Origin of the sequence: Micromonospora sp. B006, from assembly GCF_003408515.1 — a bacterium.
Taxonomy (GTDB): domain Bacteria; phylum Actinomycetota; class Actinomycetes; order Mycobacteriales; family Micromonosporaceae; genus Micromonospora; species Micromonospora echinospora_A.
Map to the genome: position 1 here is coordinate 4,200,812 of NZ_CP030865.1, position 166,689 is coordinate 4,367,500.

The 166,689-nt window shown below is 72.8% G+C and carries 151 protein-coding genes, 2 tRNA genes, 2 rRNA genes, 3 pseudogenes and 1 riboswitch (2 of these 159 only partly in view); of the genes and pseudogenes, 49 read left to right on the top strand and 109 right to left on the bottom strand.

What is annotated here, in order from left to right; translation table 11 throughout:
• Positions 1-2,027 carry the 5' portion of a BTAD domain-containing putative transcriptional regulator gene (locus MicB006_RS18735; protein WP_116507823.1) on the bottom strand. It extends 1,123 nt beyond the left edge of the window, so the window shows 2,027 of its 3,150 coding nt (coding positions 1-2,027); the start codon lies at positions 2,025-2,027; the stop codon falls past the left edge of the window.
• Between the two features lie 47 nt (positions 2,028-2,074).
• On the opposite strand from MicB006_RS18735, the gene MicB006_RS18740 reads away from it, so the two are divergent.
• The gene (locus MicB006_RS18740) at positions 2,075-2,767 is read left to right on the top strand and encodes a hypothetical protein (RefSeq protein ID WP_370013352.1); all 693 of its coding nucleotides are present in this window, start codon (positions 2,075-2,077) and stop codon (positions 2,765-2,767) included.
• A 23-nt stretch (positions 2,768-2,790) separates the two neighbouring features.
• Here MicB006_RS18740 and MicB006_RS18745 read toward each other — a convergent pair whose 3' ends face one another.
• Positions 2,791-3,561: a GNAT family N-acetyltransferase gene (locus MicB006_RS18745; RefSeq protein WP_116507826.1), complete on the bottom strand. Its 771-nt coding sequence runs from the start codon at positions 3,559-3,561 to the stop codon at positions 2,791-2,793.
• A 157-nt stretch (positions 3,562-3,718) separates the two neighbouring features.
• On the opposite strand from MicB006_RS18745, the gene MicB006_RS18750 reads away from it, so the two are divergent.
• A complete protein-coding gene (locus MicB006_RS18750; RefSeq protein WP_116507828.1) occupies positions 3,719-4,186 on the top strand; it encodes an SRPBCC family protein in 468 nt (155 codons plus the stop codon).
• A 124-nt stretch (positions 4,187-4,310) separates the two neighbouring features.
• On the opposite strand, the gene MicB006_RS18755 is transcribed toward MicB006_RS18750, so the two are convergent.
• Positions 4,311-4,895, bottom strand: coding sequence for a GNAT family N-acetyltransferase (locus tag MicB006_RS18755; RefSeq protein WP_116507830.1), 585 nt, complete (start codon positions 4,893-4,895; stop codon positions 4,311-4,313).
• 108 nt (positions 4,896-5,003) lie between these two features.
• Between MicB006_RS18755 and MicB006_RS18760 the strand changes: the two genes are divergently transcribed.
• Complete coding sequence (locus MicB006_RS18760; protein ID WP_116507832.1) at positions 5,004-5,438, top strand: hypothetical protein; 435 nt, start codon at positions 5,004-5,006, stop codon at positions 5,436-5,438.
• A gap of 143 nt (positions 5,439-5,581) precedes the next feature.
• Here MicB006_RS18760 and MicB006_RS18765 read toward each other — a convergent pair whose 3' ends face one another.
• Both MicB006_RS18765 and MicB006_RS18770 read right to left on the bottom strand, forming a co-directional pair.
• The gene (locus MicB006_RS18765; protein ID WP_116507834.1) at positions 5,582-6,076 is read right to left on the bottom strand and encodes a hypothetical protein; all 495 of its coding nucleotides are present in this window, start codon (positions 6,074-6,076) and stop codon (positions 5,582-5,584) included.
• Positions 6,073-6,579 carry a SigE family RNA polymerase sigma factor gene (locus MicB006_RS18770; RefSeq protein WP_116507836.1) on the bottom strand — a complete coding sequence of 169 codons (507 nt, stop codon included), beginning with the start codon at positions 6,577-6,579 and terminating at the stop codon, positions 6,073-6,075. Before MicB006_RS18770 ends, MicB006_RS18765 begins: the two co-directional genes overlap by 4 nt.
• 108 nt (positions 6,580-6,687) lie before the next feature.
• Between MicB006_RS18770 and MicB006_RS18775 the strand changes: the two genes are divergently transcribed.
• Complete coding sequence (locus MicB006_RS18775) at positions 6,688-7,479, top strand: aminoglycoside N(3)-acetyltransferase (protein WP_116507838.1); 792 nt, start codon at positions 6,688-6,690, stop codon at positions 7,477-7,479.
• A gap of 51 nt (positions 7,480-7,530) precedes the next feature.
• Here MicB006_RS18775 and MicB006_RS18780 read toward each other — a convergent pair whose 3' ends face one another.
• The 3 genes from MicB006_RS18780 to MicB006_RS18790 are packed head-to-tail and all read right to left on the bottom strand — an operon-like array spanning position 7,531 to position 9,967.
• The gene (locus tag MicB006_RS18780; RefSeq protein ID WP_152037853.1) at positions 7,531-8,598 is read right to left on the bottom strand and encodes a hypothetical protein; all 1,068 of its coding nucleotides are present in this window, start codon (positions 8,596-8,598) and stop codon (positions 7,531-7,533) included.
• On the bottom strand, positions 8,565-9,629 hold the full coding sequence (locus tag MicB006_RS18785) for a serine protease (protein ID WP_116507842.1): 1,065 nt from the start codon (positions 9,627-9,629) through the stop codon (positions 8,565-8,567). Before MicB006_RS18785 ends, MicB006_RS18780 begins: the two co-directional genes overlap by 34 nt.
• Positions 9,626-9,967: a CU044_2847 family protein gene (locus tag MicB006_RS18790; RefSeq protein ID WP_152037854.1), complete on the bottom strand. Its 342-nt coding sequence runs from the start codon at positions 9,965-9,967 to the stop codon at positions 9,626-9,628. Before MicB006_RS18790 ends, MicB006_RS18785 begins: the two co-directional genes overlap by 4 nt.
• A 1,369-nt stretch (positions 9,968-11,336) precedes the next feature.
• Between MicB006_RS18790 and MicB006_RS18800 the strand changes: the two genes are divergently transcribed.
• From MicB006_RS18800 to MicB006_RS18810, 3 genes are all read left to right on the top strand, one after another.
• A complete protein-coding gene (locus MicB006_RS18800) occupies positions 11,337-11,615 on the top strand; it encodes a hypothetical protein (RefSeq protein WP_116507848.1) in 279 nt (92 codons plus the stop codon).
• Positions 11,616-11,903: 288 nt separating this feature from the next.
• Entirely contained in the window at positions 11,904-12,797 is an 894-nt protein-coding gene (locus MicB006_RS18805) for an NAD(P)H-binding protein (protein WP_116507850.1), read from the top strand.
• Complete coding sequence (locus MicB006_RS18810; RefSeq protein WP_116507852.1) at positions 12,794-13,630, top strand: NAD(P)H-binding protein; 837 nt, start codon at positions 12,794-12,796, stop codon at positions 13,628-13,630. The genes MicB006_RS18805 and MicB006_RS18810 overlap by 4 nt, the downstream gene beginning before the upstream one ends.
• Before the next feature lie 49 nt (positions 13,631-13,679).
• Here the strand turns inward: MicB006_RS18810 and MicB006_RS18815 are convergent.
• From MicB006_RS18815 to MicB006_RS18830, 4 genes are all read right to left on the bottom strand, one after another.
• Positions 13,680-13,756 (bottom strand) — tRNA-Ile (locus MicB006_RS18815).
• A 124-nt stretch (positions 13,757-13,880) separates the two neighbouring features.
• A complete protein-coding gene (locus MicB006_RS18820; protein ID WP_116507854.1) occupies positions 13,881-15,116 on the bottom strand; it encodes an FAD-dependent oxidoreductase in 1,236 nt (411 codons plus the stop codon).
• Positions 15,109-17,244 carry an MMPL family transporter gene (locus tag MicB006_RS18825; protein WP_116507855.1) on the bottom strand — a complete coding sequence of 712 codons (2,136 nt, stop codon included), beginning with the start codon at positions 17,242-17,244 and terminating at the stop codon, positions 15,109-15,111. The genes MicB006_RS18820 and MicB006_RS18825 overlap by 8 nt, the downstream gene beginning before the upstream one ends.
• A 174-nt stretch (positions 17,245-17,418) precedes the next feature.
• Positions 17,419-17,491 (bottom strand) — tRNA-Asn (locus MicB006_RS18830).
• A 267-nt stretch (positions 17,492-17,758) separates the two neighbouring features.
• Here MicB006_RS18830 and MicB006_RS18835 point away from each other — a divergent pair.
• Both MicB006_RS18835 and MicB006_RS18840 read left to right on the top strand, forming a co-directional pair.
• Positions 17,759-18,151, top strand: a complete 393-nt coding sequence (locus tag MicB006_RS18835; protein WP_116507857.1) for a hypothetical protein — start codon at positions 17,759-17,761, stop codon at positions 18,149-18,151.
• Positions 18,152-18,247: 96 nt separating this feature from the next.
• Positions 18,248-19,432 carry an ROK family transcriptional regulator gene (locus tag MicB006_RS18840; protein WP_116507859.1) on the top strand — a complete coding sequence of 395 codons (1,185 nt, stop codon included), beginning with the start codon at positions 18,248-18,250 and terminating at the stop codon, positions 19,430-19,432.
• A 151-nt stretch (positions 19,433-19,583) separates the two neighbouring features.
• On the opposite strand, the gene MicB006_RS18845 is transcribed toward MicB006_RS18840, so the two are convergent.
• The 17 genes from MicB006_RS18845 to MicB006_RS18925 form a co-directional block, all read right to left on the bottom strand.
• Complete coding sequence (locus tag MicB006_RS18845; RefSeq protein ID WP_116507860.1) at positions 19,584-20,591, bottom strand: sugar phosphate isomerase/epimerase; 1,008 nt, start codon at positions 20,589-20,591, stop codon at positions 19,584-19,586.
• A 174-nt stretch (positions 20,592-20,765) separates the two neighbouring features.
• Entirely contained in the window at positions 20,766-22,874 is a 2,109-nt protein-coding gene (locus MicB006_RS18850) for a ThuA domain-containing protein (protein WP_116511603.1), read from the bottom strand.
• Positions 22,875-22,891: 17 nt separating this feature from the next.
• Complete coding sequence (locus MicB006_RS18855) at positions 22,892-25,726, bottom strand: RICIN domain-containing protein (RefSeq protein WP_116507862.1); 2,835 nt, start codon at positions 25,724-25,726, stop codon at positions 22,892-22,894.
• A gap of 226 nt (positions 25,727-25,952) precedes the next feature.
• The gene (locus tag MicB006_RS18860) at positions 25,953-27,020 is read right to left on the bottom strand and encodes a polyprenyl synthetase family protein (RefSeq protein ID WP_116507864.1); all 1,068 of its coding nucleotides are present in this window, start codon (positions 27,018-27,020) and stop codon (positions 25,953-25,955) included.
• A complete protein-coding gene (locus MicB006_RS18865) occupies positions 27,017-28,411 on the bottom strand; it encodes an alkaline phosphatase family protein (protein WP_116507866.1) in 1,395 nt (464 codons plus the stop codon). The genes MicB006_RS18860 and MicB006_RS18865 overlap by 4 nt, the downstream gene beginning before the upstream one ends.
• Positions 28,408-29,655 (bottom strand): metabolite traffic protein EboE, encoded by a 1,248-nt coding sequence (gene eboE / locus MicB006_RS18870; RefSeq protein WP_225980416.1) that lies wholly within the window; start codon positions 29,653-29,655, stop codon positions 28,408-28,410. The genes MicB006_RS18865 and eboE overlap by 4 nt, the downstream gene beginning before the upstream one ends.
• Positions 29,655-30,506 (bottom strand): TatD family hydrolase, encoded by an 852-nt coding sequence (locus MicB006_RS18875; protein ID WP_116507868.1) that lies wholly within the window; start codon positions 30,504-30,506, stop codon positions 29,655-29,657. Before MicB006_RS18875 ends, eboE begins: the two co-directional genes overlap by 1 nt.
• A gap of 1 nt (position 30,507) precedes the next feature.
• Complete coding sequence (locus MicB006_RS18880) at positions 30,508-31,113, bottom strand: EboA domain-containing protein (RefSeq protein WP_116507870.1); 606 nt, start codon at positions 31,111-31,113, stop codon at positions 30,508-30,510.
• Between the two features lie 34 nt (positions 31,114-31,147).
• Complete coding sequence (locus tag MicB006_RS18885) at positions 31,148-32,026, bottom strand: sugar phosphate isomerase/epimerase (RefSeq protein WP_116507872.1); 879 nt, start codon at positions 32,024-32,026, stop codon at positions 31,148-31,150.
• Complete coding sequence (locus MicB006_RS18890; protein WP_116507874.1) at positions 32,023-32,910, bottom strand: SCO3242 family prenyltransferase; 888 nt, start codon at positions 32,908-32,910, stop codon at positions 32,023-32,025. The genes MicB006_RS18885 and MicB006_RS18890 overlap by 4 nt, the downstream gene beginning before the upstream one ends.
• On the bottom strand, positions 32,907-34,055 hold the full coding sequence (locus tag MicB006_RS18895) for an inositol-3-phosphate synthase (RefSeq protein ID WP_116507876.1): 1,149 nt from the start codon (positions 34,053-34,055) through the stop codon (positions 32,907-32,909). The genes MicB006_RS18890 and MicB006_RS18895 overlap by 4 nt, the downstream gene beginning before the upstream one ends.
• A 209-nt stretch (positions 34,056-34,264) precedes the next feature.
• Entirely contained in the window at positions 34,265-35,437 is a 1,173-nt protein-coding gene (locus MicB006_RS18900) for a Gfo/Idh/MocA family protein (RefSeq protein WP_370013497.1), read from the bottom strand.
• Between the two features lie 53 nt (positions 35,438-35,490).
• Positions 35,491-36,543, bottom strand: coding sequence for a substrate-binding domain-containing protein (locus MicB006_RS18905; protein WP_073831219.1), 1,053 nt, complete (start codon positions 36,541-36,543; stop codon positions 35,491-35,493).
• Between the two features lie 93 nt (positions 36,544-36,636).
• Positions 36,637-37,728 (bottom strand): ABC transporter permease, encoded by a 1,092-nt coding sequence (locus MicB006_RS18910; protein WP_116507879.1) that lies wholly within the window; start codon positions 37,726-37,728, stop codon positions 36,637-36,639.
• On the bottom strand, positions 37,725-39,293 hold the full coding sequence (locus tag MicB006_RS18915) for a sugar ABC transporter ATP-binding protein (protein WP_116507881.1): 1,569 nt from the start codon (positions 39,291-39,293) through the stop codon (positions 37,725-37,727). Before MicB006_RS18915 ends, MicB006_RS18910 begins: the two co-directional genes overlap by 4 nt.
• Positions 39,290-40,468: an ROK family protein gene (locus tag MicB006_RS18920; protein ID WP_073831216.1), complete on the bottom strand. Its 1,179-nt coding sequence runs from the start codon at positions 40,466-40,468 to the stop codon at positions 39,290-39,292. Before MicB006_RS18920 ends, MicB006_RS18915 begins: the two co-directional genes overlap by 4 nt.
• A gap of 214 nt (positions 40,469-40,682) precedes the next feature.
• Complete coding sequence (locus MicB006_RS18925) at positions 40,683-41,699, bottom strand: YihY/virulence factor BrkB family protein (RefSeq protein ID WP_116507883.1); 1,017 nt, start codon at positions 41,697-41,699, stop codon at positions 40,683-40,685.
• Positions 41,700-42,603: 904 nt separating this feature from the next.
• On the opposite strand from MicB006_RS18925, the gene MicB006_RS18930 reads away from it, so the two are divergent.
• The 5 genes from MicB006_RS18930 (at position 42,604) to MicB006_RS18950 (ending at position 49,655) form a co-directional block, all read left to right on the top strand.
• Entirely contained in the window at positions 42,604-44,874 is a 2,271-nt protein-coding gene (locus tag MicB006_RS18930) for a TRAP transporter fused permease subunit (protein WP_225980417.1), read from the top strand.
• The gene (locus MicB006_RS18935) at positions 44,850-45,869 is read left to right on the top strand and encodes a TAXI family TRAP transporter solute-binding subunit (RefSeq protein ID WP_116507887.1); all 1,020 of its coding nucleotides are present in this window, start codon (positions 44,850-44,852) and stop codon (positions 45,867-45,869) included. Before MicB006_RS18930 ends, MicB006_RS18935 begins: the two co-directional genes overlap by 25 nt.
• A 65-nt stretch (positions 45,870-45,934) precedes the next feature.
• On the top strand, positions 45,935-48,298 hold the full coding sequence (locus tag MicB006_RS18940; RefSeq protein WP_116507889.1) for a nitrate- and nitrite sensing domain-containing protein: 2,364 nt from the start codon (positions 45,935-45,937) through the stop codon (positions 48,296-48,298).
• Complete coding sequence (locus MicB006_RS18945) at positions 48,295-48,687, top strand: roadblock/LC7 domain-containing protein (protein WP_073831211.1); 393 nt, start codon at positions 48,295-48,297, stop codon at positions 48,685-48,687. The genes MicB006_RS18940 and MicB006_RS18945 overlap by 4 nt, the downstream gene beginning before the upstream one ends.
• The gene (locus tag MicB006_RS18950; RefSeq protein WP_116507891.1) at positions 48,684-49,655 is read left to right on the top strand and encodes a TAXI family TRAP transporter solute-binding subunit; all 972 of its coding nucleotides are present in this window, start codon (positions 48,684-48,686) and stop codon (positions 49,653-49,655) included. Before MicB006_RS18945 ends, MicB006_RS18950 begins: the two co-directional genes overlap by 4 nt.
• Before the next feature lie 15 nt (positions 49,656-49,670).
• Here the strand turns inward: MicB006_RS18950 and MicB006_RS18955 are convergent, their stop codons facing one another.
• The gene (locus tag MicB006_RS18955) at positions 49,671-50,210 is read right to left on the bottom strand and encodes a GNAT family N-acetyltransferase (RefSeq protein ID WP_116507893.1); all 540 of its coding nucleotides are present in this window, start codon (positions 50,208-50,210) and stop codon (positions 49,671-49,673) included.
• Between the two features lie 77 nt (positions 50,211-50,287).
• Here MicB006_RS18955 and MicB006_RS18960 point away from each other — a divergent pair, with 77 nt between their 5' ends.
• The 5 genes from MicB006_RS18960 to MicB006_RS18980 are packed head-to-tail and all read left to right on the top strand — an operon-like array spanning position 50,288 to position 53,251.
• Positions 50,288-51,211, top strand: a complete 924-nt coding sequence (locus MicB006_RS18960; RefSeq protein ID WP_116507895.1) for an ABC transporter ATP-binding protein — start codon at positions 50,288-50,290, stop codon at positions 51,209-51,211.
• Between the two features lie 35 nt (positions 51,212-51,246).
• Positions 51,247-52,038, top strand: a complete 792-nt coding sequence (locus tag MicB006_RS18965; protein WP_116507897.1) for an ABC transporter permease — start codon at positions 51,247-51,249, stop codon at positions 52,036-52,038.
• Positions 52,035-52,592 (top strand): TetR/AcrR family transcriptional regulator, encoded by a 558-nt coding sequence (locus tag MicB006_RS18970; RefSeq protein ID WP_116507899.1) that lies wholly within the window; start codon positions 52,035-52,037, stop codon positions 52,590-52,592. The genes MicB006_RS18965 and MicB006_RS18970 overlap by 4 nt, the downstream gene beginning before the upstream one ends.
• A 33-nt stretch (positions 52,593-52,625) precedes the next feature.
• Positions 52,626-52,880, top strand: a complete 255-nt coding sequence (locus MicB006_RS18975; protein ID WP_013287924.1) for a type II toxin-antitoxin system Phd/YefM family antitoxin — start codon at positions 52,626-52,628, stop codon at positions 52,878-52,880.
• A complete protein-coding gene (locus MicB006_RS18980) occupies positions 52,877-53,251 on the top strand; it encodes a type II toxin-antitoxin system VapC family toxin (RefSeq protein ID WP_013287925.1) in 375 nt (124 codons plus the stop codon). The genes MicB006_RS18975 and MicB006_RS18980 overlap by 4 nt, the downstream gene beginning before the upstream one ends.
• 3 nt (positions 53,252-53,254) lie before the next feature.
• On the opposite strand, the gene MicB006_RS18985 is transcribed toward MicB006_RS18980, so the two are convergent.
• The 10 genes from MicB006_RS18985 to ppdK all read right to left on the bottom strand — a co-directional run bounded on the left by MicB006_RS18985 (position 53,255) and on the right by ppdK (position 63,881).
• Positions 53,255-53,797: a hypothetical protein gene (locus MicB006_RS18985; protein WP_116507901.1), complete on the bottom strand. Its 543-nt coding sequence runs from the start codon at positions 53,795-53,797 to the stop codon at positions 53,255-53,257.
• Positions 53,797-55,692: a DNA primase gene (gene dnaG, locus MicB006_RS18990; protein WP_116507903.1), complete on the bottom strand. Its 1,896-nt coding sequence runs from the start codon at positions 55,690-55,692 to the stop codon at positions 53,797-53,799. Before dnaG ends, MicB006_RS18985 begins: the two co-directional genes overlap by 1 nt.
• Before the next feature lie 73 nt (positions 55,693-55,765).
• Positions 55,766-56,011: a helix-turn-helix transcriptional regulator gene (locus MicB006_RS18995; protein WP_013287928.1), complete on the bottom strand. Its 246-nt coding sequence runs from the start codon at positions 56,009-56,011 to the stop codon at positions 55,766-55,768.
• A gap of 10 nt (positions 56,012-56,021) precedes the next feature.
• Positions 56,022-56,873 (bottom strand): ABC transporter permease, encoded by an 852-nt coding sequence (locus MicB006_RS19000; protein WP_073831205.1) that lies wholly within the window; start codon positions 56,871-56,873, stop codon positions 56,022-56,024.
• A complete protein-coding gene (locus MicB006_RS19005) occupies positions 56,870-57,844 on the bottom strand; it encodes an ABC transporter ATP-binding protein (protein WP_073831204.1) in 975 nt (324 codons plus the stop codon). Before MicB006_RS19005 ends, MicB006_RS19000 begins: the two co-directional genes overlap by 4 nt.
• 44 nt (positions 57,845-57,888) lie before the next feature.
• A complete protein-coding gene (locus tag MicB006_RS19010) occupies positions 57,889-58,239 on the bottom strand; it encodes a BCCT family transporter (protein ID WP_192900098.1) in 351 nt (116 codons plus the stop codon).
• 315 nt (positions 58,240-58,554) lie between these two features.
• The gene (locus MicB006_RS19015) at positions 58,555-59,391 is read right to left on the bottom strand and encodes a siderophore-interacting protein (RefSeq protein WP_116507907.1); all 837 of its coding nucleotides are present in this window, start codon (positions 59,389-59,391) and stop codon (positions 58,555-58,557) included.
• 49 nt (positions 59,392-59,440) lie between these two features.
• Positions 59,441-60,676, bottom strand: coding sequence for a deoxyguanosinetriphosphate triphosphohydrolase (locus tag MicB006_RS19020; protein WP_116507909.1), 1,236 nt, complete (start codon positions 60,674-60,676; stop codon positions 59,441-59,443).
• On the bottom strand, positions 60,663-61,028 hold the full coding sequence (locus MicB006_RS19025) for a VOC family protein (protein WP_116507911.1): 366 nt from the start codon (positions 61,026-61,028) through the stop codon (positions 60,663-60,665). The genes MicB006_RS19020 and MicB006_RS19025 overlap by 14 nt, the downstream gene beginning before the upstream one ends.
• A 117-nt stretch (positions 61,029-61,145) precedes the next feature.
• On the bottom strand, positions 61,146-63,881 hold the full coding sequence (gene ppdK / locus MicB006_RS19030; protein WP_116507913.1) for a pyruvate, phosphate dikinase: 2,736 nt from the start codon (positions 63,879-63,881) through the stop codon (positions 61,146-61,148).
• Between the two features lie 310 nt (positions 63,882-64,191).
• On the opposite strand from ppdK, the gene MicB006_RS19035 reads away from it, so the two are divergent.
• The gene (locus MicB006_RS19035) at positions 64,192-66,078 is read left to right on the top strand and encodes a beta-N-acetylhexosaminidase (protein WP_370013353.1); all 1,887 of its coding nucleotides are present in this window, start codon (positions 64,192-64,194) and stop codon (positions 66,076-66,078) included.
• 843 nt (positions 66,079-66,921) lie between these two features.
• On the top strand, positions 66,922-67,575 hold the full coding sequence (locus MicB006_RS19040; RefSeq protein WP_116507915.1) for a C39 family peptidase: 654 nt from the start codon (positions 66,922-66,924) through the stop codon (positions 67,573-67,575).
• A gap of 58 nt (positions 67,576-67,633) precedes the next feature.
• On the opposite strand, the gene dusB is transcribed toward MicB006_RS19040, so the two are convergent.
• The gene (dusB, locus tag MicB006_RS19045; protein ID WP_073831198.1) at positions 67,634-68,797 is read right to left on the bottom strand and encodes a tRNA dihydrouridine synthase DusB; all 1,164 of its coding nucleotides are present in this window, start codon (positions 68,795-68,797) and stop codon (positions 67,634-67,636) included.
• 177 nt (positions 68,798-68,974) lie between these two features.
• On the opposite strand from dusB, the gene MicB006_RS19050 reads away from it, so the two are divergent.
• A complete protein-coding gene (locus MicB006_RS19050) occupies positions 68,975-69,937 on the top strand; it encodes a type IV toxin-antitoxin system AbiEi family antitoxin domain-containing protein (RefSeq protein WP_116507917.1) in 963 nt (320 codons plus the stop codon).
• A gap of 130 nt (positions 69,938-70,067) precedes the next feature.
• Positions 70,068-70,867 (top strand): IS5 family transposase gene (locus MicB006_RS19055; RefSeq protein ID WP_210893946.1). Its coding sequence is split into 2 segments (ribosomal slippage): positions 70,068-70,404 and positions 70,404-70,867, totalling 801 coding nucleotides; the frame shifts between segments, so codons are not numbered across the junction.
• Positions 70,868-70,901: 34 nt separating this feature from the next.
• On the opposite strand, the gene MicB006_RS19060 is transcribed toward MicB006_RS19055, so the two are convergent.
• From MicB006_RS19060 to MicB006_RS19070, 3 genes are all read right to left on the bottom strand, one after another.
• Complete coding sequence (locus tag MicB006_RS19060) at positions 70,902-72,281, bottom strand: glycine--tRNA ligase (RefSeq protein WP_013475540.1); 1,380 nt, start codon at positions 72,279-72,281, stop codon at positions 70,902-70,904.
• Between the two features lie 113 nt (positions 72,282-72,394).
• A complete protein-coding gene (locus MicB006_RS19065) occupies positions 72,395-72,937 on the bottom strand; it encodes a hypothetical protein (protein WP_225980419.1) in 543 nt (180 codons plus the stop codon).
• A 25-nt stretch (positions 72,938-72,962) separates the two neighbouring features.
• Positions 72,963-73,304, bottom strand: a complete 342-nt coding sequence (locus MicB006_RS19070) for an antibiotic biosynthesis monooxygenase (RefSeq protein WP_116507921.1) — start codon at positions 73,302-73,304, stop codon at positions 72,963-72,965.
• Positions 73,305-73,331: 27 nt separating this feature from the next.
• Between MicB006_RS19070 and MicB006_RS19075 the strand changes: the two genes are divergently transcribed.
• The 6 genes from MicB006_RS19075 (at position 73,332) to MicB006_RS19100 (ending at position 77,269) form a co-directional block, all read left to right on the top strand.
• Positions 73,332-73,595, top strand: a complete 264-nt coding sequence (locus MicB006_RS19075; RefSeq protein WP_073831194.1) for a DUF6703 family protein — start codon at positions 73,332-73,334, stop codon at positions 73,593-73,595.
• An 87-nt stretch (positions 73,596-73,682) separates the two neighbouring features.
• Positions 73,683-74,630 (top strand): metal ABC transporter substrate-binding protein, encoded by a 948-nt coding sequence (locus MicB006_RS19080; RefSeq protein WP_116507923.1) that lies wholly within the window; start codon positions 73,683-73,685, stop codon positions 74,628-74,630.
• On the top strand, positions 74,627-75,391 hold the full coding sequence (locus MicB006_RS19085; protein WP_116507925.1) for a metal ABC transporter ATP-binding protein: 765 nt from the start codon (positions 74,627-74,629) through the stop codon (positions 75,389-75,391). The genes MicB006_RS19080 and MicB006_RS19085 overlap by 4 nt, the downstream gene beginning before the upstream one ends.
• A gap of 1 nt (position 75,392) precedes the next feature.
• Positions 75,393-76,268, top strand: coding sequence for a metal ABC transporter permease (locus MicB006_RS19090; protein WP_116507927.1), 876 nt, complete (start codon positions 75,393-75,395; stop codon positions 76,266-76,268).
• Positions 76,269-76,311: 43 nt separating this feature from the next.
• Positions 76,312-76,614, top strand: a complete 303-nt coding sequence (locus tag MicB006_RS19095) for a metalloregulator ArsR/SmtB family transcription factor (RefSeq protein WP_030503145.1) — start codon at positions 76,312-76,314, stop codon at positions 76,612-76,614.
• Between the two features lie 52 nt (positions 76,615-76,666).
• Positions 76,667-77,269 carry a hypothetical protein gene (locus tag MicB006_RS19100; RefSeq protein WP_116507929.1) on the top strand — a complete coding sequence of 201 codons (603 nt, stop codon included), beginning with the start codon at positions 76,667-76,669 and terminating at the stop codon, positions 77,267-77,269.
• Between the two features lie 70 nt (positions 77,270-77,339).
• On the opposite strand, the gene MicB006_RS19105 is transcribed toward MicB006_RS19100, so the two are convergent.
• The 4 genes from MicB006_RS19105 to MicB006_RS19120 all read right to left on the bottom strand — a co-directional run bounded on the left by MicB006_RS19105 (position 77,340) and on the right by MicB006_RS19120 (position 81,594).
• Positions 77,340-79,313: an acyl-CoA dehydrogenase family protein gene (locus MicB006_RS19105; protein ID WP_116507930.1), complete on the bottom strand. Its 1,974-nt coding sequence runs from the start codon at positions 79,311-79,313 to the stop codon at positions 77,340-77,342.
• A gap of 108 nt (positions 79,314-79,421) precedes the next feature.
• Complete coding sequence (locus tag MicB006_RS19110) at positions 79,422-79,922, bottom strand: DUF6328 family protein (protein WP_116507932.1); 501 nt, start codon at positions 79,920-79,922, stop codon at positions 79,422-79,424.
• Positions 79,923-80,011: 89 nt separating this feature from the next.
• A complete protein-coding gene (locus tag MicB006_RS19115) occupies positions 80,012-80,761 on the bottom strand; it encodes a sugar isomerase domain-containing protein (protein ID WP_116507934.1) in 750 nt (249 codons plus the stop codon).
• Positions 80,758-81,594, bottom strand: a complete 837-nt coding sequence (locus MicB006_RS19120) for an alpha/beta fold hydrolase (protein WP_192900099.1) — start codon at positions 81,592-81,594, stop codon at positions 80,758-80,760. The genes MicB006_RS19115 and MicB006_RS19120 overlap by 4 nt, the downstream gene beginning before the upstream one ends.
• A gap of 76 nt (positions 81,595-81,670) precedes the next feature.
• Positions 81,671-81,777, top strand: a riboswitch (TPP riboswitch).
• 75 nt (positions 81,778-81,852) lie between these two features.
• Here MicB006_RS19120 and MicB006_RS19125 point away from each other — a divergent pair.
• The 3 genes from MicB006_RS19125 to MicB006_RS19135 all read left to right on the top strand — a co-directional run bounded on the left by MicB006_RS19125 (position 81,853) and on the right by MicB006_RS19135 (position 84,785).
• The gene (locus MicB006_RS19125) at positions 81,853-82,443 is read left to right on the top strand and encodes an ECF transporter S component (RefSeq protein ID WP_116507938.1); all 591 of its coding nucleotides are present in this window, start codon (positions 81,853-81,855) and stop codon (positions 82,441-82,443) included.
• Positions 82,444-82,554: 111 nt separating this feature from the next.
• Complete coding sequence (locus MicB006_RS19130; RefSeq protein WP_116507940.1) at positions 82,555-83,988, top strand: ABC transporter ATP-binding protein; 1,434 nt, start codon at positions 82,555-82,557, stop codon at positions 83,986-83,988.
• Entirely contained in the window at positions 83,985-84,785 is an 801-nt protein-coding gene (locus MicB006_RS19135) for an energy-coupling factor transporter transmembrane protein EcfT (protein ID WP_116507942.1), read from the top strand. The genes MicB006_RS19130 and MicB006_RS19135 overlap by 4 nt, the downstream gene beginning before the upstream one ends.
• A 265-nt stretch (positions 84,786-85,050) precedes the next feature.
• Here MicB006_RS19135 and MicB006_RS19140 read toward each other — a convergent pair whose 3' ends face one another.
• On the bottom strand, positions 85,051-85,413 hold the full coding sequence (locus MicB006_RS19140; protein WP_116507944.1) for a hypothetical protein: 363 nt from the start codon (positions 85,411-85,413) through the stop codon (positions 85,051-85,053).
• Positions 85,414-85,767: 354 nt separating this feature from the next.
• Here MicB006_RS19140 and gndA point away from each other — a divergent pair, with 354 nt between their 5' ends.
• Positions 85,768-87,210, top strand: coding sequence for an NADP-dependent phosphogluconate dehydrogenase (gene gndA, locus MicB006_RS19145; RefSeq protein WP_116511609.1), 1,443 nt, complete (start codon positions 85,768-85,770; stop codon positions 87,208-87,210).
• A gap of 9 nt (positions 87,211-87,219) precedes the next feature.
• Here gndA and MicB006_RS19150 read toward each other — a convergent pair whose 3' ends face one another.
• From MicB006_RS19150 to recO, 4 genes are all read right to left on the bottom strand, one after another.
• Positions 87,220-87,444, bottom strand: coding sequence for a thioredoxin reductase (locus tag MicB006_RS19150; protein WP_073831831.1), 225 nt, complete (start codon positions 87,442-87,444; stop codon positions 87,220-87,222).
• A gap of 121 nt (positions 87,445-87,565) precedes the next feature.
• Entirely contained in the window at positions 87,566-87,751 is a 186-nt protein-coding gene (locus MicB006_RS19155) for a hypothetical protein (RefSeq protein ID WP_073831832.1), read from the bottom strand.
• Positions 87,752-87,819: 68 nt separating this feature from the next.
• Complete coding sequence (locus tag MicB006_RS19160) at positions 87,820-88,596, bottom strand: isoprenyl transferase (RefSeq protein WP_192900307.1); 777 nt, start codon at positions 88,594-88,596, stop codon at positions 87,820-87,822.
• Positions 88,597-88,628: 32 nt separating this feature from the next.
• Positions 88,629-89,501 carry a DNA repair protein RecO gene (gene recO / locus MicB006_RS19165; protein WP_116507948.1) on the bottom strand — a complete coding sequence of 291 codons (873 nt, stop codon included), beginning with the start codon at positions 89,499-89,501 and terminating at the stop codon, positions 88,629-88,631.
• Positions 89,502-89,603: 102 nt separating this feature from the next.
• On the opposite strand from recO, the gene MicB006_RS19170 reads away from it, so the two are divergent.
• Complete coding sequence (locus tag MicB006_RS19170; RefSeq protein ID WP_116511611.1) at positions 89,604-90,383, top strand: DUF4097 family beta strand repeat-containing protein; 780 nt, start codon at positions 89,604-89,606, stop codon at positions 90,381-90,383.
• Between the two features lie 20 nt (positions 90,384-90,403).
• Here MicB006_RS19170 and MicB006_RS19175 read toward each other — a convergent pair whose 3' ends face one another.
• The 10 genes and pseudogenes from MicB006_RS19175 to MicB006_RS19210 form a co-directional block, all read right to left on the bottom strand.
• The gene (locus MicB006_RS19175) at positions 90,404-91,573 is read right to left on the bottom strand and encodes an acyltransferase (protein WP_116507950.1); all 1,170 of its coding nucleotides are present in this window, start codon (positions 91,571-91,573) and stop codon (positions 90,404-90,406) included.
• A gap of 147 nt (positions 91,574-91,720) precedes the next feature.
• Positions 91,721-92,617, bottom strand: coding sequence for a GTPase Era (gene era / locus MicB006_RS19180; protein ID WP_073831836.1), 897 nt, complete (start codon positions 92,615-92,617; stop codon positions 91,721-91,723).
• Positions 92,614-93,000, bottom strand: a complete 387-nt coding sequence (locus MicB006_RS19185; protein ID WP_073831837.1) for a cytidine deaminase — start codon at positions 92,998-93,000, stop codon at positions 92,614-92,616. Before MicB006_RS19185 ends, era begins: the two co-directional genes overlap by 4 nt.
• On the bottom strand, positions 92,993-94,402 hold the full coding sequence (locus MicB006_RS19190; protein ID WP_192900308.1) for a hemolysin family protein: 1,410 nt from the start codon (positions 94,400-94,402) through the stop codon (positions 92,993-92,995). Before MicB006_RS19190 ends, MicB006_RS19185 begins: the two co-directional genes overlap by 8 nt.
• Positions 94,378-94,851 carry an rRNA maturation RNase YbeY gene (ybeY, locus tag MicB006_RS19195; RefSeq protein WP_073831839.1) on the bottom strand — a complete coding sequence of 158 codons (474 nt, stop codon included), beginning with the start codon at positions 94,849-94,851 and terminating at the stop codon, positions 94,378-94,380. Before ybeY ends, MicB006_RS19190 begins: the two co-directional genes overlap by 25 nt.
• Positions 94,852-94,889: 38 nt before the next feature.
• Positions 94,890-95,252, bottom strand: a pseudogene (locus MicB006_RS32385) (PhoH family protein); the annotation flags it as partial.
• A gap of 264 nt (positions 95,253-95,516) precedes the next feature.
• A pseudogene (locus MicB006_RS32805) lies at positions 95,517-96,335 on the bottom strand (LAGLIDADG family homing endonuclease); the annotation flags it as partial.
• Positions 96,324-97,019: pseudogene (locus MicB006_RS32395) on the bottom strand (PhoH family protein); the annotation flags it as partial. The pseudogenes MicB006_RS32395 and MicB006_RS32805, both read right to left, overlap by 12 nt.
• 134 nt (positions 97,020-97,153) lie before the next feature.
• Positions 97,154-98,530, bottom strand: coding sequence for a serine hydrolase (locus MicB006_RS19205; protein ID WP_116507956.1), 1,377 nt, complete (start codon positions 98,528-98,530; stop codon positions 97,154-97,156).
• Positions 98,527-98,871, bottom strand: coding sequence for a histidine triad nucleotide-binding protein (locus tag MicB006_RS19210; RefSeq protein WP_073831842.1), 345 nt, complete (start codon positions 98,869-98,871; stop codon positions 98,527-98,529). Before MicB006_RS19210 ends, MicB006_RS19205 begins: the two co-directional genes overlap by 4 nt.
• A 93-nt stretch (positions 98,872-98,964) precedes the next feature.
• Here MicB006_RS19210 and MicB006_RS19215 point away from each other — a divergent pair, with 93 nt between their 5' ends.
• Positions 98,965-99,726 (top strand): SDR family NAD(P)-dependent oxidoreductase, encoded by a 762-nt coding sequence (locus tag MicB006_RS19215; RefSeq protein ID WP_116507958.1) that lies wholly within the window; start codon positions 98,965-98,967, stop codon positions 99,724-99,726.
• 98 nt (positions 99,727-99,824) lie between these two features.
• Here MicB006_RS19215 and MicB006_RS19220 read toward each other — a convergent pair whose 3' ends face one another.
• The 4 genes from MicB006_RS19220 to hrcA form a co-directional block, all read right to left on the bottom strand.
• Positions 99,825-100,895, bottom strand: coding sequence for an IS110 family transposase (locus tag MicB006_RS19220; protein ID WP_116507663.1), 1,071 nt, complete (start codon positions 100,893-100,895; stop codon positions 99,825-99,827).
• Between the two features lie 316 nt (positions 100,896-101,211).
• Positions 101,212-101,946, bottom strand: a complete 735-nt coding sequence (locus tag MicB006_RS19225) for a 16S rRNA (uracil(1498)-N(3))-methyltransferase (protein ID WP_116507960.1) — start codon at positions 101,944-101,946, stop codon at positions 101,212-101,214.
• 1 nt (position 101,947) lies between these two features.
• A complete protein-coding gene (dnaJ, locus tag MicB006_RS19230) occupies positions 101,948-103,093 on the bottom strand; it encodes a molecular chaperone DnaJ (RefSeq protein WP_192900100.1) in 1,146 nt (381 codons plus the stop codon).
• Between the two features lie 73 nt (positions 103,094-103,166).
• Positions 103,167-104,189: a heat-inducible transcriptional repressor HrcA gene (hrcA, locus tag MicB006_RS19235; protein WP_030503120.1), complete on the bottom strand. Its 1,023-nt coding sequence runs from the start codon at positions 104,187-104,189 to the stop codon at positions 103,167-103,169.
• Positions 104,190-104,420: 231 nt separating this feature from the next.
• Here hrcA and MicB006_RS19240 point away from each other — a divergent pair, with 231 nt between their 5' ends.
• Entirely contained in the window at positions 104,421-105,077 is a 657-nt protein-coding gene (locus MicB006_RS19240; protein ID WP_116507962.1) for a DUF4870 domain-containing protein, read from the top strand.
• Positions 105,078-105,116: 39 nt separating this feature from the next.
• Here MicB006_RS19240 and hemW read toward each other — a convergent pair whose 3' ends face one another.
• A complete protein-coding gene (gene hemW / locus MicB006_RS19245; RefSeq protein ID WP_192900101.1) occupies positions 105,117-106,340 on the bottom strand; it encodes a radical SAM family heme chaperone HemW in 1,224 nt (407 codons plus the stop codon).
• Between the two features lie 19 nt (positions 106,341-106,359).
• Here hemW and MicB006_RS19250 point away from each other — a divergent pair, with 19 nt between their 5' ends.
• Complete coding sequence (locus MicB006_RS19250) at positions 106,360-107,145, top strand: enoyl-CoA hydratase-related protein (protein WP_073831875.1); 786 nt, start codon at positions 106,360-106,362, stop codon at positions 107,143-107,145.
• A 152-nt stretch (positions 107,146-107,297) separates the two neighbouring features.
• Complete coding sequence (locus tag MicB006_RS19255) at positions 107,298-108,155, top strand: hypothetical protein (RefSeq protein WP_192900102.1); 858 nt, start codon at positions 107,298-107,300, stop codon at positions 108,153-108,155.
• Positions 108,156-108,169: 14 nt separating this feature from the next.
• Here the strand turns inward: MicB006_RS19255 and MicB006_RS19260 are convergent, their stop codons facing one another.
• From MicB006_RS19260 to MicB006_RS19290, 7 genes are all read right to left on the bottom strand, one after another.
• Entirely contained in the window at positions 108,170-109,003 is an 834-nt protein-coding gene (locus MicB006_RS19260) for a carbohydrate ABC transporter permease (protein ID WP_116507966.1), read from the bottom strand.
• Positions 109,000-109,986, bottom strand: a complete 987-nt coding sequence (locus MicB006_RS19265; RefSeq protein WP_116507968.1) for a carbohydrate ABC transporter permease — start codon at positions 109,984-109,986, stop codon at positions 109,000-109,002. The genes MicB006_RS19260 and MicB006_RS19265 overlap by 4 nt, the downstream gene beginning before the upstream one ends.
• On the bottom strand, positions 109,983-111,275 hold the full coding sequence (locus tag MicB006_RS19270; protein WP_116507970.1) for a sugar ABC transporter substrate-binding protein: 1,293 nt from the start codon (positions 111,273-111,275) through the stop codon (positions 109,983-109,985). Before MicB006_RS19270 ends, MicB006_RS19265 begins: the two co-directional genes overlap by 4 nt.
• A gap of 223 nt (positions 111,276-111,498) precedes the next feature.
• Positions 111,499-111,783 (bottom strand): GlsB/YeaQ/YmgE family stress response membrane protein, encoded by a 285-nt coding sequence (locus MicB006_RS19275; protein ID WP_013287983.1) that lies wholly within the window; start codon positions 111,781-111,783, stop codon positions 111,499-111,501.
• A 252-nt stretch (positions 111,784-112,035) separates the two neighbouring features.
• A complete protein-coding gene (locus tag MicB006_RS19280) occupies positions 112,036-112,323 on the bottom strand; it encodes a GlsB/YeaQ/YmgE family stress response membrane protein (protein WP_116507974.1) in 288 nt (95 codons plus the stop codon).
• A 221-nt stretch (positions 112,324-112,544) separates the two neighbouring features.
• Positions 112,545-114,422 carry a translation elongation factor 4 gene (gene lepA / locus MicB006_RS19285; RefSeq protein WP_073831850.1) on the bottom strand — a complete coding sequence of 626 codons (1,878 nt, stop codon included), beginning with the start codon at positions 114,420-114,422 and terminating at the stop codon, positions 112,545-112,547.
• A gap of 105 nt (positions 114,423-114,527) precedes the next feature.
• Entirely contained in the window at positions 114,528-115,064 is a 537-nt protein-coding gene (locus MicB006_RS19290; RefSeq protein WP_116507976.1) for a DUF4240 domain-containing protein, read from the bottom strand.
• A 190-nt stretch (positions 115,065-115,254) separates the two neighbouring features.
• On the opposite strand from MicB006_RS19290, the gene MicB006_RS19295 reads away from it, so the two are divergent.
• Entirely contained in the window at positions 115,255-116,259 is a 1,005-nt protein-coding gene (locus MicB006_RS19295) for a phosphotransferase family protein (RefSeq protein ID WP_116511615.1), read from the top strand.
• Positions 116,260-116,868: 609 nt separating this feature from the next.
• Complete coding sequence (gene rpsT / locus MicB006_RS19300; RefSeq protein ID WP_030503107.1) at positions 116,869-117,135, top strand: 30S ribosomal protein S20; 267 nt, start codon at positions 116,869-116,871, stop codon at positions 117,133-117,135.
• Positions 117,136-117,305: 170 nt separating this feature from the next.
• On the opposite strand, the gene MicB006_RS19305 is transcribed toward rpsT, so the two are convergent.
• From MicB006_RS19305 to pepN, 10 genes are all read right to left on the bottom strand, one after another.
• Positions 117,306-117,770, bottom strand: coding sequence for a hypothetical protein (locus tag MicB006_RS19305; RefSeq protein ID WP_116507978.1), 465 nt, complete (start codon positions 117,768-117,770; stop codon positions 117,306-117,308).
• Positions 117,767-118,747, bottom strand: coding sequence for a DNA polymerase III subunit delta (gene holA, locus MicB006_RS19310; RefSeq protein ID WP_116507980.1), 981 nt, complete (start codon positions 118,745-118,747; stop codon positions 117,767-117,769). Before holA ends, MicB006_RS19305 begins: the two co-directional genes overlap by 4 nt.
• A 122-nt stretch (positions 118,748-118,869) precedes the next feature.
• Positions 118,870-121,284, bottom strand: coding sequence for a ComEC/Rec2 family competence protein (locus MicB006_RS19315; protein WP_370013355.1), 2,415 nt, complete (start codon positions 121,282-121,284; stop codon positions 118,870-118,872).
• Complete coding sequence (locus MicB006_RS19320; RefSeq protein WP_116507982.1) at positions 121,281-122,159, bottom strand: ComEA family DNA-binding protein; 879 nt, start codon at positions 122,157-122,159, stop codon at positions 121,281-121,283. The genes MicB006_RS19315 and MicB006_RS19320 overlap by 4 nt, the downstream gene beginning before the upstream one ends.
• Positions 122,160-122,285: 126 nt before the next feature.
• Positions 122,286-123,062: an SDR family NAD(P)-dependent oxidoreductase gene (locus MicB006_RS19325; RefSeq protein WP_116507984.1), complete on the bottom strand. Its 777-nt coding sequence runs from the start codon at positions 123,060-123,062 to the stop codon at positions 122,286-122,288.
• 9 nt (positions 123,063-123,071) lie between these two features.
• Positions 123,072-123,926: a DegV family protein gene (locus MicB006_RS19330; RefSeq protein ID WP_116507986.1), complete on the bottom strand. Its 855-nt coding sequence runs from the start codon at positions 123,924-123,926 to the stop codon at positions 123,072-123,074.
• 48 nt (positions 123,927-123,974) lie between these two features.
• The gene (locus MicB006_RS19335; RefSeq protein ID WP_073831858.1) at positions 123,975-124,604 is read right to left on the bottom strand and encodes a histidine phosphatase family protein; all 630 of its coding nucleotides are present in this window, start codon (positions 124,602-124,604) and stop codon (positions 123,975-123,977) included.
• Entirely contained in the window at positions 124,601-125,005 is a 405-nt protein-coding gene (gene rsfS, locus MicB006_RS19340) for a ribosome silencing factor (RefSeq protein ID WP_013287996.1), read from the bottom strand. The genes MicB006_RS19335 and rsfS overlap by 4 nt, the downstream gene beginning before the upstream one ends.
• Positions 125,006-125,115: 110 nt before the next feature.
• A complete protein-coding gene (gene nadD, locus MicB006_RS19345) occupies positions 125,116-125,712 on the bottom strand; it encodes a nicotinate-nucleotide adenylyltransferase (RefSeq protein WP_030503098.1) in 597 nt (198 codons plus the stop codon).
• A gap of 89 nt (positions 125,713-125,801) precedes the next feature.
• Complete coding sequence (gene pepN / locus MicB006_RS19350; RefSeq protein WP_116507988.1) at positions 125,802-128,318, bottom strand: aminopeptidase N; 2,517 nt, start codon at positions 128,316-128,318, stop codon at positions 125,802-125,804.
• 66 nt (positions 128,319-128,384) lie between these two features.
• Between pepN and MicB006_RS19355 the strand changes: the two genes are divergently transcribed.
• Positions 128,385-128,603, top strand: a complete 219-nt coding sequence (locus MicB006_RS19355) for a DUF397 domain-containing protein (protein ID WP_030503096.1) — start codon at positions 128,385-128,387, stop codon at positions 128,601-128,603.
• A 7-nt stretch (positions 128,604-128,610) separates the two neighbouring features.
• Here MicB006_RS19355 and MicB006_RS19360 read toward each other — a convergent pair whose 3' ends face one another.
• Positions 128,611-128,997 (bottom strand): hypothetical protein, encoded by a 387-nt coding sequence (locus MicB006_RS19360; RefSeq protein WP_116507990.1) that lies wholly within the window; start codon positions 128,995-128,997, stop codon positions 128,611-128,613.
• Positions 128,998-129,235: 238 nt separating this feature from the next.
• On the opposite strand from MicB006_RS19360, the gene MicB006_RS19365 reads away from it, so the two are divergent.
• A complete protein-coding gene (locus tag MicB006_RS19365; protein WP_116507992.1) occupies positions 129,236-130,519 on the top strand; it encodes a cytochrome P450 in 1,284 nt (427 codons plus the stop codon).
• Positions 130,520-130,539: 20 nt separating this feature from the next.
• On the opposite strand, the gene MicB006_RS19370 is transcribed toward MicB006_RS19365, so the two are convergent.
• Positions 130,540-131,718 (bottom strand): zinc-dependent alcohol dehydrogenase, encoded by a 1,179-nt coding sequence (locus tag MicB006_RS19370; protein ID WP_073831863.1) that lies wholly within the window; start codon positions 131,716-131,718, stop codon positions 130,540-130,542.
• Positions 131,715-132,353, bottom strand: a complete 639-nt coding sequence (locus tag MicB006_RS19375; RefSeq protein ID WP_073831864.1) for a cyclase — start codon at positions 132,351-132,353, stop codon at positions 131,715-131,717. Before MicB006_RS19375 ends, MicB006_RS19370 begins: the two co-directional genes overlap by 4 nt.
• A gap of 129 nt (positions 132,354-132,482) precedes the next feature.
• Between MicB006_RS19375 and MicB006_RS19380 the strand changes: the two genes are divergently transcribed.
• The gene (locus MicB006_RS19380) at positions 132,483-133,604 is read left to right on the top strand and encodes a glycosyltransferase family 2 protein (RefSeq protein WP_225980420.1); all 1,122 of its coding nucleotides are present in this window, start codon (positions 132,483-132,485) and stop codon (positions 133,602-133,604) included.
• 16 nt (positions 133,605-133,620) lie between these two features.
• On the opposite strand, the gene MicB006_RS19385 is transcribed toward MicB006_RS19380, so the two are convergent.
• The 3 genes from MicB006_RS19385 to MicB006_RS19395 are packed head-to-tail and all read right to left on the bottom strand — an operon-like array spanning position 133,621 to position 135,528.
• The gene (locus MicB006_RS19385; protein WP_116507993.1) at positions 133,621-134,259 is read right to left on the bottom strand and encodes a DUF3618 domain-containing protein; all 639 of its coding nucleotides are present in this window, start codon (positions 134,257-134,259) and stop codon (positions 133,621-133,623) included.
• A complete protein-coding gene (locus MicB006_RS19390) occupies positions 134,256-134,708 on the bottom strand; it encodes a phage holin family protein (protein ID WP_116507995.1) in 453 nt (150 codons plus the stop codon). The genes MicB006_RS19385 and MicB006_RS19390 overlap by 4 nt, the downstream gene beginning before the upstream one ends.
• Positions 134,709-134,739: 31 nt before the next feature.
• A complete protein-coding gene (locus tag MicB006_RS19395) occupies positions 134,740-135,528 on the bottom strand; it encodes a hypothetical protein (RefSeq protein WP_116507997.1) in 789 nt (262 codons plus the stop codon).
• A 209-nt stretch (positions 135,529-135,737) separates the two neighbouring features.
• Between MicB006_RS19395 and MicB006_RS19400 the strand changes: the two genes are divergently transcribed.
• Together MicB006_RS19400 and MicB006_RS19405 are read left to right on the top strand one after the other, a co-directional pair.
• Positions 135,738-136,202 carry a DUF4383 domain-containing protein gene (locus MicB006_RS19400; protein ID WP_192900309.1) on the top strand — a complete coding sequence of 155 codons (465 nt, stop codon included), beginning with the start codon at positions 135,738-135,740 and terminating at the stop codon, positions 136,200-136,202.
• An 85-nt stretch (positions 136,203-136,287) separates the two neighbouring features.
• On the top strand, positions 136,288-136,947 hold the full coding sequence (locus tag MicB006_RS19405; protein WP_116508001.1) for a DUF6766 family protein: 660 nt from the start codon (positions 136,288-136,290) through the stop codon (positions 136,945-136,947).
• Between the two features lie 3 nt (positions 136,948-136,950).
• Here the strand turns inward: MicB006_RS19405 and MicB006_RS19410 are convergent, their stop codons facing one another.
• The 10 genes from MicB006_RS19410 to MicB006_RS19455 all read right to left on the bottom strand — a co-directional run bounded on the left by MicB006_RS19410 (position 136,951) and on the right by MicB006_RS19455 (position 150,022).
• The gene (locus tag MicB006_RS19410; RefSeq protein ID WP_064448720.1) at positions 136,951-137,400 is read right to left on the bottom strand and encodes a GNAT family N-acetyltransferase; all 450 of its coding nucleotides are present in this window, start codon (positions 137,398-137,400) and stop codon (positions 136,951-136,953) included.
• A 59-nt stretch (positions 137,401-137,459) separates the two neighbouring features.
• Positions 137,460-138,914 carry a GTPase ObgE gene (obgE, locus tag MicB006_RS19415; protein ID WP_073831869.1) on the bottom strand — a complete coding sequence of 485 codons (1,455 nt, stop codon included), beginning with the start codon at positions 138,912-138,914 and terminating at the stop codon, positions 137,460-137,462.
• Between the two features lie 89 nt (positions 138,915-139,003).
• Positions 139,004-139,258 (bottom strand): 50S ribosomal protein L27, encoded by a 255-nt coding sequence (rpmA, locus tag MicB006_RS19420; protein ID WP_013288010.1) that lies wholly within the window; start codon positions 139,256-139,258, stop codon positions 139,004-139,006.
• Positions 139,259-139,269: 11 nt separating this feature from the next.
• A complete protein-coding gene (rplU, locus tag MicB006_RS19425; protein ID WP_018787289.1) occupies positions 139,270-139,584 on the bottom strand; it encodes a 50S ribosomal protein L21 in 315 nt (104 codons plus the stop codon).
• 296 nt (positions 139,585-139,880) lie between these two features.
• Entirely contained in the window at positions 139,881-143,189 is a 3,309-nt protein-coding gene (locus tag MicB006_RS19430; RefSeq protein ID WP_116508003.1) for a ribonuclease E/G, read from the bottom strand.
• Between the two features lie 130 nt (positions 143,190-143,319).
• Entirely contained in the window at positions 143,320-144,039 is a 720-nt protein-coding gene (locus MicB006_RS19435; protein WP_116511619.1) for a TIGR03936 family radical SAM-associated protein, read from the bottom strand.
• Positions 144,040-144,433: 394 nt separating this feature from the next.
• Positions 144,434-145,921 carry a type VII secretion-associated serine protease mycosin gene (gene mycP, locus MicB006_RS19440; protein WP_116508005.1) on the bottom strand — a complete coding sequence of 496 codons (1,488 nt, stop codon included), beginning with the start codon at positions 145,919-145,921 and terminating at the stop codon, positions 144,434-144,436.
• A gap of 10 nt (positions 145,922-145,931) precedes the next feature.
• Positions 145,932-147,416, bottom strand: coding sequence for a hypothetical protein (locus MicB006_RS32675; RefSeq protein ID WP_116508007.1), 1,485 nt, complete (start codon positions 147,414-147,416; stop codon positions 145,932-145,934).
• Positions 147,417-147,429: 13 nt separating this feature from the next.
• Positions 147,430-147,867 carry a hypothetical protein gene (locus tag MicB006_RS19450; RefSeq protein ID WP_030503083.1) on the bottom strand — a complete coding sequence of 146 codons (438 nt, stop codon included), beginning with the start codon at positions 147,865-147,867 and terminating at the stop codon, positions 147,430-147,432.
• 169 nt (positions 147,868-148,036) lie between these two features.
• Positions 148,037-150,022 (bottom strand): TIGR03960 family B12-binding radical SAM protein, encoded by a 1,986-nt coding sequence (locus MicB006_RS19455; protein WP_116508009.1) that lies wholly within the window; start codon positions 150,020-150,022, stop codon positions 148,037-148,039.
• A 206-nt stretch (positions 150,023-150,228) separates the two neighbouring features.
• Here MicB006_RS19455 and MicB006_RS32400 point away from each other — a divergent pair, with 206 nt between their 5' ends.
• Complete coding sequence (locus MicB006_RS32400; protein WP_116508011.1) at positions 150,229-152,307, top strand: hypothetical protein; 2,079 nt, start codon at positions 150,229-150,231, stop codon at positions 152,305-152,307.
• A gap of 4 nt (positions 152,308-152,311) precedes the next feature.
• On the opposite strand, the gene MicB006_RS19465 is transcribed toward MicB006_RS32400, so the two are convergent.
• Together MicB006_RS19465 and ileS are read right to left on the bottom strand one after the other, a co-directional pair.
• Positions 152,312-153,004 carry a 1-acyl-sn-glycerol-3-phosphate acyltransferase gene (locus tag MicB006_RS19465; protein WP_116508013.1) on the bottom strand — a complete coding sequence of 231 codons (693 nt, stop codon included), beginning with the start codon at positions 153,002-153,004 and terminating at the stop codon, positions 152,312-152,314.
• Positions 153,005-153,148: 144 nt separating this feature from the next.
• The gene (ileS, locus tag MicB006_RS19470) at positions 153,149-156,295 is read right to left on the bottom strand and encodes an isoleucine--tRNA ligase (RefSeq protein ID WP_116508015.1); all 3,147 of its coding nucleotides are present in this window, start codon (positions 156,293-156,295) and stop codon (positions 153,149-153,151) included.
• Between the two features lie 394 nt (positions 156,296-156,689).
• On the opposite strand from ileS, the gene MicB006_RS19475 reads away from it, so the two are divergent.
• Positions 156,690-157,130, top strand: coding sequence for a carboxymuconolactone decarboxylase family protein (locus MicB006_RS19475; protein ID WP_116508017.1), 441 nt, complete (start codon positions 156,690-156,692; stop codon positions 157,128-157,130).
• Between the two features lie 60 nt (positions 157,131-157,190).
• Here MicB006_RS19475 and ndk read toward each other — a convergent pair whose 3' ends face one another.
• Complete coding sequence (gene ndk, locus MicB006_RS19480; RefSeq protein WP_073831941.1) at positions 157,191-157,616, bottom strand: nucleoside-diphosphate kinase; 426 nt, start codon at positions 157,614-157,616, stop codon at positions 157,191-157,193.
• Between the two features lie 144 nt (positions 157,617-157,760).
• On the opposite strand from ndk, the gene MicB006_RS19485 reads away from it, so the two are divergent.
• The gene (locus MicB006_RS19485) at positions 157,761-159,080 is read left to right on the top strand and encodes a VOC family protein (protein WP_116508019.1); all 1,320 of its coding nucleotides are present in this window, start codon (positions 157,761-157,763) and stop codon (positions 159,078-159,080) included.
• Between the two features lie 85 nt (positions 159,081-159,165).
• Here MicB006_RS19485 and MicB006_RS19490 read toward each other — a convergent pair whose 3' ends face one another.
• From MicB006_RS19490 to MicB006_RS19500, 3 genes are read right to left on the bottom strand one after another with little or no spacing between them, the layout of a single operon-like run.
• Positions 159,166-159,663 carry a DUF4233 domain-containing protein gene (locus MicB006_RS19490; protein ID WP_225980421.1) on the bottom strand — a complete coding sequence of 166 codons (498 nt, stop codon included), beginning with the start codon at positions 159,661-159,663 and terminating at the stop codon, positions 159,166-159,168.
• Positions 159,660-161,012 (bottom strand): folylpolyglutamate synthase/dihydrofolate synthase family protein, encoded by a 1,353-nt coding sequence (locus tag MicB006_RS19495; RefSeq protein ID WP_116508021.1) that lies wholly within the window; start codon positions 161,010-161,012, stop codon positions 159,660-159,662. The genes MicB006_RS19490 and MicB006_RS19495 overlap by 4 nt, the downstream gene beginning before the upstream one ends.
• A 58-nt stretch (positions 161,013-161,070) precedes the next feature.
• The gene (locus MicB006_RS19500) at positions 161,071-163,689 is read right to left on the bottom strand and encodes a valine--tRNA ligase (protein WP_116508023.1); all 2,619 of its coding nucleotides are present in this window, start codon (positions 163,687-163,689) and stop codon (positions 161,071-161,073) included.
• A 69-nt stretch (positions 163,690-163,758) separates the two neighbouring features.
• Here MicB006_RS19500 and MicB006_RS19505 point away from each other — a divergent pair, with 69 nt between their 5' ends.
• On the top strand, positions 163,759-164,436 hold the full coding sequence (locus MicB006_RS19505; protein ID WP_116511623.1) for a hypothetical protein: 678 nt from the start codon (positions 163,759-163,761) through the stop codon (positions 164,434-164,436).
• Between the two features lie 793 nt (positions 164,437-165,229).
• Here MicB006_RS19505 and rrf read toward each other — a convergent pair.
• Positions 165,230-165,346: ribosomal RNA gene (rrf, locus tag MicB006_RS19510) — 5S ribosomal RNA — on the bottom strand.
• 76 nt (positions 165,347-165,422) lie between these two features.
• A 23S ribosomal RNA gene (locus MicB006_RS19515) occupies positions 165,423-166,689 on the bottom strand; it runs 1,842 nt beyond the window's last position.

Consider the following 166,689-nt stretch of genomic DNA (forward strand, 5'->3'; position numbering starts at 1 on the left):
CCGCCGATGCCGCCGTCGTCGCCCCAGATCACCAGCGGCAACGCCAGCCCCGCGCCGATCCGCAGCGCGGTGTCGGCGTCACCGGCGTCGCAGGCGTAGTGCAGCGCGCCGACGATGTTCTCCCGTTCCGCCTCCAGCAGCCGCAGCCACGGCAGCTGACCGGCCGTGCGCAGGTGCGGCTCCGCGGTCCGGACCAGCTCCCGGAAGTACGCGGCGTGCGCGGCCCGCGCCCCGGCCACCGCCCCGGCGGCGGCGAGCCGTTCCAGCCCGTACTCCCGGATGGTCTCCAGCATCCGGAACCGCCCGTCGCCGACCACCTGGAGCAGCGACTTGTCCACGAGCGCGTCGAGCAGCGCGGCGGCGGCCGGGCCGGCGACGCCGGCGGCCGAGTCGGCGGTGACCGACGCCGGGAAGACCGCCAGCCGCTCGGCGAGCTGCCGCTCGTCGTCGGTGAGCAGCCCCCAGCTCCAGTCCACCACCGCCCGCAGCGTGCGGTGCCGGGGCAGCGCGGTGCGGCTGCCGCCGGTCAGCAGCCGGAACCGGTCGTCCAGACCGGCCGCGACCTGCCGCGGCGACAGCGTGCGCAGCCGCGCCGCGGCGAGTTCGATGGCCAGTGGCAGGCCGTCGAGTCGCCGGCAGATCTCCACCACGGCCGCCACGTTCTCGCCGGTCACCGCGAACCCGGGCCGCACTGCGGCGGCCCGGTCTCGCAGCAACTGCACCGACGGGTACGCGAGCGCGTCGTCCGGCGTCGCGTCCGCCGGTGGCAGGCGCAACGGCGGTACGGGGTCCAGCGCCTCACCGACGATGCCCAGCGGCTCCCGGGAGGTGGCCAGCACGCGCAGTCCCGGGCAGCGGCCGAGCAGTTCCTCGGCGAGCCGGGCGGCGGCCTCGACGACGTGTTCGCAGTTGTCCAGCACGATCAGCGTCTCGTCGGCGGCGATCGTCTCCACCAGGCGGCCGAGCGTGTCGCGGGCCGGCTGGCGTACCGGTTCCAGCGTCCGGTCCCGCCGGCCGAGCGTGTCGAGCACAGCCCGTGGCACGTCCGCCGGGTCGGTGATCGGCGCCAGCTCGACCAGCCACGCCCCGCCGGGCACGCCGTCGGCGAGCCGGCCCGCCGCCACGCTCGCCAGCCGCGTCTTGCCTGCCCCGCCCGGCCCGAGCAGGGTGACCAGCCGGTTGCCGGCGAGCAGCCCGGTGAGCCGGCGCAGGTCCTCGTCACGCCCGACGAACGTGGTGAGCGCGGCCCGCAGGTTGCCCCGCCGCGCCGCAGCCGTCGGCTGCTGCGGCGGGGCCGCCTCGCCGCGCAGCAGTTCCAGATGCGCGGCCCGCAACTGCGGCGACGGGTCGACGCCCAGCTCGTCGGCGAGCCGCTGCCGGATCCGCTCGTACGCCGCCAGCGCCTCGGCGGGCCGCCCGACGGCGGCGAGCGTGCGCAGGTGCAACTCGGCCAGCCGTTCCCGCAGCGGATGCGCGGCGGTCAGCTCCTCCAGCTCGGCGATGATCAGCTCCGGTCGCCCGGTGCGCAGCTCCGCATCGATCCGGTCCTCCTGCGCGGTGAGCCGCAGCTCCGCCAGCCGCGCCACCGCTGCCGCCGCGTACGGCGCGTCGGTGACCTCGGTCAGCGCCGGCCCGCGCCACAGCGCGAGCGCGTCGCGCAACGTCGTCCGCGCCGTCGCCGCGTCGCCGTCGCGCAGCGCCGTCCGCCCCTGCCGGGTCAGCCGCTCGAACCGCCCGGCGTCCACGTCGTCCGGGTCGAGGTCGAGCCGGTAACCGGCCGGGCTGCTGCGTACGCCGAGGCCGGGCACCGCCCGCCGCAGCCGCGACACGAGCGTCTGCACCGCGTTCGCGGTGTCGGTCGGTGGCTCGTCGCCCCAGAGCGCCTCGGCCAGCGCGGGCACGCTCACCGGCCGGCCCGGATCCAGGGCGAGGCGGATCAGCAGCGCCCGCAGCCGCGCCCCGGCGACGTCGACCGGCCGATCGCCGTCGCGGACCTCAAGCGGCCCGAGGATCCCCACCCGCACCATGCCACTCTCTCATCCGCCGTCGAACCGATGGTGGCAAGATCGCGGGCGTGACGAGTGTGTCCCGCCCGCTGCCGCGGCTCGTGCCGGCCGAGGCGTTCGCGGACGTCCCCGCCGACCGGCTCTTGGCGGTGCTGGAGGCGGTCACGATGGTCCTCACGCTCCCCCACCGGGCCGCCGAGCGGGTGGACGCGCTGGTGGTGGCCACCGGCCAGGGCGAGGACTGGCGTCTCACCGACGCGATCCGCGCCTGGGAGACCGGCCCGGCGCTGCGGCACCTGCTGGTGGCGAACACCGACTCGGCCGAGCGGACCTACCGCCCGCTCACACTGGACCGGCTGCGCGGGCTCGGCCTGCGCCGGGTCGACGGGGTCGTGCTCCAGGCCGAGCCGGTCACCGGCACCGGCCGGCAGGCCACCTGGGTCGTGGAGCAGGTGCGGGCGCTGGGCATCGGCAGCGTCGCGCTCGTCGTCTCGCCGTACCACCTGGTCCGGGTCTATCTCACAGTGCTGCGGGCCTGCGACGACGCCGGCCTGCGGATCCCGATGGTTCCGCTGCCCGTGGCCGTCGCACCGGACGCCCCGGTGCCGGAGACCGGCGCGGCCGGGTACGACCTGGTGGCCGGCGAGGTCAGCCGGCTGCTCCGCTATCCCGGCCAGGGGTGGATCGCCACCCCGGAACGGCTACGCGACTACCTGCGCTGGCTCTGGTCCGAGCACCACCCTCTGCTCACCGGCGCCTGAACGTTTACCGCCCGGTCGGCGGGCTACGCGTCGGGGATCCGGACCGTGAGCACCCGGGTGAGAGTGCGGAAGCCGGCCGCGTCGTACATGCGGCGGGCCGGGTTGCCGTCGACCACCGACAGGCCGACGGACGGCAGTCCCGCCTCCCGCGCGCCACGCAACGCGTGGACGAGCAGCGCCCGGCCGAACCCGCGGCGCTGCGCGCGGGGCGCGACGCCGAGGTTGAGGATCCAGACGCAGTCGTCGTCGGTCCACGGCACCGGTCCGGCACACAGCACGTGCCCGGCGCTGCGGCCGTCCGGGTCGATCAGCCGGGCCGAGGCGGGCACCAGTGGCGGCACCGGCTCACCGGTGTCGAACATCGCCCGCACCTGTTCGGTGTCGCTGGGCTGCCAGCGGCCGTCCGGGTGGTCCGGGCCGTACGCCGCGTCCAGCCCTGTGGCGAGGTCGTCGTCCCAGCCGGGGGCGCCGAGCGACCAGCCGTCCGGCAGCGCCACCGGCCCGGGCACGTCGGTCAGGTCGTGCCGCATGTCAGTGGCGGCCCGGCTCAGCTCCAGCCCGTCGGCCACCAGCGCCGCCGCCAGCGCCTCGTCCGGCGTCTCCAGCCGATGCCCGGCGAGGTCATGCCGTACCTGCGCGACGAGCCGGGTGAGCGGCGCCTTGGGCAGCGGCCGGACGTCGGCCGCGACCCGCGTGCCGTCGTCATCCCGAAGCCGCATCCGGGCCAGCGGCGCGTCGTCGGCACCGAACAGCAGCGAGTCGTCAGGGGCGTCGGGGTGCGGTCGTACCGGCATTCGCGGCAGCGTACCGGGCGCACCCCGGTCCCGCTCCCCGTCGACCTTGGAGTTGTGGCGCCTGAATCGCCCTACTCGGCGACATTCGTCAACCACCACAACTCCAAGATCGACGAGTGCGCCCGCGAGCGGGTGGGCGCGGGCCTAGGGTTGGGGGGTGAGCAGGATCGATCGGGGCAGCAGGACGATCGCCGCCACTCCGGCAGCGGTGTACGGCGCGCTCGTCGACCGGGCCGCCCTGGAGGCGTGGCTGCCGCCGGACGGGATGCGCGGGCGGATCGAGCGGTGGGATCCCCGGCCCGGTGGCGGGTTCCGGATGGTGCTCACCTACCTCGACCCGGCGGGCAGCCCGGGCAAGACGTCGGACGCCACCGACGTGGTGGACGTCGGGTTCGCCGAACTCGTACCGGCGCGCCGGGTGACGCAGACGGCGGTGTTCCAGGCCGACGACCCGGCGTACGCGGGCACCATGACCATGACCTGGCACCTCGCGGCGGCCGGCGACGGCACCGAGGTGACAGTCACCGCCACCGGCGTACCGCCGGGCATCGACCAGACGGCACACGAGGAGGGCATCGCGTCCTCGCTGGCGCACCTGGCCGCGTACCTCGAACCGGGCGGCTGACCTCGGCGGACGCCGGGGTTGGCGGCGGTTTTTGCGGGCAGCCGCCGGCGGTGACCGGGCAGCGGGAGGGGCGCGACGGTGCTGCTCGGCGCGCTCTCCTCGTCCCGGCACACGCTGGGGGCCGTCAGGCGTCCCCGCGGACGCGGGCGTGCAGGTGCATGTCGTGCCGCCCGTCGTCGTGCACCGCCGCGCTGCGCTTCGTGCCCTCCAGCCGGAACCCGGCCTTGACCGCCACCCGGCACGACGCGACGTTGCCGGTCGAGTGGTCCAGCCAGAGCCGGTGCAGCCGGCCGTCGCCGAGCGCCCACGCGCTCACCGCCCGCAACGCGCCGGAGGCCACGCCCGCGCCACGGGCGGCCGGAACCACCCAGTACGCGCACCCGGCCTCGCCGTCGTCGAGGTTGAAGCCGCCCAGCACCATGCGGCCCACCACCGCGCCGTCGCGCGTCACCGCCCAGCTCGCGCCCGTCTCCTCCTGCCAGGAACGACGGAGGTGGGCGAACCACTGGAGGACCTGCTCCGGCGACGCGGGCCGGCGGGTGTGCCAGCGGCGGATCTCCGGATCCTGGTACGCGGCCAGGACGGCGGGCGCGTCCCCGTCCGCCCAGGGGCGCAGGACCAGGCCGCCCTCGGCGGGCAACGTCGGCTGCGGGCCGGTGGTGAGCGTGCCGGCGGGAACGGCGGGCGGTGTGGACACCGGAAAGCGCATGCCCGACTCTCCCCCTCGGACCACCCCGCGTGTCAATCCGGTTCAGATCGTCAGCAACCCTCCGTTGCGGGTGTCGCGAGGGGCCAGCCGCCCGGCTAGGGTGCGCCGGTGGCAGTGACGGCAGCGGGCGCCTTCCGGCGTACGCCAGGGGAACGGGCCGACCAGCGACTCGCCTGGAATCGCGCGGACCAGCCGTTCTTCGCAGCCGGGGCCTGCCACATCCTGGCCTGGGTGTGCCGGGACACCTATCCGGACCGGCCGATCGGCCTCGCGGGGTTGCGGTTCGCGGGCGAGCGCCAGGTCTTCCACGTGTACGCGACCTGGGCGGACTGGGCGTTCGACCACGCCGGGTGGAACCCGGAGGCGGACCTGCTCGCCGCCAACCGGGAGTTCGAGCGGCGCCCACTGGACCGGATCGCGATCGCAGGCGACCTCGCCACGTTCTGCCGGGCCCAGCATCACCGCACGCCGCACCAGTACTTCGGTGACCCACTCGCCCGCGCCCGCGACTATGTCAACCGGCATCCCCCGCCGTGGGCGTGACATCGTCCGGGATCCGGTCGGCCCCGGGCCGGCGCGGCACCGCATACCGGATGTGGGCCCGCTGCCGGGGCGGGCGCGGACGGGCTGGACCCGCCGTCGTCGGGGCGGGCCCAGCCTCGCGCCGGTCCGGAGGGGCGCGTCGATCAGCGCCGCTTCGGGCTCGGTGACAGGACGCCGGCGTCGTCGGGCCGTACGCCCGGATTGCTCGGGTCCTGCGGACCGATCGGGACCGGCGACGACGCGGCCGGCGGAGCCGGAAGCGCGCTGTCCGGCCTGGTCGGGTTTTCAGGGCCGACCGGGACCGGCGACGGCGCGGCCGGATTGCTCGGGTCCTCCGGGCCGACCGGGACCGGCGACGGCACGCCCGGCGGCGGATCGACGGGCTCGCTCCGGCCCGGCTGCGGGACGCTCGATCCCGGCTGCGGTGAGATCACGGCGTCGTCGCTCCGGCCGGCGTATGCGAACGGCGCGCTGATCACGAGCACCGCGAGGACGCCCGCCGCGCCTGCCGCCACCGTGTTGCGTCGACGGCTACGCGCGCGTCGTTCCGCCCTGGTCAATGAGTCCCGCACAGTCGGTGCCTCCTCGGCGATGTCGGTGAGGGTGGAGCGGAGCAGACCTTCGAACGGATCACTCATCGCTGCATCTCCAGAAGCTCGCTGTCCGGCAGGATCTGACGCAGTCGGGTGACCGCGCGGTGGGTCCGGCTGCGCACCGTCCCGACCGAGCAGCCCAGCAGTTCGGCGACCTGGGCCTCCGGCAGATCCTCGTAGTAGCGCAGGACCACGACGGTGCGCTGCGCCGGTGGCAGTTGCCACAGCGCCGCCCGCAGCGCCAGCCGGAGGTCCGTACCTCCGGCGGGGTCGGCCACCACCGGCTCGTGCCTGCCGACCGGCGACTCCCGGCGGCGGCGCAACCGTCGCCACCAGCTCACCTGCTCCCGGTACATGACGGCGCGGAGGTAGCCCTCCGGGTCGGCGTGCCGGATGGTCCGCCACTTCGGAATGATCTTCGACAGCGCCGACTGGAACAGGTCCTCGGCACTGCTGCGGTCACCGGTGAGCAGGTAGGCGACCCGTATCAGCGCCGGCGCCCGGCTCGCCACGAATTCGGCCAGCACCGCCCGCTCGTCCTCTTCCACCGCACCACCCTCTTCTCCTCTTTCACCAGTGACAGACGCGCGGGGAAGCCGCCGCTATCCCGAAATCGGCGAGCATGCTGCTCAAGGGTTCCGCCTACACTGCGCCGCGTGGACCAGGCCGCACCGCACACAGTCACCTCGATCGCGTACGACCTGCGCGCGCTCGGCGTCACCTCCGGTGACGTCCTGCTGCTGCACTCGTCGTACCGAAGCCTTGGCTTCGTCGCCGGGGGCACCCACGCGGTGGTGCTGGCGCTGCTGGAGGCGCTCGGTCCGGAGGGCACCCTCGTCGTCCCGACGCAAACGCGCGAGAACACGGATCCGGCCGGGTGGCGGCATCCGCCCGTACCGGAGGCGTGGTGGCCCGTCATCCGCGAGCAGACGCCCGGCTTCGACCCGGCGCGCACGCCGAGCCGGTGGATGGGCGCCGTCGCCGAGACGGTACGCACCTGGCCGGGCGCCCGCCGCAGCGATCATCCGCAGGTGTCCTTCGCCGCGCTCGGCGCGCACGCCGCCGACGTCGTGGACGGACACCGCCTCGACGACGCGCTGGGCGAGCACTCACCGCTGGGCGCGGTCTACCGGCTCGACGGCAAGGTGCTGCTGCTCGGCTGCGAACACAGCTCCAACACCTCGCTGCACCTGGCGGAATGGCGGCAGGCGTCGCCGCCGCGGGCGGTGACGGGCTCGGCGGTACGGCTGCCGGACGGGACGAGCCGGTGGACCGCGTGGACCGATGTCGTCACCGACGAGGACGACTTCGACCGGCTGGGCGCCGACTTCGAGGCCACCGGCGGTGCGGCGGTCGGCCGCATCGGAAGCGCGACCGCCCGCCTGATGTCCCAACGCGCGCTGGTCGATTTCGCGACCGCCTGGATGGCCGCGAACCGCACGGGCTGACCGCCGGCTCCGTCCGCCGCCCGGCATCACACGACGGACGGAGCGCTCGACTCACGAGTGGCGTTGTTCGTTCTCCTCCCCCGGGGGACGCTGCCGGATCGGCTCGGTCGTGTGACCTTCGGACGGCGGTGGCATCAGGAGAGCGGTCGGGTCCGCACCCGACGGGACAGCGGGTCCGCTCAACGCCGCGTTCCCGTCGGGATAGGCGGCGCCGCTGTGCTCTCGCAAGTGCTCGCGAAGCTGGGAGATCATGGCGTCCACCGACGACGGCTCGGTCACACCCTGGATGACCATCGCCTCGTTGGGCGCGATCCCCAGCCAGAGGTCGACAGCCACCCGGCCGGAGACGAGCAGTTTGATGATCTGGCGCTGTGTGTAGTGCCCGAACTGTGCACCCATGTTCGGCCCGTTGCCGATGGCTCCTGTGAAGACCCCACCGCTGTTGCCGTCGGAGCCGGGTTTCCACTGCTCGTTGAACACGCTCACCCGGTCCGCGGACGTCTCCATCCCGTCCACGTTGCCGAGCGCGTACTCCTTCGTGGAGTCGCGGATCGTGGCCCCGGTGGCGATGTCGAGCACGCACTCGTACACCGGCAGGCGCCAGTTCGACATGTAGACGATCATGATTTTGTACGCGGAGTAGCGGAGTTTGCCGTCCCGCCCCCTGTTCCAGTGGAACGGAAGAACCGAGAACAGCTCGGGAATTCCGTAGAAGACGAGATAGGGCCGCCTGCCCTGAGCAAGCTCAGTGGGGTGGATGTTCAGCCGCCGGTAGCCCATCTGCGCGATAGCTTCCTCGGCCCCGTACAGCCAGGCGTCCATCTCCTGATCGGTCGCCCGGGGATAGGCGCGCCTGCGCGCCTCCGCGTAGTTCAGGAGCCCGACGAGCCCCAGGACGACGAGCACGGCGCCGCCGACCCCGCAGAGGAACCCCAGGCAGATCGCCGCGTCACCGACGGCGAACATCACCAGGGCCATCAGCAGGAGTCCGCCACCGAATGCCAGCTTGACGTACTGGGCTACCGGTGTGGACGGCTCGGGCGCGAAGTACTTGCCGGCTCGCTCTGCGCGTTGTTCAGGATGCATCAGATTCCCTGGTTTCGGCTGAGCCCCTGCCACGTCGGGCACTCGACAGCAGGAACGTGGTTGATGATTTCGCGGGCGCGATCACTGCCGACGCCCCACAGCGCCGCCTGGAGGTCGCGAAGCCTGAAGCGGTCGGTCGGAATGCCACGGATTTCGTAGTAGTCTTCGATGATCAGCGCCCAGAGGGCTCGCAAATGGTTGCTCGTGTCGCCGGGCTCGATCTGAATGCCGATCTGCAGCAGATTCTCCATCGCCCGGATCACCTCGTACCGGTATCCGCCGGGGCGCCGGCCGCCGAGAGCGGCAAGCACCCGGTAGTAGTAGACATCGACCTCGCGTGGATACATGTTCACGAGGGTGTTGAAGCGCTCCAGGGCACGTGCGTACGCCCCGTTGTTGAGAGCAGCGATCGCCTCGACGAATTCCGGGTCGACGCGGATCTGCTCCGGGAGCAGATCCGCCAACGGCGGCCAGGCCTCGGCCAGCGTGGCAAGCGGGATGATCCACGAGATCCGCAGCCTCTTGTCCATGTCGGCGGTCGAAATCATGCCGACGACGCGGCCGGACGTGACGTCGACAATGGGGCCGCCGCTGTATCCGCGCTGGATCTGGCCGTCGAATCCGGGCAGACCGTTCACCTGAATGAGCTTCCCGGTCTCATCAGACCCGATCACCTGGACCCGGGTCCGCTGACCGCGGTCGTCCGCCGACGAATACTGTTCCGGAAAGCCGAGCGCGTCGAGCGGCGTCTCCGGCCGCGGCGGCTCACTGGGCCCGAGCGGCGCCGCGGGCCAGCTCTCCGGAACGTCGACGACTGCCACGTCGGTCCCGTCGTACCGGCCCGGGCTCCAGCCCGGAACCGCGTAGCGCGCGGAACAGACCTGGCCCGAGCCCCAACCCCCCGGCGCCTCCGCCCAACACCGGACTCGACCCTCGACCACGTGAGCGCATGTGAGGGCCACGCCCGGCGCCACGACGAATGCGGTTCCCAGCACCTCCGACGGAGCACCACCATTCGTCGTGGCCCGGATCCGCAGCCGCCAGGGTTCAGAGAAGGTGATCATTTCGGGGCGGAGTCTTCCCGTCGCCAGACCAGTTCGACACCGAAGTTTCCTTCGTACGCGGTCTTCGCGATGACGGCGTTCATCTCAGCCGTCATCTTCACGGCAAAGGTGAGCTTGACCTCGCTCGGCCCCAGGTCCTCGCGAAACACACGCATGGCCTCCATGGCCGCCGAGCGGACGCTCCGAAGTGACTCGTCGAAGGATCTCGGCTCGGTGCGGGCACTGCGGCCCACCGGCCCGATGCCGGCGTTTTCGCCATGGATCTCCAGCTCCTGGCCCTCGACCTCAACGAGAACCGGATCCGCTCCATGCACCGCAAATTGCCTGGTAACTGGCACAGCACTCCTTCAGCTGGAAGGAAAAGAGGGCATCGCGACAATGCAGACGACGCGCCAATGCGTCGGGGATCGACCGGCAGCACACCCGCAACTTGCGAGGATCTTTCAACCGGCTTGGAAATGATCCTGGCGTTCGTGCGCTGATGCCAGGATCAGACATTCGGCCGGTTCGATTGTCAGCAACACGACTACTGGTCTCTACTTAGGACTTCGGGTTGAGGATCGGATATGCACCGGCACAGGACTGGTGACCGGATGGGCGATCCGGACGCCTATTCATCCACCTTTTCCCGACGAGAGGGCACCGATCGGCTGACACCGGCTGAGCGGCGCTGATCCACCCGCGGCCGAGGGGCTCAGGGGATCACGTTCGGCGGCATCGAAGGCACCCCGCCTTCGGGTACGGTGACGCTTCACGAGTCGCGCCCTTACCGTCGAAAGCCTCGCCGTTCAGGAGGTGACGCGCGTGCGTAGGACCAGCCGCATGTTGTGCTGGCCGCTCAGCGTCTGCCTGATGGCGGCGCCGGCAGCCTGTACGTCCTCAAGCGGTTCCAGCCAGGATGAGGCCAGACCAGCCGCACCAACTGCGTCTCTGGGCACTGACCCCAGTGCGTCCCCGTCGACTGACGTGAGCGCCGGACAGGAGTCGTGCACTGTATCCATCGATGCGATCAAGGAGCCGCCGGCGGGTTATCGGCTCGTGGGAGAGGACGTTGCAGTACCTGCACGGCCGGTGCTTCAAGCAGAGGAATCGGGGGAACCGGACCCGGCAGCCCGGCTGTTCGCCAAGTGGGGGCTGGTCGTACGCGGCGGCGCAGTGGTTGATCTTCGGGTGGCAGCCGGCTGGGAGGACAAGGCGCGTCTCGGATGGGGCTCGTCAGTGGTGCCAGCCGTGAGCGCCCATGTGCGTGCCTGCGCACCTGTCGATGACCGACCTGAGTGGCTGGCCTTCGTCGGCGGCACGTGGGTTGCGCGACCAACCTGCCTACCGCTCACCATTCAGTCGCGGGGGCAGACGGCACAAGTACGGCTGGGTATCGGTGTCCCTTGCGACGGAACCGACCCGCCGAGTTCCTGGTAAGGCTCGCCAGGAACCTCCGCCGTGAGGCGGATTCTCGACAAGGCCGAGGAAACGACTGGTGGGGCGGGCGAGAGCTAGAACCCGCGAACGACCCGGTCGGGTGCGGTTCTAGCAGCGAAGCGCGCCTCGTCTCCCTCGATGACCAGAATGAACCACGGCACCTCGCGCCCGTCCCATGCCGCACCACCGACCAGCCCGTCCGCAACCTCAAAGCCAGCCGGCCCCGCAAGGTGGACCACGGCATGAGGCGGTCAACGCAGAAGACGACCCCCGTGAGAGCCTGTCGCGATGTCGCGTGCCCGCCTGGCGCTGACCGCCGGGGTTCTCCTGCTCATCGCCTCGTGCCTGCTGCCGTGCCTGCCGTTCCTGGATCTGTCCGGGATCTCGATGCCCTACCAGGACCCCACCCCCGAGATGCTGGAGAAGCAAGCCGCCGACATCACCGCAGCCGAACACAGACTCGCCGTCCACACAGCCATCGCCGGTGCACTCGCCGTAATCGGCCTGGCAGCCTTCATCTACGCCTGGAAGCACAGACGGACCCGCAAGGCCGACCACGGAATCTGACCAAACGTCAAGCATGTGCTGGGACGGATTCGTCAAGCATGTGGTGGGACTAGACAGACGCGGTCGAGCCTGTGTCCTCCGCCGGGTTTCGCGGAGCACACCGCGTGGGGCTCGCACCTCCGGAACATCGGCGCGACCGGACTGCGGCAGCCCGGGCTTCGTACACATGTACGATGTGCGGCTTTCGGAATTTCGACCTAGCCTGCGTGGTGACCGCCGCCGCGCCATTGGCCGTGGAATCGCGGCGGCGGTCTATTGCCCCACTCCAGGTATTCGAGAAGGAGCAACGTGACAATCCTAGTAACCGGAGCGACCGGCAACGTGGGTCGCCAGGTGGTGGCCGGGCTCGTCCGGGCCGGACGAACGGTGCGGGCGATGACCCGCCAGCCGCAAACGCACCGGCTGCCGGACAGGGCTGAGGTGGTCCAGGGAGACTTCGAACGTCCCGGGACCTGGCGAGCGGTGCTGGACGGAGTGCAGTCGGTATACCTGTTCCCGTTCGCGTACGCCGCGACCGACCATGGGTTCGTTGATGAGGCGTTGAAGGCCGGCGTCACCCGGTTCGTCGTGCACTCCGCGGCGGCGGCCGGGTTCACACCCGGAACCGGTGGCGACGGCGCGCTCGGGCGGCACCTGACCGATGAGCGGGTGGCGCACCGCGGGCTGGAAGTGCTGGTGGAGGCCTCGGGTGCCGAGTGGACCCATGTGCGGCCGGGGTTGTTGGCCGCCAATGCGCTGCGGTGGGCCGACCGGATCCGAACCGAGCGGGTGGTGCGGGAACCGTACGCGTCGGCCGGCTATCCGGTGGTCCATGAGGCCGACGTGGCCGACGTGGCGGTCGCGGCGTTGCTGACCGACGACCATGTCGGTGCCGCGTACACCGTCACCGGCCCGGTGAAGGTCTCGCAGGCGGAGCAGGTCACCGCGATCGGTGCCGCCATCGGCGTGCAGGTGCGGTTCGAGGAGCTCGATCCGGCCGAGGCGCGCACGCAGTGGCTGCGCGACGGCTTCGATGAGGAGACCGCCGACTGGATGATCGCGCTGCTCGCCGACGCGGTTGACGGAACAGGTGCGTTGCCGCCGACGGACACCTATCTGCGGGTGACGGGGCGGCCACCGCGCACGTTCGCCCAGTGGGCCAACGATCACGCCACCGACTTCCGGCCCGAGGCGACGCGATGACGATTCTGGTCACGGGTGCCACCGGCATGGTGGGCCGACACGTCGTCGCCGAACTGGTGAAGACCGGGCATCGGGTCCGCGCACTCACGCGGACGCCGTCGGCGGCGAGCCTTCCGGACGGGGTAGAGGTCGTCGGCGGCGACCTGACGGATCCGCCGTCGCTGGAGCCGTCGCTGAACGGCGTCGAGAAAATGTATCTGTTCCCTGTCGGACGGACAGCGCGTGAGTTAGTTACCGTCGCGAAGCGGGCCGGCGTGCGGCGCATCGTCGTGCTGTCCGGGGCGCTGGCCGACACCGACGACAGCGAGGACGGATACCTGGCGGTCGAACGTGCCGTCGAGGACTCTGGTCTGGAGTGGACGCACGTCCGGCCCGGGGAGTTTGCCGCGAACTGGCTGGACTGGGCCCCGTCCATCAAGGAAGGTCGGGTGGTTCGCCGCCCGTACGGGGCTGCGGTCACCCAACCCACCCACGAGGCGGACGTCGCCGCGGTCGCCGCGACAGTTCTCATCGAGGACGGGCACGCCGGCCGGACCTACACCCTCGCCGGCCCCGAGGCGCTCACCACCGTGGCGCAGGTGCACGCGATCGGCACGGCGATCGGTGCCACGGTGCGGTTCGAGGAGCTCGATCCGGCCGCGGCCCGGGCCGAGTGGATCGGCAACGGCTATCCAGAGAAGTTTGTCGACTGGATCTTCACCATGTGGGCGGAGTCCGCGCGTGACCCTGCCCCGACGAACCAGGAGTGGGCAGGCATCGTCCCGCGCCTGACCGGCCGACCCGCACGGACATTCGCGCAATGGGCCACCGACCACGCGGCCGAATTCCTTTAACCGCGGTTCGCCTGGGTCGCCAGCAGCATGGCTGAGCTGGGAAAACGGCTGGTGGGGCGGGCGGGGTTCGAACCCGCGACCGAGGGATTATGAGTCCCCTGCTCTAACCGGCTGAGCTACCGCCCCGTCACCGCGCCGGATCGTAACCCGCCGATCGTTTCGCGGACCACCACCTGCCGGGCGGAAAGACTACCGCGACAGCACGATGGGCTACGCGAGGATAACAACGCGCAACCCACCGGCCAACGGCTCACGCGCGCCGGAGATCGGCGAGGACGGCGCCGGCTGTACGCCAGCCGCTGGCGAGCGCGCCCTGGATGGACGGGCTGTCCCGGTGGTCCCCGGCCACGTACAGGCCGTCGCCCAGCGCGACCGGCTTGCGCAGGCGGCCCTGCGGCGGCGGGGCGGCGGGCAGCGCGTCCGGCACGGTGACGGTGGTGAGGTGGGTCCAGTCGGCGGTGGAGCGGCCGTAGAGGCGGTCCAGCTCGCGGCGGATCACCGGTTCGGGCGGGGTCTGCGGGCCGACCACCGAGGTGGCGACCAGGTGCTGGCCGTCGGGGGCGTACGTGGGTGCGGCCCGGCTCACCACCACCGTGTTGGCGATCGTTGCCCGCCGGTCGCCGTCGAGCAGCAGGATCGGCTCGTCCAGTGGCGCCGTGCCGGTGCGGTGGTAGTAGGTGGTGTAGGCGTGCATGCGTACCCGTGGCAGCCCGGGCAGCAGCGTGGCCGCCGCCGGTGGGTCGGCCGCGACCACGACGGCGCGGCAGGTGATCTCGCCGGACGGGGTGCGGACGCGGCCGGGCGCGACCTCGGTGACCGGGGTGTTCAGGTCGATCAGCTCGGCGGGCAGCGGCGCGGCGAGCGCCCGGGGCAGCGCCGCCATGCCGTCCGCGGGCAGGCCGATCCGGCCCCGGGCGAAGGAGCGCATGATGACCGCGAGGACGTGGCTGGAGGTGGCCAGCTCGCGGTCGAGCAGCACGCCGGACAGGAACGGCCGGAGGAGTTCCTCGATGATCGCGTCGGAGAGCCCGGCGCGGCGCAGCGCCTTCTCGGCTGTGGTCTCGGGTGTGTGGAGCAGCCGCCCGACCGGCAGCGTCGCGTAGCCGGCCGCGAGCGCGCCGAAGCGCAGCCGGTCGGTCAGTGATCCGATGCCGGCGGTGAGCGTGGCGGGCGCGCCGGCGGGTTCGCGCAGCGGGTTGACGAGTCGTTCCAGCCGGTCGCCGCGGCGCACCAGCACGCCGGGCGTGAACCAGCCCATCCCGAGAGCGCCGACGTCGACCAGGCCGGCGAGCCGCGGGTACGCGGTGTTCAGCACCTGGAAGCCGCGGTCCAGCAGGAACCCGTCGACCCGGTCGGTGGCGACCCGCCCGCCGAGCCGGTCGGCGGCCTCCAGCAGCCGCCACGGCACGCCGGCCCGGTGCAGCCGCCGCGCGGCGGCGAGCCCGGCCAGGCCGCCGCCGACGATCACGACGTCCGTGTCAGGCACGGTCCACCCCCGCGCCGGCCCGGTCGCCCTCGCGGTGCGACCGCGACAACCGGCCCGGCCACCAGACCTTCGGGCCGATGTCGTACGCGAGCGCGGGCACCAGCAGCGAGCGGACCACTATGGTGTCGAGCAGGACGCCGACGGCGACGGCCACGCCCAGCTCGACGAGCACCACGAGCGGCAGCACGGCGAGCGCGGAGAACGTGGCGGCGAGCACGATGCCGGCGGAGGTGATCACGCCGCCGGTGACGGCCAGGCCGACGAGCACACCGGCGCGGGTGCCGCGGCGTACCGACTCCTCCCGGACCCGGCTCATCAGGAAGATGTTGTAGTCGATGCCGAGCGCCACCAGGAAGACGAACGCGAACAGCGGGAACGACTGGTCGACGCCGGGGAAGTCGAACACGTACCGGAACAGCAGCGCGCACAGGCCGAGCGTGGCCAGGAACGACAGCACCACTGTGGCGATCAGCAGCACCGGGGCGACCAGGGCGCGCAGCAGCACGGCCAGGATGATCGCGATGACCAGCAGCACCACCGGGATGATCACGTTGCGGTCGCGGACCGAGGCGTCGGCGGTGTCCACGTTGATCGCGGTGAAGCCGCCGACCACGGCGTCCGCGCCGGGCACCCGGTGCACCGCCTCGCGCAGGTCGCGGATGGCCTGTTCGGCGCCGTTGCTGTCCGGCGCGTCGGCGAGCGTGACGTTGAGCTGCACCCGCCCGTCGACCACCTTCGGCGGAGCGGCCGGGTCGGGCGGCGCGTTCTCGCCGCGCTGGCCGAGCGGCGCGACCGCGGCCACCCCGGGGACGCCCTGCGCCACCTGGGCGACCTGCCGCGCGGTGCCCTGGCTGGTGAAGATGGTGGCGGGGCTGCCGGTGCCGGCCGGAAAGTGCCTGTCGATGACCTCCTGCCCGGCCACCGAGTCGGTGCGCTGGGTGAACAGCTGGGACTGGCCGAGCGTGGTGGCGCCGAGCTGGGTCACCCCGATCGCGAGCACGGCAAGCGCGACAGCGGTGACGATCCAGACGGTACGCGAGCGGCGCGCCACGAAGCCGGCGATCCGCGCCCAGATGCCGTGCTCGGCGCGCGGGTCGGCCTCGTCGTGCCGGGGCCGCCGGGGCCAGAACGCCCACCTGCCGCCGAGGACCAGCAGCGCGGGCAGGAACGTGAGCATCACCAGCAGCGTGGCGGCGATGCCGACGGCGCTCACCGGGCCGAGCGCCCGGTTGGAGTTGAGGCTGGACAGCAGCAGGCAGAGCAGGCTGACGATGACTGTGGCGCCGGAGGCGACGATGGCCGGCGCGGCGCCCTTCCAGGCGGTCCTCATCGCGTCCCAGGGCCGCTCGTGCCGGTGCAGCTCCTCCCGGTAGCGGGCGATGAGCAGCAGCGCGTAGTCGGTGCCGGCGCCGAACACGAGCACTGTGAGGATGCCCTGCGCCTGCCCGTTGAGCTTGACGATGTCGTGGTCGGCGAGCAGGTAGACGAAGACGGCCGCCAGCGAGTACGACATCCCGGCGGCCAGCAGCGGGAAGATCCACAGCACCGGGCTGCGGTAGACGACGAGGAGGATGACCAGGACCACGGTGAGGGTGACGAGCAGCAGCGGCCCGTCGATCGCGCCGAACACCTCGATCAGGTCGCCGAGCAGCCCTGCGGGTCCGGCCACGTCGACGGTGAGCCCGTCGCGGTCCGGGCCGGCGATGTCGCGCAGGCGTTCCACCACCGCGCGGATCTGTTCGCCCTCACCGCTTTCGATCGGGACGATCACCTGGGCGGCCTGCCGGTCCTGGCTGACGATCGGTGGCGGCAGCGGGCCGACCACGCCGGGCACGTCGGCGAAGCGGGCGGCGTCGGCCTGGATCCGTTGCTGGTCGGCCGGGGTGAGGCCGCCGGCGCGTTCGTAGACCACGAGCGCCGGGGTGGTCTCCCGGTCGACGAATCCGGCGGCCAGGTCCTGCGCGCGGGTGGCCTCGGCGTCGGCCGGCAGGAAGGAGGCGTTGTCGTTTGTGGAGACCTCGCCGAGCTTGCCCGAGTACGGCCCGGCGACGCCGCCGATGATCAGCCAGCCGAGCACCACCGCCACCGCGACGAGCGTCGCGGTCCAGCGGCTGCGTCCTGCGGCCATCTCCACCGTCCTCGGATCGACGCATCAATCGACGCAGCGGGAGTCTAGGTCGACGCCGACCATCCTGCCGGGCGAACGGTGACTCGGGGGCGGAAACCGGGCAGCCGGGACACGCGAGGGGCGGGAACGACGAACGCCCGTCGGCGGGGCCGACGGGCGTGACATGGAGCGAAGCTCCCCCGATTGGACTCGAACCAATAACCTGCCGGTTAACAGCCGGCTGCTCTGCCAATTGAGCTACAGGGGACCGTGCACCGCCCGGATCGGATCTTTCCGCTCCGTGCGACGGGGACAAGAGTACAGGACATCCGGGGGTGGTGCGCCAGGGGGTTACCGGACCGGACCCGACCGGCGGACGCGCCAGAATTACGGACAAATCGTCATCTCGGCACAGGGAGGCATGAGCAGAGAGCAGGATGGGTAGTTAGCCGTCGACAGAGAAGCAGGCGCGAGATGGTCGTTCCGCCGAGCCGGCGGAAATCGGCAAAGAGCGTCAGGTACGGAAGGAGCCGCCATGCGCGGAAAGATCATGTTTCTTGGCGGGCTGGCTGCGGGATTCGTCCTGGGCGCCCGTGCCGGCCGGGAGAAGTACGAAGAGCTGGTGGTCCGCGGGCGCAAGGTCCTCGACCACCCGACCGTCCAGGAGGCGGCCGGGGTCGCGCAGGCGCAGGCGACCCGGCTCTACTCCGAGGGCAAGGACAAGCTGGGGCAGACCAAGCTGGGTGAGAAGCTCGCCACCGGCAACGGCGGCAAGCCGGGCATGACCGAGGCCGACAAGCCGTTCGCGGGCACGCCGGCAGCCGTCGGCAGCCGCGCCAACGGCACGGGCTCGACCAGCTCGACCAGCACGTCCGGCTCGACCACGACCGGCACGAGCACCAAGCCGTCCACCGGCAACACGCTCTGACGCAAGCGGACAGCGGGCCGGTCACCTTCGGGTGACCGGCCCGCTCCCGTGTGCCCGGGCGCCGATGTGGCACATTCTCGGTGGGGAGGTGACCACATGCCGATGGTCGGACCGGAGACGGCGGATCAGGCACGGCTGCTGCGCCTGCTGCGTGACGACGGCCCACGGTCCCGGGTCGAGCTGACCGACCTCCTCGGCCTGCCCCGGGCCCGGTTCGCCGCCGAGGCGGACCGGTTGACAGCGCTGGGCCTGGTGGAGAGCGCCGGCCCGGCCGCCTCACGGGGCGGGCGACGGTCGTCGCTGCTGCGCATCGGCGCGCAGGTCCGGTTCGGCGCGGTGCTCGTCGGCGGCGGCACGCTGCGGGTCGCGCTCACCGACGGCGAGCTGAACCCGCTGGCCCGCCACGACGAGCCGGTGGACGTCCGGCTCGGCCCGGACGTGGTGGTCGGGCGCATGGTCGAGCTGCTCGGCAAGCTGCGCGTCGAGGCGGGACTGACGTCGCTGACCGGCGTCGGTGTCGCGCTGCCCGCGCCGGTCGAGGTCCGCGACGGCACGCCGGTCTCCCCGCCGGCCCTGCCCGGCTGGCACCGCTTCCCGGTACGCGACACGCTCGCCGCCGAGCTGGGCTGCCCGGTGCAGGTCGACAACGACGCCAACGCGATGGCCCTCGGCGAACGGCACGCCGGCACCGGCCGCCCGTTCGACGACTTCCTCGCCGTCAAGCTGGGCGACGCGGTCGGCTGCGGGCTGGTGCTCGCCGGTTCGCTCTACCGGGGTGCGGCCAGTGGGGCCGGCGACATCGGTCACCTCCAGCTCAGCGAGGACGGGCCGCTCTGCGGCTGCGGCCACAACGGGTGCGTCGAGGCGTACTGCGGGGATGCCGCGCTGGTGCGGGAGGCGGTGACGGCCGCGCGGGCCGGGCGCTCGACGGTGCTCGCGGACCGGCTGGCCGAGGCCGGGACGCTGTCGGTGGCGGACGTGGCGGCGGCGGCCACCGAGGGCGACCCGGCGGCGCAGGTCATCGTCCGCGACGCCGCCCGCCGCCTCGGGCAGGTGCTGGTCGGGCTGGTCAGCTTCGTCAACCCGGCCATCGTCATCATCGGGGGCGCGCCGGCCGGGATCGGGCCGGTCCTGCTCGCCGAGATCCGGGGCGTGGTCTACCGGCGTTCCACGCCGCTGGCCACCGGCAGCCTGCCGATCGTCCTGTCCGACCTAGGCGACACCGCCGCCCTGATCGGCGCAGCCCACCTGGTGAGCGACCAGGCCTACGCCGCCCGCTAACCCCACCCCCGCCCCACCCTCACCCCCGCCTCCCGCCCCGCCGATCTTGCAGTTGCGGCCCGCAGGATGTCGGTTACACCCGTTTTGGGAGGGCCGCAACTGCAAGATCGCGGGCGCAAGGAGGGAAGGGCGGGGCGGCGGGGAGGGCGGGTCAGTCGCGGCTGCTGAAGGCGGCGTCGAAGGCCGCTGACGGGGCGTCGAACGCCAGGCGGCGGACGAACTGGAGCGCCTCCGGCGCGCCGACCAGGCGGTCCATGCCGGCGTCCTCCCACTCGATCGAGATCGGGCCGTCGTAGCCGATCGCGTTCAGCGCCCGGAAGCAGTCCTCCCACGGCACGTCACCGTGCCCGGTGGAGACGAAGTCCCAGCCGCGTCGCAGGTCGGCCCAGGGCAGGTGGGAGGAGAGCCGGCCGCGCCGCCCGTCCCCGGTACGGACCTTCGCGTCCTTGCAGTCGACGTGATAGATCCGGTCGGCGAAGTCGAAGATGAAGTTCACCGGGTCCAGCTCCTGCCAGACGAAGTGCGACGGGTCCCAGTTGAGCCCGAACGCGGGCCGGTGCCCGATCGCCTCCAGCGTCCGCTTCGTGGTCCAGTAGTCGTACGCGATCTCGCTGGGGTGCACCTCGTGCGCGAACCGCACGCCCACCTCGTCGAAGACGTCCAGGATCGGGTTCCACCGGTCGGCGAAGTCCTGATAGCCGCGCTCGATCATGGCGGGCGGCACCGGCGGGAACATGGCCACCGTGTGCCAGATGGACGAGCCGGTGAAGCCGACGACAGTGCGTACACCGAGCTTCGCCGCCGCCCGCGCGGTGTCCTTGATCTCCTCGGAAGCCCGGCGGCGCACGCCCTCCGGCTCGCCGTCGCCCCAGATCCGGGCCGGGAGGATGTCCTGGTGCCGCTCGTCGATCGGGTGGTCGCAGACGGCCTGCCCGACCAGGTGGTTGGAGATGGCGAACACCTGGAGGTTGTGCTTGGCCAGGGTGGCCCGCTTGCGCTCGACGTACGAGTCGTCGGCGAGCGCCTTGTCCACCTCGAAGTGGTCGCCCCAGCAGGCGATCTCCAGTCCGTCGTAGCCCCACTCGGCGGCGAGCCGGCAGACCTCGTCGAACGGAAGGTCGGCCCACTGGCCGGTGAAGAGCGTGATGGGTCGCGCCATTGTCCTTCTCCCCTGTGGTGATGGGGGATTCCGTCGCGGACCGGGGCGAGGACGACCGGAGGCGGCGGCCTGAGGGCACCGGTGGACGCCGGAGCGTCTGCCTCCCGGGCGGGTTGCGCCTCCCGCCGGGTCACCGGCCACCTCGCGGTCGCCGCCTCCACTCTACGGCCTTCCTCAGGGCAGGGTCCAGCGCTGGTTCGCCGCGCCCGTGCACGTCCACAGGTGCACCGCCGTGCCGTCGGCCGAGTTGTTGCCCGACACGTCCAGGCACTTGCCCGACGACGGATTACGCAGCGTCCCGTCCGCCTGCGCCGACCAGTTCTGCGCACCCGTGCCGTTGCACGACCACAACTGGATCTTCGTGCCGTTCGCGTTGCCGCCGCCGGAGACGTCCAGGCACTTGCCCAGCGCCTTCACCGGCCCGTTCGACGTCACCGTCCACGTCTGCGCCGACGAGCCGTTGCAGGTGTAGAGCTGGATCTGGGTGCCGTCCGCCGACGAGGCGTTCCGCACGTCCAGGCACTTGCCGGCCAGCCCCTTGATCGGGCCGGTGCCGCCGCTGCCGGTCGAGCGGACCAGCGTGAAGTCGTCCACGTCGAACAGCCCGGAGCCGCTGCCGGTGAACGTCAGGTGCACGGTCTGCGTACCGGACGGCACGCCTGTGAGCGCGGTCGACACGTCGGCGAACGTGGTCCAGCTACCGGTGTTCGGCACCGCCACCTGGCCGAGCACCGGCCCGGTCGGCGAGCCGGTACGCACCTGGAGCGTGCCGCCCGGGCCGCCGGAGACCACCCGGGCGCGCAGCGACGTCACACCGGTGAGGTCGAGCCCCGGGTACGCGGCCCAGTCGCCTGGGTCCACGTACCCCAGGGTCTGGCCGCCGTTGGCGCCCGCCTTGGGGTACGCGCTGACGCCGCTGGCCGAACCGAACGACTCGGCCTGGACCGTGGTGTTGCCGGTCGGCGGCGGCGTCCCGCCCAGCTCCTTGATCCGGATGTTGCGGAACGACACGTCGTCGCCGGTGCCGTGGTTCTGGATGCCGACGTGCCCGGCGAGCGACCGCACCGGGTCGGTGTTGGTGAAGTCGTTTATGCGTACGCCGTTGAGGAAGACCTGCAGCCGCTCGGACTCGACCAGGATCTCGTAGGTGTTCCACTCCCCCGCCGGGTTCAGCGCCGCGTCCCGGGCCGCCAGGTCCGCCGACTTGAAGCCGTAGATCGCGCCGGTGGTCCGGTCGGCCGCGTCGGTGGGGTCGATCTGCACCTCGTAGCCGTTGTCCACAGCCGAGTTCGGGTCGCTCGACGGCGGGAAGCCGACGAACACGCCCGAGTTGTCGTCGCCGGCCAGCCGCCAGTCCAGCTTCAGCGAGTAGTTGGTGAACTGCTTCGCGCTGTACCAGTACAGGCCCATGCCGCCCACCGAGGTGAGCGTGGCGTCGGCGTTGGTGAAGCTGCCTGGCCCGGCCTGGGACCAGCCGGTGGTGCCGCCGTTGTAGAGCGCGGTGTAGCCGGTCTCCGGCCGGCAGTCGGCCTTCGTGCGCCCGGCCGCGTAGCGGATGCCGCCGAGCAGGTGGTTGCGGAACGCCGCGTCGGCGTAGGACGCCTGGGTGTGGCCGCCGCCGGTGTAGAAGGACCGGCCACCGCTGTACGTCTTGCACCAGGCGTGCGGGTGGTCGCCGCCCATCGAGCCTCCGGAGTACGAGGACTCGTCGAGGCTGGCCAGCACGTGCGCGGTGGAGCGGGCGTTGGAGCGGTAGTCGTACCACTCGTCGGTGCGGTTCCACTGCTGCGGCAGGTGCGCGGTGGCCGCGTGTGCCCGGTCCTCCACCTTGACGGTGGCCGGCTGGATGGCCGGGTGGGAGGCGAACCAGGCGCCGACGAGGTTGCCGTAGAACGGCCAGTCGTACTCGGTGTCGGCGGCGGAGTGCACGCCGACGTACCCGCCGCCGGCGCCGATGTACGCCTCGAACGCCGACTGCTGGGTGGCGTTGAGGACGTCCCCGGTGGTGTTGAGGAAGATCACCGCCTCGAAGCGGGCCAGGTTGGCGGTGGTGAACTGGGCGGCGTCCTCGGTCGCGGTGACCGTGAAGTTGTTCGCCGTGCCCAGCTCGCGCACGGCCTGCGTGCCCGCCGCGATGGAGTCGTGGCGGAATCCGGCGGTCTTGGAGAAGACGAGTACGTCGTAGGGGGCGTCGGCGGCGGCGGCCGGGCCCGCGGGGACGGTGCAGGCGATGGCGGTGAGGACGGCGGTCACCGCCCCCAGTGCGGTACGCAGGAGTTTCATCTGGTTCTCCTTCATCCTCAGGGCAGGGTCCAGCGCTGGTTCGCCGCGCCGGTGCACGTCCACAGGTGCACCGCCGTGCCGTCGGCCGAGTTGTTGCCGGACACGTCCAGGCACTTGGCCGACGACGGGTTGCGCAGCGTTCCGTCCGCCTGCGCCGACCAGTTCTGGGCGCCGGTGCCGTTGCACGTGTACAGCTGGATCTTGGTGCCGTCCGCGCTGGCGCCACCGGAGACGTCCAGGCACTTGCCGAGCGCCTTCACCGTGGCGTTCGGCGTCACCGTCCACGACTGCGCCGTCGTGCCGTTGCAGGTGTAGAGCTGGATCTGCGTGCCGTCGGCGGTGGCGGCGTTGCGCACGTCCAGGCACTTGCCGGCCAGGCCCTTCACCGGGCCGGTGCGCACGGCCGGCGTGGTGAGCGTGAACGCGTCCAGGTCGTAGAGCGCCCCGCTGCCCCCGGCGAACGTGAGGTAGAGCGTGGTGGTGCCGGCCGGCGGGCTGGTGATCGTGCCGGTCACTGTGGTGAACGTGTCCCAGGCGCCGGTGACCGGGACGGTGGCGGAGCCGAGGACGGCGCCGGTGGCCGAGCCGGCCCGCACCTGGAGCGTGCCGCCGGCTCCGGCGGACGAGACCCGGGCGGTGAATCCGGTGGCGTCGGCGAGCAGGTACGGCCGGAACGCGATCCAGTCCCCGTTGTGGATGTCGCCGACGGTCCTGCCGCCCTCGGCGGTGCCCTTGTCGAACGTGTTGACCCCGGCGGAGGTGGCGAAGTGCTCGGCCTGCCGGTGCCGGGGCTGGAGCGTGTGCTGGGTGTGCGTGGTGAGGCCGCCGGAGTCGGTGTACTCGGCGTCGAAGACCGCGAAGATGTTCGCCGCGTCGTCGTGCTCACCGTCGACCGGCACGGCGATCGAGCCGGTGCAGCCGGTCGCCGAGGTGATCTGGTGGCCGTGCTGGTCGTGGCCGAGCACGTAGGTCATCTTGACCTTCGTGCAGTCGATGGTGGCGTCCTCCGGGTCGGTGACGGTGATCCGGAACGGCACCGTGTCGCCGAAGGAGAACAGCTTGCCGTTGCCGGGCGTCTCGATGACCACAGTCGGGGCGGTGTTGCCGACTGTGACTGTCACGCTCGCGGTGCCGGTGGCGCCCTGCGGGTCGCGCACGGTGAGCGTGGCGGTGTACCTGCCGTTCGCGGTGTAGGTGTGCGAGGGGTTCGCCGCGGTGGAGGTGCCGCCGTCGCCGAACGTCCAGGCGTACGTGAGCGCGCCGCCCTCCGGGTCGGACGAGCCGGCCGAGGAGAACGCGACTGCGAGCGGCGCGGCGCCGGATGTCCGGTCGGCGGCGGCACGGGCCACCGGGGCACGGTTGGCGCCGCCCAGGTAGTCGAAGCGGTACAGCGCCGAGTTGGCGTCGCCGTTGAAGTAGCCGGTGCCGTAGTCGAGCACGTAGTACGCGCCGTCCGGGCCGAACGCGGAGTCCATCACCTGTTTGCCGGCCCACGGGAACGTGTCGATGGTGCCGGGTGAGCCGTCGGCGTTGACGTGGATCGGCTTGATCCAGCCCCGGCCGAACTCGGTGGCGAAGAACTGCCCGTCGAAGGACTGCGGGAACTTCGTGGTGGACGGGTTCGCCGCGTCGTACCGGTAGACCGGGCCGCCCATCGGCGACTCGGAGCCGCCGCCGAACTCGGGCGGGCTGCCCGCGTCACCGGCGTAGCGGATCCAGGACGGCTTCGCCGCCGGCAACGTGGCCAGGCCGGTGTTGCGGAACGAGTTGTTCGTCGGGCCGCCGGTGCAGTTGTACTTCGGCCCGGCGGTGCCGGTGGCGAAGTCCCATTCGGCGTACGTCTCGGCGGCCGTGTTGGTGCCGGTGCAGTACGGCCAGCCGTAGTTACCGGGGCCGGTGACCCGGTTGAACTCGACCTGCCCGGACGGGCCGCGGGCCGTGGTGGTGCCGGCGTCCGGCCCGTAGTCGCCCACGTAGACCACGCCGGTGGCCTTGTCGACGCTGATCCGGAACGGGTTGCGGAAGCCCATCGCGTAGATCTCCGGGCGGGTCCGCGCGGTGCCGGGCGCGAAGAGGTTCCCGGCCGGGATCGAGTACGTGCCGTTGGCGTTCACCTTGATCCGCAGGATCTTGCCGCGCAGGTCGTTGGTGTTGCCGGCGCTGCGCTGCGCGTCGTACCCGGGGTTGCGGTTGGTGCGCTCGTCGATCGGCGCGTAGCCGGCCGAGTCGAACGGGTTGGTGTCGTCGCCGGTGGACAGGTAGAGGTTGCCGGCGGCGTCGAAGTCGATGTCGCCGCCGACGTGGCAGCACAGCCCCCGGTCGGCCGGTACGTCGAGCACGTCGACCTTGCTGGCCTGGTTGAGCGTGAAGTCGGCGTTGAGCGTGAACCGGGAGAGCCGGTTGACGCCCTGCCAGGCGGAGAAGTCGGTGCCGGTGGCGGGCGCGTCCCCGGCCGGGGTGGACAGCGGCGGCGCGTAGTAGAGGTAGATGTGCCGGTTGGAGGCGAAGCCGGGGTCGACGCCGACGCCCTGCAGCCCCTCCTCGTCGTGGGTGTAGACCGGCAGCGTGCCGATGACCGTGGTGGCGCCGGCCGCGTCGGTGCGGCGCAGCGTGCCGTTGCGGGCGGTGTGCAGGACCGACCGGTCGGGCAGCACCGCCAGGGACATAGGTTCGCCGGTCTCGGCGACGCCGCGGGCGAGTTCGACCTGCTGGAAGTCGCTCGCCGTGATGGGGTGGGCGGACGCCGGGACGGGCGCCGCGGCCGCTGTGACGGTGCCGGCGGTGGCCGCGAGCAGCAGCGCTGCTGCGGCGGCGAGCGGTCGTCGGGCACGGGGGTGGTGGTGGCTGGACATGCTGTGCTGTCCCTTCCTGACGCGCGCAGCCAGGACCGGGCGCGCGTCGCGCCGGATGCCGAGCGGGGGATGCTGCGCCTCGCCGAGGCGGGCGGTGCGGGGCGGGGCGGGTCGCCTCGACGAGACAGCTAGGTGCTGTGCACGACATTAAAACCTTTCGATCAGTCTGTCCATAGCTTCTGATCGATCGGCTTACACTTTCGCCGCTACGCGACAAAAGTAGGTGTCACTCGCGGCGGTCGACGGCCCGTTCCACGAGCGCGGCGAGCACCCGGCGGGCCGGCTCCGCGAGCCCCGCCGCGTCCAGCGCGACCACTGCCGCCTCGGCCCGGGTCCGGATCATCCGCTCCACCGCCTCCCGGGCGCCGGACTCCTCGACGATGCCCCGCACCTCGGCCGCGCCCGCCTGATCCAGCGCCGGATCGCCGACCAGCTCCCGCAGCCGGGCCACGCCGGCCGGGGAGGCGGACGCCCGGGCCAGCGCCAGCAGCACCGTCGGCTTGCCCTCGCGCAGGTCGTCCAGGTTGGACTTGCCGGTCACCGCCGGATCGCCGAAGACGCCGAGGACGTCGTCGCGGAGCTGGAACGCGTCCCCGAGCGGGTCGCCGAACCCGGCGAGCGCCGCCACCTCCTCCGGCGTCGCGCCGGCCAGCGCGGCGCCGATCTGCACCGGACGGGTCACCGTGTAACGGGCCGTCTTCAGCCGCACCACGGCGAGCGCGCTGGCCACCGAGCCGTCCCCGGCCGCCGCGACCACGTCCAGGTACTCCCCCGCGATCACCTCGGAGCGCATCCGCGCCAGCAGGACGTGCCCCCGGCGCAGCCGCTCCGGCGGCAACCCGCAGCCGTGGAACATCTGCGCCGACCAGGTGGCGCAGAGGTCCCCGCAGAGCACCGCCGCCTGCCGGCCGTACGCCGCCGGATCACCGCGCCAGCCGGACCGCTCGTGCAGGCCGGCGAAGAAGCGGTGCAGCGTCGGCGCGCCCCGGCGACGGTCACTGCGGTCCACGATGTCGTCGTGGATCAGCGCGAACGCGTGGAACAACTCCAGCGACGCCGCGGCCACCACGATCGGCCGCTCGTCCGGGCCGCCGAAACCCCGCCAGCCCCAGTAGCAGAACAGCGGTCGCATCCGCTTGCCACCGGCCAGCACGAACCGGCGCAGAGCGGTGTGGACGGCCCCCGTACCGTCGTCCGGCCGACCCGGCCGTCTCGCGTCCAGGAACGCGGCGAGCTCGGCGTCGAAGCGGCCCCGAAGCAGGGCCGGGTCGGTCGGTGCGACGGTTACGGTCATGGTGCCTCCCAGGCCAATCCGGCGAGTTCGAGCAACAACGCCTTCACATCGGTCGCCTCCACCCGGGGCCGGATCGCGGCCCGGTCGGAGCAGAGCAGCACCGGGCCGTCCGCCGGATCGGCCGGCAGGCGCCCGTGCGAACCACGCACCGCCCGCGCCCCGGCGTCCAGCCCGACCACGTTCATCAGATAGCGCAGGCCGAGCTTCTTGCGGGCCAGCGCCACCGCCGCGCGGCGTTTCGCCGCGCCCGGAGCGGCCGGGTCGAAGAACAGCTCGGCCGGGTCGTAACCCGGCTTGCGATGGATCTCCACCAGCCGGGCGAAGTCGGGCGCCCGCGCGTCGTCGAGCCAGTAGTAGTAGGTGAACCAGGCGTCCGGCTCGGCCACCAGCACCAGCTCGCCCGAGCGGGGATGGTCGAGGCCGTACCCGGCCTGCCCGGCGGCATCAAGCACCTCGGCCACGCCGGGCAGCGCCGCGCAGAGCTTCGCCACCGCCGGCACGTCCGCCGGATCCCGGACGTAGACGTGCGCCACCTGGTGGTCGGCCACCGCGAACGCCCGTGACGTCCACGGGTCGAGGTGTTCCATGCCGGCCTGGGTGTAGACCCGCAGCAACCCTTCGGCGCGCAGCAACCGGTTCACGTCCACCGGGCGGGACACGTCAGTGATGCCGTACTCGGACAACGCCACAACAGTAGCGTCCCGATCACGGGCGGCATCCAGCAGCGGGCCGAGCACCGTGTCCAACTCGGCCGCCGCGGCGGCGGCCTCCGGCCCGGACGGACCGAAGCGTTGCAGGTCGTAGTCCAGATGCGGCAGGTACACCAGCGGCAGGTCGGGGGCGTGGTCGGCGAGGATGCGCTGCGCCGCCCGGCTGATCCACGCCGAGGACGGCAGCCCGGCACCAGGCCCCCAGTAGCTGAACAGCGGGAACGTGCCGAGCGCCTCGGTCAGCGTGTCCCGCAGCCGCGGCGGGTCGGTCCAGCAGTCCGGCTCCTTGCGCCCGTCGGCGTGGTAGACCGGGCGCGGCGTGACGGTCCAGTCCACGTCCGCGCCCATCGCGTACCACCAGCAGACGTTGGCGACCCGGTAGCCCGGCTCGGCCCGGCGGGCCGCCTGCCACACCTTCTCGCCGCCGACCAGCGCGTTGTGCTGCCGCCAGAGCAGCACCTCGCCCAGGTCGCGGAAGTACCAGCCGTTGCCCACCACGCCGTGCCCGGCGGGCAGCTCGCCGGTGAGGAACGTGGACTGCGCCGAGCACGTCACCGCCGGCAGCACGGTGCCCAGCTCGGCGGCGAACCCGGCCTCGGCCACCGCGCGCAGCCGGGGCATGTGCGCCAGCAGCCGCGGGGTCAGCCCGACCACGTCGAGCACCACCAGCCGCCGGCTCATGCGGTGCCGGCCTTCGTTCGCGAATGCGGGGCTCGCAGGACCGGCTCACTCCTCGCGCTCACGGCGACCCCCGCCGTCGGCGCCAGCCCGAGCGCGGTCAGCTCGTCGCGGGCGAAGGCCACCTCGGCGGCGATGCCGGCGGCCAGCTCCGCGTCGCCGCGCGGCCGCCGCGCCTCCGGCAGCACCCCCCAGGTGTACGTCTCGACGTCGAGGTGGTCGCAGCCGGCGGCCGGACCGGCGAACAACGCGGCCAGCGCCTCCCGCAGCACCGGCACCGTGGAGCGCAACGGCGGCTCGGGCGGGGCGTGCAGCGGCACGTGGTAGTGCACCCGCCACGCCCCGGGCAGCCGCGCGTCGAGCGCGGCGTCGAGGTCGTCGGCCGCGTACGCCGGATCGGCCGGGTCGGCGGCGCCCGCGCAACCGGCCGCGCGGGTCTGGTGCAGGAACCTCGGCTCGACGAAGCGGCGCAGCGCCGCGCCCGCCGTCACCGGGTCGGGCGCCTCGACCGCGGCGGACACCTGGACCTTCACCACCGGCAGCCCGGCGGCACGCAGCCCGGCCAGGGCATCCGCCGGCTGCTCCCAGGCGCACGCCAGGTGTGCGAGGTCCAGGCAGATCCCGAGCCGGTCGGTATCCATGGTTGAGAATACCTCGCGTGCTTGTCCCGTCGACTCCACCAGGCAGCCGGGTTCCGGCTCGAAGCCGACCCGGATCACCCGGCCGGTCTCCCGCTGCACCGCGGCCAGCCCGTCGGCCAGCGCGTCGAGCCGCCGCCGGGCGGTCGCGGTACGCGCGGCGTCCCACGGCGTACGCCAGGCCAGCGGCAGTGTCGAGACCGACCCGTGGACGGCGTCGTCGGGCAGCAGGTCGGCCAGCACCCGGGCCAGGTCAAGCGTGTACGCCGAGCGCTGCGGCGTGGTCCAGTCCGGGTGGTACACCGCGCCCTTGACCACCGGGGCCTGGAACGCGGCGTACGGGAAACCGTTGAGCGTGACCACCTCCAGACCTCGTACGGTCAGCTCGTGGCGCAGCCGGCGGCGGGCCGCCGGGTCGGCGGCGAGCGCGGCGGCCACCGGCGCGGCCAGCCAGAGCCCGAGCCCGAGCAGGTCGGCGTCGAGCGCCCGGCGCACCGCGACCGCGTACGTGTCGAGCTGGGCGACGATGCCGGGCAGGTCCTCGGCCGGGTGGACGTTCGTGCAGTAGCCGAGATGAACTGTCGTGCCGTCGGCGTGGCGCAGCCGCATCATTCGCCTCCGCGCGCTATCGAGTTGCCGGCGAATGTGGGGTCGTTCGCCTCCAGGGCGGTCAGGTCGAGCCGGCCGGACTGGCCGTAGAACTCAACCGGGTTGCGCCACAGCACCCGGTCCACGTCGTCGGCGCTGAACCCGGCCAGCTGCATCGCCTCCCCGGTGGCCCGGGTCAGCAGCGGGTCCGATCGCCCCCAGTCGGCGGCCGAGTTGACCAGCATCCGCTCGGTCCCGTACCGCTTCAGCAGCTCGACCATGCGCGGCGGCGACATCTTCGTCTCCGGGTAGATGGAGAAGCCCAGCCAGCAGCCGGTGTCCCGGACCAGCTCCACCGTCACCTCGTTGAGGTGGTCGACGAGCACCCGTTCCGGCGCGATGTCCGACTCGGCGACCACGTCGAGCGTGCGCCGTACGCCGCGTGCCTTGTCCCGGTGCGGCGTGTGCACCAGGGCGGGCAGGTCGTACGCGACGGCCAGCGCGAGCTGCCCGGCCAGCGCGGCGTCCTCGGCCGGCGTCATCGCGTCGTAGCCGATCTCGCCGACCGCCACCACGCCGTCCTTGTCCAGGTAGCGGGGCAGCAGGTCGAGCACCGGACGGCAGCGCGGGTCGTTCGCCTCCTTCGGGTTCAGCGCCACTGTGGCGTGGTGCCGGACGCCGAACTGCCCGGCCCGGAACGGCTCCCAGCCGATCAGCGAGTCGAAGTAGTCCACGAAGCTGTCCACGCTCGTACGCGGCTGGCCCAGCCAGAACGCCGGCTCGACCACCGCGCGGAGCCCGGCGGCGGCCATCCGCTCGTAGTCGTCGGTGGTGCGGGACGTCATGTGGATGTGCGGGTCGAAGATGCGCATGTCACGCCTCCGTGGTGGGGATGGTCAGCCGGCGCAGCAGGTCGGCCGCGTCGTCGGGCATGGTCCGGCCGGCGGCGTGCCGCTCGGCGGCGAACGCGGCGAGCATCCGCGCCAGCTCGCCGTCGGCGCGGTCGGCCAGGCTGTCGACCACCGCCAGCGGCACGCCGGTGAACACGCACTTGAGCACCGCCTGCCGCCAGGCCGGCTGCTCCAGGTGCCGGGCGTACGGGCCGAGCGCGGCGGCGACCAGCCGGGTGTCGTTGGTGCGGATCGCGTCGTGCAGCAGCGGCACGCACTCCGCCCCGATGGGCAGCAGCGGCAGCGCGCGCAGCACGGCGCGTTTCTCGGCGCCGTCGCCCTGCCGGTAGAGCGTCTCCGCCGCGGCGGCGTGACCGCCCGGCAGCGTTGTCAGCAGCAGCGCCCGCGCCGCCTCGTCGGCCGTCCAGCCGGGCGGGTCGGGCAGCGGCCCGCGACCGCACCGCCGGGGGGCGGTGGCGAAGAACCGTTCGATCGCCGTGGGTTCGGTAGCGACGCGGCGCAACGCCGCGTCCAGCCACTGCGGATCGGGTACGCCCCGAAGCGCGGCGCGCAGTCGGTCGGGTGTCATGCCGTCTCCCCTCTGCCGGGTGGAAGGTGGTGGGTCACCGCCCCTCGCCGCGCGAGGCGGCGGCGCGCAGGAAGTCCAGTGAGCGGGCGGCGACGGCCGGGGCCGCGTGCGAGTGCCGGGGCAGTTCCACCGCCACCAGCCCGCGGTAGCCGGCGTCGGCCAGGGCGCGCAGCACCGGCGGGAAGTCGATCTCACCGGCGCCGAACTCCAGGTGCTCGTGCACGCCTCGGCGCATGTCGTCGATCTGCACGTTGACCAGGTGCTCGGCGACCTCGGACACGCACTGCGGCACCGGCAGCGGCTCCAGGCAGCGGCAGTGGCCGATGTCGAGCGTGATGCCGAAGCCGGGCGGCGCGCCGAGCGCCTCGCGCAGCCGCCACCACCCGGCGATGTCCTCGACGAACATGTCCGGCTCCGGCTCGAAGCCCAGCGTCACGCCCTCGTCGGCGGCCTCGGCGCAGACGGTCGCGCAGCCGGCCACCAGGCGGTCGGCGGCGACGTCGGGCGGTACGCCGGGCGGGCGTACGCCGGCCCAGAAGGAGACCGCCTCCGCGCCCAGCTCGGCGCCGATCCGCACGGCCCGGCGCAGGAACTCCACCCGCCGGGCGGGGTCGTCGTGCAGCAGCGTCGGCGCGTGCTTGTGCCGGGGGTCGAGCAGGTAGCGGGCGCCGGTCTCGACCACCACCGCCAGCCCGAGCGCGTCCAGCCGGCGGCGTACGGCGGCCACCCGGCGGATCAGCCCGGGGGCGAACGGGTCCAGATGGTCGTGGTCGAGGGTGAGCGCGACGCCCTGGTAGCCGAGGTCGGCGAGGACCGCCAGCGCGTCGCCGAGGCGGTGGTTGGCGAAGCCGTTGGTGCCGTACCCGAAACGCAGCGCGCCCGGGCCGGACAGCGGGTCGGGCACAGCTGTCATGTCGGCGAGATCAGTCGGGCCAGGCGGCGGCCGAGCGGGGCGGCCCCGGCCACGGCGAGGCCGAGCAGCCGGGCCCCGGCGCGGGCGGTGAGCGCGCCCTGCAAGGCGGGCAGCCCGGTGATCCCGGCCCCGACGGCTGCGCGTACCCGGGCCGGTGACGGGTCGGCGAGCACCCGGACCTGCGCCCGGCCGTACCGGGCGGCGTACCCCGCCGCGAGCACCGCGGGCACGAGGTGACCGAGCCGGCCGGAACCGCTGCGGGCCGTGGCGGCTGGTGGCGTGGGCCGGGCCGGGGTGGCGAGCGCGATCAGCGCGGTGCCGGCCAGCGTGAGGCCGGGTAGCCGCCGGTCCGCGCCGGTCACCTCGCGGCGGGACAGCGCGGTCACGGTCCAGGTGTGCGCGGCCACTGTGAGCGCGGCCGGCAGCGCCCGGACCACCCGGCCGCCGGACGCGCCGAGCAGCACGTCCAACCCTCGGCAGGCGGCCATCACCGCCGGGCCGGCGGCGGTGTTCTTGGCGCGCAGGTCGTACCCCCAGATCGTGGCGGCGAGCGGGAGCGCGACCGCTGCCGCCCGGCGGCCCCCGGCGGCGGTGGCTACCGCGAGCCCGGCGGCGGTCAGGCCGGACGCGACGCCGAGTGCCACCGACGGGCGCACCCGGCCGGACGGGATCGGCCGCTCCGGCCGTTCGACAGCGTCCAGCCGCCGGTCCGCCCAGTCGTTGGCGGCCATCCCGGCCCAGTAGAGCAGCACCGACGCGCCGGCCAGCGCGGGCGCCCGGCGGTCGAGCGCACCGGCCGCGGCGGCGCCGGACAGCACGTCCCCGGGCACCGACAGCGCGGCGGGCGCCCGGACCAGCTCGGCCAGGTCGGCCAGGCGGGTCACTGCGACATCCGGGCGTGCAGGCCGGCGGTGAAGTCCCGCAGCACCGTCCACTGCTCGCCGAGCGCGTGGCCGGTCGCGCCGAGCGGGTCCTTGAAGAAGAACGCCAGCTCGGTCAGCGGGCCGTGGCGGCCGGCGGCGTGCGCGGCGGCGGTGAGCCGGGCCAGGTCCAGCACGAGCGGCGCGGCGAGCGCCGAGTCGCAGCCGTGCCAGGTGAACTCCATGCGCATGCCGGTGCCCAGGAAACCGGCGAACGTGACCAGATCCCAGGCGGTCTTGAAGTCGCCCAGCTCCTCGACGTACTCGATCCGGGTACCGCCCTGCGGCAGGTAGCCGAGCGTCTCGGCGAGCACCCGCTGCTTGCTGCCCACCTTCGCGGCGTTGGCGGCCGGGTCGGCGAGCGTGGCGCCGTCGCCGCCGCCGAGCAGGTTGGTGCCGGACCAGGAGCGCACGGCGAGGTGCCGCATCGCGAACATCGGCGCGAGCACCGACTTGAGCAGCGTCTCGCCGGTCTTGCCGTCGTGCCCGGCGTACGGCAGTCCGCGTTCGGCGGCGAGCGCGGCCAGGGCCGGCAGCCGGGCTCCCGTGGACGGGGTGAAGTCCACGTACGGGCAGCCGGCGGTGAACGCCGCGTACGCGTACGCGGAACTGGGCGGCAGCACGTCGGCCGCACTGGTCAGCGCCTCGCGCAGCGTGGCCAGGTCGCTGTGGGCCGGGTGCGGTGCGGGCGCCGGCTCGGTGGCGGCGACGTTGACCACCACCACCCGGTCCAGCCCGTGCCGGGTGCGAAACTCGGTCAGGTCGCGGACCACAGTGGCGATCCGCTCCCCCTGGTCGCCCTCGACCGGCGCGGGCCGTAGCGCCGCCTCGACGGCGGCCAGGTCGGGCGCCACGGCGTCGGCCAGCCGGCCGGGCAGCACCCCGGCGGCGGCGAGCGCCTCGGCGCGTTTGGTGAGCGGGGTGGCGACCACGTCGTGGCCGCCGAAGACGAGATCGGCGAAGCCCGGCAGGGCGGGCCCGCGCAGGGCGGGCAGCTCGGTCACGCATCCGGTCGGCGCGGTGAGCCCGGCCCGCAGGGCCAGCCCGCCGACCATGGCGGTGGTGGCGACCGAGCCGCGCGCGCCCACCAGCCACACACCCGTACGCATTCGCGCTACCTCCCCAGGTAAGGCCGGTCCGCCGGTGCGGCCGGGGAATCCCGGTCCGGCCGCACCGGAGGGCCGTGCTGGTCGTGCCGGCGGACACCGGCGGCACGCTCCCCGGAGCCGGCCTCGTCCCCGCCGCGGGGCGCAACCGCGGCGGGCCCTCGCCGGCCGGCGCCGGTGAGTGTCGGCGGACCCCGTGGGGCCGCCTCAGGTCAGGCGGAAGCTTCGGCCAGCGCGGGTTCCACCTCCGTCCAGGCGGCCCGCTCGGCCGAGCGGGTCACCGCGTCGAGCACGAGCTGGACCTGCAGCGCGTCGGCGAACGACGGAGCCGGGTCGGCGCCGGTGGCGACCGCCTCGACGAAGTCACGCGCCTGGTGGGTGAAGGAGTGCTCGTAGCCGATGATGTGGCCGGGCGGCCACCACGCGCCCAGGTACGGATGGTCCGGCTCGGTCACCAGGATCCGGCTGAAGCCCTGCTCGGCGGCGGGCCGGGTGGCGTCCAGGAACTCCAGCTCGTTGAGGCGTTCCAGGTCGAACACGACGCTGCCGCGCGAACCGTTGATCTCGACCCGCAGCGCGTTCTTACGGCCGGTGGCGAACCGGGTCGCCTCGTACGTGGCCAGCGCTCCCCCGTCGAGCCGGGCCACGAACACCGCCGCGTCGTCCACTGTCACCTGGCCTGTCGCGCTGCCGTTGCCGTCGGCCTGCGCGGCCAGGCCGCTCGACCCGGCGACGAGCGGTCGCTGGCGCACGAACGTCTCGGTCAGCGCGCTGACCCCGGTGATGAGCTGACCGGTGACGAACTGGGTCAGGTCGATGATGTGCGCGCCGATGTCGCCGAGCGCGCCGGAGCCCGCCCTGTCCTTCTGCAACCGCCACACCAGCGGGAACTGCGGGTCGACGATCCAGTCCTGGAGGTAGACCGCCCGGACGTGCCGGATCTCGCCGATCCGCCCGTCGGCCACCAGCTGCCGCATCAGGGCGACCGCCGGCACCCGCCGGTAGTTGAAGCCGCACATCGCGCGTACCCCGGACGCCCGGGCCCGGGCCGCGGCCTCGGTCATCTCCCGGGCCTCGGCGACGCTGTTCGCGAGCGGCTTCTCGCACAGCACGTGCTTGCCCGCGGCGAGCGCGGCGAGCGCTATCTCGCGGTGGCTGTCCCCCGGCGTGCAGATGTCGACCACGTCGATCTCGTCGGACTCGACGAGCCGCCGCCAGTCGGTGGTGTAGCCGTCCCAGCCGAGCCGGTCGGCGGCCTCGGCCACCTTCGGTTCGTCCCGGCCGCAGACGAGCGCCATCCGCACCCGGGCCGGCAGGTCGAACACCCGGTTCACGGTGCGCCACGCCTGGGAGTGCGCGGCGCCCATGAACGCGTAGCCGACCATGCCGACCCGCAGGATGCTGTCGTGACTGGACAAGGTGGGTCTCCCCCCGTGTGTCAGAACCCGAGCTTCAGGTAGTCGCTCGCGTTCTCCTTGGTGATCGTCTCGGAGGCGAGCACGATCTCCTTCGGTACCTGGAGTTCGACCAGGTCGGACATGCCCTTGCCCTGGCCGATCAGGCGAGCCAGGGAGATCGCCGAGGAGGCCATCGACGGGCTGTAGGTGACTGTGGCCTTGAGGACCGTGTTGTCGGCGGCGATGTCCTCCATGGCCTTCTTGGAGCCGGCGCCGCCGACCATGATGAATTCCTTGCGGTTGGCCTGGTTGACCGCGGCGAGCACGCCGATGCCCTGGTCGTCGTCGTGGTTCCAGACCGCGTCGATCTTCGGCAGCGCCTGGAACAGGCCGGTGGCGGCCTGCTGGCCGGAGTCGACTGTGAACTCCGCCGGACGCCGGTTGGCGACCTTGAACCCGTACGAGGCGAGCGTGTCGGCGAACCCCTTCGACCGTTCCTGGGTCAGCTCCAGCGACTCGATGCCGGGGATCTCACCGATCACCGGGTTGCTCACGCCCTTGGCCTTGAGCTGCTCGGCGATGTAGGTGGCGGCGGCCACCCCCATGCCGTAGTTGTCGCCCTTGATCTGGCACCGGTAGGCGCGCGCGTCCGGGAAGGCCCGGTCCAGGTTCACCACCGGGATGCCGGCCTTCATCGCCTCCAGGCCGAACGCGTTGAGTTCCTTGCCGTCGTGCGGCAGCAGCACGATCACGTCGGGCTTCTGCGAGATCAGCGTGGACAGCGCCGCCCGCTGGGCCGCCGCGTCCGCGCCGGCCTCGACCGACTTCAGCTCCACGTCCTGGTACGCCCCGGCCTGCGCCTTGGCGTTGTTGGTGATGGCGGCGATCCAGCCGTGGTCGGCGGCCGGGGCGGAGAAGCCGATGGTCACCTTCTTGCCCGGCTCGGTGTTGGCGCCGGAACCGGCCGCCTTGGTCTGTGCCTCGGTCGGGCTCTGCTCGTTGCTTGTGCAGCCGGCGAGCAGCACCCCGGCGGAGACCGCGGCCCCGCCGAAGAGCAGCCGGCGGCGGGACAGGTCATGGCGCGGTGTTCTCATGACGCCTCCTGGGATGAGGTGGTGGGGTGGTTTCGGGTGTGGCGGGCCGGACCACCGTCGGTACGACGGCAGCCGGGGTGTGCGCGGGTGGGGTCAGGTGGTGGTGGTGGCCCGGTTGCGGGCGAGGAGCTGGGTGAGACTGCCGAACTGCACCTGCTGGACCAGGACGGCGGCGACGATGATGCCGCCCTTGACCATGTTCTGGGCCTCGGCGGAGAGGTTGTTGATGGCGAACAGGTTGGTGATCGTGGAGAAGATGATCACCCCGAGCAGGGAGCCGATGATCGTGCCCCGCCCGCCGCTGAGCAGCGTGCCGCCGATGATCGCGGCGGCGATCGCGTCCAGCTCGTAGAGGTTGGCCATCGCCGCCTCGGCGGAGGTGGCCTGCGCGGTCAGCATGACCGCGGCGATGCCGCAGCACAGGCCGGAGAGCGCGTAGAGGAGCACTGTGTGCCGGCGGACGTTGATGCCGGCCAGCCGGGCCGCCTCCGGGTTACCGCCGACCGCCACCGTACGGCGGCCGAACGTGGTCCGGTTCAACAGCACCCAGCCGGCCGCCACCACCGCGACCAGGATGTAGACCAGCAGCGGGATGCCGAGCACGTTCGTGCTGGCGATGCCGTTGATGAACGTGTTGCCCGACACCTGGGTCTGCTTGTCGGAGATCTCCGCCGCCAGCCCTCGGGCGGCGACGAGCATGGCCAGCGTGGCGATGAACGGCACCAGCCGCCCGTACGAGACGAGCAGCCCGTTGACCACGCCGACGGCGAGCCCGACGGTCAGCGCGGTGAAGATCATGCCGCCCGCGCCGTAGCTCTGCGTGGCCACCGTGGTGCACCAGACCCCGGCCAGCGCGACGATCGCGCCCACCGACAGGTCGATGCCCCCGCCGATGATCACGAAGGTCATGCCGACGGTGACCACGCCGACCACCGAGGCGAGCTTTCCGATGGTGAGCGTGTTGCCCCACACCCAGTTCGGGTCACCGTAGAGGTCGGGGCGGGTCAGGATGCCGATGACCACGAGCACCACGAGCACGGCGAGCAGGCCGAGGTTGCGCTTCGCGCCCTCCCCGCCGTCGCCGCGCCACCAGGAGAGCTTCGCCGGCGCGTCGACCTTGGCGGTCTCCGTCCGCTCCACCGGCGGCGACTGCGCGGGCAGCGAGGTGTCGGTAACGTCGCTCATGCCGGTGCGCCTTCCATGAGGGACCCCGCCATGACGAGGTCGAGCACGGTGTTCTCGTCCAGTTCGCCGGCCGGCGCCTCGCGGACCACCCGGCCCTCCCGCATCACCAGCACCCGGTCGGCCAGGCCCAGCACCTCGGGCACCTCGCTGGAGACCAGCAGCACCCCGACGCCACGGGCGGCCAGATCGCGGATCACCTGGTACAGCTCGGCGCGGGCGCCCACGTCCACGCCCCGGGTCGGCTCGTCGAGCAGCAGCAGCCGGGTGCCCCCGAGCAGCCACCGCCCGACCACCACCTTCTGCTGGTTGCCGCCGGACAGCGTGCGCACCGGCCGCCGAACGTCGCGGGGCCGCAGCTCCAGCGACGCGGCGATCCGGTCCGCCTCGGCGCGTTCCCGTCCGACGTCGGTGAAGCCGAGGCGGGCGTACCTGCTGAACGTGGCGAGCGTGACGTTGCGGTAGATCGGTTCGCCGAGCAGCAGCGCCTGGCTCTTGCGCTCCTCCGGCGCCATGCCCATCCCGGCGCGCACCGCCGCGCCCACACTGCCGGGACGCAGCGTCCGGCCGTCCACCCGGACCGTCCCGGCGTGCGCCCGGCGCGCGCCGAAGATGGTCTCCAGCAGCTCCGACCGGCCCGAGCCGACCAGCCCGGCGATGCCGACGATTTCTCCCGCCCGGACCCTGAGCGAGACGTCGGCGAACTCGCCGGGCCGGGTCAGCCCGTCCACCCGCAGCAGCTCCGTGCCGCCCCCGTTGTCGGCCGGGCGCTGCGGGAAGACGTACTCGATGGTCCGGCCCGTCATCCGGGCCACCAAGTCGCGGGTCGGCGTCTCGCGGGCCGGCAGGCTCGCCGCCGTGGTCCGGCCGTCCTTGAGTACGGTGACCCGGTCACCGATCTCGCGGATCTCCTCCAGCCGGTGCGAGATGTAGATGACCGCGATGCCCTGCGCGGTGAGTTCCCGGATGATCCGGAACAGGTTCGCCACCTCGTCGTGGGCCAGCACCGCGCTCGGCTCGTCCATGATGATCAGCCGGGCCTCGTGGGACAGCGCCCGGGCCATGCTGACGATCTGCTTGCCGGCGGCGGGCAGGTGCCGCACCAGCCGTCCCGGCGGGATCTCCGGGTGGCCGAGCCGGGCCAGGATCTGCCGGGTACGCCGGGCCATGTGCCCCCGCCGGACGAAGCCGAACCGGCGCGGCTCGTGGCCGAGGAACGCGTTCTCCGCCACCGACAGGTCGTCGACCAGGTCGAGTTCCTGGTAGATCGTCGCGATGCCGGCGCGCATGGCGGCCTGCGGGTTGGCGAACGCCGCCGGTTCGCCCCGCCACACCACCTCGCCGGAGTCCGGCCGGTGCACCCCGGCCAGCACCTTGATCAGGGTGGACTTGCCGGCGCCGTTCTGCCCCAGCAGGCAGTGCACCTCGCCGGCCCGCACCTCCAGTTGCACGCCGTCGAGCGCGCGTACCCCCGGGAACGTCTTGACGACGTCGGCGAGGCGCAGCACGACCTCGCCCGCGACGGCGTCGGCGGGCGCCTCGACCAGCGGTTTGCCGGTGTCGCTCATGCTGCTTCTCCGAACGCGAGGTCGCTGGCCAGCACAGCGGCGCCGGCGACGCCGGCGCGCGGGCCCAGCTCGGACAGGACGACCGGCAGGTTGCCGGTGGCCAGCGGCAGCGAGCGGCGGTAGACCACGCTGCGGATCTCGGCGAGCAGGATGTGGCCGAGCTGGGCCAGCCCGCCGCCGATCACGATCATCGACGGGTTGGTGAAGCTGACCAGCCCGGCCAGTACGCTGCCGACCCGCCGGCCGCCGTCGCGGATGAGCTGGATGCAGGAGACGTCCCCCTCGATCGCCCCCTGCGCCACGTCGAGCGCTGTGACCACACCCCGGGCGGCGAACCGCTCGGCCAGCGCCGGGGAGACCTCGGTGCGGGCCGCGACAGTCGCCTCGCGGGCCAGCGCGGCGCCGCTGAACACCGCCTCCAGGCAGCCGACGTTGCCGCAGGAGCACATCGGACCGTTCGGGTCGACCTGGATGTGGCCGATGTCCCCGGCGCAGCCGTCGGTGCCCCGGTAGACCTCGCCGTGCAGGTAGATGCCGCAGCCGATCCCGGTGCCGATCTTGATGAACAGGAAGTCGTCGACCGAGTGGGCGACGCCGCCGTGCCGCTCCCCGATCGCCATGATGTTGACGTCGTTGTCCACCACCGCCGGGCAGCCGTGCTCCCGGGTCAGCAACTCGCGGACCGGGAACCGGTCCCACCCGGGCATGATCGGCGGGGAGACCGGTACGCCGTCGCGGAAGCTCACCGGGCCTGGCACGCCGATGCCGACCGCGTCGAGCCGCTCGTACGCGCCATCGACCTTGGCCTTGTGCAGCAGCTCGTTGACGCGCTGGAGCGTCACCTTCGGGCCGGAGCGGATGTCGGCGGACTCGGTGTAGGCGGCCACCGGCTCCAGCCGGCCGTTGACCACCTCCACGTCGATCGAGCTGGCGCCCAGGTCGACAGCGGCGAACCGCAGGTGCGGGCTCAGCTCGACAAGGGTGGAGCGCCGCCCGCCCCGGGAGGCGGCCAGCCCGGCCTCGGCCACGTACCCGAGGGAGACGAGCCGTTCCAGCTCGGCGAGCAGGCGCGGGCGGGGCATCTGGAGGCGGTCGCCGAGTTCGGCGCGGGACACCGCGCCCTCGTCCCGGAGCAGCCGCAGAAGCCGTACGTGCAGGGGGTCGACCGTCCGCACCGGCAGTCACCTCCGCATCGGAAGTCCGTCACATCGACAGCGGCGATGTGTGTTGTGTCCGACACAGTAGGAGCCTTCCGGGCCGCATGTCCATAGCTTCGGCACGCCTGATGCAAACTTTTGTCCATACGAACAAAAGAAGCTCCGGATCATGAAAACGCGCCACCCCGCCCGAGGACGTCCGGGCGGGGCGGCGCGGTGTGCGGCCAGCAGATCAGTGGTGGGAGGACGTGTTGCCCTTCTTGCGCAGCTTGCGGTCGTCGCGCAGCTCGACGTAGGGCTCCTCGTCGGCCGGGTGCCCGGCCGCGATGGCGCGGCTGCGCTCCAACTCGGCGTCGAACTCCGCGCCGAGCAGGATCGCCACGTTGCTCAGCCAGAGCCAGACCAGGAAGATGATCACGCCGGCGACCGCGCCGTACGTCTTGTTGTACGAGCCGAAGTTGCTGACGTAGAGCGCGAAGAGGCCGGACACCACGAGCCAGAGCACCACCGCGAGCACGCCGCCGGGACTGACCCAGCGGAAGCCGCCGTGCCGGGCGTTCGGCGAGGCCCAGTAGAGGATCGCGAACATCAGGCTCACCAGCACCAGCAGGACCGGCCACTTGGCGATGTTCCACACGGTGACGGCTGTCGAGCCGAGCCCGATCGCGTTTCCGGCCTGCTCGGCCAGGCCGCCGGTGAACACCACGATCACGGCGCTGATCAGCAGCATCACGCCGATCACCGCGGTCACGCCGAGGCGTACCGGCAGCGTCTTCCAGATCGGCCGGCCCTCCGGCACGTCGTAGATGCTGTTCGAGGCGCGCATGAACGCGGCGATGTAGCCGGAGGCGGACCAGAAGGCCGCGATCAGACCGATGACCGCCGCGATGCTGGCCAGCCCGCCGGACTGGCCGGCCTGGTCGATGGCGCTCTCGATGATCTTGCGGATGTTCTCCTCCGGCACCGCCTGCCCGACGGTGTCCCGGACCCCCTCCGTGGCCCGGTCGCCGAGCAGGCCGAGCAGCGAGATCAGCACCAGGACGCCCGGGAAGATGGAGAGCACGCCGTAGTAGGTGAGCGCGGCGGCCCAGTCGGTCAGGCTGTCGTCCTGGAACTCCCGGACGGTCCGCTTGAGCGTCGTCATCCAGCCCGTCGCCGTCAGATCGGTCGGGCTGTCCGGACCGTCGTCCGGGCCCACCGGCCCCGTGTGGTCGCGCCCGTCGCGGGCGGGAGCCTCGTCGGCGGCCATGGCACCTCCTCGTCGCTCGTCGTCAGGCACGACATGCCCTGACCGGGGCGGCGATAACCCCCCGTCGGCAAAACCGGTCCGTCCGCCGCCGCCCCGCTCCCGCCCCCGCCCTCCGCTCTGCATCCATCGGCGCACATGGTCACGCAGCGTGTCCGTTGCTCCGGTGGTTGCAGAGCAAGACCGGCGGGCGCCGCACCCCGCATCCGCCCGGACGGCACGCACGACCGAAGATCCCGGCGAGTCGCCTTCCCCCCGAGCCACCACTCGCCACCATCTCCACGACGGTCACGAGGAGTGGAACCGCATGGGTGTCAAAAGGCGGTGGAGGCACCCATGGCGTTCCACTCCGCCGTGCCCGCCGGCCACCGGCGCGAGGCGGGTCCGGCTCGCGGGCGGCGCCTGCGCCATTTCGGCGAAGCGGCGGGGTCGGCGCGCGCCCGATGCCGCCACCTCGGCGAAGTGGCGGCGGTCGCGCGGTTCCGGCCCACGAATCGCGTCCCCCGGAGCGCTCCGCGGACGCGCGGCGGCATCCGGAACCGCCCGCCTCGGGGAGCAGCGCCCGGGCCCGGCAGCGGCGAGAGGCAATACACCCTGAGTGACGACGGCCGATCAGCGAACCTGTTCTTCATCGTTGGAAAATCGCCTGGGAGTTCGCTGGGAAGAGATTGCGGAAGCGCCCTTCGCCCGTCGGCGAAGCGGTCGCGAAACAGATTCAGAAATCTGTTTGACGGGTGAACCATTCCCCATTCCGTCACTCATTGCAATCACGTTAAGCAATGTTCCCAACGCGCGCGCTATTCGCGTATCGTGCCCCCTCGTGCCGCCCGTTCGCCCCTCCGACGAGACTCCCCCGAAACCCCGGCCGCCCTCCGGCGGACGACCGGGGTCCGATGTGGACGCCGAGGTGGTGTCGCTCCCGCCGGACGAGGGCAGCGTCGCCGGTCCGGAGTGGTCCGACGACGGGCCGGGCGAGACGCACCACCACAGCCGTGCCCTGCCGCACCACACCCCGGCGGAGACGCGGGACCACACTCCGGCCGGGACGCACGACGCCCCGGACGACGCGCACGACACCCCGGATCAGGCCCACCAGGACGCTCGCGAACTGGCCGCCCGGTTCGAGGAGGAGAAGCCGGGCCGGGTGCTCGCCGGAGGAGTCGGCTTCCTCTTCACCGGCGTCACCGTCGCGGTCGGGCTGCTGACGCTCTGGCAGGTGTTCTTCCCGCTGGCCCAGGGCAGCAAGTACTACCTCATCTTCTTCCTCGCCGGCATCCTGCCGATGGTGTTCCTCGCGTACCCCTCGGGGGTCCGGCTCCGACGCACCAAGGCCGACACGGACGACACGGGCGACGCGGACGACCGGCGCGGACCCACGCCCGTGGACTGGCTGCTGGCCCTCGCCGCGCTCGTGGTCTGCCTCTACCCCGTGCTGCCGGTCGCCATCGGCGCGGGCGGCGGCGGGTACGACGCCTTCCTGGACCGGCAGGGCCTGCTGGATCCGCTGGACGTGGCGTTCGGCACCGGCCTGCTGCTCCTGCTGCTGGAGGCGTGCCGGCGCACCACGGGATGGATCCTGCCGGCGGTCTGCGTGCTGTTCCTCGGATACGGCTACTACGGCGGGCTGCTGCCGCAGGCCTGGCCGGTGGCGCACGCGGGGCTCGACTTCGGGCAGCTCGTCGACGCGTTCTACAACTCCGACAGCGGCTTCTACGGCACGCCGCTCGACGTGGCCGCCTCGTACATCGTGCTGTTCACCATCTACGGCGCGGTGCTCGACCTGTCCGGCGCGGGCCGGTTCTTCGTGGAGCTGTCCGCCGCCGCGTTCCGCCGCTCCCGTACGGCCGCCGGGCGCACCGCCGTCGCGTCGGGCTTCCTGCTCGGCACGGTCTCCGGCTCCGGCGCCGCCACCACCGTCAGCATCGGCGCGGTGACCTGGCCCATCCTGCGCCGCGCCGGCTACCCGGCCGAGCGCGCGGGCGGCATGCTCGCCGCCGCCGGTGTCGGTGCGATCCTGTCCCCGCCCACGCTCGGCGCCGCCGCGTTCATCATCGCCGAGTACCTGGGCGTGTCCTACCTCCAGGTGCTCGGCTGGGCCACGGTGCCGACGATCCTCTACTACCTGGGCATCCTGCTCTCCGTCGAGATCGACGCCCGGCGCTCCGGGGTCCGCCCGGTGGTCATCGACACCGGCTCGGCCTGGCGGCTGCTGGCCCGCTTCGGTTACCACTTCCTCTCGCTCCTCGTGATCATCGTGGTGCTGGCGCTCGGCGCGTCGGCGATGCGCGCGGTGGTCATCGCCACCGTCATCGCCGCCGCGCTGTCCTTCCTGGACCGCCGGCACCGGCTCACGCCGGCCCGGCTGGTGGCGGCGCTGCGCGACGGCGTACGCGGGGTGCTCGCGGTGAGCGCCGTGTGCGCCGCGGCCGGCATCATCACCGCCACCACCACGAAGACCGGGCTCGGGCCGCAGGCCGCCTCGCTGCTGATCGGCGGCGCGCAGGCGGTCAGCTCGGAGCCCGCAGTGGTGCTGGCGCTGACCGCGGTGCTCGCCGCTGTCGCGCTCAGCCTGCTGGGCCTCGCGGTGCCGGTCACCGCGTCGTTCGTCATCGGCTGGGTGATCATCGGCCCGGCGCTGCTGAACCTGGGCGTCGCCGCGCCCGCCGCGGCCATGTTCGTCTTCTACTTCGCGGTGCTGTCCGAGGTCTCGCCGCCGACCGCGCTCGCAGCGGTCGCCGCCGCCGCCGTCACCGGCGGCCGCCTGGTGCCGACCATGTGGCAGACCCTGCGGTACGCGCTGCCGGCGTACCTGATCCCGCTGGCCTTCGTCATCACGCCGACCGGCCTCGGGCTGCTCGGCATCGGCGGGGTCGGCCGGATCGTGACAGCCGGTCTGGTCTCCGCGCTCGGCGTGGCGGTGCTGGCGGTAGCGGCCGGCGGCTGGCTGCCCGGCGTGGGCCCGGCCGGCGTGCCGGAGCGGATCGTCGGCGCGGTCGCCGGGCTGGTGCTGCTCTGGCTGGAACCACTGCCCATGGCGATCGGCGCGGCGCTCGCCGCGCTCGCGGTCGCGGGCGTGTACGTCCGACGTGGCGCCGCCGGGCACGCCGGCCGCCCGGCGGTCGAAGAATCCGTGGACCTTGGGGAGGAGAGAGAGTGGGACGTATCGACGCGAGGATAATGGCGGGCGTCGGGGCACTTGTCCTGGTCGCCGCCGGTGCCGCCGGCTGCGGGGGCCGTCAGGACGGCGCGACGAAGGACGACGCCGCCCGCGAGGTCAGTTGCAAGGTCACCAAGGACACCCGGGTCGGCATCGCCACCGGCAACGCCACCGGCGTCTACTACGTGGTCGGCAACGCGCTCGCCGGTGAGCTGAGCAAGACGACCGACGGGAAGCTCACCGGTACGGCGGCGGAGACCGGCGCCTCGGTGCAGAACGTCGAACAGCTCGTCGCCGGCCAGTACGACGTGGCGTTCTCGCTGTTCGACACCGCTGTCAACGCGGTGCAGGGCAAGGGGAGCTTCACCGCGCCGCAGCCGGTCAAGGCGCTGGCCCGGATCTACGACAACTACACCCAGGTGGTCGTACGGGCCGACGCGGGCATCACGTCGGTGGCCGACATGAAGGGCAAGAAGATCTCCACCGGCTCGCCGAAGTCCGGCACCGAGGTCATCGCCAACCGGCTGCTCACCGCCGCCGGGCTGGACCCGGCCAAGGACGTCCAGGCGCAGCGGCTGGACCTCACCAAGACGGTCGACGGCATGAAGGACGGCAGCATCGACGGCTTCTTCTGGTCCGGCGGCGTGCCGACCGGCGGGGTCACCGACCTGTTCACCACGTCCGGCGACAAGGTGAAGTTCGTCGACATCAGCCCGCTGCTGCCGAAGATGGCCGAGCTGAACCCGGCGTACCAGGCGGGCACCATCGGCAAGGACATCTACCGGACCTCGGCCGACGTGCCCACCATCGTGGTGCCGAACGTGCTGCTGGTGCGGGAGAACCTCGACGCCGACGTGGCCTGCGCGATCACCCGGACGGTCTTCGACTCCAAGGACGCGCTGGCCCAGGCGAACCCGGCGGCGAAGGGCATCGAGCTGGGCAACGCCCGCAAGACCGACCCGGTGCCGCTGCACCGCGGCGCGGAGCGGGCACTGAGCGACCTCGGCGCGAGCTGACCTGAACGGGCCGGGCCCGGACGCGCGTCCGGGCCCGGCCCGCCCGACCCGACCCGGAGACCCCCGTGCCGCTGCCCCATCCGGCTCGCGTACGCCGGCACCACCGCTCCGCGGACCGCACCGGACGCCTGCGCTCGGTCCGCGTCCAACTGCTGGCCCCGATCCTGGTCGCCACGGCCGGCCTGGTCGTGCTCGGCGGGGCGCAGACCGACGCCGCGTTGGACGCGTCCGCCGACGCCGACCGGGCCCGCGTGCTCGCCGGCACCGCCACCGCGACCGTACGCCTGGTGCACGAGCTGGAACGCGAGCTCGGCGAGACGGCCGCGCTGCGCCAGCGTGGCGGCACGTCCGGCCGCCCGCTCGTGGACGCGCAGCGGCGCCGGGTGGACACCGCTGCCGAGCGCTACCGCGCGGCGCAGGATGACGCCCGCCGGGCCGCACCCAACCTGACAGCCGTGCTCAACGACGCCAGCCGGCGCCTGGACAAGCTCGCGCCCACCCGGGAGCAGGCGGTGGCCGGCGCGGACGCCGATCCGGCATATGTGTCGCTCGTGGAGTCCCTGCTCGCGGTCGCGGACGCGCTGCCGAGCCAGCTGCGCGACGCCGACCTGGCCAACCAGGCCCGCGAGGTGGCTTCGGTGGCCGCCCAGGAACACCTCTCCGCGCTGGAACGCGACCTGCTGCGGGCGGTGTTCGTCAGGGGCGGACTGGAACGCGGCGAGCTGGCCCGGCTGGGCCGGCTGCGGGGTGCCCGGGAACAGCGGCAGGCCGAGTTCCTGCGGATCGCCGCCGGGCCGGCGAGGACCGCCTGGTACCGCGTGGTCGACGGCGCGGACGTGACAGCGGCCCGGCGGATGCGTGACACGGTGCTCGACACCGACGGCGCGCCGGAGGCGCTGAAGACCGACGGTGACGCCTGGTACGTGGCGCAGAGCGGCACGATCCGCCGGTACAACCTGCTCGGCCGGGACCTGTCCGACGGGCTGGACCGGGACGCGGCCGACCTGGCCGCCGCGGCCCGGCTGCGCGCGGTGCTGACCGCCGGGGCGACGAGCACCGTCGCGCTCGGCTCGCTCGTCACCGCCGTGCTGCTGGCGGTACGCACCAGCCGCCGGTTGCGCCGGCTGCGGGTGGCCGCGCTGACCATGGCGAACCGGGAACTGCCGGAGCGGATCACCGCGATCGCCGCTGGCGAGCGGGCGCCGGCCGACGGTCCGGCGACCCGGATGACCGACGGGATCCGGCGGGGTCAGGACGAGGTGGCGCAGGTCGCCGAGGCGTTCGACACGGTGAACCGGGCCGCGCTGCGGCTCGCCGGGCAGCAGGCCGAGTTGCGGCTGGACGTGACCCGGATGGCGGAGGCGCTGGCCCGCCGCATCCGTACGCTCATCACCCGGCAGTTGCGGCTGCTCGACGACTTCGAACGCGAGGAGACCGACCCGGACGCGCTGGCCCGGCTCTTCGCGCTGGACCACCTCGCCGCCCGGCTTCGGCGCAACGGGGAGAACCTGCTGGTCCTCGCCGGTGGCGAGCCGGGCCGGGGGCACGAGGGCGCGTTGCTGCTGGACGACGTGGCACGGGCGGCTGCCTCCGAGATCGAGGACTACCCGCGGGTGGAGATCGACGTGCCGACCGCGGCGGTGCACGGCGCGGCGGCCGGCAACCTGGTGCACCTGCTGGCCGAGTTGCTGGAGAACGCCACCGTCTCCTCGCCGCCGGAGGCGCGGGTGCTGGTGGACGGCCGGCGCACCGTCGACGGGCTGGTGCTGCGCGTGCACGACCAGGGCATCGGCATCAGCGAGAGCCGGCTGGCCGAGATCAACGAACGGCTCGCCGCGCCGGCGATGCTCTCCAGCGCCGCCGCCGGCAGCATGGGCCTGCACGTGGTGGCCCACCTGGCGGCCCGGCACGGGATCCGGGTGCAGTTGCACAACCCCGGCGCCGGCACTGTGGCACAGGTGGACGTACCGGAGTCGGTGCTGACCCGGGTCGAGTCGGTGGCGTCCCGGCCGCCGGCCGAGCGGCGCCCGCACGGGCGCGGCGCGCCGTGGTTCAAGAACGCGCCTGTCCTGCGGCCGCAGGTCGGCTCCCGCGACCTGGTCACCAGCGCCCCGGCGGCCGGAGGGCCGGTGCGCGGCGTCGCCACGGTACGGGCGCCGGGTGGCGCGCTGCTGGCGCCGAGCGCGGCGCGGATGCGGCCGGTGAGCGTACCCCCGGCACCGGTGTCGACCACCGCCGCCGGGCTGCCCCGGCGGCCGCTGGGCGGGCACCTGCCGGGGTCGATGCCGCCCGCCGCTGCGCCGCCGCCCGCGACCGACCTGCTCGACCCCGAAGTGGTACGCGCCCGGCTGTCCGCCCTCGCCGAGGGGGTGGCCAGCGCGACGCGCCGTGCCCCGAACACCACACCACCCAACGGGAGAAGACCATGAACCCACCCGCTTCCACCGGGCTCGACTGGCTGCTGGCGAACTTCGCCGAGCAGGTGCCGGACGTCTCGCACGCGCTCGCGGTCTCCGAGGACGGGCTGCGGTTGGCGTCGTCGCCGGATCTCTCCACGGACCAGGTCGACCAGCTCTCGGCGGTGATCAGCGGCCTGGCGAGCCTGACGGTGGGCGCGGCGCGGCTGATGTCCGCCGGCCGGGTGCGCCAGCAGATCGTCGACATGGACGGCGGTGTGATGCTGGTGATGGCGGTCGGCGAACGGGCGCTGCTCGGCGTGCTGGCCGCGCCCGGCTGCGATCTGGGCCAGATCGGTTACGAGACGGCGACGCTGGTGCAGCGGGTGGCGGAGGCGCTGGAACCGGCGGTCCGCCGGTGAACCGCCGCCCGGTGCGGCTGGTGGCGGCGCTGCTGGCGACGGTGCTGGTGGCCGGCTGCGGCGCAGAGGACACCACTCCGCAGGCGTGGCACGGGGGGCGGATCTTCCTGGCCACCGGCAACACGACAGGCGTCTACTACCAGCTCGGCGGCGGGTACGCCGACCTGATCACCCGGCACGTGCCCGGGTACGAGGCGCGCGCGGAGCCGACCGGCGCGTCGGTGGAGAACATCACCCGGGTGGCCAGCGGCGACATGGAGATCGCGTTCAGTCTGGCCGACACGGCGGCGGACGCGGTCGACGGCCGCGGGGCGTTCGACAAGCAGCCGCAGCCGGTACGTGCGCTGGCCCGCGTCTACAGCAACTACACGCACGTGATCGTCCGTACCGACGGCAAGATCGAGAGCTTCACCGATCTGCGCGGCAAGCGCGTCTCGACCGGTTCGCCGAAGTCCGGGACCGACATCATCGCCGGGCGTCTGCTCACCGCCGGCGGCATCGACCCGAACACCGGCATCCAGCGGCTCAACCTGTCGTTGCCGGAGACGGTCAAGCGGATGCGGGCGAACACCCTGGACGCCATGTTCTTCTCCGGCGGCCTGCCCACGCCCGGCGTGAAGGACCTGCTCTCCTCCGCGCCCGGGAAGTTCCGGCTGCTGCCGCTGAACGAGCTGATCGAGCCGTTGAGCGCCCGGTTCGGCGGCGTCTACACCACCGCCACGCTGCCGAAGGAGGTCTACGGCACGGCGGCGCCGACGCCCACCATCACGGTGGCGAACGTGATCCTGGTGGCGGCGGACATGCCGGAGCAGCTCGCGTACGACCTGACCCGGGTGCTCTTCACCTGGCAGGGCGACCTGATCCAGGTGCACCCGGAGGCGGCGAACTTCAACCGGGCCAGCGCGGCCGCGACCGGCCCGATCCCGCTGCACCCGGGCGCGGCCCGGTTCTACCGCGACGGCGGCTGAGCGCGGGGCGGTCGCCTACGGCGTCCAGTCGCGCCGCAGCAGGCCGTAGAGCGCCATGTCGGCGAAGCCGTCGCCGTCGTACCCGCGTTCCCGCAGGGTGCCCTCGTGGACGAAGCCGCACCGCTCGGCGGTACGCCGCATCGCCGTGTTGCCGGCCAGCGTCTCGATCTCCAGGCGCCGCAGGTTGCGGTTGCGGAAGCCGTACCGGCAGAGCAGCCGGATCACCTCGGTGCCGTGACCCTGGCCGCGCGCCTCGGGCAGCAGCGTGATGCCGAGGTGGGCGAGCCCGTTGAACGCGTTGATCCCCCACAGCGTGCCGGCGCCGAGGAACGTGCCGTCGGCGACGGTCTCGGCCAGCAGCGACACCGAGGACCGGGCGTCCGGCTGCTCGCCGGCGCGCTTCTCCAGCCGGGCCCGGACCTGGCCCACGTGCTGCGGCAGGAACGGCTCGTCGTCGGTGACCAGGTGCAGCTCCGGATCGCTGTCCAGGCGGAAGATGGCCGGCGCGTCGTCGGGGGTGGGTGGGCGCAGCCGGACGCGCTCGGTGGCGAACATCCCGCGACGCTAACCGTGCAGGAGCGGGTCGACAACCGGATTTGGCCACCCTACCGACCGGTCGGTAGGGTGGCGGTATGACGCCGCTCGTGCTCGCCACCGCCCTGACCAAGACCTACGGGAAACGTGACGCCCTGCGCGCGCTCGACCTCGCCGTCGCGCCGGGCAGCCGGTTCGTCGTGCTCGGCCACAACGGCGCCGGCAAGTCGACGCTGCTGGAGATCATCGCCACCCTGCGCACCCCGACGTCGGGCTCGGTGCGCGTCGGCGGCTTCGACACCGTGACGCAGGCGCGGGACGCGCGGCGCCTGATCGGCCTGGCGCCGCAGTCGAACGCGCTGGACCCCCTCGCCACCCCGGCGGAGGTGCTCGACTTCCACGGCGTGGCGCTCGGGCTCGGACGCCGGCAGCGAGCACACCGGACCCGGGAACTGGTCGACCTGTTCGGGCTGGGCGAGCACCGGTCGTCCCGGGTGGCCAAGCTCTCCGGCGGCACCCGCCGCAAGCTGGACCTGGCGGTGGCGCTCGTCGCCGAGCCGGCAGTGGTGATCCTGGACGAACCGACCACCGGCCTGGACCCGCTCGCGCGCATCGACTTCTGGACCGAGCTGACCCGCCTCAACCAGGCCGGCACCTCCCTGCTCATCTCGACCCAGGATCTGCACGAGGCGGACGTGCTGGCCACGGAGATCGCCGTGCTACGGGACGGCCGGGTGGCCGCCCAGGGCCCACCGGCGTCGCTCAAGGGGCGCGTGGGCGTCCGTACGCTGACGCTCGACCTGTCCGACGCCGCCGCCGCGACCGCACTCGCCGCCGCGACCGAGGCCGGCTTCCGCGCCGACCCCGACCGTCCGGAACGGGTGGGCCTCAGCGTGCCGGACGACCCGCGCGCGCTGACCGCTGCCCTGCACGAAGCCGGCGCGATCGCCGCCGACATCACCCGCCTCCACCTCGCCGAGCCCTCCCTCGACGACGTCTTCGTCGCCCTCGCCGCCCGCTGAGGCGTGACCCACCGCACCCCGAAAGGCCCGACACCGTGCTCCCGCTCGCGCTCACCCCGCCCCGCCGCTCCCCGGCCCCGGTCGTCCTCGCGGCGATCAGGCGCTCGACCCGGGCCGTGCTCCGTACCCCGGCGCTGCTCGTCGCCCCGGTCGCCCAGTCCCTGTTCTTCCTGCTCGTCTACGCCGGACAGCTCGACGCCGTGGGCAGCACCTACCTGGGCGGGACGAGCTTCATCGCGTTCCTGCTGCCGCTGATCCTGCTCACCGGCGTCGCCACCGGCGCGGGCGCGGCCGGCACGCTCGTGCTGGGCGACATCACCAGCGGATACCTGGACCGCCTCCGGCTCGCCCACGGGACCACGACGCCGTTCCTGGTCGGCCCGGTCGTCGCCGCGCTGATCGCTGTCGTGCTCCAGATGGCGGTGACCGTGGCCGGGGCCACCGCTATCGGCTACCGGCCGGCGAGCTGGTCGGGCGTCGCCGGGATGCTGCTGCTGATGCTCGCGCTCGGGCTCGGCGTCGCGCTGCTGAGCACGGCGCTCGCCATCCGGTCGGGCTCGGCGTCCACCACCAACCTGGTCACGCTCGTCGTGTTCGGCCTGTCGTTCTTCACCGGCGTGTTCGCGCCGGTCGACGAACTCGCCGGCTGGATGCGGGTGATCGCCACTGTCAACCCGCTCACCTATATCGTCGACACCGCCCGGCAGTTCGGCGGCGGCGCGCCGCTCACCGCGGCCCCGATCGGCGTCGCGGCGCTCGCCGCCCTCGCCGTCGCCGGAACCGCCGCCTGCGCCCTCGCCCTCCACCACGCCAGGAAGAACCGATGAGCCCCACCGACACCCGCACCCAGATCATGGACGCCTTCGCCGAACAGCTCGCCGCGACCGGCTACCAGGGCATCTCCCTGGTCGGCGTGGGCCGCAGCGTCGGCATCCAGAAGCCGTCCATCTACCACCACTTCCCGGGCGGCAAGGAGGATCTCTACATCGCGGTCGCGGAGCGGTACATCCGCGACGTCGGCGCCCGGATCTCCGCGGCGCTGGCCGACCCCGGCGACGTGCCGCACCGGCTGCACGCGCTCGCCACCGTCGCCGCCGGGCAGCACGGCGACGCGATCACCTTCGAGCAGCGCATCTACGACACGCTGCCGCTCGTGTCCGCCGAGACCAGCGAGCACGTCTCGAGCCTCTACGTCGCGCTGATGCTGGCGCCGGTCACCCGGTTCTTCGCCGACGCCCGCGCCGAGGGCGCCGTCACCGGCGAACCGGAGTTCCTGATGAACGCGTTCCTGCACCTGGCCCGCGCGGCCGACCTCACCGACGAGACCGGACCCGCCCGGGTTGTCGCGCTCTTCCTCGACGGCGCCCGCCCACGTGCCTAAACTAAGGGCTTAGCTAACCGAGGAGGTCGCGCTGTGTCGGCTGAGGCTGTGCACTACAACATGCATGACGCCAAGACCCACCTGTCGCGCATCATCGAGCGGGTGGAACGCGGCGAAGAGATCATCATCGACCGGGCGGGCACCCCGGTGGCGAAGGTCGTGCCACTGGTGCGCCGGGCCAACCGCACGGCGGTCGGCTCCCTCGCCGGGCAGGTGGACCTCTCCGGTGACTGGGACTCGCCACAGACCAACGCCGAGATCGCCGCCGACTTCGGAATCGGCGCATGACTCTGCTGCTGGACACCCACGTCGCGCTCTGGGCCATCACCGGCGACGCCACCCTCGGCGTCGAGTTCCTCGACCGGCTACGCCACGACCCCGATGTCTTCCTCTCCCCGGTCAGCCTCTGGGAGATCACCATCAAGCAGCAGGCGGGGAAGCTCTCCGGCCCGCCCGACCTGGCCGAACGGGTACGGGACATGGGCTTCCGCGAACTCCCGGTGACCCACGACCACGCCATCACCGCGGGCCGCCTGCCGCCGCATCACCGTGATCCCTTCGACCGCATGCTGGTGGCGCAGGCGATCACGGAGAATCTGACCCTGGCCACGCGCGACGCCTCCATCCCGCTCTACGAGGTCGACGTCCTCAAGGTGTAGATCTCAGACGTCGGCGGGGGTGGTGGCGGCCCGCGCCGCCGCGACCAGCCGGGCGGTCTCGGCGGCCACGTCCTCGTCGTCCGTGGGCGTCCCCGGGTCGTAGCGGACCGTCCAGGTCAGGCCGTCGACCCCGGGCACCCGCCGGGCCGCGATCCGCCCGGAGCCGCCGGGCATCTCGTGGTGCGAGGTGTACGCCACCGAGCCGGTGACCCGGTCCCGGACCTGGTGCGGCAGGTCACCCGGGTCGACGAGCAGGTACGTCTCGGGGTGGCTGTCCGCCACCACCAGGTATCCGTCGCGCTCGGCGACCGGCTCGGCCGGGGTGACCGTCAGTTCCCGGCCGGACCAGACCGCCTTGAGGATGTCGTGCCAGCCGAGGCGGTCCACCCGGCCGGGCAGCCAGAGCCCGCGGTTGCTGGCGACCAGCACGCCGTCGTTGCCGCCCTCGCCGGTGCCGGCGGCGGCCCAGGCGAGCACCCGCTCGTCGGCGGCCAGCGGCGGCCGGTCGGCCGACGGGAGTTTCGGCCGGCGGTTGAACAGTCCCATCACAATCCTCCGGCGGCCTGCTCGCGCAGCGCCCGTGCGTGCTGTTCCAGCGAGAGCAGTTCCCCGAACAGGGCGAAGTACTCGTCCTTGTTGCTCACCGGGTTGACCCGCTGGATCTTCGACTTCAGGTCACGGATGCGGCCGGTGACCGAACTCCACTGGAGCCGCGCCATGGTGATCGAGACGTACCTCGGGTCCGGCTCGCCGTCGATGCGCAGCGGCTCCACCGCCAGCTCACCGATGAGCGCCTGCCCGGCCAGGTCGTCGCAGGCGTCGCGGACCCGCTCGATCCAGACCGCGCCACCGGTGGCGGCGGACGCGCCGCCCGCCGCGGCCACTGCGGTGCGTACCGAGACGTGCACCGGGTGCTGGTAGTCGGTCACCTCGACCGCGTCGAACATCGGACCGGCCAGCACCGGCTCCTGCAACGCCAGCTTCAACGCCTCCCGCTCCACCATGGACCGAGGGCTGTCCACACTGGGCGCATTCCGGCCGGGGCGCGCGGACGCGGCAGGCGTCCCGGGTGCCGGTTGCCCGTTCGCCGCGCCGAGCACCGCGCGCTGCACGGGCTCGATCTCCATGCCGAGGTCACCGGCGAGCTTGCGCACGTACTCCGGGCGCTTCTCCCGGTCCTTGATCTTCGCCACCAGCGGCGCGGCGCGGCGCATGGCCTCGACCCGGCCGTCGACGGTGTCCAGGTCGAACCGGCTGATCACGTGCCGGAGGGCGAAGTCGACGAGCGGTTCACGGCGGGCCACCAGGTCGCGCACGGCCAGGTCGCCCTTGGCCAGGCGCAGCTCGCACGGGTCCATGTTGTCGGGGCTGACCGCGATGAACGTACGCCCGACGAAGCGCTGGTCGTCCTCGAACGCGCGCAGCGCGGCCTTCTGACCGGCGGCGTCACCGTCGAAGGTGAAGATGATCTCGCCGGCCCGTTCGTCGCTGTCGAACAGCACCCGGCGCAGCACCGAGATGTGGTCGCCGCCGAACGCCGTGCCGCAGGTCGCCACCGCTGTCGGCACGTCGGCGAGGTGGCAGGCCATCACGTCGGTGTAGCCCTCGACCACCACCACCTTGCCCTGCTTGGCGATCTCCCGCTTGGCCTGGTCGATGCCGTAGAGGACGTGCGACTTCTTGTAGATCGGCGTCTCGGGGGTGTTCAGGTATTTCGGGCCGTCGTCGTCGTCGAAGAGCTTGCGGGCGCCGAAGCCGATCACGTCGCCGGTGATGTCCCGGATCGGCCACATCAGGCGGCGGCGGAACCGGTCGATCAGCGAACCGGAGCGGGCCGGCCGGGACAGGCCGCCGGTGACCAGCTCGTCGTGGGTGAAGCCCTGCTGGCGCAGGTGCTTGGTGAGCAGGTCCCACCCGTCGGGGGCGAAGCCGCAGCCGTACCGCTCGGCGGCGGCCCGGTCGAAGCCGCGCCCGGCGAGGAACTCGCGGGCCGGACGGGCGCCGGCGGTGGTGAGCTGGGCCCGGTAGAAGTCGACGGCGGCGGCGTGCGCGGCCACCAGGCGCTGCCGCTGCCCCTGCTGCGGGCGGGCACGCGGCGTGGACCTGTCTTCCTCGACGTAGCGCAACTGGATGCCGGCGCGGTCAGCCAGCCGCTCGACCGACTCGACGAAGCTGAGGTGCTCGGCGTCCATCAGGAACTTGATCGCGTCGCCGCCGACCCCGCAGCCGAAGCAGTAGAACACGTTGCGGGCGGGCGAGACGTTGAACGACGGGCTCTTCTCGTCGTGGAACGGGCACAGCCCCTTGAGGTTGCCGCCGCCGGCCGACTTGAGCGTCACCACCTCGGAGATGACGTCCGCGATGGCGGTGCGCTCGCGGACCAGCGCGATGTCCTCGTCCCGGATCCGCCCCGCCATGACCGCCACCCCCTCGGCGTACATCCTGCCCTGCCGGACCGACGATCCGGCGGCCGGGGGGACGGGCGTGTGGCCGACCTCGCCCGCCCCCGCCGGCTCAGGCCGAGCGGGCGGCGGCGGGGTCGCCGATACGCGGGAACGGCTCGATGGAGAAGACCACCTCGACCGGCACCTCGAAGTACGCGGCGATGCGCAGCGCCAAATGCAGGCTGGGCCGGAACTCGCCGCGCTCCAGGTAACCGACGGTCTGGTAGTGCACACCGAGCGCGTCGGCGAGCTGCCGCCGGGAGATGCCCCGTTCGGCGCGCAGCACCGCGATCCGGTTGTGCACGGTCTCGCTCATCGACGCCCTCTCATCCGACCCGCTGCATGGCCCGCTCCCGCCGGGCCGCGACCCGCGAGCCGGACTCCCGGCGGGCCATCCGGCGCAGCACCACCGGGGCAAGCACGAGCCCGAGCACCGCCCAGGCGCCGAGCACGCCGACCGTCTCCAGGTGCCGCCAGGAGCCGCCGAGTTCGACAGCCGCCAGGTCACCCGGGAGCAGCGCCGAGCGCATGCCCAAGCCTAGCCAGTAGAGCGGGAACACCTGGGCGACGCCCTGGAGCCAGCCGGGCAGGCCGTTGATCGGATAGAAGATGCCGGACAGGGCGATGAGACCGAAGATCGGCATCACCACCAGGCCCATGTTGCGCGGGTTCTCGATCAGTGAGCCGATCACCGCGCCCAGCGGCAGCGTCGCCACCAGTCCGAGCGGCACCACCCAGGCGAGCGTGAGCCAGGCGCCGGGGTCGCCGAGCCGCAGCCCGTCGAGGAAGAACAGGCCGGGGGTGAGCTGGATGACCACGCCGATCAGCGCGACCGCCGAGACCAGCACGATCTTGCCGACCAGATAGCCGAGCATGCCGTCCGGGATCGCCTTGGCGCGCAGCAGCGTGCCGTCCTCCCGGTCGATGACGAGCTGGTTGGCCAGCCCGAGCAGACCGCCGAAGAGCAGGCCCATGCCGAGCGCGCTGGGCAGCGTACGGGCGCCGAGGGAGAAGTCCGTGCCGGGCACCGTCGAGCCGCGCATCCAGAACACGGCGACCAGCAGCACCACTGTGGGGAAGAAGTAGGTCCAGAGGTCCTGGCCGTTGGTGAACGTGGCGCGCAGCTCGATCACGCCGCGCCGCAGCCCGGCCCGCAGCGCGTTGGTGGTCGGGTTCATCGGTTCGCCTCCTGCTGCCACACCCGCTCGGTCCGGCCGGTACGGATGCCGGTCTCCTCCTCGTGCACGAGCGTCAGGTACGCGTCCTCCAGGCTGGCCCGGCGCACCTCCAGCTCGCGTATCCGGTCTCCGTGTTCGCGGAGCAGGTCGCGCAGGAACGCGGTGGCATCGGCGGTGGCGTGCACGTACCGCTCGCCGTCGCGGGTCCAGCGGACCTCGGCGTCCCCGGCGACGCGCCGGGCGAGCTGGTCCGGTGAGCCCTCGGCGATGATCCGGCCGCCGGCCAGGATGAGGATGCGGTCGGCCAGCTTCTCCGCCTCGGCCAGGTCGTGCGTGGTCAGCATGATCGTGGTCTCGTCCAGGTCGGCCAGGCGGTGCACCAGCTCGTGGAACTCGCGCCGCGCGGCCGGGTCGAAGCCGACAGTCGGCTCGTCCAGGAAGAGCAGTTCCGGCCGGCCGACGATGCCGACCGCCACGTCGAGGCGGCGGCGCTGGCCACCGGAGAGCCGGGCCACCCGGCTGCCGGCGTGCGCGCTCAGCCCGACGGTCTCCAGCAGGTCGTCCACGGGCCACGGGCGCGGGATCCGGTCGGTGGCGTACGGCGCGTAGAAGTCGCCGAGGTGGGCGAGCAGGTCCCGCACCCGCCACTTGCCGTGGTCGCGCCAGGACTGGAGCACCACGCCCAGCCGCGCGCGCCACCGCTCGTCACCGCGGGCCGGGTCGACGCCGAGCACCCGCACCGTGCCGGCCGAGGGCAGCCGGAAGCCTTCGAGGATCTCGATGGTGGTGGTCTTGCCCGCGCCGTTGGGCCCGAGCAGCGCCAGCACCTCGCCCCGCCGGGCGGTGAGGTCGACGCCGTGCAGCACGTCGACGGCGCCGTAGCGCATGCGCAGATCCCGCACGTCGAGGACGAGATCCTCGTCGGGAGGTCGGGGGGACGCGACAGCCCCCGGGAGTTCGACCGCAGTCATGCCCCGGAATGTAGCATCCCTACTACAAGTCGAGGTACCCCCACTCAACGGCGACGGCTGTGGAACCAGCGCGTGACGGGGGCCGGATCCTCCTCCTCGTACGACCGGGCCGCGCGAACCGCGGCCGCCAGGCCGGAGCGGCGCGGCCGGGGCCCGGCGCGCAGCATCGGATCGGCCGCCATCTCCCGGAGCACCGCGACGGCCAGGCCGAGCATCACCACGACGAACGGCAACGCGACCAGGCCCCCGGCCAGCAGCAACGCCGCCGCCAGCAGCGTCCAGTGGAAGAGCGTGTACTGCATGGCGGTCGCGGCGGCGGCGCCGGTCTGCGGCGCGACCCCGGAGGCCGGAGGCGGCGTCGCGTAGTGCTGGATCGGTTCGGCGACGGCGAGCACCAGGAACGTGCCGATCGCCCAACTCAGCCCGGCCGCGCCGAACCACGCGCGAACACGCCCCAGGCCACCACGGCCAGCAGCAACGCCGCCGCCACCGCGCGGTGCGGCCGGCTGCGCCCCGACCCGCTCCCCCCGTCTTCCCCCGTGGCCCCACCCTGGGCAGAGCGGACGCCGGGGTGGGACGAACGCCCCGCCCCGTACCGTCGATCTTGGAGTTGTGGCGCCCAGAATGCCGACTTCGCGCCGGTATCAGAGGTGCCACAACTCCAAGATCGGCGTCGGGGAGCGGGACGGGCGCGGCGAGGGTGGGGCGGGTCAGGCCGGGACGGCGGCGGCCTCCTCGGCCTCGACGGCGGCGTTCCAGGCCGGCTTGGTGGAGCGCCAGCCCTCGTCGTCCAGGCCCTGCCGCCAGTAGCCGGAGATGGACAGGTCGCCCCGGGGCACGCCGCGCTCGACGCGCAGCAGCCGCCGCAGTTCCTTGACCGCGCCGGCCTCGCCGTGCACGAACGCGTGCACCCGGCCGGGCGGGAACTCCAGCGCCCGGACCGCCTCGACCAGCGGCTCCCCGTACGGGCGCCCGTCGCGGTGCAGCCAGCGCACCTCGACAGCGCCCGCGCCGGCCAGGGGCAGCTCGTCGGCCGGGCCGCTCACCTCGACGTACACCTTGGCCCGCGCGCCCGCCGGCAGCCGCTCCAGGGCGGCGGCGATGGCCGGCAGCGCGCTCTCGTCGCCGGCCAGCAGGTGCCAGTCGGCCGCCGGGTCCGGCGCGTACGCGCCGCCCGGCCCGGTGAACAACACCCGGTCACCGGGACGCAGCGCCGCCGCCCACGGCCCGGCCAGCCCCTCGTCGCCGTGGTGCACCACGTCCACGGTCATCTCACCGGCCGCGGCGTCCCAGGCCCGCACCGTGTACGCGCGCAGCCGCGGCCACTGCTCCGCCGGGAACTCCCGCTTGATCGTGGCCAGGTCGACCGGGTACGGGTAGGTCACCCCGGCCGGCGGGAAGACGAACTTCACGTAGTGGTCGGTGTACGCGCCCACCGGCAGCCCGGCCAGCTCGGCGCCGCCCAGGACCAGGCGGATCAGGTGTGGGGTGGGCCGCGTGGTCCGGACGACCGTGGCGGCGGTGAGCTTCTTCGGGCGGTCCGTCATGCTGCTTAGGCTAGCCTAAGTTCACGGATCCGGTCCCGGAGCGGTGCGGTCAGCCCGGCGACACCAGGCGGGCGTGCCAGGCCAGCGCGGCCGGATCGGTGAGCGAGGCGACCTGGTCGATCACCACGCGCAGCCGCGCGGCGTCGTCCGCCGCGTCCCGCCACAGCGGCGCGAACACCGGGTCGAGCACGTCGGGCGCCCGGTCCAGCAGCGCCGTCACCAGCCCGGCGAGGACGTCGCGCTGCCGCGCGTACCGGCCCTCGGCACCGGGGCGGCGCATCACGTACCGCAGGGCGATGCCCTTGAGCAGCGCGCACTGCGCCCGGATCCGGCGCGGCACCACCAGGTCGGCGGCGTACCGGCGGTGCGGGCCGGGACCGTGGCGCTGCTGCGTGGCGGCCACCACGCTGGAGACGAACCGACCGGTGAGCACGCTCGTGGTGGCCTTCAGCGCGGCGAGGGCCCGGTGGCTGCCGTCGTACGCGGCCAGCGGCGCGAGCACCGGATCGGCGAGCAGCTCGGCCAGCACCTCGCCCAGGTCCTCCGGCGCCTCGCCGGAGTAGGTGGCGGCCACGTCGGCGCAGAGCGCCCGCCGCTCGTCCGCGTCGGCCAGCAGCGGGCGCAGGTCCACGTACCCGCCGTGGATGCCGTCCTCGACGTCGTGCACCGAGTACGCCACGTCGTCGGCCCAGTCCATCACCTGGGCCTCCAGGCAGCGCCGCGAGCCGGGTGGGGCGCCCTCGCGCAGCCAGTCGAAGACCGGGCGGTCGTCGGCGTACACGCCGAACTTGCGCTCGCCGGGGCGGCGCGGCCATGGGTACTTGCTCACCGCGTCCAGCGCGGCCCGGGTCAGGTTCAGCCCCACCGAACGCCCGTCCGGGGCGAGCACCTTGGCCTCCAGCCGGGTGAGCACCCGCAGCGTCTGCGCGTTGCCCTCGAACCCGCCGCAGGCGGCGGCCAGCTCGTCCAGCGCGTACTCGCCGTTGTGCCCGAACGGCGGGTGACCCAGGTCGTGGGCCAGCCCCGCGGTGTCCACCACGTCGGGGTCGCAGCCGAGCCGGGCGCCCATCTCGCGGGCGATCTGCGCGACCTCCAGCGAGTGGGTCAGCCGGGTACGCAGGAAGTCGTTGGTGCCGGCGGTGTGCACCTGCGTCTTCGCGGCGAGCCGCCGGAACGCCGCCGAGTGCAGCACCCGGGCGCGGTCCCGCTCGAACGGCGACCGGCCGTACCCGGTGTCCTTCGGCGCCTCGTCGACCAGCCGCGCCGCGTCGTCAGCCCCGGTCACCGTTGCCGCGTTGGCGCAAAACGCAGAACTCGTTGCCCTCCGGGTCGGCGAGCACCGTCCACTCCACGTCTCCCTGGCCGATGTCGACGTGCCGCGCGCCCATGTCGACCAGGCGCTCGACCTCGGCCTCCATGTCGGCCGGGCGCAGGTCGATGTGCAGCCGGTTCTTCCCCTCCTTCGCCCCGGCGACCGGGACGAAGACGAGACCGGGCAGCGTGTCGGGGGTGCGGCGGATCTCCACCTCGTCCGGCTTGTCGGTGATCACCTGATAACCGAGCGCCTCCGCCCACCAACTGGCGAGCCGGGACGGGTCCCGGGCGTCGACTACCAGGTTCTCCCAGACGGCGGTCATGTGGACACCCCTCCTGATCGACACGCGGCGGAAGCTCAGGTTACGCCGAGGTGGCCGGAAAGGCGCGCCGGGCGGTACGCGGGGCCGTCGATGGACACCGGCGGCCCCGCGTCCTCGTCAGCGGGAGTCGGAGCCGGCGGTGGTGATCGCGGCCCGTCCGGCCTCCAGGCGCGCCACCGGCACCCGGAACGGCGAGCAGGAGACGTAGTCCAGCCCGACGGAGTGGAAGAAGTGCACCGAGTCCGGGTCACCGCCGTGCTCGCCGCAGACGCCGAGCTTCAGGCCGGGGCGGGCCGCCCGGCCCTCCTCGGCGGCGATGCGGATCAGTCGGCCGACGCCGTCGGTGTCGATCGACTCGAACGGCGAGATGCCGAAGATGCCCAGCTCCAGGTAGCGCCAGAAGAACGCGCCCTCCACGTCGTCGCGGGAGAAGCCCCAGCCCATCTGGGTCAGGTCGTTGGTGCCGAAGGAGAAGAACTCCGCCGCCTCGGCGATCTGCCCGGCGGTCAGCGCCGCCCGGGGCACCTCGATCATCGTGCCGATCAGCACCTCGACGCCGCTGTCCCCGACCACCTCGGCGATGATCCGCTCGGCCTCGGCGCGTACCGTCTCCAGCTCCTGCACGGCCCCGACGAGCGGCACCATGATCTCCGGGCAGGCCGTGCCGCCGTCGCGGACGACGGCCACGGCGGCCTCGGCGATCGCGCGGACCTGCATGGCGAACAGGCCCGGGATGACCAGGCCGAGCCGGACGCCGCGCAGGCCCAGCATCGGGTTCTCCTCGTGCATCCGCCGGACGGCGGCGAGCAGCGCCTCCTCCTTCGCGACGTCCTCGCCGCGTTCCTGGGCCACCGCGACGTTGACCGCGAGCTGCTCCAGCGGGGGCAGGAACTCGTGCAGCGGCGGGTCGATCAGCCGCACGGTGACCGGCAGGCCGTCCATCTCCCGGAAGATCTCGATGAAGTCGGCCCGCTGCAGCGGCAGCAGCGCGGCGAGCGCGTCCTCCCGCTCCCGCTCGCCGGAGGCGAGGATGAGCCGCTCGACCAGCTCGCGGCGGTCGCCGAGGAACATGTGCTCGGTGCGGCACAGCCCGATGCCCTCGGCGCCGAAGCGCCGGGCCCGGGCCGCGTCCGCGCCGGTGTCGGCGTTCGTGCGTACCCGCAGCCGCCGCGCGGCGTCGGCGTGCGTCATGATCCGGTGTACGGCGCGGACCAGCGCATCGTCGATGGTCTCCGGGTCGAGTTCGCCCTCGAAGTACTGCACCACCTCCGACGGCATGACCGGCACCTCGCCGAGGTACACCTTGCCGGTGGTGCCGTCGATCGAGACCACGTCGCCCTCGTTCACCACGTGCCCGCCCACAGTGAACTTCTTCGCCGGTACGTTGACCTCCAGCTCGTCCGCGCCGGAGACGCAGGTCTTGCCCATGCCGCGGGCCACCACCGCGGCGTGGCTGGTCTTGCCGCCCCGGGAGGTGAGAATGCCCTTGGCGGCGATCATGCCGTTGAGGTCGTCCGGGTTGGTCTCCCGGCGGACCAGGATCACCGCCTCGCCCTCGGCGGCCAGCTCGACCGCGCGGGCCGAGGTGAAGACGACCTTGCCGGACGCGGCGCCCGGGGAGGCGCCGATGCCCTTGGCCACCGGCTCGAACTCGTGGTCGAGCTGGAAGCGCGGGAACATGAGCTGGGCGAGCTGCGCGCCGTTGACCCGGTGCAGCGCCTCGTCCAGGTCGATCAGGCCCTCGTCGACGAGCTGCCCGGCGATGACGAACGCGGCTGCGGCGGTGCGCTTGCCGACCCGGGTCTGGAGCATCCAGAGCTTGCCGCGCTCGATGGTGAACTCGATGTCGCAGAGGTCCTTGTAGTGCTCCTCCAGCCGGGCCATGATGCCGAGCAACTGGTCGTAGGAGGTCTTGTCGAGCTGCTCCAGCTCCTGCAACGGCACCGTGTTGCGGATGCCGGCCACCACGTCCTCGCCCTGCGCGTTCGCCAGGTAGTCGCCGTAGATGCCCTGCGCGCCGCTGCCCGGGTCGCGGGTGAACGCGACGCCGGTACCCGAGTCGGGCCCGAGGTTGCCGAAGACCATGGCCACCACGTTGACGGCGGTGCCCAGGTCGGCCGGGATGCGCTCCTGCCGGCGGTAGAGCACCGCCCGCTCCGCGTTCCACGAGTCGAAGACCGCGCGGATGGCGAGGTCGAGCTGCTCGCGCGGCTCCTGCGGGAACTCGCGGCCGGTGTGCTTGGCGAAGATCTTCTTGTACGCGTCGACCAGCCCGCGCAGGTCGTCGGCGTCCAGGTCGAGGTCGTTGTGCGTACCCTTGGCGCTCTTGATCTCGTCCAGCGCGTGCTCGAACTCCTCGCCCGGCACCTCGCAGACGGTCTTGCCGAACATCTGGATCAGCCGGCGGTAGGAGTCCCAGGCGAACCTGTCTGCGCCGCCGGAGGCGGCCCGGTCAGCACTGCCGCCGGCCTGTCGTGCGAGTCCTTCGACGCTGCGGTCGTTGAGGCCCACGTTGAGGACGGTCTCCATCATGCCGGGCATGGAGAACTTGGCGCCGGAGCGTACCGAGACCAGCAGCGGGTCGTCCGGATCGCCGAGGCGGCGGCCCATCTCGCGCTCCAGGGACTCCAGGTGCGCCTCGATCTGCGCGGCCAGGCCGTCGGGCTCACGCCCGGTCGTCAGGTACGCCTTGCACGCCTCGGTGGTGATCGTGAAGCCGGGCGGAACCGGCAGGCCGAGGTTGGTCATCTCGGCCAGGTTGGCCCCCTTGCCGCCGAGCAGATCCTTCAGATCCTTGTTGCCCTCGGCGAAGTCGTACACGTACTTGTGCTCGCCCGATTCCTGCGCTTCCACCAGAGCCTCCAACGCGCGCCATTGACACTTAACGAAGGTTTAGTTCGGACATACCCCGGGAGTGACCACCGGTAATCCCGGCTCGTCAGCGTCGGTGGGCCGAAGGCTAGGCCAGTTTCGTGAAACCTGGGAGCGTTCGGTGACTTTCGGCACAACGGTCGCCACTATGCGCGTTCGTACGGGTTGTTGGGAACGCTTCCACGAGCACGATCACGCAATTACCGTTCCTCTCGTACTCTTGACTCACTGCGTCTCGCGGATCCTCACCTTTGCCATATCCCGCGCGAATACACCCCTCGGAGCCGTCGCCGTGCCGACCACACCCACCGCCCCGGAGACCGGGCCGGAGCCGACCGACACCCGCCCCACCAGCACGTCCACCCACGACCAGGCCCCGCCGTCCGCCGACGCGGCGCCCTCGGCCGGTGCGGCGGCGGCCGACGTGGCAGCGCCCGCCGGTGCGGTGCGGTCCGCCGACGCGGCGGCGGGCGAAGGCGTGCCCGGTGCCGCGGGTGAGGTGCTGCCCGGCGTGCCGACGGCCGCCGCCGAGCTGGCGCGTGTCGCCGCGGGCCGGGCCGCCGAGGCGCTGGCCGGGCCGGCGCCGGTCCGGCTCGACGACGTGGTGCCCGCGCCCGAGCAGGTGTTCCCGGACCCCGCGGGCGACTTCACGCTGAGCGCGGACGCGGCGCTTCGGGTCAGCCCCGCCGGGCGGGACGTGGCCGAACAGCTCGCCGACTGGCTGCGCCCGGCCACCGGCTTCCCGCTGCCGGTCGCCGACGCGCCCGCCGGCCAGGACGGCCCGCTGACGCTCACGCTGTCGCCGTCCGCTCCGGACGCTGCTCCCGGGACCCGGGCGACCGACGACGGCTCCGGCGGGTCGGTCGGCGACGGGCTCGGGGACGAGGGCTACCGCCTCGACGTGGCCGCCACCGGCGTCCGGATCACCGCCGCCACCTCGGCCGGCTTGTTCCACGGCGCGCAGACGCTGCGACAGCTCCTGCCGGCGGCGATCGAGAACCGTACGCCGGTCGCCGCGCGCTGGGCCGTGCCCGGCGGCACTATCGTCGACCGTCCGCGCTTCCCCTACCGGGGCGCCATGCTCGACGTGGCCCGGCACTTCTTCGCCGTCGAGGACGTGCTGCGGATGGTCGACCACCTGGCCCGCTACAAGCTCAACCACCTGCACCTGCACCTCACCGACGACCAGGGCTGGCGCATCGCCGTCGACTCCTGGCCCCGGCTCACCGAGGTCGGCGGCGCGACGGCTGTCGGCGGCGGCCCCGGCGGCTGGTACTCCGGGGACGACTACCGGCGCATCGTCACGTACGCCGCCCGCCGCCACGTCACTGTGGTGCCCGAGATCGACCTGCCCGGCCACACCAACGCGGCGCTCGTCGCGTACCCCGAACTGGCGCCCGGCAAGGTCGCGCCCCCGCCGTACACCGGCACCGAGGTCGGGTTCAGCTACGTCGACCCCGAAGACGAACGGACGTACGCCTTCGTCGCCGACGTGGTCGGCGAGGTGGCCGCGCTGACGCCGGGGCCGTGGCTGCACCTCGGCGGCGACGAGGCGTTCAAGGTGCCGGCCGAGAGCTACCGCGCCTTCGTGGAGCGGGCGCAGCGGCTGGTGCAGGCCACCGGCAAGACGGTCGTCGGCTGGCACCAGCTCGCCCCGGCCGGGCACGTCGACGGGCGAGTCCTGCAGTGGTGGGGCACGAACGGCGACGACCCGGAGACGGCCGACGCGGTACGCCGGGGCGCCCGGCTGATCCTCTCCCCCGCCAACCACGCGTACCTGGACATGAAGTACGCGCCGGACACTCCGATCGGGCACGACTGGGCGGGCCTCATCGACGTGCGCCGGGCGTACGAGTGGGATCCGGGCACCCACGTGCGGGGCGTACCGGCCGAGGCCGTGCTGGGCGTGGAGGCGCCGCTGTGGACCGAGTCGGTGAGTACGCGGGCCGAGGTCGAGTACATGCTCTTCCCCCGCCTGCCCGCTGTCGCGGAGCTGGGCTGGTCACCGCGCGCCACGCACGACTGGTCCCGGTTCCGCGTGCGGCTCGCCGGCCACGGCCCGCGCTGGACCACCGCCGGCATCACCTTCCACACCGCCCCCGACATCCCCTGGCCCTCCACCCCCTCGTCCATCCCCACCCCCCGCCCACACCCGGAGGACAGCCCGAGCCGATCATGAAGTTGACGGCGACAAACCGGACACAAAACGCCGCCAACCTCATGATCACCGAAGCCGGTCCGAGATCTCGGTTCGAATTCGCCGGAGGGGCCCGAACCTTCAAGATCCTCAACAGCACCTGGCCCTGATACGGACAACTCGAACAAAAGGGCACCCACTGCGGCTTGATCGACTCCACTTCTCCGAAGTGGCGGCATCAGCACCCTTGATCAACACAATCTCGCCGAGGTGGTGGCATCAGAGCCTCCTCGACACCACCACTTCGGCGAGCTGGAGTCGATCCTGCCGGGCGGGACGGCCAAGCACGTGTTGACCAAGGATTTGTGGCCGTTCGGGGCGTTCGACTGACACAAACTCCTTGATCACCGCAGCCCACCCCGGCGATCAAGGAGCTTGTGTTCGTTATGGGCCCGCCTCAGGACACAAACTCCTTGATCAACCGCCGAGCGAGCGGGCGTTGGGTGGATTGTCCGGATTCGGGGTGGTGGGCGCCACGGCTGGGCCGGAATCGGGGCCGAGTGCGGGGCGTTGTACATGGCAGACCGCGCCGCACCCCGCCGACCACCCCGGCCCGCCCCCAGCGGGCAGGGAATCAGGTCGGTACGCCGGTCGTTACATCCCCGGGTCGCCGAGCAGGCCGAAGCGCCTGTCGAGCAGGCCGCCAGACCGGGCGACGCCCGCCGGGAATGACCCCGGGCCGCCGGTCGTTACATCCCCGAGCCGCCGGAGCAGGCCACCCCCTGGTCGCCCGTGCAGGCCACCGGCCCGAAGCACACACCGGGCCCCTTCGACTTCCGCGGCATCCCCCATCGCCGCGTACCCCCGACAGAGAGGCAACTGATCATGGCTACCACTCTGCTGCGCAAGACCGTTCTGACCGCTGCCGGTGTCGTCGCCACCGCCGGTGGCATCGCCGGTCCCGCGATCGCCGCCCAGGCCACCCCGGCCGAGCGCGCCGCCGCCCAGGTCACCACCGACCGCAAGCACGGCGAGCGGGAGCTGGACGTGCGCTACGAGGCGCAGCCCAACTTCTACTTCTGCGGCCCCGCCGCCGCCCGTAACGCGCTGAGCGTGCAGGGCAAGAACATCGACGTGCACGCCATGGCCAAGGAGATGGGCACCACCGAGGCCGGCACCAACTCCATCAACGACATCACCCCGATCCTGAACAAGGAGACCGGCAAGGACGTCTACAAGTCCACCGAGATCCCCGTGGACAAGGCCCGCGACCGCGACAAGGTCGACAAGCTGCGCGCCGACGTGGTCAAGACCGTCGACGACGGCCGTGCCGTGGTGGCCAACATCGCCGGCACCGCCACCGACACCGACGGCAACGCCCACTCCTTCGAGGGCGGCCACTACATCAGCGTGGTGGGCTACCGCGACGGCGGGAAGATCGTGACGATCGCCGACTCGGCCAACCCGACCCAGGCCTCCTACCGGATGGACGTCGACGAGCTCGCCCGCTGGATCGCCAGCCGCGGCTACAGCTCCTGACCCGATGACGAAGGGCCCGACCCCCACTGCGGGGTCGGGCCCTTCGTCGTGTCAGGGGTCAGCCGCCGGAGTCGTCCAGCTCGGCGCCGTCCGGCGGGGTGTCGTCGTCGCGGCTGGCCAGCCACCCGTCGGGCAGGAACACCTTGCCCGGGGAGTTGGTGCGGCCGCGCGGCTGGCCCAGGTTCTCCACCGGGAACGGTACGGCCGGGTCGAGCTTGCCGAGCAGGTCGTCGAGCTGCGCCAGGCTCTCGATCATGGCGAGCGAGCGGCGCAGCTCGCTGCCGATCGGGAAGCCCTTGAGGTACCAGGCGACGTGCTTGCGGAAGTCGGTGCAGCCGTCCCGCTCGCCCCGGGCCGGGTTGCGGGCGCCGGCCACGAACTGCTCCACCAGCAGCTCGGCGTGTCGGCGCATGGTCACCGCCACCTCGCCGAGCGAGGGCAGCCGCCGTTGCGGGCTGCCGTTGAACGCGGCCTCCAGGTCGGCGAAGAGCCACGGCCGGCCCAGGCAGCCGCGCCCGATCACCACGCCGTCGACGCCGGTGTGCGCGACCATCCGCAGCGCGTCGTCGGCCTCCCAGATGTCGCCGTTGCCGAGCACCGGCACGTCGAGGGCCGCCTTGAGCGTGGCGATCGCGTCCCAGTCGGCGGTGCCGGAGTAGCGCTGCGCGGCCGTACGCCCGTGCAGGGCGACCGCCGCGACGCCCGCGTCCTGCGCGGCGAGGCCCGCCTCGACGTACGTCAGGTGGTCGTCGTCGATGCCCTTGCGCATCTTGACGGTGACCGGCACCCCGGCGGGTGACGCGGCGTCGACAGCTGCCTTGACCAGCCGGGCGAAGAGCCGGCGGCGCCACGGCAGGGCCGAGCCGCCGCCACGGCGGGTGACCTTGGGTACGGGGCAGCCGAAGTTCAGGTCGATGTGGTCGGCGAGGTCACGCTCGACCACGATCCGCACGGCGGCGGCGGTGATCTCCGGGTCGGTGCCGTAGAGCTGGAGGCTGCGGGGCTGCTCCTCGGCGCCGAAGGCGATCATGCGGAGCGTCTTGGGGTTCCGCTCGACGAGCGCCCGGGTGGTGATCATCTCGCAGACGTAGATGCCGCCGCCCTGCTCGCGGCAGAGCCGGCGGAAGCCGACGTTGGTGATCCCGGCCATCGGCGCGAGCACCACCGGCGGCCACACCTGGTGCGGGCCGATGGTCAGCGCGGGCAGCGTCGGGGCAGTCACCGCCCAAGTGTAAGGAAGGGCCCTTCTTAACGTCTCCGGTAGTGCAAGGGCCCCTTCTTAACAGGACCCATATCACAGCCGGCCCGCCACGAGACGGTTCTCCACACCAGGGCCCGGTGTCCACAGGGCGGGCGCGCGGGCCGGAAGAGAAGCGGTCGAGGGCGCAGGCTGCCGCGCATGCCTGAACAGCCACCCGAACTCAGCGACCTGGCGGAACGCCAGCAGCAGATCGTCACGCGGACGCAGCTTCTCGGCGTCGGATTCGACGACATGTACCTGTACCGGCAGACCCGGCGCGGCCTGTGGCAGCGCGTGCTGCCGGCGACGTACGCGCTCGTCAGCGGCACCCTCACCGACGAGCAGCGACGCATCTCGGCGGCGCTCTACGCGGGCGCCGACGCGCAGCTCACCGGCCTGGCCGCCCTCATCTGGTACGGCTTCCGGCACAGCCCGCGCACCGCTGACGTACACCTGATCCTGCCGCACCACGTGCGACGCCGCTCGGCCGGTCACGCGGTGATCGCGCGGGCCCTGGAGCTTGATCCGCGGGCCCGGCGGACCGCGCTGTACCCGGTGTGCTCGCCGGCGCGGGCGGTGGTGGACGCCGCCCGCGACCTGCGCCACCTGCGGCCGGTACGGGCGACGGTGGCCGAGGCGGTGCAGCGCGGCTTCACCGACCTGGACAGCCTGGACGCGGAGATCCGGCGGGCCCGGCGCAGCCGCACCGCCCTGATCCGGAAGGCGTTCGCGGAGATCACCGACGGGGTCCGCTCGGCGCCGGAGACGGAGCTGCGGGAGTGCCTGGGCAGCAGCCGCGTGCTCAGCGAGATCCTGTGGAATCCGCGGCTGTCGGCGGCCGACGGCGCCCGGCTGCCGACGCCGGACGGCTACCTCGCCGAGTGCGCGGTGGCGCTGGAGGTCGACTCGCGGGAGTACCACCTCAGCCCGGCCGACTGGGCGCGGACGCTGGACCGGCACAACGAGCTGAGCCGGCACGGGGTGCTCGTCCTGCACTTCACGCCGGCGCAGATCCGCCGGGAGCCGGGCCGCGTGCGGCGCACGGTGGAGGACGCGTACGCGGCCCGGCGCGGCGTGGGCACCCGGACCGGTGTACGGGCGGAGCCGATCTCCCCCGGGTGACGGGTGTTAAGAAGGGGCCCCTTCTCTACGCCAGGCGTTAAGAGGTCCTAACTTAATGATGTTGGGCGTAACCGACCGGATGTGAGGGTCGTTTCGTCTGGACGTGAGGAGGGGTGAGCAGCCGCCGTGGATCGTCTCGGATGAGTTGTGGGCCGAGATCGCACCGCTGCTGCCACCCCGCCCACCACGCCGCCGCCGGTACCCGGGGCGCAAGCCGCTGGATGACCGCAAGGTGCTGTGCGGGATCTTGTTCGTGCTCTACACCGCGATCCCGTGGGAGTACCTGCCCCAGGAACTCGGGTTCGGCTCCGGGATGACCTGCTGGCGCAGGTTGCGGGACTGGAACCAGGCGGGGGTGTGGCAACGGCTGCACGAGGTGCTGCTGGCCCGGCTGCGCGGCGCGGGCCAGTTGGACATGTCGAGGGCGGTGATCGACGGCTCCCACATCCGGGCGCTCAAGGGCGGCCCAAAACTGGTCCGAGCCCGGTCGACCGCCGCAAGCCTGGCTCGAAACACCACGTCATCACCGACGCCGGCGGCATCCCTCTCGCGGTCACGCTGACCGGCGGCAACCGCCACGACTCCACCCAGACCACCGCCCTGCTCGACGCCATCCCCCCGATCGGCGGACGCCCCGGCCCGCCACGGCGGCGCCCCGACCGGCTGTATGCCGATCGGGGCTACGACTACGACAGCCACCGCCAACAGATCCGGGCCCGCGGCGTCACCCCCGTCATCGCCCGACGCGGCACACCCCACGGCTCTGGCCTCGGCACCCGACGCTGGGTCGTCGAACGCACCATCGCCTGGCTGCACTGGTTCCGCCGCCTGCGCATCCGCTGGGAAATCCGCGACGACATCCACCAAGCCTTCCTCAGCCTCGCCTGCGCCCTCATCTGCTGGCGCCAACTCCAACGCACCCAAAGTTAGGAGTTCTAAGAAGGGGCCCTTCCTTACATCAAGCTCAGCAGCCGGGGAGGCGCTCGATCAGGTAGCGCTCGACCTGGTCCAGCGAGACGCGCTCCTGGGCCATGGTGTCCCGGTTCCGGACCGTCACCGCGTTGTCGTCGAGCGTGTCGAAGTCGACCGTGACGCAGAACGGCGTGCCGATCTCGTCCTGCCGGCGGTAGCGGCGGCCGATCGCCTGCGAGTCGTCGAACTCGACCACCCAGCGCTTGCGCAGGTCGGTGGCGAGCTGCTTGGCCTTCGGCGACAGCGCCTCGTTGCGCGACAGCGGCAGCACCGCGACCTTGACCGGGGCGAGCCGCGGGTCGAAGCGCATGACCGTGCGCTTGTCCACGCCGCCCTTGGTGTTCGGCGCCTCGTCCTCGTCGTACGCCTCCAGCAGGAACGCCAGCACCGCGCGGGTGAGACCGGCGGCCGGCTCGATCACGTACGGCATCCAGCGCTCGCCCTTGCCCTGGTCGAAGTACGACAGGTCGACGCCGGAGTGCTTGCTGTGCGTGGACAGGTCGAAGTCGGTGCGGTTGGCGATGCCCTCCAGCTCGGCGAACTCGCTGCCGCCGAACCGGAACCGGTACTCGATGTCGACGGTGCGCTTCGAGTAGTGGGAGAGCTTCTCCTTGGGGTGCTCGTAGAAGCGCAGGTTCTCCTCGGACAGGCCGAGGTCGAGGTACCAGTTCCAGCGCTCGGAGAGCCAGTACTCGTGCCACTGCTCGTCGGTGCCGGGCTCGACGAAGAACTCCATCTCCATCTGCTCGAACTCGCGCGTCCGGAAGATGAAGTTGCCCGGGGTGATCTCGTTGCGGAACGACTTGCCGGTCTGCGCGATGCCGAACGGCGGCTTCTTGCGGGCGACCGTCTCGACGTTCTTGTAGTTGACGAAGATGCCCTGGGCGGTCTCCGGGCGCAGGTAGTGCATGCCCTCGTCGCTCTCCACCGGGCCCAGGTAGGTCTTCATCAGGCCGTTGAACATCTTCGGCTCGGTGAAGGTGCCCTTGTTGCCGCAGTTGGGGCAGTTCAGCTCCGTCAGCGAGGTCAGCGGCTTGCCGTGCTTGGCCTCGTACGCCTCTTCCAGGTGGTCTGCCCGGAACCGCTTGTGGCAGGACTGGCACTCGGTGAGCGGGTCGACGAACTCGGCGATGTGGCCGCTGGCCTCCCAGACCTTGCGGGCCAGGATGACAGCCGAGTCGAGGCCGACGACGTCGTCGCGCTGCTGCACCATGGTGCGCCACCACTGCCGGCGGACGTTCTCCTTCAGCTCGACGCCGAGCGGACCGTAGTCCCAGGCCGACCGGGTGCCCCCGTAGATCTCGCTGGAGGGAAAGACGAAGCCCCGGCGCTTGGCGAGGCTGGTGACGGCGTCGATACGGTCGGCTGGCATGTTTCCTCCTACGCCGGCTGGCGGTCGGCGCGGTTGAGATGGATGGAACCGGGCTGTTCGGGACAACGGTACGACCGTGTTCGTCCCGGGCCCAGCAGAATACCGGGGGCCGGTCAGCTCACCCCGCAGACCTCCACGCCGCCCGTCTGCTGGTCCGGGGCCAGTGTCACGGTCTGCGCCTCCCGCCGGCCGCCGGCCAGCGTGACGTCCACGGGCACGGTGAGCGTGGTGATGTCGACCTCGCCGACCCGGTAGCCGGAGATCTGCGGCTCGGTGGCCACCCGCCGCTCGAACTCCCGCCGGGGCTCGCGTCGGCGGAGGTCGGCGCAGAGCGTGTCGTACGCCTTGGACCACTCCCGGGCCACGAGCGCCTGGTAGTAGTCGCTGGTGACGGCCCGGCCCTGCTCGCCGATCGCCTGGGCGTTGCTCACCGCCAGGCCGACCACCGCCGCGCCGCCCCCGCCGCAGCAGATCAGCACGGCCAGCGCGCCGGCGCCGAGGCCGAGCCAGAGCCGGGTCCGCCCGCCCTCGGTGGGCGGGGCGGCGAACGGCGGCGCGGCGCCGGGCCCCTGCGGCGGCGCGGGTGTCCCCGGGTCCGCCGGCGGCGCGGGCGGCACTGACGACGGGGGTGGCGCGGCCGGTCCGGGAGCGGTCATACGCGCCAGGGTAGTGCCCCGGCACTCACCGGTAAGGACCTGCGGCCCGATCGCTGGCGACGACGACGATCTCCCCCTCGGGGGCGGCGCCGGCGAGCGTCTCGTACGCCGACGGCTCGTCCACCGATCGGGCGAGCAGCGGCACGGCGGCGACCTTGACGTCGAACCCGCCGAGCGCCCGCCGGTACGCCCCGACCGACTCCCACTCGGTGGCCAGGAGCCAGTGGTCCGGATCGTCGAGCGCGCGGAGCAGCTCACCGCGCAGGTAGCCGGGGCGGGCGGCCAGCGCGGCCAGCGCGGCGTGCGCCTCCCGGGTGAACTCGTCCACCGTTTCGGCTTCCACCACGAACCGGTTGGTGACCAGCACGGCGTTCCTCCTCGTAGAGTTTGTGGCATGCAGCGTACGCAGAGTCCCGTGCTGTCCCGGTTGGCACGGCTCAACCCGACGGCGGTGTTCCTCGCCGTACTGGCCCTGATGCTGGTCGGCCTCTTCGCGCCCGGCCCGGCGGGCGGCGTCCTGCTGCTGGCGCTGGCCGGCGGCCTGGTCTGGCTGATGTCGGTCACCTGGCCGGTGCAGGCCCCGGCGACCCGGATTCTCCGGCTGGTGATGCTCACCCTGTTGATCACGGTGGCGCTGGCGAAGCTCATGGTCGGCTGAGTGCGGGAGCAGAGCCGAGCTGACCTGCGCTGACATGCAATCATGCGTTTTTGACAATAGTTTTCGTTGTCGCGGACAGTTGAGCCCATGACCGTTCGCGCACCTCGCCGTATCCTGACCGCCGCAGCCACCGCCCTGCTCGCCGCCGCCGGCCTGACCGCCTGCGCGGACGGCACGGGTGCCGCGAGCGAGCCGGGCAAGGTCGGCGTGGTGGCCGCGTTCTACCCGCTGCAGTTCCTGTCCGAGCGGATCGGCGGCGACACTGTCACGGTCAGCAACCTGACCAAGCCCGGCGCGGAGCCGCACGACCTGGAACTCAACCCGCGGCAGGTCGGCCAGGTCGTCGACGCCGACGTGGTCGTCTACCTCAGCGGCTTCCAGCCGGCGGTGGACGAGGCGGTGGAGCAGAACGGCGGCGACCGCGCGTTCGACGTGGCGGGCGTCACGCCGCTGCGCGACGCCGCCGCCGGTGGTCACGACCACGACCACGAGGGCGAGGCCGGGCACTCCGGGGAGGGCGGCGGCAAGGACCCGCACGTCTGGCTCGACCCGACCCGGCTGGCCACCATCGGCGACAAGCTCGCCGAGCGCCTCGGCAGGGCCGACCCGGAGCACGCCGCCGACTACACCGCCCGCGCCGGCGCGCTGCGCGCCGAGCTGACGAAGCTGGACACCGAGTTCACCGACGGCCTGCGCACCTGCGCGCGCCGGGAGATCGTGACCAGCCACGCCGCGTTCGGCTACCTCACCGAGCGCTACCAGCTGGAGCAGATCGGCATCAGCGGGCTCACCCCGGAGTCCGAGCCGTCCCCGCAGCGCCTCGCCGAGGTCGCCGAGGAGGCCCGCGAGCACCAGGCCGGCACGATCTTCTTCGAGACGCTGGTCAGCCCGAAGGTCGCCGAGACGATCGCGCGCGAGGTGGGCGCGAAGACGGCGGTGCTGGACCCGCTGGAGGGCCCGCCCGCCGACGGCGACTACCTCTCCGCGATGCGCGCCAACCTGCAGACCCTGCGAACCGCCCTGGACTGTTCATGACCTCACCCGTGATCGAGATCGCGCACGCCACAGTCGGCTACGACGGCCGCCCGGTGCTGCGCGACGTCTCGCTGACAGTGACCGCCGGCGAGGTGGTCGCCGTGCTCGGCGCCAACGGCTCCGGCAAGTCGACGCTCGTGCGCGCCGCGCTCGGCCTGGTGCCGGTCGGCGCCGGGTCGGTCGCCCTGTTCGGCACGCCGCAGCGCCGCTTCCGGCAGTGGCACCGCATCGGGTACGTGCCGCAGCGGCTCGGCGCGGGCAGCGGAGTGCCCGCCACCGTGCGCGAGGTGGTGGCGTCCGGGCGGCTGGCCCGCCGCGGCGTGCTGCGGCCCGCCGGACGGGCGGACCGGGAGGCGGTGGCGGCGGCGCTGGACGCGGTCGGGCTCGCCGACCGGGCCGGTGACCCGGTGTCCACGCTCTCCGGCGGCCAGCAGCAGCGCACCCTGATCGCCCGCGCGCTGGCCGGCGGGCCGGAGCTGCTGGTGCTCGACGAGCCGACCGCCGGGGTGGACGCGGCCAGCCAGGAGGCGTTCGCCGGGGCGCTGCGCTCGTTCCGCGACGGCGGCGGCACGGTGCTGCTCGTCGCGCACGAGCTGGGCCCGCTGCGCCCGCTGATCAGCCGGGCCGTGGTGGTGCACCAGGGCGGCATCGCCCACGACGGCGCGGTGCCGGAACCCGCCGGCCACCACGCCGACCCCGACCACGAGCACGTGCACCCGCACTGCGACGAGGAGCCCGCCCGGCTCTGGACAGGCATCTGAGATGGACCTCTTCCAGTACGACTTCATGCTCCGCGCCCTGGTCGGCGCGCTGATCATCGGGCTGGCCGCGCCCGCGCTCGGCATCTACCTGGTGCAGCGGCGGCTGGCCCTGATCGGCGACGGCATCGGGCACGTGGCGCTCACCGGCGTCGGCGCGGGCCTGCTGCTCAACCGCTCCCCCGTGCTGGTGGCGGTGATCGCCGCGACGCTCGGCGCGATCGTCATCGAGCTGGTCCGGGCGTACGGGCGCACCTCCGGCGACCTGGCGCTGGCGCTGCTGTTCTACGGCGGCATCGCCGGTGGCGTGGTGCTGGTCGGGCTCTCCGACGCCAGCAGCGGGGCGCTCAACGCGTACCTGTTCGGGTCGCTGACCACCACCTCGCAGGGTGACCTGGTCACCATCGGCGTGCTCGGCGCGGCGCTGCTGGTGACCATGCTGGTGCTGCGTCCGGCGCTGTTCGCGGTCTGCCACGACGAGGAGTACGCGCGCGTCTCCGGCCTGCCGGTACGCGCGCTGAACCTGATCATCGCGGTCGGCACCGCGATCACGGTGACGATCGCCATGCGGGCGGTCGGCGTGCTGCTGATCAGCGCGCTGATGGTGGTGCCGGTGGCCGCCGCGCAGCAGGTGACCCGGGGCTTCCGGTCCACCATGGCGGCGGCCATGGCGCTGGGGCTGTTCGCCGCCGGCGCCGGGGTCTGGGTCGCGGCCACCGCCGACACCGCGCCCGGCGCGTCGGTGGTGCTGGTGGCGATCGGCTCGTTCCTGCTGGTCGCGCTCGGCGCGGCCGGGGTGCGGGCGGTGCGGCGCCGGACCGGGAACGACCGGGTCGCGCCGCCGGCCGAGCCCGCCGAGCACGAGGTGCTGCTCGGATGAGGCCCTACCGGCTGACGCAGCTGGGATTGGTTACCGTTACAGCGTGACCGGCACGAACGGGTACGACGCCTTCGAGGGTGCGGGTGACCTGCTGCGCGCGCTCTCGGCCCCGATCCGGCTCGCGATCGTGAGCGAACTGGCCGAGGGCGAGCGCTGCGTGCACGAACTGGTCGAGAAGCTCGGCGCGCCGCAGCCGCTGGTCTCCCAGCACCTGCGCGTGCTGCGCGGCGCCGGGGTGGTACGCGGGTCGCGGCGCGGCCGGGAGATCGCGTACGCCCTGGTGGACGACCACGTCGCGCACATCGTGGCGGACGCGGTCAGCCACGCCGGTGAAGGGCCGTCCTGAGGCGCGAAACTGTCTCGTGCCGGGGCGCCCGCGTCGTGGCAGGCTGTCCGGCGTGAAGATTTACGCCGACCGTTTTCCCACCGCCGTCCGCCAGTTCCTCACCGACCTGCTCGTGGTCGCCTGGGTGTACGCGGCGATCCGCTTCGCGCTGTGGCTGCACGACGTGGTCGAGAAGCTCGCCGTACCCGGGCAGAAGCTGGAGGGGGCCGGCGGTGGGCTCGCCGACAACCTGGCCGACGCCGGCGGCAAGGTTGGCCGGGTGCCGATCGTCGGCGACGAGCTGACCGCGCCGTTCACCCGGGCCGCCGACGCCGCCCGCGCGGTCGCCGAGGCGGGCCGCGACCAGCAGGAGCTGGTCGGGCAGCTGGCGCTCGGGCTGACCATCGCGGTGCTGGTGTTCCCGCTCGGCCTGGTGCTGTTCGGCTGGCTGCCGCTGCGGGTGCGCTGGATGCGCCGGGCCGGCGCGGCGAAGGCCCTGGCCGGCGTGCCGGCCGGCCGGGACCTGCTGGCGCTGCGCGTGCTGGCCGGCCAGCCGCTGTCGAAGCTGACCCGGATCGCGCCGGACGTCGCCGAGGCGTGGCGGCGCGGCGACGACGAGACAGTCGACGCGCTCGCCGCGCTGGAGCTGCGCGGCCTGGGGTTGCGCGGACGCTGAGGCGCGCGGCGCCGGGCCGCCCGTGCCCCGGCGCGAGGGCGGGGCACGGCCAGCCGGCGTCGGTCGGCGGTCAGCCCGCGGGCGGAATCCGGCGGCGGACGTCCTCGGCGGTGGACGGGCCGGGTTCCCAGCGCGCGACCCAGGGCAGGTCGGCGGGCGGCGTGAGGACGCCGTCCTCCAGCGAGGCGTACCGGCCGGCGACGATGCGCTTGGCGGCTGCTACGTCGACCGAGTCGGTGTTCGACCACAGGCCGGTGAACAGCTCGTCGACGCGCAGCCGGGCCTGACGGCAGAACAGGTCGGCCAGCTCGACGTTCTCCGGGTGCGCGTCCCGCTCGGCGTGGGCCCGGACGCAGACGGCGCTCATCGCGAACAGCTCCGCGCCGATGTCCACCACCCGGCCGAGGAACGCCTGCTTGCGCTCCATCTTTCCCTGCCACCGGGACATGGCGTAGAACGTCGACCGGGCCAGCTTGCGGGAGGTCCGCTCGACGTGGCGCAGGTGCCCGGCCAGCGGCCCGAACTCCTGGTACGCCCCGGGCGTCTGCCCCTTGCCGACGGCGAGCGTGGGCAGCCACTTCGCGTAGAAGGCGCCGGCCCGCGCGCCCGCCTTCGCCTTGCGGCCCAGCCCGGCGTCGGGGTCGATGATGTCGCCCGCGACGGACAGGTGCGCGTCGACCGCCTCCCGCGCGATCAGCAGGTGCATGATCTCGGTGGAGCCCTCGAAGATCCGGTTGATCCGCAGGTCGCGCAGGAGCTGCTCGACGGCGGCCGGCCGTTCACCCCGGGCGGCGAGCGAGTCGGCCGTCTCGTACCCGCGTCCGCCGCGGATCTGGATCAGCTCGTCGGCGATCCGCCAGGCCATCTCGCTGGCGTAGAGCTTGACCAGCGCCGCCTCGATGCGGATGTCGTTGCGGTCGTCGTCGGCGAGCATGCAGGACAGGTCGAGCATGGACTCCATGCCGTACGTGGTGGCGGCGATGAACGACAGCTTCTTCGCCACCGCCTCGTGCTCGGCCACCGGGCGGCCCCACTGGACCCGGTCCGCCGCCCACTCCCGGGCCACGTTCAGCGCCCACTTCCCGGCGCCCACGCACATGGCCGGCAGCGAGAGCCGGCCGGTGTTCAACGTGGTCAGCGCGATCTTCAGGCCCTTGCCCTCGCCGCCGATCACGTTCTCGGCCGGCACGAAGACGTCGTGGAACCGGGTGAGGCTGTTCTCCAGACCGCGCAGCCCGACGAAGGAGTTGCGCCGCTCGACGGTGATGCCGTCGCTGTCGCCCTCCACCACGAACGCGGTGATGCCGCCGCGCCGTCCCTCGCCGGCCGGTACCCGGGCCATCACCACGAGCAGGGTGGCGAGCGTGCCGTTGGTGGCCCAGAGTTTCACCCCGTTGAGCCGGTAGCCCGTGCCGTCGGCGGTGGGCTCGGCGATGGTGGCGAGCCGGGCCGGGTCGGAGCCGACGTCCGGCTCGGTGAGCAGGAACGCGGAGACCTCACCGGCGGCGAGCCGGGGCAGGAAGCGTTCCTTCTGCTCGGGCGTGCCGAACATCTTCAGCGGCTGCGGCACGCCGATCGACTGGTGCGCGGAGAGCAGCGCGCTCACCGCCGGGTTCACCGAGCCGACGAGCATCAGCGCCCGGCAGTAGTGCAGGTTGCTCAGCCCGAGCCCGCCGTACTTCCGGTCGATCTTCATGCCGAACGCGCCGAGCCCGGCCAGGCCGTGGAACACCTCGTCGGGGATGCGGGCGTCCCGCTCGATCGCCTCGCCGTCCACCTCGGACCCCAGGTACGTGCGCAGCGCTCCGAGGAACTCGTCCGCGCGGGCCACGTCGGCCGGGTCGGGGCGGGGCCAGGGGTCGATCAGGTCGAGGCGGAACCGGCCGAGGAACAGCTCCTTGCCGAAGCTGGGCCGGTCCCAGGCCGACTCGCGGGCCGCCTCGGCGACCTGGCGGGCCTCCTTCTCGGTGACCTGGCCCGCCTCGGTGGGCAGCGGCCCCGCGCCGTCGGGGGACTCGGGCCGGCTGTTCTGTGTCGTGGTCACGGCTGCCTCCTCGTCGGTCCGGCTGCGTCGACGCGCTCGACGAAAACGACGCTACCCCCGGGTGTTACCCAGGGGTAGCGCCGCGTGCACGTCCGATTTGGCGGACGGTCAGTCGGTCAGCGACTGCGGGCTGTCGTCCTCGTCGTCGATGTCGTCGTCGCCCCAGTTGCGGCGGCTGAACGGCAGGACCGCCCAGAAGATCAGGAACCAGACCCCGGTGAGCGCGCTGAGCAGGAACGCGATCGGCCGGTCCAGCACGAAGTCGGAGACCAGCAGGACCGAGCTGACCATCGCGATCAGCATGAAGAACAGGCCGCCGGTGGCCATCCGGTGGGCGAAGCGCACCAGTTCCGGCTTGCGTCCCTGGCGGAACAGCGCCCGGTGGAACGCGACCGGAGAAATGATCATCGCGGCGGACGCGGCGGCGGTCAGCAGCGCCAGAATGTAGACGTCCCGCTGGAACTCGGTGGTCCGGTCGAACCCGGCGCTGAACGGCAGCGTCAGCAGGAAGGCGAACAGGATCTGCACACCGGTCTGCGCGACCCGCAGCTCCTGCAACAGGTCGGCGAAGTTGCGCTGCCAGCGCTGCTTCTCGGATTCCTTGGACACTCGCGGACCTCCCCGGGAGACGGCACGGCCGGCGGGAAACGCCCACCGGCGCACCGCCTGTGCCCCGTCCGGGCGATCGCGAAACCGCCTCAGGAGCCGCGGCGGATGCGCCCCGCGTACCGTGCCTCCAGCTCGGCGTTGTGCTCGTCGCCGCCGGTGATGTTCGCGGACAGGTAGACCGGCGGACGCTCCCCCGCGGCGACCAGCCGGGCCACCACCTCGGCGACGATCTGCTGGGCCAGCAGCGCCGCGGTGATCGACGAGACCGCGCCCACCGCGCCGCCGCCCGGCAGCGGCAGCGTCGCGTCTCCGTACGGGGCGCCGTTGTCCAGCACCACGTCCGCGAAGTCGGCGAGCTTGCGGCCGGACGGGTGCCGCGAGGTCATCCGGCCCGAGTGCTGCGCCGAGGTGATCGCCACCAGCCCGTGCCCGCGTTCCTTCACGATGGACGCGAACTCGACCATCGCGCCGTTCACGCCTGAGTTCGAGGCGAGCACGAACACGTCCTGCGGGCGGATCGGCGCCAGCTCGTAGAGGCGGTGCGCCACCGCCGGGTCGCGTTCCAGCTTCGGGCCGAGCACGTCGGCCGGGTCGCCGCCGACCAGCACCAGGTCCCGCAGCGCGATCCGGTTGGTGGGCACCAGCCCGCCGGCCCGCCCGGCGATCTCCATGGCCAGCGCCTCGGAGTGCCCGGTGCCGAACGCGTGCACCACACCGTCGGCGCGCAGCGCCGCCGCGATCAGGTCGGCCGCGTCGGCCACGTTCTGCCGCTGCTCGGCGGCGACCCGGCCGATCGTCTCCGTCACCACCGCCAGGTACGCCTCGGCGCTCACCGTCATGCCTCCTCCGTTCCTGCGCACCGGGCGAGGATCGCGTCGGCCAGCGGGCCGGGCGCCTCGTCCGGGATCCAGTGGGTGACACCGGGCAGCGTCACGAACCGGTAGTCACCGGTGACGTGCGCGGCGCACGCCTGCGCGGCGGTCCGGCCGATCGCCACGTCCTTGTCGCTCCACACGAACGTGGTCGGCACCCCGACCGGGGCGACCGCCTTCATGTCCGCCCCGGTCATCGCGCGGTACCAGTTCAGCGCCGCCGTCAACGCCCCCGGCTCGCGCATCGGCTCGGCGTACCGGGCCACCGCGCCGGCGTCGCCCACACCGCTGAGCAGCTTGCGCAGCGTGGCGGCGTTCAGCGCCAGCAGCACCCGCTCCGCCGTACCGGGCTTGCGGAACAACGCGATGTAGGCGGACTTCATCTTCTGCCGGGGGTCGGTGGCGAGCGCGTGGCCCATGGCGGCCGGGTGCGGCACCGACACCGCGGTCAACGTTTGCACCCGCTCCGGGTGCGCCGCCGCCAGGCCCCACGCGACGATCGCGCCCCAGTCGTGGCCGACCAGGTGCGCGCGGGTCACCCCGAGCGCGTCCAGCACGCCGGCCGCGTCGGCCACCAGCTCCGGAATCCGGTACGCCCCGACGTCCGCCGGCCGTGCCCCGGGCGAGTAGCCGCGCTGATCGAGCGCGTACGTGCGCAGCCCGGCGGCGTGCAGCGCGGGCGTGACCGCGTCCCACTCGCCGGAGTGCTGTGGGAAGCCGTGCAGCAGCAGGACCGGGTCACCGCCCTCGGGGCCGCCGGCGCGTACCTCGAACGTCAGTCCCCGCGCATCCACCAGCATGATCGCCACCATACCGACACTCGCCCTGCTGGGCCGGTGCCCGTGGTCGGTGCTAGCGTCTGCGACGAGACAACTTCACATCCGACAGGGGAGCGCACAGCGCTGAGAGTGCGGGCCGATGCCCGCAGACCCTCGAACCTGATCTGGGTAATGCCAGCGCAGGGAGTTCGGTCGACCTCCAGCCGCGTCGCCGTCCGGTGACCACCGGGCGCGGCGTGCGTCTTCTCCTGGTTCACCTCGACGAACTGGGAGCCAACCGTGAACCACACCGACAGCAATCGCTGGCGTACCGTCGACATCGTCGTCGCCTCGGTCATCGCCGTCGCCTTCGGCGTCGTCTTCTGGGCCTGGGGCCTGCTCTGGAGCGCCACCGACGCGGCGTTCGCGTTCTTCCCACCGGCGCAGGCAGTGCTCTACGGCGTGTGGCTGATCCCGGCGGTGCTCGCCGGCCTGATCATCCGCAAGCCGGGCGCCGCCCTGTACTGCGAGACGGTGGCCGCCATCATCTCCGCCCTGCTGGGCAGCCAGTGGGCGAGCATCGTGATCCTCCAGGGCCTGATGCAGGGCATCGGCGCCGAGCTGGCGTTCGCCGCGTTCCGGTACCGCTCGTTCCGCCTGCCGGTGGCGACGCTGGCCGGCGCGCTGACCGGCCTCGGCGCGGCGATCTTCGACTTCGTCTACTGGAACAAGGCGTACGACTTCGCCTCCTACCGCCTCCCGTACGCGCTGATCACGATCGTCAGCGCCACGATCGTCGCCGGTCTGGGCGCGCACGTCCTCACTCGCGCGCTGGCGAACACCGGCGTGCTGGACCGCTTCCCCGCCGGCCGCGACCGCGCCCTGGTCTAGCGCTCCCACCCACCCCCGCCCCGGTGATCAAGGAGTTTGCGTCCGCCGGGCACGGTTTTCCGGACGCGAACTCCTTGATCACGCAGGCTGGGCCGGGAGAGGGGGTGGGCGGTGAGCGGGGTGGTGCTGCGGGGGTTCGGGTGGCGGCACGGGGGACGGAAACGCTGGGCTCTGCGCGGGGTTGATCTGCGCGTGGAGAGCCGCGAGCGGGTGCTGCTGCTCGGGCCCTCCGGGGCCGGTAAGAGCACGCTGCTGGCCGCGCTGGCCGGCCTGCTGCCGGAGGACTCCGGCGAGCAGGAGGGCAGCGTCGAGATCGACGGGCTGGACCCGCGCAAGGCGCGGGAGCGCGTCGGCATCCTGTTCCAGGATCCGCAGACCCAGCTCGTCATGGCCCGCTCCGGTGACGACGTCGCGTTCGGGCTGGAGAACCGGGGCGTACCCGCCGGGGAGATCTGGCCCCGCGTCGACGAGGCGCTGCACCGGGTCGGCTTCCCGTACCCCCGGGACCGCCCGACCGCCGCGCTCAGCGGCGGCGAGCAGCAGCGGCTCGCCCTGGCCGGCACGCTCGCGCTGCGCCCCGGGCTGCTGCTGCTCGACGAGCCCACCGCCAACCTCGACCCGGCCGGCGCCGCCCTGATCCGCCGGGCCGTCGCGAACGCGCTCGACGCGGACACCACGATGATCCTGGTCGAGCACCGGGTCACCGAGGCGTTGCCGCTGGTCGACCGCGTGGTGGTGCTGGAACCGGGCGGCGGGGTGCGCGCCGACGGGCCGCCCGCTGCGGTCTTCGCCGCGCACGGCGACGCGCTGGCCGCCGCCGGGGTCTGGGTACCCGGCCACGTCGCGCCACCCCGGCACGCCACCACGCCGCCCGGCGACGTGCTGCTCACCGCCGAGCGGCTCGGGCTGCCACCCCGGCTGGCCCCCACCGACCTCCGGGTACGCGCCGGCGAGGCGCTCGCCGTCCTCGGCCCCAACGGGGCCGGCAAGTCCACGCTGGCGCTGCTCCTGGGCGGCCTGCTGCCACCCGGGGCGGGGACCGTCACCGCGTCGGCGGAGCTGGCGGGGCGGGACGCGCGCACTCCCCCGTACCGCTGGCGGGCCCCCGCGCTGGTGCGCCGGATCGGTTCGGTGTTCCAGGACCCGGAGCACCAGTTCGTCACCGCCACCGTCCGCGACGAGCTGGCGCTCGGGCCGCGCCGCACCGGTCAGCCCGAGACTGCGGTGACCGCCACCGTGGACGAGTTGCTGCACCGGCTGCGGCTGGACCGGCTGGCCGGCGCCAACCCGTACACCCTCTCGGGTGGCGAGGCGCGGCGGCTGAGCGTGGCGACGGCCCTGGCCACCGCGCCCCGCCTGCTGATCTGCGACGAGCCCACGTTCGGCCAGGACCGGCGCACCTGGCTGGAGCTGGTCGACCTGCTGGCCGAGCTGCGCGACGCCGGGCACGGCGTGGTCACGGTGACCCACGACGAGGACTTCGTCGTCGCGCTGGCCGACCGGACGCTCACCCTGGACCGTCCCGCCGCCGGGGCGTCCTCGTGATCAACCTCGAACCGGTCGCCGCGCCGGGCGCCCCGCTTGCACGACGCAACCCGGTGGCGAAACTGGCTGCCGCGATGGTCTTCACGCTGATCCTGGTGGCGACGCTCGATCCGGTGGCTCCGGCCGTCGCCATCGCCGTCGAACTCGCGGTGCTGCCGCTGTTCGGCGTCCGCTACCGGGTGCTGGCCCGCCGCGCCTGGCCGCTGCTCGCCGGTGCCGTCGGCATCCTGGTCACGCTGGTGCTCTTCGCCGCCGACCGTTCCGGCCCGGTACTGCTCCAGGCCGGTCCGGTGCTGGTCACCGAAGGTGTGCTCGTCACGGCGCTGGGTCTGGTGCTCCGGATGCTGGCCGTGGCGCTGCCCGGCATCGTCGTGTTCGCCACCACCGACCCGACCGACCTGGCCGACGCGCTGATCCAGAACGCGAAGGCGCCCGCCCGGTTCGCCATCGGGGCGCTGGCCGCGTTCCGGATGGTGCCGCTGCTGGAGCAGGAGTGGCGGATGATCAGCATGGCGCGGCGGGCGCGCGGCGTGGACGCCGGCCGCAACCCGGTGGCGAAGCTGCGGCTGTTCGGGTCCACCGCGTTCACGCTGCTGGTGGGCGCGATCCGGCGCGGCACCCGACTCGCCGTCGCGATGGACGCCCGGGGCTTCGACGCGGGCACGCCGCGCACGGTCGCCCGCCGTCAGCGCTTCGTCCTCGCCGACACGCTGTTGATCATCGGAGCCGCGCTGATCGCCGGCGCGGCGCTGACGCTCAGCGTGCTGCTCGGCACCTTCCGCCCCCTGATCGGCTGACCCCTCCCCGTCCCGTCCCTCGCCGCCCTCACCTCACCCCGCCTCGCTGATCATGAAGTTGACGGCACCGGTTGCCCGTTTTGTCGCCGTCAACCTCATGATCAACCGCAATTGGCGAAGATCTTGGTACGAAATGGCCCCTATGGGGGCCATTTCGTACCAAGATCTCTGCGGGTGCCGACGGTCGGGCCGCCTGGGACCCGGGCCCGGGCGGCCCCGGATGAGGCCTGCCCGGGCGAGCGGGTGGCTTGGAACGGTTTACCGGTCAGCTTCGGCGGAAGGCGTAGAACCGGGTCTGGCCGGCGCGCTGGCTCCGGCCGCCGAGCCGGGCCTGCCGCCCTGCCGGCGGGCCCGATCTGGGCGGCGTCGCGGATGCGCCGGGCAGGACCGGCGTCTCCGGGAGCGACACCGATCCCTCGACCACAGTGGGCACCCCCGCGTCGATGGCGGGCGACACCACCGGCGCGGTAGCGGCAGGCGGCGCCGCGTCCAGGGACACGGCGGGCGCCACCGGCTCCGCCGGGAGCACCATCGCGGGCGGCTCCACGGTGAGCGCGTCGAGCGCCGGCGGGGTCACCTGCGGCGAGGACTGCTTGCGGGACTTCTTCGGATTGCGCTTCGCGGGCATTCGCGGGCCTCCTGTGATGCGGGCGCGCCGACTGGGACGCGCCGAGCGAGGGCTCCGGTGCGAACCGATCACGACAGACACCGCGACCGACGGTGGCGGGGAAGGGATGCGGACGCCCGGAGCAGGACGGGTCCACGGCACTGGCGGCGGTGGACCGGGCTCGGAGGTGGGGCGTCACTTACGCATGCCGTAACGCTATCCCGCCGACCGGACGCCCCGCACCCGAATTACCGCGACCATCCCGCGGGACGTACGGCCACCCACCGGTCACACCCTGTGGACACCGTGGCCCACTTCCTCGACGACCGCGATACCGTCGCAGCACGGCAGTACGGACGAGAGGTGGCGGTACGCATGGCAGAGCAGGCGACGGCGCAGATCGGGGTCACCGGTCTGGCGGTGATGGGCCGCAACCTGGCCCGGAACCTGGCCCGCAACGGCTTCGCCGTGGCGGTGCACAACCGATCGCCGGAACGCACCCGCACCCTGGTCGCCGAGCACGGCGACGAGGGCACGTTCGTGCCGTCGGAGTCGCTCGCGGACTTCGTCGGCTCGCTGGAGCGGCCCCGCGCGGTGATCGTGATGGTGAAGGCCGGCGCCCCCACCGACGCGGTGGTCGACGAGCTGGTCCCGCTGCTGGAGGAGGGGGACATCGTCGTCGACTGCGGCAACGCGCACTTCGCCGACACCCGCCGCCGCGAGGAGGCGCTGCGCGAGCACGGGCTGCACTTCGTCGGCACCGGCGTTTCCGGCGGCGAGGAGGGCGCGCTGCTCGGCCCGAGCATCATGCCGGGCGGTTCGGCGGAGTCGTACCGCAAGCTGGGGCCGATCTTCGAAAAGATCGCCGCGCACGTGGACGGCGAGCCCTGCTGCCGGCACGTCGGGCCGGACGGCGCGGGCCACTTCGTGAAGATGGTGCACAACGGCATCGAGTACGCCGACATGCAGCTCATCGCCGAGGCGTACGACCTGTTGCGGGCCGGTCTGTCGGCGAGCCCGGCGGAGATCGCGGAGATCTTCCGGGAGTGGAACGGCGGCGAGCTGGGGTCGTTCCTCATCGAGATCACCGCCGACGTGCTCGGCCACACCGACGCGGCCACCGGTCAGGCGTTCGTGGACGTGGTGCTCGACCAGGCCGGGCAGAAGGGCACCGGCCGCTGGACCGTGCAGAGCGCGCTCGACCTGGGCATTCCGATCACCGGCATCGCCGAGGCCACGTTCGCCCGGTCGCTGTCCGGCCACGCCGACCAGCGCGAGGCCGCCCGCCGGGTGTTCGCCGACGCGGGCGACAAGTGGCAGGTGGACGACCGGGACGCGTTCGTCGAGGACGTGCGCCGCGCGCTGCTGGCCAGCAAGATCGTCGCGTACGCGCAGGGGTTCGACCACATCCGCGCGGGCAGCCGGGAGTACGACTGGAACATCGACCTGGGCGGCACGGCCACCATCTGGCGGGGCGGCTGCATCATCCGGGCCGGTTTCCTGGACCGGATCCGGGAGGCGTACGACGCGGAGCCGGACCTGGCGACGCTGCTGGTCGCGCCGTGGTTCGCCGAGCGGGTCAGCGCCGGCGTACCGGCCTGGCGACGGGTGGTGGCCGACGCGGCCCGGGCGGGCGTGCCGGCGCCGGCCTTCGGGTCGTCGCTGGCCTACTTCGACGCGCTGCGGGCACAGCGGCTGCCGGCCGCGCTGATCCAGGGGCTGCGGGACAACTTCGGCGCGCACACCTACCACCGGGTGGACCGGGACGGCTCGTTCCACACGCTCTGGGCGGGTGACCGCTCCGAAGTGGAGGCGTGAACCCCGCGCTCACCAGGCTCGCGGGGCGTGCGGGTCGGGCGCCCAGCCGGCGGCCGGCTCGCCTGCCGCCAGTTCGCCGATCTCGCCGGAACGGACCGCCGGGGTGTGCCCCAGCTCGGCGCACCACCGCTGCGCCACGTCGGCGCACAGCGCGGCGACCGCGTCCCGGCGGGTCGCCTCCACCAGGTCGGCGGCGGCCAGGGCAGCAGTCATCTCGTACCGGAGCTCGCGCATCCTCCACCCCCGTGGCGGGCGCACACCCGGCGGCGCGCCCTGCGCCGATCGTAGAGCGGAACGCCCCGCGCCCGGCCGGAAAGCCGGATGCGGGGCGCTCGGTCGGGCCGGACGTCGCAGGTCAGAAGAACCGGCGGCGCTTGGCCTTCTGCGGCCGGACCAGGTCGGCGCCCTTGGTCAGCAGACGGCTCACCCCGGACGGGCCGCGACGGGCCTCCAGGGTGTGGCTGAGCCGGCGCGCGCCGGCCGCCGCCAGCGGCACGGCGACCGCCATGACCGCCCACTGCGCGATCCGCTTCTGAATCATGTGGTTCACCTCCGCGTTAGCTGTCTACCGTTACCGGTACCCAGCGCGGCGCGTCGGTAAGCCTGCCCTCAGGCGCCCGGGGCCACCGGGTTGGGCAGGGCGCCGCCGAAGCGCCGGTCGCGCTGGGCGTACAGCTCGCAGGCGTACCAGAGGTGGCGGCGGTCGAAGTCGGGCCAGAGCGTGTCCAGGTAGACCAGCTCGGCGTACGCGGTCTGCCAGAGCAGGAAGTTGGAGATGCGCTGCTCGCCGGAGGGGCGCAGGAACAGGTCGACCTCGGGCACCTCGGGGTGGTAGAGGTACCGCGCCACCGTCTTCTCGTTCACCTTGTCCGGGTCCAGCTTGCCGGCCGCGACGTCGCGGGCGATCCCGGCGGCGGCGTCGGCGATCTCCGCCTGACCGCCGTAGTTGACGCAGAACTGCAGCGTCAACGTCGAGTTGCCGCGCGACATCTCCTCGGCGGTCTGCAGCTCGGAGATGACGCTCTTCCACAGCCGGCCCGCGCGACCCGACCAGACCACCCGGACACCCAGGTCGACGAGCTGGTCCCGGCGGCGGCGGATGACGTCGCGGTTGAAGCCCATCAGGAAGCGGACCTCGTCCGGCGAGCGCCGCCAGTTCTCGGTGGAGAACGCGTACGCCGACAGGTAGGGAATCCCCATCTCGATCGCGCCCTCGACGGCGTCGAACAGGCTGTGCTCGCCCTGCTCGTGGCCCTTGGTGCGGGGCAGGCCGCGCTCCTTGGCCCAGCGGCCGTTGCCGTCCATCACGATGGCGACGTGCCGGGGCACCGCCGCGGGCGGCAGCGCCGGCGGGCGGGCGCCGGAGGGGTGCGGGGTCGGCGGCACCGGCTCGCGGCGGGTCGCCCTCGTCGATCGGATCACTCGGTCATCTCCCTGTTCACACCGGCGACGGGCCCGGCGCCGGAGCGCGGCGGGACCACATCCGGCCCCGCGCCGCCGGGCGACGGGACCGCGCCGGACGCCGGGGTGCTCCGGTCGACCAGCGGCAGCGAGCGTAGCGCGCGTTCCAGATGCCACTGGAGGTGCGCCGCGACCAGCCCGCTGCACTCGCGGCGTACGCCGGTCTCGGCCGCGTCGGCGTACCCCCAGTCGCCGGAGGTCAGCGCGGACATCAGCTCCAGCGTGGCGGGCGCGGGGTGGGCGGCGCCGGGGGGCCGGCAGTCCGGGCAGACCGCGCCGCCGGCCGGTACGGAGAACGCGCGGTGCCGGCCCGGCTCGCCGCAGACGGCGCAGGCGGCGAGCGCCGGCGCCCAGCCGGCGAACGCCATGCCGCGCAGCAGGTACGCGTCGAGCACCAGCGTGGTGGCGTGTTCGCCGCGGGCCAGCGACTTCATCGCGCCGAGGGTGAGCTGGAACAACCGCAGCGACGGCTCGCGCTCGATCGGGGTGAGCCGCTCGGCGGTCTCGGCGATCGCGCTGGCCGCCGTGTAGCGGGGGTAGTCGCCGAGGAACCGTTTGCCGTACAGCTCGATCGCCTCGACCTGGCTGACGGTGTGCAGGGAGCTGCCCTGGTTGCCCTTGGGGTCACCGGCGAGCTGGAGGTCGACGTGCCCGAACGGCTCCAGCCGGGCGCCGAACCGGCTCATGGTGCGCCGCACCCCCCGGGCCACCGCGCGCAACCGGCCGTGCCGGCGGGTGAACAGCGTGATGATCCGGTCGGACTCGCCCAGCTTCTGCACACGCAGCACCACCGCGTCGTCGCGGTAGAGCTGTCGGCGGTACCCGGCCATCAGGCCATTCTCCCTCCGGGTGCGATCTCAGGGTCGGCTCGGGGTGGACCGTCGGGCGATCCCCGATGTGCCGGCCGCCCGGGCGGCCCTACTGTGCTGGCCATGGCTTCGCTCCGCACCGCGGTGGCCGCGACCGCTGCCGCCACGCTCATCGTTCTCTCCGGGTGTGACACCCTCTCGTTCCGCCGGCTCGACTACGACCACACCGAGCAGGCGAAGATCACCCGGATCAGCGTGACGGAAGACGGCGCCGGGGACGTCGTGGTCCGGGCCAACGGCCCGGCCGACCAGGTACGGATCAAGCGCGTCGTCCGCTACCAGGGCGACGAGCCGACCAGCCGGTACGAGATCAAGGGCGACGAACTCGTGCTGCCCACCGACTGCGGCCACCGGTGCAGCATCTCCTGGGAGGTGACCGCCCCGCCCGGCGTGACGGTGAAGGGCGGGACCGCCTCGGGCAACGTCGACCTCACCGACGTCGGGGCGGTGGAGTTCACGCTCAGCTCCGGCGACCTGACCATCCGGGGCGTCACCGGCGAGGTCCGCGCGTCCACCACGTCGGGCAACATCCGGGTGGTCGAGGCGGCCGGCCCGGTGCGGCTGCGGGCCCGCTCGGGCGACATCGAGGCCCGCCGGCTCGCCTCCGCCGTCGACGCGGAGACCACCTCCGGCAGCATCGTCGTCGAGCTGGACCAGCCGGCTCCGGCCCGGGTGCACGCCACGAGCGGAGACGTCGACCTGTCCGTACCGGCCGGCCGCTACCGGGTGCGCGCCAACGCCACGTCCGGCGACAAGGACGTCCGCGTCACCGACGACCCGGCCGCGTCGGTGCAGCTCGAAGCGTCCGCCACGAGCGGCAACGTCACGGTCAGCACTCGCTGAGCCGGGGGGCGTCCGGTCGCTCAGTCGCCGCCGGGCGCGTCCCGCCGGTTCGTCGCGCGGCCGTCGTCCCTGTCCTCGGCCGCGCGGCGCGGCGCGGGGACCCGGGCGCCGGCGCCCACCAGCCCGTCCTGGGCGCCGGCGGGAGCCGGGCTGGCCGGGGCGGCCGCCGCCCGCTCGGCCACGGTCCGCCGTGGCCTGCCGGGGAGCAGTTCCGGGGTACGCCGGGCGGCCACGTCCTCGACCCAGCCGACCATCAGCGTCACCACGCCGACCAGCGCGAAGACCAGCCCCACCCGCAGCCACAGGCCGACCGGGTCGCGCGGCGACCAGCCGACCAGGCCGACGAGCGGGGTGAGCGCCACCACGAACGGCATGTGCCAGAGGTAGATGGTCAGCGCGCGCCGGTTCACCACCGTCACCGCGCGGCCGAGCGCCGGCACGCGGTCGACCCAGGTCACCCCGACCGGCGCCCGGCCGATCGCCACCAGGATGAACGCGGCCGACCAGAGCGCGTTGCCCAGCGGGATGTCGTTGATGTCGTACCCCCGGGGGCCGGGGTGGGTGACGATCCAGGCCAGGCCGGCGGCGCCGACGGCGGCGGCCACCGGCAGCAGCACCCGGTTGCGCATCCGGCGCAGCAGCCCGTCGTGGTGGGCGAAGCCGAGCAGCCAGGCGCCGAAGTAGAGGCCGAACTCGCGCAGCACCGTCGGCGGGTTCGCCAGGATGCCGGCCTCGATGGCGACCAGGAGCACGTACGGGGCGGCGAGCGTGGGCAGCGGCGCCCGGCGGAACAGCCACAGCACGAGGGGCGAGGCGAGCACGAACCACAGGTAGTCCCGCAGGTACCAGATCGGGCTGAGCGCCAGGCCGCCCCAGTAGTTGGCCGGCGGGTCACTGATCGGGAAGAGCCAGAGCAGCACCTTCGGGCTGAACGGCAGCCCGGTGAGCAGCATGGCCGGCACGAAGACGGCGGCGACCACCCACAGCGACGGCAGCAGCCGGCGCAGCCGCCGCCCGACCGAGCCCACCCCGCTGCGGTCCAGCGACGCGGCCATCAGCGACCCGGCCAGGGCGAACATCACCGACATCGCCGGGAACACCAGCGTGAGCGTGGCGTAACCGGTGACGTGGTACGTGACGACGCGGAGGATGGCCAGGAAGCGCAGCAGGTCGAGATAGCGGTTTCGCATCAGCTCGCGGCGGGGTCCGGGGGCAGAGACAATGGTCCCTACCCTGCTCCTGGACGACGCCAAACAACCACAGACACCTATGGAAAGTGAGATGTCCCATAGGTCTGACTGATCCTGATCACCGTCGCCGGGCGGCCCGGCCGTGGCTCAGAAGCCGAGCTTGCGCAGCTGCTTCGGGTCGCGCTGCCAGTCCTTCGCCACGCGCACGTGCAGGTCGAGATAGACCCGGGTGCCGAGCAACTCCTCGATCTGCCGGCGGGCGGTGGTGCCGACGTGCTTGAGGCGGCTGCCCCGGTGGCCGATGACGATGGCCTTCTGGCTCGACCGCTCGACGTACACGTCGGCGTAGATCTTGGTGAGGTTGCCCTCCGGGATCATCTCCTCGACCACCACCGCGATGGAGTGCGGCAGCTCGTCGCGTACGCCCTCCAGCGCCGCCTCGCGGACCAGCTCCGCCACGAGCACCTGCTCCGGGTCGTCGGTGAGCATGTCGTCCGGATAGAGCTGCGGTGACTCCGGCAGATAACCGGTCATCACGTCGACGAGCGTGTCGACCTGATGCCCGGACACGGCGCTGACCGGCACCACCGCGGCGAACTCGCCCAGCTCGCTCACCGCGAGCAACTGCTCGGCCAGCCGCTTCTTGTCGACCAGGTCGGTCTTGGTGACCACCGCCAGCACGGTGGCCTTCAAGCTGGCCAGCTCGCCGGTGATGAAACGGTCGCCCCGGCCGACCGGCTCGTTCGCCGGCACGCACAGGCCGATCACGTCGACCTCGCTCCAGGTCTCCCGGACCAGGTCGTTGAGGCGCTCGCCGAGCAGCGTCCGGGGGCGGTGCAGGCCCGGGGTGTCCACGAGCACGAGCTGCGAGTCCGGCCGGTGCAGCACCGCCCGGATGATGTGCCGGGTGGTCTGCGGCTTACTCGAGGTGATCGCGATCTTGGTGCCGACGATCGCGTTCGTCAGCGTCGACTTGCCGGCGTTCGGCCGCCCCACGAAACAGGCGAAACCGGCCCGGTAGGGACGCGCCTCGGGCGTGGTCACTCGACCACCGTGCCGAGGACGGCGCCGTCCGGCGCGGCCACGTGGATCGGCGCGTCGGCGGACAGGTCACGCACCGCCGCGTGCCCCGCCCCGTCCAGCGTCGACGCCTCGGTCACCACCACAGCGGCCTCCAGCCGGCTCGCGCCGGCAGCCACCGCCGAGGCGACAGCCAACTGGAGCGCGGTGAGCGTCAACGACGGCAGCGCCACGCTCGCCGCCGCGTACGTCCGGCCGTCCTGGTCACGGACCGCGGCGCCCTCCACTGCGGCCACCCGGCCCCGCGCGCCCCGGGCCAGGACGACGAGCTTGGCGTCCTCGGCGCTCAGCTCGGCCGGATCGGCGGGGGTGGGCAGGGCGGCGGGCACGGCGGGTGACTCAGGCATCGGCTGATTGCCTCTCCTCGGAACGGTTGTTGTCGCCACGGGAATCGGGCGGGTCGTGTCGGTTCGTGCCCTCCGGCGCGTCGCCCCGGTCGACCCGGCTCACCAGAACCGTGTCGATCCGGTTGCGCCGGCCGGTGGTGCCCTCGGCCATCAGCCGCAGGCCGGCCACCTCGGCCTCGGCGCCCGGGATGGGCACCCGGCCGAGCGCCTGGGCCAGCAGGCCACCGACCGTCTCCACCTCGTCGGTGGGCAGCTCGGTGTCGAACAGCTCGCCCAGATTCTCCACCGGCAGCCGCGCGGTCACCCGCACGGCCCCGTCCGCCAGGTGCTCGACCGGCGGGCGCTCGACATCGTACTCGTCGGTGATCTCCCCGACGATCTCCTCCAGGATGTCCTCGATGGTGACCAGCCCACCGGTGCCGCCGTACTCGTCGACGACGATGACCAGGTGGTTGCGGGCCGCCTGCATCTCCGAGAGCAGGTCGTCCACCGGCTTGGACTCCGGCACGAACGTGGCCGGGCGCATCAGCTCGGCCACCGGCATCTGCCGGGCCTCCTGGTCACCCTGGACCCGCCGGATCAGGTCCTTGAGATAGAGCACACCGAGCACGTCGTCGACGTTCTCGCCGATCACCGGGATGCGGCTGAACCCGGAGCGCAGGAACAGCGCCAGCGCCTGGGCGAGCGTCTTGCGCTCCTCGATCCACACCATCTCGGTACGCGGCACCATCACCTCCCGGGCGATGGTGTCGCCGAGCGCGAAGACCGAGTGGATCATCTGGCGTTCGCCGTGCTCCACGACGCCGCGCTGCTCGGCCAGGTCGACCAGTTCGCGCAGCTCCACCTGGGTCGCGAACGGGCCCTCCCGGAAACCCTTGCCCGGGGTGACCGCGTTGCCGATCAGGATCAGCAGCGACGCCAGCGGGTTGAGCGCGCGGCCCAGCCAGCGCACCAGCGGCGCGACCGCCCGGCCGACCGCGTACGCGTGCTGGCGGCCGATCGTGCGCGGCCCGACCCCGACCACCACGAAACTCACCACCGTCATCGCGCCGGCGGTCACCAGCGCCGCCCGCCAGCCCGCGCCGAACGTGTCCACAGCCACCAGCGCGACGAGCGCGGTGGCGGTCAGCTCGGCCAACAGGCGCAGCAGGAGCAGCAGGTTCAGATGGCGGACCACGTCACCGGCGACCACCTGGAGGGCCCGCCCGCCGCGCGCTCCGTCCCGGGTCATCTCCGCGGCGCGGGCCGGGGAGACAGCGGCCAGCGCCGCCTCGGTCATCGCGATCAGGCCGGCGAGCACCACCAGCCCGGCGGCGAACACCAGGAGTTGAAGATCGGGCAGGCCGGCGGGCGCGCGGACCGCCGCCAAGGCGTCCATCACCGCGACCGGGTCGACCGCCAGCTGGCCAGCAGCCGGGCCTGGAGACCGAACATCTCCCGCTCCTCCTCGGGCTCGGCGTGGTCGTAGCCGAGCAGGTGCAGCACGCCGTGCACGGTGAGCAGGTGCAGCTCGTCGGCCGCCGAGTGCCCGGCCACGGCGGCCTGCTTGGCCGCCACCTCCGGGCAGAGCACGATGTCGCCGAGCAGGGCCGGCTCACCGCCGGCCGGGGCGCTCTCGCCCGGCCCGTGGTCGACGCTGCCCTCGTCCATGGGGAAGGCGAGCACGTCGGTCGGGCCGTCGCCGCCCATCCAGCGGTGGTTCAGCTCCGTCATGTACTCGATGTCGACGAGCAGCACGGACAGCTCGGCGAGGGGGTTGACCCCCATCTCGTCGAGGGCGTGCCGCGCGACGGCGAGCACGGCGTCGGTGTCGACCTCGACACCCGACTCGTTGGCGATCTCGATGGACAACTGTCTTCCTCTGGTGGTGTGACGGCTTCCGCCGGTGGTCAGCGGCGCCGGCCGGCCCGGCCGCCCTGGGCGGTCCGCCCGGGTACGGCGTGCACGCTCTGGGCCTGCTGGTTCTCCCGCTCGGCGTCCCAGCGGGCGTACGCGTCGACGATCTCACCCACCAGCTTGTGGCGGACCACGTCGGAGCTGGAGAGCTGGGCGAAGTGCACGTCCTCGACGTTGTTCAGGATCTCCCGGACCACCCGCAGGCCGCTGGTCGTCCCGCCGGGAAGGTCCACCTGGGTGACGTCACCGGTGACGACGATCTTGGAGCCGAAGCCGAGCCGGGTGAGGAACATCTTCATCTGCTCGGGCGTGGTGTTCTGCGCCTCGTCGAGGATGATGAACGCGTCGTTGAGGGTGTTGTGGGTCAACAGGAAGTCGTCGGTGACGTAGAGCGAGTCCTCCGCCGCGACCTGGATGCACATCGTCTCCCGCACCCCGGTCGGGACGATTGAGTCGATGAACCGCATCGGCCGGCCACCGCCGTGCTCGTCGTAGAGCCGGCGCTTACGCGAAAGGCGGAACGGCGCGACACCGGCGGGTAGCCGGATCTCCACCACGTAGGCGTCGGACCGGTACGGAACCGGCCGGCCCTTCGCCAGGCCGGGCTTGCGTCCCTCGGCCGGACGAACCCGCGCCGTGGCCACCCCTCCGAGCGACTCGACCAGGTGGACCACGTCGTCGCACAAGCGGGGGGAAGTGGTCGAGTACTGCACACGGCACGTGCGCCCGGCCTGGGTGACCGGCCCGCCGTCGGTGTCCAGCAGCCCTTGCAGGACCGCCAGCCGGACGCCGACGCTGTTGTTCTTGTAGACCTCGGGGACGAACTTCGTGGCCGAGGTGGCCCCGGCCAGCCCCAGTTCGCGGACGGCCACCGTCACCGGGTTCGCCACGATCACGCCGCCGCGGTGCCCGTTGACGTGCCGGAGGACGTAGTCGTAGTCACCCTTGCGGACCAGTTGGATGTCGACGAGCGCCTCCTCCAGCGCGGTCGCCAGCTCCGGGTCGGCGGTGCAGAAGGCCGGCGTGGCGCGGGACGAGATCGCGCCGTCGCCGAGCAGCAGCCCGAGCGCGTACGGGTCGAGCGGAACCGCCCGCGGCTCCATCTGCACCGGCGCGACGAGCGGGAGTTCGTAGCGACGGGTGTGGCCTCGCCACTCCTTGCCGATCATCTCCTGCGTCTCGATCGTGCGCCGGCGCCCACGCCGCTTGTCGTCCGGCGTGGCGACGGTCCACAGGTGCTCGCCGCAGCAGAGCGTGGACGCGCCGTCCTGCGTGGTGACCCGGTAGGTCTGCTTCGGCCCCTGGGGGTAGATGCCGATCACCGGCGTGGGCGTCCCGTCCGAGCCGATGACCAGGTCGCCGACCTGGAGCGAGCCGAACGGCCGGAAGCCCTCCGGGGTCAGCACCCGGGCGTCGTACGGCTGGGCCCGCCCGCGCATGTATGCCAGCGGCGCGACCTCGATCGTCCCGGCGGCCATCAGCTTCGGGATGGTCTCCGGGTCGAGCATGTCGTGCAGCGCGTCGTAGAGCGGGCGCAGATACGGGTCGATCTTCTCGTTCAGGGTGCCGGGCAGGAAGCCGAGCCGCTCCCCCGCCTCGACCGCCGGCCGGGTCAGGATGATCCGGTTGACCTGCTTGGCCTGGAGCGCCTGCACGGCCTTCGCCATGGCCAGGTAGGTCTTGCCGGTACCGGCCGGGCCGATGCCGAAGACGATGGTGTGCGCGTCGATCGCGTCGACGTACTTCTTCTGCCCGAGCGTCTTGGGACGGATGGTGCGGCCGCGCCGGGAGAGGATGTTGAGCGTCAGGACCTCGGCGGGCCGCTCGGCGCCGCCCTGCTCGAGCATGCCGACGGTACGCCGTACGGCGTCTGTGGTCAGGGTCTCGCCTTTCTCGATCAGTTCGAGGAGTTCACTGAAGAGACGCTCGGCGAGGGCGTTGTCGGCGGGCGCGCCGGTGATGGTGATCTCGTTGCCGCGCACGTGGACGTCGCTGTTGACCGAGCGTTCGACGAGTCGCAGGATCTCGTCGCCCGCGCCGAGCAGGTTCACCATGATCTTCTGGTCGGGGACCGTGATCCTGGTCTGCACGCGCGGCGTGCCGGGAGGTGGGGTGCCGGTCATAGGTCGGGCCGTCGGGCCCTGCGCCACCTGCTCTCCGCTTCTCGGTGCCGGGCCCTGCTGGCGCGGCGTACGGTTACCTCCCATCGTATCGGGTCGGCACCGCGCACACCGCGCCCATTTCCGGCGCCCGGCGATCAGTCACCGGCGCGGAAGTCGTACCCGTCGAAGGTCTCCTGGCGGCGGGTGAAGCGGTAGGTCGCCCAGTGCATCCGGACCACCACGCCGCGCTCGTCGCGCGTCAGCCGCAGCAGCTCCCCCACCTCGCGTCCGGAGACCGTGCGGAACACGTCCGGCCGGTCCGGCAGCGGCGCGAACACCGCGGGCGGCTTCCCGGCCGGGTCGTCCGCGCCCCGGGCCCGCAGAGTCCCGTCGTGCCAGGAGAAGACGTACTCGAAACCCTCGCCCCACCAGCGGCCCAGCATGCCGCGCAGGTGCGCCGGGGCGGGCGGGCCGGGACGCCACGGCTCGATTTCCGCCGGGTCGTGCTCGACGGCGGTGGCGAGCAGCCGGTGCGCCAGGTCGAACACCTCCACGCCGGTGCCGGACGAGCCGAGCACCGCGGCGCCCATCGCCGCGGCGGTGCCCTGCCCGCCGCGCCGCCCGTAGACGGCGGCCAGGAATCCGGGCATCGCGCCGTCGTGCCCCACGTGGGTCACCCGCTCCGGCTGCGGGACCAGGATCAGCCCGAGACCGAAGCCGGCCGCCCAGAGCGACTCGTCGGTGGTGGTCAGCGGCCAGCGCATCTCCTCGACGGTGGCTGCGGCGAGCACCGTGCCGTCCGGGTCGAGCGCCGCCGGGTCGGCCAGGAACGCGGCCCAGCGGGCCATGTCCGGCGCGGTGCTCCACAGCTGCGCGGCCGGCGCCACCGCGCCGAAGTCGGCGGGTGGCTCCGGGCGGGCCTCGTCGGAGTACGCGTCGACCAGGAACCCGGTCGCGGCGCGCTCGGTCGGGTGCGTGTAGGTGGCGGTCAGCCCGAGCGGGGCGAGGACCCGGTCGGCCAGCACCTCGGCCCAGGTGCCGCCCCGGAGCCGGGCGGCCATCTCGCCCAGGAGCGCCATGCCGAGGTTGGAGTAGTGGAAGCGCCGCCCGGTGGGCAGCACCCGCTCGACCCGGGCCAGGTCGGCCAGCAACTCCTCGACGGCCGGGGCGCGCAGGCTGTCCCACACGTCGCCGTGGGGCTCGCGTTGCAGGCCGGCGGTGTGCGACAGCAGCCGGCGTACGGTCAGCTCGCCGTGCGCGGGCAGGTCGAGGTGCCGCCCGACCGGGTCGTCCAGGTCGAGCAGGCCGTCGTCTCGGCACTGCATGACCAGCGCCGCCGTGAAGGTCTTGGTGACCGAGCCGATCCGGAACACCGTCTCCGGCCCGAGCGCGGTGTCGTTGCCGGTGGCGCCCACGGCGCAGGTCCAGAGCGGCCGGTCGGCGCGGTGCAGGGCGGCCGACACCGCCGGGATGCGCCCGGTGGCCTGCGCCTGGCGCACCATCCGGCCGAGCCGGTCCGGGACGTCGGTCATCGGCAGAGCATCGGTCCGAGCGGCGCGCCGCCGAGCAGGTGGGCGTGCACGTGGAAGACCTCCTGGCCGCCGTACGGCCCGGTGTTGAACATGAGCCGGAACCCGTCGACGGTCAGGCCCTCCTCCTCGGCCACCACGGCTGCGGTCTGGAGCACCTCACCGGCCAGCTCGGGCGCGCCCTGGGCCAGCGTGGCCACGTCCACGTAGTGCTCCTTCGGGATCACCAGCACGTGGGTGGGCGCCTTCGGGTCGATGTCCCGGAAGGCGAGGGTGGTGGCGGTCTCGCGGACGATGGTGGCCGGGATCTCCCCGGCGACGATCCGGCAGAACAGGCAGTCCATCGCAGCAGTGTAAGGAGGGGCCCCCGCTTAACGCCTCCGGCATGGGAAGGGGCCCTTCTTAACACCTTGAGCCGGTGCGGCAGGATGGCCGCCATGTCGGGACGGGCAGTGCTGGTGACGGGGGCCTCGCGGGGCATCGGGCGGGCGGTGGCGAGGGCGTTCGCCGCAGGTGGAGACCGGGTGGCGATCCACCACCGGGACTCGGCCGAGCTGGCCGAGCGGCTGCGCGCCGAACTGCCGGGCGACGGGCACGTCGTGGTCCGCGCCGACCTGGCCGACCCCGACGCCGTACGCGCCATGGTGGACGAGGCGGCCCAGCGGCTCGGCGGCCTCGACGTGCTGGTCAACAACGCGGGCGTGTTCGGGCCGGCCGATCCCCCGCACCCGGTCTTCGAGAGCAGCTACGAGCAGTGGCGGGCGCGGTGGCGGGAGGTGCTCGACACCAACCTGGTCGGCGCGGCGAACGCGGCCTGGTGCGCCGCGCAGCACATGCGCGACCGTGGGGGCCGGATCGTCAACGTCTCGTCCCGGGGCGCGTTCCGGGGCGAGCCGGCCAACCCGGCGTACGGGGCCAGCAAGGCCGGGATGAACGCGATGGCCCAGTCGCTCGCGGTGGCCCTGGCCCCGTACGGCATCGCCGTGGCGTGCGTGGCGCCCGGCTTCGTCGAGACCGACATGACCAACGAGCACCTGAAGAGCGAGCGGGGCGAGGCGGTACGCGCGCAGTCCCCGTTCCACCGGGTGGCCCGGCCGGAGGAGATCGCCGCGGCGGTGCACTGGCTGGCGAGCCCCGAGGCCGAGTGGGCGTCAGGCACCATCATCGACCTGAACGGCGCCTCCTACCTCCGCTCCTGACCCCACTCACCCCCGCGATCTTGCACTTTCGGCCCCGAAGAAGCAACGCAAAAGGGACGCAGCGCGGACCGAAACTGCAAGATCTGTGAAGGTTGCTGTCAAGTGGTGGCTTCGAGGGTGCGCCAGATTTGGCGGGCTATGTAGCGTTTGAGGCTGCGGGTGATTTCGGCTGGGGTGTGGCCTTCTGTGGTGCGGCGGTTGGTGTAGTCCTTGGTGGGCTGGTGGCATCGTTGGCGGGTTTTGGCGATGGTGTGCAGGGCGGCGTTGAGGGTGCGGTCGCCGCCTCGGTTGAGGCGGTGGCGGGTGATGCGGCCGGAGCTGGCGGGGACGGGGCTGACGCCGGCGAGTGAGGCGAAGGCGGCTTCGTTGCGGAATCGGCCGGGGTGTGACCAGGCGGTCAGCGCGATCGCGGCGGTGACGGGGCCGATGCCGGGTTGGTCGAGCAGGGTGGGGCAGAGTTTGTCGACCAGGGTGCGGATCTCGGCGAGGTTGGCTTTCAGGAGCCGGTCGAGGGTGAGGATCTGCTCGGCGAGGGCTGCCAGGTGAGTGCGGCGCAGCCGGTCGAGACCGCTGCCGCTGCCGCTGGTGGTGGTGAGGGTGGTGGCGTGCTGGACCTGCCGCAGGGTGCTCAGTCCTCGCATCTGTGTGCGTAGGTCGTCGTCGGCGGTGAGGATCACCGATTTGAACAGGTTGATGGTGGCGGTGCGGGTGTCGCTGTAGTGGCGGCGGCAGACGTGCAGCAGGCGCAGGGCTTCCCGGTCGCCGTCGGCGCGGGGTGTGGCGACGTGATCGGCGGCCAGCACGCCACGAGCGGCGTGCACGGCGTCCAGCGTGTCGGACTTGCCGCCTCGACGGCGGCGTCCGGCAGCGGGTTTAGGTGCTTCCAGGACGTACTCGTCCGCGGCGCGCAGGACGCGCAGCAGACCGACACCGTGACAACGAGCGCCGTCCAGGGCCCAGGCCCGCCGGCCCGTTCCGAGCGTGCTGCTCTGCTGCTGGGCCCAGGCCAGCAGGACAGCGGCGCCGTCGTTGGTGGCCGGCACGGTGATCTCCGCCAGCACGGTGCCGACCGCGGTGAGCACCACGGCGGTGTGCGTATCGGTATGGGTGTCCACACCGATGACCGCGTCGACACGCTCGGCCAGACGTTCTGCCAGGATAGGAAACACGGACGGTTCTCCCTTGCACGGGACGACGTTCGGACGGCGTCGGCCCGGGAGACGATCACCCAGCGGCACATCTGTGATGAGTCACGCGACACGGGCTGCACACCCCCGTCGCGGACAGGCTTCTGATCAGGCCAACAAGGTGGGCCGGGCCGACGCCGGCAACCCACGAGGACAAGTCGACGCCACGGCACACCAACTCACAGCGGCCAGATCTTGCATGAGTCACTCATAGATCACCGACGTCGAACCCTACCGATACCAACCACCCGGAACCGGCCCACCTATAGAAGCGTCGGCGCGCACGGGAAAGGGAGGCTTACCAGTGGGTCAGGCGGGTGGCCAGGACTGTGAGGGCGGCCACGCCTGCTGTGGACGTGCGCAGGACTGACGGGCCCAGGCGGACCGTGCGGGCGCCCGCCTCGGCGAACGTGGCCAGCTCGTGGTCGGCGATGCCGCCCTCCGGGCCCACCACCAGGACGATCTCCCCGGCCGTCGGCAGATCCACTGTGGTCAGGCGGTCCTGCGCGCCCTCGTGCAGCACGAACGCGGCGGCCGCGCCGGCGATCCGGCGGGCCACAGTCGCGGTGGACTCGTCCGGGGCGCCGGCCACCACCGGCAGCCACGGGCGGCGGGCCTGCTTGGCGGCCTCCCGGGCGGTGGCCACCCACTTCTGGCGGGCCCGTACGCCCCGGTCGCCGCGCCACTGCGCCACCGAACGGGACGCCGCCCAGGGCACGATCTCGTCCACCCCGACCTCGGTCATCGCCTGCACGGCGAGTTCACCCCGGTCACCCTTGGCGATGCCCTGCACCACGACCAGCCGGGGGACGGGCGCGTCCGCGTACCCCCGGCTGGTGACGCGCAGGTCGAGCGTGCCCCGGCCGACGGCGGTGACCACCGCGGCGGCGGTGCCGCCCCGGCCGTCGGCGAGCAGCAGTTCCTCACCGGCACGCAGCCGCTGCACGGTGGCCGCGTGATGGCCCTCCGGGCCGTCCAGCGTCAGCGTGTCACCGGTGGGCAGCGCATCGACCAGGAACAGCGGGGCGGACACCTCAGGCGTGCCCGTTGAACGCGTCGCGCATCCGGGAGAAGAAGCCGCCCTGCTTGCTCAGCTCGGCGACCTCCTCGCCGCGGGTCTTGGCGAAGTCGCGCAGCATCCGCTCCTGGTCGGCGTCGAGCTTTGTCGGGGTACGCACGTCGAGGTGCACGTAGAGGTCGCCCCGGCCGGTGCCGCGCAGGTGCGGTACGCCCCGGGCGCGCAGCCGCAGCGTGCTGCCGGGCTGGGTGCCGGGCTTGACGTCGACAGCTTCCTCGCTGTCGAGCGTCTTGATGGTCAGCCGCGTGCCGAGCGCGGCGGCGGTCATCGGCACGGTGACCCGGCAGTGCAGGTCGTCGCCCTTGCGGGAGTAGACGTCGTGCGGCCGCTCGTGGATCTCCACGTAGAGGTCGCCGGCGGTGCCACCACCGGGGCCGACCTCGCCCTGCTGGGCCAGGCGGATCCGCATGCCGTCCTCGACGCCGGCCGGGATCTTGACGGTCAGCGAGCGGCGGGTACGCACCCGGCCCTCACCGGCGCAGGTCGGGCAGGGGTGCGGGATGGTGGTGCCGTAGCCCTGGCAGACGGTGCACGGCCGGGCGGAGACCACCTGGCCGAGGAACGTGCGCTGCACCGACTGCACCTCGCCCCGGCCACCGCACGCCTCGCAGGTGGCCAGGTGGGTGCCGGCGGCCGTGCCGGCGCCGGAGCAGGTGGTGCAGAGCACCGCGGTGTCGACGGTGATCGGCGCCTCGACGCCGAACGCGGTCTCGTTGAGGTCCAGTTCCAGGCGCAGGATCGCGTCCGCGCCGGGCCGGGTGCGCGGCCGGGGACCCCGGCTGCCGCCCGCCGCGCCGCCGAAGAACGCGTCCATGATGTCCTGGAAGCCGACGAACGGACCGGCGCCGCCGGGCCCGCCCGGGCCGCCCATGCCACCGCCGCCGGGGGCGAGCGGGTCGCCGCCGAGGTCGACGATCTGCCGTTTCCGGTCGTCCGAGAGGACCTCGTACGCGGCGTTGATGTCCTTGAACTTCTCCTGGGCCTCCGGGTCCGGATTGACGTCCGGGTGGTACTGCCGCGCCAGCTTGCGGTAGGCGCGCTTGATCTCGTCGTCGGAGGCGTCCCGGCTCACGCCGAGAATGCCGTAGTAGTCCCTGGCCACTGCGTTAGGTGTCCTCATGTTCGTCTCGCGTCGCTCCGGTCGTCGGCCGCAACCGGCCGTCGGCCCTGACTGGTCAGTTCTGGGCCAGCAGTTCGCCCACGTAGCGTGCCACGGCCCTCACCATGGCGATATTGCCGGGGTAGTCCATCCGGGTCGGCCCGAGCACGCCGAGCCCACCGACGATCGTGCTGCCCGGTCCGTAGCCGGTGCTGACCACCGAGGCGGCCCGCAGGTTGTCGAACTCGTTCTCGTCGCCGATCAGCACGCGGGTGGTGCTCGGCTCCGTCTCGCCGATCAGTTTGAGCAGCACGACCTCTTCTTCGAGCGCCTCCAGGATCGGCCGCAGCGAGCCCTGGAAGTCGAGCAGGCCGCCCCGGGTGAGGTTGGCCTGCCCGGCCAGCGCGAGGCGCTCCTCGTGCCGTTCCACGAGCGTCTCCAGCAGCACCGTGGAGAGCGTGGTCATGGCCGGGCGCAGATGCGGCGCGGACTCGTCCACCAGCGCCTGCACCAGCGGCGGCGTCTCGGAGAGCTGGCTGCCGACGAGCTTCTCGTTCACCAGCCGGCGCAGGTCGGTCACGTCGTCGGCGGGAACCGGGGCGGGCAGCTCGACGAGCCGCTGCTCGACCCGGCCGGTGTCGGCGATCATGACGACCATCAGCCGGGTGGTGGAGATCGGCACCAGTTCCAGGTGACGCACCTTGGACCGGGCCAGGCTCGGGTACTGCACCACGGCGACCTGCCGGGTGAGCTGGGCGAGCAGCCGGACCGTGCGGTGCACCACGTCGTCGAGGTCGACCGCGCCGACCAGGAAGCGCTCGATGGCCCGCCGCTCGGCCGGGCTGAGCGGCTTGACCCGGGAGAGCCGGTCCACGAAGAGGCGGTAGCCGCGGTCGGTGGGCACCCGGCCGGCGCTGGTGTGCGGCTGCCGGATGTAGCCCTCTTCCTCCAGCACCGCCATGTCGTTGCGCACTGTCGCCGGGGAGACGCCGAGCTGGTGCCGCTCGACCAGGGCCTTGCTGCCCACCGGTTCCTGCGTGGCGACGTAGTCCTCGACGATCGCGCGCAGCACGGCGAGTTTGCGGTCGTCGAGACCCATGTCCCCACCTCCTGACACACCTCGGCCGGGCCGGCACGCGGCATCCGCCGGGCGGCTGGCACTCGACTGTAGCGAGTGCCAGTCTACGTCGGCACCCCCACCGATGCGATGATCGCCCGACGGACCTGCGGTGCGGCCCACCACACCATGGGCCAAGCCAGACCGAACAGCCGGTCACGCTGGGTCTGTGTCGCTCTGGTGCCGCTTGCCCGGTGGCCCTACCGTGACGGCATGACTGAACCTCCTCGCCCTCCCGGAGCAGGGGACTCCGGCCCCCAGCCCGACCCGTCGGCGCCCTACGGCTCCGGCGAGCCGCCCACCGCTCCACTGTCCGGCGCGCCGGGCGCGGGCGGGTATCCCCCGCCCGGTGACTATCCGCCCCCGGGCGGCTACCCGCCTCCGGGCGGGCAACCCCCGCCGGGCGACTACCCGCCCCCTGGTGGTTACCCCCCGCCGGGCGGCACGCCGGGCTACGGCGCCGGTTACCCCGCCGGTGGCGGCTATCCCGGCGGTGGCGGCTACGGCTCGGCCGGGTACGCCAACAACGACGAGAAGACCTGGGCGCTCGTCGCGCACTTCGGTGGCGCCGCCGGTGTCATCGTCGGCGGCGGCCTGCTCGGCTGGGTCGCCCCGCTGATCGCGCTGATGACCCGTGGTCAGCAGTCGCCGACCGTCCGCGCCCACTCCGTGGCGGCGCTGAACTTCCAGATCACCTGGGCCATCGCCGGCGTGCTGGCCTGGGTGCTCACGTTCGTCACCTGCGGGATCCTGTTCTTCATCCCGATGCTGGTCTGGCTGGTGCCGCTGATCTTCGGGATCATCGGCGGGATCAAGGCCAACGAGGGCGTGCTCTACCGCTACCCGATGAGCTACAGCTTCAGCAAGTGACATCGCCGGTCGGCCGAGGGGGCGGCCGACCGGCCCCGGTCACGGCAGCAGGTCGCGTACCACCGCGTCGGCCAGCAGCCGTCCGCGCAGCGTCAGCACCACGAGCCCCCGCGCGTACGCCCCGGCGTCGAGCAGCCCGGCTTCCCGGGCCCGCTCGGCGCCCGCCCGACCGGGCTCGTCCAGCACGTCCAGTGGCAGGCCGGAGGCGAGCCGCACCCGCAGCATCACGTCCTCCATGTGCTGTTCGTCCGGGCTGAGCACTTCCCGGGCCAGCGCCGGCGAGGCGCCCTCGGCCAGCCGCGCCGCGTACGCGCTCGGGTGCTTGACGTTCCACCAGCGCACGCCACCGACGTGGCTGTGCGCCCCCGGGCCCAGGCCCCACCAGTCGGCGCCGGTCCAGTAGAGCAGGTTGTGCCGGCACCGGGCCGCCGCCGAGCGGGCCCAGTTCGACACCTCGTACCAGGAGAAGCCGGCCGCGCCGAGCGCCGCCTCCGCGGCCAGGTAGCGGTCCGCCGCCACGTCGTCGGAGGGGTACGGCAGCTCGCCCCGGCGCATCCGCGCGGCCAGCCGGGTGCCGTCCTCCACGATCAGGGCGTACGCGCTGACGTGGTCCACCCCGGCGTCGACCACCTGGGCCAGCGAGGCGGCGAAGTCCTCGGCCGTCTCCCCCGGCGTGCCGTAGATCAGGTCCAGGTTCACGTGCTCGAACCCGGCGTCGCGCGCCTCCAGCGCGGCGGCGGTGGCCCGGCCCGCGCTGTGCCGCCGGTCGAGCACCGCGAGCACCCCGGGCGCGGCGGACTGCATGCCCAGCGAGATCCGGGTGTAGCCGGCGGCCCGCAGCGTCTTGAGCGACTCCGGGGTCACCGACTCGGGGTTGGCCTCGGTGGTCACCTCGGCGTCGGCGGCCAGCCCCCAGACGCGGTCGATGCCGTCCAGGATGCGGGCCAGGTCGTCGGCGGGCAGCAGGGTCGGCGTGCCGCCGCCGACGAAGACGGTGTCGACCCGCTGCGGCGGCGAGTCGCCCAGCACCCGGGCGGCCAGCGCCAGCTCGGCCAGCACGGAGTCGGCGTACGTCTCCCGGCTCGCCCCGCCGCCCAGCTCGGCGGCGGTGTACGTGTTGAAGTCGCAGTAACCGCACCGGGAGGCACAGAACGGCACGTGCACGTACACGCCGAAGCCGCGCGCGCCGACGGTGCGACGGGCGGTGGCGGGCAGCGATCCGTCGCGCGGGACGGGTTCGCCTTCTGGAAGGACGCCGGGCATGGCCACTAGTGTGCCCGGCATGACCTCTCCGGACGCTCTCGTGCGAGTCGCCACGGCCCGTGGGGTGACCACCCTCACCCTGGACAGCCCGCACAACCGCAACGCGCTCTCCACGCCCCTGATGACCCAGCTGCTTGCCGGGCTGGCCGACGCGGTCGCCGACGACGCGGTACGCGCGATCGTGCTCGACCACACCGGCCCGGTCTTCTGCTCCGGCGCCGACCTGAAGGAGACCGCCGCGGCGTACGCCAGCGGGACGGTGCCCGCCGGGATGCTCGGCGACGTGCTGGTGGCGGTGCGGGAGTGCCCGAAGCCGGTGGTCGCGAAGGTGGCCGGGCCGGCCCGGGCCGGCGGGCTGGGCCTGATCGCCGCCGCCGACCTGGCGATCTGCGCGCAGGAGGCGACGTTCGCGTTCACCGAGGTCCGGATCGGGGTGATCCCGGCGGTGATCTCGGCGACCGTGCTGCCCCGGCTGGACCAGCGGGCCGCCGCCGAGCTGTACCTGACCGGCGACACGTTCGACGGCCGCCGCGCCGCCGAGGTCGGCCTGGTCACCGCCGCGGTGCCGGCCGACGAGCTGGACGCCGCAGTCGAGCGCTACTGCGCCTCGCTCGTCAAGGGCGCGCCGGGGGCGCTGGCCGGGGCGAAGGAGCTGCTGCGCCGGCCCGCCGCCACGGACCTGCGGGCCGAGATCGCCGAGTTGGCGGCGCTGTCCACGGGGTACTTCCTCTCCGACGAAGGACGTGAGGGCGTCATGGCGTTCCGGGAGAAGCGGCCCGCCGCCTGGGTGCCCGCCGGGGACTGAGGTGCGCGGCGGGGCCCGGCTCGACGCCTTCGGTGGCGGCGGGCCCCGCCCGGCGGCAGGGCGTGGCTGGTCACGTGGCGACGGGACGGCCACTCGGACGAGAGGCGCGGGCGCGGGGCCGACGTACGCTTGGCGGACTGTCGGGACAGGGGGTGCGGGTGCGGACGCGAGCGGCGATCGTGGCATCTGGTGTTGCGGTGTGCGTACTGGCCCTGCTCGCGGTCTATGTCGTGACCAAGCAGTTCGGGGAGCACCTGCGGCTCCCCCTGGCCAGCCGGACCTGCACGGTGCAGGCCGACGGCGAGGTGGTGCTCGGCGCCGACCAGATGGCGAACGCGGCGACCATCGCGGCCATCGGGATGCAGCGCCGGATGCCCGAGCGGGCGGTGGTGGTGGCGCTGGCGACCGCGTACCAGGAGTCGCACCTGCGCAACATCGCGCACGGCGACCGCGACTCGCTCGGCCTGTTCCAGCAGCGCCCGAGTCAGGGCTGGGGCACCCCGGAGCAGGTCCAGGACCCGCGCTACGCGGCGAACAAGTTCTACGCCGCGCTGAAGAAGGTGAAGGGCTGGGAGCGGATGCGGGTCACCGACGCCGCCCAGCGGGTGCAGCGGTCGGCCTTCCCCGAGGCGTACGAGAAGTGGGCCGACGAGTCGGAGGTCCTGACCCGCGCGTTGCTCGGCCACGCGACCGGCGCGGTGGCCTGCACGGTGAGCTCGCCGCCGACGATGCGCGGGCCGGCTGCCGCCAGCGCCGTGCTGGAGAGCCTGTCGCTGGACTGGGGGCTGCCCCGGCTGGCCACGGCGACCGACCTGACCGCGCTCACGGTGCCGGCGGGCGACGACCGCAACGGCTGGCGGTACGCGCACTGGCTGGTCTCGCACGCCGACGACCACGGCGTGAAGCGGGTCCGCTTCGGGAGCCTGGAGTGGACGGCCGAGCAGGGCTCCTGGGCCCGGGTGAAGGGCGATCCGGCCACCGACGTGCGCGCCGAGGTGTTCGCGGCCTGACCGGCCGCCCTCCCTCAGCCCTTCACCGCGCCGGCGACCAGGCCGGAGACCATCCGGCGCTGCACCAGCAGGAAGAAGATGATCACCGGCAGGGTGAACAGCGTGGACGCGGCCATGACCGAGCCCCAGGCGGTGTCGTCCCGGCCGAAGAAGAACGTCATCGCCACCGGCAGCGTGTACTTCTGCTGGTCGTTGATGAAGGTCAGCGCGAAGATCAGCTCGTTCCAGGCGGTGATGAACGAGAAGATGCTGGTGGCGACCAGGCCGGGCGCGACGAGCGGGAACAGCACCTTGCGGAACGTCTGGGCCCGGCTGGCGCCGTCGATGGCGGCGGCCTCCTCCAGTTCCTTCGGCACCGCGGCGACGAAGCCGCGCAGCATCCAGACCGCGAACGGCAGCGAGAAGCCGAGGTACGTGAGGATCAGGCTGGGCAGCGTGTTGTAGAGGCCGAGCCGCTGGATCATCAGGAACAGCGGGATGACGAGCGCCTCCAGCGGGATCATCTGCACCACCAGCAGCATGATCAGGAACGTGGTGCGCAGCTTGAACCGGAACCGGGCCACGGCGGTCGCGGCGAGCAGCGCGACCAGCCCGCTCAGCAGCACGGTGGCCGCCGCGACAAGCACGCTGTTGAGGAAGAAGTCGGTGAACGTCACGCCCGGGATCAGGTTGCCGGTGAGGATCTCCCGGTAGTGCTCCAGGGTCGGCTCCGCCGGCACCGGCCGGGGCGTGGACGAGAAGATCTCCCGGTTGGGCTTCAGCGAGGTCGCCACCATCCAGTAGACCGGGAACGCGGCGAAGAGCGCGACCAGCAGACCCGCGCCGTTGAGGGCGATCTTCTTCATCATTCGTCCTCCTGCCGCAGCACCATGCGGACGTACAGGGCGGTCACCGCGAGCAGGATCACGGTGAGGATCACGGCGATGGCGGAGCCGAGGCCGTACTTGGGCGGCGGCGAGAACGCCTCCGCGTACGAGTAGATCGACAGCATGAACGTGGACCGGTCCTGGGTGCCGCCGGCCAGCACGAACTGCTGGGTGAAGACCTTGAAGTCCCAGATCGTGGAGAGCACCACGAGGATGCCGAAGACCGGCCGCAGGATCGGGAAGGTGACCGACCAGAAGACCTTCCACGGGCCGGCGCCGTCGACCCGGGCCGCCTCCTGCAACTCGGTCGGCACGCTCTTGAGCCCGGCCAGCACGCTCACCGCGATGAACGGGAACGAGTGCCAGACCACCACGAGCGTCAGGATGGCGAAGAACATCAGCGGATCGTTGAACCAGCCGTACCCGGTCCAGTCGCTGCGCCCGAACAGGGCCGTGGAGAGCCCGTCGGGAAGCTTGTTGAACAGCCAGGTGACCAGGCCGCTCGTGTCGTCGAAGATCCACTTCCAGACGATGGTGCCGGTCAGCGCCGGGGTGGCCCAGGCGAGCATCACGCAGCTCGCCACGAACGTGGCCATCTTCTTGCCCAGGCGGTTGAGCAGCAGCCCGACCAGGGTGCCGAGGATCATCGTGAGCGCCACGTTGGCGACCGCGAACAGCACGGTGTTGCGCAGGACCGTACGGAAGAACGGGTCGCCGAGGATCTGCGCGTAGTTGGCCAGGCCGACCCACGGCCACTCGCGGTCGCCGCGCAGCTGCCGGACGCTGTCCAGCTTGTGGAAGGACATCCACACGACCTGGCCGAGCGGCCACAGCAGCAGCACGGCGATGATCGCCAGGCAGGGCAGGAGCAGAAGGTACGGAAGGTGATCCACCCGGCGACGGCGCCGCCGCGCGGGGGTCTCCCGCGCGGCGGCCTCGCCGGTGGCCTCGGTCAGCGTGGTCACTTGGCGTTGAGGATGCTTTCCATCTCGGTGGCCGCGTCGGCGGTGGCCTTCTCGACCGTCTTCTGACCCTTGATGACCGAGCTGTTCATCGCCTGGGTCACCGTCTTGGTCCGGCTGACCTCGACCCACTTCGGGGTGAGCGGGGTCAGCTTGGTGTTCTGGATGGCCGTGGCGAACGCGGCCATCACCTTGTCGTTGGCGTAGTTGCCGCCGCTGACCAGATCCTTGTAGACCGGGAAGAAGCCGAGGCTGCCGGCGAACTCCTGGTCCTTCTGCTTGCTCAGCAGCACCGTCATGTAGTCCCAGGCCAGCGACTGCCGCTCGCTGTCCTTCCAGATGGCGATGTCGGAGCCACCGGCGAACGCCGGGGCGGCCTTGCCGTCCGGGCCGGGGATCGGGAACGTGCCCCAGACCTTCTCGATGTCCGGGTTGTCCTTCTTCATCGCGCCGCCCTGCCAGCTTCCGGCGAACGCCATGGCGGCCTTGCCGGTGGCGAACTGGGTACGGGCGTCGACCTCGTTCCACCCGGCGGCGGCCGGCGGGGCGACCTTGTGCACTGTCACCAGGTCGGTCCAGAACTTGACCGCCTTCTGTGCCTCGGGGGTGTTGTAGCCGGACTTCCAGGCGTCGCCCTCCTTGGTGGCGATCTCCGCGCCGGCACTCCAGAGGAAGGAGTAGAACGGCAGCTCGGAGTTGCCGGGCAGGGCGATGCCGTAGGTGCCGGGCTTCTTGGCCTGGACGGTCTTCGCGGCGGCGACCATCTCGTCCCAGTTCGTCGGCGGCTTGACGCCGGCCTCGGCGAACCAGTCGGTCCGGTAGTAGACGGCGCGCACGCCGGCGTACCACGGCACGCCGTACTGCTTGCCGTCGAGCTGGGCGTTCTTGACCAGGTCGGGCAGGATGTCCTTGCCCTCGGACCAGCCGTTGAACTTGTCCGTGACGTCGGCGAGGGCCTCCTGCGCGGCCCAGCCCTGGGTCTCGGTGTTGCCCAGCTCGGTGACGTCCGGGCCCTCCCCGCCGGCGAGCGCCGCCTGGAACTTCTTCGGCGCCTCGAGCCAGGGGATGTACTGCACCACGACGTCGGTCTCGGGGTGCTTCTTCTTGAACTCCGCCTCGACGCCGTCGAGGAACGCGGTCTGGGCGTCGCCGCCCTCACCCATCATCCACACAGTGAGCTTGCTGTTGTCGGCGGCCTTGTCGTCGTCGCCGGAGCCACCGCACGCGGTCAGCACCAACGCGGCCGACGCCACGATGGCGGTGACCGGAGCCAGCCGCTTCCACCTGTTCACGCCATATCTCCCTCAGGGCCGTTTGGCACTAACCTTCTCCGCCGCACCTTAGTAGGAAAATTTCCTTTACAACAGGGGGTGTTCGCGACGGAGGGCAGAGGCGACCGTATCGCAGCCGAGGGCCCGGCCGACATCGATGCCGTCCGGGCAGTTGAGAGCCCACGAACGCCGACGGGCGCCCGGCCGGTGAGGCCGGGCGCCCGTCGAGGCGCGTGGTGCGGGGTCAGTAGCGCGAGACGCCGCGGCGACGGCCGACGCCGGCCACCAGGGCCACGCCGATCGCAGCGAAGAGCACCTGCAGCATCAGCTCGCGCCAGTCGATGCCGGCGGTCTCGGCGAAGCCGGAGGCCCGGGCCACGATCGTGCCCAGAAGCGCGGCGCCGACGCCGATCAGCATGTGCAGCCAGATCGGCATGTTCTGACGGCCCGGCACGACCAGCCGGCCCAGCGCGCCGACGATCAGACCAACGACCAGCGCCGTGATGATGCCCCAAACGGTGAGCTCCATGGTCGCCCTCCTCCTTAAGATCGGGTCACACATTTTTGTGTGGTTACTGTCGTGATCGCTAAGTTCCCGACCGCCCGGAAATCCAAACCGACTCCGATGACGAATTGTTCAGACGTACGCTGACCTGCTGTTTCTCCTCGAAACCAGGCGCGGCGAGCGGCAGGGACGCACGGACGGGGTTCAATGCGGAAAGCGCCGACGGGCGCCCGGCCAGGTGGCCGGGCGCCCGTCGAGGCGCGTTCGTAGCGCGGGTCAGTACCGCGAGACGCTGCGGCGGCGGCCGACGCCGGCCACCAGGGCCACACCGATGGCGGCGAGCACGACCTGCACGGCCAGCTCGGCCCAGTCGATGCCGGCGGTCTGCGTGGCGATGCCGAGCGCCCGGGCCAGGACGGTGCCCAGCAGGGCGGCGCCGACGCCGATCACCATGTGCAGCCACATCGGCATGTTCTGCCGGCCCGGCACGACCAGCCGGCCCAGCGCGCCGACGATCAGACCAACGACCAGCGCGGTGATGATGCCCCAGACGGTGAACTCCACGGTCGGTCCTCCTAAGCGATTTCGCACGTTCTGTGCGTTTGCTGTCGTGACCGCTAAGTGCCCGACGCATCGAAAACCGAAACCGGCGGCATCGACCACCGCTCCCCCCGCGACCGCGAACCCGCAGGTGGGAGCGCTGCCACCGGCTGCAAATTTCCTGGGTACGCGAACCGGCCGGCACCCTCGGAGGAGGACACCGGCCGGTCGTGGAGCCGAGGCTGTTACTTCTTGCCGGCGGGCTTGCCGTCGCCGGAATCGGACGAGAGCGCGGCGATGAACGCCTCCTGGGGGACCTCCACCCGGCCCACCATCTTCATCCGCTTCTTGCCCTCCTTCTGCTTCTCCAGCAGCTTGCGCTTCCGGCTGATGTCACCGCCGTAGCACTTGGCGAGCACGTCCTTGCGGATCGCGCGGATGGTCTCCCGGGCGATCACCCGGCTGCCGATCGCCGCCTGGATCGGCACCTCGAACTGCTGGCGCGGGATCAGCGAACGCAGCTTCGCCGCGATCGTCGTGCCGTACGTGTACGCCTTGTCCTTGTGCACGATCGCGCTGAACGCGTCGACCGGCTCGCCGTGCAGCAGGATGTCCACCTTCACCAGGTCGGACGCCTGCTCGCCGGAGGGCTCGTAGTCGAGCGAGGCGTAACCCTTGGTACGGCTCTTGAGCTGGTCGAAGAAGTCGAAGATGATCTCGGCCAGCGGCAGCGTGTAGCGCAGCTCCACCCGGTCGGCGGAGAGGTAGTCCATGCCGAGCAGGCTGCCCCGGCGGCCCTGGCACAGCTCCATCACCGCGCCGACGTAGTCGTTCGGGGTCAGCACTGTCGCCCGCACCGTCGGCTCGTACACCTCGGCGATCTTGCCGGTCGGGTACTCGCTCGGGTTGGTGACCACGATCTCCTCGCCGTCCTCCTGGATGGCCCGGTAGACCACGTTCGGCGCGGTGGAGATCAGGTCGAGGTTGAACTCCCGCTCCAGCCGCTCCCGGATGATCTCCAGGTGCAGCAGGCCGAGGAAGCCGCAGCGGAAGCCGAAGCCCAGCGCGCCGGAGGTCTCCGGCTCGTAGACCAGCGCCGCGTCGTTGAGCTTGAGCTTGTCCAGCGCCTCGCGCAGGTTCGGGTAGTCCGAGCCGTCGATCGGATAGAGGCCCGAGTAGACCATCGGCTTCGGGTCCTTGTAACCGCCGAGCGCCTCCTTGGCCGGGTTGTTGTTGATGGTGACGGTGTCACCGACCCGGGACTGGCGCACGTCCTTCACGCCGGTGATCAGATAGCCCACCTCGCCGACGCCGAGCGCGTCGGCCTTGACCATCTCCGGCGAGATGACGCCGATCTCCAGCAGCTCGTGGACCGCGCCGGTGGACATCATCTTGATCCGGTCCCGGGCCGAGATCCGGCCGTCGATCACCCGCACGTAGGTGACCACGCCCCGGTAGACGTCGTACACCGAGTCGAAGATCATCGCGCGGGCCGGGGACTCGGCCTCGCCCACCGGCGGCACGAACTGCCGGACGATCTCGTCCAGGAGATAGGGCACGCCCTCACCGGTCTTACCGGAGACCCTGATGCAGTCCGCCGGGTCCCCGCCGATCAGGTGCGCCAGCTCCTCGGCGTACTTCTCCGGCTGCGCAGCCGGCAGGTCGATCTTGTTGAGGACCGGAATGATGTGCAGGTCGTTCTCGAGCGCCAGGTAGAGGTTGGCGAGCGTCTGCGCCTCGATGCCCTGCGCGGCGTCGACGAGCAGGATCGCGCCCTCGCAGGCGGCCAGCGAACGGGACACCTCGTAGGTGAAGTCCACGTGGCCCGGGGTGTCGATCATGTTGAGCACAGCCGTCTCACCGGCCCGGTCGCCCTCGCGGATCGTCCACGGCATCCGCACGGCCTGGCTCTTGATGGTGATGCCGCGCTCGCGCTCGATGTCCATCCGGTCCAGATACTGCGCGCGCATCTGCCGGGGGTCGACCACACCGGTGAGCTGCAACATCCGGTCGGCCAGGGTCGACTTCCCGTGGTCGATGTGGGCGATGATGCAGAAGTTCCGGATGCGCGCCGGGTCGGTGGCACCAGGAGCGTTCGCGCCGGGATCGAGCGTCGGTGGCACAGCGGTCCGTTCTGGTCGGCTGACGTGAGCGGGCCGGCGCGCCGCCGGCCCCCTCCATGGTCCCACGTCGCCCGGGGCGCGCCCGGACTCCCCCTTTACTCCGTCCTACTCCACGGGTGGCTCGACGAAGAGCGTGGCCAGCCTCGGCAGCCGGCGGCGGGCCTCCTCCTCGTCGTCGAAGTCCCAGAAGTCGTTCAGGTCGGGCACCGGCACCGGGTCACGCTCGGCCGGCAGGTCGGCCGCGGTGGCCTTCCGGTACGCGTCCCACGGCACCGCCAGCATCTGCTCGCACTCGAACTCCTCGCCACTGAGCGCCGCCGCCCGGACCTGCGGCAGCTCGGCGAGCGAGTCCGGGTCGCCGACCGCCTTGGCGAACACCGCCCGGCCCTGGGTCATCAGCCAGCCCCGGAAATACTCGAAGCCGTCGTCGGACGCGCCCCCGTTGATCAGGTACGCCGCGCCCCAGAGGTCGACCTGGTAGGAGGCGGCGAGCACCCGCCGCTGGTGGTGGGCGTACCCGACGATCTCCTCCGGGTCGCGCTCGGCCAGCAGCGCGACCGCCCGGGCGGCGACCGCGTCGGGCTCTCCCCCGGCCCCGGTGCGGGCCTCGTCGATCAGCTGCCAGAACTCGTCGGTCCTCATGGTGGGCAGTCTGGCAGAGCCCACCGACGAGTGGTCCGCGGTGCGTGCGGCGGTGCTCGGTTCGGTGCTGGCCTTTGCGCCGGTGCTCGGTTCGGCGTCGGCGCTTGGGTCGGTGCGCGTTCGGCGCTGGCTTTGCGCCGGCGGGCCGGTGCGGCGGGGCGGAGCGGTCCGCGTGCGGCAGCATGGTGCGGTGCGTGCGATCTCACTCCCGCCCGTCGCGTACGGGGCGACGGCCGTGCGGCCGGGCTGGGCCGACCTGCCGGCGGGGCTGCGGGAAGCGCTGGCCGCCCGGCTCGGCGGCCCACCGGCCGCGGTCCGGGTGGCCGCCGGCGGATTCACCAGCGGCTTCGCCGCCGTACTGACCGGTCCCGCCGGTGCGCGCGTGTTCGTCAAGGCGGCGGCGCTGGACGGGCAGCGGCACCTGGTCGACTGGTACGCCCACGAGGCGGCGATCCTGGCCCGGCTCCCGGCCGGCCTGCCGGTGCCCCGGCCGCGCTGGGCGCTCACCGAGTCCGGCTGGTACGCGCTGGCGCTCGACGCGATCGACGGACACACCCCCCGGCTGCCCTGGGCACCGGCCGAGCTGGACGCCGCCATGGCCGCGTACGCCGAGGTGGCCGCCGCGCTCGCCGATCCGCCCCCAGAGCTGGCTGCGCTCCCGCTCCCCCGGCTCGCGGACCTGGCCCGCGACGACATCCTCTGGTGGGGCGAGGTGGCCGCCGGACGTGAGCCGCTGCCCGAGCCGGCGGCCGGCGCCCCGCTGGCCGACCTGGTGGCGCTGGAGTCGCGCCTGCCCGGGTACGCCGACGCGGCCACCGGGCTCGCCCACGGCGACCTGCGGGTGGACAACCTCCTGATCGACTCCGACGGGCGCGCCTGGCTCTGCGACTGGCCCTGGCTCTGCCACGGGCCGGGCTGGTTCGACCTGGCCGGGCTGCTGCTCACCGCGTACGCCAGCGGCCTGGACGCGGACGCCGCGTTCGCCGGACACCCGGCCGCCGCCGGCGCGCCCCGGGACGCGCTGGACGTGACGCTGGCCGCGCTGGCCGGCTACTACCTGACCGGGGCCGCCGCCGGACCGTCGACGGCGTCCCCGCACCTGCGCGCCCACCAGCGCTGGAGCGGCGAGCAGGCGCTCGGCTGGCTGGCCGAGCGGCGAGGCTGGCCCTGGACACGCCCCGCCGGCTCCCCATGACCCACCCCAGCTCAACAAGGTGGCGCGCATCCCACCGAACCGCCCCCCCTTGATCCACACCAGTACGGCGAGGTGGCGGCATCACACCGCCCCTGACCCCACCACCTCCCCGATCTGGCGCGCCCGTCCATCGACCCTCGTTCTGATCCACACCAGCACGGGGAAGTGGCGGCATCACACCGGCCCTAACCCCGCCACTTCCCCGAGCTGGCGCGCCAGTCCACCGGCCCTCGTTCTTGATCCACACCAGCACGGGGAAATGGCCACATCACACCGCCCCTGACCCCGCCACCTCCCCGAAGCGGCGCGCCCGTCCACCAGCCCCCGCCCTTGATCCACACCAGCACGGGGATATGGCCACATCACACCGGCCCTGACCCCGCCACTTCCCCGAAGTGGCGCGCCGCTCGACCAGCCTGGAAACGCCGGTCGGACTGGTGTGATCCCTGGGTGCGACGGCATGCTGGTGACGGTGGCGGGTGGGCCCCGGGCGGAGGCGTTTTGGCTCGTCCGGGGCCGACCTGGTAGCCTGGCTTTTCGCGCGGCGATGACGCATGCTCGTCGTGCGCGAAAGCAGACCAACCCGAGCTATCAAGACGAGGCTGTCGCGTGGCGAACATCAAGTCCCAGATCAAGCGCAACCGGCAGAACGAGAAGCGCCGGCTGCGTAACAAGTCGGTCAAGTCGTCGCTGAAGACCGCCATCCGGAAGTTCCACGAGGCTGCCGAGGCGGGCGACGCCGAGAAGGCCACCGTATTGATGCGTGAGGCCACCCGGAAGCTGGACAAGGCTGCCAGCAAGGGTGTCATCCACGCCAACCAGGCGGCCAATCGCAAGTCGGCGATCGCCAAGCGCGTCGCCTCGTTCTCTGCCTGACCGGAACCGCAGATCCGACCGTAAGCCCCGGGGCCACCGAGTCCCGGGGCTTACGGCTGTCCCCACTCCGATCACGCCGCAGATCTTGGTACGAATCAGCCCTTGGAGGGGCGGTTCCGTACCAAGATCCCGCGCGACGGCACAGGGCGCGACGCGGGGAACAGGCGCTGCTACCGCCCGGGCGGGCGGTCGAACGTCGCGCGTTGCGGATGGTGGTAGCGGACGCCCCGGGAGTCGGTGGTCGCGCCGCCCGGCAACGACCGGACGCTCTGGGCCGTGCCACCCGGCAATGCTTGGGCGCTCGCGGGCACCCGGGCCCGGCCGACCACCGGCTCCATCTGCCGCCGGAAGCGGTCCCGCTCCTGCTCGGGCACCAGCGCCGCGGTGCGGACGACCATCTCGGCGACCACGTCGTTGAGCTTGACCATCGCGGCCACCGCTACCGGCAGCACCAGCACCGCCCACCAGCTCACCAGTTCGGCGAGCGCGAGCAGCACGGCGAACGCCATCGCGCCCTCGAAGAACAGGAAGCAGAGCACCCCGCCCGGGTTGACGAAGCGCAGGCCCAGCACCCGGGCGTAGAGCGGGCGGTACCGCTCCTCGTCAGTGGCCACCGTCGACCACGATCGGGTCACCGGGCGCCGCCCTGCCGGGCCGCGGCCACCGAGAACACGGCTCGCTCCAGCGCGTACGCCCGGTCGTCGGCGCCGCCCTTGACCGCCGCGTTGCACTCGGCGGCCACCCGCATCGCCTCGACCAGGCCCTCGGGCGTCCAGCCCCGGGCACGCACCTGAGCCTTCTCGATCTTCCACGCCGGCATGCCCAGCGTCTTGGCCAGCTGGAACGGGCTTCCCCGCCCGGCGGCGGCGACCCGGGCCACGGTCCGTACGCCGTCGGCCAGCGCGTCGGCGATCGGCACCGGGTCGACACCGACGTGCAACGCCCACCGCAGCGCCTCCAGCGCGCCGGGCACGTCGCCGATCATCGTCGCGTCGGCCACCGTGAAGCCGGTCACCTCGGCTCGTCCCCGGTAGTAGCGGGCCACCGTGTCCGCGCCGATCCGCCCGTCCGTGTCGGCGAGCAGCTGCGAGCAGGCGGCGGCCAGCTCACGCATGTCGTTCCCGACCGCCGCGACCAGGGCGTCAGCCGCGTCCGGCGTGCACTTGCCACCGTTGCGGCGGATCTCGTCCCGCACGAAGGCGGCCCGCTCCCGGTCGCCCTTGAGCTTCATCGCCGGCACCACTGTGGCGCCGGCCGCCCGCAGCCCGTCGGCGAACGCCTTGCCCTTGGCCCCGCCCACGTGCAGCACCACGAGCTGCACGTCCGGGTCGGGATTCTTCGCGTACGCCAGCAGCGCGGTGGACAGGTCCTTGCGGGCGTCCTGGCCGGAGCGGAGCACCAGCACACGGCGTCCGCCGAACAGCGACGGGCTGAGCATCTCGGCGATCTCGCCGACGGTCAGCGTGCCGGCCTGGTATTCCCGCACGTCCACGTCGGGGTCCACCTCGCGGGCCCGGGCGACGGCTTCGGTGACCGCTCGCGTGGCGAGCAGCTCCTCGTCGCCGAGGACGAGCACAATAGGGGGCAGGTCGGCGGGGGTCACGTCGCCCATACTCGCACGCCCTCCGACCCGATCGGACCTGGTCATCGAGGACTGTGACGGCGCAGCCCGCACTCAGCGCAAATCCAGACATTTGCCTTGATCCACCACCTACCACAACAAGATTCACCAGCTCATCGCTGTCGTACCGGATCGGGGCCGCGCGTCACCACGGCGAGGCCGGCGCCGACGCGAACAGCGGCCAGGTCACCGCCGGTGTCGGTACGCAGCACCCGCGCGCCGCCCCGGGTCAGCCGGTCCAGCAGCCCGGCGTTGGGATGCCCGTAGTCGTTGTCGACGCCGACGCACACCAGCGCCACCGCCGGGCGCACCGCGGCGATGAACTCCGGATCCTGGTACGCCGAGCCGTGGTGGGCCACCTTCAGCACGTCGGCCCGGATCGCGGCGGCCGGCATCGTCTCCAGCATCGCCCGCTGCTCCTCCGTCTCGGCGTCACCGGCGAGCAGGATCCGTACCCCGGCCACGGTGGCGGTCAGGACGAGCGAGTTGTTGTTCGGATCCGACCGGCTGCCCCGCAGCGGGTACGGCGGCCCGATCGCGACCAGGTCCACCGCTCCCGCCCGCCATCGCCAGCCCGCCTGGGCGGCAGCGAGCGGCGCACCGGCCCGGCCGGCCGCCTCGCGGACCTGGGCGGCGCCGTAGGGCGGCTCGGACCAGGACGGCCCCACCACCGCGCCCACCCGCCGGCCCCGGAACACCCCGGCCACGCCGCCGATGTGGTCGACGTGGAAGTGACTGACCACCAGCAGCGACACCTCACGTACGCGGAGGCGGCGCAGGCAGGCGTCCACGCCGGACGGGTCCGGTCCGGCGTCCACGACCACGGCCCGCCCGGCCGCGACCGGCAGCACCACCGCGTCCCCCTGCCCCACCGCGCACGCCACCACCACCCAGCCGCGCGGCGGCCAGCCGGAGGCCAGCAGCCGGACCGGCACCGCGCCCAGCACGACCGCCACCGCGACGACCACGATCAGCCGCCGGGTCCGGCGTCGGCGGAAGGCGAGCAGCAGCGCCACGCTCACCGCCGCCAGCAGCAGGGCGCCGGCCACGCCGCCCGCCCAGGGCAGGTTCCCGGCCGGCAGGTCCGCCCCGTACGCGGCGACCGCCACCAGCCAGCGCGCCGGCCAACTCGCCAGCCAGGCCAGGAACTCCGCCCCGCCCGGCCACACCGGCGACAGCACCGCCGCCAGCACACCGAGCACAGTGGCCGGCGCGACGGCCGGCACCGCCAGCAGGTTCGCCGGCACCGCCACCAGGCTCACCGTCGCGGACAGTCCGGCGATCACCGGGCCGCAGGCGAGCTGCGCGGCGGCCGGCACGGCGAGCGCCTCGGCCAGCCCGGCCGGTACGCCCCGGCGGCGCAGCGCGTCCCGCCATCCCGGCGCGAGCAGCAGCAGTCCCCCGGTGGCACAGACCGACAACGCGAACCCCGGGTCGCCCGCGAGGTCCGGGTCGTACAGGATCAGCCCGGTGACCGCCGCGGCGAGCGCGGGCAGCGCCGACCGGGACCGCCCGGCGGCCAGCGCGGCGAGCCCGATCGCACCCATCGCGGCGGCGCGCACCACGCTCGGCGAGGGCCGTACCAGGATGACGAACCCGACCAGGGCGAGCACGCACAGCGTGGCGGCGGTACGCGGACCGGCGCGAGCCCAGCGGGCCAGCAGCAGCACGGCCCCGACGACGATCGCCACGTTGGAGCCGGACACCGCGTTGAGGTGCGTCATCCCGGTGGCCCGGAAGTCGTCCTCCACCTCGGGCAGCAGCCGGCTGACGTCCCCCACCACGAGTCCGGGCAGCAGCCCGCCCGGCGCGTCCGGCAGCGGCTCACAGGCGCGTTGGAGCCCCGATCGCAGCACACCGGCTGCCCGCTGCGGCCAGGACGCGCTGCCGCGCAACGTGGGCGGGTCGGCCGCGGAGAGCACGGCGGCGGTCAGGTCACCGCCGCGCGGGGCGGACAGCCGCCCCTGGGCGGTGACCCGCTGACCCGGCAGCAGCGGCCGCCAGGCCGGGTCGGTGGCCAGCACCAGGGCGCGTACCGGGCCGGTGACCCGCGCGCCGTCGCCTCCGGTGAGGCGGACCAGGTCGACTCGGACCAGCAGCATCGGTGGCCGGCCGGGGGCACCGCGTACCGGACGCGGATCGTCGCGCAACACCAGGTCGGCGGTGACCACTGCGCCTTCGGCGACCAGCGCGCGTACCGCCGTGGCGTCGCGGATCGCGAGCCGGGCGCCGGTGGCGGCCGCCCCGCAGACGACGCCGAGCAGCACGGCGACCGCGATCCAGCCGTAGCGGCGGGCCGGTTCCCCCGGTCGGCCGAGCGCGCCGCAGCGGCGCAGGCCCGCCAGAAGGGCGAGCGTGGCGGCGACGGCGGCCATCCACACGGTCGCCCGGACGGTCAGGTGCAGCCCGGCCAGCGCGGCGAGCCACGCGGCCACCGCCGACCCGGCCAGCCGCAGATCGGGCACGTCGCGGACGGGCGCAGGGCCACCGTCGAGGACGGGCGAGGCAGTGGCACGCCGGCCGCTCACACCGTCACCAGTTCCTTGAGCTGCTCGTACCTGGCGTCGCCGATGCCGTCGACCTGGCGCAGGTCGGACACGGACCGGAAGCCGCCGTGCTGGTCCCGGTGGTCGAGGATCCGCTGGGCGAGCACCGGGCCGACGCCCGGCAGCGCGTCGAGCTGGGCGAGCGTCGCGGTGTTCAGGTTGACCGGCCCGGCCGGCGCCGGCGGACCACCCGGCGCACCGCCTGCGCCCGCGGCGGCGGGCCCGCCCGGTCCCGGTGGGGCGGTCACGCCGACCAGGATCAGCTCGCCGTCGGTGACCTTGCGGGCGGGGTTGAGCAGCGCCACGTCGACGCCGGGCAGCGCCCCACCGGCCGCCTCGACGGCGTCGGCCAGCCGGGCCCCGGCCGGCAGCCGGACCAGGCCGGGGCGGCGGACCTTCCCGGCCACCGCGACGACCACCTGCCCCGGTGAGCCGGCTGACGCGGGCACCCCGGTGACCGCCTCGGTCGCCGCACCCACCGGCGCCTCGGAGGACGCCGCCACCGGCTGGACGGGTTCGGTGCTCGGGCGCGAGCGCCAGGCCCAGACCGCGGCCACCACGACCACCACTGCCGCCACCGCCGCGAGCGCACGCACACCCCGGCGGCCGGGGTCGAACGCCCCGGGTCCGGGCAGCCGGGACGCCAGGCCGCGCGCGCTCACCGGGGCATCGTGGGACGGGCCGTCGTCGGCGTCCGGCTCGCCGGACCAGGGGTACGCCCCGGAGGGACGCTCCAGCCCGCCGTCGCGCTCCGGGAAGCCGGGGCGCAGTCCGAGACCCGGCTCGGCCTCGCCGGGCCCAGACCCGAACAGCCGGGCGAGCCGCCGCCGTACCGTCGTCTCCTCGTCGTCTGGCACGGCTCGGGACGCTACGGCGGCAGCTCGTGCCGCATCGGCGGGCGAGCGCTCACCTGTGGACGACGGGAGGACTGTGGACGGACACCCGATCAAGCCGTGGCCGTGCTAGGTAGCCGAAAACAGCAGTCAGCGCGCCTCCGGGTCCAAGCCGAGCGCGGCCCGTCCCCCGTCGACCGGCACCGTCGCGCCGTTGACGAACGAGGCGCGGTCGGAGAGCAGGAACGCGACCACCTCGGCCACCTCGTCGGTACGCCCGATCCGGCCGAGCGGGTGCAGCCGGGCCATCTCCGCGTCGACGTGCGCGACCTCGGCCGGGTCGAGCCCGGCCAGGTAGGCGGCGTGCCGTTCGGTGTGGACGGAGCCGAGCGCGACCGCGTTGGCACGGATCCCGTGCGGGCCGTAGTCGACGGCGAGCGCCCGGGTCAACCCCTCCACCGCGGCCTTGGCGGTGGCGTACGGCAACGCGCCCGGCACCGCCCGGCGGGCCTGGTGGGACGAGACGTTGACGATCGCCCCGCCGGTCCGGGCGGCCAGGAACCGGCGTACGGCGGTGCCGGACCCGGCCACGGCGGGCCGCAGGTTGAGCGCGATCAGGTCGACCACCTCGCTCGCGGACGCGCGGTGCAGGTCGGCGTCGCGGAAGACGGCGGCGTTGTTGACCCAGCCGGCCAGCGGCGCGTACGCCTCGGCGCGGTCGGCGGCCAGGCCGGTGACGGCCTCGTCGCCGGCGTCCCCGGTCACGGCGTGCAGCCGGTCGGTGAGCGGATGCCCGGCCAGCCAGTCCAGCGCGCCCGGGTCCCGTTCGACCACGACGACCACGCCGCCGTCGGCGGCCAGCCGCTCGACGATCGCCCGTCCGACGCCCCGCCCGCCGCCGGTGACGACATACGACCGAACGCTCATCCGGCCACCCTAGGGGGTGCGGCGGTGGACCACCACGCACGCCAGCCCGGGTCCGGCGTGCGCCGCGACCACCGCTCCGGCCTCGGTGACGTACGTGTCGTGCAGCCGGTCGCCAAGCCGCTCGGTCAGCGCCGTCAGCAACTGCTCGGCCCGCTGCGGCGCGGCGAGGTGGTGCACCGCCACGTCCACCTGGGCGTCACCGGCTGTCTCGACGGCGAGGTCGACCAGACGCGCCACTCCCCGGCTGGCGGTACGGACCTTGTCCTTCACCACGATCGCGCCGTCCGGCATGTGCATGATGGGCTTCACCGAGAGGGCGGTGCCGAGCAGCGCCTCGGCCGCGTTGATCCGGCCGCCCCGGCGCAGGAACTCGAGCGTGTCGACGTAGAAGTAGATGGTGGTCCGGGTGACCGCGTCCAGCGCCGCGTCGCGTACCCCGGTCAGGTCGGCGCCCTGCGCGGCGGCCGCGGCGGCGGCGAGCGCCGGGAAGCCGAGGCCCATGCCGGTGGATCGGCTGTCCACGACGGTGACGCGGTCGTCGCCGACCTCGGCGGCGGCCAGCCGGGCGGCCTCGACAGTGCCGGACAGTTCGGCGGACAGGTGCACCGACACCACGCCGTCGGCGCCCTCGGCGAGCAGCGTGCGGTAGACCTGCGCGAACTGTTCCGGCGCGGGCCGGGACGTGCTCACCGAGACCCGCCGGGCGCTCAGCGCGCGGGTGGCGTCGGCGGGTGAGGTCTCGACGCCCTCCAGCCCTTCGGCGCCGTTGAGGACGACGGTCAGCGGGACGACTGTGAGCCCGCGTGCGCGGACCAGGTCGGAGGGCAGATAGGCGGTGGAGTCGGTGACGACCGCGACGGGCATGACCGGCACGCTAGCCGATGACGCGGTGACACGCCGGGGCCGGAGGTGTCAGACCGCGTCGGTGAGCGCCGCCTGGGTGACCAGACCGACGTTGTGCGCCCGCAGGTGCCAGCCCCGGACGTCGTTGCGGCGCAGCTCGGTCCAGTGGCAGTTCGCCAGCGAGCCGAGGCTGCGCAGCACTGTGTGGTCCCAGCCGAGCAGGTGCCCGACGCCCTGCCGGGCGCCGCCACCGTGCGTGGTCACGACGACAGTGCCGCCGGTGGCCAGGCCGGCGGCGTCCCGGAACGCGGCGCCGAGCCGTTCGCCCAGGTCGTGCAGGCTCTCGATGTCGGCGCCGGGGTCGGGGTCGCCGGCCCGCCAGCGGGCGTACTCGTCGGGGAACCGCTCGGCCGCCTCGGTCAGGGTGAGGCCCTGCCACTGGCCGAAGTGCCGTTCCCGCAGCCGCGCGTCGGTGCGGACCGGCAGCCCGGTCAGCGCGGCGAGCGCGGCGGCGGTGTCGGCGGCCCGGCGCAGGTCGCTGGCGACGATCGCGTCCGGGCGCAGCGCGGCGAGCACCGGGGCTGCGGCGTGGGCCTGCTCCCGGCCGAGGTCGTTGAGTGGCACGTCGGTCTGGCCCTGGACGCGGCTCGCGGCGTTCCAGTCGGTGTTGCCGTGCCGCCAGATGATCAGGCGGGTCATTCGGCGGTGGCGGTGCCGGCGGCCGAGTCGGCCAGGTCGCGATCGGTGAACGGGATCTGCGGGCAGTCCTTCCAGAGCCGGTCGAGCGCGTAGAACTCGCGCTCCTCGGTGTGCTGGACGTGAACCACGATGTCGACGTAGTCGAGCAGCACCCAGCGGCCGCCGCGCTCGCCTTCGCGGCGCACCGGCTTGGCCTTCTCCGGCAGCTCCAGCAGGCGCTCCTCGATGGCGTCGACGATGGCGAGCACCTGACGCTCGTTCGGAGCGGCGGCCAGCAGGAACGCGTCGGTGATCGCGAGCTGGTCACCCACGTCGATGATGACGATGTCCTGTGCCTTCTTGTCGGCCGCGGCCTGGGCGGCGGCCATCGCCAGCTCGTGCGCGCGCTCGGAAACTGTCACCGTTCTCCTTCGATCAACCGTGCGACCCTCCAAGCCTCTCACACCCGGCGTGGCGACGACTTGTCAGTTCTGGTCGATTTCAGGCAGGAAGGGGGACACAAGGGGTGGAATCACCGCTGATAGAGCCGCCGTTTCGCGATGTACTGCACCACACCGTCGGGCACCAGGTACCACACCGGTTCGCCCCGGGCGACCCGGGCGCGGCAGTCGGTCGAGGAGATCGCCATAGCGGGCACCTGCACCAGGCTGACCGAGTCGGCCGGCAGGTGCTTGTCGGTGAGTTCGAAGCCGGGCCGGGTCACGCCGATGAAGTGGGCCAGTTCGAGCGCCTCGTCCAGGTCCTTCCAGGAGAGGATGCGCTCCAGCGCGTCCGCGCCGGTGATGAAGAACAGCTGCGCCTTCGCGCCGTACTCGGCGTGCAGGTCGCGCAGCGTGTCGACGGTGTAGGTGGGGCCGCCGCGGTCGATGTCGACCCGGCTCACCTGGAAGCGCGGGTTGGAGGCGGTAGCGATCACCGTCATCAGATAACGGTCCTCGGCCGGGGTGACCGCTTCCTCCGCCTTCTGCCACGGCTGTCCGGTCGGCACGAAGACCACCTCGTCCAGACCGAACCGGTCGGCCACCTCGCTCGCCGCCACCAGGTGCCCGTGGTGGATCGGGTCGAACGTGCCGCCCATGATGCCGACCCGCCGGATGTCTTCCTCCACCCAGCGATCGTAGGCCGCCCGCCCGACAGCCCTGGGCGGGGTCCGCGGTCGAGCGCGCCGGGCGGGCCCCCACCCGGCGCGCTCCCAGCTCAGGCCGACGCGGCGGCCACCGCTGTCCGGGCCACGAGCGCCCGGCGCATGTCGTCGTCCAGGTCGGTCACCCACCGCCGCAGGCCGGGCGTCAGGTCGTCGCGGGCCAGCAGCGCCGCGGCCAGTTCCCGGGTGGGCTGCGCCACGGCGTAGCGGGGATACGCGGCCACCGTGACCGCGTCGGCCACCCACGGGGTACGCAGCCGCGCCGCCGCCGGAATGTCGGTGAAGTAGCGCTGCACGTACGCGGCGGTCAGCTCGGCCTGCTCGGGCTGCCAGAAGCCCTCGGCGGCCGCCTCGACCAGGCGGTTGGACAGTTCGGTGCTGCGGGTGACGATCTCCCAGGCGGCCCGCTTCGCGTCGGGGTCGGGCAGCGCGGCCCGGCACGCGGTTGCCTGCTCGGCGCCGGTGGCGCTGCGGTCGGCGTCGGCCTCGGCGTCGATCTGCGGAGTACCGGCCACGCCGAGCACCACCAGCCGGCGCAGCACCGCCCAGCGCAGGTCGGTGTCCACGGCCAGCCCCGACGGCACCTCCTTGCCGGCCAGCCAGCCGGTGAGCATCGCGGTGTCGGTGGTGGCGGCGATCAGACCCCGCGCCGCGGCGAGCTGCAGCGAGCCGCCCGCGGGAGCCGAGTCGAGCAGCGCCGCGCAGGCGGTCGCCACCCGCAGCAGCGCCGCGTCCCGGGCGAGCGGGTCGAGATAGCGGTCGATCAGCCGGCGGCTGAGCAGCAGCACGTCCTCGACGATCGTCACCTCGGTCTCGGCGGGCAGCGCCGCCGCGATCAGCGCGGCCAGCGCGCCAGCCGGGCGTTCCCCGTCGGTGACCGCGTCCAGCGCCTCGCCCCAGAGCAGCGCCCGGGCCAGCGGGTCGGCGAGGCCGGGAAGCAGCGTCGGCACCGCGTCCGCCGAGGCCGGATCGAGCCGGATCTTGGCGAACGTCAGGTCACCGGCGTTCGGCAGCAGCAGCCCGGTGGCGGGCTGCCCGACCAGCTCGGGCAGCGGCGTCCGGCCGCCGTCGGCGTCCGGGTCGAGGTCGACGGCGTACCGGCGGGCCGGGCCGTCGGCGGTGTGGTGGGCCACGCCGATGCGGTGCGGCCGCAGGACCGGGTGACTCGCCGGGGCGGTCTGCACGATCGCCACCTCGGCCCACCGCCCGTCGGTGTCCACAGCGGTGTCGATCCGCAGCGTGTTCACCTGCGCGCGGCGCAGCCAGCGCTCGGCCCAGCCGTCCAGGTCGCGGCCGCTCGCGGCGCCCAGGCTGGACAGCAGGTCGGCGAGCGTGGCGTTGCCGAACCGGTGCGCGGCGAAGTGCGCGTTCAGCCCGGCCAGGAACGCGTCGTCGCCGAGCCAGGCGACGAGCTGGCGCAGCACGCTGGCGCCCTTGGCGTACGAGATGCCGTCGAAGTTGAGCAGCGCCTGGGCGGCGTCTGCGACCTCCTCCGGCGCGACGGGGTGGGTGGAGGGGCGCTGGTCGGCGGTGTAGCCCCAGGCCTTGCGGCGGCTCGCGAACGTGGTCCACGCCCGGTCGAACCGGGTCGCCTCGGCGGTGACCCGGGTGCCCAGGTATTCCGCGAACGACTCGTTGAGCCAGAGGTCGTCCCACCAGCGCATGGTGACCAGGTCGCCGAACCACATGTGCGCCATCTCGTGGGCGATCGTGGTGGCGCGCAGCTCCCGCTGCGTGTCGGTGACCGCCGAGCGGAAGACGTAGTCGTCGCGGATCGTGACCAGGCCCGGGTTCTCCATCGCGCCGGCGTTGAACTCGGGCACGAACGCCTGGTCGTACTTGCCGAACGGGTAGCGCTCGGCGAACAACTGGTGGAAGCGGTCGAGGCACTGCCGGGTGACGGTGAGGATCTCCTCGGCGTCGGCGTCCAGGTGCTCGGCGAGCGAACGCCGGCAGTAGAGGCCGAGCGGGATGCCGTCGTGTTCGGCGCGCAGCACGTGCCAGGGCCCGGCGATCAGCGAGACGAAGTAGGTGGCGAGCGGTTCGGTGGTGGCGAACTCCCAGCGCCCCGGTGCGGGCCGGTCGGCCAGCGGCCCGTTGGCGGCGACAGTCCACTCCGGCGGCGCGGTGACGGTCAGCGTCACCGGGGCCTTCAGGTCGGGCTGGTCGAACGCGGCGAAGATGCGCGGCCCGTCGTCCAGGAAGGACAGCGCGTAGAGGTAGGTCTCGCCGTCGGCCGGGTCGACGAAGCGGTGCAGCCCTTCGCCGGTGTTGGAGTAGGCCATCTCGGCCTCGACGGTGAGCGTGTTGGTCGCGGCCAGGCCGGTCAGCGGCAGCCGGTCGCCGGCCAGCAGGGCCGGGTCGAGGTCGTTGCCGTTGAGGCGGGCGGCGAGGAGTCGGCGGGGCTTGACGTCGACGAAGGTCTCGGTGCCGGGGGTGGCCCGGAACCGGATGGTGACGGCGGAGCGGAACCGCTCGGCGTCGCCGGTCAGGTCGAGGTCCACATCGTAGGACTCGACGGTGATCGACGCGCGGCGCGCGGTCGCCTCTGCACGGGTGAGGCTCGGCATCCGCTTATCCTGCCCGATGTGGTCCGCTCGGGCCGTCTCGTTACGCACGGCAATGGAGGAGCAGCGATGGGTCAGCACCCCAAGGGTGATTTCGACAGTTCCCGGGCGGTCTGGCAGCGGGCTGAGGGCGACACCTCCGAGGGCGCGGTCGAGGTGGCCTTCGTGGACGACCTGATCGGCATGCGCAACTCCGCCGAGCCGGACGGGCCGGTGCTGGTCTTCACCCAGGCCGAGTGGGACGCCTTCGTGGCGGGCGCCCAGGACGGCGAGTTCGACCTGGACTGAGCGCGACTCAGTCACCGTCGCCCCAGCCGAGCCCGCCCGGACCGGGCGCGTGGTGGAAGCCCGGATGGCCGGCCACGTCGGCGCAGCGCTCGCCGTCGGGCCCGACGGCGTCGCAGAACAACCGCTCGGCCCGGTGCCAGGCGTCCGCCGGGGACAGGGCCGCCGCGCCGAGCGCCAGCTCCGGGCGGAGCAGGCCGAGCGCTTCCGCGTACGCCACCGCCTGCTCCCGCGCGACGGCGGGATCGGTGGCGGCGAAGCCCAGGTGCACGGTGAAGTACCGCGGTGGGCGGGCCCCGGCGCGCCGGGGCCCGCCGATCAGCGTGCCGTCGCGGCCGTCGCCGCGCAGCCCGGCCAGCGCCTCGCGGTGCCGCCGCACCGCCCTGTCGTCACGCATCCGTGTCCTCCCCCGTCGCCGGTGACCACCGCCGGACACCACGCCGGCGGACGCCGGACCGGTCGCCGCCGGTCCGCGTACCCCGAGGGAACCAGCTTTTCCGCCCCCGGGGAGGGGCCAGCGTCCGCCCGCCCGGCTGGCCCCTCCCCCATGCGGCCCGAGCTGCTGAGATAGAGGGTTCGGCAGCGCCGCCCGGGGTAGGTAGGCAGCGCCGCCGAACCGCGTAGGAGCAGTCGACATGAGCACCATGCCCAGCGACCGGAGCCCGGACAGCACACTCGCCTTCATCCGGGAGGGCTACCGCTTCGTCGGCTCCCGCTGCGACCGCCTCGGCACCGACATCTTCCAGACCCGGCTGCTGCTGAGACCGACGATCTGCATGCGCGGCCGGGACGCCGCCGAGCTGTTCTACGACGAGGAGCGGTTCGTACGGCACGGCGCCATGCCGATGCGCGGGCAGCGCACGCTCACCGGTGTCGGCGGCGTGCAGGGCCTGGACGGCCAGACGCACCGGGTCCGCAAGGCGATGTTCATGTCGATCATGACGCGGGCCGCGATCAGCCGCCTCGGGGAGATCTTCGACGAGCAGTGGCAGGCCCGGATCCCGGCCTGGTCCCGCACCGGACCGGTGGTGCTCTACGACGAGGTGGGCGAGATCCTGACCCGTACGGTCTGGGCCTGGGCCGGGGTGCCGCTTGCCGAGGACGACGTGCCGCGCCGCACCGCCGAGATGCACGCGATGATCGAGGCCCCGGCCGCGCTGGGCCCCCGGCACTGGCGCGGACGGCTCGGCCGCCACCGCGCACAACGCTGGGCCGGCGACCTGATCGAAGGGGTACGCGCGGGCACGGTGCCCGCCCCGGAGGGCAGCGCGCTGGCGGTCGTCGCCGGGCACCGGGACGAGCGGGGACGGCCGCTGCCCCGCCGGATCGCCGCTGTGGAACTGCTCAACGTGCTGCGCCCCACCGTCGCGGTGGACCGGTACGTGGTCTTCGCCGCGCTGGCGCTGCACGACCACCCGCACTGGCGGGACCGGCTACCCGGCGACGACGCCGCGACCGAGCGGTTCGTGCAGGAGGTACGCCGCTACTACCCGTTCTTCCCGGTCACCGCGGCCCGGGTACGCCGCTCGTTCCAGTGGCGGGGACACACGTTCCCGCAGGGCCGGCGGGTGCTGCTCGACCTGTACGGCACCAACCACCACCCCGACATCTGGCCGGAGCCGGAGCAGTTCCGCCCGGAGCGCTTCACCGGCTGGCGCGACGACCCGTTCGGCCTGGTCCCGCAGGGCGGCGGCGACCACTTCACCGGCCACCGCTGCGCCGGAGAGTGGATCACCATCGAGCTGATGAAGCGGGCCGTGACGAACCTGACCGGCGCGATGGACTACCGGGTACCGCCGCAGGACCTGGCGCTCGACCTGGGCGCCATGCCGGCGCTGCCGCCCAGCGGGCTGGTGCTCGACGGCGTACGCCCGGTCGACGGAGCACATCGGGCCGACGGGGTGCGCCCGCTGCGCTGAACGGGCGCACCCTTCGTCGGTCAGGCGGCCTGCGGGTGCAGCACGGTACGCAGGCAGCCGTCCTCCTTCTTCTCGAAGATCTCGTAACCCCGGGCGCCCTGCTCCAGGGACATCGGGTGGGTGGCCAGGTAGCCGGGGTCGATCTCGCCGGCCGCGACCCGGTCCAGCAGCATCGGGATGTAGCGCTGGGCGTGCATCTGCCCCATCCGCAGCACCAGGGCCTTGTTCATGGCCGCGCCGAGCGGGAACTTGTCCACCAGGCCGCCGTACACGCCGACGATGCTCACCGTGCCGCCCTTGCGAGCCGCCATGATCGCCTGCCGGACCGAGGTGGGCCGGTCGGTCTGCGCCCGTACCGTCTGCTTGGCCTTGTCGTACGCGTACGCCGGGCCGACGTCGTGCGACTCCATGCCGACGGCCTCGATGCAGGCGTCCGGACCGCGCCCGGCGGTCATCTCCCGCAGCGCCTCCAGCACGTCGGTCTCGGCGTAGTTGATCGTCTCCACGCCGAGCCGCTGCGCCGCGGTGGCGAGCCGTTCCGGCAGCCGGTCGATGACCACCACCCGCTCGGCGCCGAGGATCTGCGCGGACCGGGCCGCCATCTGGCCGACCCCACCGGCGCCCCAGACCGCCACCACCTCGCCGCCCTTGAGGTTGCAGAAGTCGGCCGCCATCCAGCCGGTCGGCATGGCGTCGGAGGCGAACACCACCGAGTCGTCCGGCACCCCGTCCGGCACGGTGAACGCGCCGACGTCGCCGAACGGCACGCGGATGTACTCGGCGTGGCTGCCCGAGTAGCCGCCGGCCGCGTGCGAGTAGCCGAGGATGCCCGCAGGCGAGTGACCCCACAGCTTCTCGGTGAAGACCGGCTGCGGGTTCGAGTTGTCGCAGAGCGAGAACTGCTCGGTGCGGCAGTACCAGCACGAGCCGCAGGCCACCACCGACCCGACCACCACCCGGTCGCCGACGGAGATGCGCCGCACGTCCGGGCCGGTCTCGACCACCTCACCCATGAACTCGTGGCCGAGGACGTCCCCCTCGCGCATCGCCGGCAGGTAGCCGTTGATCAGGTGCAGGTCGGAGCCGCACACGCTGCTCGCGCGCACCTTGACGATGATGTCGCCGGCCGACCTGATGGTCGGCTCCGGCACGTCCCGCACGGCCAGCTTCCCGACGCCCTCCCAGCACAACGCCCTCACGGTCGTCCTCCCACCATCAGCTTCTCGCGTACCTTGTCCGTCGCCCGCTCCTGGCGCGGGCTGCGCCCGGACGGGTCGTGCCGGGTGTCCAGCACCTGCCCGGTCTCGATCAGCGACTTGATCCGGCGCAGCGTGGTGCGCAGCCCCAGGTCGGGGTCGGTTCCACCGGCCAGCCCGACCGCGCGCCGGATCGGTCCGGAGCGCCAGCGCAGCTCGGCCCGGATCTCGGTGCCCCGGTCCTGCGGCGCGGTCACCAGCTCGATCCGGCCGCGCTGGGCCACCGGTCCGTCGGTGACCCGCCAGCTCAACCGTCCCGGGCCGTCGACGGTGATCTCGGCCCGCCACTCGGCGCCGCCGCCAGCCGGGTCGGCCGCCACGCAGCGCCACCGGTTCGCGTCGAGCTGCTCCAGCGTCGCCCACTCGGCCAGGCCGCGGTCGAGCCGTTCCCGGTCGGTCCAGAACCCGATCACCGCGTCGACCGGCCGGTCCACTGTGATGCCGCGGCGCACCACGTACCAGCCGTCCTCACGGTCGGGTTGGTGCCGGTGCCGCCGCCGGGCCACCGTGCGGGTGATCCCGAGCGCGGTCACCGTGGCGGCGCCGGCCAGCGCCCACCTGGTCGCGTTCCTGCTCATCACGTCTCCTCCGCCTCGAACGACTCGGACCGTCCGTATCCGGCTGCGCTACCCGACACAGCCCGCCCGAAACGGTTTCAGCAGCCGCATTCCGGGCAAGTCGCGTGACCCGACACGAGGGGAGGCGACGTGACCAGACCGACAGCTGCGCACGTGCGTGACGAGGCCGCCGCGTCCGCGCCGGTCCGGCTCCCGATGGCGTACGTGCTGCCGCTGCGCGCCCACGACGACGACGGCCTGGACGAACTGACCGGGTACCTGCGGGAGCTGAGCCGCTGGGTCGACGTGGTGGTGGTCGACGCCTCGCCGCCGGAGCTGTTCGCCCGGCACGCCGCCGCCTGGGACGGGCTGGCCCGGCACGTGCCGCCGGACCCGGCACTGCGCGGACGCAACGGCAAGGTGCTCGGGGTGCTCACCGGCGTCGCGCTGGCCCGGCACGAGCACGTGGTGATCGCCGACGACGACGTCCGGTACGACCTGCCGGCCCTGTGCGCGGTGCACCAGATGCTGGACGTGGTGGACCTGGTCCGGCCGCAGAACCACTTCGACCCGCTGCCCTGGCACGCCTGGTGGGACACCGGCCGGACGCTGCTCGCCCGCGCGTTCGGCGGGGACTGGCCGGGCACCCTCGGGGTGCGGCGGGGCACGTTCCTGGCGATGGGCGGCTACGACCCGGACGTGCTCTTCGAGAACCTGGAGCTGGTCCGGACCGTGCGCGCGTACGGCGGCAGCACGGCCACCCCGGCGTGGCTGTACGTGCGGCGACTCCCGCCGACCGCCGCGCACTTCCTCGGGCAGCGCGTCCGCCAGGCGTACGACGAGACGGCCCGGCCGGTGTGGCTGCTGGCCGCGCTGGCGGTGCTGCCGGCGACGGCTCTCGCGCTCGCCACCCGTCGGCCCGGGCTGCTGCTGCGCGCCGGGCTGGCGACTGTGGCGGTGGCGGAGCTGGGCCGGCGACGGGCCGGTGGCGCGACGGTGTTCCCGGCGCACACCAGCCTGGCCGCGCCCGTGTGGGCGCTGGAGCGCGGGCTGTGCGCGTGGCTGGCGGTGGGGCGGCGGCTGCGCGGCGGGGTGCCCTACGCGGGCGCCCGGCTGCGGGTGGCCGCCAACTCCACACGTGCGCTGCGCCGCCGGATGACCAGGCGCCGCCCGGACGAGCTGGTGCTCTGGGTGGAGACCGGGGCGGCCCCCGCTGAGGTGAAAGGAAGGGCCCCTTCTTATCGCGAGGCGATAAGAAGGGGCCCTTCCTAACCGAGAGCGCGGACGTTCAGGACCGCACCTGCTCGGCGCTGTGCCGCACGTCCTGCGCGGCGGCGCGGCCGTCGTCCTTGACCGCGTGCGCGGCGTCCTGCGCGGTCGCCTTCACCGACTCGGCGGCGTGCTGCGCGGGCTCGCGCAGCTCCTCCTTCAGCTCACCGGCGACCTCGCCCAGCTTCTCCTTGACCACGCCACCGTGCTCGGCCGCCTTCGCCTTGACCTGCGCGGCGACCTGCTGCTCGCGGCGGGTGGCCGGGATCAGCGACGAGACCAGCATGCCGACGCCGAAGGCGATCACGCCGGCGGCGATCGGGTTGCCCTCGGACTTGCGCCGCAGCACCTGCGGCGCGCGCTGGGCGGCGTCACCGACCGTCGAAGCGGCCGAGTGCGCCTTGTCGCCCACCGTCGAGGCCATCGAGGAGGCGTGGTCGCCCACCGAGTGGGCGGCGTGGCCGGTGCTGTGGCCGAGATCCGATGCGGTTCCCATCACCTTGTCCTTCACGTTGGTCAGCGCACTGCGTACGCGCTGCTTGCGGTCGTCGACGATGCGGCTCGGGCTGACCTTGTACGCCAGGGCGTCCACGTCCGAGCTGAGGTTGTTGCGGGTGGCTTCGATCTCGCGGCGGATCTGCTCGGGATCGGTGCTCATCGGGTGACTCCCTCCGTGTGCGGCTTGAGCGCGTCGGGGATGCGCTGCACGCTGTCGTTCGTCTGCTTCAGGCCGCGGATCCGCTCGGCGTTCTTCTTGCCCATCGAGTACAGGACCGCCGCGACAGCGGCCCAGATGACGGCCACGATCAGCGCGGCCAGCCCGGAGTCCATGACGTTGTCGAGGAACTGCCAGATCGCGATCGAGACGAAGAGCGCCACCATGTAGCCGCCGAAGCCGGCGCCGCCGAACAGGCCGGCGGCCTTGCCCGCCTTCTTGCCCTCCTGGCGGATCTCGGCCTTGGCCAGCTCCACCTCCTGCCGCATCAGCGTGGACAGGTCGGTGGTCACCTGACGCATCAGGTCACCGAGCGAGCTGCCGCGCACCTCGTCGGCGTGGTGCGGCGCGCCGGCCGCCTGATAGCCGGGGTCCTGCGTGGGTACGGTCATGCCGTCGCCTCCCTTCTGCCGGTGCGGCGGGTCACGGGCGGGGAGCGCCGGTGGACGGGACGCCCGGCAGCGGGTCGGTGCGCTCCGGCGGCGGCAGCGGCTGACCGGTGCCACCGGCCGGGTCGGCCCAGGTGTTCGGGGCGCCGCCACCCGGGTAGGTCGCGCCCGGCGCGGAGTAGCCCGGGTCCGGCTCGGCGTAGCTGCCCGGCGTCGGGTCGAGGTAGCCGCCCGGCGGCACCTGGTCCGGCACCTCACGCGCGGTCGGGATGACGGCGGTGCGGTCCGGGTCGTACGCCGGCCGCGCGCCGCTGTCGTCGTCGCCGAGCGCGGTGATGTTGCGGGTGAGCCGCCCGGCGACCACGCCGAGCAGCGCGGCGCCGACGAGGAACGTGCCGGGGTTGCGGCGGGCGTAGTTCTTCACCTCGTTGAGCAGGTCGCCCGGCTCACGCTGCTCCAGCCAGCCGGCCACGCCGTGCACCCGCTCGGCCGCCTGGTGGGCCAGCTCGGTGACCGGCCCGGAGCCGCCACCCTGCTGCGCCATGGTGCGCATCTCGTCGGCCAGCGACCGCAGGCCACTGGCGGCGCGCTGCTGCTGCTGACCGGCCTGGGCGGTGACCTGGCCACGGGTCTCGCTGTAGAGGTCGCGGGCCTGCCGCTTGGCCTCGCCCACCACCTCCCGGCCCTGCTCCTTGGCGGTCTGGGCGACCGCGCCACCGGCGCTCGCGGCGTCGGAGCCGACCTGGCGGGCCTGGTCACGTACGCCGCCACCACCGTTCGTCGACTGGTACGTGGCCGAACTGGGAGAAAGATCCTGAGTCATGGTGTCCCTTCCGCTCGTGTGTTTCCAGCGGGTGTTCTCGGGGGGTCACACGGATTTGTTTCCGCGTGACAATCGCCCTACCCCCAGTCGACGGGTCCATGCCTGATTCGTGATTTCTCTGCGGGAGCGGCCCGCTCCGGTCAGAGAATGGAATGCCTGCCCGCCCGGGCGGCGGCGAGTCCACGGGGGTGACAGGGATGGCACGTGACGTGCGCGAACACGCGCCCGCGCGGCCTACGGTGCAGAAGGTTGCCCTCGCGGCGGCAGCCGTCTTCGCGCTGATCGGCGTGCTCGGTTTCGTGCCCGGCATCACCACGCACTACGGCGACATGACGTTCGCCGGGCACCACTCCGAGGCGAAGCTGCTCGGGGTGTTCCAGGTGTCGGTGCTGCACAACCTGCTGCACCTGTCGTTCGGGCTGGTCGGTCTGGTGATGGCCCGGCGGCTGGGCGGGGCGCGGGTGTTCCTGGCCGGCGGCGGCGCGCTCTACCTGGTGCTGTGGCTGTACGGCTTCGCCATCGACCGGGACACCGCTGTCAACTTCGTGCCGGTGAACGACGCCGACAACTGGCTGCACCTGTTCCTCGGTTTCGGCATGCTCGCCGCCGGACTGCTGCTGAACAACAACCTGGGCACGGGCAGCCCGGTGCAGGCCCCGTTCGACCGTCCCTGACCAGGCGCGACACGCCGGTGCGGCGTTTGCCCCGGCCCGATGCCGGGCAGGAGGGCAGGCGCGAACGGGTCGAGGAGGTCCGGCGATGCCACGGTGGTTGCGCGACAACATGCTCTCGGTCGCCATGCTCGGCGCGTTCCTGGTCTTCCTGCTGCTGCAGAGCGTCTTCGGCTGGCAGGTGCACAACGAGGAGCTGACCCGGTACGGCGTCGAGCCGCTGAGCTGGTGGGCCTACCTGGGCACCGGGCACTTCGCCGAGGCGGTGTTCGAGAACTGGGAGTCGGAGTTCCTCCAGATGGGCGGCTACGTGCTGCTCACCGCGTACCTGGTGCAGAAGGGCTCGGCCGAGTCGAAGCCGGAGGGCCAGACGGACCGGCCGGAGGACAACCGGGACCACGCCCGACCCGACTCGCCCTGGCCGGTACGGGTCGGCGGGCTGCCGCTGGTCATCTACCGGAACAGCCTCGCCATCGCACTTCTGATGATCTTCGGCGGCTCGTTCCTGGGGCACCTGTTCGGCGGCGTGGCCGCCTACAACCAGGAGCAGGCGCTGGAGAGCGGCGCGGCCCCGATCAACGCCTGGCAGTTCCTCGGCACCAGTGACTTCTGGTTCCAGTCCATGCAGAACTGGCAGAGCGAGTTCCTCGCCGTCGGGGTGCTGATCCTGCTCAGCATCGTGCTGCGCCAGCACGCCAGCCCCGAGTCCAAGCCGGTCACCGCGCCGCACGCCCAGACCAGCGCCTGAGCGTCAGGCCGCCACCGGCAGCCGCTTGGCGAAACAGACGCTGTACGGGTTGTCCACGTACTCGCCGTAGACCGGGATCGGTTCGTAACCGCTGGACCGGTAGAGCGAGATCGCGGCCGGCAGGTACGTGCCCGTCTCCAGGCACACCGTCCGGTGGCCCGCCCGGAACGCCAGTTCCTCCAGCGCCACGAGCAACTGCCGGGCGATGCCCCGGCCTCGGAACGCCGGTCGCACGTACATCCGCTTCAGCTCACCGGTGTCGGCGTCGAGCGCCTGGAGCCCACCGCAGCCGACCGCCCGGCCACCGACCACGGCGGCCAGGTAGTGGATGTCGGTGTGCACGACAGTCACCTGCCCGTCCAGCCCGCCGTCCGCGTCGCGCAGCTCCCGCTGCTGGGCGACGACGAGCGCGGCGATCTCCGGGTCGGTGGCGGGACGGGACTCGATCAACATGCCCGTACGCTAGATCCGCCGGATTTCACGCAGGTTTCCCGCCGCCGTCCCGGGAACGGCTACTCGGCGTCCGCCTCCGCCGCAGCCGGCGCGGCCTCGATCTCGTCCTCCGGCCGTACCCGGCGGGCCTTGCGCGCCGCGAGCCGGTCGGACGCGGACGGGCGGTTCGACTTGTCCTCCAGCCGCACGTCGGTGCCCCGGTTGCCGGGCACGAAGTCGACACCGGCGTAGAGCGTCGGCTGCCAGTCGAACTCCCGGTCGCCGATGCGCACCAGGTCACCGGCCTGCGCGCCGGCCTTGGCGAGCTTCTCCTCGACGCCGAGGCGGGCCAGCCGGTCGGCCAGGTAGCCGACTGCCTCGTCGTTGTCGAAGTTGGTCTGCTTCACCCAGCGCTCCGGCCGGCTGCCGCGCACCGTGTACGAGCCGTCCGGCTCGGCCTCGATGGTGAAGCCGGCGTCGTCGACCGCCTTCGGGCGGATCACGATCCGGGTCGGCTCGGCCGGCGGGGCGGCCCGGCGGCCCTGGTCGACCAGCTCCGCCATCGCGTACGTCAGCTCGCGCAGACCCTCGCGGGTGGCGGTCGAGACGTCGAAGACGCGCAGGCCGCGGGCCTCCAGGTCGGGGCGGACGATGTCGGCGAGGTCCTTGCCGTCGGGCACGTCGACCTTGTTGAGCGCGACCAGCCGGGGCCGGTCGGCGAGGCCGCCGTACTGGGACAGCTCCGACTCGATGGCGTCGATGTCGGCGAGCGGGTCGCGGCCGGGCTCCAGCGTCGCGGTGTCGATCACGTGCACCAGCACGGCGCAGCGCTCGACGTGGCGGAGGAACTCCAGGCCCAGGCCCTTGCCGCTGGCCGCGCCCGGGATCAGGCCCGGCACGTCGGCGACGGTGAAGGTGTGGTTGTCCACGCGGACCACGCCCAGGTTGGGCACCAGCGTGGTGAACGGGTAGTCGGCGATCTTCGGCTTGGCCGCGGAGATCACCGAGATCAGCGAGGACTTGCCGGCAGACGGGAAGCCGACCAGGCCCACGTCGGCGACGCTCTTGAGCTCCAGCACCACGTCCAGCCGGTCGCCGGGCTCACCCAGCTCGGCGAAGCCGGGCGCCTTGCGGCGGGCGTTCGCCAGCGAGGCGTTGCCGCGCCCGCCCCGGCCGCCCCGGGCCGCCTCGAACGTGGTGCCCACGCCGACCAGGTCGGCCAGGACCTCGCCGTCGAGGCTCTGCACCACCGTGCCGTTCGGCACCTTGATGACCAGGTCGCGGCCGTTGGCGCCGTCCCGGTTCGAGCCGGCCCCGCCCTTGCCGTTCTCGGCCTTCAGGTGGGGCCGGAAGTGGAAGTCGAGCAGCGTGGTGACCTGCGGGTCGACCACCAGGGACACGCTGCCGCCGTGCCCGCCGTTGCCGCCGTCCGGCCCGCCGAACGGCTTGAACTTCTCCCGGTGGATCGAGACACAGCCGTGCCCGCCGTCGCCGGCCTGCATGTGCAGGACGACCCGGTCAACGAACGTCGTCACGACGCCAATCCTTCCAGCGGGGTCCGCCCCGCGCGTGAAAAGGCGAAGCGGGCCGGGACCAGAGGTCCGCGGCCCGCTTGGCCAGAAAACTACTGCTGAGGCACGATGCTGACGGTCTTGCGACCGCGCTTGGTGCCGAACTGCACCGAGCCGGCGGCCAGCGCGAACAGCGTGTCGTCGCCGCCACGGCCGACCAGGTCACCGGGGTGGAACTTGGTGCCACGCTGACGGATGAGGATCTCACCCGCGCTGACGACCTGACCACCGAAGCGCTTCACGCCGAGTCGCTGGGCCGCGGAGTCACGGCCGTTACGCGAGCTGGACGCACCCTTTTTGTGAGCCATTGGAGGACGACCTACTTCCCGCTGGAGATGCCGGTCACCTTGACCTGGGTCAGCGGCTGGCGGTGACCCTGGCGCTTGTGGTAGCCGGTCTTGTTCTTGAACTTGTGGATCCGGATCTTCGGGCCCTTGGTGTGCGCGGCGATCTCGCCGGACACCGCGACCTTGGCGAGCTTCGCCGCGTCGGTCACCAGGTCGTCACCGTCGACGAGGAGCACCGCGGTGAGCTTCACCGCGTCGCCGGGGGCACCGGCGAGCTTCTCGACCTCGATCACGTCGCCCTCGGCGACCTTGTACTGCTTGCCGCCGGTCTTGACGATCGCGTACATCGGAGGCGGACTCCCTGTCGTTGAGGCTGCTGGCGTCTATTCCACCGCTGCCGGTTGTCACACCGGCGGCGGTCGTTCCCACGGCGTCTCGCCGGGAGCCGTGACACCGGCGGAGCGGGCACGCGGGAACTCAGCACACCAAAGTGCGCCGCAGGCAAGCGTACGCCATACCCGGCCCGCCCCCCAAACCGGGCTGCCGCCCGGCGTCCTCCCGAGCTGCCCGGCAGGCACGACAGGGCCCCCGTATCCACCACGCCAGGCGTGGAACGGGGGCCCTGTTCGCGCAGTTCAGCGCCTTACGGCCGGGTACGCCGCCGGGCGCCGCCACGGCGCGCCCGCCGGCGCGGGGCACCGCCGTCCTCGTCGCTGTCGCCGTCACCGAGCGCGTCCGGGTCGTCGGCTGCGGCCAGCCGGGCCGAGTCGCCTTCCTGGCTGTCCGCGACCGCCGGGGCGGCCGGTGTGTCCGTCTCGAACCGGGACAGGTCGTAGCCCTGGGTGTCGTAGTAGTCGTCGTCGGTCTCGACCACCTCGGCGACGGTCCGCTCCGGCGGCGCGACGGCCACGGGCGGCTCGATGCCGGCAGGCGGCTGCGCGGCCGGCTGCTCCGGCGCGACCTCCACGGCCGGCTTCTCCGCGGCGGCCTTACGGCCCCGGCGACGACCCTTCTCCTCGGCCGGCGCGGCGACCGCCGAGGCGACCGCCTTGACCTTCTCCCCCGCGCCGCCGCCACGCGGCTTCTCCGGCACCGGCTCGGTGTGAATGATCACGCCCCGGCCCTTGCAGCACTCGCAGGTCTCGCTGAACGCCTCCAGCAGGCCCGCGCCGATGCGCTTACGGGTCATCTGCACCAGGCCGAGCGAGGTGATCTCGGTGACCTGGTGCTTGGTGCGGTCCCGGCCGAGACACTCGGTGAGCCGGCGCAGCACCAGTTCCCGGTTCGACTCCAGCACCATGTCGATGAAGTCGATCACCACGATGCCGCCGATGTCGCGCAGCCGCAACTGGCGCACGATCTCCTCGGCCGCCTCCAGGTTGTTGCGGGTGACCGTCTCCTCCAGGTTGCCGCCGGAGCCGGTGTACTTGCCGGTGTTCACGTCGATGACCGTCATCGCCTCGGTGCGGTCGATCACCAGCGAGCCGCCGGAGGGGAGGAAGACCTTCCGGTCCAGCCCCTTGAGGATCTGCTCGTCGATCCGGTACTCGGCGAACACGTCCACCACCCCGGCGTGCCGGCGCAGCCGCTCCACCAGGTCCGGGGAGACGTGCGAGAGGTACGACTCGACCATGCCGTACGCGGACTCGCCCTCGATGACCAGCTCGCGGAAGTCCTCGTTGAAGAGGTCCCGGACCACGCGGATGACCAGGTCCGGCTCCTCGTAGAGCAGCACCGGGGCGCCGCCCTCGGTCGCCTTGGCCTGGATGTCCTCCCACTGCGCCTGCAGCCGCTTCACGTCGCGCGCCAGCTCGTCCTCGCTGGCGCCCTCGGCCGCGGTCCGGACGATCACCCCGGCGCCGTCCGGCACCAGCTTCTTCAGCGCGTCCCGCAGACGCTTGCGCTCGGTGTCCGGCAGCTTGCGGCTGATCCCGGAGGCGTTGCCGTTGGGCACGTAGACCAGGTGCCGGCCGGAGAGCGCGATGTGACTGGTCAGCCGCGCGCCCTTGTGCCCGATCGGGTCCTTGGTCACCTGCACCAGCACCGAGTCACCGGAGCGCAGCGCCTGCTCGATCGAGCGCGCCCGGCCCTCCAGGCCGGTGGCGTCCCAGTTGACCTCGCCGGCGTACAGCACCGCGTTGCGCCCACGCCCGATGTCGACGAAGGCGGCCTCCATGCTCGGCAGCACGTTCTGGACCTTGCCCAGGTAGACGTTGCCGGCCATGGTGGCGGACGAGTTGCGGGTCACGTAGTGCTCGACCAGCACGCCGTCCTCGAGCACCGCGATCTGGGTGCGGTCGCCGCGCTGGCGGACCACCATCACCCGGTCGACCGCCTCCCGGCGGGCCAGGAACTCCGACTCGCTCAGGATCGGCGGACGCGTGCGCCGCTGCTCACGGCCGTCCCGGCGGCGCTGCCGCTTGGCCTCCAGCCGGGTCGAGCCGGAGACACCCTGCACCTCGTCGACAGGCTTGCGCGGCTCACGGATCTTGACGACGGTGGGCACGCCGTCCTCGGCGGCGGTGTCCGCCTCCCCGGCGCCCCGGCGGCGACGACGGCGACGGCGACGGGTCATCCCCTCGCCGTCGGACTCCTCTTCCTCGGCGGACTCCTCGGCCTCCTCCTCGGCGGCCTCGGCGGTGCCGGGCTCCTCGGTCTCCTCGTCGTCGGCCTCGTCGGCGCCACCCCGGCCCCGGCCCCGGCCACGGCGACCCCGGCGACGACGACGCCGCGCGGCGGCCGTCTCGTCGTCCTCGTCGATCTCGGCGGACTCCTCGGCCTCGGCGGCCGGCTCCTCCTCGACGACCTCCGGCTCGACCTCGGCCTCGACCGGCTCGACCTCGGCCTCGACCGGCTCGACCTCACGGCGACCGCGACGGCGACGCCGGACGGTCTCGACCGCTTCCTCGATCGGCTCCTCCGCCGCCGGGTACGTGACCTGGACGGCGGGTGCCTCGTCGGGCTGCGGGGCCATGAACAGGACGGTCGGCGCGGAGAGCGCGGCACGACGCCGGCGGGTGGTGGCGGGCGGCGTCTCGGCCGGCTCCTCGGCGACGCGCGGCACGGCGGCGCCCGTCGACACCACGCCCGTCGTGTCCGCCGGGCCGCCGCTGCGGGCCAGGTCGACCTCGTGGGTACGCGCACCCGCGGCGCTCGCGTCCTCGACGGTCCCGCCCTCGGCGTCCTCGTCCTCGACGTCCTCGCCGGTGGTCTCACCGATGCCGGCCGTGTCGCCGGTGCTCGTCTGGCCGCCGGTGGCGGCCCTGCCCCGGCGGGTGGTGGCCTTGTCGCCGGTGGCGGCGCGCCGGCCGGTGCGGGCCGGCGCGGCGGTCCCCGCGGTCTCGGCGGTGACGGCCCCACCCGGTGCGGTGGCCTCGTCACCGCCGATGTCGGCGCGTCCCTCGGCGATCAGGTCGCCCCCGGGCGCGGAGACCGGCCCGTCGATCACGGCGTTCTCGGACGCCTGCACCGCGGCGGCGGTCTCGTCCGGCGCCACGGTCTCGGCGGCGGGCGGGGTGGCCTTGCGGCGACGGGTCCGGGTCACCTTCACCGGCGGCACGACCTCGTCCGAGGCGGCCTCCACCCCGGCCGCGGCCACCGGCTCCTCGACCGCCTTCGCCGGGGTCGCCTTACGGCGGCGCCGGGTGGTCTTGGGCGCGGCGTCCAACTCGCCCGCGATCGGGGCGAGCACCTCGGCCTGCGGCGACTCGCCGCTGCCGGTCACGGTCGCGGACGCCTCCACCGGCGCGTCGGTCTGCTCCGGCTGGTTCAGCGGGGCGGCCTTGCGGCGGCTGGCCCGCTTACGGGCCGGCGGTTTGGTCTCGGCGACGTCCTCCGCGCTGCCGGAGGTGGCGACGTCGGCGCTGCCGGAGGCGATGGCGGCACTGTCGGCGGTCGTCCCGGCCGGCTCTGCGCCGGTCCGTTCGCCGCCCTCGGGCTCGTTCTCGAGCATGGACGTTCTCCAGTTCTGGCTGCCCCGGGCGCGGGTGAGCGCTGCCACGCAGGGTTGCCGCAAAGGTGTTTCCGCCGGGCACGCAAACGCGCGACCGCCGAAGTCTGCCTGCCAGAACGCTGACCGACGGTCAGCGCTCTCCGATGGTTGCCCCGTCGCGATCCGCGTCCAACGGATCGACGATCTCGCCCTGCGCGGTCAACGTGCCCTGCGCCAGCCGAATCACCTTGGGGGTGACCGGCGGCTCCAGGGCGGCCACCGCGCGGAGGCCGGACAGGACGTCATCGGGCCGAACGGACGGGGTGACCTGCCGCACGACCAGTTCGAGTATCGCACACGGTACGGCCGCCGCCTCGGAAGGCGTCTCAGACGGAGACATCACATCGATGGACACCACTGCCGCGCGGGCGTCGAACGTCCGCCGCCCCTGCTTGGTCATCCGCTCGACCTGGATCTCGTCGGCGGCGGTGAAGGCCGCCACGGCCTCCGCCAGCACCTTCGGGTCCACCTCGGGCAGCTCGATCCGCCAGTACGACGCCTCGATCCGGTCGGCGAGGCTGCCACCGGTGGCCTCCACCGCGTCGAGCACGTCGAGCCCGGGCGAGAGCGCGGCGTCGAGAGCCTCGCGCAGCCGCGCCGGGTCGACCGGCTCACGCAGCCCGATCTCCAGGTACTCCGCCTCGCTGGCCACACCGGTCGGCGCCGCCGAGGCGTACGAGATCTTGGGGTGCGGTGTGAAGCCCTGGGAGAACGCGATCGGTACGCCGGCCCGGCGCAGCGCGCGCTCGAAGGCCCGGGCGAAGTCGCGGTGCGAGGTGAAGCGCAGCGGTCCCCGCTTGGCGTACCGGATGCGGACCCGCTGGACGACGGGCGCCTGGCCGCCCTCGGGTTGAGGCTTTCTGGCGATCGTGAGCTCCTCGGCTGTGCCTGCGTATCCGTCCCATCCTGGCGCAGTGCTCGCCGCGCCCCACACCCGGGGCTACCCCACCCATCCCAAACCCGCCCAAAACCCCGCCCGCTCCCCCACCCGGACACCTCGTCCCGCCGCGATCAAGGAGTTCACGTCCAGATCCCACCCACCCGAGGCCCCAAACCCCTTGATCACGCAGCCCGCTCGGCCCCGGCGGGCCGAGCGAGACGGGTGATCATGAGGTTGGCGGCGGGATTGGAGATCGACATCGCCGCCAACCTCATGATCAACGGGGTTGGCGGCGGGTCCGGAGAGGGAGGGCGGGAGCGTGGGGTCAGGTGCGGTTGTCGTGGGGCGGGGTGGGCTGGGCCGGGGGTGGGTAGGCGCCGGGGCCGGGCTGGGGGTGGCCGCTCGGCGTGGGGTATCCGCCGGGCTGGGGGTGGGCGCCCTGGGTCGGTTGGCCGCCCGGGTGGGAGGGGGCGCCAGGGTACGGGGACGTGCCCGGTCGGGCGTAGGCGCCGGGCGACGAGGGGCCGCCCGGCGGGCCGTAGCCGGGAGGGGGGCCGTAGCCGGGAGGGGGGCCGGCGGGATGGCCGGCCGGGACCGGCGGGCCCTGACCGTTCATCCGGTCCAGCGCGTCGTCCGGGATGTCGGCGGCCCGCGCCAGCTCGCGCCGGTGCCGGCGGCGGTTCCAGATCAGGAACACCACGAGCGCCAGCAGCACCACCAGCGCCACGGCGATACCGATGCCGATCACCATGACCTGCTGGTCGGTGGGACCGCCCCGGTCGCCGTAGTCGGTCACGTCGAAGTCTTCGTCCTCGGCCGCGGCCGGCGGCGCGGACGCGCTGGCCGGAGCGGCGCCGAGCAGCGGGTTCGCCGACACCGACGGAACATCGGCGGTGAGCGCCGCCACCGGGTCGATCCGGCCGAAGCCGAACTGCGGGTCACGGCCGGGCGGGCCGGCGTCCCGGGCGGTACGGATGATCCGGTTGATCACGTCGGGTGCGGCGAGCCGGGGGAACTTCGACCGGATCAGCGCGGCCACACCGGCCACGATGGCTGTGGAGTCGGACGTGCCGTCGCCCCAGCCGTACCCCCGGTCGGGTCCGATGTTGTAGACCTCGTCCCCGGGCGCGGCGACCACCGCCTCCGGGCCCTGCGCCGACCCGGGCCAGAAACCGCCGCCCCGGGTCGTGCCGGTCACCGCGATCACGCCGGGGATCTTCGCGGGTGCGGCGATGTCCGGGCCGAGCTTGCGGACGTTGCCGGCGGCGGCCACCACGACCACGTCGCGTTCCAGCGCGTACCGGATCGCCGCCTCTTCGCCCTCGTCGACGGCGCCGGCGTGCCCGTAGGACAGGTTGAGCACCTTCGCGCCGCCGTCCACAGCCATCCGGATGCCGGTCGCGGAGTTGCCCGCGTCGGCGCCCTTGTCGCCGGACGGCGTGCGGATGGGCAGGATCCGGGCGTCCGGCGCGACGCCGACCACTCCGGTCCCGTTCGCCGCGATGATCCCGGCCATGTGGGTGCCGTGGCCGTCCGGGTCGCGCCGGCCGTCGCCGGAGTCGAACGTGCTGCGGCCGGCGAGGAGCCGGCCGCGCAGGTCCGGGTGGTTGGCGTCGGCGCCGCTGTCGACCACTCCGACCACGACGCCCCGCCCGGTGGAGATCTGGTGCGCCCGGTCGATCCGCAGCTCGTCGAGGTACCACTGCTCGGCCCGGCGGGGAGCGCCGACCGCCGGCTGCGCGGCCCCCAGCACCATCAGCCCGGCCAGCAGCGCGGCCGCCACCGGCCGGAGCGCGCCGACGTGCACCCTCATCCGTCCGTCCTCATCGCAGGATGCCCGGGGACGCACCGTCACCGGTGCCCCACGGATCGTCGTCCTCAGTCAACCACGACGAGTGGTCGCCACCGCCGCCGCCATGCCCGGCGCCGCCGTGGCCGCCCATCATCCCGCCACCCATCATTCCGCCGCCCGCCATGCCCGCGCCGGCCAGGCCGCCACGCGCACCGGCGCCGCCCGGCCCCGCGCCCGCCGCCGCACGGAGCGCGCCGGCCGCGCTGGTCAGCGGGGGCACCTTGCCGTTGCCGCCGCCGACCATGCCGGGCAGCGCGCCCATGCCCATGCCGCCGGCCGCGCCGAGGCCGCCACCGCCGAGGCCGCCCGCCGAACCCAGCCCGGCGCCACCGCCACCGCCACCGAAGCCGGCGCCGCCGGTGCTCAGCCCGGCGCCGCCACCGAAGGTGCTGCCCGGGCCGCCCGGGGTGATCGTGCCCGGCCCGCCCGCGCCGGCCAGGCCGGTGCCGTACTCGGGAGTGCCGGAACCCGGGGCGCCTGCGCCGGGCACGCCGGTGCCGGGCGGGGTGTACGAGCCGCCGCCGGGGCCGCCGCCCAGCTCGGGCACGCCGGTGGTCGGCGGGGGCGTGAACGAGCCGCCGCCGGGCACGCCGGCACCACCGCCGCCGATGCCGGTGCTGCCCAGCGAGGGCATCCCGCCGCCACCGCCGGCACCGCCACCACCGCCGCCGGGCAGCCCGCCACCCGGCACTCCGGACGGGGGTACGCGGGGGTCCGCGCGGTAGCCGTCGTCGAGCCGGCCGTCGGGCTGGGGTACCAACAGCTTGGGGCGCTCGGCCTCGACCGCGGCCGGCAGCGGCGACATCGCCCTGTTGGCCGCCTGCTGGTTGTCGCGGTACCAGTTGTCCAGGTGGGACTTGGTGTCCCACCAGCCGCCGCGCTTCTGGTCGTTGGCGTTGCCGTCGACCTTCATGGTGGCTTCGAGGTCGTCGGCCTTGTCGCGGAACGCGCCGTCGGCGTAGAGCGCCTGGTTGGACTGGTAGTCGCTGCGCAGTGCGGCGAGGAATCCGGACTGGCTCTCGCCGTCGCGGGCGTCGTCCAGTTCGGTGCCGCCGGGCAGGCTCCACTCGTTCCAGCCGAAGTTGTCCATCAGCGGGATCGGGATGCTCGCCACCGCCGTACGGATGTCGCCCTCGATCCGCGACAGCGCGCCACTGACGTTGCTGGCGTGCGTGATGAGATCCTCGATCTCCTTGCCGATCTCGCCCAGGTGCTCGCGGTACGCGTCGCCGCCGCTGCCCTGCCAGCCGGCGAGCAGCCCGGGCAGACCGCCGGTGTGCGGGCGCTCCTGGCCGGCCGCGATCGGGCCGACGAACGAGCGGCCGACCAGCGAGTCACGCAGATGGCCGAGCGCGGTGGACAGGTTGCGCCAGCCCGCGCCGACCGAGCCCACGGTCTCCGGATCCGCCGAGAGCGTCACCTCACGGACGCAACGCTCCCAGGTGCCTCCTGCCATGACCGTCTCCCCCTCAGGCCGTGTACGGGTAGGTGGGCTGCTGCCCGGCGTCCGGCGGCGGGGCCGCGGTCTCCAGCAGCCGCTCGATGTCCTTGCCGTTCGCGGCGTTGCGGGCCTCGGCGTCGCGGAACGCCTTGGCGATGTCCTGCGTGCCCTGCTTCAGGCCGGCCAGCTTCATGGAGATGGCCTTGAGGTGGGCCTCCATGCTGGCCGTGGACCTGGTCAGCGCCGCCCACTGCATCCGGGCGTCCTCGTACGCGCCGAACGGGGTGCCGTTGGGCACCGTCTGCGCGTTGCCGCTGTCGCCCTTCATCCGCTCCTTGATGCGCTCCATCTCGTAGCCGATGGTGTCGTCGACGTACTGCTTGAGGCGCTCGACGTACTCCGCCGCGGCGTCCAGGTCCTCGACGCTGACGTGCAGATCGCCGGTGTCCGGCGGATTGATGCCCATGTCTGCTGTCCTCCCCGCTACCGGCCCCCGGCCGGTCCATTACGGACGCAGCGTATCGAGGATGCACCAGTCGGGGCACCCCCACCCCGCGCACGCGGGCGGTCACCGCGAAAAGACGACGGAGCGCGGGAACCCGGTCGGGTTCCCGCGCTCCGGTACGGTCCGGGCCTCAGCCCTGGGCGGCGGCGGGCAGCTTCAGGCCATTGACCGGGGTCAACGGCAGCAGCTTGCGGCCGGTCGGGCCAATCTGGATCTCGGTGTCCATGGACGGGCACACGCCGCAGTCGAAGCACGGCGTCCAGCGGCAGTCGTCCTGCTCGTACTGCGACAGCGAGTCCTGCCAGTCCTGCCAGAGCCAGTCCTTGTCCAGGCCGGAGTCGAGGTGATCCCAGGGCAGGACCTCCAGCTCCTCACGCTCGCGGGTGGTGTACCAGTCGAGGTCCACCCCGTACGCCGGCAGCACCTCGGCGGCGGCGTCCACCCAGCGCTGGTACGAGAAGTGCTCGCTCCAGCCGTCGAACCGGCCGCCGTTCTCCCAGACCCTGCGGATCACCGCGCCGACCCGGCGGTCGCCCCGGGACAGCAGGCCCTCGATCAGCGACGGCTCGCCGTCGTGGTAGCGGAAGCCGATCGCCCGGCCCAGCGACCGGTCGCTGTTGATGGCCTGCTTGAGCAGCTTGAGCCGACCGTCGATGACCTCCGGCCGCTCCATCGAGGCCCACTGGAACGGGGTGTGCGGCTTGGGCACGAACCCGCCGATGGAGACGGTGCAGCGGATGTCCTTGGACCCGGTGGCCGCGCGGCCGGCCCGGATCACCTCGTGCGCCATGTCGGCGATCTCCAGGACGTCCTCGTCGGTCTCGGTGGGCAGGCCGCACATGAAGTAAAGCTTCACCTGCCGCCAGCCGTTGGAGTACGCGGTGACCACGGTGCGGATGAGGTCTTCCTTCGACACCATCTTGTTGATCACCTTGCGGATCCGCTCCGACCCGCCCTCCGGGGCGAACGTCAGACCGGTACGCCGCCCGTTGCGGGACAACTCCTGCGCCAGGTCGATGTTGAACGCGTCCACCCGGGTCGACGGCAGCGACAGCGAGACGTTCGTGCCCGCGTACTGCTCGGCCAGCCCGGAGCACATGTCGCCGATCTCCGAGTGGTCGGCCGACGACAGCGACAGCAGGCCCACCTCGTGGAAGCCGGAGAACTCCAGACCCTGCTGGACCATCTGGCCGACGGTGGTGATCGAACGCTCCCGCACCGGGCGGGTGATCATGCCGGCCTGGCAGAAGCGGCAGCCCCGGGTGCAGCCCCGGAAGATCTCCACCGCGTACCGCTCGTGCACCGTCTCGGCGAGCGGGACCAGGGGCTTCTTCGGGTACGGCCAGGCATCCAGGTCCATCGTCGTGCGCTTGTGCACGCGGAACGGCACGTCCGGGCGGTTCGGCACGACCCGCTGGATCCGGCCGTCGGGCAGGTAGTCGACGTCGTAGAAGCGCGGCACGTAGACGCTCTCGGTGCGGGCCAGCCGCAGCAGCAGCTCGTCCCGGCCGCCCGGGGAGCCCTCGGCCTTCCACTCCCGCACGATGGCGGTGATCTCCAGCACCGCCTCCTCGCCGTCGCCGAGCACCGCGGCGTCGACGAAGTCGGCGATCGGCTCCGGGTTGAACGCGGCGTGCCCGCCGGCCACGATCACCGGGTCGGCGTCGGTGCGGTCGGCGGCGAGCAGCGGGATGCCGGCCAGGTCGATCGCGGTGAGCAGGTTGGTGTAGCCCAGCTCGGTGGAGAACGAGACGCCGAACACGTCGAAGTCACGCACCGGACGGTGGGCGTCGACGGTGAACTGCGGCACGCCGTGGGCGCGCATCAGCTTCTCCAGGTCCGGCCAGACCGCGTACGTCCGCTCGGCCAGCACGTCGGGCAGCTCGTTGAGCACCTCGTACAGGATCTGCACGCCCTGGTTGGGCAGGCCCACCTCGTACGCGTCCGGGTACATCAGCGCCCACCGGACGGTGGCGGCGTCCCAGTCCTTGACCACCGCGCCCAGCTCTCCACCCACGTACTGGATGGGCTTGGTCACCTGCGGCAGCAGCGGCTCCAGCCGGGGCCAGACCGAGTTGGCGGCGGCGGGACGTGGAGTAGTGGACGGGGCACTCATGATGCCCAAGCGTACGCGGTGCCCCCGCTCTCCCCCGCGCCCGCGCCCGGGTCCGCCGCGTTGATCAAGGAGTTTGCGGGCTGTCCCGCGCTCCCACCGGACACGAACTCCTTGATCACCGGAGTGGGGCCGGCGGGCGGGCGGGATTAGTCCTGGGTGGCGGGGCGGTACTAACCTCGCAACGGGCGCGAGAGGAGATAGCCGCGATGCCGCAGCCGCAGCCGGGGGCGGGCCGGCCGGCCGACGGGGCCGAGGAGCCGACCGTCACCGAGCAGGCCACCGCCGTCGACACCGAGGACGCCACCGGCGCCTCCGCTCCGGCGTCGCCGCCCGCCGCCGCGCCCGAAGGCCAGCCGTCCACCACGCCGGACGCCCCCGCGACGCCCGGGGACCAGCCGTCCGAAGCCGCACCGAACGGCGCTTCCGCCGATGCGCAGGCGCCCACCGAGCCCGCCGCCGAGCCTCGGCACGACGCGGTCCCGCAGCCGCGGACCACCGAGGCCGAGACGCCCACGAACGAGGTCGACGCCACCGAGGCGGAGACGTCCAGGAACGAGGTCGACGCCGCGCCCGAGACGCCCACGGACAAGGTCGAGCCCACCGGCACCGAGAAGCCCACCGAGAAGGTCCAGCCCATCGAGACCGAGAAGCCCACCGAGAAGGTCCAGCCCGCCGAGACCGTCCAGCCCGCCGGAACCGGGACGCCCACCGACGAGGTCCGGTCCGCCGCGACCGAGACGGCCACGGACAGGGCTGCGACCCCCGCCGCCGGCACCGAGACGCGCGCCGACGCCCCGGCAACCGACGCCGGAACAACCGCCGAGACCGCCGGAACGCCGGCCGAGACCACCGCGACAGCCGCCGGCGGGACCGACACCGTCCCGCAGGTGCCGGTCCCCCGGGCCCGGGGGTCGGCCCCGGTGCCGGGCCGGACCACACCTGTCCCCACCCCCCGGACCGCCCGCCAGCCGGACCCGACCCGGATCGACGCGGCCCCGCAGCCGCCGGCGGCCACCACCACGCCGGACCCGACCCGGATCGACGCCGCACCGCAGCCACCCCCGGCCACCACGCCGGACCCCACCCGGGTGGACAACGCCCCGAACCCGGCTGAGAACGCACCGAACGCCACCCGGGTCGAGGCGCCGCGCTGGAGCGGCTCCGCCGCCGTCCCGCCACCGACGCCGAGCCGGCCCCGCTGGGGCGCGTCCGCCGAGCCCACGCCGGTGCCGCCGCTGGACTCGCCCGAGCACGCCACGCCGGTCGACCCGTGGGAGGGGGTGGACACCACCGGCTGGGAGTTGCACGCGCCGGAGCTGCCACCCCTGACGCCGACGCTGCCGTACACCGCGCCCTGGTCGACGCCGAACCCCCACCCGACCCACCCGGCGCCGCCCCACTTACAGCCGCCCCACCCACAGCCGCCCGCCGCCCGGCCGGTCTCCACTCCGCCGCACCACCCGGCGCACCCCGCCGCTCCGGCCGCCCGGCCGGTCTCGCCGCCGCCACATCAGCCGCCGCCGTACCACCCGGCCGGGCCGGCCCGGCCGGTCTCGCCGCCGCCGCACGCGCCGCAGTACCCCGCCGCACCGGCAGCCCGTCCCCTGCCACCGGCGGCGCCTCCCGCCACGCCCCGGCCGGCGAAGCCGGGGCGGCCGCCGAAGCAGCGCCGGAGCAAGGCCGGGCCGCCTGTCGCGCCGCCACCGGCCTGGCAGCAGCCGCCCAAGCGGACCCGCCGCAGGCGCCGCTGGCCCTGGGTGCTGCTGCTCAGCGTCGCGTGCTGCTGCGGCCTGCCGCTCTGGTGGTTCCAGCCGATCTCCAACCAGTACCCGGCCCGCGCCAGCCTCCCGGACCAGATCGACTCGATGCGGCTGCGCCAGGACGAGCGCAGTCAGGCCGCCGCCGAGGAGCTGAAGAGCCGGGTACGCGAGTCGAACCTGCTCGCCGAGGACACGTTCGCGGGCATCTACACGACGAGCGACGGCAAGCGGGTGACGTTGTTCGGCAGCACCGGCCTGCGGTTCAGTCCGGAGTCGGATGCCAAGGCGGAGATCGACCGCCTCGCCGGGGAGTACGCCCTGAAGGAGTCGGTGAACGTGGACACCGGTGTCCGGGGCCGGTACGCGCGCTGCGCGGTCGGCCAGGCGGACGGCGACTCGGTGGTGGTCTGCACCTCGGCCGACCACGGCAGTCTGACCACTGGTGTGTTCACCCGGCTGTCCGTGGACGACAGCGGGCGGCTACTGAACGATCTGCGTCAGCGTGTGGTGGTGCCGAAGTCCTGACCGCTCAGGCGGTCTGCTCACCGGCGGCCTGGTCGGCGCGCTTCGGCGCGTAGCGCGGGACGTACTCCTGGCCGCTGAGCTTCTGGATCTCGGCCATCATCTCGTCGGTCATCGCGCGCAGCGACGTGCGGTCGTCGGGACGCCCGGTGAAGTCCAGCGGCTTGCCGAACTTCATCCTGATCTTGGCGCGCCCGGGTCGCGGCACCCGCGTACCGATCGGCTGGGCCTTGTCGGTGCCGGTCACGCCGACCGGGATGACCGGCACACCGGCGGCGATCGCGAGCCGGACGGTGCCGGTACGCCCGCGGTAGAGCCGCCCGTCCGGCGAGCGGGTGCCCTCCGGGTAGACGGCCACCAGGTCACCGGCCTTGAGCACCGGGATCGCCGCGTCGAACGCGGTGAGCGCGGCCCGGCCGCCGGCCCGCTCGACCGGGATCGCGCCCAGCCCGGTGAGCACGAACTTGGAGAAGCCGCCCTTGAGCCCGGTGCCGTTGAAGTACTCCGACTTGGCCCAGAACGCCAGGTGGCGGGGCACCACGGTGCCGAGGAGCAGCTCGTCGGCGACGGAGAGGTGGTTGCTGGCGAAGATCGCGCCGCCGGTCGCCGGGATGTGCTCCAACCCCTCCACGTGCGGACGGAAGGCCAACCGGAGCGCGGGCGCCACGGTGAGCTTGCCGATGGTGTAGAGCAGGGGCACGGGTCCTCCGGCGGTCGTACGTGAAACAGGCGCTGTCACGGTAGCCGACGCGGCCGTCCGCCACCGAGCGGGTGGCCCGCAGTCCACTCGCTGGGGCTGGGCCCTCCCCCACCCGCAGGGGTGGGGGAGGGCGCCCGGTCCGGCTCAGACCTTCCGGACCGTCACTGTGACCCGCTCGCCGTCGCCGGCCTCGCCGGCGAAGCCGTCGAGGCCCTCGGCGAAGTCGATGCTGTCGGCCAGCACCTCCCGGGCCACGAAACCGGTGTACGCGGCGACCGCCGCGCGTACCTCCTCGGAGGCGGAGACGGCCACCGTGATCCGGTCCGAGACGTCCAGGTCGGCGTCGCGGCGGGCCTGCTGCACGACCCGGACCACGTCCCTTGCCAGCCCTTCGGCGGCCAGCTCCGGCGTGACCTCGGTGTCCAGCACGACCACGCCCTCACCGCCGGGCAGCGGCGCGGAGTGCTCCGCGTCGGCGGCGACCAGGCGCAGCTCGTACTCGCCCTCGGCGAGGGTGACCCCGGCGGCGACCGGGGCGCCGTCGCGCAGCTCCCACTCCCCCGCCTTGACCGCCTTGATCACCTGCTGGACGGCCTTGCCGACGCGCGGGCCGAGCGCCCGCGGCACCACCGTGAGGACCTGCTGGCAGTACGCGGACACCTCGTCGCTGAGCACTACCTCCTTCACGTTGACCTCGTCGGCCACCAGGTCGGCGAAGGGCCGCAGCTGGGCCGCGACGGGCGAGGCCACTGTCAGCTTCGCCAGCGGCAGCCGTACCCGCAGGCCCTTGGCCTTGCGCAGGGACAGCGCCGCCGAGGCGACCGCCCGGACGTTGTCCATCGCGGAGACCAGCTCGTGGTCGGCCGGGAACTCGTCCGCCTGCGGCCAGTCGGTCAGATGCACCGAACGCTCGCCGGTCAGCCCGCGCCAGATCTCCTCGGCGGTCAGCGGCACCAGCGGCGCCACCACCCGGCACAGCGTCTCCAGCACTGTCGAGAGCGTGTCGAACGCGTCCGCGTCGCCGGCCCAGAACCGGTCCCGGGACCGGCGCACGTACCAGTTGGTGAGCGCGTCCAGGTAGGACCGCACGGTGGCGCACGCGCCGGAGATGTCGTACGCGTCCATCTGCGCGCCGACGGTCGCCACCAGCTCGTTCGTCTTCGCCAGCACGTACCGGTCGAGCACGTGCGTGGAGTCGGTGCGGCGACGCGCGGTGTAGCCGTCGGCGTTGGCGTAGAGCGAGAAGAAGTACCAGACGTTCCACAGCGGCAGCAGCACCTGGCGAACCGCGTCCCGGATGCCCGACTCGGTGACCGCCATGTCACCGCCGCGCAGCACCGGCGAGGACATCAGCATCCACCGCATCGCGTCCGACCCGTAGGAGTCGAACACGTGGTAGACGTCCGGGTAGTTGCGCAGGCTCTTGGACATCTTGCGTCCGTCCGAGCCGAGCAGGATGCCGTGGCTGAGGCAGTTGCGGAACGCCGGCCTGTCGAACAGCGCGGTGGCCAGCACGTGCATGGTGTAGAACCAGCCGCGGGTCTGCCCGATGTACTCGACGATGAAGTCGCCCGGGTAGTGGTGCTCGAACCACTCGCGGTTCTCGAACGGGTAGTGCACCTGGGCGAACGGCATCGAGCCGGACTCGAACCAGCAGTCCAGCACCTCCGGCACCCGGCGCATCATCGACTTGCCCGTCGGGTCGTCCGGGTTGGGGCGGACCAGGTCGTCCACCGCCGGCCGGTGCAGGTCGGTCAGGCGTACGCCGAAGTCCCGCTCGATGTCGGCCAGCGAGCCGTACACGTCGACCCGCGGGTAGTTCGGGTCGTCGGAGCGCCACACCGGGATCGGCGAGCCCCAGAACCGGTTCCGGCTGATCGACCAGTCGCGGGCGTTCGCCAGCCACTTGCCGAACGAGCCGTCCTTGATGTGGCCGGGCGTCCAGTTGATCTGCTGGTTCAGCTCGACCATCCGGTCCTTGAACTTCGTCACCGCGACGAACCACGACGACACCGCCTTGTAGACCAGCGGGGTGTCGCAGCGCCAGCAGTGCGGGTACGAGTGGGTGTACGTGTCCTGCCGCAGCACCACCCCCCGCTCCTTCAGTTCCCGGATCACCGGCTTGTTCACGTCGAAGACCTGCTCGCCCTGGTACGGCGGCACCAGCGCGGTGAACCGGGTGTGGTCGTCCACCGTCACGATGGTCGGGATGCCGGCGGCGTTGCAGACGTTCTGGTCGTCCTCACCGAACGCCGGGGCCAGGTGGACGATCCCGGTGCCGTCCTCGGTGGTGACGAAGTCCGCGCCGAGCACCTGGTACGCGTTCTCCCCGGCCGGCTCGACCAGGAAGTCGAACAGCGGCGTGTAGCGGCGTCCGGCCAGGTCGCGGCCGTACACGGTGCCGACCTGCTCGTACCCCTCCAGCTCCTTGGCGTACGCGCCGAGGCGCGCCGCGCCGACGACGTGGCGCTCGCCGTCGCGTTCCAGCACGGCGTACTCGATGTCGGGGCCGACGGCGAGCGCCAGGTTGGACGGCAGCGTCCACGGCGTGGTGGTCCAGACGCCCAGCTTGACGGGACCGCGCAGCAGCTCCGGCGCATTCTCGTCGGCGGTCAGCCCGAACCAGACGGTGAGCGTCGGGTCGTGCCGGTCCCGGTAGACGTCGTCCATCCGGGTCTCGGTGTTCGACAGCGGGGTCTCGCACCGCCAGCAGTACGCCAGCACGCGGAAGCCCTCGTAGACCAGGCCCTTGTCGTGCAGGGTCTTGAAGGCCCACATGACGCTTTCCATGTAGTCCAGGTCGAGCGTCTTGTAGTCGTTGGCGAAGTCGACCCAGCGGGCCTGCCGGGTGACGTACCGCTCCCAGTCGTGGGTGAACTCCAGCACCGACGCGCGGCAGGCCTCGTTGAACCGGGCCACGCCGAGGTCGAGGATCTCCGCCTTGGTGGTGATGCCGAGCTGCTTCTCGGCCACCACCTCGGCGGGCAGGCCGTGGCAGTCCCAGCCGAACCGGCGCTCGACGCGCCGCCCGCGCATGGTCTGGTAGCGCGGCACCACGTCCTTGACGTAGCCGGTGAACAGGTGACCGTAGTGCGGCAGGCCGTTGGCGAACGGCGGGCCGTCGTAGAAGACGTACTCGTTCTCGCCGTCGCGGCCGGCGTCGCGGGCCTCGACCGACGCCTCGAAGGTCTTGTCGGCCGTCCAGTGCTCCAGCACCCGGCGCTCGACCGCGGGCAGGTCCGGGCTCGCCGGGACACCGGCGCCGGTCGGGTCGTGCAACGGATAGGCCATCGCCTGTCGCTCTCCCTCAGCAGCTCACTCGTCAGTGGTCTGCGAGGACGAGCCGAAGCCGGTACGCCGTGACCGGCGTCCCGGGCGTGGCCCGCGGTACCACCCCGCTTGGCGGCCGAGGTGCGACCGCCCGCTCGTTGGCCGGCTGTGACGGGCCGTCCCGTCCGGTTCTACTGGGCCGGTCACCCGGCTGTTCTTCCGGAGGCTCACCGGTGATGGCCGGGTCGTCGCCTGTACGCCCAAGCGTACTCGACCCCCCGCCCCTCCCGCCTCCGACTATCTCCCCTCCCCGTCTCACCCGGCGATCATGACCCCCGTCACACCGCCGACGCGTCACACCGCGCCCACCGTGCCCCGTCCTGTGCGCGTACCCCCACAAAACAAGGAGGCGGCGATGAGCCGGATGGACATGGCGGCGGTGGCGCCCGAGGCGTACCAGGCCGTGCTGGGCCTGGAGAAGTACGTCCGGACGAACGTGGACCACACCGTGCTGGAACTGGTGAAGCTGCGGGCGTCGATGCTCAACGGCTGCGCGTTCTGCGTGGACATGCACAGCCGGGAGGCGCTGGGGGCCGGGGAGGACAGCCGCCGGCTGTTCGCGGTCTCGGCGTGGCGCGAGGCGCCGTTCTTCGACGAGCGGGAGCGGGCCGCGCTGGCCCTCACCGACGCGGTGACCCGGCTCGGCGAGCACGGCGTGCCGGACGACGTCTGGGACGCCGCGGCGAAGGTGTGGTCGGAGAAGGAACTGGCCGACCTGGTGGTGGCGATCGCCACCATCAACGTGTGGAACCGGGTCGCGGTGACCTGCCGGACGCAGCCGCCGGCGCAGGTCTGATCGCCGACACACGAAGGCCCCGGTCCCGCCAGGAGCGGGCCGGGGCCGTCGGCGCGTCGGTCAGGCCAGCTCGGGGAACCAGAGCGCGATCTCGCGCTTGGCGCTGTCCGCCGAGTCGGAGGCGTGCACCAGGTTCTCCCGGTTCGACAGCGACAGGTCGCCCCGGATCGTGCCGGCGGCGGCCTTGCGGCCGTCGGTGCTGCCGATCATCGCGCGCACCACCTCGATCACCTGATCGCCGGAGAGCACCAGCGCCACCAGCGGACCGCTGGTCATGAACGTCTTCAGCGGCGGGTAGAACGGCTTGTCCACGTGCTCGGCGTAGTGCTGGTCGGCGAAGTCGCCGTCCATGCTCCGGCTCACCATCGCGTCGATCCGCAGGCCCTTGCGCTCGAAACGGGACAGGATCTCGCCCACCAGACCGCGGCGCACCGCGTCGGGCTTGATCAGTACGAGCGTCCGCTCGTCCGGGCTGCTGCTGGACACGCTGGTTTCCTCCTGCGCACTCAAACGGGGTCGGCTGGGTACGGTCAGCGTAGCGACCCGGTCCCGGCGCCGGCGCGGCGGCTGCGTCTTCCCTGGCCCGCCGTGGCGGCCTAGCCTGGCCCTGGAACCCCTGGGAGGTCCACTGTGGCGAATGGCGGGAACCGCACTATCGCGCCGGTACGCAAACTGATCGGCACGGTGCTGGGCACCGTCGCCACCTTCGTGACGGTGTTCGGGCTGGGCATGACCAGCTGGGCCATCGTCGCGCTCGGCGTCGCGCTGCTGGTGCTGGCGATCGCGCTGGCCACGGTACGCGGCGGCGGCCGCACCTGGGTGATCGGGCTGGGCCACGTGCACAGCGCCTCCGAACCACCCACCCAGTACGCGTTCGGCCGCTGCGAGCTGCAACTGGTGATCGACGCGCCCGGACTGCCGCCCCGCTCCAAGAAGATCATCGAGCCGCGGGTGCCGGTCGCCAAGTGGCCCTCGCTGGGCCAGGCGCTGCCGGTCCGGGTGGCGCTGGACGACCAGCGGCACGTACGCGTCCTCTGGGACGAGGTGCCCACCCACGCGGAGACCGCCGCCGCGGTGGCCGACCTGCCTCCCGAGTACGACGCCCCGGACCCGCTGGACGAGCCGTTGATCGCGCAGGAGGCGCCGCCGTGGGCCGGGCGCGCGCCCGAGGACGACTTCCGCGACGACTACCCGCCCGCGCCGGACCCGTACCTGGACGACGTCCCGCCGCGGGCCGACGAGCGCGAGCCGGTGGTGCTGCACCAGAGCCCCAGCGGCCGGATGGTGCTGGAGGGGCAGCTTGTCGAGCCGGCCGCCGCCGGTCCGCTCCCCCGCCGCGCCCCGGCGCCCCGTGCCCCCGCCGAGGAACCGATCGGCGCCCCGGAACCCGACAGCACGCGCGCCGGCGCCGCGGCGGCCGACACCGTGCCCGTCGAGACCGTGCCCGACCCGATCGACGTACCGCTGGACGACCCCTCGGACGCGCCCCGGCGCTCCGACACGCCGCCCACCGCCGAGGAACTGGACGAGGCCATCTTCGGCCCGTCCGGCGCGGCCGAGCCGGACGAGCTGGGCAGCCCCATCAGCGGCGTCGGCATCACCCTGCTCGTCACCGACCTGGACCGGTCCCTCGACTTCTACCGCGAACTCGGCTTCGACGAACTGGACCGCGGCGAGGGCAACGCCGTGCTCTCCTCCGGGCCGACCCGGCTGGTGCTGCGCCGGGTCACCGGAGCCGCCCCGATCAGCCGCCGCCTGGTGCACGTCAACCTGGAGGTGGACGACATCCAGGGCGCGTACGAGCGGCTGCGCGAATCAGGCGTCCGGTTCACGTACGCGCCGCGCGTGGTGAACCGGGGCACCAAGCTGGAGGTGTGGGCGGCGGCCTTCCGCGACCCCGACGGCCACGGCGTAGCCCTCACCCAGTGGCGCTCACTCGCCGACGCCTGAGGGTGTAAGGAAGGGCCCCTTCTTAACGCCTCAGGTAGAGGAAGGGGCCCTTCTTAACACGCGGAACCGCGCCGCGCCGCGGCGCTCAGCCGAGGATGACCCGCCGCACGTGCAGCGCGTACGCCCACACCAGCGCGAACATCACCCCGAGCGCGAACAGCGACCAGTGCAGCAGCCCGGAGAGCAGCAGCAAACCCTGGAGTACGGTGCCGGCGTGCCACGCCCACGGGCGGCGCATCATGCCGGCCAGCACCACGCAGGCGACCGCCAGCGCCACGATCGCGCCGACCGCCGCGCCGCTCAGGTCACCGCCGACCACCCGGATCGGCTGGATCGCCAGCAGCAGCACCAGCGCCTCCAGCGCCATCGTGCCGGCGCCCAGCCCGCGTACGGCCTTGTCCGGGTTCCGCAGGCCGGACCGGCGCTCGCCGCCCGGCGCCTGACCCTCCGACGTGTCGCCGACCGCCCGCTCGGGACCGGCCTGCTCGGCGCCGACGGATCGCTCAGCGCCGGTCTCGCCGACGGTCCGCTCAGCGCCAGTCGGCTGCGGCTCGGCGCCCGTACCCTGCTGCGGGCCGGTCATCGCTTGAGCAGCCGGCGGGCGTCGGCCACTGTCACCACCGATCCGGTGACCAGCACGCCCACCCCGGACAGCTCGCCCGGCACGTCCGACTCGGCCTCCGCCACCGCCGCCTCGATGGCGTCGGGCATCTCCCGGGTCGCCTGCACCCGCTCCGGCCCGAAGATCTCCCGCGCCAGCTCGGCCAGCTCGTCCACGGGCATCGCCCGGGGCGAGCTGTTCTCCGCCACCACGATCGAGTCGAGCACCGGTTCGAGCAGTTCGAGCAGGCTCGCCGCGTCCTTGTCGCCGAGCACCGCCAGCACGCCGACGAGCTTGCTGAACGCGAACTCCTCCTGCACCGCGGCGACCGTGGCGGCCATGCCGTGCGGGTTGTGCGCGCCGTCGAGCAGCACCGTCGGCGCGGTACGCACCCGCTCCAGCCGGCCCGGCGAACTCGTCGCGGCGAAGCCCTCGCGGACCGCCTCGATGTCGAGCTGCCGCCGGGCCCCGGCGCCGAGGAACGCCTCCACCGCGGCCAGCGCCACCGCGGCGTTCTGCGCCTGGTGCGCGCCGTGCAGCGGGATGAAGATCTCCTCGTACACCCCGCCCAGGCCCTGGATGGTCAGCACCTGGCCGCCGACGGCGACCGCGCGGCGCAGCACGCCGAACTCGGCGCCCTCGCGCGCGACTGTGGCGTTGACCTCGGCGCAGCGTTCCAGGATCGGGCGGGCCGCCTCTTCCTCCTGCGCCGCCGCGATCACCGTGGCGCCGGGGTGGATGATGCCCGCCTTGTGCAGCGCGATGTCCTCGATCGTGTCGCCGAGCCACTCGGTGTGGTCCAGCCCGATCGGGGTGATCACGGCGACGCCGGCCTGGATCACGTTCGTCGCGTCCTCCGCGCCGCCGAGCCCGACCTCCACCACTGCGACGTCGACAGGAGCGTCGGCGAACGTGGCGAACGCCAGCGCCGTGGTCATGTCGAAGTACGTCAGCGGCTCGGCGAACCGCTGGTCGACCAGCTCGGCCAGCGGCGCGATCTCGCGGTACGTGGCCACGAACCGCTCCTCGCTCACCGCATCGCCGTCCAGGCTGATCCGCTCCCGCACGGTCTCCAGGTGCGGGCTGGTGTAGCGCCCGGTGTGCAGCCCGAACGCCCGCAGCAGCGAGTCGATCATCCGGGCCGTCGAGGTCTTGCCGTTGGTGCCGGTCAGGTGGATCGACGGGTACGCCCGCTGCGGGCTGCCGAGCAGGTCGAGCAGCGTCTCGATCTTCTCCAGCTCGAAGCGCATCCGGGTGAAGCCGCGCGCGTTGAGCGCGGCTTCCACCTCGGCGAACGCGGTACGGTCGGTGCGGTCAGTGCGTTCGCTCATGCGGAGCCATCTTTCGTTCGCGACTGCGGGGCTCGCAAGCCCGGCTCACTCCTCGCGCTCACGAGGGCAGCGCCTCCAGGGCGGCGTCGATCCGGACCAGGTCCGCCTCGGCCACCGCCAGCCGTTCGCGGATCTTCGCCACCACCGGCTCGGGCGCCTTGCCGACGAACGCCGGATTGTCCAGCTTCGCCCGCGCCTGGGTGGCCTCCTTCTCGGCCGCCGCCCGGTCCTTGGTGAGCCGGGCACGCTCGGCGGCCACGTCGATCGAGCCACGGGTGTCCAGCGCGACGCTCACCGCGCCGGGCATGGCCAGCGTGGCGCTGGCCTGGAAGTCGTCGCCGGGTGCGTCGAGCCGGGCCAGCGAGCGGACCAGCGGCTCGTGCGCCGCGATGCCCGCGCCGGCCAGGCCGTCGAGCCGGGCGGCGACCCGCTGGGTCGGCCGCAGCCCCTGGTCCGAGCGGAACCGCCGGACCTCGGTCACCACCCGCTGGAGGGTGGCGACCTCGCCCTCCGCGGCGTCGTCGATCAGGGTACGGTCGGCGACCGGCCAGGACGCCGTCAGCACGGTCTCGCCGCCGCTGAGCGCGGACCACAGCTCGTCGGTGACGAACGGGATGACCGGGTGCAGCAGCCGCAGGAGCTGGTCCAGCACGTGACCGATCACCCGGCGGGTGGCGTCGGCAGCCGGCCCGCCCTCGGCGAGCACCGGCTTGCTCAGCTCCACGTACCAGTCGCAGACGTCGTCCCAGGCGAAGTGGTAGAGCAGGTCACAGACCTTGGCGAACTCGTACGCCTCGAACTGCTCGTCCACCTCGGCGGTGACGTGCGCCAGCCGGGACAGGATCCACCTGTCGACGGTGGAGAGGTCGGCGGCGTCCGGCAGCGGGCCGCTGGTGTGCGCGCCGTTGAGCAGGGCGAACCGGGTGGCGTTCCAGAGCTTGTTGCAGAAGTTGCGGGAGCCCTGGCACCACTCCTCGCTGACCGGCACGTCCTGGCCGGGGTTTGCGCCCCGGGCCAGCGTGAACCGGGTGGCGTCGGCGCCGAAGCGGTCGATCCAGTCCAGCGGGTCCACCACGTTGCCGAACGACTTCGACATCTTCTTGCCGTGCTCGTCGCGGACCATGCCGTGCAGCGCCACCACGTCGAACGGCTGCACGCCGTCCATCGCGTACAGGCCGAACATCATCATCCGGGCGACCCAGAAGAACAGGATGTCGTAGCCGGTGACCAGCACGCTCGTCGGGTAGAACTTCGCCAGGTCCGGAGTGTGCTCCGGCCAGCCGAGCGTGGAGAACGGCCACAGGCCGCTGGAGAACCAGGTGTCCAGCACGTCCTCGTCCTGCCGCCAGCCCTCGCCGGACGGCGGCTCCTCGTCCGGGCCGACGCAGACGATCTCGCCGTCCGGGCCGTACCAGACGGGGATGCGGTGGCCCCACCACAGTTGGCGGGAGATGCACCAGTCGTGCATGTTGTCGACCCAGGCGAAGTAGCGCTTGGCCAGCTCGGCCGGCTCGATCGTCACCCGGCCGTCGCGCACCGCGTCGCCGGCGGCCTTCGCGAGCGGCCCGGTGTTGACGAACCACTGCAGCGAGAGCCGCGGCTCGACTGTCGTCTTGCAGCGCGAGCAGTGCCCCACCGCGTGCAGGTACGGCCGCTTCTCGGCCACGATCCGGCCCTGCTCGCGCAGCGCCGCGACGATCGCCGGGCGGGCCTCGTACCGGTCCAGGCCCTCGAACGGACCGGGCGCGGTGATGATCCCGCGCTCGTCCATGATCGTCAGCGACGGCAGGTCGTGCCGCTGGCCGATCTCGAAGTCGTTCGGATCGTGCGCCGGGGTCACCTTGACCATGCCGGTGCCGAAGCTCGGGTCGACGTGCTCGTCGGCGACGATCGGGATCCGCCGGTCCGTGAGCGGCAGCTCCACCTCGGTGCCGATCAGGTGCCGGTAGCGCTCGTCGTCCGGGTGCACGGCCACCGCGGTGTCACCGAGCATCGTCTCGGCGCGGGTGGTGGCGACCACCACCTCGTCGCCGTAGCGGATCGAGACCAGCTCGCCCTCGTCGTCGGTGTGCTCCACCTCGATGTCGGACAGCGCGGTGAGGCAGCGCGGACACCAGTTGATGATGCGGTTGGCCCGGTAGATGAGCCCGTCGTCGAAGAGCTTCTTGAACATGGTCTGCACGGCCCGGGACAGGCCCTCGTCCATGGTGAAACGCTCGCGGTCCCAGTCGACCGCGTCGCCCAGCCGGCGCATCTGGCCGAGGATCGCGCCGCCGGACTCGGCCTTCCACTGCCAGACCCGCTCGACGAACTTCTCCCGGCCGAGGTCGTGGCGGGACAGCCCTTCACCGGCGAGCTGCCGCTCGACCAGGTTCTGAGTGGCGATGCCGGCGTGGTCCATGCCCGGCAGCCAGAGCGCCTCGTACCCCTGCATCTTCTTGCGCCGGGTGAGCGCGTCCATGAGAGTGTGCTCGAACGCGTGCCCCATGTGCAGCGAGCCGGTCACGTTGGGCGGCGGGATGACGATGGTGAACGGCGGCTTTTCGCTGTCCGCCGAGGCCCGGAAGTGTCCGCCGGCTACCCACTGCTCGTACCGTCGCTGCTCTACCTCGCCGGGCTGGTACTGGCCGGCGAGGGTCGGGGCGTCGGGGCGTCGGGCATCCAGTCTCTCGGTCACCCTGAAAGTCTACGGAGCGCTTTCGAGGACCTGACGTGCGCCACCTGTGATTCGCGTACGGTGGCGGTCATGTCCGACGCGCATCTGACCGAGCGCCCGGTCGACGGGGGTTCCGATCCGGTCGAGCTGACCGAAGAGCCGATCGAGTTGAGCCGCCGCGACCCCGCGCAGGAGCCCGAACGCCGTACCGTCTCGCGGCGCCGGAAGATCGTCCTGGCCGCGCTGCTCGTGGCCGGCCTGGCCGGCGCCGGTGTGCTCGGGCTGGGCGGATGGCGCGTACTCCAGCAGAAGGACACCACTCTCGGCCAGCCCGCCGAGGTGGCCGGGCTGGTGCGCGACGACAGCGAGCGGGCCCGCAGCACCGCCGACTACCTGCGCGACGGCCTTGCCGCCGACATCGAGCTGGACCGCGGCTACGGCGCCGTCTACTCCGACCGCGGGGACGCCAAGCGCTCGGTGCTGCTGTTCGGCGGCACCACGCTGCTCTGGCAGCCCGAACGCGACCTCGACACCCTTTTCGGCCTGATGGCCGACGAGACCGGCCGGGTGGCGGGCCTGCGCGAGGTGGACGCCGGCCGCCTGGGTGGCGTGATGAAGTGCGGTACGACAAGCGGCGACGGCGGTGACTTCGCGGTGTGCGGGTGGGCCGATCACGGCAGCGTGGTGATGGGCATGTTCCCGGGCCGGACGGTCGACGCCGCCGCAGCCCTGTTCCGCGAGATCCGCGAGTCCGTCCAGACCCGCTGATCCGCGGACCTTGGCGGTTCAGCCCGTCCGCGCCAGTACGGCGAGGTGAGCGCATCCGCCCTGCCCCGTCCCCGCCGGGGCGCCGTAGTGGCGGCCCCAGCGCGTTCCGCTGCCCTTCTCCCGTGCGACCGCTTCCGGGTAGTGGCGGCCCAGGCCGCCAGCTCGGGGAGGTGGCTGCATTCCGGGCACTCCGTTGCCGCCACATCGCCGTAGTGGTGTCTGCCTGGTTCACCAGCTCGGGAAGGTGGCTGAATCCGGCGCAGTCTGTTGCCGCCACCTCGGGGAACTGGTGACCAGCTCGCCAGTTCGGGGAGGTGGCTGGATCCAGCGCAGTTCGTTGCCGCCACTTCGCCGTAGTGGTGGCCGCCCGGTTCGTCAGTTCGGCCCGCCACTTCGGGGAGCTGGCGACCGGCCCGCCAGTTCGGGGAGGTGGCTGGATCCGGGGCACTTCATTGCCGCCACTTCGGGGAAGTGGCGGCCGGGTGGCGGGTTCCCGAGGGTGTCCCGGATCTCGCCACCGCGCCCTAGCGGCGGGCCGGTCTCGACCTCAGTGAGGCGGACGGCGACGCCGTTTGCCGACACGGTCCAGCTGCCACTTCGGGGAAGTGGCTAGGACTGCAGCGCCGCCACCCCGCCAGGTCGGGGTAGCGGCCTGATCTTGTGCGGTGTAATGCCGCCGGGCTGGTGTGGTGGCGGTTGGCGTTCACCCCTTGGGGTGCGGGCGGGTTGGCCGGCTGTGGGGGAATGCGTTTCAGGGCCACCCCGTGGGGGGTGGCCCTGAAATCGAATGTTTGTCCGGCGGTGTCCTACTCTCCCACACCCTCCCGAGTGCAGTACCATCGGCGCTGGAGGGCTTAGCTTCCGGGTTCGGAATGTTACCGGGCGTTTCCCCTCCGCCATGACCGCCGTAACTCTATGAACATATCAAACAACCAACCACGGGTTGTTGTGTGTTCAGAGTTGCACAGTGGACGCGTAGCAGCTTAGTAGTCAAGTCCTCGGCCTATTAGTACCGGTCAACTGAACCCGTTACCGGGCTTACATTTCCGGCCTATCAACCCAGTCGTCTAGCTGGGGGCCTTACCCCACAAAGTGGGTGGGATACCTCATCTTGAAGCGAGCTTCCCGCTTAGATGCTTTCAGCGGTTATCCCTTCCGAACGTAGCTAACCAGCCGTGCCCCTGGCGGGACAACTGGCACACCAGAGGTTCGTCCGTCCCGGTCCTCTCGTACTAGGGACAGCCCTTCTCAAGTATCCTACGCGCACGGCGGATAGGGACCGAACTGTCTCACGACGTTCTAAACCCAGCTCGCGTACCGCTTTAATGGGCGAACAGCCCAACCCTTGGGACCTGCTACAGCCCCAGGATGCGACGAGCCGACATCGAGGTGCCAAACCATCCCGTCGATATGGACTCTTGGGGAAGATCAGCCTGTTATCCCCGGGGTACCTTTTATCCGTTGAGCGACACCGCTTCCACATGCCAGTGCCGGATCACTAGTCCCGACTTTCGTCCCTGCTCGACCTGTCAGTCTCACAGTCAAGCTCCCTTGTGCACTTGCACTCAACACCTGATTGCCAACCAGGCTGAGGGAACCTTTGGGCGCCTCCGTTACCCTTTAGGAGGCAACCGCCCCAGTTAAACTACCCACCAGACACTGTCCCTGAACCGGATAACGGTCCGAAGTTAGATACCCAAATCAACCAGAGTGGTATTTCAAGATTGCCTCCACCCATACTGGCGTATGGACTTCACCGGCTCCCACCTATCCTACACAAGCTAATTCAGATACCAATGTCAAGCTATAGTAAAGGTCCCGGGGTCTTTCCGTCCTGCCGCGCGTAACGAGCATCTTTACTCGTAATGCAATTTCGCCGGGCCTGTGGTTGAGACAGTGGGGAAGTCGTTACGCCATTCGTGCAGGTCGGAACTTACCCGACAAGGAATTTCGCTACCTTAGGATGGTTATAGTTACCACCGCCGTTTACTGGCGCTTAAGTTCTCCGCTTCGCCCCGAAGAGCTAACAGGTCCCCTTAACGTTCCAGCACCGGGCAGGCGTCAGTCCATATACATCGAATTACTTCTTCGCATGGACCTGTGTTTTTAGTAAACAGTCGCTTCCCCCTGCTCTCTGCGGCCATACAACGCTCCACCCGCGCGGGGCTTCACGTCTCCGGCCCCCCTTCTCCCTAAGTTACGGGGGCAATTTGCCGAGTTCCTTAACCACAGTTCGCCCGATCGCCTCGGTAT

Coding starts and splice junctions, on each gene's coding strand:
- MicB006_RS18745 (WP_116507826.1), bottom strand. CDS start 3,561: ATGCCGGTACGACCGCACCCCGACGCCCCTGACGACTCGCTGCTGTTC.
- MicB006_RS18755 (WP_116507830.1), bottom strand. CDS start 4,895: ATGCGCTTTCCGGTGTCCACACCGCCCGCCGTTCCCGCCGGCACGCTC.
- MicB006_RS18765 (WP_116507834.1), bottom strand. CDS start 6,076: ATGAGTGATCCGTTCGAAGGTCTGCTCCGCTCCACCCTCACCGACATC.
- MicB006_RS18785 (WP_116507842.1), bottom strand. CDS start 9,629: ATGATCACCTTCTCTGAACCCTGGCGGCTGCGGATCCGGGCCACGACG.
- MicB006_RS18800 (WP_116507848.1), top strand. CDS start 11,337: ATGTCGCGTGCCCGCCTGGCGCTGACCGCCGGGGTTCTCCTGCTCATC.
- MicB006_RS18810 (WP_116507852.1), top strand. CDS start 12,794: ATGACGATTCTGGTCACGGGTGCCACCGGCATGGTGGGCCGACACGTC.
- MicB006_RS18825 (WP_116507855.1), bottom strand. CDS start 17,244: ATGGCCGCAGGACGCAGCCGCTGGACCGCGACGCTCGTCGCGGTGGCG.
- MicB006_RS18835 (WP_116507857.1), top strand. CDS start 17,759: ATGCGCGGAAAGATCATGTTTCTTGGCGGGCTGGCTGCGGGATTCGTC.
- MicB006_RS18840 (WP_116507859.1), top strand. CDS start 18,248: ATGCCGATGGTCGGACCGGAGACGGCGGATCAGGCACGGCTGCTGCGC.
- MicB006_RS18845 (WP_116507860.1), bottom strand. CDS start 20,591: ATGGCGCGACCCATCACGCTCTTCACCGGCCAGTGGGCCGACCTTCCG.
- MicB006_RS18850 (WP_116511603.1), bottom strand. CDS start 22,874: ATGAAACTCCTGCGTACCGCACTGGGGGCGGTGACCGCCGTCCTCACC.
- MicB006_RS18855 (WP_116507862.1), bottom strand. CDS start 25,726: ATGTCCAGCCACCACCACCCCCGTGCCCGACGACCGCTCGCCGCCGCA.
- MicB006_RS18860 (WP_116507864.1), bottom strand. CDS start 27,020: ATGACCGTAACCGTCGCACCGACCGACCCGGCCCTGCTTCGGGGCCGC.
- MicB006_RS18865 (WP_116507866.1), bottom strand. CDS start 28,411: ATGAGCCGGCGGCTGGTGGTGCTCGACGTGGTCGGGCTGACCCCGCGG.
- eboE (WP_225980416.1), bottom strand. CDS start 29,655: ATGCGGCTGCGCCACGCCGACGGCACGACAGTTCATCTCGGCTACTGC.
- MicB006_RS18875 (WP_116507868.1), bottom strand. CDS start 30,506: ATGCGCATCTTCGACCCGCACATCCACATGACGTCCCGCACCACCGAC.
- MicB006_RS18880 (WP_116507870.1), bottom strand. CDS start 31,113: ATGACACCCGACCGACTGCGCGCCGCGCTTCGGGGCGTACCCGATCCG.
- MicB006_RS18885 (WP_116507872.1), bottom strand. CDS start 32,026: ATGACAGCTGTGCCCGACCCGCTGTCCGGCCCGGGCGCGCTGCGTTTC.
- MicB006_RS18895 (WP_116507876.1), bottom strand. CDS start 34,055: ATGCGTACGGGTGTGTGGCTGGTGGGCGCGCGCGGCTCGGTCGCCACC.
- MicB006_RS18900 (WP_370013497.1), bottom strand. CDS start 35,437: ATGGTCGGCTACGCGTTCATGGGCGCCGCGCACTCCCAGGCGTGGCGC.
- MicB006_RS18905 (WP_073831219.1), bottom strand. CDS start 36,543: ATGAGAACACCGCGCCATGACCTGTCCCGCCGCCGGCTGCTCTTCGGC.
- MicB006_RS18910 (WP_116507879.1), bottom strand. CDS start 37,728: ATGAGCGACGTTACCGACACCTCGCTGCCCGCGCAGTCGCCGCCGGTG.
- MicB006_RS18915 (WP_116507881.1), bottom strand. CDS start 39,293: ATGAGCGACACCGGCAAACCGCTGGTCGAGGCGCCCGCCGACGCCGTC.
- MicB006_RS18925 (WP_116507883.1), bottom strand. CDS start 41,699: ATGGCCGCCGACGAGGCTCCCGCCCGCGACGGGCGCGACCACACGGGG.
- MicB006_RS18945 (WP_073831211.1), top strand. CDS start 48,295: ATGAACCCACCCGCTTCCACCGGGCTCGACTGGCTGCTGGCGAACTTC.
- MicB006_RS18955 (WP_116507893.1), bottom strand. CDS start 50,210: ATGTTCGCCACCGAGCGCGTCCGGCTGCGCCCACCCACCCCCGACGAC.
- MicB006_RS18960 (WP_116507895.1), top strand. CDS start 50,288: ATGACGCCGCTCGTGCTCGCCACCGCCCTGACCAAGACCTACGGGAAA.
- MicB006_RS18970 (WP_116507899.1), top strand. CDS start 52,035: ATGAGCCCCACCGACACCCGCACCCAGATCATGGACGCCTTCGCCGAA.
- MicB006_RS18980 (WP_013287925.1), top strand. CDS start 52,877: ATGACTCTGCTGCTGGACACCCACGTCGCGCTCTGGGCCATCACCGGC.
- MicB006_RS18985 (WP_116507901.1), bottom strand. CDS start 53,797: ATGGGACTGTTCAACCGCCGGCCGAAACTCCCGTCGGCCGACCGGCCG.
- dnaG (WP_116507903.1), bottom strand. CDS start 55,692: ATGTACGCCGAGGGGGTGGCGGTCATGGCGGGGCGGATCCGGGACGAG.
- MicB006_RS18995 (WP_013287928.1), bottom strand. CDS start 56,011: ATGAGCGAGACCGTGCACAACCGGATCGCGGTGCTGCGCGCCGAACGG.
- MicB006_RS19000 (WP_073831205.1), bottom strand. CDS start 56,873: ATGAACCCGACCACCAACGCGCTGCGGGCCGGGCTGCGGCGCGGCGTG.
- MicB006_RS19005 (WP_073831204.1), bottom strand. CDS start 57,844: ATGACTGCGGTCGAACTCCCGGGGGCTGTCGCGTCCCCCCGACCTCCC.
- MicB006_RS19015 (WP_116507907.1), bottom strand. CDS start 59,391: ATGACGGACCGCCCGAAGAAGCTCACCGCCGCCACGGTCGTCCGGACC.
- MicB006_RS19025 (WP_116507911.1), bottom strand. CDS start 61,028: ATGACCGCCGTCTGGGAGAACCTGGTAGTCGACGCCCGGGACCCGTCC.
- MicB006_RS19040 (WP_116507915.1), top strand. CDS start 66,922: ATGGCTACCACTCTGCTGCGCAAGACCGTTCTGACCGCTGCCGGTGTC.
- MicB006_RS19050 (WP_116507917.1), top strand. CDS start 68,975: ATGCCTGAACAGCCACCCGAACTCAGCGACCTGGCGGAACGCCAGCAG.
- MicB006_RS19060 (WP_013475540.1), bottom strand. CDS start 72,281: ATGCCAGCCGACCGTATCGACGCCGTCACCAGCCTCGCCAAGCGCCGG.
- MicB006_RS19065 (WP_225980419.1), bottom strand. CDS start 72,937: ATGACCGCTCCCGGACCGGCCGCGCCACCCCCGTCGTCAGTGCCGCCC.
- MicB006_RS19075 (WP_073831194.1), top strand. CDS start 73,332: ATGCAGCGTACGCAGAGTCCCGTGCTGTCCCGGTTGGCACGGCTCAAC.
- MicB006_RS19080 (WP_116507923.1), top strand. CDS start 73,683: ATGACCGTTCGCGCACCTCGCCGTATCCTGACCGCCGCAGCCACCGCC.
- MicB006_RS19085 (WP_116507925.1), top strand. CDS start 74,627: ATGACCTCACCCGTGATCGAGATCGCGCACGCCACAGTCGGCTACGAC.
- MicB006_RS19090 (WP_116507927.1), top strand. CDS start 75,393: ATGGACCTCTTCCAGTACGACTTCATGCTCCGCGCCCTGGTCGGCGCG.
- MicB006_RS19115 (WP_116507934.1), bottom strand. CDS start 80,761: ATGACGGTGAGCGCCGAGGCGTACCTGGCGGTGGTGACGGAGACGATC.
- MicB006_RS19120 (WP_192900099.1), bottom strand. CDS start 81,594: ATGCTGGTGGATGCGCGGGGACTGACGTTCGAGGTACGCGCCGGCGGC.
- MicB006_RS19140 (WP_116507944.1), bottom strand. CDS start 85,413: ATGCCCGCGAAGCGCAATCCGAAGAAGTCCCGCAAGCAGTCCTCGCCG.
- gndA (WP_116511609.1), top strand. CDS start 85,768: ATGGCAGAGCAGGCGACGGCGCAGATCGGGGTCACCGGTCTGGCGGTG.
- MicB006_RS19150 (WP_073831831.1), bottom strand. CDS start 87,444: ATGCGCGAGCTCCGGTACGAGATGACTGCTGCCCTGGCCGCCGCCGAC.
- MicB006_RS19155 (WP_073831832.1), bottom strand. CDS start 87,751: ATGATTCAGAAGCGGATCGCGCAGTGGGCGGTCATGGCGGTCGCCGTG.
- recO (WP_116507948.1), bottom strand. CDS start 89,501: ATGGCCGGGTACCGCCGACAGCTCTACCGCGACGACGCGGTGGTGCTG.
- MicB006_RS19170 (WP_116511611.1), top strand. CDS start 89,604: ATGGCTTCGCTCCGCACCGCGGTGGCCGCGACCGCTGCCGCCACGCTC.
- MicB006_RS19175 (WP_116507950.1), bottom strand. CDS start 91,573: ATGCGAAACCGCTATCTCGACCTGCTGCGCTTCCTGGCCATCCTCCGC.
- MicB006_RS19185 (WP_073831837.1), bottom strand. CDS start 93,000: ATGCCTGAGTCACCCGCCGTGCCCGCCGCCCTGCCCACCCCCGCCGAT.
- MicB006_RS19205 (WP_116507956.1), bottom strand. CDS start 98,530: ATGACCGACGTCCCGGACCGGCTCGGCCGGATGGTGCGCCAGGCGCAG.
- MicB006_RS19210 (WP_073831842.1), bottom strand. CDS start 98,871: ATGGACTGCCTGTTCTGCCGGATCGTCGCCGGGGAGATCCCGGCCACC.
- MicB006_RS19215 (WP_116507958.1), top strand. CDS start 98,965: ATGTCGGGACGGGCAGTGCTGGTGACGGGGGCCTCGCGGGGCATCGGG.
- hrcA (WP_030503120.1), bottom strand. CDS start 104,189: ATGGGTCTCGACGACCGCAAACTCGCCGTGCTGCGCGCGATCGTCGAG.
- MicB006_RS19240 (WP_116507962.1), top strand. CDS start 104,421: ATGACTGAACCTCCTCGCCCTCCCGGAGCAGGGGACTCCGGCCCCCAG.
- hemW (WP_192900101.1), bottom strand. CDS start 106,340: ATGCCCGGCGTCCTTCCAGAAGGCGAACCCGTCCCGCGCGACGGATCG.
- MicB006_RS19250 (WP_073831875.1), top strand. CDS start 106,360: ATGACCTCTCCGGACGCTCTCGTGCGAGTCGCCACGGCCCGTGGGGTG.
- MicB006_RS19260 (WP_116507966.1), bottom strand. CDS start 109,003: ATGATGAAGAAGATCGCCCTCAACGGCGCGGGTCTGCTGGTCGCGCTC.
- MicB006_RS19275 (WP_013287983.1), bottom strand. CDS start 111,783: ATGGAGCTCACCGTTTGGGGCATCATCACGGCGCTGGTCGTTGGTCTG.
- MicB006_RS19290 (WP_116507976.1), bottom strand. CDS start 115,064: ATGAGGACCGACGAGTTCTGGCAGCTGATCGACGAGGCCCGCACCGGG.
- holA (WP_116507980.1), bottom strand. CDS start 118,747: ATGGGCGACGTGACCCCCGCCGACCTGCCCCCTATTGTGCTCGTCCTC.
- MicB006_RS19325 (WP_116507984.1), bottom strand. CDS start 123,062: ATGAGCGTTCGGTCGTATGTCGTCACCGGCGGCGGGCGGGGCGTCGGA.
- MicB006_RS19330 (WP_116507986.1), bottom strand. CDS start 123,926: ATGCCCGTCGCGGTCGTCACCGACTCCACCGCCTATCTGCCCTCCGAC.
- MicB006_RS19335 (WP_073831858.1), bottom strand. CDS start 124,604: ATGACCCGCCTGATCATCTGGCGGCACGGCAACACCGACTGGAACGCC.
- pepN (WP_116507988.1), bottom strand. CDS start 128,318: ATGCCGAGCCTCACCCGTGCAGAGGCGACCGCGCGCCGCGCGTCGATC.
- MicB006_RS19355 (WP_030503096.1), top strand. CDS start 128,385: ATGGGTCAGCACCCCAAGGGTGATTTCGACAGTTCCCGGGCGGTCTGG.
- MicB006_RS19360 (WP_116507990.1), bottom strand. CDS start 128,997: ATGCGTGACGACAGGGCGGTGCGGCGGCACCGCGAGGCGCTGGCCGGG.
- MicB006_RS19365 (WP_116507992.1), top strand. CDS start 129,236: ATGAGCACCATGCCCAGCGACCGGAGCCCGGACAGCACACTCGCCTTC.
- MicB006_RS19375 (WP_073831864.1), bottom strand. CDS start 132,353: ATGAGCAGGAACGCGACCAGGTGGGCGCTGGCCGGCGCCGCCACGGTG.
- MicB006_RS19385 (WP_116507993.1), bottom strand. CDS start 134,259: ATGAGCACCGATCCCGAGCAGATCCGCCGCGAGATCGAAGCCACCCGC.
- MicB006_RS19390 (WP_116507995.1), bottom strand. CDS start 134,708: ATGACCGTACCCACGCAGGACCCCGGCTATCAGGCGGCCGGCGCGCCG.
- MicB006_RS19395 (WP_116507997.1), bottom strand. CDS start 135,528: ATGACTCAGGATCTTTCTCCCAGTTCGGCCACGTACCAGTCGACGAAC.
- MicB006_RS19405 (WP_116508001.1), top strand. CDS start 136,288: ATGCCACGGTGGTTGCGCGACAACATGCTCTCGGTCGCCATGCTCGGC.
- MicB006_RS19410 (WP_064448720.1), bottom strand. CDS start 137,400: ATGTTGATCGAGTCCCGTCCCGCCACCGACCCGGAGATCGCCGCGCTC.
- rpmA (WP_013288010.1), bottom strand. CDS start 139,258: ATGGCTCACAAAAAGGGTGCGTCCAGCTCGCGTAACGGCCGTGACTCC.
- rplU (WP_018787289.1), bottom strand. CDS start 139,584: ATGTACGCGATCGTCAAGACCGGCGGCAAGCAGTACAAGGTCGCCGAG.
- MicB006_RS19430 (WP_116508003.1), bottom strand. CDS start 143,189: ATGCTCGAGAACGAGCCCGAGGGCGGCGAACGGACCGGCGCAGAGCCG.
- mycP (WP_116508005.1), bottom strand. CDS start 145,921: ATGAGGGTGCACGTCGGCGCGCTCCGGCCGGTGGCGGCCGCGCTGCTG.
- MicB006_RS32675 (WP_116508007.1), bottom strand. CDS start 147,416: ATGGCAGGAGGCACCTGGGAGCGTTGCGTCCGTGAGGTGACGCTCTCG.
- MicB006_RS19450 (WP_030503083.1), bottom strand. CDS start 147,867: ATGGGCATCAATCCGCCGGACACCGGCGATCTGCACGTCAGCGTCGAG.
- MicB006_RS19455 (WP_116508009.1), bottom strand. CDS start 150,022: ATGAGTGCCCCGTCCACTACTCCACGTCCCGCCGCCGCCAACTCGGTC.
- MicB006_RS32400 (WP_116508011.1), top strand. CDS start 150,229: ATGCCGCAGCCGCAGCCGGGGGCGGGCCGGCCGGCCGACGGGGCCGAG.
- ileS (WP_116508015.1), bottom strand. CDS start 156,295: ATGGCCTATCCGTTGCACGACCCGACCGGCGCCGGTGTCCCGGCGAGC.
- MicB006_RS19475 (WP_116508017.1), top strand. CDS start 156,690: ATGAGCCGGATGGACATGGCGGCGGTGGCGCCCGAGGCGTACCAGGCC.
- MicB006_RS19490 (WP_225980421.1), bottom strand. CDS start 159,663: ATGACCGGCCCGCAGCAGGGTACGGGCGCCGAGCCGCAGCCGACTGGC.
- MicB006_RS19495 (WP_116508021.1), bottom strand. CDS start 161,012: ATGAGCGAACGCACTGACCGCACCGACCGTACCGCGTTCGCCGAGGTG.
- MicB006_RS19505 (WP_116511623.1), top strand. CDS start 163,759: ATGTCCGACGCGCATCTGACCGAGCGCCCGGTCGACGGGGGTTCCGAT.